We start from the raw sequence: 228617 nt of genomic DNA, 5'->3' as shown, positions 1-228617 counted from the left end.
CCGGGTCGAGCGCGTGCTCCGCGTCGACGAACGCGACCGTGCCGCCGGCCCGCTGGGCGTTGGCCGCCAGGTGCAGGGTCAGCGTGGTCTTGCCGGAGGACTCGGGGCCGTAGATCTCGATCACGCGGCCGCGCGGGATGCCGCCGACGCCCAGCGCAACGTCCAGCGCGGTGGACCCGGTGGAGATCACCTCGATCGGCTCGTTGGCCTTCTCGCCCAGGCGCATCACCGAGCCCTTGCCGAACTGCCGCTCGATCTGGGCGAGCGCGGTCTCGAGCGCCTTCTCGCGGTCCGTACCTGCCATGGCTTCCACCCTCGGGTTCTGTGCTGTGCGCTTCATCGTCATCGACGCTAGCGCGTCCCACTGACAATCGGCCGGGATCGGCCCGCGCCTGTGGAAAACTCGCCGCCGAAGAGTATAGGGAACATTCGTTCGATTATGACTCCGGCGGGCCGTCCGATCCACCCCCGCGCCCCTCGTCCCCCTGCTGACCTGCGCCTTCCTCGGTCGATCCGCCGCCCACCATGCGCCGCAACCGGCGCACGGTCTGCCTCCTGCGCTCCCTGCGCTCCTCGCCCCGGTCGATCCGCGGGTCCTCGGCCACTTCGTACCGGCGCACGTACGTCCCGACGAACCCCTGCAGCGTCGCCGCCGCCGGGATCGCGATCAGCGCGCCGACCGCGCCCAGCAGCGCCGCCCCGGCGATAACCGAGCCGAACGCCACCGCCGGGTGCACGTCCACCGTCTTCGCGGTGATCCGCGGGTGCAGCAGGTAGTTCTCGATCTGCTGGTAGACCACCACGAACGCCAGCACCCACAGCGCGTCCACCGGCCGGACCGTCAACGCCACCAGCACCGGCAGCGCACCCGCGATGTAGGTGCCGATGGTCGGCACGAACTGCGACATCACGCCGACCCAGATGCCGAGCGCCGCCGCGTACGGCAACCCGATGACCTCGAACGCGATCCAGTGCGCCGCCGCCGAGATCACCGCGAGCAGCGCCCGCGAGTACAGGTACCCGCCGGTCTTGGCCAGCGCGATCTCCCACGCCCGCAGCACCTCGGCCTGCTGGGCCGGCGGCAGCAGCGAGCAGACCGTCCGCCGTACCCGCGGGCCCTCGGCGGTGAAGTAGAAGGTGAACAGGCCGACCGTGAAGGCCCGGAACAGGCCGCCGATCACCGTGGAGGAGACCCCCCAGATGTTGTCCGCCGCCTGCTGGGCGTAGCGCTCGATGGTCCCGGAGTCCTGGAGCACCCGGTGCTGCAGCTCGCTGAGCGAGAAGTCCTGGTGGAAGGTCCGGTTGACCCAGTTGATCAGGTCCTCCAGCAGGTGCGGCAGCCTGGTGGAGATCTGGGTCACCTGGTCGACCAGCAGCGTGCCGAGCGCGGTCACGAACCCGGCCACCGCCACCGCCAGGCCGATGAACACCAGGAACGTCCCGAGCCCGCGCCGCACGCCCCGGGCCGCCATCCGGTCCACCGCCGGCTCCATCGCCAGCGACAGGAAGAACGCGACCAGCAGCATCACGAACAGGTCGATCAGCTGGTGGAACGCCCAGTTCGCCAGCTGGAACAGACCGACCAGCACCAGCGCCAGCACCATCGCCTTGGGCAGCCAGCGCGGCATCGCCCCTCCGGTCAACGCCGGTCGGCGGGGCGGACGATCGTCGGGAAGCCGTTCCGGGTACGGGGTTTTCTCGTCGTTGCTGACCACCGGGACAGTCTCACCCACAGCGGGGTGAATCGGTCAACGCAGCTGCGCCGACACCCCTTGCGTCTGGCACACCGCGCGCCACACGTCCTTGGCCTCCCACCCGGCGTCCAGCGCCTGACGCACCGTCCGGTGCCCCAGCTCCGCCATCACGTGGTCCTGCGCGAACGACTCCGCGTAGCCCTCGCCGAAGTGCTCGTACATCCGCCGCCAGAACTCCGTCAGCCTCATGCCCCCCAGTATCCGCCACCGCCCCGACACCCGACGCCGCACCTGCCGTTCACGGCAACCACCCCACCCCGCCAACCGCAGCGAAGCCGTCCCGCACGCCAAGACGCCCCACCCGCGAAGCGGACCACCAGCCGTTCAGCCAAGCCGGGCCGCGGAGCAGACCACCGGCCCTTCGGCGAAGCCGGGCCGCCCGCCAGGGCCATTCGCCGCCCGCCACTCGCCCGCCCCGCGGAGCGGACCACCGGCCGTTTCGGCAAAGCCGGACCCCGCCAAGGCTCCACCCGCGAAGCAGACCACCAGCCGTTCAGCGAAACCGGGCCGCCCGCCAGGGGGCCTCCCGCCGCCCGCCGCCCGCCCCGCGAAGCGGACCACCGGCCGTTTCGGCAAAGCCGGGCCGCCCGCCAGGGGGCCTCCCGCCGCCCGCCACTCGCCCGCCCCGCGGAGCGGACCACCGGCCGGGCCTCCGGGCCGCTCCGCTACTTCGGCAGCGCCAGCACGCCCGCGCCGTAGTACTCGCGGTCCTGGCAGGCGGCCGTGATCAGCCGGGGGCAGTCGGCCGCCGCCGCTTCGGCGAGGGCGGCGGCCAGCCGGTCGGGCCCCCAGTCGGGGTGCTGGGCGGCGACGACGGCGACCGCGCCGGTGACGTGCGCGGCGGACATCGACGTCCCGGCGAGCGCCGCGTACTGCCCGCCGGGCCAGTCGGAGACGACCGCGCCCTGCGGCCCGCCGTCCGGGTCGCCGCCGGGTGCGGCGATGGACACCCGCCCGCGCCCGTAGTTGCTGTACCCGGCGGGCAGCCCGCGCCGGTCGACGGCGCCCACCGTCACCACGCCGGGCAGTTCGCCGGGCAGGCGGATGCACTCGGTGCCGAGCTGCCGGTCCTGGCCGGGGCCGGAGATCCGGTCGTTGGGGCTGCGCCGGTCGGGCCGGACGGCACCGAGGTCCTGTCCGTCGTTGCCGGCGGAGGCGACGACCACGGCGCCCTTCTTCTGGGCGTAGCCGACGGCGCGTCCGACCGCGGCGATCAGTGCGGCCTGGTCGGCGTCCTCGGGGCAGTTGTACTTCCACGGGTCGGCGAAGTAGCTGTCGTTGACGGCCTTGGCGCCGTGGTCGGCGGCCCAGAGCATGCCGCAGACGATGTTCTCGGCGTAGTACTGGCCGAGCGGTCCGAGCAGCCGGACGGCGGCGATCCGCACGCCGGGGGCGACGCCGGTGACGCCGTGGCCGTCGCGGGCGGCGCCGACGATGCCGGCGACGTGGGTGCCGTGGCCGCTCTCGGCGACGCCGGAGTCGGGCCGCCAGGCGCCGTACCGGGCGTCGGGGCGGCCGTCGGCGCAGGAGGCGGAGGCGTTCGGGTCGACGGCGGCGCGCAGGTCGGGGTGGGTGTCGTCGACGCCGGAGTCGAGCACGGCGACGGTGACCTGGCGCAGCTGGTCCGCGGAGGGGACGACGCCGTGCCCGGCCGCCCGGTCCATCGCGGGGGCTTGGAGCAGCGCGGAGACCCCGACGGGCGCCTCGGTGGCGCCGATCATGGCGAGGTTCCAGTCGCTCTGCTCGGCCGGGTCGGGGATGGTCGCGGTCGAGTCGTCGCCGCGGTCGGCCCGTTCGGCGCTGCTGCCGAAGGTGCCGGCGCCGCTGAGCGGTCGCGGCGGTCCGGGGACGGCGGCGGTGCGGGTGGCGCCGACGGCGGCTATGCCGGGGCGGCCGCGGAGTTTCTCGGCGAAGGAGCCGGTGGCGTACGCGAGCACCGCGCCGATCTGCGGGTAGTCCTGGACGACCTGTCCGCCGGCGGCCCGCGCCTCGGCGGCGGCGAGCCGGGCGCCCTGGCCGTCCTGCTGTTCGGCGAGCACCAGGTAGCTGAGGTAGGACCGGCCGGGTCCGGCGACGTACGGGACGGCTCCGCCGAGCAGCAGGGCGGTGAGCAGCATGGCGCCGAGGACGCGGATGCTCCGGTGGTGGTGCGCGGCGGGCCGGCCGCCGGTGTGGCTCACCTGCTCCATCGCACGGCCTCCGCTCGGTGGGGGCCCGAAGAATCAGGCCCGAATCATCACCATATGAGCGTTTTATCCGATTTGCCCCTCTGGGCTGCGACAGACGGTGCCCGCGCCCCGGCCCGCCGCGCGCCGCATTGTCGGTGCCACCGGGCACCATGGGGGCATGGCGCCCCGTACCTCCGACGCTCCCGGCCCCCCGGACGCCCTCGACGGCTTCGCCCCGGCGACCCGGGCGTGGTTCACCGGGGCGTTCGCCGCGCCCACCGAGGCGCAGGCCCAGGCGTGGACGGCGATCCGGCAGGGCACCGACGTGCTGGTGGTGGCGCCGACCGGCTCCGGCAAGACGCTCGCCGCCTTCCTCTCCGCGCTGGACGGGCTCAGCTCCACCCCGCCGCCCGCCGAGCCGAAGAAGCGCTGCCGGGTGCTCTACGTCTCCCCGCTGAAGGCCCTCGCGGTGGACGTCGAGCGCAACCTGCGGGCCCCGCTGGCCGGCCTGCGCCAGGCGGCCGTCCGGCTCGGCCTGCCCGAGCCGGAGGTCCAGGTCGCGATCCGCTCCGGCGACACCCCGGCCGCCGACCGCCGCCGCTTCACCACCCACCCGCCGGACATCCTGATCACCACCCCCGAGTCGCTGTTCCTGCTGCTGACCTCCGCCGCCCGGGATTCGCTGCGCGGGGTGGAGACGGTGATCCTCGACGAGGTGCACGCGGTGGCCGGCACCAAGCGCGGCGCCCACCTGGCGCTCACCCTGGAGCGGCTCGACCAGCTGCTGGAGCGGCCGGCCCGCCGGATCGGCCTGTCGGCGACGGTCCGCCCGGTCGAGGAGGTGGCCCGCTACCTCAGCCCGCAGCGCGGCGCGGCGATCGTCCAGCCCGGCTCGGCCAAGCGCTTCGACCTCTCGGTGGTCGTCCCCGTCCCCGACCTGGACGACCTGCCGGCCAACGCCGACGACCCGTCACGCCAGGCCTCGATCTGGCCGCACGTGGAGGAGCGGATCGTCGACCTGGTGCAGGCGCACCGCTCGACCATCGTCTTCGCCAACTCCCGCCGCCTCGCCGAGCGCCTGTGCAACCGGCTGAACGAGATCGCCCACGAGCGCGCCACCGGCGAGCCGCTGCCCCGGGCGCACGACCCGGCCGAGCTGATGGGCGGCTCCGGCGCGGCCGCCGGCGCCCCGGCGGTGATCGCCCGGGCGCACCACGGCTCCGTCTCCAAGGAGCAACGGGCGCTGGTCGAGGAGGAGCTGAAGGCCGGCCGGCTGCCCGCCGTGGTCGCCACCTCCAGCCTGGAGCTGGGCATCGACATGGGCGCCGTCGAGCTGGTGGTGCAGGTCGAGTCGCCGCCCTCGGTCGCCTCCGGCCTGCAGCGGGTGGGCCGCGCGGGCCACCAGGTCGGCGCGGTCTCCACCGGCGTGGTCTTCCCCAAGTACCGGGGCGACCTGGTGCAGTCCGCCGTGGTCACCGAGCGGATGCGCTCCGGCCGGATCGAGGCGCTGCGCGTCCCCCGCAATCCGCTGGACGTGCTGGCCCAGCAGCTGGTCGCGATGACCGCCCTGGACACCTGGGACGTGGACGAGCTGCTCGCCCTGGTCCGCCGCGCCGCGCCGTTCGCGACCCTCCCGCAGTCCGCCTTCGACGGCGTGCTCGACATGCTGGCCGGCCGGTACCCGTCCGACGCCTTCGCCGAGCTGCGGCCCCGCGTGGTCTGGGACCGGGTGGCCGGCACGGTCACCGGCCGCCCCGGCGCCCAGCGGCTCGCCGTCACCTCCGGCGGCACCATCCCCGACCGCGGCCTGTTCGGCGTCTTCATCGCCGGAGCGACTGCGGCCGATTCGAAGACGGGGAAGAAGGGCGGCGGCCGGGTCGGAGAGCTGGACGAGGAGATGGTCTACGAGTCCCGGGTGGGCGACGTCTTCACCCTGGGCACCACCTCCTGGCGGATCGAGGAGATCACCCACGACAAGGTGCTGGTCACCCCCGCGCCCGGGGTCCCCGGCCGGCTGCCGTTCTGGAAGGGCGACACCCTGGGCCGCCCGCTGGAGCTCGGCCGGGCGGTCGGCGCCTTCGTCCGCGAGCTCGGCGCGCTCGCCCCCGAGGCCGCCGCCGAGCGGCTCAAGGCCGCCGGCCTGGACGACTGGGCCTGCGGCAACCTGCTCGCCTACCTGGCGGAGCAGCGCGAGGCCTGCGGCCACCTGCCGGACGACCGCACCATCGTGGTCGAGCGCTTCCGCGACGAGCTGGGCGACTGGCGGATCGTCATCCACTCACCGTTCGGCGCCCAGGTGCACGCCCCCTGGGCGCTCGCCCTGGGCGCCCGGCTGCGCGAGAAGCACGGCCTGGACCCGCAGGTGATGCACGCCGACGACGGCATCGTGCTGCGCCTGCCCGACGCCGATCTGCTCGCCGACTTCCCCGTCGAGAGGGGCCCGGACCCGGCGAAGCCGGTCACCGAGGACGCCCCGGTCGGGGCGGACGCCGCCCTGTTCGAGTCCGCCGAGATCGAGCAGATCGTCACCGACCAGGTCGGCGGCTCCGCGCTGTTCGCCTCCCGCTTCCGCGAGTGCGCCGGCCGCGCCCTGCTGCTGCCGCGCCGCAGCCCCGGCAAGCGCACCCCGCTCTGGCAGCAGCGCCAGCGCGCCTCCCAGCTGCTGGAGGTGGCCGCCGAGTACGGCTCCTTCCCGATCGTGCTGGAGGCCGTCCGCGAGTGCCTGCAGGACGTCTTCGACGTCCCCGGCCTGGTCGAGCTGATGGGCGACCTGGAGTCCCGCGCGGTCCGCCTGGTCGAGGTCACCACCGCCGAGCCGTCCCCGTTCGCCCGTTCCCTGCTCTTCGGGTACGTCGCCCAGTACCTGTACGAGGGCGACTCCCCGCTCGCCGAGCGCCGCGCCGCCGCGCTCTCGCTCGACTCCCGGCTGCTGTCCGAGCTGCTCGGCCAGGCCGAGCTGCGCGAGCTGCTCGACCCGCAGGTCCTGGCCGAGCTGGAGGCCGAGCTCCAGCGGCTCACCCCCGAGCGCCGGATCAAGGACGCCGAGGGGGTCGCCGACGCGCTGCGCCTGCTCGGCCCGCTCTCCGAGGCCGAGCTCGCCCTGCGCGGCGCCGAGCCGCTGTGGCCGCTGGAGCTGGAGTCCGCCCGCCGGGTGATCCGGGTCCGGATCGGCGGCGAGCTGCGCTGGTCCGCGATCGAGGACGCCGGGCGGCTGCGCGACGCCCTCGGCACCCCGCTGCCGGTCGGCGTCCCCGAGGCCTTCACCGAGCCGGTCAAGGACCCGCTCGGCGACCTGCTGGCCCGCTACGCCCGCACCCACGGCCCGTTCACCGCCGCCGAGGCGGCCGGCCGCTTCGGCCTGGGCACCGCCGTGGTCACCGGCACCCTGCAGCGGCTGACCGCCGCCGGCCGCCTGGTCCAGGGCGAGTTCCGGCCGATCGAGGGCCACACCGCCACCCAGGAGTGGTGCGACGCCGAGGTGCTGCGCCGGCTGCGCCGCCGCTCGCTCGCCGCGCTGCGCCAGGAGGTGGAGGCCGTCCCGCCGCGCGCCCTGGCCGCCTTCCTCCCGCAGTGGCAGCACCTGGCCGGCCACCGGCTGCGCGGCCTGGACGGCCTGTACCGGGTGGTCGAGCAGCTCCAGGGCACCGCACTGCCCGCATCCGCCGTGGAGAAGCTGGTCCTGCCCGCCCGGCTCTCCGACTACGCCCCGGGGATGCTCGACGAGCTGATGGCGGCCGGCGAGGTCGGCTGGTCCGGCGCCGGTGCGCTGCCCGGCAACGACGGCTGGATCAGCCTCCACCTCCCGGAGAACGCCCACCTGCTGCGCCCCGAGCCCGTCCCGCCCGCCCTGACCCCCGTGCACACCGTGCTGCTGGAGACCCTGGCCGGCGGGTACGGCCTGTTCTTCCGCCAGCTCGCGGACCGCCAGCCCGACGTCCCGCCGGCCGAGCTCGCCGACGCCCTGTGGGACCTGGTCTGGGCCGGGTACGTCACCAACGACACCCTCGCCCCGCTGCGCGCCCTGCTCGGCTCCGGCCGCACCGCCGGGTCCACCGCGCACCGGGCGCCGCGGGCCACCCCGCGCGGCCGCTACGGCGGCGCCGGGCGCGGCCTCGGCCGCCCCGCGGGTGCCCTGCGGGGCGGCCCGCCCACCGCCGCGGGCCGCTGGTCCCTGCTGCCGGCGTACGGCGGCGACCCGACCGTCCGCGCCACCGCGCAGGCGCAGAACCTGCTGGACCGGCACGGCATCCTCACCCGCGGCACCGTCGCCACCGAGCGGATCCCGGGCGGCTTCGCCGGGGTGTACCGGGTGCTCTCCGCCCTGGAGGAGCGCGGGAAGACCCGCCGCGGCTACTTCGTCGAGGGGCTCGGCGGCGCCCAGTTCGCGATGGACGGCGCCGCCGACCGCCTGCGCTCGGTCAACGGCCGGCTGGATCGCTCGGCCACCGACTGGTCGGCCGGCCCCGCGGCCGATCCCCCGCAGGTGCTCGTGCTCGCCGCCGCAGACCCCGCCAACGCGTACGGCTCCGCCCTCCCCTGGCCCGAGCCCCCGGCCGCCGACACCGAGGTCACCGGCACCAAGGCCGGCGCCCACCGCCCCGGCCGCAAGGCCGGCGCCCTGGTCGTGCTCACCGACGGCGAGCTCGTCCTCTACGTGGAGCGCGGCGGCAAGTCGCTGCTGCACTGGGCCGAGGACCCGGGTCCGGCCGTCCAGGCCCTCGCCGCCGCCGTCCACCAGGGCGCCCTCGGCACCGTCACCGTCGAGCGGGCCAACGGCGTCCCGGCCCTGGGGTCGCCGCTCGGCCGGGTCCTGGAGGAGGCGGGCTTCCACCCGACCCCCCGCGGCTACCGCCTCCGGGCCCGCTGACGCGGCCTCCCGGGCCGCTCGTCCCCGTCGGCGGCCTTCGCGTGGACGGGGATCAGCCCCAGCCCCCAGCCGCCGGCCGCGAGTACGCCGAAGGCGGCACCGCCGGTGCCGCCCTCGAACAAGATCCAACCCAGTACACCGGTCAGCGCGAGCAGAACCCCGCGCAGCGCCCAGGCACTCCGCATCGACGGCCTCCCTCACTCGCGTCCCGCGCCGGTCGGCGGGACGAACGAGGTCCGGTCAGGCCGCCACCACGTCCATCGCCGCCGTCTTCGGCGACATGGACCCGGCCCGGTCGACCCCGGGAGCCGGCAGCGGAACCGGTTCGAGCACCGGCCTCAGCAGATCACCCTCCGAGAGGGTGGCCATCGCCGCAAGTTCGGCGAGCGACAGCTCGTCGCTGACCTCGCGCATCACCTCGGACATCCGGACGTCGAGCGCGTCGCAGATGGCGGAGAGCAACTCGGAGGAGGCCTCCTTCTGCCCTCGCTCAACCTCGGAGAGGTAGCCGAGCGAAACCCTGGCAGCTGCCGACACCTCGCGGAGTGTGCGGCCCTGGCGCTGGCGCTGCCGACGCAGCACATCGCCCAGCAGGCGACGGAGCAGAATCATCGGTGCCTCCCTCCTCGGACTGCGAATCGAGATGTCACGACCCCACCGTACCGCCTTGGCCGCATCCCGTGCGGGGACCGTGGTCGTGTTCACTCTGGGCTGCAAGGCTGCCCCCTCCCCTGTGTGTTCCCCGCCGATGGCTGATATCTGCCCGGTCAGGCCATCCGGTCTAACACGATCCTCGGACCTGGGGGGCGAGTTCAGCGATTTCAGCGAAGCGCTGCGGGCCGCGTGGCCGGTTCGCTACGCGTTCGCCGCCCGTTCGAGCAGCAGTTCCAGTGCGACGGTGACGGTGTTCAGCCGGATTGTGGCACGTCCCCCTGACAACAGTGGCGAAACGGCGCGTGTTCCCGCCGGGCCGGCGAGGGCCACGTGGACGGTGCCGACGGGCCGACCGTCCTGCGGCTCGGGGCCCGCCACACCGGTGGTGGCGAGGCCGTAGGTGGCCCCGAGCAACCGCCGGACGCCGTCGGCCATCTGGCGGGCGACCACCGGGTGCACGGGGCCGTGCACGGCCAGCAGGCCCTCGTCCACGCCGAGCACGGAGGCCTTCACCTCGGTCGCGTACGCGGTGACCGAGCCGCGGAACGCGGCGGAGGCGCCCGGGACGTCGACCAGGGTGGCGGCCAGCAGCCCGCCGGTCAGCGACTCGGCGACCGCCAGCGTCGCCCCCTCCCCCCTCAGCCCCGCCAGCACCCGCTCGGCCAGCCCGGCGTTGCGCGACGCCGCCCCCGGGTCGCTCACCGCGCCGCCCGCTGCTTCGCCAGGCCCTCCCGGCGCAGCCGGATCGCCTGGCCCACGTAGTCCAGCCCGGTGCCGACGGTGAGCAGCACGGCCACGCCCATCAGCACGGCGCGCGCGGTGGCGAGCCAGCCGGTGAGCGGCAGGACGTACATGCCGACCGCGATGCCCTGGGTGAGGGTCTTGAGCTTGCCGCCCCGGCTGGCCGGGATGACGGCGAAGCGGATCACCCAGAAGCGCATCAGGGTGATGCCGAGTTCGCGCGCCAGGACGACCACCGTGATCCACCACGGCAGGTCGCCGAGGACGGACAGGCCGACCAGCGCCGCACCCATGATCGCCTTGTCCGCGATCGGGTCGGCGATCTTGCCGAAGTCGGTGATCAGGCCCTTGCGCCGGGCCAGCTCGCCGTCGAACAGGTCGGTGATCATCGCGATGGCGAAGGCCGCCCAGGCGACCGCGCGCCACTTGGGGTTGTGCCCGCCGTCGGCGAACAGCAGCGCCACGAAGACCGGGACCAGCAGCAGCCGGACCATGGTCAGCACGTTGGCGATGTTCCAGATCCCCGGCTGCGGCGGCGGCGCGGCCGCTACCGGCCGCGTCGCCGTGGGGGCCCCCGGCCCCTTGGTCATTCGCCGTCCTCCAGAACCTCGGCGACCAGGTCGACGCCCTCGGTGCCGACCACGGTGGCCCGGTAGAACCGGCCGATCTCGGCGTCGTCCAGCCCCAGCAGCGTGGTCAGGCCGTCGGTCTCCGGCGCCTGGTGGGCGGCGCGGCCCTCGACCACGCCGTCCTCCACGGACTCGACCAGCACCAGCACCTCGGTGCCGATCCGGGCCTCGGCGCGCTGCGCGGTGAGCTCCTCGGCGAGCTTCGAGAGCTGCGCGACGCGCTGGTCGATCACGTCCTGGTCGAGCTTGCCGTCGTAGGTCGCGGCCTCGGTGCCGTCCTCGTCGGAGTAGCCGAAGACGCCGATCGCGTCGAGGCCGGCCCCGGTGATGAACCGTTCCAGCTCGGCGAAGTCCTGCTCGGTCTCGCCGGGGAAGCCGACGATGAAGTTGGACCGGGCGCCGGCCTGCGGGGCCTTGGCGCGGATCGTCCCCAGCAGCTCCAGGAACTGCTCGGTGCTGCCGAAGCGCCGCATCCGGCGCAGCACGGCCGGCGCGGAGTGCTGGAAGGACAGGTCGAAGTACGGGACGACCTTGTCGGTGCCGCACATCACGTCGATCAGGCCGGGGCGCATCTCGGCGGGCTGCAGGTAGCTGACCCGGACCCGCTCGATCCCCTCGACCGCGGCGATCTCGCTCAGCAGGGTCTCCAGCAGGCGGATGTCGCCCAGGTCCTTGCCGTACGAGGTGTTGTTCTCGCTGACCAGGACGACCTCGCGGACGCCCTGGCCGGCCAGCCAGACCGCCTCGTTCAGGACGTCGGAGGGGCGGCGGGAGATGAAGGAGCCGCGGAAGGCGGGGATGGCGCAGAAGGAGCAGCGCCGGTCGCAGCCGGAGGCGAGCTTGATCGAGGCGACCGGGGCGTCGTCCAGGCGCTTGCGCAGGGTGCGCGGGCCGGAGGCGGGGGCCAGGCCGTCGGGGAGGTCCTCGGGGGCGCCGTGGCCGGGCAGGGCGACCTCGGCGGCCGCGGCCTGCCGTGCCACCGGGGTGAGCGGGAGCAGGGCGCGGCGGTCGCGCGGGGTGTGGGCCTCGACGTGGCCGCCGGCCAGGATGGTCTGCAGGCGGGTGGAGATGTCGGAGTAGTCGTCGAAGCCGAGCACGCCGTCGGCCTCCGGGAGGGCGTCGGCCAGCTCCTTGCCGTAGCGCTCGGCCATGCAGCCGACCGCGACCACGGCCTGGGTGCGGCCGTGGCCCTTGAGGTCGTTGGCCTCCAGCAGGGCGTCGACGGAGTCCTTCTTGGCGGCCTCGACGAACCCGCAGGTGTTGACGACGGCGACGTCGGCGTCGCTGGCGTCGTCGACCAGCCGCCAGCCGTCGGCCTCCAGTCGCCCGGCGAGTTCCTCGGAGTCGACCTCGTTGCGGGCGCATCCGAGCGTGACCAGGGCGACAGTGCGGGGTTCAGGCATGACGCCAAGATTAACGCGCGGGCCCCGGTGCCGTTCCCCCCGGAGCCCGCGCGCCTGGTCACATCCGCCGGCTCAGCCCGCCTGCGGGTCACCCGGCGTGTAGGTGAGGTGCACGACCTGTCCGTCCTGACCTGCCGGACCGAGGTCCTTGCCGTTGACGAAGACGTGCACGGCGCCGGCGTTGCCGATCACCAGATTGATCTTCTTCGGGTCGGTGAAGGTCTGCGCCTGGCCCTCTTCGAGGTTGTTCGAGAAGAGCGACTTGCCGGCACCGTCCTTGGCGGTGACCCAGCTCTTGTCCTTCTCGGCGACCAGCTTCACGGTCACCTTGTCGGCCGGGGCGGCGGCGATCGGGGCGAGGCTGGGCGCCGGGGCGGGCGGCTGCGCGGAGGCGGTGGACGGCGCCGCGGCGGTGGAGGGCAGCGGGGCGCTGGCCTCGCCGGGGGTGCCGTCGGTGGCCGAGGAGCCGCTGAACAGGTTGAAGCCGATCAGCGCGACCACCGCGACGATCGCCGCGACCATGGCGATGTTCCAGTTCGGCCGGCGGTGGTCGGTGACCTTGATCGGGCCGGTGTCGAGCAGCTGGGTGGCGTGCTTGGGGCCGGGCGCCCCGCCGTGCGCGGCGTCGTACCGGGCGACCAGGGCGTCGCCGTCCTCGCCGACGGCCCGGGCGATCAGCCGGATGTTGCCGCGGGCGTAGAAGTCGCCGCCGCAGCGCTCGAAGTCGTCCGCCTCGATGGCGTGCACGATCGGCACCCGGACCCGGGTGGTGGAGCTGACCTGATCGACGGTCAGGCCGGCGTCGATCCGGGCCCTCGACAGCACCCGGCCGATGCTCGGCACGTCCTCGGCCGGCACCGCGGCGCCGGGGTCGACGGGCGGCTGCGGGGCGCCGGAGGAAGGCACGGCGGACCCACGGGCGTCGCTGCGGGGGGACTTGCCGATGGTCACTGGGCGCGCCTTTCGAGCGTTGGCCACCTGCTGATCACACAGTCTAGGGGTGGGGGCGGAACGTTTCTCAACCGGAGGGGGCCCGAACGGGAAAGTCCGCTCGGGGAGATCTGACGTACGGTCATCACATTCCTCCGAACGAGTGAGACCGGCTCCGGGTCACCCCCGGAGCGTGATCAGTACGGCGTCCAGTTCGTCCGGTTTGATCAGCACGTCGCGGGCCTTCGAACCCTCGCTGGGGCCGACGATCCCCCGCGATTCCATCAGGTCCATGAGACGGCCGGCTTTCGCGAAGCCGACCCTCAGCTTGCGCTGGAGCATCGAGGTGGAGCCGAACTGGGTGGAGACCACCAGCTCCGCCGCCTGGATCAGCAGGTCCAGGTCGTCGCCGATCTCCTCGTCGATCTCCTTCTTCGGGCCGCCGCCGACCACCACGTCCTCGCGGTAGCGGGCCGTCAGCTGGTCCTTGCAGTGCTGCACCACCTTGGCGATCTCCGCCTCGGTGACGAAGGCGCCCTGCATCCGGACCGGCTTGGAGGCGCCCATCGGCAGGAACAGCGCGTCGCCCTTGCCGATCAGCTTCTCCGCGCCGGGCTGGTCCAGGATGACCCGGGAGTCGGCCATCGCCGAGGTGGCGAAGGCGAGGCGGGACGGCACGTTGGCCTTGATCAGGCCGGTGACCACGTCGACCGAGGGCCGCTGGGTGGCCAGCACCAGGTGGATGCCGGCCGCGCGGGCGAGCTGGGTGATGCGCACCACCGAGTCCTCGACGTCGCGCGGGGCGACCATCATCAGGTCGGCCAGCTCGTCCACGATCACCAGCAGGTACGGGTACGGCGCCAGCTCGCGCTCGCTGCCCAGCGGCGGCTGCACGGTGCCCGCGCGGACCGCCGCGTTGAAGTCGTCGACGTGCCGGAAGCCGAAGGCCGCCAGGTCGTCGTAGCGCATGTCCATCTCGCGCACCACCCACTGGAGGGCCTCGGCGGCCTTCTTCGGGTTGGTGATGATCGGCGTGATCAGGTGCGGGATGCCCTCGTACGCGGTCAGCTCGACCCGCTTGGGGTCGACCAGCACCATCCGCACCTCGTCCGGGGTGGCCCGGACCAGCACCGAGGTGATCAGGCAGTTGATGCAGGACGACTTGCCGGCGCCGGTGGCGCCGGCGACCAGCACGTGCGGCATCTTCGCGAGGTTGGCCATCACGGTGTGGCCCTCGACGTCCTTGCCCATGCCGACCACCATCGGGTGGCCGTCCTCGGCGGCGGCGCGCGAGCGCAGCAGGTCGCCGAGGGTGACCATCTCCCGGTCCCGGTTGGGGATCTCCACGCCGACCGCGGACTTGCCGGGGATCGGCGAGATGATCCGCACGTCGGGGGTGGCCACCGCGTAGGCGATGTTCTTCGCCAGCGCGGTGATCCGCTCGACCTTCACCGCGGGGCCGAGCTCGACCTCGTAGCGGGTGACCGTCGGGCCGCGGGTGAAGCCGGTGACCCGGGCGTCCACCTTGAACTCGGCGAACACCCCGGTCAGCTGGGCGACCACGTCGTCGTTGAGCTGCGAGCGCGCCTTGGCGGGCGCGCCGCGCTCCAGCAGGTCGAGCGGCGGCAGCGCGTAGCTGACGTCGCCGGACAGCTGGAGCTGCTCCATCCGCTGGGGCGCGGGGCCGTGGCCGTCCGGGGCCTCGGAGGCGCGGGCGGCCGGGACGGCCGGCTCCTCCGGCGGGGCGGTGTTGTCCTTGACCTGGTGCAGCATCGAGGCGACCGCGGGGGAGCCGGGGACGCCCCAGGTCAGGGCGCCGTCCAGGTCGGCGGCGACACCGGCGGCCAGGTCGCGGGTCTCGTACGGGTCCTTGTCGAAGGAGACCGGCTCGAGGGCCTCCTCGTCCTCGCCCTTCCTGCGGCGGCGCCGGCGGCGGGCCGACAGCTCGTCGCCGATGGTGATCGGCAGCGCGTCCGGGTCGGCGTCCTCCGGCGGGGCGGTGGAGTACTCGCGCTCGCCGGCCGGCAGGCCGTCGGCCGCGAGGTCGCCGGGCAGCGGCTCGGCCACGCCGAGCCGGACGCCGAGCTGCCGCAGCCGCTCGCCGATCTTGTTGACCGGGGTGGCGGTGACCACCAGCAGGCCGAAGAAGGCGACCAGCAGCAGCAGCGGAACGGCCAGCGGCGGGCCCGCCGCGGCCATCATCGGGGTGGAGGCGGCCCAGCCGAGGATGCCGCCGGCCTGCCGTATCCGGGTCGCGCCGGTGCCCATCGCCGGGGCGCCGCAGCCGATGTGCACCAGGCCGAGCACCCCGACGACCAGGGTGGACAGGCCGATCGCGATCCGGCCGTTGGCCTCCGGCACCTCCGGGTGGCGCATCAGCCGCACCGCCACGCCGAGCAGCAGGAACGGCACCAGCACGTCGAGCCGGCCGAAGAGGCCGGAGACCACGTTGGTGGCCGCCTCGCCGAGCCAGCCCTGCGGGGAGAACCAGGTCCCCGCCGCGGTGACCAGGCCGAGGGCGAGCAGCAGCAGCGCGACGCCGTCCTTCCGGTGCGCCGGGTCGAGGTTCTTCGCACCGTGGCCGAAGCCGCGGAACACCGCGCCGATCGAGTGCGCGAGGCCCAACCAGACCGCGCGCACGGCGCGGAAGAGTATCGGCCGCGGCGGGGGCGGCGGCGGAGCGGCCGCGGTCCTCTTCGCGGCGGCGCGCTTCGCCGGAGCCTTCGCGGGCGCCTTCGCGGCAGGCTTGGGCGCGGCGGCCTTCTTGGCCGGCGCCTTCTTGGCCGGCCCGGGCTTGCGCGCCGCGGCACCGGGCGTTCGAGTGGCCATGGGCAGCAGCCTACCGGGGCGGTCCAGCCGATCTCATGCGCTCAAGCGTACGAAAGGGCACGTGTCGCGACGGCCCGTCACTCCCGCCGCGGCCCACCCGGACGGGGGACGGTGACACCCGATCAGTTCGAGCCCGGACGGAGCGCGTCCAGCGCCCGGCGCAGGCCGGCGAGCTTGCGCTCCAGGTGGGCCGCGGTGGCCGCCGAGCCGGTGTCCGCCGAGCCCTCCAACTGCTTGGTGAGCGCCTCCGCCTGCTCCTCCACCGCCGCCAGCCGGGCCGACAGCTCGCCCAGCAGCGCGCCGCCGGGCAGCGGCTGCTCGCCCGCCTCCAGCTGCAGGCGCAGCAGCGCCGCCTGCTCCTTGAGCTGGCAGTTCTTCATGTAGAGGTCGACGAAGACCGAGACCTTGGCGCGCAGCACCCACGGGTCGAAGGGCTTGGAGATGTAGTCGACCGCGCCGGCCGCGTAACCGCGGAAGGTGTGGTGCGGACCGTGGTTGATCGCGGTCAGGAAGATGATCGGGATGTCCCGGGTGCGCTCGCGGCGCTTGATGTGCGCGGCCGTCTCGAAGCCGTCCATGCCGGGCATCTGCACGTCCAGCAGGATGACCGCGAAGTCGTCGGTGAGCAGCGCCTTCAGCGCCTCCTCGCCGGACGAGGCGCGGACCAGGGTCTGGTCGAGTGCGGAGAGGATGGCCTCCAGCGCGAGGAGGTTCTCCGGACGGTCGTCGACCAGAAGGATCTTCGCCTTCTGCACCAGGACACGCCCTCCTGCCGGTTGTTTCCCGAGGGCCGGCACCCGCGTGCCACCCATCACTGCCCCGGTCATGCTAGCCGTACCCCCTTGCCCGCCACAGGCTCCGTGCGACCCGTCACCGTTCGGTCACTGTTCGCAACGATGGGTGACCCTACCGGGTTCCCGGCCGGGCCCGCCAGTGACGGCGGGCCCGGAGCGTGGCGGCTACTGGACGGCCAGCCACTGGCGCATGACCGCCAGCAGGTGGTCCGGGTCGACCGGCTTGGTGACGTGGTCGGTCGCCCCCGCCTGGAGGCTCTTCTCCCGGTCGCCCTTCATCGCCTTCGCGGTCAGCGCGATGATCGGCAGGCCCGCGAACTGCGGCATCCGGCGGATCGCCTCGGTGGTCGCGTACCCGTCCATCTCGGGCATCATGATGTCCATCAGCACCAGGGCCACGTCCTCGTGCTGCTCCAGCACCTCGATGCCCTCGCGGCCGTTCTCCGCGTACAGCACGGTCAGGCCGTACTGCTCCAGCACGCTGGTCAGCGCGAAGACGTTGCGGATGTCGTCGTCCACGATCAGCACCCGCTCACCGTCGAACCGGCCGTGGAACTGCGGCACCGGCGCCGGCCGGGCCGGGGTCGGCGCCTGGACCTGGTCGGGCCCCTGGCGCGGGATCGGCTCCTCCGCCGGACGCGGCGCCGGACGCTCCAGCTCGGCGGCCCGGCGGCGCTCGGCCAGCCCGCGGCGGCGCTCCTGGGCGAGCTCGCGGACCTCCTGCGCCCAGTGGTCCGCCGGGCTCTCGCCGACCGGCACCGGCGTCCCGGCGGGCGTCACCGCGATGGAGGCGCGCAGGGGCGCGCGCTCCCCGGCCGGGGCGTCCGCCGCGTCGGTGCGCAACGGCAGGTACAGGGTGAAGGTGGAACCCCGGCCGAGCTCGCTCTCCACGTGGATCTCACCGCCGAGCAGCCGGGCGATCTCCCGGCTGATCGACAGGCCCAGGCCCGTGCCGCCGTACTTGCGGCTGGTGCCGCCGTCGGCCTGCTTGAAGGCCTCGAAGATCTCCCGGAGCTTGTTGCCGGGGATGCCGATGCCGGTGTCGGAGACCGAGAACGCGATCAGCGCCTCGTCCGGACCCGAGATCGCCTCCGCCTCCAGCAGCTGCTCGCGCACGTGCTGCGGGACGTCGCCGTTGGCGGCGCGGCGGATCAGCAGCTCGACCGCGCCGGAGTCGGTGAACTTCACCGCGTTGGAGAGCAGGTTGCGCAGCACCTGCTGCAGCCGCTGCTCGTCGGTGTGCAGGGTGACCGGCAGGTCCGCGGAGACCCGGACCGCGAAGTCCAGGTTCTTCTCCACGGTGAACGGCCGGAACGCCGCCTCCACGTAGTCGACCAGCTGGACCAGGGCGATCCGGGCCGGACGGACGTCCATCTTGCCCGCCTCGACCTTGGACAGGTCGAGGATGTCGTTGATCAGCTGGAGCAGGTCGCTGCCCGCGCCGTGGATCGTCTCGGCGAACTCGACCTGCTTGGCCGACAGGTTGCCCTCGTTGTTGTCGGACAGCAGCTTGGCCAGGATCAGCAGCGAGTTGAGCGGGGTGCGCAGCTCGTGCGACATGTTGGCGAGGAACTCGCTCTTGTACCGCGAGGCGAGGGCGAGCTGCTCGGCGCGCTCCTCCAGGATCTGCCGGGCCTCCTCGATCTCGCTGTTCTTGATCTCGATGTCCCGGTTCTGCTGGGCGAGTTGCTCGGCCTTCTCCTGGAGCTCCTCGTTGGTGCGCTCCAGCTCCTCCTGCCGGGCCTCCAACTCCGCGGACCGCATCGACAGTTCGGCGGTCAGCCGCTGCGACTCCAGCAGCAGGCCCTCGGTCTTGGTGTTGACCGAGATGGTGTTGACGGTGACACCGATCTGGTCGGCGATCTGGTTGAGGAAGTCCAGCGCGACCGCGGTGAACGAGGAGAAGGTGGCCAGCTCGATCACGCCGAGCAGCCGGTCCTCGAACAGCACCGGCAGCACCACCACGTGCGCGGGCGCCGACTCGCCGAGCCCTGAGGCGATCTTCAGGTACCCGGGCGGGGTCTCCTTCAGCACGATCGGCCGCTTCTCCACCGCCGCCTGACCGATCAGCCCCTCACCGAGCCGGAAGGTGGTCGGCATGGTGCGCCGGTTGTAGCCGTAGGAGCCGATCAGGCGCAGCACGACGTCGTTCTCGTCGTCGTCCTCGTTGACCGCCTCGGCGGTGCGGCCGGCCGGCTGGGCGAGGAAGAAGGCGCCGTGCTGCGCGGAGACCACCGGGGTCAGCTCGCTCATGATCAGCGAGGCGACCGCCGACAGGTCCCGGCGGCCCTGCAGCAGACCGGACATCCGGGCCAGGTTGGTCTTCAGCCAGTCCTGTTCCTTGTTGGCCCGGGTGGTCTCGCGCAGGTTGGCGACCATCTGGTTGATGTTGTCCTTGAGCTCGGCGAGCTCGCCGGACGCCTCCACGTTGACCCGGGGCGACAGGTCGCCGCGGGTCACCGCGGTGGCCACCTGGGCCATCGCGCGCACCTGCCGGGTCAGGTTGTTGGCCAGCTCGTTCACCGACTCGGTGAGGTCCTGCCAGGTGCCGGCCACGCCCGCCACCCGGGCCTGGCCGCCCAGCCGCCCGTCGGTGCCCACCTCCCGGGCGACGCGGGTGACCTCGTCACCGAACGCGCCGAGCTGGTCCACCATGGTGTTGATGCTGGTCTTCAGTTCCAGGATCTCACCGCGGGCGTCCACGTCGATCTTCTGCGACAGGTCGCCGCGCGCCACCGCGGTGATCACCAGGGCGATGTTGCGGACCTGACCGGTCAGGTTGTTGGCCATCAGGTTGACGTTGTCGGTCAGGTCCTTCCAGATGCCGGCCACGCCCGACACGCTCGCCTGACCGCCCAGCGTGCCGTCGGTGCCCACCTCGCGGGCCACCCGGGTCACCTCGACGGCGAACGCCGACAGCTGGTCGACCATGGTGTTCAGGGTGGAGGCGAGCGCCTTGACCTCGCCCTGCGCCTCGATGGTGATCTTCTTGGAGAGGTCGCCGCGGGCCACCGCGGACGCCACTTCGGCGATCGTCCGCACCTGGCTGGTCAGGTTGGACGCCATGAAGTTCACGTTGTCCGTCAGGTCCCGCCAGATGCCGGAGACGCCCGACACCCGCGCCTGGCCGCCCAGGATGCCCTCGGTGCCCACCTCGCGGGCCACCCGGGTCACCTCGTCCGCGAACGCCGACAGCTGGTCGACCATGGTGTTCACGGTCGTCACCAGCTCGCGGATCTCGCCCTTCGCGTCGACGGTGATCTTCTTCGACACGTCGCCGCGGGCCACCGCCGTGGTCACCTCGGCGATGTTGCGCACCTGGCTGGTCAGGTTGTTGGCCATCAGGTTGACCGAGTTGGTCAGGTCCTTCCAGGTGCCGGAGACCCCCGGCACGCTCGCCTGGCCGCCCAGGATGCCCTCGGTGCCCACGTCCCGGGCCACCCGGGTCACCTCGTCCGCGAACGCCGAGAGCTGGTCGACCATCGTGTTGATGGTGTTCTTCAGTTCCAGGATCTCGCCCCGCGCGTCGACCTGGATCTTCTGCGACAGGTCGCCCTTGGCGACCGCGGTGGTCACCTGCGCGATGTTGCGCACCTGGGACGTCAGGTTGTTCGCCATCGAGTTGACGTTCTCGGTCAGGTCCTTCCAGACCCCGGCCACGCCCGGCACCTGCGCCTGACCGCCCAGGATGCCCTCGGTGCCCACCGCACGCGCCACCCGGGTCACCTGCTCGGCGAAGCCCGACAGCTGGTCGACCATCGTGTTGATGGTGTTCTTCAGCTCCAGGATCTCGCCCCGCGCGTCGACCTCGATCTTGCGCGACAGGTCGCCCTTGGCGACCGCGGTGGTCACCTCCGCGATGTTGCGCACCTGCGCGGTCAGGTTGTTGGCCATGAAGTTCACCGAGTCGGTGAGGTCGCGCCACACGCCGGCCACGCCCGGCACCTGCGCCTGGCCGCCCAGACGGCCCTCGGTGCCCACGTCCCGGGCCACCCGGGTCACCTGCGCGGCGAAGGAGTTCAGCTGGTCCACCATCGTGTTGACGGTGTTCTTCAACTCCGCCATCTCGCCCGCGACGTCGACCGTGACCTTGCGCGACAGGTCGCCCTTGGCGACCGCGGTGGTCACCTCCGCGATGTTGCGCACCTGCGCGGTCAGCCGGCCCGCCATGGTGTTGACCGAGTCCGCCAGGTCCTTCCAGCTGCCGGACACGCTGCGGACCCTGGCCTGACCACCGAGCTTGCCCTCGGTGCCCACCTCGATCGCCACCCGGGTCACCTCGTCGGTGAACTCCGACAGCTGCTCCACCAGGCCGTTGACCGTCCGCCCGACCTTCAGGAACTCACCGCGCAACGGGTAGCTCGCGCCGGTGGTGTGCACCGAACGCAGCTCCATCCGCTGGTCCAGGTCGCCCTCCGCGATCGAGGACAGCACCCGCCCCACCTCGGCCATCGGCCGGGCCAGGTCGTCGATCAGCGCGTTGCAGTTGTCGACCGCCGCCATCCAGGCGCCCTCGCCGACACCCGTCTCCAGGCGCTCCGACAGCCGGCCCTCCCGGCCCACCGCCCGGCGCACCCGGGCCAGCTCACCGGTCAGGTGCTGGTTGCGCTCCGCCACCTCGTTGAACACCGCGGCGATCTCCGCCAGCATCCCGTCCCCGGGAAAGGTCAGCCGGCGGCGGAAGTTACCGTCGCGCATCGCGGTCAGCGCCGCCAGCAGCTTGCGCAGCTCCGCCGGCTCGGCACCCCGGTTGGGGCCCGGCCGACGCCCGGCGCCGCCGCGCGACGGCGGCGCCGACCGGCCGCCGCGCGCGGCGGCCGGGATCGTACCGGTTACGTCCTTGGTGGCCGAACTCAACGGGGCCCTCCCACGTCATGGTGTTCACTACCGCTCGGGAGCGGGCGGGCGGCCCCCGGAGCCTTGGACCGCCGCCATCGACCGTACTGCTCCGGCCGACGACCGCGGACCCCCCAGTCTGTCAGGCGCCGCGCCGGGTGTCCGGCCGCTTGCAGAGGGTTCTCGTCCCGAGACGCGAAAACGGTGAAGAGAATCACCCTCAGGGGCCCGATTCCGCCGCACGCCCCCACCGGGCACCGCGCGGAAAGTAGGGTGGACCGCTGCACCGGGCGCAGCGGCACCGCACGCCGACCCCCGACAGCACGAGCAGAGGAGAGGAGACGTCGCCGTGGTCACCGCGCGCGCAGCCGCCACCTTCGAACCGGTCGGCCGCTCGGCCGCCGCAGCCCGCGGCTTCGTACGCGACGCCCTGCTCGGCTGGGGCCTGACCGAGGTCGTCGACGACGCGGTCGTGCTCACCAGCGAACTCGTCACCAACGCCGTGGTGCACGCCGGCACCGCCGCCGACGTCTGCTGCCTGCGCGAGGACGACGCCGTCCGGATCGAGGTCACCGACCGCCACCCCGAACGCGGCATCCCCTCCTTCGCCAACGTCCCCGCCGCCACCAGCGACCACTTCGCCGACCCCGACGGCGAGGGCGGCCGCGGCCTGCTGATGTGCTCCGCCCTCGCCAGCCGCTGGGGTGTCGAGTACAGCGCCGGCCGCAAGACCGTCTGGTTCCGCCTCGACCTGCCCGAGCACACCCCCGGCACCCGGTACGCGCTGCCCAGCCTGCCCGGCGGCGAACTCCCCGGCACCGACGGCCAGGTACGCGTCGCCGTCGTCCAGCTCGACGAGCACGGCCTGGTCCGCTCCTGGAACGACGACGCCGAGGCGCTCTTCCGCCACCCCGCCGCCGAGACCCTCGGCCGGCCGTGGAGCGAGTACGCCCAGTGGCCGCAGAGCCCCGGCCTCGGCCTGACCGACACCCTCCGCCTCGCCCGCTGGGAGGGCGGCTACGCGGTCCGCGGCGCCGACGGCACCGCCACCGACGTCTACGGCCTCCACATCCGGATGCGCGACAGCAACGGCACTCCCACCGTGCTCTGCCTCCTGGTCCGCGGCCAGGACCGCGCCGTGCTCCGCTCCCCCGCCACCGCCGCCGAGACCCCGGCCGCCCTCGAACCGCTCGACCTGCTCACCGGTCCGGTCACCCCCGACGACCTGTCCGGCCTGCTCCAGCGGATCGTCGAACGCGCCCGCGACCTCCTCGACGGCGACGCCGCCTACCTGCTGCTCACCAGCGAGGACGAGACCGAGTTCGAGGTCCGCGCGTCGACCGGCCTCGCCCCGGCCGGCCGCCGGCTCGGCCGGCTGCCCGTCGACGGCGGCGTCGGCCGCTTCGACTCCGCCCGGCTGCCCGCCGTCCACGAGGACCTCGCCGTCCGGCCGCACCAGCCCGCGCTGCTCACCGACACCGGCATGCGCTCGCTGATCACCGTCCCGCTCAAGGTCGAGGGCCGCCTCACCGGCACCCTCGGCGTCGCCGCCGCCGCCCCCGGCCGCTACGACAACGAGGACGCGCTGCGCCTCCAGTTCGGCGCCGACCGGATCGCCCTCGCCCTGGAGAGCGCCCGCCTCGCCGAACTCGAACGGCTCCGCCGCGGCTCCCTCTCCTTCCTCGTCGAGGCCTCCGACCTGCTCGCCGGCACCCTGGAACACGAGCAGACCCTGGCCCTGATGGCCCAGATGGCCGTCCCCACCCTCGCCTCCTGGTGCGCCGTCTACACCACCGGCGACACCGGCACGGGCACCGCCGGCACCGAACTCGCCTTCCTGCTCCACGAGGACGAGGACCGGATCGACCCGCTCCGCGCCCTGCTCGACAAGACCCCGCCCCCGGAGTCCGACCGCGGCCCCGGCGCCCGCCCCTGGCACGCCCCGGGCGACACCGCCCGCGCCCTCGGCCTCGCCGACAGCCCCGACCTCGCCGGCCTGCCCGGCGAGACCGTGGTGCTGCCGCTCTCCGCCCGCAACCGGGTCATCGGCCTGCTCGTCCTCGGCGGCGGCGGCACCGGGCGCTTCCGCCAGGAGATCCTCGAACTCGCCGAGGACCTCTCCCGCCGGGCCGCCCTCGCACTCGACAACTCCCGGCTCTACAGCGAGCGCACCGCCACCAGCCAGGCCTTCCAACGCGCCCTGCTGCCGCCCGAGTTGCCCAAGATCCCGGGCGTCGAGGTGGAGGTCTTCTACCAGGCCGCCGGCGAGGGCAACGAGGTCGGCGGCGACTTCTACGACCTCTTCCCGATCCGCGAGGGCACCTACGGCTTCGCCATCGGCGACGTCTGCGGCACCGGCCCCGAGGCCGCCTCCGTCACCGGGCTCGCCCGGCACTCGCTGCGCCTGCTCGCCCGCGAGGGCCTCAGCGCCCCGCAGGTGCTCAGCCGGCTCAACGCCGCGATCCTCGACGAGGGCACCCGCGCCCGCTTCCTCACCCTGCTCTACGGCGAGTTGACCCCGCGCGAGGACGGCTCCACCGCCCTCTCCCTGGTCTGCGCCGGCCACCCGCTGCCGCTGCGGCTGCGCACCGACGGCCAGGTCGACCAGGCCGCCTCGCCCCAGCCGCTGCTCGGCGTCATGGACGAACTCGAACTCACCGCAGAGGAGTTGATCCTCGCCCCCGGCGAGGTCCTGCTCTGCGTCACCGACGGCGTCACCGAGCGCCGGGAAGGCCGCCGGATGCTCGGCGACGACGGCCTCGCCGAAGTGCTCACCGGCTGCACCGGACTGACCGCCGGCGCCGTCGCCGCCCGCGTCCACCGCGCCGTCGAACGCTTCGCGCCCGAGCCGCCCTCGGACGACATGGCGATCCTCACGTTGCGCATTCCGACCCAACGGCGGCCGTAGTTGTCCGATCCGGTTATCTGACAGATACCCAAATTGTGAGATTCACAAGGGTACAAGCCGTTAGCGCCGGGTACACCGACATCACCGGGGATTCACCCCGGAGGGGACACTCGACCGGCGTCTGACCAGCCGGTTCTTCACTCAGCCGCTGCCGCCGCACCCTTCTGCCGGTGCGCCCACGGCCCGGCATCCACGCACCACCATCACCTCACCTTCACCAGTGAACGCGCCATGCCCTGGCGCAGAGTGAAAGGAGCCCACGGTGAGCAATGACGCTTCCGCGGCCCCGCTCGGCAACCTGGCCCTCGGTCTGACCCTTCTCGGCTACGGCGTGCTCGGCACCGGTGTCCTCAGCGGCACCAGCTCCGGCGGCGCCGCCTCCCTGGCCCATCTGGTGGGCGGCATCACGCTGTTCATCGCCGGCCTCTGGCAGTTCCGCGGCGGCGACCGCTTCAGCGGCACCGCCTTTACCAGCCTCGGCGCGTTCTGGGCCGTATGGTCCGGCGCGGGCGCGGCCAACAAGAACACCGCCGGCCTGTTCCTGCTCCTCTGGGCACTCCTCGCGCTCACCCTCACCGCGGCGAGCTGGGGCGCCGGGCTCTGGAGCCGCGCCACCTACGGCCTGCTGACCGTCTCGCTGGTGCTCAGCGCCATCGCGACCTTCGGCAGCACCGACAGCCTCGCCAAGGCCGGCGCCTGGGTCGCGGCCGTCGCCGGCCTCGCCGCCTGGTACTCCGCCACCCTCGCCCTCACCGAGGGCAAGTGGCTCGGGGTGTCGCTCCCGCTCAACAAGTAGCCGACAGGCACCACGGCCGGGCCCTCCCGAGGGCCCGGCCCAGCCGCGTCACCCGAGGCCACACCGCCCGTTTCCCGGCCGGCACCGGCACCGGCCTGTGGGGGAAATCCGACCCGGTCCTCCCCGGCCCTCCCCGGTCCTACCCAGTCCTCTGTGCAGGTCGTGCAGGGCCCCTCAGCGTCTCCGGTCAGCGTCTCCGGCCCACCGGTCGGCGCTCCGGCAGCTCCCGGGCAGCTACCGCCGTGGCCGCCTGGGCGGCCAGAGTACCCTGACGCCAGCCGGACACCGCGTTCTGCACCAGGTACACCACCAGCAGGATGCCCACCGCCACCAGGCCGTCCGCCCAGAAGTGGTTCGCCGTCACCACCACGACCACGACCGTCAGCACCGGGTGCAGCACCACCAGCCACCGCCACGGCCCGCGGGCGACCGCGATCACGGCCACCGCGACGATCACGCACCACGCCACGTGCACCGACGGCATCGCCGAAAGCTGGTCCGGCACCACCCCCGCCACCGCGCCGCCGTACACCGACTGCCCGTACTGCACCGCCAGGTCGACGAACCCGTTCCCCGGCAGCATCCGCGGCGGTGCCACCGGAACGAACTGCACCAGCAGGCAGACCGCCGTGGTCACCACCACCGTCGTCCGCACCCACGCGTACTTCGCCCGGTGCTTCAGGAACAGCCAGAGCAGCAGCACCAGCATCGCGCCGAAGTGCATCGTCGCGTAGTAGTAGTTAGCCGCCTGGACGAGCCACGGATGTGGCATCACGACCCGCTGCCAGGCCACCTCGTCCGGCAGCCCGAACTCCAGCTCCGTCCGGTGGATCCACTCCGCCCGGTCCAGCGCGTGGTCGGTGCTCATCAGCGACAGGTGGCCCACCACCTGCCAGAGCGCGAACAGCGCCAGGAGCGTCCCCGCCTCCCGCAGCACCGCCGCCGGCCCCGGCCGCTTGGCGAACCGCGCGACCGCGAACGCCGAGCCGTACAGCGCAACGGAGGCGGCCGCCGAGGTCTGCCAGGTCAGGGTGAGGTTCTGCATTGGCGAAGAGTACACAACGCGAAAAGGGCCCCGCCACAAGTGGCGGGGCCCTTCCCTGAATGATTGTTCGGCGGCGTCCTACTCTCCCACAGGGTCCCCCCTGCAGTACCATCGGCGCTGTGAGGCTTAGCTTCCGGGTTCGGAATGTAACCGGGCGTTTCCCTCACGCTATGACCACCGAAACACTATGAAACTGTCGAGCCAGACGATAAGTCTGTTCGTGGTTTCAGAACCAACACAGTGGACGCGAGCAACTGAGGACAAGCCCTCGGCCTATTAGTACCGGTCAACTCCACCCCTCACGGGGCTTCCATATCCGGCCTATCAACCCAGTCGTCTACTGGGAGCCTTACCCTCTCAAGGAGGTGGGAGTGCTCATCTCGAAGCAGGCTTCCCGCTTAGATGCTTTCAGCGGTTATCCCTCCCGAACGTAGCCAACCAGCCATGCCCTTGGCAGGACAACTGGCACACCAGAGGTTCGTCCGTCCCGGTCCTCTCGTACTAGGGACAGCCCTTCTCAACACTCCTACGCGCACAGCGGATAGGGACCGAACTGTCTCACGACGTTCTAAACCCAGCTCGCGTACCGCTTTAATGGGCGAACAGCCCAACCCTTGGGACCTACTCCAGCCCCAGGATGCGACGAGCCGACATCGAGGTGCCAAACCATCCCGTCGATATGGACTCTTGGGGAAGATCAGCCTGTTATCCCCGGGGTACCTTTTATCCGTTGAGCGACGGCGCTTCCACAAGCCACCGCCGGATCACTAGTCCCTACTTTCGTACCTGCTCGACCCGTCGGTCTCACAGTCAAGCTCCCTTGTGCACTTACACTCAACACCTGATTGCCAACCAGGCTGAGGGAACCTTTGGGCGCCTCCGTTACCCTTTAGGAGGCAACCGCCCCAGTTAAACTACCCACCAGACACTGTCCCTGATCCGGATCACGGACCCAGGTTAGACATCCAGCACGACCAGAGTGGTATTTCAACGACGACTCCACCATGACTGGCGTCACGGATTCACAGTCTCCCACCTATCCTACACAAGCCGAACCGAACACCAATATCAAGCTATAGTAAAGGTCCCGGGGTCTTTCCGTCCTGCTGCGCGAAACGAGCATCTTTACTCGTAATGCAATTTCACCGGGCCTGTGGTTGAGACAGTCGAGAAGTCGTTACGCCATTCGTGCAGGTCGGAACTTACCCGACAAGGAATTTCGCTACCTTAGGATGGTTATAGTTACCACCGCCGTTTACTGGCGCTTAAGTTCTCAGCTTCGCCCGACCGAAATCGGACTAACCGGTCCCCTTAACGTTCCAGCACCGGGCAGGCGTCAGTCCGTATACATCGCCTTACGGCTTCGCACGGACCTGTGTTTTTAGTAAACAGTCGCTTCTCGCTGGTCTCTGCGGCCACCACCAGCTCAGGGAGCACGTCCCCTCACCAGCCGTGGCCCCCCTTCTCCCGAAGTTACGGGGGCATTTTGCCGAGTTCCTTAACCACAGTTCACCCGAACGCCTCGGTATTCTCTACCTGACCACCTGAGTCGGTTTGGGGTACGGGCCGCCATGAAACTCGCTAGAGGCTTTTCTCGACAGCATAGGATCATCCACTTCACCACAATCGGCTCGGCATCAGGTCTCAGGCTCGTGTTGTGCGGATTTGCCTACACAACGCCCTACACCCTTACCCCGGGACTACCACCGCCCGGGCTGGACTACCTTCCTGCGTCACCCCATCGCTCACCTACTACAGACTTGGACCGGCGGCTCCACCACGTCCCATCGTCCGAAGACTCCGGGCCGGCTTCACGGCCTTAGCATCACCTGGTTCGACGTTGGCGCTTCAAAGCGGGTACGGGAATATCAACCCGTTGTCCATCGACTACGCCTGTCGGCCTCGCCTTAGGTCCCGACTTACCCTGGGCAGATCAGCTTGACCCAGGAACCCTTGGTCAATCGGCGCAAGAGTTTCCCACTCTTGTATCGCTACTCATGCCTGCATTCTCACTCGTGAACCGTCCACAACTGGATTCCTCCGCTGCTTCACCCGGCACACGACGCTCCCCTACCCATCACAGCAGGCGTTGGCCCTCTTGCTGCAATGACACGACTTCGGTGGTGTACTTGAGCCCCGCTACATTGTCGGCGCGGAATCACTTGACCAGTGAGCTATTACGCACTCTTTCAAGGGTGGCTGCTTCTAAGCCAACCTCCTGGTTGTCTCTGCGACTCCACATCCTTTCCCACTTAGCACACGCTTAGGGACCTTAGTCGGTGTTCTGGGCTGTTTCCCTCTCGACCATGGAGCTTATCCCCCACAGTCTCACTGCCGCGCTCTCACTTACCGGCATTCGGAGTTTGGCTAAGGTCAGTAACCCGGTGAGGCCCATCGCCTATCCAGTGCTCTACCTCCGGCAAGAAACACGCGACGCTGCACCTAAATGCATTTCGGGGAGAACCAGCTATCACGGAGTTTGATTGGCCTTTCACCCCTAACCACAGGTCATCCCCCAGGTTTTCAACCCTGGTGGGTTCGGTCCTCCACGCGGTCTTACCCGCGCTTCAACCTGCCCATGGCTAGATCACTCCGCTTCGGGTCTTGGGCATGCAACTCAATCGCCCTGTTCGGACTCGCTTTCGCTACGGCTACCCCACACGGGTTAACCTCGCTACACACCGCAAACTCGCAGGCTCATTCTTCAAAAGGCACGCAGTCACAGCCCGAAGGCTGCCCCCACGGCTTGTAGGCACACGGTTTCAGGTACTATTTCACTCCGCTCCCGCGGTACTTTTCACCATTCCCTCACGGTACTATCCGCTATCGGTCACCAGGGAATATTTAGGCTTAGCGGGTGGTCCCGCCAGATTCACACGGGATTTCTCGGGCCCCGTGCTACTTGGGTGTTCTTCAAGCGAGCCGTACAGATTTCGCCTACGGGGGTCTTACCCTCTACGCCGGACCTTTCGCATGTCCTTCGACTATCCATACGGTTTCTGACTCGCCGACCGGCCGGCAGACCGATCCAGAAAAAACCCACGACCCCCAAGCGGCAACCCCTGCCGGGTCTCACACCACTTGGGTTTAGCCTCATCCGGTTTCGCTCGCCACTACTCCCGGAATCACGGTTGTTTTCTCTTCCTGCGGGTACTGAGATGTTTCACTTCCCCGCGTTCCCTCCACATACCCTATGTGTTCAGGTATGGGTGACAGCCCATGACGACTGCCGGGTTTCCCCATTCGGACACCCCCGGATCAAAGCTCGGTTGACAGCTCCCCGGGGCCTATCGCGGCCTCCCACGTCCTTCATCGGTTCCTGGTGCCAAGGCATCCACCGTGCGCCCTTAAAAACTTGGCCACAGATGCTCGCGTCCACTGTGCAGTTCTCAAACAACGACCAGACACCCACCCTCGAATGCCCTGAAGCACCCTCAAGTGAGACCGGCACTGAGACAACGTTTCCGTTCCCTCAGGACCCAACAACGTGCCCGACACACCAAGCGGTGACCCACGTTCCACGCCGAAGCCGTACTAGTGATCCCTACCGTGTGTGCCGAATAGTCAACGTTCCACCCATGAGCGAGCACTCCGGAACACTCGTCCGAAGCTGCTGTGTGCTCCTTAGAAAGGAGGTGATCCAGCCGCACCTTCCGGTACGGCTACCTTGTTACGACTTCGTCCCAATCGCTGGTCCCACCTTCGACGGCTCCCTCCCAAGGGTTAGGCCACCGGCTTCGGGTGTTACCGACTTTCGTGACGTGACGGGCGGTGTGTACAAGGCCCGGGAACGTATTCACCGCAGCATGCTGATCTGCGATTACTAGCAACTCCAACTTCATGGGGTCGAGTTGCAGACCCCAATCCGAACTGAGGCCGGCTTTTTGGGATTCGCTCCGCCTCGCGGCATCGCAGCCCTTTGTACCGACCATTGTAGCACGTGTGCAGCCCAAGACATAAGGGGCATGATGATTTGACGTCGTCCCCACCTTCCTCCGAGTTGACCCCGGCAGTCTCCTGTGAGTCCCCATCACCCCGAAAGGCATGCTGGCAACACAGAACAAGGGTTGCGCTCGTTGCGGGACTTAACCCAACATCTCACGACACGAGCTGACGACAACCATGCACCACCTGTACACCGACCACAAGGGGGCGCCCATCTCTGGACGTTTCCGGCGTATGTCAAGCCTTGGTAAGGTTCTTCGCGTTGCGTCGAATTAAGCCACATGCTCCGCTGCTTGTGCGGGCCCCCGTCAATTCCTTTGAGTTTTAGCCTTGCGGCCGTACTCCCCAGGCGGGGAACTTAATGCGTTAGCTGCGGCACCGACGACGTGGAATGTCGCCAACACCTAGTTCCCAACGTTTACGGCGTGGACTACCAGGGTATCTAATCCTGTTCGCTCCCCACGCTTTCGCTCCTCAGCGTCAGTAATGGCCCAGAGATCCGCCTTCGCCACCGGTGTTCCTCCTGATATCTGCGCATTTCACCGCTACACCAGGAATTCCGATCTCCCCTACCACACTCTAGCCTGCCCGTATCGAATGCAGACCCGGGGTTAAGCCCCGGGCTTTCACATCCGACGCGACAGGCCGCCTACGAGCTCTTTACGCCCAATAATTCCGGACAACGCTCGCACCCTACGTATTACCGCGGCTGCTGGCACGTAGTTAGCCGGTGCTTCTTCTGCAGGTACCGTCACTTGCGCTTCTTCCCTGCTGAAAGAGGTTTACAACCCGAAGGCCTTCATCCCTCACGCGGCGTCGCTGCATCAGGCTTTCGCCCATTGTGCAATATTCCCCACTGCTGCCTCCCGTAGGAGTCTGGGCCGTGTCTCAGTCCCAGTGTGGCCGGTCGCCCTCTCAGGCCGGCTACCCGTCGTCGCCTTGGTAGGCCATTACCCCACCAACAAGCTGATAGGCCGCGGGATCATCCTGCACCGCCGGAGCTTTCCACCAACCCCCATGCAGAGGAAGGTCATATCCGGTATTAGACCTCGTTTCCAAGGCTTGTCCCGGAGTGCAGGGCAGATTTCCCACGTGTTACTCACCCGTTCGCCACTGATCCACCCCGAAGGGCTTCACCGTTCGACTTGCATGTGTTAAGCACGCCGCCAGCGTTCGTCCTGAGCCAGGATCAAACTCTCCGTGAATGATTACCCGTAATCGGGTGCACACTCGCGTCGAGCGGCACGGCAACCACCGGAATAAGGTGGCCCCGCGCACTGCGTCCTCGCTAGTGTTATTTCAAAAGGAATCTCCAACCCCGGAACGATCCGGGGCCGGGGATGTCAACATATCTGGCGTTGACTTTTGGCACGCTGTTGAGTTCTCAAGGAACGGACACTTCCTTCGGGCCGCCTTCCAGCGGGCCCTCCGGGCACTTCGTTCTTTCGTGTTTCCAGCTTATCAGATCCGCACCGTGTGCTTTCCCGACTTGCTTTCGTCTTCCGCGGCCTGACGGCCCGTCCGACGTTTCAAACTCTAGCCGATCCCCGCTCCGAAAAGCGAATCCGGCCGCAACCCAATTAAACGCGCACGACAAATACGAACGGAGACGCGAACAGACGCGACCCGTCACGGATCAGAAGTGGTGTTCCAAGGATTGGCCGCCCCGGGACCGTCCACGCAGACACGTGTCCGGTGCTCCCTGCCGAGCGACTAGGAAACACTACGCCCAACCGTCTACCGATGCAAACGGCGCAGGCCGGCCCCGCGGATCGGTCTGATCCGGGGGCCGGCCTGCGCCGGGCGCGGACGGGGTGCGTCAGCTGTTGGTGGGGAAGCCCAGGTTGATGCCGCCGTGCGACGGGTCGAGCCAGCGCTGGGTCACGGCCTTGCCACGGGTGAAGAACTGGACGCCGTCGGGGCCGTAGGCGTGGGCGTCGCCGAAGAGCGAGGCCTTCCAGCCTCCGAAGGAGTAATAGGCGACGGGGACCGGGATCGGCACGTTGATGCCGACCATGCCGACCTCGACCTCGTTCTGGAAGCGCCGGGCGGCGCCGCCGTCGTTGGTGAAGATCGCGGTGCCGTTGCCGTACGGGTTGGAGTTGATGAGCTCCAGGCCGTCCGCGTAGGAGTCGACGCGGACGACGGAGAGGATCGGGCCGAAGATCTCGTCGTTGTAGACGGACATGCCCGGCTTCACGTGGTCGAACAGGGTGGGGCCGAGCCAGAAGCCGTCGGTGGTCGGGGCGCCGGTCCGGTCCTCGCCCGCGATCGGGTGCTTGCGGCCGTCCACGGCGAGCTCGGCGCCGTCGGCGAGGCCGGACTCGACGTACGAGGTGACCTTGTCGCGGTGCTGGCCGGTGACCAGCGGGCCCATCTCGCTGTCGCCGTTGCAGCCCGGGCCGACCTTGAGGGTGGCCATGCGCTGCTTGATCTTCTCGACCAGCTCGTCGCCGATCGGGTCGACCGCGACGAGCACGGAGATGGCCATGCAGCGCTCGCCGGCCGCGCCGAAGCCGGCGTTGATGGCGGCATCGGCGGCGAGGTCCAGGTCGGCGTCGGGCAGGACCAGCATGTGGTTCTTGGCGCCGCCGAGGGCCTGCACGCGCTTGCCGTAGCGGGTGCCGGTCTCGTACACGTAGCGGGCGATCGGGGTGGAGCCGACGAAGCTGACCGACTTGATGTCGGGGTGCTCGAGCAGGCGGTCGACGGCGACCTTGTCACCGTGCACGACGTTGAACACGCCGTCCGGGAGGCCGGCCTCCTTCCACAGCTCGGCGATGAAGTTGGCGGCGGACGGGTCCTTCTCGGAGGGCTTGAGCACCACGGTGTTGCCGGCCGCGATGGCGATCGGGAAGAACCACATCGGCACCATGGCCGGGAAGTTGAACGGCGAGATGATGGCGACCGGGCCGAGCGGCTGGCGGATCGAGTAGACGTCGATGCCGGTGGAGGCCTGCTCGGTGAAGCCGCCCTTGATCAGCTGCGGGATGCCGCAGGCGTACTCGACGACCTCCTGGCCGCGGGCCAGCTCGCCGAGCGCGTCGGAGTGGACCTTGCCGTGCTCGGAGACGATGATCGCGGCGAGCTCGTCCTTGCGGGCGTTGAACAGCTCGCGGAAGTTGAAGAGCACCTGGGTGCGCTTGGCGATCGAGGCGTGACGCCACTCGGCGAAGGCGGACGCGGCGGCGGCGACGGCCTGGTCGACCTCGGCGATCTCGGCGAAGTCGACCTTGCCGGAGACCTGACCGGTGGCCGGGTCGAAGATGTCGCCGCGGCGCGGCGCGGAACCTGCGGTCGGGACGGACGCGCCGCCGATCCAGTGCGTGATGTGCTTGCTGCTGCTCAAGGGTCTCTGCCTCCGAAGTCCCACGGAAGTTCCGCGCTCCACTCCAGTCTGCGCACCTGGCAAGCCGCACTCAACGAGCACTCTGACGGGGAACGAAGATTCACCCTTACAGGTCGTAGGGCCCGTTCCGCCCGGAGCCCCCCTCGGCCGGGGCCGGGGCCGGGGCCGCGTCCTCCTCTTCCTCCTCCAGGTACGGGTCATGCAGCCCGTCCGGGAGTTCGGTGGTCTCCAGCAGGTCGAGCCGCAGGTCCTGCGACCACTGCTCGGCCCAGGCCTGCACCCGTTCGTCGTTGAGGCGCGCGGTGGCGGTGTCCAGCCGGTCGGCGAGCTGCCGGGTCGAGAAGTCCTCGTCGAGGCCGGCGGCGAGGGCGAGCAGGGCGCCCTCGGCGAGCCGGCCGGTGCGGGTCAGGCTGTGCAGGGCGGCGAGGTCGCCGGGCAGGCCGCGGTCGCAGAAGGCGAGGACGGCGAGCCCTGCGGCGTCCTCCAGGGCGACCACCGGGACGGGGGCGCCGAGCAGGACGGGGGCGTGGCGCAGCGGTTCCTTGCGGAGTTCGACGGGCCGGCGGGTGCCGGTGAGGGTGATCCGGCGGTCGGTACCGGGCTGTTCCTGGACGGAGTGGCCCGCCGCGCGGAGGCTCTCGGCGAGGCCGGTGGCGAGGTCGGCGAGCGGCGGGCCCTCGGTGCAGACCAGGACGACGGCGCCGGGCCGGCCGGCGGTGAGGCCGTGCAGGCGCAGGGCGTCGGTGCCGGCCAGGGCGAGGCCGTGGCGCAGGCAGTACGGCTGGAGGGTCTCCAGCAGGCCGGCGCGTTCCGGGCCGGCCACGCCCGGTGGCGGGCCGAACAGGACCGGTTCGTCGGTGGTGCCGCTCATGGCACCAGTCTTGCGCTTCCGCCGCTCCGGCGCGTTCAGCGCGGCACCCGGGTGGCGGCGTCGTGCAGGGCGAGTTCGAGCAGGACGGGGTCGACCAGGCGGCCGCTGCCGTCCGGTGGGGTGAGCCAGCGCAGGCCGTGGTGGTGGCGGGCGGGGTGCGGGAGGGCGACCCAGGTGCCGGCGCCGATGCCGCGGACGCCGGTGCCGAGCCAGCGGGCGGCGGTACCGACCGGGACCAGGAAGCCGGTGTCGGCGTGGTCGGCGTAGACCGGGCCGGGTGAGCCGAGGTGGTGGAGGAGCGGGGCGGTGAGCAGTCCGAGGGCGCCGGGGGCGAGCAGGACGTCCCAGTGGCGTCCGGCGGGGAGCAGGGCGAGGCCGCAGCCGGTCCGTTCCCATGCCTCGCGGCAGGTGTCGGGGTCGGCGGCGGCCTCGCTCAGCCAGTGCAGCGCGCTGCGGGGGTGGCGGGTGCTCTCCACTGATCTTCCTCGTCTCTCCCGGGCGGCGGGCCCGGGTCGGCCGGTGTCACCCGGGGAGAGCGCGAAAGGGGTGGGGTCTTACACCACTCAGCGGTCGCCGAAGATCGTCCGGTGCCAGTCCTTGCGGGCGACCGCGGTGGTGTCGTACATGACGTGCTTCACCTGGGTGTACTCGTCGAGGGAGTACTGGGACATGTCCTTGCCGTAGCCGGAGGCCTTGTACCCGCCGTGCGGCATCTCGCTGATGATCGGGACGTGATCGTTGACCCAGACGCAGCCGGCGGCGATCTCGCGGGTGGCGCGCAGCGAGCGGTGGACGTTGGTGGTCCAGGCGGAGGCGGCGAGGCCGTACGGCGTGTCGTTGGCGAGCCGCAGGCCCTCCTCGTCGCTGTCGAAGGGGAGGACGACGAGCACCGGGCCGAAGATCTCGCCCTGGACGACCTCGCTGTCCTGGGCGGCGTCGGTGATCAGGGTGGGGCGGTAGTAGGCGCCGGGGCCGAGGTCGGTGCCGTCGTGGCCCTTGCCGTCGGCGGGGCCGCCGGTGACCACGGTGGCGTAGGAGCGGGCGCGCTCGACGAAGCCGGCGACGCGGTCGCGGTGGGTGAAGGAGACCAGCGGGCCGAGGTCGGTCTGCGGGTTGAGCGGGTGCCCGAGGCGGACGGCGCGGTAGAGCTCGGCGACGCCGTCGACGAAGGCCCGGTAGAGCGGGCGCTGGACATAGGCGCGGGTGGCGGCGGTGCAGTCCTGGCCGCTGTTGATCAGCGAGGCGGCGACGGCGCCGTTGACCGCGGCGTCCAGGTCGGCGTCGTCGAAGACCACGAACGGGGCCTTGCCGCCGAGTTCGAGGTGGGTGCGCTTGACGGTGGCGGTGGCGATCTCGGCGACCCGCTTGCCGACGGCGGTGGAGCCGGTGAAGGAGACCATCGAGACGTCGGCGTGCGAGATCAGGTGCTCGCCGGCGACCCGGCCGGCGCCGGTGACGATGTTGACCACGCCGTCGGGGATGCCGGCCTCGGTGCAGGCGCGGGCGAACATCAGCGAGGTGAGCGGGGTGAGCTCGGCGGGCTTGAGCACGATGGTGTTGCCGGCGGCGACGGCCGGGAGGATCTTCCAGGCGGCCATCTGCAGCGGGTAGTTCCACGGCGAGATGGAGCCGACCACGCCGATCGCCTCGCGGCGGACGTACGAGGTGTGGTCGCCGCTGTACTCGCCTGCGGCCTTGCCCTCCAGGTTGCGGGCGGCGCCGGCGAAGAACGAGGTGTTGTCCACGGTGCCGGGTACGTCGAACTCGGTGGAGAGCTTGATCGGCTTGCCGGTCTGCGCGGTCTCGACGCGGGCGAAGTCCTCGGCGTGCTCGCCGAGCACGGCGGCCAGCTTGAGCAGCGCCTCGGCGCGGGTGCCGGGGGTGGCCCGGGACCACTCGGGCAGGGCGGCCTTCGCGGCGGCGACGGCGGTGTCCACGTCCTCGGTACCGGCCAGGGTGAGCTGCTGGACGGTGGAGCCGTCGGCGGGGTCGACCACGCTGAAGCGCTCACCGCCGGTGCCGGTGGTGAGCCGGCCCGCGATGTACTGCGCGCCCTCGTCGAAGCTGGTCAGGTCCATTGCATTGCCTCCGTCGTCCGGTCCGTCCCCGGCCGACGATGCCCGGTGCCGGGTGTGTGGGGCAAGGTTCATACCGCCAGGCCGGGACGGAAGGGACTTACAGCCTGCAAGGTCTCGAAAGGGTGACAGCCCGTCTGGACGATGGATGATTCAGTTGACACCCTGCACCCCGCTGCCGACCCAGGAGACCCCCGCGATGCTCCCCACCGTCGCCCGTGTACTCGACCTCGACGTGATGCGCCGCGGCCTGCCCCAGGTGGTGGCCGGCGCGGGTGCGCTGGAGCGCCCGGTGCGCTGGGTGCACGTCAGCGAGCTGCCCGATGTGGCGGGGGTGCTGCAGGGCGGTGAGCTGGTGCTGTCCACCGGTATCGCGCTTCCCGAGGACCGCGAGGGGTTGGCCCGGTACGTCCGGGAGCTGGACGAGGTCGGGGCGGCCGGGCTGGTGATCGAGTTCGGCCGGCGGTACTTCGACTCGCTGCCGAAGGCGCTGGTGGCCGCGGCGGAGCGGCACGGTCTGCCGCTGATCGTGCTGCGCCGGGAGCTGCGTTTCGTGGCGGTGACCGAGGCGGTGCACGCGCTGGTGGTGAACGCCCAGTTGGAGCAGTTGCGGGTGTCGGAGGCGGTGCACCAGGTTTTCAACGAGCTGGCGGTGGAGGGGGCGGAGCCGGGCGAGGTGGTCCGGCAGGTCGCCCGGATGGCGGGTGCGCCGGTGGTGCTGGAGAACCTGGCGCACCAGGTGCTGGCGCACGAGACGGCGGGCCGGCCGGAGACCGAGCTGCTGGAGGACTGGGAGAAGCGCTCGCGCGGCGTGCACCCGCAGGGCCGGACCGGGTACGACCAGCGCAGCGGCTGGCTGGTGACCACGGTCGGGGCGCGCGGGCAGGACTGGGGCCGGCTGGTGCTGATCGACGATCCGGTGGTGCTGCCGCCGGACACCGCGCACCCGCACGCGATGCTGCTGGAGCGCGGTGCGGCGACGCTGGCGCTGAACCGGCTGGTGCTGCGCGACCGGGAGTCGCTGGAGCGGCAGACCCACCGGACGCTGCTGTCCGGGATCCTGACCCACGCGCTGACGGTGTCCGAGGTGTCGCTGCGGGCGCAGGCGCTGGGGGTGCCGCTGGAGGGCCGGCGGCTGGTCGGCGTGGTGCTGCGCCAGCGGCAGGGGCAGATCCCGGCGGCGCTGGAGGCGCAGGCCAGGCTGCGGGACTTCACCGAGCTGGCGGCCACCGCGATCCGCGGCGGCCGGCTGTCGGCGCTGGTCGGCGCGTTGGACGACGAGGGCGTGGGGGTGCTGATCGCGCTGGGGTCGCAGCAGGACGAGCACGCGGCGCTGGAGGCGTTCGCGGCGGCGCTGCGCAAGCTGGTGCAGGAGGCGGCGCGGGACGGCTCGGCCGCGCCGCCGGTGATAGCGGTCGGCTCCTCGGTCGGTTCGGTCCGCGACGCGCGGCGCACCCTGCTGGAGGCGACGCAGGTCGCGGACGCGGCGCTGCACGACGCCCCGGGCGGCCGGGCCGCGGCGTACTACCGGCTGCCGGACGTGCGCCTGCGCGGTCTGCTGCACCTGCTGCGCGACGACGCGCGGCTGCAGACGTACGTGGAGCGGGAGCTGGGGCCGCTGCTGGCGTACGACGCGGAGCACGGCGGGCAGTTGGTGCAGATGCTGCGGATCTACCTGGAGCAGGGCCGGAACAAGTCGGCGGCGGCCGATGCGGCGCACCTGTCCCGGCCGTCGTTCTACGACCGGCTGCACAAGGTGGAGCGGATCCTCGGGGTGGACCTGGACCAGGTGGAGTCCTGCCTGTCGCTGCACGTGGCGCTGCTGGCGCTGGACGCGGTGCGCCGCTGACGGCCCGGCGGGCCTGGCGGGGCGGTCCGGTCGGGCGGGCCGGGCTCAGTCGCGGACCAGGGCCTCCAGGGCCCGGGCGTTGTCCAGTCCGGCCTCGACCGCGAGCAGCGAGCCGTCGGCGAACCGCAGGTCGACCCGGTTGGAGATCCAGGTGTGCCGGACGGTCACCCGGCGCAGCTCGGCGCGGGGCAGTTCGCCGAAGAACTCCATCAGGCCGCCCTTCCCCTCGGCGGCGAGCAGGATCCGGCCGTCGGTGAAGACCAGCAGCACCTCGTCGTTGTCGGGCACGGGACACCAGGACGGGCCGCGCCGGACGTCGGCGGCCAGCCGCCCGGCGGTGCTGCGCCAGCCGCCGACCAGGGCGCGGCCGCGGACCAGCCGGCGGACGGCGCCGATCAGCAGGCCGGGCAGTTCCAGGACGAGGTCGACGAGGGCGCCGAAGAGGTCGGTCACGATCTCCAGGGCGGCCCACCCGATCACGACGGGCCCGGCCTCGTCCTTGCCGCGGTGGCGGCGCGGCAGCCGGCGGACCAGGTTGTGCAGCTCGGCCGCGACGATCCCGCGCAGCGGCTCGTCGGGGGCCAGCAGCGGTCGGGCGAGGGCCGCGTAGGTGCCCTCGTCGTTCCGCCGCGGCTCGAACACGCCGTGCACCGCGCCGTACTGACTGCCTGTCATGTACCCGCCTCCTCGCTCGACCCGACCGCCCAGCCTAGTGGCCGGACAGGCCGAAGGCCCCGGGCTTCTCTCCAGGAGTCCGGGGCCTTCGGCGGTCGGTCGTCAGACGGTGTGCGCGTCGGTGAGGGTGAGGACCTCGTCCAGGACGGCGAGACCGGTCTTGGCCTCCTCCTCCGTGACGGTGCACGGCGGGACGACGTGGAAGCGGTTCATGTTGACGAACGGCCACAGCCCGCGCTGCTTGCAGGCGGCGGCCAGCTCGGCCATCGGGGCGTTGGCGGGGCCGGCCGCGTTGTACGGCACCATCGGCTCGCGGGTCTCCCGGTTCTTCACCAGGTCGAGCGCCCAGAACACGCCCAGGCCGCGGACCTCGCCGATCGACGGGTGACGCTCGGCCAGCTCGCGCAGGCCCGGGCCGAGCACGGTCTCGCCGATGTGCTTGGCGTTCTCGACGATGCCCTCCTCGGCCATCACGTTGATGGTCGCGACGGCGGAGGCACAGGCCAGCGGGTGGCCGGAGTAGGTCAGACCGCCGGGGAAGGGACGCTCGGCGAAGGTCGCGGCGATCTCCGCCGAGATGGCCACGCCGCCCAGCGGCACGTAGCCGGAGTTGACGCCCTTGGCGAAGGTCAGCAGGTCCGGGGTGACGCCCCAGTGGTCGGCGGCGAACCACGCGCCGGTGCGGCCGAAGCCGGCCATCACCTCGTCCAGGATGAAGACGATGCCGTAGCGGTCGCAGATCTCCCGGACACCCGCCAGGTAGCCGGCCGGCGGGACCAGGATGCCGGCGGTGCCGACCACGGTCTCCAGGATGATCGCGGCGACGGTGCCGGGGCCCTCGAACGCGAGGGTCTGCTCGAGGTGGGCGAGCGCGCGCTCGCACTCCTGCGCCTCGTTCTCGGCGTGGAAGTTGGAGCGGTAGGCGTACGGCCCCCAGAAGTGCACGATGCCCGAGACTCCGGTCTCGTTGGCCCAGCGGCGGGGGTCGCCGGTCAGCGTGATCGCGTTGGCGGTGGCGCCGTGGTACGAGCGGTAGGTGGAGAGCACCTTGTGCCGGCCGGTGTGCAGCCGGGCCATCCGGATCGCGTTCTCGTTCGCCTCGGCGCCGCCGTTGGTGAAGAACACCTTGTCCAGGTCGCCCGGGGTGCGCTCGGCGATCAGGCGGGCGGCCTCGCTGCGCGACTCCTCGGCGAAGCCGGGAGCGATGGTGCACAGCTGCCCCGCCTTCTCCTGGATCGCGGCGACCACCTTCGGGTGCTGGTGGCCGATGTTGGTGTTCACCAGCTGCGAGGAGAAGTCGAGGTAGCGGTTGCCGTCGTAGTCCCAGAAGTAGGAGCCCTCGGCACCGGCCACCGCGAGGGGGTCGATCAGTGCCTGGGCGGACCACGAGTGGAAGACGTGCGCGCGGTCGGCAGCCTTGACGGCCTGCCCGGCGGCTGAGTCAGCGGTGGGGATGCTCATGCCCCCAGCGTAGGGAGCCACGGGCTCCAGATGCAGGTGCACCCTGTCACGGGACACGCGCGTCGCCATGACAGGGTGCAAAGGGCTGCGGGATCAGATCGCGGTCATACTGCGCCCGACCGCCATGACCCGCTAGATCGCGGTCATACTGCGCCCGACCGCCATGACCCGCTAGATCGCGGTCATACTGCGCCCGACCGCCATGACCCGCTAGATCGCGGTCATGACGTGCTTCACCCGGGTGTAGTCCTCGAAGCCGTAGGACGACAGGTCCTTGCCGTAGCCGGACTTCTTGAAGCCGCCGTGCGGCATCTCGGCGACCAGCGGGATGTGGGTGTTGATCCACACGCAGCCGAAGTCCAGGCGGCGGGACATCCGCATGGCGCGGGCGTGGTCCTTGGTCCAGACCGAGGAGGCGAGCGCGTACTCGACGCCGTTGGCGTAGGAGACGGCCTGGTCCTCGTCGGTGAACTTCTGCACGGTGATGACCGGGCCGAAGACCTCGTTCTGGATGATCTCGTCGTCCTGCTTCAGGCCGGAGACGACGGTCGGGGCGTAGAAGTAGCCCTTGTCGCCGACCTGGTGGCCACCGGCCTCGACCTTGGCGTGCGCGGGCAGGCGGTCGACGAAGCCGGACACCTGCTTCAGCTGGTTGGCGTTGTTGAGCGGGCCGTACAGCACGTCCTCGTCGTCCACCCCGCCGGTCTTGGTCTCGGCGGCGGCCTTGGCGAGCGCCTCGACGAAGGCGTCGTGGATCGACTCGTGCACCAGCACGCGGGTGGCGGCGGTGCAGTCCTGGCCGGCGTTGAAGAAGCCGGCCACCGAGATGCCCTCGACCGCCTCGGCGATGTCGGCGTCCTCGAAGACCACGACCGGGGCCTTGCCGCCCAGCTCCAGGTGGACGCGCTTGACGTCCTTGGACGCCGACTCGGCGACCGAGATGCCGGCGCGCACCGAGCCGGTGATGGAGGCCATCGCCGGGGTCTTGTGCTCGACCATCAGCTTGCCGGTCTCGCGGTCGCCGCAGATCACGTTGAAGACGCCGGCCGGGAGGTCGAGGTCCTTGAGGATGCCGCCGATGATCTCGGCGAGCAGCACGGTGGAGGCCGGGGTGGTGTCGGAGGGCTTGAGCACCACGGTGTTGCCCGCGGCGATGGCCGGGGCGAACTTCCACACGGCCATCATCATCGGGTAGTTCCAGGGCGCGACCTGGGCGCAGACGCCGACCGGCTCGCGGCGGACGATCGAGGTCATCCCGTCCATGTACTCGCCCGCGGCCTTGCCCTCCAGCAGGCGGGCGGCGCCGGCGAAGAAGCGGATCTGGTCGACCATCGGGCCGATCTCCTCGGAGAGGGTCAGACCGCGCGGCTTGCCGGTGTTGCGGACCTCGGCGTCCACGATCTCGTCGGCCCGCGCCTCGACGGCGTCGGCGATCTTCAGCAGCAGCTTCTGCCGGGTGCTCGGGGTGGCGTCGCGCCAGATCGGGAAGGCGGCGTCGGCGGCGGCCATCGCGGCGTCCACGTCGGCGGCACCGGACAGCGGCGACGTCGCGTAGACCTCACCCGTGGTCGGGTCGACGATGTCGAGCGTGCGGCCGTCCGCGGCGTCGACGAATTCACCGTTGATGTAGTTGCGCAGCGTACGAAGCTCGCTCACGGGTCTCTCCTCGGTCTGGGCCTGCGGCGTTGCAGATCCGGCGCCAGGTTACCCGGCACCGGGTGGCCGGGGCATGTCAGCCGCGAACCACATTCGGGTGTGTGCACGCCTGCGCGTGTACCTCGCCAGGGTACCTCGACACCTGGCGTTATCGGCAGGGCCCGGAGCAGAACACGACGCAATCCGCACCCGTTTGTCGAAACCGCGACGAAATCAGCAGCAGAGCGGCTTGCGCTTCCGAGGTCGATCGGGCACAGTGGCGACGTGGCCAACCGCGACCGGAACGCCAGCGTTCCCCTCGACGCCGCCTCCAAGGCGATCATCGAGCAGCTCCAGGAGGACGGGCGCCGCCCGTACGCCGCGATCGGCAAGGCCGTCGGCCTGTCCGAAGCGGCCGTACGCCAGCGGGTCCAGAAGCTGCTCGACCAGGGCGTGATGCAGATCGTCGCCGTCACCGATCCCCTCACCGTCGGGTTCACCCGTCAGGCGATGGTGGGGATCAAGATCGAAGGTGACGTCGAGCCGGTCGCCGACGCACTGGCCGCCCTCGACGAGGTCGACTACGTGGTCTGCACCGCAGGCTCGTTCGACCTGCTGGCCGAACTGGTCTGCGAGGACGACGAGCACCTGCTCGAACTGATCAACAAGCGCATCCGCGCGCTTCCCGGCGTGCGGAGCACCGAGAGCTTCGTTTATCTGAAGCTCCGGAAACAGACCTACACCTGGGGCACCCGATGACAGCCGAGCCGGCTTCGAAGGACCTTTCCAAGACCGCCTACGACCACCTGTGGATGCACTTCACCCGCATGTCGTCGTACGAGAACTCCCCCGTGCCGACCATCGTCAAGGGCGAAGGCACCTACGTCTGGGACGACAAGGGCCGCAAGTACCTCGACGGCCTCGCCGGCCTGTTCGTGGTCCAGGCGGGCCACGGCCGCGAGGAGCTGGCCGAGGCCGCCGCCAAGCAGGCCAAGGAGCTCGCCTTCTTCCCGGTGTGGAGCTACGCCCACCCGAAGGCCGTCGAGCTGGCCGAGCGCCTCGCCAACTACGCGCCGGGCGACCTCAACAAGGTGTTCTTCTCCACCGGTGGCGGCGAGGCGGTCGAGACCGCCTGGAAGCTGGCCAAGCAGTACTTCAAGCTGACCGGCAAGCCGACCAAGTACAAGGTCATCTCGCGCGCCGTCGCCTACCACGGCACCCCGCAGGGCGCCCTGTCCATCACCGGCCTGCCGGGTCTGAAGGCCCCGTTCGAGCCGCTGGTGCCGGGCACCCACAAGGCGCCGAACACCAACATCTACCGCGCCCCGGCGTACCTGGCGGGCCCCGACGGCACCGTCGACCCCGAGGCGTACGGCCGCTGGTGCGCCGACGAGATCGAGCAGGCCATCCTCTTCGAGGGCCCCGAGACCGTCGCCGCCGTCTTCGTCGAGCCGGTGCAGAACGCCGGCGGCTGCTTCCCGCCGCCGCCCGGGTACTTCCAGCGCCTGCGCGAGATCTGCGACCGCCACGACGTGCTGCTGGTCTCGGACGAGGTCATCTGCGCCTTCGGCCGCCTCGGCACCATGTTCGGCGCCGACAAGTTCGGCTACGTGCCGGACATGATCACCTGCGCCAAGGGCATGACCTCGGGCTACTCCCCGATCGGCGCCACGATCATCTCGGACCGCATCGCCGAGCCGTTCTACAAGGGCGACAACACCTTCCTGCACGGCTACACCTTCGGCGGCCACCCGGTGTCCTCCGCGGTGGCGCTGGCCAACCTCGACATCTTCGAGCGCGAGGGCCTCAACCAGCACGTGCTGGACAACGAGTCCAAGTTCCTCGGCACCCTGAACAAGCTGCGCGACCTGCCGATCGTCGGCGACGTCCGCGGCAACGGGTACTTCTACGGCATCGAGCTCGTGAAGGACAAGGTCACCAAGGAGTCGTTCAACGACGACGAGGTGGAGCGCGTCCTCTACGGCTTCCTGTCGAAGGCGCTCTTCGACAACGGCCTGTACTGCCGCGCCGACGACCGTGGCGACCCGGTCGTGCAGCTGGCCCCGCCGCTGATCTCCGACCAGTCGACCTTCGACGAGATCGAGCAGATCCTGCGGGTCAGCCTCACCGACGCGTGGGCCAAGATCTGACCTTTCGTCCCACCCTCCGCCGAAGGGCGGTCCCGAGTGTCTCCGGGACCGCCCTTCGGCGTACCCGTGGCGTAGTTCGCGACGTAATTCCCGGCACAACACGCCGCTTTCGCGGGCAAATGCCCCTGAATGGACCCGTGCGCCGCAACCGCGCCGCGACCTGATCGTTCTAATCTGACGACTGTCATATCCGCGTCGGCACCTGGATGGAACTCATGTCAGCGGCCCCGCCCGACAACGACGTGCTCTGGGCCCGGGGGATCGTCAAGTCCCACCACGGCAGTCCCGCCCTGCACGGGGTGTCCCTCGGCGTCCGCGAGGGCGAGATGCTGGCCGTCACCGGCCCGCGCGGCAGCGGCAAGTCCACCCTGCTCGGCTGCCTCTCCGCCCTGCTCCCGGTCGACGAGGGCGAGGTCTGGTTCAACAGCTCCCCCGTCCACACCCTCGGCCGGGCCGGCCGGGAGAAGCTCCGTCGCGAACGCTTCGGCTTCGTCGGCTCCGAGCCCCACCTCGTTCCCGAGCTCACCGCCCGGGAGAACGTCGCCCTGCCGCTGCTGCTCGCCGGCGCCGGCCACAAGGCCTCGTACACCGCCGCGGGCGAATGGCTCGACCGCCTCGACGTCGCCGACTGCGCCCGACTGCGTCCGGCCGAGCTGGTCCAGAGCCAGCGCCAGCGGATCGCCGTCGCCCGGGCCCTGGCCCCGATGCCACCCGTCGTCTTCGCCGACGAGCCGACCGCCACCCTGCACCACGACGCCCAGGACCAGGTCCTGCGGATACTCGCCAGCGCCGCCCGCTCCCACCAGCTCACCCTGGTGCTCGCCACCCACGACCCGGAGCTCGCCCGCTACGCCGACCGCACCGTCACCCTGGTCGACGGACGCCTCGTCCCGGCCCCCTCGGCCGCCGTCCCCGGAGCGGTTGCCGCCGCCCCGTCCTCCACCGCCGCTCCCGCCGCCGCCCCGGCAGCCGGCATGACGAGCCGGTAGGGGGAAGCCCGGTGTACTACCTCAGACTCGCCCGCGGCTACCGCACCCTCGACCTCGCGCGCTGGACGCTCACCGCCGCGGCCGCCGCCGTGGTCGCCGCCTTCCTGCTCCGCGCCCTCGGCCGCGCCCTCAGCGAACCCGCCGGAGCCTCGCTGCCCCGCCTGCTCTGGTGCCTGCCGCCGCTCGCCGCCGTGGCCTGGTTCGCCGCCGTCGCCGCCCGCGCCGTCCCCGCGCAGCAGCCCGAACGGATCACCGGCCTGACCGCCGCCGGTGCCGGGCCGCGCCGGATCCGCCTGCTCGTCGGCGGCGAGATCGCCGCCGCCTGCACCCTCGGCGGCGCCGCCACCCTGCTGGTCTTCCTGATCCTGCGCAACGACATCGCCGGACCGGAGCTCGCCGCCGACCTCGGCATGGGCGTCCCGCTGCCCGCCGCCGCGCCGGTCGTCCTGCTCGCCGCCCTCCCGCTGGTCGCCGGGGTCTCCGCCGCCTGCGCGATCCGGTTCCCCGACGCCCTGCCCGGACGGCCCGCCGAACCCGCCGCCGACCACGCCTTCGCCCCGCTCCGGCTCGCCCTGCCGATCGGCCTCACCCTCGTCGGCCTTGCCCTCGAGCTGTACGGGCTTCGCCCCGGCGCCGCCGTCGACGGCAAGCCCGTCGACCTGCCCGCCGGCCTCGGCGCCACCAGCACCGCCGTCCTCATCGGCTGGGCCCTCGCCGCCACCGGCATCGCCCTGCTCACCGCGCCGCTGCTCGCCGTCGCCGGGCGGCTGCTCCCGCTCGGACGGCCCGCCCCGCTGCGCCTGCTCGCCGGCCGCGGCCTCACCGCCCAGGCCCGCGGCCTCGGCAGCCCGCTGGCCGTCCTCGCCCTCGCGGTGGCCCTCGTCCTCACCGCCGCCCGGCACTGGACGGGCACCCCCGGCACCGCCGAACCGCTCCCGGTCGTCGAGGGCGTCCTCATCGTCGGCTGCGCCGGCGCCGCGGTCGTCGCCCGGCTCCTCGAACTCCGCGCCGCCCGCCGCCCCGTCACCGACGACCTGCTGCGCCTCGGCACCCCGCCCGGCCTGCTCACCGGCGCCGCCGCCCTGCGCACCGTCGCCGCCGGCACCGTGCTGCTGGTCACCGGCGGGGCGACCGCGATCCTGGCGGCCTACGCACTCGGCTAGCTGTAAGGCTGCCCGGACAGCACAGCAGAGGCGCGAGGGAGATACCCCTCGCGCCCCTGCTTCTCGCTTGCGTCCCTGCTTCTCGCTTGCGCCCCTGCGCGCGCTTCCTGCTAGCCCGCCGCGGCGAGCTGACCGCAGGCGCCGTCGATCTCCTGGCCGCGGGTGTCGCGGACCGTCGTCGGGACACCGTGCGCCTGCAGGCGGCGGACGAACTCGCGCTCGTCCTCCGGCCGGGAGGCCGTCCACTTCGAGCCCGGGGTCGGGTTCAGCGGGATCAGGTTCACGTGCACGCGGTGGTTCTTGATCAGCCGGCCGAGCAGGTCCGCCCGCCACGCCTGGTCGTTGATGTCCTTGATCAGCGCGTACTCGATCGACACCCGTCGCCCGGACTTCTCCGCGTAGTTCCACGCGGCGTCCAGCACCTCGGCGACCTTCCACCGGGTGTTGACCGGGACGAGCTCGTCCCGCAGCTCGTCGTCCGGCGCGTGCAGCGACAGCGCCAGCCGGCAGCTCAGGCCCTCGTCCGCGAACCGGTTCATCGCCGGCACCAGGCCGACCGTCGACACCGTGATGCCGCGCTGCGACAGCCCGAAGCCGTCCGGCGCCGGATCGGTGAGACGGCGGATCGCCGCGAGCACCCGGTTGTAGTTGGCGAGCGGCTCACCCATGCCCATGAACACGACGTTCGACAGTCGCGCCTCACCACCCGGCACCGCGCCGGTCTTCAGGTCGCGCATGCCCGCGGCGATCTGCTCGACGATCTCCGCCGTCGACAGGTTGCGGGTCAGCCCCGCCTGGCCGGTGGCGCAGAACGGGCAGTTCATGCCGCAGCCCGCCTGCGAGCTGATGCACATGGTCACCCGGTCCGGGTAGCGCATCAGCACCGACTCGACCAGCGTGCCGTCGAACAGCTTCCACAGCGTCTTGCGGGTGTCGTCGTCGTCGCACGACACGTGCCGCACCACCGACATCAGGTCCGGCAGCAGCGCCTCGGTCAGCTTCTCCCGGCTGGCGGCGGGAATGTCCGTCCAGCCCGCCGGGTCGTTCGACATCCGGCCGAAGTAGTGGTTGGACAGCTGCTTCGCGCGGAACGGCTGCTCGCCCAGCTCGGCGACGGCCTCCTTGCGCTCGGCAGGGCTGAGGTCGGCGAGGTGTCGCGGGGGCTTTGCGCCGCGCGGCGCGACAAAGGTCAGTTCTCCGGGCTTAGGCATGGTTCATCCAGTGTCGCAGATCCAGAGAACTGGCCCGCATCCCACAAGGGGCGGAGGGTCCGACGTCTGCCGTCGCCTGTCAGCGTTGGCCAGCCCCGCACGGCCCACAGGCGGCCCAGCGCGCATAGTCCAGTCCGCTCACACCTGTGGAGGCAGCGCGTGCCGCCTTACCAGCGAGTACGCCTACTTCAAGGAGAGATATGAGACGTAAAGAGCCACCAAGGCAACGACCAACGACAAGATAGCGAGAATATAAAACTTCCCTTGGAGTCTCGCATTAAATGCCGCATTCGTCATTTCTGCCGACGTCGACATAAGGTCGCGAAACTCCCCCTCCGTCCTTACGAGTCGATCCGCTTCACGCAAGAGGTTCAACTTTACAAATTCCCCAAGACTATCAATCGTTGCAGATGGGGGGTAGCCGGGAGGGAAGGAGCCCGAAAAATCTTGAAGCTCAAAATTCCAGTCTCTATCACTATTTGCATACTCGACGATCTCGCCAATCGCGTGACCATTCTCGACGCCAAGACGAAGAAGGTCATCCCTGAGGCGCAGGAAGTCCTTCGATGTAGCCTTGGAGACCCTAAGAGCGATTCCGTCGCGGAGTCCATTAAATCGCTCTCCGGAGCGAACAACCAGCCTATAAAGGGCCCATCTGAGCGCGAACGGCTCAACCGTGTCCCCCAAGAACCCCAACGCCTCAAAGTCGTGCTGGTTAGGCCTGAGACGGAACCCTAGTGGTGGATCGGAATCAATCTCGTCCTCCCTTGCCGCAAACACGAGAGTGTCCACCGATCCCCACATCCGGTCGGTAGGGATATCCGCCAACTTCGCGCGCAGGGCCGTAGCTCGGCCGCAAACCCATTGAGGGCCGAGCACGCCATCAAGCCCCAATGCCCTGTAGCGGCTTCCACGATTCGGCGCCATATAGTTCCACGGCAAGAACCCGGCCGTGAGAATCAACTCGACCGCAGGATGATTGACACCTTCTTCCCGAGCAAAGAAGCCTGGGAAATGCTTGGCGAGCAAGCCGCTGGCCTCCGCAACACGCTGAGAGCGCCACTCGAATGCAGCACGTTCCTTCTGCCGCTCAACCCCGTGAAGTACGAATCCGCCGCCCGGGCGACTCTCCGCCCATGTCTGATAATGTCGGTTCGCCAGTCTCCCGAAGCGGCGCGAGAAGTCCTCTGAATACGTGAGCTCGGCCACTATGGCCGCGACGCTAGGCGTGACCATAGTGAGCCGAAATCCGACATGCTCGACTCCCGGAGGGAGTTTCTCCACCATGGCATTAGGATTGAAGTAGCGCGAACCTCGGCGTTTGAAGGACGGCAGGGTGATCCATCCAGCGATGGAAGCCCTCCGCGCCTTCCTAAACTCTTCCGCGTAGTCCCGGAAGGCGCCCATCTCCCGAGACCGTCCGCTTAGTACATCTAGCTGCTTTGAGATATTGGGGAAGTCGAGCGGCGTAAAGATCTCCGCCACCCAGAGCCGAGCCAGCCGCGCCCCATCTCCCGGCAAAAGCGCGGTGCTAACTCTTTGCTGCTCATCACGCGGCCGACTGTGCTCGACGGTGTGGCGCGCCCAGCGGCGGCTATCGCGGCGAATCAGTAGCGTTCGGATGAGTTCGGGCGTCATCCTAGACTGAAGCGCTCTAGATTCAATTGCCTGTACTCGCCCCATACATATCCCTCATCAAGCAATGACAACTTTGAAGGCCGCGCGCACGGGGAGCGCTAATTCTGATAGTTCCACGTGCGGCCCGTACCGCGATACTCAGAGACGGGAATCACCTCATCGTCCGGCCGCATCCGGGAAGTGTAGAGGACGCCTTCCAAGTGGTCGATCTCGTGACACACAAGGCGAGCTACGGAATCCTCAAAAATGGTGATCCGGCGCTGACCTTCAATGGTCTGGTGTTCCACCGTGATCCTGCGCGGTCGCGGTACAACTCCGCGAACATCAAAGAAGCTCCAGCAGCCCTCATACTGCTCGTCGACCTCTACAGACTCCTCGATCACTCGGGAGTTCAGCAGAGTAATGGTCTCGCCATCCGCAGTGCGCACGATGGCCGCACTACGGTCGATACCGAGCTGCGGCGCTGCGACCCCCAACCCCTTACTGAAGACGTGGATGCCTGCGGCTCGCTCGGCTGCGGCGTTCAATTCGGCCACGACCCGGCGCGCGTCCTCTGCTTCGGCCGGCAGGTCGAACGGGCGGGCTTGGCTGGTCAGGATCGGGTCGCCGGCCTGGACGACACCGATGGATCGCATCTTCTCGCTGGCGGTGGTCGCGGGCATGGGCTGCCTGGTCTCCTCGTGGTCGGGGCGTGCGCGGAACTTCCACTCGAGCCGGTACCTGGCGTGCAGCGGCGGGTCGTCGGTGGTCCAGGAGTAGATCCGCCGGTCCTCTGCGTCGTCCCGATGAATGGCGGTCCGGAACGGAAAGGCGGCGGCAGTCATCGTGGTTTCGGTGCCCCAGACGGCCGGGTCCAGGTCAGCGGGGAAGTTCAGCCGGACACTCAGTCGGTCGGTGGGGAGCCGGACCGCTCGCTGGAACCAGGTGCCCCACTTGTCCTCGCTGACTGTGTACGAGTACTCGATCCAGGTCGTCTCGCCCGGGTAGAGCGGGTAGCGCCCGTAGTCGTTCTCAAAGAGGAGCCACAGCTCCTTGAAGGCGTCCCGGTCGTGCTGCACTCGCCAGCCAACCGGCTCGCTGCCCACGCTAGCGCTCAGGTCTATCTCTTCCCACGTCAGCGGGTTCTCGCGGTACAGCCGGTTGGAGCGTTCCGGGTTGCCGGGGTAGCGGTCGACGGAGATCCGGATCAGGTATCGGGTGATCGGGTCAGGGCTCGCGTTGTAGAGCTGCCGACGCTGGGTCGCCCGGTAGGTCCGGCCGTCGTAGTACAGCTCCGCGTCATCGTGCTGCACGATCACGCTGGCGGGCTGCGCGTCCCCGGCAGGCGCATCGGCTGCCACCGGATAGACCGACGGCTCCGGGCGCCCTAGCGCCTCGGCCTCAGCAAGCGCCCGCCGCAGCGCCCCGCCGGCATGCAGCACGCGGTCGGACTGCTCCGCGAACGACTTGGACGGGCGTTGCTGGCCGCTCTCGACCTTCGAGACGTACGAGGGCGTGTACCCAACGGCCTTGGCCAGAGCGGACTGGGAGAGGCCCCGCACATCGCGCCAACGCTTCAGCTCCGCGATGAATGGCTCTGCTGGCTGTGGCTCGCTTGGCATCTCGTCCCCCGCCTGTGCCTGTGAGTGAGCTGTGAATGACCGCCGCTCAGCCTGTAGTCATAACCCTGAGCTGCGATTTGCTTACTGCGTCAGGACGGGAACCTACCGGACGAAGGGGCGGTCGACGGCCATGACGAACAACCTCAGCCTGACGGTACGCCAGCAGCATGCTGCGTCACTGATTCCACTCAGCAAGCAGGGTCTCAACGGCGGCAAGTCGCTCGGTCAGATGCTGGACCTCGGCCTCGAGCACGCCCACCCGATCCACCAGCACCCCGGATTCCCCCGGGCTCGGAGCGACGGGCGCCGGGTCGTCGGCGCGCCGAACGAACGTGCCGCGCCCCTGGGTCGAGGACACAAGGCCCTCTTCGCGCAGCACCCTGACGCCATTGGACGCGGTCATCACCGCCACCTGGAATCGGTCAGCGAGCTGTCGCGCAGATGGGAGCTTCTGGCCCGGCTTGAGCTTGCCGGACTGGATCTCGTCCCGGAGCGCGTCAGCGACCTGGACGTACGGAGCGCGGTGGTCATCGGTCGAGACAGTCATGCGACCAGGGTATCCACTAGCACGAGCCAATACACCTAGGTCCATTGCTTGACAGGTTGATACACCTAGGTCAGTCTAGGTGTCACAGCAAGGCCTCTAGAAAGCACCGTGGAGCGGCGCCCAAACCGCCAAGTGAGTACGCCGCTCCACGCCCCTCGAAGGGAGTTCCATCATGCACGCAACCGTCGCTTCTCCGCTCCTGTCCCCCGTGTCGGCGATGCTGTCCGGCACCGCCCGGGCCGTGGCTCTGTACGCCTCGGACATGCCGAGCACCTGCCGCTTCAGCACGACGGGCGAGGCCCAGGTCGAGGCCTGGATCGCGCAGGGCGTGGCGCGTCTCGGCCTGGATCGCGTCCGCTCCGGCGGCGCGTTCCTGAAGTCGTACAACCTGCACCTGACCGGCTGCCGCCCCGGCCAGCCCGACGACAAGGCCTACCGCCAGCACTTCCCGTCCGCGCGCCGGATCTCCCGCGCCCAGGATGTGGCGGGCATGCTCGCCCTGACCCAGGCCCACCGCGCCGCCGCTCCCGAGGAGCTGGCCGAGGTCATCCCCTTCCCGCATCCGCAGGCGCCCGCCGTGAGCGCGCTCACGGCCTGACCGCCCGCGCTCACCGGCGACCAGCCCGGCCGTTCCCCGGGCCGTACCCGATCTCGGGAACGTTCCGGCCGACCGCCCGCCCGGGGCTGAGGTAACCGCCGGTGACCTGCGGCGGAACCGCCAGCCGACCCGGTAAGCACGTCCGTGAGCACCCCGTGAGCGCCGGTGAGCGCGCCCCTGACTCCCGGCCCCGGGATCGGCCGATCCGCGCAGGCCAGACCCCGACCGGCACCCGACTTCGCACCACCGCCCGACCGCCCCGTGAGCGCCCCGTGAGCGCTCGTGAGCGGCGGCGGGCATCCCGACCCGACCCTGTTCCGGGCTCACCGCCCGACCGAGGAGACCCGCATGAACACCGCCGTCCCGCAGACCACCGACCCGACCCCGGCCGCGCTCGCGGACCCGACCGACTACCTGACGGTGCCCCAGGTCGCTTTCGCCCTGCGGCTGTCGCAGGAGACCGTCTGGCGTATGGCCCGCAGCGGGACCCTGGCCGCCTACCGGGTCGGCAACGGCCGGGGCCAGGTCCGCATCTCCCGCGACGCGTTCCGCGCCTACCTGGCTGCCACCGGGCTGCCCGCCGGCCTGTCCGCCGTCGCCGCCTCCGCCCCCTCCAGCAGCCGCGAGCGGGCCCCCTGGACCACCAAGCGCCGCTGACGGACACGGCCACCGGCCGCGCGGCACTCGCGTCCCGAACAGCAAGAAGAGCACCGGCCCGCCCGGCGCGGGGTGCTCCTCTTGCTGTTCGGCGAAGCCGCCGAAGGTCGTGCCGCGAAGCGGCTCCTCCTTTCGCTCTGAGAGAGCGCCTAAGTACTAGAACTGCCCCTGTTTTTTCCTAAGTAGAAGACGCTGCGTCACCTTCGTCACCCGAGCCGAAAAACGGCCCCTGACCTGCGACAACAAGGGTGACGCAGACGGCTTCCTCTGCGTCACCTCTGCGTCACCGCGTCACCTCCGGGACGCAGCCCGCGTCACCCGGTGACGCACGCCCCGATCCTCCCGATCCCTGCGTCACCAAGAAGCCGCAGGTCAGAGCCCTAAATGACGCTGATGTCGCGGTGACGCAGAAATCGCTACCTGGGACACATGCGCACCCCGCCCCCGGCCCGGCCTGACACCCCTGACACCTGACACCGCTGACACCCAAACCCCTAGGCAAACGCGGGTGTCAGACCCCGCTGACACCCCCTGACACCCCCTCCTGGCACCACCGCTGACACTCCCGGCCCAGGCTCAGCGTCACCGTGCCGGACCCCGCTCACGGCACCTCGACCCGCCCGCCGGAGCCCCATAGGCCCGGTAGCAGGCCCGCTATCGATAGCACCCCCACCCGCTAGCGATAGCACCCCCGTTAGCGGCCCAAAGCCCGCCCGACCTGGGCGCTAGCGGATAGCACCCCGCCAGCCCAAACCCCCGGAACCCGGCCCAACCCCGGGTTTCCGACCCTCAGCAGAGCCGCTACCACCCACACCAGCCCGCGCTACCGGTAGCACGCCTGCTGGCAACGCCCCGTCTCTCGAAGTGAGGAGAGTCCCACCCCATGACCAGCAGTCAGCGGCCGGGCGCCGCTCGACTGAGCGAGCCGGGTCAGCGCCCGGCAGCGCTCGCCCTGCCCCAGCGCTACCTCACCCCAGAGGATGTCGCAGCTCTCTTCGGCGTCCCGCTGGAGACCGTCTACCAGTGGCGCCGCAAGCGCACCGGCCCGCCCGGCTTCCGCGTCGGCCGACACCTGCGCTTCGACCCCAACTCCGTCGCCCAGTGGGTGGCGGACCAGACCGGAGAGGCGGCCTGATCGTGGCAGGACACATCCAGGACCGCTGGTTCAAGACAGAGACCGGCGCCGACGGCAAGCCTCGACGTGTCAAGAGCGACCGGCACGGCATCGGCCTGCGCTACCGGGCCCGGTACGTCGGCCCGGATGGCAGCGAGAAGAGCAAGTCGTTCGCTGACCGGGAGCGCCGCCTCGCCGAGCAGTGGCTCGCCCAGGTGCGGGCCGACATGTCCCGGGGCCAGTACATCGACCCCAAGGCCGCCCGGACGACGTTCCAGCAGTTCGCGGACCGGTGGCTCAAGATGCAGACGACCGACCCCTCGACTCAGGTACTCGTGGAGACCCGGCTACGGCTCCACGTCTTCCCGCGGATCGGCCGGCGCCCGCTCGACTCGTTCCGCCCCTCCCACATCCAGGAGCTGGTCAAGGAGCTGGAGGACAGCCCGATCACCGGCTCGTACGCCCGGAACATCTACTCGGACGTCCGGGCGGTGCTCTCGGCGGCCGTGGACGACGGTCTCCTGAGTCGGAATCCCTGCAGCGCGAAGTCGGTACGGCCTCCGGCGGTGGAGGCCCGCAGGGTGATCCCCTGGCTGCCGGAGCAGGTGTTCGTTGTGCGGTCGGCCCTCCCGGATCGGTACCGGGCGATGGCCGACCTAGGAGCGGGCTGTGGCCTCCGCCAAGGGGAGATCATCGGACTGGCCGAGGATGACGCCCTCGACTTCGAGACGGGCACTGTCCGGGTTCTCCGGCAAGTGAAGCTCATCCGGGGCAAGGCAGTGTTCGCACCGCCGAAGTGCAACAAGGTGCGGGACGTCCCTCTCCCCGACTCGGTGGCCGCTGCCGTCCGCGACCACATGGACGCCTTCAAGCCCGTCCCCATCACGCTCCCCTGGCGGACCCCGGACGGGCCGCCGGTGACCTTCCGGCTCCTGTTCAGCAACACCGCCGCCGGCCTGGTCTGGAAGAGCAACTTCAACCTCCAGGACTGGAAGCCCGCGATTGCCGCCGCCGGGCTCATCCCTGCGGCCGGTCCGGGCGAGTCCTACGCGTCCGCGCGCGAGCACGGGATGCACGCCTTGCGGCACTTCTACGCCTCGGTGCTGCTGGACGCCGGGGAGAGCATCCGGGCCGTCAGCGACTACCTGGGGCACGCCGACCCGGCCCTGACCCTGCGGGTGTACGCGCACCTCATGCCGAACAGCCAGGAGCGGGCCCGAAAGGCCGTCGACCAGCTCTTCCAAGGGGGTGAACCGACCACCTGACGGCCCCGGCACGGCCCCGGACACGCGAAAGGGCCCTCAACTGGCGGAAAACCCGCTGGTAGAGAGCCCTTTTCACGTGCGCCCGGTGATGTTCTCCGGGCTTAGGCATGGTCCGTCCAGTGTCGCAGATCCGGAGAACTGACCCGTGTCCCGCAAGCGGGTTCTCCGCGCCGCCGGAGGCCGGTACGCTCCCGCCCGTGAACGATCTTCGGGTGGGGGCGTCCGCCGTCGCGGGCGGACTGGTCCTCGCCGCGCATCTCGGTACCGTCTTCGTCGCACTGCCCGCCCTGGTCATCGTGCCGGTGGGCGTGCTCTGAGGAGGACGGCGGAGCCCCCGGCCGCTCTGGGCGGCCGGGGGCTCCGTGTGGTGCAGGGGGGCTCCGTGGTGTGCGGGTGGACCGCCCGGTCAGCCGCCGACGAAGGCGGCGAGGAGGAGCCAGACCACCGGCGCGGTCGGCAGCAGGGAGTCGAGCCGGTCCATGATGCCGCCGTGGCCGGGGAGCAGGGTGCCCATGTCCTTGATGCCGAGGTCACGCTTGATCATCGACTCGGCGAGGTCGCCGAGGGTCGCGGTGACGGCCGCGCAGCCGCCCAGGATCAGGCCCTGCCACCAGGTGCCGTCGTCGATGACGTACTGCATCAGCAGCGCACCGGCCAGCATCGACAGCCCGATGCCGCCCGCCAGGCCCTCGCGGGTCTTGCCGGGGCTGATGGTCGGCGCGAGCTTGTTCTTCCCGAACTTGTAGCCCACCGCGTAGGCGCCGGTGTCGCTGCAGATGGTGACGACCAGGAAGATCAGGATCCGCCAGGCGCCGTCGTCGGCGGCCAGCATCAGCGCGACGAAGGTGGCGAGGAACGGCACGTAGAAGGCGGTGAAGACGCCGGCCGTTATGTCACGGAGGTAGTTCTCCGGCGGGGTGGACATCCGGGCGATCATCAGCGCCACGCCGGTCAGGCCGAGCAGCGCGGCCGCCCACTGGGCGCCGGCGAAGTAGCCGGTGACCAGCATCGCCACGCCGCCGATCAGCAGCGGGGGCAGCGGGACGTGGATGTCCTTGCGCTCGGCGAGCCGGCTGGTCAGCTCCCAGATGCCGACCACGACGGCGGCGGCCACCACGGCGAGGAAGACGGCCTTCACCACGAACAGCGAAGCGACGATCACCGCGCCGAGTCCGACGCCCACGCCTATCGCGGCGGGCAGATTGCGGCCGCCGCGCGGCTTGCGGGGCTGCTGGTCGGGCTGGGCCACGGAGGTCTCCTGGACAGGCATGATCAGAGTCTGTGCCGCGTTGCCCTCCGGGTACACCGGAGGCAGCCGCGCGTGACCCGTTCGGGTCGGCCCGGGCCGGGGCCGCCGCCCCGGGTCGGACGTCGGCCCGGGGCGGTAGCGGGGTCTGCGGGTCTGCGGTCGCACCCGGGCGGGCGGCCCGGGCGGCGGCGTCAGACCTCCAGCAGCTCGGCTTCCTTGTGCTTCAGCAGCTCGTCGATCTGGGCCACGAACTTGGCCGTCAGGTCGTCGAGCTCCTTCTCGCCGCGGCGGCCGTCGTCCTCGCCGATCTCCTTGTCCTTGACCAGCTTGTCGATCGCGTCCTTCGCCTTGCGGCGGATGGAGCGGACGGAGACCTTGGCGTCCTCGCCCTTGCCGCGGGCCTGCTTGATGTACTCGCGGCGGCGCTCCTCCGTGAGCTGCGGGAGCACCACGCGGATGACGGAGCCGTCGTTCGACGGGTTGACGCCCAGGTCGGAGTCGCGGATCGCGGTCTCGATGGCCTTCAGCGCCGTCTTGTCGAACGGGGTGACCATGGCCATCCGCGGCTCCGGGACGGAGAAGGAGGCCAGCTGGTTGATCGGCGTCAGGGCGCCGTAGTACTCCGCGACGATCTTGGCGAACATCGCCGGGTGCGCGCGGCCGGTACGGATGGCGGCGAGGTCGTCCTTGGCGACCGCGACGGCCTTCTCCATCTTCTCCTCGGCCTCGAGGAGGGTCTCATCGATCACTGTCTGCTCCCTGTCCGGATCATCTGCTGTTGTCCCGTACCGGTGGCCCGGACGGCTGTTGCTGCTCATAGCCCCCGGCCGTCAGGCCCGGGCGGAATCCTCGCTGATGAGTGTGCCGATCTTCTCACCCTTCACCGCACGGGCGATATTGCCCTCGGCGAGCAGCTCGAAGACCAGGATCGGCAGGCCGTTGTCCTTGCACAGCGTGATCGCGGTCAGGTCCGCCACCTTGAGGTCGCGGGAGATCACCTCGGTGTAGTCCAGCGCGTCGAACTTGACCGCCGCCGGGTTGGACCGCGGGTCGGAGTCGTAGACGCCGTCCACGCCGTTCTTGCCCATCAGCAGGACGTCGGCGTGGATCTCCAGCGCGCGCTGGACGGCCGTGGTGTCGGTGGAGAAGTACGGCATGCCCATACCGGCGCCGAAGATCACCACGCGGCCCTTCTCCAGGTGCCGGATCGCCCGCAGCGGCAGGTACGGCTCGGCGACCTGGCCCATGGTGATGGCCGTCTGGACCCGGGTCTCCATGCCCTCCTTGATCAGGAAGTCCTGGAGCGCCAGGCAGTTCATCACGGTGCCGAGCATGCCCATGTAGTCGGAGCGGGACCGGTCCATGCCACGGACCTGCAGCTCCGCGCCACGGAAGAAGTTACCGCCGCCGATCACGATCGCGACCTCGGTGCCCGAGCGGACCACGGTGGCGATCTCACGGGCGATGGCGTGCACCACGTCCGGGTCGACGCCGAGGCCGCCACCGCCGGCGAACGCTTCGCCGGACAGCTTGAGCAGAACCCGACGGCGCGTGCCGTCCGGTGCGGTCTCCTGCGTCTCCTGCATGGACTTCTCCTTCTCCGCCTGCTGTTCGGCTACTGCACGCAGAGCCGGGTGTGCGGACCCGGACCTGCGGTTACACAAGAGGAGGCCATTGCCGCGGGAACCGGTTCGGTGTCCTGCACGGCAATGGCCTCCTCGTCGTTCATGGTGCCGACGCCGCCCCCGAAGGGTGCTGGGGGCGCGCACGGCGCGTTCCTCCCGCCCTGTCGAGCGGGCCGCTTCCTACCTTAGGTCGGAAGCGCGAGGGAACGGTCTCAGGCGCCGACGCGGAAGCGGACGAAGCGCTTGAGGGAGACGCCGGCCTCCTCGAGGACCTTGGCGACGGTCTTCTTGTTGTCCTTCGCGAAGGCCTGCTCGAGAACGGCGTTCTCCTTGACGAAGCCGGTGACGCGACCCTCGACGATCTTCGGCAGGGCAGCCTCGGGCTTGCCCTCCTCGCGAGCGGTGGCCTCGGCGACGCGGCGCTCGTTCTCCAGGTCCTCGGCCGGGATCTCCTCGCGGGAGAGGTACTTCGGCGCGAAGGCGGCGATGTGCTGCGCGACGTCCTTGGCGGTGGCGGCGTCGGCCTTGTCCAGCTCGACCAGGACACCGATGGTCGGCGGCAGGTCCGGGTCGGACTTGTGCATGTAGACACCGACGAAGCCGTCGTTGTCGAACTGCGCGAAGCGACGGAAGACGATCTTCTCGCCCAGGGTCGCGTTGGCCTCGTCCACGAACTGCTGGACGGTCTGGCCGGCGGCGATCTCGGAGGCCAGAGCGGACTCGAGGTCGGCCGGGGAGGTGGCGGCGACGTGCGCGGCGATCGCGTTGGCGACCTCGACGAACTTGCCACCCTTGGCGACGAAGTCGGTCTCGCAGTTCAGCTCGACCAGCACGCCGGACTTGTTGTCCTCGGCGATGAGGGAGGCGACGGCGCCGTTGGAGGCGTCACGGCCCTCACGCTTGGCAACGCCCTTCTGGCCCTTGATGCGAAGGAGCTCGACGGCCTTCTGGACGTCGCCCTCGGCCTCGTCCAGCGCCTTCTTGCAGTCCATCATGCCGGCGCCGGTCAGCTCACGGAGCTTCTTGACGTCCGCGGCGGTGAAGTTCGCCATGGTGTGATCTCTTCTCACGTCTCGCGTGTCTGCGTGGGGAGGCGCCGGGGCTCGTGGTTCAGCCCCGGCACGGGAGAGAGGGGCACCCACCGGCTTCCTACCGGCCGGTGCCCCTCACCCTGTAGTGCGTCAGGCCTGCTCGGCCTCGGCGGCCGGAGCCTCGGCAGCAGCCTCGGCGGGGGCCTCGGTGACAGCCTCGGCGGCGGGGGCCTCGTCGGCCTTGGCGCCCTCGATGATGTCCTTCTCCCAGTCGGCCAGCGGCTGGTCGGCACCCGGCTCGGCCTTGACGTCGCCCTTGGCGACACCGGCACGGGACTTCAGGCCCTCGGCGACGGCGTCGGCGATCACGCGGGTCAGCAGGGTGACGGAGCGGATCGCGTCGTCGTTGCCCGGGATCTTGTAGTCGACCTCGTCGGGGTCGCAGTTGGTGTCGAGGATCGCGACGACCGGGATGTTGAGCTTGCGGGCCTCGCCGACCGCGATGTGCTCCTTCTTGGTGTCCACGATCCAGATCGCGCTGGGCACGCGCTGCATGTCGCGGATACCGCCGAGGGTCTTCTCCAGCTTGTCGTACTCGCGCTGGAGGACCAGGAGCTCCTTCTTGGTGAGGCCCGAGCCGGCCACATCCGTGAAGTCGATCTCGCCGAGCTCCTTCAGGCGCTGCAGGCGCTTGTAGACGGTCGAGAAGTTGGTCAGCATGCCGCCGAGCCAGCGCTGGTTGACGTAGGGCATGCCCACGCGCGCAGCCTGCTCGGCGATGGCCTCCTGGGCCTGCTTCTTGGTGCCGACGAAGAGGATGCTGCCACCGTGGGCAACGGTCTCCTTGACGAACTCGAAGGCGCGGTCGATGTAGTTCAGCGACTGCAGGAGGTCGATGATGTAGATGCCGTTGCGCTCCGTGAAGATGAAGCGCTTCATCTTCGGGTTCCAACGACGGGTCTGGTGACCGAAGTGGACGCCGCTCTCCAGCAGCTCCCGCATCGTGACGACGGCCATGTGCCGTACTCCTCGTGTGCTTGCCCGGCGCGCCGCCGGCCCGCCAGGGGCGGGAAGGACGGGGTGCAGGGGCTCTCGGTTTGTCCGCGGCAGTCGGGCGACCGCCACGCCTGACGCCCCGACGTGCCAGCCGCGCCGCCTGTGCGGCCTTTCGGCTGCGACAGGCCCGGCGGACCGAGCGGCACTCGCACCGGGCGGGCGGCGACCGGACCCTCGAAGGGGCGGCCGCTCCACCGGTGGCGGGGCGTGCGAAGTCGACCCGGCAGACCGGGTCGCGTGTGAAGTGTACGGGAAGCGCCGAGCAGCGGGCGACTCCAGGCGGCCGACCACGCCCGTCGGGGCGGCCGGGACGCGCTGTCGCCGCCTGCCGTTCACCCAGGTTCACCCATGTGAGGGACAGCGGTCGTCCACAGGGCGGAGTTGTCCACAGGGGTCGCATCGGCCGTCGCCGGGAAGGGCGCGCGACGGCAAGCTCTGGTGCATGGCTGTTCGTACACGGGGTGATGGCGGTCGGGTGACGGGATTCGCATGCGCGGTGGGGTCTGCTCGTGCGGTGGGGTCGGCGTTGATGGTGAGGCTGGCGTTCGTGGTGGGGCTCGCACTACTGGGGGCGATGACCGGCGGGCCGATGGGGTCGGTGGGGTCGGTCTCGCCGGTTGGGTCCGCGGTGGAGCTGGTCCCGGCGGGCTCGGTGGTGGTTGGGAGCGGGCCGGTGCCGACCGGAGGCGGGCCGGTGCCAACCGGGGGCGGCCCAGGTGCGGGGCGGGCGTGGCCGGTGGGCGGGCGGGACGGGCTCCGGCAGCGCTTCGACGCCCCGCCGGTCCGCTGGGCGCCGGGGCATCGCGGGGTCGACCTCGCCGCCTCCGAGGGCGCGACCGTACGGGCGGCCGCACCCGGGGTGGTGACCTTCTCCGGAATGGTCGCCGGCCGCCCCGTGGTGACCGTCACCCATCCCGGTTCGGGCAGTCCGCCGCTACGGACCACCTACCTGCCGGTCGCGGGCTCCGTAGCGGTCGGCACCTCCGTGGCCGCCGGCCGGCCCATCGGCACCGTCGCCACGGGCACGGGCCACTGCGCGACGGGCTGCCTGCACTGGGGGCTACTACGGGGAGACCGCTACCTCGACCCGCTCGCCCTGTTCGGCGTCGGGCGGGCACGACTGCTCCCGCTCGGCCACGACCTCCGATGAGGAGGAGGCGGGGCGGTGGGGCACCGAGTCACCACGGGTTCCCCAGCCGGCCGGCCGGGACGTGCGGATGCTCATCGCGCGTCGGAGAGCTTGGCCCTGAGCTGCAGCACCGACTTGGTGTGGATCTGGCTGACCCGGCTCTCGGTGACCCCGAGCACCTGTCCGATCTCCGCGAGCGTCAACCCCTCGTAGTAATAGAGCGTCACCACGGTCTTCTCCCGCTCCGGCAGCGTGTTGACGGCCGTTGCCAGCAGTCGTCGCAATTCGCGGTCCTCCGCGATCTCGACCGGGTTGTCGGCGCCGCTGTCCTCCAGCGTCTCCATCAGCGTGAGCCGATCGCCGCCGTCGCCCGCCGAATGCAGCAGTTCGTCCAGGGCGACCACATTGGCCAGGGACAGCTGACTGAAGATCGTGCGCAGGTCGTCCAGCGAGATGCCCATCTCCGCCGCGACCTCGGGCTCGTGCGGCGTACGCCGCAGCCGCGCCTCCAGGGTGGCGTAGGTCCGCTCGACCGCTTTTGCCTTCTGCCGGACCGAACGCGGAATCCAGTCGAGCGCGCGGAGTTCGTCGATGATCGCGCCGCGGATCCGGCTGATCGCGTAGGTCTCGAACTTGATCGCCCGGTCGATGTCGAACTTCTCGATCGCGTCGATCAGCCCGAACACGCCCGAGGAGACGAAGTCCGCCTGCTCGACGTTTGCCGGCAGGCCGACGCCGACCCGGCCGGCCACGTACTTGACCAGCGGCGAGTAGTGCAGGATCAGCTGCTCGCGCAGCCGGGGGTCAGCGGTCTCCTTGTAGGAGCGCCAGAGGTTCTCCAACTCCGTGCGCTCGGGGTTGGGGCTCGGGTTGGGGTTGGGGTGGGGATTGGCACCATTCCCGGCAGAACCAGGGACGGTGGCGGCGGGGATCGAGGCCGCTGCGGACGCGGCGGGGGCAGCGGCGGGAAGCGACGACACCGGGGCAGGGCCCGGAGCGGGAACCAGCGTCGGCGCGGCTGCCGCGCCCGGCCCGGGCCGACTGCCCTGCGCGGCGGCCTCCGTACCGGCACCGGCGTCCGCCGGCCGGGCTGTCTCGGAGCGAGCTGCCGGAGGCTTGTTCGCAGCCCTTCTGGCTCCTGCGGGCCGCGCCGCCGACGGCTTCGTCGCCGACGGCCCGGAGGCGGTACGGCCGTCACGCTCCCGCCGACGACCGGACGACGACTGACCGATCGTCGGCTGGTCCGCCGCTCCGGGGCCACTTGCAGCCTGAGCCGCAGCGCTCCGGGGACCGGCCGGCCGGCCTGGCAGGGACGCCCCGGGGCCGGCGGGCGCAGCCGGAGCAGGCCCACCAGACACACCAGGCGCACTAGGTACATCAGGCTCACTAGGCGCACCAGGGACGGTGGGCGCCATGGGGCCGACGGATGCCGCAGGAATGTTGGGCGCGGCGGAAATGCCGGGCATCGCCGGACCGGCGGATGGAACCATCGGTGGCGCGGCCGACGCGGGGGGCCCGGCTGTGACTGGACGGTCACCCGAAGGGCTGCCAGGGCCGGCCGGACCGGCGGCTCGCCGCAGGGCTGACGGCTGGCCCGTCGCCATCGGCTGACCGGCGGTGGACTGGCCGGGCGCCTGTGGCGGGGCGACCTTACGCGCCAGCCCCAGCCGCCCCGGCCCCTTCGGCTGGAGCTCTGCGGTGGAGCGGATCTCGGCCCCCGTCCCTTCGGGGGACCGGGCGCCACCAGTCACCCGGTGTCCGGGAATGTGTGTGGGCATGCGTTGGTCTGCGCCGTTCTGCCGAGTCATGTGCTGATAGGGAAGCCATAGGGAGCGTAGCGTGACCAAGTCGCTGCAGAGCGCTACCGCCACTCGGTCGTCCCCCGATCCGGTGGCGCCACTGCTCCGCCCCGGCGTGTCCCGCTGAACTGGCCGGTCCGGCAGGCGGCGCGGACGGCGCGGCGCGCGCCGCCTCGTGTCGCCGATCGCCGGTTCCGGACCTGGGGCGAGGGTTGGACCGGGGCGCCGGCGCCGGCAGGGGTAGCCGGTGCCGATCACCGGTCGCCACCATGTGCGCGCCGGCCCGGGTCCGAAGTCTCCGCCTCGGTGGTCTCCAGCTCGGTGGGTCTCCGGCTCGGCGCTCTCCGGCAATCACCGCGCGTTCGTCGACCACCTCCCCCGATGCCCCCCTCCCCTCTCCCTCTCCGGCCCCTGACAGCGGCCTCCTACAGTTCCTGCAGGCGTCGCCTGACAAGCCGCCAGTGGGCGCCGAAGCGTTCGACGTAGCCCAGCGAACCGAGCTCGTAGAGCCGTTTCATCGTCTCGTCGAGAGTCAGGCCCGCCTGGCGGGCGAGCCGTTCGGGCGGCGCGCCCTCGGCGTTGGCCGGGACCGCCTCCAGGACCCTGGCCACCGGGGGTTCCAACAGGTCTCGTGGGAGAACCGGCCCGGCGCGCCGAGGCGCGAGGTCCTCGCCGATCGCACCGATCAGTTCGCCGACTTCGGCACCGTCCGTCACCAGGGTGGCCGCCCCACTCCGGATCAGGGCGTGGACTCCGGCCGACAATTCGGAGGTCACCGGCCCGGCGACGCCCATGGTGTGCCGGTTGAGGTCCCGGGCCCGCCGTGCCGTACTCAGTGCACCACTGCGCAGCGCCGCCTCGACAACGACCGTCCCGCGGGTGAGTGCGGCGATGACGCGGTTTCGGAGGACGAAGCGGAACCGGTTGGGGTGGGTGCCGAGCGGAAGTTCGCTGACCACCAGCCCCTGGGCGGCGATGCGCTCGATCAGCCCCGCGTTTCCGGGCGGGTACGCGACGTCCACGCCACACGCGAGTACCGCCACGGTCGTACCGCCCACCGCGAGTGCGCCCTGGTGAGCGGCGGAATCAATGCCGTACGCCGCACCCGAGACGATCACCCACCCCCGCTCGGCGAGCTGGGAGCAGAGCTGACCGGCCACGTACCTTCCGTACGGCGTGCAGGCCCGGGATCCCACTACGGCGACCGAGCGGAGGGCGAGCAGGCGCAGCGAACCGGTGCCGCGGATCCACAGCCCGACCGGCCGGCCGTCCCCCAGATCCTCGAGTTGCGAGGGCCACTCCGAGTCCCCCGGAATGATGAATCGGCCACCGCGGGTTCGCACACGCTCCAGATCCACCCTCGGGTTGATCTCCGGAAGGCGCGCTCGATAGGCGGCCAGCCTGGCCGAGCTGAGCCCGAGGTGTTCCGGTGCTGTGCCGTCCCTGATCGCCCGCACCACCCTCAGGGCGCCGAGCCGTGCGACGGCGCGCCCGATGGTCGCGTCGCCCGGTTCGATCAGGCGGGTGAGCGCGGCCCGGGCCCACCTCTCGGGGTCGACCTCGGCGGGTGACTCAACGATTGGAGACACGGGAGCGGCAACTGCGGGACCGCTAGCCGCGGTCTCGGACACGGCCCGGTCCGCCGGCCACCACCCGGTGCCCGGAGCGGTCGACGCGGCGCCCTCGCCCCTGACACCGTCCTCACCACCGTTCCCGGGGCTGATGCCCGCACTGATAACGGTGTCGGAGCCGGCCCCGGCTCCGGTTCCGGCGCGGCCACCGTCCCCGACGGCGGCTGCAGCATCGGGGCCGGCCTCGGCGCCGAGGCCACCCCCTGCTGACGGCACGGCCTGTCCTCCCGGGGCGCAGGCCGCCGGTCCTCGCCGAGGCGCGCCGCGCGCCTCGGCCGACGGCGCCGCTCGGACCTGCCCGGCGACCGGGCCGGGTGTGGTCGGGCGGTTGCGGGGCCGCCTCGGCCGAGGACGTAGCCGCGCGGCAAGGCCCGGTTCGGGGAGCGGCACGGGGGCCGCGATCCGGACCGCCGGCACGGGCGAGCCCGCAGCCGTCTCGGCGCGGTAGGCCGTGGCAGGGGCCGGGCTGTGGTGGCCACCGGTCAGGCTCGGCGTTGAACTCCGGTTCACGATCGTCTCCTTCGCGGGTCGGTGCTGATCGGTGCGGGTCGGGGCTGGCCGGGCAAGGCGTCAGCACTCGCCGCCCAGGTCGGTGTCGGGGTCCCGGTGCGGATCGACCCGCGGGTCGGTGAGCGGCTGGCCCCGGTGGACACCGGTGCGCAGGGTCAGTGCGGTCCTGATGTCGCTGCGTTCGGGCCGGGGGCGGCCGGCCAGGTCGGCGACCGTCCAGGCGACGCGTAGGACGCGATCGAGACCGCGGGCGGTCAGCAGGCCGCGTTCCAGGTCCCGCTCCGCGTCGGTGAGTGATCCGGGGGCGAGCCGCCAGCGGGTGCGGAGCTCATGCCCGGGCACCTCGCCGTTGGTGCGCCAAGGGGTGCCGACGAGCCGGGCGGCCGCTCGCTCGCGGGCGGCGCGTACGCGGGCGGCGACCGTGGCGGTGGTCTCCGACGTGCGGTCGCGCTCCATCAGTTCGGTCTTGGTGACGGCCGCGACCTGCACCTGGAGGTCGACCCGGTCGAGCAGCGGCCCGGAGAGTCGCGCCTGATAGCGGTTGACCATGACCGGGGTGCATTCGCAGCCCCCTCCTCTCATCGAGTACTGACCGCAGGGGCAGGGGTTGGCCGCCAGGCAGAGCAGGAAGCGGGCCGGCAGCCGCATCGAGCCTGCCGAGCGGGCGATGGTCACCTCGCCGGACTCCAGGGGCTGGCGGAGGGCGTCGAGCACCCGGACCGGGAACTCGGGTGCCTCGTCGAGGAACAGCACGCCCCGGTGGGCGACCGAGACGGCACCGGGTCTCGGCAGACCGGTGCCGCCGCCGACGATCGCGGGCATGGTGGTCGAGTGGTGCGGCGCGCAGTAGGGCGGGGCGTCGACCAGGGGCCGGTCGGCGGGGAGGAGGCCGGCCACGGAGTGGACCGCGGTGACTTCGAGCGCCTCGGCGTGGGTGAGCGGGGGAAGCAGGGCGGGCAGTCGCTCGGCGAGCATGGTCTTCCCGGCGCCCGGCGGGCCTTTGAGGTAGAGGTGGTGTCCACCGGCGGCGGCGATCTCCAGTGCACGCCGGGCCTCGTACTGGCCCGCGACGTCGGAGAGGTCGGGTCGGACGTCGTGGTTGGCGGCGAGGTTGCGGACTCCGACTCCGGGCAGCAGGAGCCCGGCAGCCATCGGGTCGGGCAGGCCGGCACCGAGGACCGGTGGCTCCTCGGGCTCGGGCGCGCCGGTGAGCAGGGCGATCAGCTGGCGGAGGCTGCGCACTCCGCGGACGGACACACCGGGCACCAGGGCTGCTTCGGCGGAGGTCTGCTCGGCGACGACCACCTCGCGGTATCCGGCGTCGGCGGCGGCGAGCACCGCCGGCAGGACACCGCGGACGGGGCGGACCCGGCCGTCCAGACCGAGCTCACCGATGATCAGCAGGCCCGCGATCGAGGACGGATCCAGGCGCTCGGCGGCGGCGAGCACGGCACAGGCGACGGCGAGGGCAATACCTAAGCTGCGACGCTTCTCGTGTCGCCGGGTCCCCCGACGACAAACGGCCAGGCAGAGGGTTTCTGACCTCCCTCTACCCGGCCTCACCGAACTCACCTGAGTCAACCAGGGAGCGCAGCTAATGCGTAAGTTTGCCATGCCCCGCCGCCTGATCAACGCGGTCCGCGAGACGGTCCTCGCCGCCATCGCCCCGGCCACCAGCACCCCGGCCGCCCACATCCCCCCGGTCGGCCTGTACGAGCCCGACGAGATCCCCCCGGCCGACGAGATCGCCGCCGCAGCGAAGTCCTACCAGCGCGCCGCCGAGCAGGCCCGCAGCGCCGACCGAACCAAGCGCGCCGCCAAGAAGATCCTCGACCGGCTCCCCATCGGCACCTACGCCGGGTGGTCCATCACCCGCGAGCCGTCCGGCCGACAGACCGCCGACCTCGACAAGATCAAGGCGATCTTCAAGGCGCACGGCCTCGGCGACATCCCGATGAAGACCTCCGCGCCGACCCTCAAGGTCGCCCGCGTCGAGACCCCGGCCCCCGTCGCCGCGGCCGAGGCGGTGACCGCGTGAACGCCACCGACTTCGACCAGCTGTACCGCGACCACAAGGCTGCGGTCACCCGGCACATCGAGCGCCGCCTGTTCACCCCCGACCGGCACCTCGCCGAGGACCTGACCGCCGACACGTTCCTGACCGTCTGGCGGAAGCTGGAGGCCGGCCTCGTGGTCGAGCACCCGCGGGCCTTCCTGTACCTCAGCGCCGACCGCACCATCGCCGAGCACTTCCGCCGCCGGTCCTCCGGCGAGCAGGCCATGGACTTCGGGGCGACGAACACCACCGAGGCCGCCTCCGGGGCCGCGGACACCCCGCACCTCGCCGGGCTGTTCGCCGAGCTGGAGGAGGCCCGGGAGGTGCTGACGAACGCCGCGGCGACCTACCGGGCGGCGTACCGCAGGCACAACATGGCGCTGGCGAACCTGTCCGGGTCGAAGTCGGTGGCGGCTCGGGCCCGTAGCAGGGCCCGGGTGGAGTCCACCGAGCAGTGCCGGCAGGTGGCGCTGGCCGCGTTCCAGCGCGCCGGCGAGGTGCTGCGGGAGGCGCGGGAGGCGTGGAACACCGGCGCGGGTGAGCTGTCCGGGCTGGGCCTGCAGGTGCTGGCGGGTGCCCGATGAGCGCGAACAGCCTGCCCGCGGCGGCCGCGCTGCACGGCTTCCTGACCCAGCACACGGAGCTGCAGGCCTTCCCGATTTCGTGGGTGCTTTCCGGCCGGGACGGGGTGGGCGGGGGCCTGCCGGCCCATGACCCGGACATCCGGCGGGTGGCCAAGCTGTTCGCCGCGGCGCTGGGCGTGGAGGTGACCGGGTCGGTGTTCGACCTGCGGGAGAACGAGCGCGTGCTGGGCCGGTTCGTGCATGGCCAGGTCGGCGGGGTCGAGATCTTCTTCGGCGCCTACGCCTCGGTCGAGGACGGGGACCTGTGATGGCGAAGACCTCGAAGATCCCCCGGCCGACGGAGGACGCCGCGATCGGCCGTGTGAAGCCGCGGCGCCCGAGCCTGCTCGGCCTGTACGAGGCGCTCGCCCTGGCGGTGCGCCGTCGGGATCGGGCTGGTGCGCGGTTGGTGCGGCATCTGCTGGCGCAGACCGCTGCGGGTGGCCGGCTGGGTGAGGCATGAGCCGAACCTTGGCGAGCCTGATCGCCGCCGACACGCCGGTGCTCGGCCCGGAGCAAGTCCTGGCGAGGCTGCTGCCAAAGACGGCCGCCGGGCCCGACGGGTGCATCATCTGGACCGCTGCCACGAACCAGGGGTACGGCGCCATCCACGTCGGCCGGGCAAACCGCCGCGCCTACAGGGTGGCCTACGAGCTGATGGTCGGCCCCGTTCCAGCTGGTCTCCAGCTGGACCACCTCTGCCACACGCGGGATACGTCGTGCACTGGCGGTCCGGAGTGCCTGCACCGGCGGTGCGTCAACCCGCATCACCTGCAGCCGGTCACGGGCGGGGAGAACGCGCGCCGCTCGCCGAACACGCCGGTGGGTCGCAACATCCGTCGTGCGTCGTGCGTCAACGGCCATGCCTTCAACGAGGTCAACACGTACATCCGACCGGACACCGGTGGCCGCGTCTGCCGGAGATGCCGCACGGACAGGATGATCGCCGCGTACGCCGCCGCAAGGGCGGTCCGGCCGCCCAGCGGCCCCAGCTGTGACCATCGGAGCAGGGCAGGCAACTTGTGTTCCCGCCGGCCCGGCCACCTGGGGAAGCATCAGAGCCGGCCGGGCGGTGGGTCATGACGCGGCGGAGGGTCACGGTCGTCACCTGCGATCACGGTCCGGTGACCTTCGACGAGCCGGACTGGTGCGCCACTCCGCACGAGCACGGCGGCGCGAAGGTGGACGTGTTCCACGACGGGCCCGAGATCGGGCTGTCGGTGCAGTCTCGGCAGGGCCGGTCGCGGATCCTGCAGGCGGCGCTCACTCAGTTCCCGTTCGCGTCGGATCCGGCCCGCCGGGTGCCGTACGTGACGGTGCTGGTGGACGGCACGTGGCAGGGCTTCGACTCCGCGGGGCTGCGTGAGCTGGCCGAGGGCCTGGTCGGCTACGCCGGGCGGCTGCGGGACCTGGCCGCCGAGCTGGACCGGATCACCGCCGGCGCCGGATAGCAGCGCCCCCTGAAACGGCTGTGTCCCGGCCGGTAGCGTCGGCCGGGACACAGCTCCACTCAGTGATCAACTGCTGTAGAAGTCGTTGGTCGCCGGCTGCACCGGCCACTTCGCGGCTCCCCGGCGGGTCATCGGGTAGCGAATCGAGAAGACTTCGGCGCTGAACCGAATGTCGTTGACCTCGGCGACCAGCACCTTGCCGTCGACCTTGACGGTGGAGGTGCGGATCACCCGCAGCAGCGGGACGCCCGGCGGCATCAGCAACGCCTCCGCCTCGGCCGGGCTGGGAGTGATCGCGGTGATCTCTTCCTCCCAGCTGATCGGCTGCTCGGCCCACTCCTCGATGCGGTCGTAGATCCCGCCGAGGCCGGAGTTTCCGGCGATGACGGGGACGGCGGCGACGGCGGCAGGGTGCAGGTAGCTGTCGGTCAGCTGCCGGTGGGTGGGGACGTCGGGGTCGCCGTTGATCCGCTTACGGGCGACGACCGGGGTTCCGGGTTCGACGCCGAGGTAGGCGGCGATGTCGGCCGGGGCGGGCACTTCGCCCACCTCGGTGCGGGTGCCTTCGACCAGGCGCCAGTGCTGGACGTTGGCGCCGCTGTAGTAGCCGAGGTTGTCGCGCTCCATGGCGCGGGCGCGGACCATGCGGGTGGCGGGCTTCTGGCGGACGAAGGTTCCGGAGCGGCCGCCGCGGTACTCGACCAGTCCTTCGGTCTTGAGGATGTTGAGGGCCTGGCGGGCGGTCTGGCGGCTGACGTCGTGTTCCTCGGCGAGGGCTTCCATCGTGGGGAGTCGGTCGCCGGGCTGGAGTTCGCCGTCGTGGATGCGCGTGCGCAGGCCGGCTGCGATCTCCTCTGCGGATCGTGGCATGTGGGGTTCCTCTCGGGTCGGTCCCCGTTTCGAGACTTCAGTTTACGTGCTTGCACGTTTCCCTTGACTGCGCCGGACGCTGTGAGTCACCATCAGATTACCGAGTTAGGTGCATGCACCTAACCGACTGGGGCGGGCTTCGCCTACCCCGAAGTGCCCGAGGGCCACGCCTCGGTGCGCTCCTCAACCAACCATCCAGAAGGGTGTATTCGCCATGCCCGGAACCACGCTGAATCGGGGTGAGACCGCCCCCGCCGCCCCCTGCGCCGGCGCCGACATCGACGCCGACCTGTTCTTCCCCGCCGTGGACGGCACCGACCACCGCCGCCCCACCACCTGCGAGCAGCGCGCCCTCGCCGTCTGCGCCGAGTGCCCCCTCGCCCGCCGCGCCACCTGCCTGGAGGACGCCCTCGCCTACCCGGCGAGCGAGCAGTACGGCGTCGTCGGCGGCACCACCGCCTCGCAGCGCCGCGTGATCCTCTTCGGCCGGGCCCTGGTCGCCCGCCTGGGGGTGGCCGCGTGAACCCGGTCCTGGCCAAGGCCCTCGCCCACGCCACCGCCCGCCTGCAGATCGGATGGCCCCTCCTCGTGGTCGCCCTCGCCCTCTACGCCCCCGCCGACGGGATCACCCGCCTGGTGCTGCTCGCCGCCGGAACCGTCGCCCTGATCAAGGCCCCCACCCTCCCCGCGCAGACCAAGAACCGCCGCCCCGCCCCCGCCAACCAGACCCTCCGCAAGAAGGGCGACCCCCGATGACCGAGTACAAGACGTGGGCCCAGAAGGACGCCGAGGCCAAGCTGACCGACGCGCAGGCCGAGCAGGCGCGCGTCGCCGCCCAGGCCGCCAAGGTCGAGCTCGGCGGCGCCGAGGCCGCGGCCGCCACCCGCAAGCTCGCCGAGCAGGTCAAGCAGCAGCGCCTGCAGCAGCAGATGGCCGAGCAGCAGGACACCGCGAACGAGCGCGCCCAGGCCCGACGCCAGGCGCGGGCGGAGAACCGGGCCGAGGCCGGCACCGACTTCAAGCGCCTGGTGAAGGTGTTCGTCGCGGTCTGCATGGCCAGCGCCCTGCCCGCCCAGTTCCGCTACTTCCTGGGCCTGCACAAGGCCGGGGAGACCGGCACCGCATGGCTGCTCGGCCCGCTGCCCGTCGTGCTGGAGCTCGCCGCGTGGGTCGCCGTCCTTGGCACCTCGTGGGCCGGCCGCAAGGGCATGTCGAAGATCCCGTTCTGGGCGCTGACCGCCGCGCTCGCCGGGTTCGCCGCCTGGGTGAACTACCGGCACGGCACCGCCGAGTACGGCTCCATCGCCGGGTCCGCCCTCGCCGCCGCTTCGTTCGCCGGCCCGTTGATGTGGGAGCTCGCGGAGTGGATCGACGGCCTGGCCGCGGTGGAGACCCGCAGTCGCGAGCAGCGCGCCGCCGACAAGGCCGCCGCCGCGAAGGCCAAGGCCGAGGCGAAGGCGAAGGCGGAGCACGACGCGAAGCGGGCGAAGGCCGACCCGGACGTGTGGGCCCGGTTCCAGATGATCCTGATCGCGCACCCGCTCGGCACCCTCGACGAGGAGACCGCGTGGCGGCAGGCGTGGGACGACGTCCACCGCGCGCCGCTCGGTGTCACCGCCCTCACCTACGCCGGCCGGGTCGCCGCACAGCGCCAGCTGGAGTCGGTGATGGGTGAGGAGCACTCGGTCTACAAGGAGCTGGACGCGTTCCTCGGTGACGTCCTGCGGGACGCCGGGGACGACGGCGAGGAGGGCGGCGGAGCCCTCGTCGGGACCGCCCCGAAGAAGCCGTCCCCGGGCCCCTCAGGGGCCGCAAAAACCCTTGGGGGAAAAGGGAAGCGCGGCATCCTCGGGGGGCGCCAGGAGAGGCCCCGCAAGCCCCTGACGGCGGAGCACCTGGAGCAGGTACGGCAGTACGCCGCACTGATCGGTGAGAACGGCCGGACGATCTCCACCCGGATGGTGAAGGACCTCATCGGCGGCGGCGAGACGGACTACATCTCCCGCCTCACCCGGCAGGTGAAGGACGAGCGGGGCGAGAAGTGAGCGCCCGGCACCTCGACCCGACCGGCGAGCGCCACGGCGGAATGCCGACGTGGGCCTGGGGTACCGCCCCCGCTGGCCTGGCGACCCGGGACCAGCTCCGCCGCCGGGGCCTGCGGCCGGCACGCGGACAGCAGGTCGTTGCCCAGCTGGAGTGGGCCAGCAGTAAGGCCCGGCGCTCCGGCGGGATCCGCACCTCGAACCTGTACCGGCTCGACGAGGCGGTGCCGGTCGGTCCGTTCACCCCGGGCCGGGCCCGTGGCTTGGCGGCGGCGATGCGGGTCCGGCGGACCTGCCCGACCTGCCGCACCGAGCAGGCGTACTGCATCTCCACCCGGCTCGGCGAGTGCGCCAGCTGCGTGGCCGGCCCCAACCCGGAGGTAGACCGATGAACCGCGAGCGCCCCCGCGAGCAGTGCCATCTCTGCAAGGACTGGGGGTCCATCCCCGACGCGGAGAACCGCGGCCAGTACAAGCCCTGCCCCGAGCCTAAGTGCCAGGCCGCCCGCAAGGGCGCGGCCGCCAAGTCCCGCTGACCACCGGTCAGACCCACACCCCGCACACCACTCACGTCCGAGGAGACAGCCATGACTCTCGCCATCGTCTACGCCGCCAACACCACCGTCCCGGTCACCGTCACCACCTACTCCGGCACCACCGCCGTCGTGCAGATGCCCACCCAGCTCCACCACGCCTACGCCTCCGGCGCCCACACCGCCACGGTGATGCACCTCGCCGACGCGCCGCAGCAGGCCCCGGCCCAGGCCCCGCAGGTCGGCGTCGGCTCCACCATCGGCCTGTCCGGCGCCACCCTCCTCGGCCTCGGCATCGTCGTGTGGGTCGCCGCGAAGTGGAAGGCCTCGCCGAAGGAGGTCAAGCGGGCGTTCATCCTCGGCTCCGTCGCCACGATCCTGGTCGGCTCCTGGGGGCTTTTCGGCACCCTCAGCAACACCGTGAAGACCACCGGCGACTCCACCGGCGCCGTGATCGGCTCCGTCGGCCAGGCCGGCACCCGCTGAACCGGCCCGCCATCTGCCAGCTGACCGTGCCGCTCCGGCCCGCACCCACCAGTGCGGTCCGGGGCGGGCGGTGAGCCGGACAGCCCGGACAGCCCGACGAGAGAGGACACCGCTGTGAGCATCACCCTGGACCAGCCGTCCGCCAGCGGCGCCGAGCCGCAGAACCGGCCCGCGATCGACCTGACCAAGCACAACGACCAGGCCGCCGAGCCGCAGACCACCGGCCTCGACCGGCTCAAGGACCAGGCCCGCCAGGCGTTCGCCGAGGACGGCCCCGTCCGTACCCACCTCGGCCGCGCCTGGACCAACACCGGCAGCTGGCTGGCCACCGCCGATGTCACTGACGCCCAGCTCGCCACCGAGGTCCTGCGCCAGCGGCAGGTCGCCCACCGGCAGCAGGAAACGGAGCTGCGGCGACAGCTCGCCCAGGTCGCCTCGCAGATCATCGCCGCGAAGCGCGTCGAGGTCGCCGACCCGCGCACCAACGACCCGCGACAGGACGGCGACGCCGTCGCGATCCTCAAGAGCAGGAAGGAACTGATCGAGGCCCAGCTGCGCGCGCACCGGGAAATCACGGAGGAGCTGGCCGTGGCCCCGACCGCCGGTGAGGTCGGCCGGGCCCGCTGGGGACGGCGAGCATCACGGGCCGCGGCGCTGGTCGCCGGCGTGGTCGGCGGCGGCATCTACCTGCCCATGCAGTCCCCGTCGTGGCTGATGGTGTCGCTCCCCGCGGCGGCGGTCGCCCTGTGGCGGGCCGGCCACCCGGACACCGCCACGCCCGCACCGACCACCGGCGGTGAGCCCGGCGCGCTCGGGGCGGACGCCCACTGGCCCGCACCCGACCAGGCCATCGCCGACCCGTCGGCCGCGCCTACGGTCCCGGGCACCCTGCCCGCCGACCCGCAGATGCCGCCCACCGGCACCTTCCCCATCGCCCGCGTCACCAGCCCGCAGTGGGCCGGCGAGTGCATCCGCCGCGCCCTGGTGAAGCAGGGCATCCCGGTCGCCGAGCTGTTCGATGTCGACCGTCAGCCCTGGGGCTGGACCAGCAAGGTCCGCATCAGCGAGGGCACCCCCGCCGCGATCATCAAGGCCGCGCCCGACCTGGAGACGCTCCTCGACCTGGAGACGGGCCGGTTCATCCCGACTCCGACCCGGCGCCGCGCCGTCATCGACCTCAAGGTCGCGGTTGAGGACCCGTTCGCGTTCGTGCCCGGCCCGCCCCGCCGGGCGCCCCTGTCGATGTCCATCAAGGACAAGGCCGTGCTCGGCTACGCCATGGACGGCCGGCCGCTGGAGATGTCGCTGTACGGGCAGCAGGGCGCGATCGTCGCCGGGTCCGGCGGCGGCAAGTCCGCGAACATCCGGACCTTCGCCGAGTACCTGACCGCGTGCCGCGACACCGTGGTCGTCGCCCTCGACCCGTCCGGTGTCGGGCTCGGCCCGCTCGGCGGCGCCGCGGCCCTGACCCTGTCCAGTAAGGAGGAGATCGAGGTCTTCCTGCGCGGCATGCACAAGGTGTCGCTCGGCCGTCCGGCGCTGCTCGGCCGGCTCGGTATGGGCACCGAGTGGAAGCCGTCCCCGGAGCGGCCGGCGCTGATCGCGATCGGCGACGAGTGGCCGCAGGTCACCGACGGTGCGAAGGAGTCCGGGGTGGGGATCCAGCTCACGGGCCGCAAGGTGTGCGTGCAGCTGCTGATCGCCTCGCAGTTCGCCACGACCGACTACATCGGGTCGGCGATCATCTCCAACCTGGCGCTGCAGGTCCTCGGGCCGTGCCGGCAGGCCGACGTCACCCAGACGTTCGGGGGCGGCGCGATCGACGAGGGATGGCTGCCGCACCGCCTGGTCCCGAAGCAGGCGGATGAGTTGAACGACGTGGGCAAGTTCTACTTGCGGGGTGGCGGCTACGGCGAGCCCGTGATTTGGAAGGGCAACTGGTACGACGACGAGACGTGCGAGGAGCTGGCCGCCGAGCGGGCCCAGGCGGGGATCCCGCAGCTGGACGAGGAGTCGCTGGCGATGGGCGGCAAGGACTTCGCCGCACTGTTCACCAAGCACGGCACCGCGACCCGGATCCGCCGGGCGACGAGCGGTGACCGGGTCCTCGCCGACACCGTGCGGGTCCTGCGGGCCGAGGGCCTGGACCGGGCCCGTACCGAGACGATCGCCCGGCTGCTCGCCGAGCTCGGCACCGACTACGCCGGGATCACCGCCGAGGATGCGGGCCGGCGGCTGCGCGCCGCGGGTGCCGGCGGGGCGGTGAAGATCGGCGCCGTGGATGGCCGGACCAACGCCAACGGCTACAAGCTCGCCGACCTCGACGAGGCTCTCCGCACCACGATCTGACGCCCGGTCTGACCCGGTTTGCCCGGTCAGTATCCCCAGTCTCCCGCCCGGTATGCCCTGGTATGCGCAGGCGGTCGGCACCCGGTCCGCCAAGGTGCCGACCGCCCCCTGACCACCCGCTCTGACCTGGGACAAAACGGCACGAACCGACCCCCAGGACCGTCATCGACCGGGGCGGCCGACCAGCCGCCAAGCACGAGCGGCCGCCCCGGGCCCCCGACCACCCGAGAACGAGCAGAAGGAGAACACCATCATGGTCGACGCACTCACCCGCTGGGTGGACAGCCTCGTCGCCGCCAAGCCCCGCTTCAACCCGGGCGAGCGCGCCCTCCGCGGCGGCCACGACGAGTGGCTGCGCACCGCCGAGCTGAACCGGCCCTACTTCGGCGAGGACGCCGAGCACATGTGGATCGGACCCGAATGGGGCCCGCTCGACCTCTACTGCTCGGACCGCTGGGTCTTCACCGAGCGCGACAGCCACGCCCTGTACACCGCCGAGGGCATCAGCTCGATGCGGGCCTGGGCCGCGGTCGGCCCCCGGGGCCTGCTCACCGTCGAGCCGAAGATCCCGCCGAAGCCGACCACCCGGCTGCAGGTGACCGGCGACCTGCGCGACGGCGCCCACACCGAGCGCTGGCGGTTCTCCATGGTCTCCCGCTGACCGCCCACCAGCACCGCTGACCCGGAAGGACAGCACCGTGAACACCTCCTCCACCGAGGAACTGATCGGCACCTACACCACCGCCTCCGGCGGCCTGGTCGAGGTCGTCCAGGTGACCGTCACCCGGACCACCGACTTGGACGACGCCGCGGCGGGCTCCGGCCCGGTCTGGCGGTGTCACGCCTGCGGGGACCACTCCGGCGCCCCCTACTCCAACCCGTTCCTGGACAACCCGACCGGCCTGATCCAGGCCGGCGCCGCCGCCCACGCCAGCACCTGCACCGCCTGACCCCACACCACCGCCCCGGCGACCAGGAAGGAGACCCCGGTGCCCACCCCGACGCTCACGCTCACCCCCGAGCTGCTCGACCTGGAGGCGGCCGGCCTCTTCCTGGTCGCGGAGATCGAGGCCTACCTCGCCTCCCTCAGCCCGGCCGGCCCGCGGGTCGACGTCGCCGCGCTCCTGGCGGCCGCGCCCGTCCCCGTCCACGGCAGCGTGCTGCAGGCCTGGAACGCCGCGCACCCGCTGCCCGTGCCGACGCTGCTCGACCGGGCCCGTGGCCGCCGGCCCCGCCTGGACGTCACCCCGTCCGAGTACCTCGACCTGATGTCCCGCTACCTGCACCAGCACGGCTGGGTGCAGGGCCAGCTCTGGGATACGGACGGCCGGGTGTGCGTGCTCGGTGCCCTGCTCCGCGTCTACACCGCCGGCTACGGCACCCCGGACACCGTCCGCCGGGTCCGGCAGCGCATCGGCAACGCCCTCGGCCGGATCGGCGCCCGCATGCCGGTCGACACGTGGAACGACCTGCCCACCACCACCCGCACCGACGTCCACCACCTGCTGCGCGACGCCGCAGCCTGAACGAGGAGACCGACATGGACCCGAGCAAGACCGCCGACGCCTACCGCGCCGCTCGCCGAGCCGGCGACGACACCCGCTGCAAGCAGATCGTCAAGGAGGTCACCGACCGCTACGCCACCCGCACCACCGACGGCAGCGAGCTCCGCGCCCTCCAGAAGGCCAACCTCGACACCCCCCTCGCCAAGCCCCAGGGCTGAAGTCGAACCCATGGACGCCCGAGACACACCATCCGGCGACCGGATCGTCGCCAGCTACACCTGCGCCCGCCTCGACGGCGACACCAGCCTCACCACCGCGATCCTCCACGCCGTCATCGACTACGACCAGGCCCACCCCGGCGAACCTCCGCTCATGGACCGCATCGCCGAAGCCGACGACCGCACCCCGCCCGGCGCCTTCAAGGCCTGACCGCCATACGGCGCCGCACAGCCCCCGGTCCATCTGGCCGGGGGCTCTCCCATGCCCGCCTTCCACAGGCTGTGGAAAGCCGCTTTTCCCGACGAGCCGTCAGATCAAGATGGGAACCTCAACGGCATGAGCAGCAACACCACCAGCACCCCGCCGGCCAACGGCTGGACTTACACCACCCTCGGCGCCCAGAACATCCCCGTGCACTGCGGCCGGCAGGCCTTCGACGAGGACCTCGGCGAATGGCTGTGCGCCACCTGCGACGCCGTCACCCACGTCCGCGACATCGAGGGCTGGCCCGGCCACAGGCCCACCACCTGACGACGAAGGGGCCCCTGCTGCCGGCATCGCGCCGAACCAGCCGGGGCCTGCCGTCGTTCTCCCCTTCCGCTCACCGGTCGTCGCACAGGGCCTTGGCCATGGCCACAATGTGCGCACCCACCCACGACTCCATCGTGGCGGCCCCCCACACATGACCCCACGGGCACTGCACCTGGGCCGGCCGAAGGCTCCAGTCCAGGCTGTCCAGCAGGACCGTCAGTGGCGCCTCACAATCGCACTCCGGGCACGCCTCGCGATGCTCCCCGAACACCAGGCCGTCGATCAGTTGCAGATGCACAAGAATCCGCGGCTCGTCCATCATCGCCCCCGCGCCCGGTCGTAGTTCCGCAGCGCCTCCGCAATGTCGCCGGCCATCTCGTTCGCAAAGGCTCGACGGTCTGACGGGGACGTCATCCCAGTCGGGGGCGGCACGGTGACGTTCACGTTGTACGTCACCGCGCTGTTCGTCACCGCGCTGGTCGCGAGACTCCCGGCGCCGGGGGAGAAGGCACCTGCCGCACTCAGGCTGGGTGCCGAAACGCCGAGTCCGATTCGGGTGCCGCCGATCTCTCCGGTGATCCCGGCGAGTTGCGCCCGCAGGTCAGGTACGCGTGAGGCGATACCTGCCATCAGGCCGTCCATCAGCAGCGCGCCGGCAGGCGTCAGCATGATCGCGTCGTACGCCGGCGGGCCCTTGTGCTCCCGGATGTAGTCGCCGATGCTGCCGAGGAAGTTCCCCAGATCCCCGAGCTTCGACTTGATGCCGTTGATCAAGCCGCCCATCAGGCGCGTGCCGGCGTTCCACAGCGTCGAGCCGAGATCACCGAGGGCGTACATGATCTGGCCGGGCAGCTCGAAGAACATCCGCACTGCCGTGCGAAGGACGCCGGATACCAGGTCACCGAAGCTGTTGAACGCCCCGCGCAGGTCGCCGGACAGCAACTGGGAAAGCATTCGCAGTGCCGGCACCACGACTTGCTGCACCTGCTTCGCCAGCTCGCCCGCGAAGATCGCGGCCAGCTTCGCCACCAGATCGACGATCTTCGGCAGCAGCGGCAACAGCGGCATCAGCCCGACCACCAGGAGCTGCGCGATCTGCGGCAGCAACGGCGCCAGCGCATCCACGATCTGGATGAACGAGTCCGCCAGCTTCACCAGCGACGGCGACAGCTCCACCAGCAGCTGGCCCAGGAGCGGGAAAAGCTGCGCGGTCAGCGTCGTCGCGAAGTCCACCAGCGGCTGGAACAGCGTCGGCAGGTGATCCAGGACCGGGCCGAGGACCTGCAGCAGCACGTCCGCCAGCTGCTGCACCACCGGCGCACCCTGCCGCCAATAGGTGATCAGGCCTTCCAGGAGCGGCATCAGGATCGGGCCGAGCTTCGCGATCAGCTCACCGAGAACGACGACGAACGGCGACACCGTCACGGCCAGCTGGGACAGGGCCTGCGCGGCGGTCGTCAGTAGCGGGCCGAGCGCACCGATGATCGGGGTCAAGGCGTCGCCGAGCGCCCGAATCAGGACCTGCACGCCGGGGGCCAGGGCGGATATGACCGGCGCTATGGCGCCGAGGGCCTGGGCGAGGAGCGGCGCGACGGTCGACGCGAAGACGTTGAAGGTGTCGAACAGGGCCTTCAGCGCGGCCTGGAAGCCGGCGCTGCCGGTGACCTCTCGCAGGCTGACGAAGAACCCGTCGAGGACGCCGAGGAAGTCCTTGACCCCACCGGACGCGGAGCCGAGGAGATTGCCGACCACGCCGCCGGCATCCCGGAGGACGTCGAGGAACTGAACGACGACGTCCATCGCCTTGTTGATCGCCGCGGTCAACTGCCCGGACGAGAACCCGGCGGCGATCTTCTCCGACCAGCCCGCGACGGTCCCGGAGATCATCGTCGTGACCCGCTCGAACGCGGGCCCCGCCGCCGCAGTCAGCTGACCGAACATCGTGACGAACTGGCCCGGCACCGTGGTCAGCGGCCGCAAGCCCTCGTTGATCGACGCGAAGGCCTGCTTCAACGTCCCCGACTTGGAGAGGCTGTCGAAGGCGTTCAGCACCCCCACAGCCATCTGGTTCAGCACGCCCGCCGTACCCACCAGGCCGGCCCGCAGATCAGGCAGCACCTGGTGCGCAACCGACGTCAGCCGCTCACCCAGGCCCGCGAACAACGCCTGCTGCACATCCAGCCGCAGGTCCGTCCACGCCGGGCCGAGCGCCTTCACCGCCTCGACGAACTCCCGGGCCGCAGGCGCCAGCTTCGCGAGCGCCGACCCGACACCGCCCGCAGAAGACGCGGCCTTCGTGTTCGCGTCCGCCACCGCCCGCTGGGCCTCCGCGACCCGCAGCGCCCCGTCCTCCGCCGCGCGTGCCGCCGAGATCTGCGCCTCCGACAAGGCGAGTGTCTTGTCCGCGGTGTCCTGCTGCGCGTCCTGCACCCGCTGCTGCGCTTCGACGACCTGATCGGCTCCGTCCACACCGGCCCGGTTCGCCTCGGCGACCTGCTCCTTCAGCCGGGCCTGCGCGGTCTCCTGCTCTCGCAGGTGCTGCACGGCCTGGTCGAACGTCAGCTGCGCCTGGGCGCGCTGCAGCTGGGAGGCGCGCGGGTCCTTCAGGGTCGTGTCGAGGTCGGCCTTGGCCTGCTCGACCTGCAGTACCGCGTCGCGGTGGTCGAGCTCGGAGTCGACCAGCTGGGTGTTCAGGTCTTCGAGCTGCGTGGCGGCGTCCTTGCGGGCCCGGGTGAGGTCGAGCTGGGCCTGCCGCTCGGCGCGCTGCGCGTCGGTGAGGTCCCGCTCGGAGGCGGCGACCTGCTCGACGGCGCGGCGGTTGGAGTCCGCGGCGTCACGGACGGCGATCTTCAGTTGCTGCTGGGCGTCGGCCACCCGGCGGGCCGTGTCCACGGCGGCGCCGCCGCCGCCGACTGCGGGGTGGAAGGCTTCCTTGAACGCGTCGCCCAGCCCGGCGGTGCCGATCTTCAGCGTGCCGAGGACCGAGGCGAGCGCGCCCAGCGCGGGGATCGCTGCGGCGGCCGCGGGCCCCATGGCGACGATCGCCTGCGCACCCTGGATCAGGCCGGGCGCCAGGCCGAAGACGACGCCGCTGAGCATGCCCATCCGGCCGGCCAGCGACCCGATGGCGGACTCGGCACCGGCCGCGCCCGCTGCGGTCCTGCCGAAGATCCCGGACAGCCCCGCGAGGCCGGGCGCATCCACGTCGACCCGTACGCGCCGGTTCCTGGTCAGGGCGTCCAAACGGGCACGGGTGTCGCCGGTGATCAAGTTCGCGCGGACGTCGATGTTGCGGTCGCGGGTGAGCCGGTCGAGCTGAGTGAGGTACGAGTCCGCCCGCAGGCGCGGGTTCACGTTCACGACCTGGTCCCGGGTGAGACGGTCGAGCTGCCGCAGGTACTCGGCAGGGTTGCCCATCACGGGCGTGATGGTGACCTTCTGGTCCCGGGTCAGCTTCGTCAGCTGAGTGAGGTAGGTGTCGGTGTTGCCCATCTCGGGCGCGACCTTCACCTTGAGCTGACTGCCGAGCGACGCGAGCTGCTCGCGGACCCGGGTGTCGTCCAGCGTGGCCTTGAGCCCGACCTGCATCTCGCGGCCGAGGCGCTGCAGCTGCGCGCGGGCGGCGGAGTCGTTCAGGCGGGCCAGCAGGTCGACGTCGAGCTTCTGGCCTTTCAGCCGGGCCAGGTCCGCGTCGTACTTGGACCGGTCCATCGTGACTTCGACGAACCCCTCGGCGACACGGAAGCCCATCAGCCGGCCCTCCGCTCGTCGGCGGGGGCGAGGAGCTCGACCAGGTCGACGCCGACCTCGGCGGCGAGCCGCGCGGCGATCCGGATCGGGGGCTGCACGTTGCCGGTCTCGTAGCCGCGGACGGAGCGTTCGGTGCGGCCGGCGGCTCGGGCGAGGCGGGTGGCGGGTATGCGGGCGCGGCGGCGGGCGGAGCGCAGGGCGGGCCCGTTGAAGGTGAGGTCGGGCATGGGGACCTTCTGTGGTCAGCGATGTGGGCGGTGCGCGTCCTGCGCGGCGTTGCCCATCGCGGGCTGACCTGGTGCCCCATCGCGGGGCGGTCCCTGCTGTCATCTGGCCTGTTGCTCAACCGGCGGTGCGGTTCGGTGTCTCACCGAGGAGCCTTGGCGTACAGCGATGTCCAGCTACGGAAATAGTACTTCCGCTTCGCCCAGGGCCGGAAGGCCTGTAGGCGGAGTCAAAACAGCACGATGCCCGGCACCTTGTAGATGCCGGGCATGGTGCGCGCTCTCAGATGTCGAGAGCGACGACGCGCTTCTGTCCGAGCTCGGCCGCCGCTCGGGATGCGATCGAGTCGGGAAGGTTGGCGACTGCTTCCTTCAACGAGTCGTGGGTCGTCAGGCTGGGCACCCACCGGTCGTTGCAGTGCGCGGTGTAGGTCACGAACTTGCCCTTGGCCGTGATGGCGACGCCCCAGTAGGTGCCGAGGTCGTAGGCCTCGTATCCGTGGTCCCGCTCGTTGGGGGCGACGAGCCACTTGCCTCGGAAGCTGTGCGGGATCGGCCCGCTGTAGTCGTCGCCGGCCTGGACCTCGATGGTCTCCAAGTCGTCGGCGGACACCTCAATGGGGAGGTACTCCTGCAGAGCGTCCGCGACCACCTGGGACACGCTGCGCCGGGTTTCCTTCGCGTGGGCTTCGGCGCGCGCCCAGAGTTCGGCGTCGTCGTCGCGGACGTACAGGGTCTTGCTCGGGGACATGAACCCTCCTACAGAGAACCTACGTGCAAGCGAATATACGTATGTTCTGTTGTGGTCACAAGAGGGTAACGCGCACTCAGTTGCCTTAGGCGCCGGACTCGATCACCTGACTCACGATAACGTTCCTTCTCGTGAGCCAGAATCGCGCTGTGATCAGCATCCCTGACACCCGCTCAGCCACCCCCGCCGACACCAACGACAGCCCCGCCCTCTCCGGCGCCGCCCAAGCCGCCATGGCCGCCGGCATCCCCGACTCCACCAAGCGCGCCTACTCCGGCGACTGGCAGCGCTTCACCGACTGGTGCACCGCCCACGGCCGCACCCCGCTGCCCGCCACCCCCGAGACGCTGATCGAGTACGTCACCGTCCTCACCACCCAACCCCGCCCAGACACCGGCCGCCCCTACGCCCCGTCCAGCATCGAACGCGCCATCGCCTCGATCCGCACCGCACACCGCGCCGCGAACCTGCTCCCCCCGGAGACCAAGGGCGCCCGCCTCGTCCTGCGCGGCTACACCGACGCCCGGGCCCGCAGCAAGGACCCGCAGACCCGCGCCCGCAAGGCCAGCCCCGCCCTGCCGGACAGCCTCCGCGCGATGCTCGACACCCTCGACCGCGACAGCCTCGCCGGGAAGCGCGACGCCGCGCTGCTGCTCCTCGGCTTCGCCACCGCCGGCCGCGTCTCAGAGCTGGTCGCGCTTGACCTGGCCGACCTTCAGGAGACCGACGAGGGCCTGCTGGTGTCGATGTACCGGGGCAAGGTCCGCAAGCTCACCGACGTGGCGGTGCCGTACGGCTCCAACCCGTCCAGCTGCCCGGTGCGGGCCGTGCGCTCCCTGGTCGCAGCGATGGGCGAGGCCGGCCGGGAGGCGGGTCCGCTGTTCGTGCGGGTGGACCGGCACGGCAGGGTGGCGCCGCCGATGCTGCGCCGGGGTGTGCCGATCGGGGATCCGGAGGGCCGGTTGACGTCGCAGGCCGCGGCGCAGGTGGTGGAGCGAGTCGCGGACGCGGCGGGCCTGGTGGGGCAGTGGACCGGGCACTCCCTGCGGCGGGGGTTCGCGACGGCGGCGCGGAAGGCAGGGCACGACATGCTGACGATCGGCCGGCACGGCGGCTGGGAGGACGGATCGAAGGCTCTGCTGGGCTACTTCGAGCAGGCCGACCAGTGGCAGGAGAACGCGCTGCACCGCATCGGGTTGTAGCCGAGTCCTGCAGGTGACTCAATCTGAGTCACCTGCCGAGATCACCGGACACGACAAAGGCCCCGGGCGTACTGCCCGGGGCCCTGCTCGTTCACCTACTCCGCCGACGACCCGTCCACGTCGAACCCGCCGGACTCCGCCACCCGTCGAGCCCAGGCAGGGACCGGCGGCGTAGTCCGCGGCCGCGACGCCCGACGGCCGGCCGCCTGCGCACCCACCGCCGCGGCCCGCTCCGCCTCACCCTCGGCAGGCCCGCGGCGCTCACCCAGGCGGGCCGCCAGCGCCTCCGCCCACCCGTCCTGGACCAACTGCCCGGCCCCGGCCTCCCGGGCGCTCACAGCGCGAGCCCCTGCACGCTCTCGGCGGCGTCCCGCAGCGCCTGCCGCACCCCGGACAGCTGCTGCCACCGCGGGTCGTCCCGCAGCGTCCGCGAGTCCAGACCCAAGTGGGTGATCGGCCGGCCCGGCTGCACCCGCAGCCGCAGCGCGCGGGCGTGCTGGGCTTCCTCCAGGCGGGCCTCCGCCTCCCGGATCGCCAGCAGCGCAACCCCGAGGGCGTCCTCGAAGGCCGCCTGTGCCGAGTCGGCGATCGCGCTGGACGAGGCGGCGGTCACCTCGGCGAAGTCCTGCAGCGCCTGGTCCGTCACGGCGCGCGCGGCGTCCGCCTCGGCCTGCTCCGGCTTCGACCCGCGGGCCTTGTCCGCTGCCTCCTGCGCGGTCCGCTCGGCGGCGAGGGCGTCGCGGACCGCGGCGAAGGCGTCGGCGCACGGGGCGGGCAGGTGCGCCGGCCGGAGGGTGAGGTGCGACGGCGGGGAGAGCCGGCGGGCGTAGATCAGGTCGATGAGCTTGTTCTCGGGGGCGGTGCTGGTGGTCACTGGTCCTCCTGGTTGGTGTCGTCGGTCGTGGTGGTGGGGCGGAGTCGTTCGGCGTGCCGCTCCCAGCTCGGCCGCCGATCGGTCGCGGGCTGCTGCCGGCCGAGTAGCCGTTCGGCGTGCAGCTGCGCGGTGGACTTCCTGTCGGTCACCAGGCCTCCAAGGTCTCGGTGTCACCACGGAGGTACGCCTCCGTGCGTTCGTTTTCGGCGCGCTTGCGGGCGATCGCGGCCGCGACCTCCTTCTGCGCCTGGGCACGCTGCTCGGGGGTGGCCAGCTTGTGCTCGTCGAGCGGCGGCATCTCCTCGCCGAGCGCGACCTTGGCGTCGTGAATCATCTGGTGCAGCTCGGAGAGGGGCTGCGCACCCATGCGGCAGGCCTCGCCGTGGTGCACGCACCAGGGGTTGCGGCCGCCACCGCGGGGTCGGAGGTCAACGGGCACGATGGGCCCCCTCGTAGCGGCGGGCAACCTCGGCCAGGCGCTCCGCGTTCCGGGCCTCTACCTCGACCAGGAGCTGCTGCAGCTCGGCACTGCGGGCCTTCTCGCGCTTCGGGCTGACGGGCTCGTGCCGGTCCAGGTACCAGGCGGTGCGGGCCTTCTCCCTGTCGGGTTCGGGTTCGCCGCGGGCCTGCCTGACGAGCTGCCAGAGGGCCTGGTCCTGGGGGTTGGGTTCGGGCGGGTCGACGGGCCAGAGGGTGCCCATCCGGCACAGCTCGCCGTGCCAGCGGCAGAACGCCGCGGTGCGGGGGCGGAGGTCAAGCGGCATGCGGGTCTCCCTGTTCGACCTGGATGACGACGGCGGAGGGAACGGCGAGGCCGAGTAGCCGTACGCGGTCGCGCTCGCAGGCGAGGATCGCGGTGAGGATCTTCAACTCCAGGGCGGTGTTGCCGTCGGCCTGCGCCTGAAACCGGAGCCGGTTGAGGCGCTGGAGGACGCCGTCGAGACGGTGTTCGACGGTGGCGCGGAGCTGCTCGCTGGTTTCGGCGCCGAGGTCTTGGAGGGCGTCGCGGAGGCGGCGGGCGGCTGTGGATCGTCCCACTCCAAGGTCCACGGCGATGTCTCGTACGCCGAGGCCTTGCCGGCGGAGTTCGAGGGCGCGGGCTTGTTGGAGTTGGCGGCTGTGTTGGCCGGGGTTGCCGGGCATGGGTGTCCCTCCTGGAGGTGGCCGGCGTGGGCTGATGGCCTGAAATTCAGCCAAGTTGGCTGAGTTCCTGGGCGGGCGGCCGGGTGGAGGGGGCCCGGCCGCGGGCGGGGTGGTTACGCGTCGAGGGCGCGGAGCTGGAGCGTCTCGACCTGGGAGGCGAGGGCCATCACGTGACCGAACAGCGGGTCGTTGAGGGCCTTGTCAACGCCGATGGCGGACGGGTACGAGGTGGCAACCCGGTGCAGGTTCGCGTGGACGCCGGCGTCGTGGAGCGCGGAGAGCATCTGCTGGCGGGCGCGTTCGTAGCGGGCGGCGGCGATGCCGTACTCGTCGCGGTGGTGGGCGGCGGTCGTGGCGGAGGTGCCGGCGGCGGTGTCGACGAGGTTGTTCCAGGTGTCGGTGACGGTTTCGGCGGCGGCGATCTTCTGGTCGCGGGTGCTGCTGGTCTTGCGGTTGATGGTCTGGGCGGTGGCTTCGGCGGTGAGGCACGCGTCGAGGGCTTTGCGGATCTTGGGGGCGAGGAGTTCGCGGTCGGCGGGGATCTGGTACATGACGGTGCCGCGGCCGGCGGGGTTGACGCCGACGGTGTGGAGGTTGAGCTGCACAGGGTGCTCCTTCGGTTGGTTAGTTCTGCAGGCTGTTGGCGATGCGGGTGATGAGGTCGGCGACGTCCTGCGCAACGTCGGCCCGTTCGTCGGCCGTCACCCACAGGAGGCCGGTGAGGATCTCGTCGACGCCTTCGGCGAGGTGCCAGAGCGAGGGGTCGTGGTCCTCGGTGCAGGACTCGCAGATGCGGGCTTCGGTCGGGGTGTCGGGGTTGATGACGACGGCCACGACGCGGTGGTCGTCGTCGAACTCGCCGAGCACGGGCTTGTCGCAGAGGCCGCAGGTGCCGTCGGGGTCGGCGGCGCTGTTGACGCCGATGCCGAGGTCGGGGCGGAGCTTGCGGGTGAGGATTGTTCCGTCGGGGGCGACGGCATTCATGAGGATCTGCAGTTCGACTTGCTCCTCGGGGGTGGCCATGTCGAGGAGTGCCTTGAGCGGGGTGCCGGCCGGGCTGGCGGCGGCGTACGGGGCGGTGATGGCCTGGATGCGGGTCATGGCGGTGACCTGGTCCTGGAGGTGCTGGGCGGCGCGCTTGTGGTAGTCGCGGCCGGCGTGGAGTTCGGCGGGGGTGGCGTCGTGGAGGAGCTGGTCTTCGGCGGGGGTGAGGGGGCTGCCGTCTCGGTGGGTGATGCCGGTGTTGGTGGTGGTGATGGTTTCGACGAGGCCGATGAGTTGGGCGACGACGTGGGGGCGGATGGCGGGCTGGGTCATGGGGGTCTCCGTTCAGGTTGCGCTGGGGGCGGTGGTGGTGTTGGTCAGGTGATCGAGGCGGTCCTGGTGGCGGGTTGCGAGGCCGACGGTTCTGGCGGCTGCGAGCCGGAGTCGGGTGGCTTTGCGGCGGTTTCGCCTCGCGGCTGCGTCGGCGATCTGCCGTCGTACGCGGTCGCCGGCGAGGGCTGCGAGGTCGATTTGGTGGAGGGGTGGGTCGGGGGAAGTCATGCCGCCTCCCTCACCTGGTCGGTCGCCACACGCTGGTCGAGCCGTTTCAGCAGGACGTAGCTGAGGACCATGCGCTTCGCCATCTGGGCGACACAGGCCCGCTGGCAGCGTCCGCACGCCCTGCCTGGGTTCCCCCGTCGGTGTTGGCACGCCTCGCTGAGCGCCCGGTGCAAAATCCGACGTTCTTCCTCGCCCCGGCGAACATCCTCCGGAGGGGGGTCAGTCGCTGGGACGGCGGTGGCGTCCATGAGGAGCTGGCCCAGAGGCGAGAGCGGGGCCTTTGCGCGCATCGGAGCAGGGCAGCTCGCCTTGAGCATCTTGACCAGGTTGCTGGCTATCCCTCGCCGCCGGAACTCCGGAGTGATGTAGATGAGCTCGATGGCTCGGTGGACGGTGTCGATGGAGCAGAACCCGATCAGGGCCGCGCCGTCGTGGACGAGGAAGGTGTTCAGGTAGGCCGCTGCGGGGTACCCGTCGGCGAAGTCATGGGTCCGGTCGAGCTCCTCTCTCAGGTACGCCTCGTACATCGCGATGAGACCGGCGGTCTCGGCTGCGGACTCGGGGACGTACCGGGTGATTCGTATCGCGTCGAGCATGTGATCTCCTGAAGTGTCTGGTTTGGGCGGCTCCGGACCGGTTCGCTCCGGAGCCACCTCGAAATCTGGGAATTGTGGGACGTGGTTGCCTGCGGTCAGCGCTTGGGCTTGACGGCGACCAAGGGGTGGACCGCGAAGGTCGGGGATGGCTTCCTGCCTCGCCGATGGGCCAGCTCAGGATCGGGAGGATAAATATCAATCCATCCCAAATCGGACAATTCCTCTATTACTGCATGCACCTTTTCGGCGTCCCGCGCCCAACTGCGGCCCTTGACCCCCTGCCAGACGTCGCGAATCGAGGCGTCGGCCAGCGGGTCTGTGCGGCCGCGGAGCCACGCGAGGACATCTCGCATCGGGGTGACGTTGCTCTCCGGGTCCTCGCCCATCAGGTCGAAGACGGCCTTGGCGTGGGCGACGAAGTAGTCCGTCAGTGCGATGCAGTCCGTGATGGTCTGCGCGTTGATCGCGGTGGCCGTCGGGTCCTCGTAGAGGGTCAGGCAGGCCGCGATGCGAATGACGTTGCCCCGGAACTTGCCGGCCCAGTCGGCGATGGAGTGCAGGTCGCCTCCAGGCTTCCGGCGGCGCCCGAAGTCGTTGTAGAAGGCCGCGAACACGGCTCGGGCTTCGTCGTCCAGCTGCATCGTGACGACGCTCGGCGTGTTCCAGACCTTCGTAACCACTGCACGGAGGCGCGCTTGGTACTCCGCCTCCAGGTGCTCAGGGATGTCCGGAGTGTCGAAGCTGTCTTCGTCGACGTCCTGCGGCATGCAGAACAGGAACCTGCCGAGCATGCCGTTCTGCCTGAACTCCGGGTTCTTGCGCTCGATGCCGGCGACGATGCCCGGCTGCACGATCAGGCCGAGTGACAAGAAGGTCGACGGCATGCGATGGCCAGCCCGGGACACGCGGTCGATGGTGTAGGGGCCGCCGCTGTACGCCTCCAAGAGGAGGTCCGTGTTGGCCTGACCGTTCTTCGAGTACATGCCGGCCGCCACCTTGAAGAGGCCGCCCTCGGACGCGAGCGTTCCGATCCTGCCGTTCTGGTCTCCCATGACCCTGCCGATGGCCTCCAGAGTGGCGTCACGTACAAGGATCTGCGGGACCTTCGGACCATCGCCGAGCTCGGCCAACCGCATGCGGTACGACTCGGCCTCGGCCTTGAGCTCTTCGACGGTCGGGTTCGGTCCGCTTCCGCCACGGCGCGGTTTCCCACCATCGGCGATGCGCTCCTCGGCCTTCTTCATCTGGGCAGTCAGGATCCGGATCTCCTGCGCGGCAGCCTCCACGTGGTTGGTGGCGCCGTCGATCAGCTCCGTCTCGATGTCCCGAAGTGGACCGGCTGCCGCATCCAAGGCAGGCGTCTTTCGGGCGGACGACTCCGCGAAGCCCGCCATCCACAACGCGGTGATCTCCGTCCACCGCTGCTTGACGAGCACCTTGCGACGCCCCCCGGTCGCCGTGGAGATGGTCGCCAGGGTGGCGAACGCGACCAGGTCGACAGGGACCTGCAAGCACTCAGCGGCAGCCTCGACGTACTTGCCGAGCGACCCCAGGCGCTGAGTCGGGAACGGCAACAGCGGGACTCGGTCAACCGGGACAGGGTTCTCCCATCCAGGCGCCCCCGATGACGTCCCAGAATTCCCAGAATTGGCGGCGATCCCCGCACTGCTGACCGATTCGTCACTCTTTGCGGTGCTATCGGAGTCGCCCAGGTCCACCGGGATGAAGTCCGCGAAAGACTTGCCCGCGTCGAGGTGATCGGTGGCATCGTTGCCCACCGCCGCTTCGACGGCGCGGGCCGGCACCCCAACTCGGCGGAGTGAGGCCATGATCTTGGCGGCATGCTTCCGCCCGGCGGCGTCCTTGTCCGCAATGACGACGACCTCGGAGCAGCCGACCAGGAACGAGCTGAACTCGTCGGTCCACTCGCCGCCGCTCCCGCCGAGGTTGCACGTGGCGACCCCGCCGGCCCGCAGGATGGAGTCGACGTTCTTCTCGCCCTCCGCGATCGCGACGAGGCCACCGGCGCGAGCCTCCGCGAGGATCCGCGGGAGGTTGTACGGGACACGGCGGATGCCCTCCACGCCCTTGTTGCCGTTGGCGTCCACCGTCGAGAAGGACTTGGCCTTGCCGTTCCAGCCCGGCTCCCACCGCTGCTGGGTCATGAGGACCACGCCGTTCTCGTCCGGGTACGGGTACTCGGCGACCTTGACGGGGCGGGCCTGGCGCGGGCGCTGGACGGGGAGGGATCGGGTCGGCTTCTCGTCGTACAGGTCGGGCATGCCCAGTCCGATCCGGCTGATGATGTCGGGGGTTGCCGCGGGGCCGCAGACTCGGCAGAGCACGAGCATGCGGTCACGGCCGTTGTGCTTGGCGTCCACCGACGGGTGGTGGTCGTCGTGGACGGTGCACTGGAAGGTCAGCCCGGTCCGGGTCGGCTTGTAGGGGATGCCGTGGCTTCGGAGGGCGCCTTCGAGCTGCTCCCGGGATGCGCTCACCGGCCGCCCTCCTGCTTCTGCTTGGCGACGTCGTCGGCGAGCGCGACGATGGCGGTGCACCAGCGGCGACCGGCGGCGCGGACGGCGCGGGGGCTGGGCTGCTGTTCGAGGTCGGCACGGACGACACCGAGGAAGACTTCACGGCTGGCGCGTTCGGCTTCGTAGCGCATCCACGCTTCGTCACCGACCGGGGTGCGCTTGCAGCCGCGCGGCCAGCTTCCGGGGACGTGGCTCTTGTTGGCCTCGCTCGGTACGCTGGTCATAACCCCTCCAAGGGATTTCGAGCACCCGCCGGTCAGGACCCGGCGGGTGTTCTGCGTGTAGCTCACGTGAGAGCTCCTGGCGTTGGTCGGGGCCGGGGCAGGTGGAGGGTCCTGCCCCGGCGGGGTGGTCAGGCCTGGTCGTGAATGCGCTGCAGCTGGCGGGCCAACTGGCAGAGGTGGAGCGCGTACTGCTCAAGGTCGGCGGCGAACGCGATGGCTTCGGCGGCGCTGAGTTCGGTGCCGGCGCCGTGCCAGCCGACAGAGATGACCGGGGGCGTGGGCTCGTAGCCGGGGCCGCTGTCGAAGATCGCCAACCTGGCGTCGAGGAGCGGCTCGCCGTCGGTGTGGTGCGGGGCGGCGACCTCGAACATCGGCCCGAAGTGGTCGAAGTGCGGGCCCTGCCCGGTGCACCGGCCGCCAAGCTCCGCGCAGCTGCCGGGGTGGTTGCGGTCGACTCTGCCCTGTCGGTGTGTCATGATCTCCCCTGGAGTAATCGTGAGTCCGGTTCGCTTTCCTAGGGCCGGCCGGACTGCGGGCTTGGCCTCGACCCCATTGGTCGGGGCCTTTCGCTTTGCCGGGTCAGGCGGTGTGGCGGCTCGGCATCGCGGTGAAGATCGAGCGGAGCAGGGCCCGCTGCTGGGGGCCGAACGGCGGGGCGGTGTCGACCTTCGCCTTGATGTGCTTCCAGTACTCGACCCGGGCGATGTCGCCGGCTTCTTCCGCCTTGGCGATCTGCAGGTCGGCGTACGTTGGCGGGTCGCTCGGCTTGTAGGCGTCGCTCATGCCGCGCTCGCCAAGCAATTGCCAGCCATCCATGCGTCTACGTCTCGTCGGCGGTAGCGGACGCGCCCACCCTTGCCGGGCGACAGCTTCGTGAAGCGGGGCCCCGTCCCACGCCACCTCTTGTCCTTCAGGGTGGAGACGGTCAGCTTGGTGATCCTCGCCACTTCTGCCGGCGTCAACAGTTCGTCGGGATCGAGTGCGCGCACTGCGTGCACAGACATGGACACCTCCAAGAATCGCAGCGATTACTGCGATAGCTAGAGAGTACGGGACTGTCAGTAGCGCCTGCAAGGTCTCGCATGGGATGCTGCGAAAATGACAGCGAATACTCCCGGTGATGCGTCCCGGCAGGGCTGGGGGCCAACCAGCCGGCAGGTAGCAGCGAACCTGTTGAGGCTCCGTAAGGCCCGCGGACTATCTACGACTCAGCTCGCTGCCTCGCTTAAGAGCCTGGGCCAGCCGGTGCCTGCCACCGGGATTACCCGCGTCGAGAAGGGCGAGCGTCGAGTCGATACCGACGACCTGGTCGCCCTTGCCCTCGCGCTGAACGTGTCGCCGGCCGCGCTGTTGTTGCCAGCCGACTGGAGCGATGCACAGGTGAAGCTGGCAGAGAACTTCGAGACCTCGACGCGTGTTGCTTGGCTGTGGGTGGAGGGCCGCGCGCCCGCCTCTTCCTTCGGCACGGAGAGCGAGATGCATGTCGTCGAGGACGATGACGACAAGGAAGCCGAGTACTGGCGGCAGCGAGAGGAATTCGAAGCGCTGACACACCCGCCACAGCGACGCCGTGCGGCACGCCACCCGGCCACACGCGCAGCTCGGCAGGTCAGCGACGCGATCGATCACCTTGTGATCGCAGCCAACGCCAAGGACAAGACGTCCGCTACCAAGGAGCTCAAGGCAGCAAAGCTCCGAATGCGGCAGCTGGAGGCCGAACTTCTACGCATGGAGCTCGACCTTGAAGCCGACGAAGGCTGACGCAAAGACGAAGGCTCGGCGGGAGGAGTGCCTCCGCCGAGCCTTCGTCCTATCTGTGCCTGGCCTAGGCAGGCGGCTTCCACGTCACGTCGATCGTGGACGCGTCGAAGTAGCTCGTGTCGATTCCCGGGCGGTACCCCTTCGGCCGGCCGCGCCGCGACTTGTTGATCACGATCGACACTACCGCCTCGACCACCTGGCGCCGCCGATCGAGATGCAGCGTCGGCCAGAGCTCCCCCATCGCGGCACCATCCCCAAGCGGCAGCGAGGCGAGGACACTCGTCGACGCCCGGCCGCCCATCTGAGCCGTCACGGCGTTGAGCCGCTGCCGGGTGATCGCGGTCATGTCGAGCATCTGCTGCCGGGTGATCAGGTCCTCCGCGAAGTCGGCGGCGATCGTGTCCAGCTTGGTCCGCAGGATCCCCGCCTTTCGAGCGAGGTCCGTGTGCGGCTCCGCGGCATCGACCGGCTTGAGGTGCAGCTCGGCGGCATCCGGGCGCGACAGGCGTTCCACCACCAGGTCGGTGATGAACTCGTCGAGCCGATGGGCGTCTCTGATGACGTGGCTCGGCCCTTCCGTGCACCGGTAGGCCGGCAGGGAGGCCCGACCGAGCTTCTGGGCCTTGGTGTTGCCCCCGACGCCCTTGGAGCCGCCCCGGACCGGTGCGCCGCACCAGCAGTGGGCAAGGCGGCTGAGGAGCCACACGCGGCCGTTCCCTGTGGTGGTGCGCCGGGCAGGGTTCTCCAACACCGCCTTGCAGGCCCGCCACGTCTCCTCGTCCACGATCGGAGGCCAGTCAGCCTGACCTGCAATCTCGGAGCGCCTTTTGCCGTCCAGCCCGATGGCACTCACTTCCAGGAGGCCGGCGTTGCGCGGACGGAGGAGAAGCTTGCGCAGCTCCTCGGGCTTCCACTCACGGCTCTCCGGTTCACCGCGGGTGCCGTCTTCCTGCCGGAAGCGTCGCGGCACGGTGCGCACTCCGGCCTCCGCCCAGGTGCGGCAGATGGATCGCAGGGACTCTCCGTCCACAATCGCGAGTGTGGCCTGCTCGGTGTACCACGCTTCACTGCCCGGCTCGTTGATCGAGCGCGTGCCACACCCCTGGCAGGTGCGGTCGTTCCCGAAGCCCTCGCGGGAGCCGCAGGAGGGGCATACGAAGCCGCGGGGGGCCCGCCCGTCGGCCTCGTAACCGAACGGGCGCGGTCCGCCCCTGTAGGCGCCCTTCGCGGCCGCCGCGTCCTTGGCGGCCTTCACTCGTTCGATGAGGTGGGCAACCTCGTGCTTGCTGACGGATGCCTGGATCTCGGCGGTCATGATGCCGGACGCGGTAGAGAGGTCGATGATGCCGGCCTTGCAGGTGCGGATCATGACGTTGCGTTCCTGGACGGCCTTGACGAGGTCCTCCAGGTCTGGGAGGCGTCGGTACAGCCGGTCGGTGTGCCAGGCAAGTACCGCGTCGATCTGGCCGGTGCGGATGCCGTGGAGGAGCTCCCGGTAGCCGGGGCGCGGCTTGCCGGCGTACGCCGAGATGTCGTTGTCGATCTGAACGTCGACGACGGTCCAGCCGAGTTCCTTGGCCAGGGCCCGGCAGTCGGCCTCTTGTCGCTGCACGTTGGCGGCCCTGCCGGTGGGGTCGCTGCTGAGTCGGCAGTAGATTGCCGCCCGGACCGGGGCGGTCTCGGCTGTGTCGGTCATGTCGCCCAGCGTACTCTTAAAGGCGCCCAAGATGAATGCTTGACAGGTCGTACCCGCTTCCGCTCTTCGGGACCGAGGCCGGGGTGAGCCCGACCGTGAGCTTGCGCTGCGGCCATTTCTCGCCGCTGTTGACCACGGCGGCCCGCACCCGGTCGCGGGCCTCCAAGAGTGCCTTGTCCGCCAGGCCGACCAGGCTGAATGCGGCGATGCCGGGCTCCAGGTCGGCCTGGACCTCGACGACGACACCGTCGACGCCGAGCAGGGCGACCGAGCAGGTACGGGCGAAGGCCATGTCACACCGCCCCGCGCAGGTGCTCGACCTCGGCTGCGCCCTTGACCCGGTTGACGACGGCGACCAGGTCGATCCGGACGCCGCCCGGCGGTGGGGGTGCCGGGTCCCCCGCGGTCCCGTCGACGGGCGGCTCGCCCGGAGCACCGCGACCTGACGTCTGCTCGACGACGTGCGCGAGACGGGAGAAGTGGACCGGCCAGCGCTCCGCCAGCCAGCGCTCGGCGAGGCGGCGCAGACGGTCGGCCTTGGTCTCGTCGATGCCTTCGCTGGGCTGTTGGAAGCCCCGCTCGGAGCGGGTCTTCACCTCGCAGACCGCGATCGTGTCCCCGTCCAGCGCGACGATGTCGAGCTCTCCGTCCGGGCACCGCCAGTTGCGCTCCAGGATGCGCAGGCCGCCCTCGGTGAGTCGTCGGGCGGCCACCTCTTCGCCGTAGCGACCGAGGCCGTTGTTGGAACTCTGCACGGCTGTCACCTCCGGGTCGGGAGGTTGCCGTGGTCGCGGCAGGCAAGCCAGTGTCCACCGGATTCCTGTGGACAACTCGGGGTTGTGGACAACCGGGGTCACCCGCGGGGGTGAGAATCCGGCTCGCCTCTGGACAGGGGCAGTGGGGGTCGTTCAGTCTCGTGGCCCGGGCACCCCCGTCCCGGGTTGCCGCCGCTTCGGGTCGCCGCCCCGGTCAGTTGTTGCCGAAGGCCGAGTCGTCCGACGGAAGCTCCAGGTCGCTCTTGGCGAGCTCCTCGATGTTGACGTCCTTGAAGGTCAGCACCCGGACCTTCCGAACGAACCGGGCCGGCCGGTACATGTCCCAGACCCAGGCGTCCGCCATCGACACCTCGAAGAACACCTCGCCCTGCACCGAGTGCACCTGCAGGTCGTAGTCGTTCGTGAGATAGAAGCGTCGTTCCGTCTCGATCACGTACTTGAACAGGCCGACGACGTCCCGGTACTCCCGATAGAGCTTGAGCTCCATCTCGGTCTCGTACTTCTCGAGGTCTTCGGCACTCATTCCAAGCGTCCCCTCAACTCGTCACGTCCACCCCATTGTGGACCACCGCAACCGTGCTCAGAGCGTGACCGGCGGTACTGGCGGCCCTCCGGAGAGCAAGCGCTCGACCAAATCGGCCAGCCCCGCCGGGTACACGGTTTCGCCGGTGGTCCGCAAATCGTCCACCGTCCACCAGCGAGCCGCCGTCAGCACGGCGTGTTCATCCGCGCCGCCTCCCGTCGGTTCCACGTCGGTCCGCACCGTGCGGGCCAGGTGGAACCACTGTTCCTGCTCGAATTCCTGCCCTCGGAAGGAGAAAGCAGTCATGCCGTACGCCACCAGTGGACCGATCTCCACCCCGGTCAGCCCGGTCTCCTCGGCCAGCTCGCGCCGGGCCGCCGCCACCGCGTCCTCGCCGGCCTCCATCCCGCCGCCCGGGGTGATCCACCAGGTCACGCCCGGGACGGCCGGGTCGAAGCCGTGCAGCAGCAGGATCCGGTCGGCCGCGTCCAGCAGCAGCACCCGCACGGCCCGACGCCGTTCCACCGCCACCTGGATCACCTCCGTCCTGAAGCTCTGGGCCCGCGTGGGCCCGGGGTCAGGCCCTCCGCCCGCGGAGGCGCCGGACCAGCTGGACCACGCCGCCTGCGGCGGAGGCCAGCACCACCGTCGCCGCACCGCCCGCCGCCGCCCAGGCGGCCGGCACAAGCGGCCCCGACTGGTGCGCCGGCTCGCCACCGAGCCCGTCGAACGCGGTCGTCCGGCTGTGCGTCCCCGCGCGGGAGAACGGCAGGAGGACGGCCTCCACCCGGGCCTGGACGCCGGTGGCCGGCACCGTGCCCGCCGCCAGTTCGAGGTGGCTGCGCGAGTCGAGCGAGTTGGTCCGGTCGTCGCCGAGCAGGAAGAGCCGCCCCTCGGGCACGGCCACAGAAAAGGCCACCGAGAGTATCGGCTTGTCCTCGAGGTACGGCTCGCGTACGGGCTTGCCGTTGACGGTCAGCCGCCCCCGCTCGTCACCGGCGACGGTGTCGCCGCCGACCGCGACCACGCGCTTGACCATGGGCTCGGCGCCCCAGCTGTCGTCCTGGAAGACCACGATGTCGCCGCGCCCGACCGACCCGCCGTCGGCCTTCCGGGCGAGGACGGTGTCGCCGATCGCCAGGGTGGGCGTCATCGACGCGGTCGGGATCTTGTAGGGCCGGTAGTCGACGGCGATCAGCGCGGATCCGCCGACCATCATCACGAACCCGAGCGCGATCACGAGGCCCTGGACGACCGAGGCCGTGCTGCGGCGGGTACGGCCGGCCGGACGGACGGACGTGGTCCGCTCCGCGACACTGCTCATCGCCTTGGCCCTCTCCTCACCGGTTGGCGCTCCGGACGGAGACGCCGACGTGTCCGGCGGTCGCAGCCTGCCGGAGCAAAAGCTGCGGGCCGTGGCACGTGCGAGCAGATTACTCACGAGTACCACGGCCCGCGCAAGCCTTCGCAGCAGATCAGCGGAAGCGGATCCGCGGCGGGAACAGGCTCCGGATCCGCGCCGACGGCACCGGGTCGGAGACCCGGTGCCGGGCCGACCTCAGCGGCGGCGCCGGCGCAGCAGCCAGACCGCGGGCACTGCCGCGGCGGCCCCGGCCAGCGGAGGGGCGAACGGCGCGGCGGCGGAGAGCCCCTTCTGGTCGAAGGTGGCCGGCACCGGCAGCGTCGCCCAGTCACTGATCGGCCACGCGACCACGAACGCCCGGCCGACCACGTTGTCCACCGGCACCGTGCCGCCACCCGGCTGGTCCTGGTGGAAACGGGAGTCCAGCGAGTCGCCGCGGTGGTCGCCCATCACCCAGATGCTGCCCTTCGGCACGTGCACCGGCCCGAAGGGCTTCTCACCGCAGGGGGTGTTGCCCGGGTAGATGTACGGCTCGTCGAGCGCAACGCCGTTCACCTTGACCGGCCCGGTGCCCTGGCACTCGACGGTGTCGCCACCGACCGCGATGACCCGCTTGATCAGGTCCTTCTCGTCGCTGGAGGGCATCAGGCCGATGAAGCTGAAGACGTCCTGGATACCGCGGACGAAGGCGTTGTCGCTCCGCTGGGCCGGCTCGTCGTTCAGCCAGCCGCCCGGGTCACGGAAGACCACGACCTCACCGCGCTCCGGCTCGGAGCCGAACCAGGGGGTGAGCTTGTCCACCAGGACGCGGTCACCGACCTGCAGGGTGTTCTCCATCGATCCCGACGGGATGGAGAACGCCTGGACGAAGAAGGTCTTGATCACCAGGGCGAGGATCAGCGCGATGCCGATCAGGATCGGCAGTTCCTTCCAGAAGGACCGCTGCTTGGGACGCCTGGTGGTGCCCTCCTCGCCGCCCTCCGCCGTCTCGGCCCGGTCCTCGCCCGTGCCAGTTCCGTCCAAGGAGTCGCCCTCCATGCCATCCGACTCGCCGGGGCCGCTCACATGCTCCCCTTCGGGCTCCGGGGTGCCCGAACGAGCACCGATCACCAGATCCCCCACGACATCTCCTCCCTGCTGTGCGGACGCCCGCGCGCCCGCGCTCCTCAGTGCCGCACAGCGGGCACCGCACTTCGTGATCGGCCCTCGGCCCGCCTCAGACCTGCCCGTCATGGGCACGCCCGACACCGGCGCCGATCCGAGCACTTCGGCACTTCACTTCTCTATCACTCCCGATCGACGTGCCGGAGCCCCACGCGCCGACGGGGTGAGTTCGCCGGGTCGCCCGCCGACCCCGAATCAGGTCCCGCGGCTGGCCCTCCGGCGCCGTGCCAAGGCCGGAAGCGCACCCAACACACCCATAACGAGCGGAGGTTCCGCAGGATCCGGCCGAACGGCCCCCGATTCGCCCGCCGCCCTGGTCGGCAACGAGGAGAGTGAATCCGGCACTTCGAGTTGACGGAAGTGCGAGAGCGGCCAGGCGACCACGAACGCGCGGCCCACCACGTCCTCGACCGGAATCGTCCCCGAGCCGGGATTCGCCATGTGGTAGCGGGAGTCGGCGGAGATGTCCCGGTGGTCGCCCATCACCCACAGCCGGCCCGCCGGGACCGTCACCTTGAAGGTCAGCTTGGACGGGGCGTTGCCCGCGGCCAGGTACGGCTCGTCGAGCGGCTTCCCGTTGACGCTCAACTTTCCCTGCGCGTCACAGCACTCGACGGTGTCACCCGCGACACCGATGACCCGCTTGATCAAGTCCCGCTCGTCCTCGGACGGGAGGAGACCCGCAGCCGACAGCACCCCCTTCACCCGGCGCATCGCCGGTCCGTCCGAGGAGGGCTTGTGGTCCGGTTCCAACCAGCCACCGGGATCCTTGAACACCACCACGTCGCCCCGGCTCGGCTCATTGCCGAACCACGGGGTCAGCTTGTCCACCAGGACGCGGTCGCCGATCTGCAGGGTCTGCTCCATCGACCCGGAGGGGATCACGAAGACCTGCACCAGGAACGTCTTCAGCACCAGCGCGATGACCACGGCGACGACCGCGATCAGCGGCAGCTCGCGCAACAGCGAGCGGCGCTGCCGCTTGGCAGCCCGCTTCGCGGTCCGTCGGCGCTCGGCCCGCCCCCGCGGGACGTCACCGCCCGAGCCCCCGCGGGCCCCGTTCGCACCCCCACGCGTGCCCGTCACGTCCGCGTCGGCCCGGGAGCCGCCCGACCGGCTCTGCTGAACCCCGGCCGAGGACCGGCCCTTACCCCTGGTCCCCATGCCTACCAGCCCTCCCTGTCGCGGCGAAGGCGGCAGGCCGCTCCAGCGAAGTCCACCGGCCGACCGGGAAGACCACCCAGTCCGCGCGGCCGATCACCTTGTCCTCCGACACCGTCCCGCCACCCGGCTCGCCGAGGTGGTCCCTGGAGTCGCGGGAGGCACTGCGATGGTCACCCATCAGCCACAGCTCCCCCTGCGGCACCACGATGTCGAACGGCACCGAGGACGCCGCGTCCCCCGGGAAGAGGTAGTCCGACTCGTCCAGGGCGACCCCGTTGACCCGGAGGCGCCCGTCCGAGCCGCAGCAGGTGACCCGGTCCCCGCCCACGCCGATCACCCGCTTCACAAAGACCGTGTCTCCAGCCGGCGCCAGCCCGAGTCCCGACAGGACACGGCGCGGCGCGGCCGGCTCCGCCGCGTACGGAAGGAACGACCCGATGCCGTCGAAGACCACCACGTCGCCCCGCTGGACGTGCCCGCCGAAGGCGTACGCCAGCTGGTTCACCACCAACCTGTCGCCCGGCTGCAGCGTGCCCTCCATCGAGCCCGACGGCACCGCGAACGGCCGGGCGACGAAGGCGTTCACGACGAGCAGCACCGCGACGCACACCGCCGCCAGCCACAGCAGATCGCGCGTCCAGCGGTGGCCCGCAGGCTCTCCGGCAGCGGCGGAGTCGTCCTCGGAGCCGGTCACGGCTCCATCGGCCGCGGAACCGCCACTGGCGTCGGCACCGGCCTCCGGAGCCGCGGCCGCTTCCGCTTCCGCTTCCGCCACGACCGTCCCGGTCGTCTCGGCCACGGCCCCACGAGCGACCGCGACCTCAGAAGCGGCCACGCCCTCAGCCTCGGAAACGACCGCGGACCGCGACGGCCGGTCCGCCCCCGAAGGGACAGGACGGCCATCGCGGTCCGCAGGTGGTTCGTGCGTGCTCATCGGGCTGAGCTTATCCTCACGGCGTACGCCGTTCGGAGGCCCCGTCCGGGCTGAGCAGGAGCGCAGCCGATCAGGCGTCGCGCTTCTCCTTGATCTTCGCAGCCTTGCCGCGGAGGTCACGCAGGTAGTACAGCTTGGCGCGACGAACCGCACCGCGGGTCACGACCTCGATCTTCTCGACGACCGGGGTGTGCACCGGGAAGGTGCGCTCGACACCGACGTTGAAGCTGACCTTGCGAACGGTGAAGGTCTCACCGATGCCGGCGCCGTGACGACGGATGACAACGCCCTGGAAGACCTGGACGCGCGAGCGGTTGCCTTCGATGACCCGGACGTGCACCTTGAGGGTGTCACCCGGACGGAAGGACGGGATGTCGGTGCGCAGCGAAGCCGCGTCGACAGCAGCGAGCTTGTTGCTCATGTTGCTCTCCATCGCAGGCGCCACGGGCCGCCCACGGAAATTCGTCTCAATGGGAAGGTGTTGCGGGTCGCATCGGCTGACGATGATCCCCCCGTGGCGGGGGCACCGGTCCACGTGACCCCTTGCGGGAGCCCAGCGACAGACAACAGTCGCCTATTCTTCCACAGCCTCGGTCGCGCTCAGAAATCGGCCTTGCTGCTCGTCCCACGCCAGGCCGAGCACGCTGAGCGCCTCCCGCTCCTTCTTGCTGAAGTCGGCACGCTGCCAGCGGGCGACCAGGTCGGGCCGGTTGGCGAGGGTGCGGGCGAATGCTTGCTCCCGCCGCCACTGCGCGATCTTGCCGTGGTGGCCGCTGAGCAGGATCTCGGGCACCTCCCGACCGCGCCACTCGGCCGGCTTGGTGTACACCGGGCCCTCCAGCAGGTCGGCCATGGCGCCCGGGGCGAAGGAGTCGTCGCGGTGCGACTCGGCGTTGCCGAGCACCCCCGGCAGCAGCCGGGCGATCGCCTCGACCATCACCAGGACGGCGACCTCGCCACCGGCCAGCACGTAGTCGCCGATCGACGCCTCGACCACCGGCATCCGGGTGGCCGCCTCCTCGATGACCCGCCGGTCGATGCCCTCGTACCGGGCGGGCGCGAAGGCCAGCCACCGGCAGCCGGCCAGCTCCTGCGCGAGCTCCTGGGTGAACGGCCGGCCGCTCGGGGTGGGCACCACCAGGGTGGGCACCTCGCCCTCGGGCCCCTGGTCCAGCACGGAGTCCAGCGCGGCGCCCCACGGCTCGGGCTTCATCACCATGCCGGGGCCGCCACCGTAGGGGGTGTCGTCGACGGTCCGGTGGATGTCCGTGGTCCACCCGCGCAGGTCGTGCAGGTGCACGTCGAGCTGGCCACGGGCACGGGCCTTCCCGACCAGGGAGACGTTCAACGGCTCCAGGTACTCGGGGAAGATCGTGACGACGTCGATCCGCATCTCGCTCACGCCGACTCGCTCCCGCCCTCGACCTCAGCCTCGACATCGGCCCCAGCCCCAGCCCCAGCCCCAGCATCGGCACCGACACCGGCATCGGCATCGGCCTCACGGGAGCCGGCCACCACCGCGTCCGCCGGTTCGATCAGACCCGCCGGCGGGGTGATGACGGCGCGCTGGTTCTCCAGGTCGACGGTCGGCACGATCTGCGAGACAAACGGGACCAGCACCTCGGTGCCGTCCGGCTTGGTGACGGTGAGCAGGTCCTGGTACGGGAGGTGGACGACCTCGGTGAGCTCGCCGACCAGGGTGCCGTCGGTGAGGACGACGTCCAGGCCGATCAGCTGGTGGTCGTAGTACTCCTCCGGGTCGTCCGGGCGCTCCTCGGGGTCGACCTCGGAGATCAGCAGCGTTCCGCGCAGCGCCTCGGCGTCGTTACGGTCCTTGACTCCGGCGAAACGCAGCAGCAGCCGCCCGCTGTGGACGCGGCCGGACTCGACGGTCAGCGGGCCGACCGAGGCCGGGTCGGTCATCAGCACCGCGCCCGGGCCGAGCCGGAGCTCCGGCTCATCGGTGCGGACCTCGACGCTGACGTCACCTTTGATGCCGTGGGCACGGCCGATCCTGCCGACGACGAGCTGCACGGTGATCGTTCTCCAAGCGGATGAGCGGACGGGAGGGGAAGTGAACTGGGAAGAACAGGAGGGGAGAGGCGTGGAGCGGGGAACGCAGAAGGACCGACCGGGACGTCACGTCCCGGCCGGTCCTCACATCCTGTGGTCGCAGGTCAGCGGAGGCTGTCCACATCGACCAGGTCGACCCGGACGTTGCGTCCGCCCAGGGCGCCGACCACGGTGCGCAGTGCGCGCGCGGTCCGGCCGCCCCGGCCGATCACCTTGCCCAGGTCGTCGGGGTGCACCCGCACCTCGATGGTGTGGCCGCGACGCAGGTTGCGCGAGCGCACCTGCACCTCGTCCGGGTGCTCGACGATGCCCTTCACCAGGTGGTCGAGGGCTTCCTCGATCACGCTCAGGCCTCGGTGGAAGCGGCCTCGGCCTCGTCAGCCTTGTCCGACTTCTTGGCCTTCGGGGTGATGGCGACACCGGTGGTGGCGTCCTCGAAGCCGGCGACGGCCTTCGCGAACAGGTGCGAGAAGTCCTCGACCTTCGGCTCCGCGACCTTCAGCGGTTCCGGAGCCGGCAGGCCCTTGAACTTCTGCCAGTCACCGGTCAGCTTGAGGATGGCGAGCACCGGCTCGGTCGGCTGGGCGCCGACGGACAGCCAGTACTGGGCGCGGTCGCTGTCGACCTCGATCTTCGAGGGGTTGTAGGTCGGCTGGTAGATGCCGATCTCCTCGATCGCGCGGCCGTCACGCTTGGTGCGGGAGTCGGCAACGACGATGCGGTAGTGCGGGGAGCGAATCTTGCCGAGACGCTTGAGCTTGATCTTGACTGCCACTGGAGTGGGTTCTCCTGAACTTGACGTGGGTGAGCAGCACCGACCCTCGCGTGGGGTTGCGGGGTGGGCCGTTCAAGGGACACGCCAGCCTTTAGGAGAGAGGGTCCTGCTCGGCTGCCGAGTACTCAGCTGTCCATTGTGCCACACGGGGGCAGGTCGGACTGACCGCAGGCCCCCGGGGAGAGCGCGGCGCAGGCACCCCGAAGAACGCGCAGCGACAGCGCCCGGACGGGGAGCAACGCCCGGGGAGAGCGGCAGCAGCAGAGCACGGCATTGCCGATGACACGGCGAAAGCCCGCGGCCACGGCACGACCACGGCACGACCACGGCACGGCCACGGCCACGGCCACGGCCACGGCACGACCATGACCGATCACCGCCGATCACCGCCGATCACCCCTGACCGCGACCGGCCACGACCCGACCGAGGGCCCCCGCCCCCGGTAGAGCCGTCGACCAATGGTCCCGGCCCGGCTTTCAGTCCAGGTCAGCCGCTTCAGGCGATCTTGAACGGCTGCTGGCAGGCGCCACAGACGATCGAGGCCTGGGCGAGCACGGACGGCACGACCCGGACGTTGCGGCCGCAGCCGCAGACGGCCTTGACGCGGACGCCGCCGCCGGAGGAGCCGTGCCGGGCCGCCGGGCCTCGGAACGTCCGGTGGTTGCCCTCGCCGGTGACGGCGAGCTGGTGGGCACCGAGGGCGCGGTCGAGACGCTCGATGGTCCCGGTGTAGCGCTCGCGGGTGGCGATGTCCATGGTGACCTGGGAGAAACCGCTGCTGGCGTGCGGCTCGACCGGGTGGGCCAGGCCCAGCTCGGAGGCGAGCATCAGGAAGCGGCGGTTGTGGTAGCGGCCGGCTCGCGAGGTGTCGCGGATCTCGCGGGCGGCAGCCAGCCCGTGGGCGGCCTCGTGCAGCAGCCGCTCGAAGTTGAGCTGGGTGCCACAGGCCGAGGAGGACTCGCCGATCAGCGCCTCGGGCGAGGCCAGGTCGGGGAGGTCCTGGTGGTGGGCCTGGATGTCGCTCCAGGCGGCGGCCAGTTCGGCCGCCAGGACGAGGGGCTGTGTCGTGCTCACGCTGTACCAACGATGGGGAGAGAGCCGATGTTCCGCGAGTTCCCGGTCTCCGGGAATTCCCAGCGAACTCTCAGGAATGCACATCCGCGCGCGAATTGCGCTGATCCGATCTGACGCAAGACCAACCCCCTGCAACTCTCGTGCCCGGCGGGTTTCGCCGGGCTCTCGGCACCGCACGGGGGCCCAGCACCCCCAAGCGGACGGCCCGTGACCCGCCGAGAATTGACAGGGCCACGGGCCGTATACCGTACCGCTAGTTTTCGACCGCCGGGAGTTGACCGGTCAGTAGTCTCAACTGCTAGTACGCGAACCTGGGTTCTTGAATTCGAACGTCCGTCAGCCGGAACGCTGGTGGAACGGTGCGGTGACGCTCAGTAGGCACGGGCGACGAGCGCCAGATTGCCGGCCTGGTCGTCGGTGGCCGGGACGGAGCCGTCGGCCGCGACGATGCAGCGCACCGAGACGCCCTGAGCGGCCAGCTTGGCCTCGCCCTCCGGGCCGAGCTCGGCCCAGGAGATCCGGCCCCAGCCGGTCGCGGCGGCCTCGATGGCCTCGTCGATGGTCTTGACGTCCACCGTGCGGGCCTCGCGGCGCTCGCGGGACTGACGGAGCAGCAGTGCCTGGTCCTCCTCGAGGATGCCGGGCACGGTCGCGGCCAGCGAGTCGATGGAGACCGGCTCCTTGCCGCCGGCGATGCGGCGGGCGAGCATCGCGGTGCCGGCCTCGACGTCGCGCGGGCCGACCTCGATGCGCAGTGGGACGCCCTTGAGCTCCCAGTCGACGGCGCGGCGGCCGAAGGGGGTGTCGGTCCGGTCGTCGACCACCACGCGGACGCCGGCGGCCTCCAGCGCGGCGCCGATCTCGCGGACCTTCGCCAGCACCGCGTCGTCGCCCTTGATGGCGAGGACGACGGCCTGGACGGCGGCGAGCCGCGGCGGGACGCGCAGGCCGTTGTCGTCGCCGTGCGACATGATCAGGCCGCCCACCATGCGGGTGGAGACGCCCCACGAGGTCTGCCAGACGTGCTCGCGCTCCGAACCGGCGGACAGGTAGGTGGTGTTGAACGCCTTGGCGAAGTTCTGGCCCAGCTCGTGGCTGGTGCCCATCTGCAGGGCCTTGCCGTCGCCCATCATGCCCTCGAGGGTGAGGGTGTTGATGGCGCCGGCGAAGCGCTCCTTGGCGGTCTTGCGGCCGAGCACCACGTCGATGCCGAGGACGTTGACCATGAAGTCGCCGTACACGTCGGTGTGGATCTTCGAGGCGTAGTCGCGGGCGTCCTCGTAGGTGGCGTGGGCGGTGTGGCCCTCCTGCCAGAGGAACTCGGTGGTGCGCAGGAAGACGCGCGGGCGCAGCTCCCAGCGGACGACGTTGGCCCACTGGTTGATCAGCAGCGGCAGGTCGCGGTGGCTCTGCACCCACTTGGAGAAGTACTCGTTGATGATCGTCTCGGAGGTGGGCCGGACCACGACCGGCTCGTCCAGCTCCTTGCCGCCGCCGTGGGTGACCACCGCGAGCTCTGGGGCGAAGCCCTCGACGTGCTCGGCCTCCTTGGTCAGGTACGACTGCGGGATGAACATCGGGAAGTAGGCGTTCTGGGCGCCGGCCTTCTTGATCCGGGCGTCCATCTCCTGCTGCATCCGCTCCCACAGGCTGTAGCCGTACGGTCGGATGACCATGGTGCCGCGCACCGGACCGTTGTCGGCCAGCTCGGCCTTGTTGATGAGGTCCTGGTACCAGCGGGGGAAGTCTTCCGCCTGAGGGGTGAGAACGGGTGCCTTAGCCATGGGGCAGATGGTACGGGGATCCGGGCGCGGACTGTGAATCGGTTTCACCGTCCGGCCAACAACCCGCGCCGCCCGTCTGGACGCCGGGGCCGAGGCGCTGTTCGCTGGTACCGGGGCGGGCTCGACCGGGGGCGGGAGCAGGACATCCGGTGGCGGCAGCGCGGCATCGGGACTCAGGGTGGCATCGGGACTGAAGGTGGCATCGGGATCCGGAGTGACAGCGGGATCCGGGGTGGCACCGGGACTCACGGACGGGAATGGAGACCGGAATGGCTTCAGCGCAAATGACCGGCGACACCGCACAACGCCCCGGGGTGCAGGCCCTCGCGGGGTCGCAGGGTCGGGCGCGGGACTGGGCGGAGATCCAGGAGCGGATGCTGGTCCCGCTCTACCAGGCCGTCTACCAGCGGCTGGAGGTCGGAGCGGCGACCAGTCTGCTGGCCCTGGGCTGCCGTTCGGGGCTGGCCCTGCTGCTGGCGGCGGAGCGCGGGGCGCAGGTCACCGGCGAGGAGGACGTCGCCGAGCTGCGGGAGCTGGCGCAGGGCCGGGGCCTCGCGGTCTCCCCCGGGCCCGCTGCGTCGGTGCCCGGCCTGGAGCCCGCGGCAGCCGGCTTCGAACCCTCGGCGTCCGGTCCCGGGCCCTCGCGGGCCGCCGGCCCCGCCGCACGCTTCGCCCCGTCGGCCCTCGACAGCCCCGCACGCTTCTCCCCGTCGGCCCTCGACAGCGCCGCGCGCTTCTCCCCCTCACCGGCCGGTGTGGCCGCCCGTTCGGCGTACGGCGTCGCCCGGCCGGCCCACTCGCTGGTGACGGTTTTCGAGCAGCTGCCGCTCGCCGAGCGGCCGACCGAGCTGGTGGCCGCGGCGGCCCGGCGGACGCTGCCGGGCGGTCAGGTGGTGCTGGCGAGTTGGGGCCCGCCGGAGCGCTGCGAGAGCGCGTCGGTGTTGGCGGTGGCGCACCGGCACGCCCCGCGCCCCCCGGCGCGCGGTCCGTTCGGGTTGAGTGCTCCGGGGGCGATGGAGCGGCTGCTGAACGGTGCCGGTCTGCGGCCGGCGGGCAGCGGACGGGTCAGCTGCCCGTTCGCCTACGCCGATCTGGACGAGGCGGTGCGCGGCATGCTCTCCACCGGACTGTTCGAGCGGGCGGTGGCGGACGCCGGGGAGGCGCTGGTGGCCAAGGAGCTGGAGGAGGCGCTGCACCCGTACGTCCAGGCTGACGGCTCGGTCCGGATGGTCAACCTCTTCCGCTACGTCGTCGCCGAGCGCTGAGCCCACCACCCGACCGGTCAGACCGAGCCCGCCACCCGACCGGACAGACTGGGCCCGCCACCCGACCGGACAGGCCGAGCCCGGCACCCGACCGGCCAGACCGAGCCCGGCACCCGGCACCCGGCACCCGGCACCCGGCACCCGGCACCCGGCACCCGGCACCCGGCCGAGGGGCGTTCACGCCCGGTCGAGCGCCTTGCGCGGCACGCCGGCCGCCTCGTACGCGGCCTCCTCGTCCAGCGTCTCGGCGTCGAGCAGGGCGCGGGCGAGGGCGTCCAGCTTCCCGCGGTGCTCGCCCAGCAGCCGCACCGCGTCCTCGTAGCACTCGGCGACGATCCGCCGCGCCTCCTCGTCCACCGCGTCCAGGGTGGTCGGCGCGGCGGACAGCCCGTACGCGCCCTGGCTGTCGTTGGGGATGGCGGTGAGCCGGCCGACCCGCTCGCTCATGCCCCAGCGGCCGGCCATCCCGCGGGCGATGTTGGTGACCTGCTCCAGGTCGCTCTCCGCGCCGGTGGTGACGATGCCGTAGACCACCTGCTCGGCCGCCATGCCACCGAGTGCGCCGATGATCCGGCCGCGCAGGTAGGGCTCGGTGTAGGAGTAGCGGTCGGTGTCGGGGGTGGAGAGGGTGACGCCGAGCGCCCGTCCGCGGGGCACGATGGTGATCTTGCGGACCGGGTCGGCACCGGGCTGCAGCATGCCCAGCAGGGCGTGGCCGCTCTCGTGGTAGGCGGTGCGCTCGCGCTCCCCGGCGGGCATCACCAACGGCCGGACGGCTCCCAGCTGGACCTTCTCCAGCGCGTCGGAGAGGTCGGCCTGCGCGACCGCGTCCTGCTTGCGCTTGACCGCGAGCAGCGCCGCCTCGTTGACCAGGTTGGCCAGGTCGGCGCCGGTCATGCCGGGGGTGGTGCGGGCGACCTGGTCGAGGTCGGTTCCGGCGGCCAGCGGGACGGACCGGGTGTGGATCTTCAGGATCTCCTCGCGGCCGCCGCGGTCGGGCGGGCTGACGGTGATCCGGCGGTCGAAGCGTCCGGGGCGCAGCAGCGCCTGGTCGAGGATCTCGACCCGGTTGGTGGCGGCGATGACGATGACGCCCTCGGAGCCGGAGAAGCCGTCCATCTCGGTGAGGATCTGGTTGAGCGTCTGCTCGCGCTCGTCGTGGCCGCCCATGCCGCCACCGCCGCCGCGCTGCCGGCCGATGGTGTCGATCTCGTCGATGAAGACGATCGCGGGCGCCACCTTGCGGGCCTCGGCGAACAGTTCGCGGACCCGGCTGGCGCCGACGCCGACGATCATCTCGATGAACTCGGAGGCGGACGCGGAGAAGAACGGCACGTCCGCCTCGCCCGCCACCGCCCGGGCCAGCAGGGTCTTGCCGGTGCCGGGCGGACCGGCGAGCAGCACGCCGCGCGGCATCTTGGCGCCGAGCCTGCGGTACTCCTGCGGGTTCTTGAGGAAGTCGACCACCTCGCTCAGCTCGGCCTCGACCTCGTCGATGCCGGCCACGTCGGCGAAGGTGGTGCGCCGGCCGGCGCTGGTGTCGACCGGCTTCGGCGGCGCCTTCCGCCCGAGCGCCCCCGCGCCCATGCCGCCGGCCATCCGACGGGCCATCAGCACCCACACCAGGATCAGCAGCAGCATCGGGGCCAGCGAGATCAGCAGGTTGGCGAGGAAGCTGCGCTGCTGCACCACCGGCTCGGCGGTGACGGTGACGTTCTGCGCCTGGAGGGTGCCCCAGAGGTTGTCGTCGGCGAACACCGGGCGCTGGGTGGTGAAGTCGGTGTAGTCGCCCTTGCCGCCGTCGGGCTTGGGCGCCTTGCTCTTCAGGCTGCCCTCGATGGCGTCGCCCTTGGAGTAGATCTTGGTGATGTTGCCGCTGTTCAGCTGGTTGTTGAACTCGGTGTACGAGATCGTGGTCGACCCGCCGTTGCCGACGAAGCTCAGCAGCAGGTCGGAGATCAGGAACACCACCAGCGCGGTGAGGATCAGCCCGCCCCAGCCACCGGGCATCCTGCGGCGCGGCGGGGGCGGCGGGGCGCCCTCGGACCGCCACGGCTGGTCGGGGGTCTGGCGGGGCGGTACGGGATTGGTCACCCATCGGACAATACGGACATGCCGAACCTTGATCCAGGCGGCACGAGGCGGCGCGCGGCTCAGATCCGGGTCGGGGTCGGCCACTCCTCGGCGGTGAGGGCGAACCGCTCGTGGTCGCGCCACGCGCCCTGCAGGAAGAGCATCCGCGGCGTGAAGCCCTCGTGGCGGAAGCCCAGTCGGCGGGCCAGGGCGATCGAGCGCTCGTTGTCCGGCTGGATGTTGATCTCCAGGCGGTGCAGCCCGAGGCCTCCGAGGTCCTCCGCGGCGAAGCAGCGGTCGACCACCAGCCGCATGCCCTCGCCCATCCGGCCGGTGCCGGCGAACGGCAGGTAGGAGTCGTAGCCGAGCGCGGCGTTGCAGAAGCGGCCCATCACGATGTTGGCCACGTTGCACTTGCCGACCAGGCCCCCGGTCTCGGCGTCCTCGATCAGGTAGGTCCTCAGCCCGGCGCCCTGGCGGTCCAGCAGCTCGGGCAGCCCGTCCGGCTCGACCGGGTTCCACCGGCCGATGTGCTCGGCGGACCGTCGCACCGCCTCCGCGTACGCCTGCACGTCCTCGCGCCTCGGCGCCCGGATCCTCACTCGCATAGGTCCATCAAAGCACCGGGAAGCGCACGGCCGGGGGCGCTGCGCGCACCCCCGGCCGTCATTGCTCCTCCACGGACGACCCCCGCGGCGGGTCCTCCAGCAGGCCCCACGGCAGGACCCACGGCGGGCCCCACGGCAGGACCCACGGCGGACCCCACGGTGGGGGTCCTCCAGCAGGCCCCGCAGCAGAACCCGCAGCAGGCCCTACAGCAGGTCCTTGAACTCCGGCGGGAGCTGGAAGTCCGACGGGCCCTTGCCCGCACCGAGGCCGAAGGCACCGCCGGGGGCGGCGGGCTGCTCGCCGGCCGGGCCGAGCGCCTTGCGCTGGGCGGCCTCGGCCTCCTCCTGCGCGCGCTTCAGCGGGTTGCCGCTCTTGCGCTTGCCCTTGGCGACCGGCGCCTTCTTGGCGGACTTCTTGGCACCGCCACCCATGCCGGGGATGCCCGGCATGCCGGGGATGCCCTTGCCGGAGGCCATCGCGGACATCATCTTCCGCGCCTCGAAGAACCGCTCGACCAGGTTCTTCACCTCGCCGACCTGGACGCCCGAACCCTTGGCGATGCGGGCCCGGCGGGAGCCGTTGATCAGCTCCGGCTCGGCGCGCTCGGCCGGCGTCATCGACTTGATGATCGCGCCGACCCGGTTGACGTCCTTGTCGTCGATGTTGTTGATCTGGTCCCGGATCTGGCCCATGCCCGGCAGCATGCCGAGCAGCTTGGAGATCGAGCCCATCTTCTGGACCTGCTCCAGCTGGGACAGGAAGTCGTCCAGGGTGAAGGCCTTCGGACCGCCGCGCAGCTTGGCGGCCATCTTCTCGGCCTCCTCCTGCGAGAAGGTCTGCTCGGCCTTCTCGATCAGGGAGAGGACGTCACCCATGCCGAGGATGCGCGAGGCCATCCGGTCGGGGTGGAAGGCGTCGAAGTCGTCGACCTTCTCGCCGTTGGAGGCGAACATGATCTGACGGCCGGTCACGTGGGCGACCGAGAGGGCGGCGCCGCCCCGGGCGTCGCCGTCCAGCTTGGAGAGCACCACGCCGGTGAAGTCGACGCCCTCGAGGAAGGCCTGGGCGGTGGTGACCGCGTCCTGGCCGACCATGGCGTCGACCACGAACAGCACCTCGTCCGGCTGGACGGCGGCGCGGATGTCCGCGGCCTGCTGCATCAGCTCGGCGTCGATGCCCAGGCGGCCGGCGGTGTCGACGACGACGACGTCGTACTGCTTCTGCTTGGCGTACTCGATCGAGTCCTTGGCCACCTGCACCGGGTCGCCGACACCGTTGCCGGGCTGCGGGCCGTAGAAGGCGACCCCGGCGCGCTCGGCGACCACCTGGAGCTGGTTGACCGCGTTGGGGCGCTGGAGGTCGCAGGCGACCAGCAGCGGGGTGTGCTTCTGCTGCTTCAGCCAGTGGCCGAGCTTGCCCGCCAGGGTGGTCTTACCGGCACCCTGCAGACCCGCCAGCATGATGACGGTCGGGCCGTTCTTGGCGTAGCGCAGACGGCGGGTCTCGCCACCGAGGATCGCGATGAGCTCCTCGTTGACGATCTTGATGATCTGCTGCGCCGGGTTCAGCGCGCCGGAGACCTCGGCGCCGAGCGCCCGGTCCTTGATCTGCTTGATGAAGGCCCGCACCACCGGCAGCGCGACATCCGCCTCCAGCAGCGCGATCCGGATCTCGCGCGCGGTGGCGTCGATGTCCGCCTCGCTGAGGCGGCCCTTGCCCCGGAGGTTCTTGAACGTCGCTGCGAGGCGGTCGGAGAGAGTGTCGAACACGTCGGTCGCGGGTCCCTTGCGGCATCGGTACGGGTATGGTCGTCGCCCCCAGGGTATCCGGCCGCCCGTGGAACGGTCTCCACCCCGGTACCCAGCGGGCCGGACACCGGCTCAGCCGAGCGCCTCCTGCACCGAGCGGGCGACCTGCGCGGCCCGCTCCGCGGCGAGCGGGCGGCCGTCCTGGTCGGTCACGTAGAAGGCGTCCACCGCGTCCGCGCCGAGCGTGGAGACGTGCGCGGTGCGGACCCGGACGCCGGCGGCGTCCAGGGCCCGGCCGATCCGGTGCAGCAGCCCGGGGGCGTCGTGGGCGCGGACCTCCAGCACGGTGGCGCTGAGCGAGACCGCGCCGGGGGCGACCGTGACCACCGGCGGCGGGGTGGCGATGCCGCGCCGTTTCGGGGCGGCGGCGTCCCGTTCGGCGAGTTTGCGGGCGACGTCCAGCGAGCCGTCCAGGGCGCGTCGCAGGTCCGCGCGGAGCCGCGCGGCCTCCGGCAGCTCGCCGTACTCGGCGGCGACCGTCCAGGACAGCAGCAGGACCGGCCCGGCACCGATCGGGTCGAGCTCGCGCAGGCCCGCCTTGCGGACGGTGAGCCGGTGCAGCGCGAGCACCCCGGCGACGGTACCGAGCAGGCCGGGCTGGTCCGGGATGGCCAGGGTCAGCTCGACGCCCATCGGCTCCGGCACGCCCGGCTCGGCGACCCCTCCCGCGCCGGCCTCGGTCTGGGCGTGCAGGGCGAGCGCGGGGGCGAGGGTGCGGGCGGCCTCGACGGCGAGCCGCTCCTCGTCGGCGGTCGGCTCGGCGTCGGCCGGCAGGGCCAGGCCGCCGGCCAGCTGGGCCGCGGACCGGGCGACCAGGCCGTGCACCAGCGAGGCCCGCCAGCTCGACCAGGCGGCGGGGCCGGTGGCGGTGGCGTCGGCCTCGGTGAGGGCGTGCAGCAGCTCCAGGTGCGGCAGGGTGCCGACCACCTTGGTGATCAGGTCGACGGTGGCCGGGTCGTCCGGGTCGCGCCGGGTGGCGGTGTCGACCAGCGTCAGGTGGTGGCGGACCAGCAGGGCCAGGGTGTCGGTGTCGGTCTTGTCGAAGCCCATCCGGACGGCCAGGTCGCGGATGATCACCTCGCCGGCCTCGGAGTGGTCGCCGGGCCAGCCCTTGCCGATGTCGTGCAGCAGCGCGGCGACCAGCAGCAGGTCGGGCCGGGCGACCCGGCGGGTCATCGCGGCGGCCTTCACCGCGGTCTCGATCAGGTGCCGGTCGACGGTCCAGCGGTGCACGGCGTTGCGCTGCGGCCGGCAGCGGACCCGCTCCCAGTCAGGCAGCAGCCGGCTGATCAGCCCCTCGGCCTCCAGCGCCTCCCAGACCGGCAGACAGGCCTCGCCGGCGCCGAGCAGGGTGACCAGCTGCTCGCGGGCCTCGTCCGGCCAGGGCACCGGCAGCGGCTTGGCCTCGGCGGCCAGCCGCCGGACGGTGGCGTACGAGACGGTGAGCCCGGCCTGGGCGGCCGCGGCGGCGGCGCGCAGCGGCAGCACCGGGTCGGTGGCCGGGCGGGCGCCCTGGGCGAGCACCGCCTCGCCGTCCTGCTCGACCACGCCCTCGGCGAGCGGGCGGCGCTCCACCGCGCCCTTGCCGACCGCGCCGCCGGTCCGGCCGACGCCGCTGAACGGGAAGCCCAACCGGGAGATCCGCCGGCCCCGGTTGGCCCGGGCGGCGAGCACCCGCTCCACCGAGCGCCAGGTGACGTCGGAGGCGTAGGCGACGGTCCGGGCGGATTCGTAGACCTGGCGCAGCAGGGTGTCGGCGTCGAGCACGCCGAGCTGGGCGGCGACCTGGTCCTGGTCCTGGAGGCTGAGCCGCTCGGTGGCCCGGCCGGTGGCCAGGTGCAGGGCGTCGCGGACGTCGGCGAGCCGCTCGGCGGCCGCGTCCAGGCCGTCGCGCGGGGCGTCGGCGAGCCAGGTGGCGGCGATGGCGTTGAGCGCGACCACGTCGCGCAGGCCCCCCCTGGCCTCCTTGAGGTCGGGTTCGAGCAGGAACGAGAGCTCGCCGTGGCGTTCGGCCCGGGCGGTGCACAGCTCGTGCAGCTCGGGGAGGCGCGCCGGGGCGCCGCTGCGCCAGTCGGCGAGGACCGTGGAGCGCAGCGCGGCGGTGAGCGCCGGGTCGCCGGCCAGGTGGCGGGCGTCCAGCAGGCCGAGCTGGGCCTTGAGGTCCTCGGCGGCCACCGCGCGGGCCTCGGCGGGGGTGCGGACGGAGTGGTCCAGCGCGGCGCCGCTGTCCCAGACCGGGTACCAGATCCGTTCGGCGAGCTCGGCGTCGAGCGGACCCTCGTGCAGCAGCAGGACGTCCAGGTCGCTGCGCGGGGAGAGCTCGCCGCGGCCGTAGCCGCCGACGGCGACCAGCGCGGTGCCGGGCGGGGAGCCGGCCGCCCGGTAGAGCCCGGTGAGCCAGCGGTCGGTCAGCGCGGCCAGCGCGGTCCGTCGTCGGGCGCCGCCGAGGGCGGGGTCGGCGAGCAGCGCGGCGCGTTCGGCGGCGTGGTCGCCGGTGCCGAGCGGGCCCTCGTCGGGCGTGGGGGTCGGCTGGGTTCCGGTCGTCGTCACGTTGTGTCCCCGTCCGTGTGCCGGTACGCCTGCGGCGGACCCGCCGCCGGGTGGGCAGCGGGTCCGCCAGGAGTCGTGCTGGATGCGTCGTGCTGAATGCTAGGGCTACAGGGCGTCCGGACCGCGTTCGCCGGTGCGGACGCGGACGGCGGTGTCGACCGGGACGGACCAGACCTTGCCGTCACCGATCTTGCCGGTGCGGGCGGCCTTGACCACGACGTCGATCAGCTGCTCGGCGTCCTCGTCGTCGACCAGGATCTCGATCCGGACCTTGGGCACCAGGTCGACGGTGTACTCCGCGCCCCGGTAGACCTCGGTGTGGCCGCGCTGGCGGCCGTAGCCGCTGGCCTCGGTGACGGTCAGGCCGTGGACTCCGAAGGCCTGCAGGGCCTCCTTGACCTCGTCCAGGCGGTGCGGCTTGATGACGGCGGTGATGAGCTTCATCAGGCGTCGACCTCGGTCTTCTCGGCGGTGACGGTGGAGACGGTGGCGGTGGCCGACACGGCGCGGGCGATGCTGGCGCCGACCGCGGTGAAGTCGTACGCGGACTCGGCGTGCTCGGCCTGGTCGATGCCGGCGACCTCGACGTCCTCGGAGACCCGGAAGCCGATGGTCTTCTGGATCGCCGTGCCCAGCAGCCAGGAGAGGACGAAGGAGTAGACCAGCACCACGACCACGCCGAGGGCCTGCTTGCCCAGCTGGGTCACGCCGCCGCCGTAGAACAGGCCGGAGGCGGTCTGGCCGACGTGGCCGGTGGCGAAGAAGCCGATCAGCAGCGAGCCGATGATGCCGCCGACCAGGTGGACGCCGACCACGTCGAGCGAGTCGTCGAAGCCGAGCTTGTACTTCAGGCTGATCGCCGCGGCGCAGACCGCGCCGGCGATCAGGCCGATGGCGATGGCGCCGAGCATCGAGACCGAGCCGCAGGCGGGGGTGATGGCGACCAGGCCGGCCACCGCGCCGGAGGCGGCGCCGAGCGAGGTGAACGCGCCGTGCTTGATCTTCTCGTAGGCGAGCCAGCCGAGCACCGCGGCGGCGGTGGCGACCTGGGTGTTCATGAACGCCATGCCGGCCACGCCGTTGGCGGCGAGCGCCGAGCCGGCGTTGAAGCCGAACCAGCCGAACCAGAGCAGACCGGAGCCGAGCATCACCAGCGGCAGGCTGTGCGGGCGCATCGGGTCCTTCTTGAAGCCGATCCGCTTGCCGAGCACCAGGGCCAGGGCGAGGCCGGCCGCACCGGCGTTGATGTGGACGGCGGTACCGCCGGCGAAGTCGATCACGCCGTTGCGGTCACCGAGCCAGCCGCCGTTGCCGCCGTCGAAGAAGAACACCCAGTGCGCGACCGGGAAGTAGACGACGGTCACCCAGAGCGCCACGAACAGGCTCCACGCGGTGAACTTGGCGCGGTCCGCGATGGCGCCGCTGATCAGCGCCGGGGTGATGATCGCGAACATCAGCTGGAAGGCGGCGAACGCGGTGACCGGGATGGTGCCGGTGATGGCGTTCAGGTCGATGCCGCGCATCCCCAGGTAGTCCAGGTTGCCGATCAGACCGGCGCCCGCGTCGGGGCCGAAGGACAGCGAGTAGCCGTAGAGGACCCACAGCACGCTGACGATCGCGAGCGAGACGAAGCTCATCACCAGCATGTTGAGCGTGCTCTTGACCCTGACCATGCCTCCGTAGAAGAAGGCCAGGCCCGGGGTCATCAACATGACCAGGGCCGCACAGATGAACACAAAGGCGGTATCGCCCGCGCTGAAGCCGTCCGGCATCGGCGTCTCCTCCGAGATGAAAGCCGCTCCGCACCCGGGACACCTGTCCCGTGCCATCCCGGGTGGTCGGCGATGAAGAGGAGAGTGCCGAAGGCTGATTTCGACCGATGCGGCTCGGTGTTTCACGCCAGTGACACGGTTGTCGCGGGCGTTACGAGCAGGTGAACCGCTGGCCGAAAACGAGCCGTTTGACCGCGCTGGGTCAGAACACGGCGGCTACCCGACCGAGACGAACTCGGGGATGTCCTGGACCACCCGCTCGGAGAGCCGCTCAACCCCGGGCACGCCCTTGTACTGCCGACTGGCCGCCTCGGAGGTCTTGCGGACCCGGGTGTTCAGCCGCTCGGAGCGCACCTTCTTGGCGATGTCCACCGCCTGCTCGCACATCACCGCAGCCTGCTCCGGCTCGTTCTGCAAGAGGTGCACACTGGCCATTCCGACCAGATTGAAGGCGTAGCTGCGGACGTGGTCGCCGTCCTGGCGGAACAGGTCGACCGCGCGCTCCATGACGGGCGCCGCCATCTGCGCGTACAGCGGGCTGCGGCTGGAGGTGTAGGCCAGGTCGCGGAAGGAGTGCGCGTTCTCCGCGTTCAGCTCGGCCTCGGAGAAGAACTTGAGCCAGTCCGGGCTGCCGTCGTTGGCGCGGGTGTCGCTGAAGGTGTCCTCCGCCAGCCGGGCCGCCCGGGCGCACCGGTTGACCTCGCCGATGGTGGCGTAGGCGCGCGCCTCCATCGCGTACAGCAGCGACTGCTGCCGGGCGGTGGCGGTGTCCCGGCTGCCGTACTGGGCGAGGTGGATCAGCTCCAGCGCGTCCTCGCCGCGGTTGAGGTGGATCATCTGCCGGCTCATGTCGGTCAGGATCAGGGCGCCGAACGGGCGGTCGCCGGCCTCCTTCGCCGCGTGCAGCGCGAGCACGTAGTACTTCTGCGCGCTCGGGTGCATGCCGACGTCGTACGACATCCAGCCGGCCAGGTGGGCCAGCTCGGCGGTCAGCCGGAACAGCCGCTTGGTGGTCGACTCCGGGTAGGTCTCCTGCAGCAGGTCGGTGACCTCGTGGAGCTGGCCGACCACGGCCTTGCGGCGCAGGCCGCCGCCGTTCTGCGCGTCCCACTGGCGGAACATCTCGGTGGTCTGTTCGAGCAGCTGCAGCTCGGGCTCGGACAGCCGGCCGGTGTACGGCTCGCCGCCGTTGGCCGCGGCCAGGATCGGCGTGGGCGCGCCGGTCGGGCCGGGGGTGAGCCAGCGCTGCATCGGCTCGATCAGCGCCGCGCCGGCGGTCAGCGCCAGCGAGGTGCCGAGGAAGCCGCGCCGGTTGAGCATCAGGTCGCTGCGCGAGTACTCGCTGATCAGCTGGACCGTCTGCGGGGCGCTCCACGGCAGGTCGACCGTGCTGCCGGCGGTGGAGACCTGGACCGTGGCGCGCAGGCCCAGGTCCTCGATCGAGACCACCGAGCCGAAGCGCTCGGAGAACAGCTCGGACATGATCTTCGGGATCGGCTCGCGCGGCTGCTCGCCGTCCAGCCAGCGGCGGACCCGGGAGGTGTCGGTGGAGACGTGGTGAGCACCGATCTGGCGCGCCCTCCGGTTCACCTGGCGCGCGAGCTCGCCCTTGGACCATCCGCTGCGGGTGAACCACGAGGTGAGCTTCTCGTTCGGTTGCTTGTCTGCCATGGGACCGTCCCCATCCCGCCCCGAGTCCGGGGCCCTGCTCGTCCGACCTGCCCTACCGCCACCGGTGTGAGCAGTCCACTGCATTCCGTAGTGTCGAACGTAGCGGGCCTTGCGCCATCCGGGGGAGCACCGCCGGGGAAACGCCACCTTTCGCCACCCCCACGAGTGAACAACCACGGCCCGCGGCGCGCTTCACTAATACTCAGCTCCCCTTGACCCCGGCAATTGCCGGGGCGGAAGCGACCGGATCGAATCGGTGTGCGCCACGCCGCGCGCGCCTCGAACACACAGCGCGCCCCGCGTCGGACAATCGACGCACCGTCACCGTCCCGTAACCACCGGCAACCAGAATCTGTTGGGGGAGGCATGGACAACCTGTTGGGCGATCTCCGGCTCGGCACCCTGCGGTTCGCCCCGCTCGCCGCTCGCCGCCGCACCAAGCCCTCCGCGCCCCGGGCGGCCGCCGAGTACACCGGCCGCTGGGGCTGGTCCGTCGCCGTCGGCACCGCGCCGACCCGCGCCGACGGCCGGTGCGACTGCGGCACCGCGCACTGCGCCGCGCCCGGCCTGCACGCCGGCGCCGGCCCCGCGCTCACCGCCCGCGAGCTCGACCTGCCGCGCACCGCCGACGGGCCGCTGCTGCTCCCCACCGGCCTGCACTTCGACGTGCTCGACGTGCCGGCCCAGCCCGGCCTGCAGGCCCTGGTCCGGCTGGAGCGGATGGGCACCCAGCTGGGCCCGGTGCTCGCCTCCCCCACCGGGCGGCTGCTGCTCTTCGTCGCCCCCGGCACCGCCCAGCGCCTCCCCGACCTGCTCTACCGGATGGGCTGGGACGACGCCTCGCTCGACCTCGCCTGCCACGGCACCGGCGGCTACGTCGCCGCGCCGCCCACCCCGCTCGGCGCGCTCGGCCCGATGCGCTGGCTGCGCCGCCCCACCCGGGAGAACGCCGCCTGCCCCCCGGAGGCCCGCCTGCTGCTCGGCACCCTGGCGTACGCCTGCCACCGGCACCTGCGCGACACGGGCAACCACAACAGGGGCGCGAGGAACAGCGCGCCCGACCACGCACTGACGTAGCACGCGTGCCGGTCGCGCGGTTCCTCGCGCCCCTGAGGACCGGCCGTCAGCCGAGCAGCGCGTCCACGAACGCACCCGGCTCGAACGGCGCCAGGTCGTCCGCGCCCTCGCCGAGACCGATCAGCTTGACCGGCACGCCCAGCTCGCGCTGGACCGAGACCACGATGCCGCCCTTGGCCGTGCCGTCCAGCTTGGTCAGCACGATGCCGGTGATGTCCACGACCTCGGCGAACACCCGCGCCTGGACCAGCCCGTTCTGACCGGTGGTGGCGTCCAGCACCAGCAGCACCTCGTCGACCGGCCCGTGCTTCTCCACGACCCGCTTGACCTTGCCCAGCTCGTCCATCAGGCCGGTCTTGGTGTGCAGCCGGCCGGCGGTGTCCACCAGCACGGTGTCCACGCCCTCGGTGATGCCCTGCTTGACCGCGTCGAAGGCCACCGACGCCGGGTCGCCGCCCTCCGGGCCGCGGACGGTGTGCGCGCCGACCCGCTCGCCCCAGGTCTGCAGCTGGTCGGCGGCGGCGGCCCGGAAGGTGTCGGCCGCGCCGAGCACCACCCGGCGGCCGTCGGCCACCAGGACGCGGGCCAGCTTGCCGGTGGTGGTGGTCTTGCCGACGCCGTTGACGCCGACGACCAGGACGACCGCCGGGCCCTCCTCGTGCTTCACCGAGCGGACGGTCCGGTCGAAGTCCGGGCCGATCAGGTTGATCAGCTCCTCGCGGAGCAGCGCGCGCAGCTCGTCCGGGGTGCGGGTGCCGAGCACCTTGACCCGGGTGCGGAGGTTCTCCACCAGCTCCTGGGTGGCGGCGACGCCGACGTCCGCCGTCAGCAGGGTGTCCTCGATCTCCTCCCAGGTGTCGTCGTCGAGACGGTCCCGGGAGAGCAGGGTCAGCAGGCCCTTGCCGAGCGTGGACTGCGAGCGCGAGAGCCGCGAGCGCAGCCGCACCAGCCGGCCGGCGGTCGGCTCCGGGACCTCGATCGCGGGAGCGGCGACGGCCTCCTCGACCACCACCTCCTCGACCTCGGGCTCGACGGCATCGGGGGCGGTGGTCTCCGCCGTCGGCGGCGCGGCCCCCTCCTCCGCGACCTCGGGCGCCTCGGTCTTCGGGGCGGGCGGCGCGGTGACCACCGGGGTCCGCGCCGGCGCCGGGGGCTCCACCTGCTTGCGTCGTCTGCCGGAAACGACGAGGCCCACGGTCGCGCCGACGGCGACCACGGCGATGACTACGGCAAGGATCACGTATTCCATAACCCGTCCAGTATCACGTAGGGGTCTTGCGTTCCTTGTGCTCCTCGCGGAGCCGCTGGCTGATCACCTGGGAGATGCCGTCCCCCTTCATGGTCACGCCGTAGAGGGCGTCCGCGGACTCCATGGTCAGCTTCTGGTGGGTGATCACGATCAGCTGGGAGCTCTCCCGCAGCTCCTCCATGATCGCGATCAGTCGGCGCAGGTTGGTCTCGTCCAGCGCCGCCTCCACCTCGTCCATCACGTAGAACGGGCTGGGACGCGCCTTGAAGATCGACACCAGCATCGCCACCGCGGTCAGCGAGCGCTCGCCGCCGGACAGCAGCGACAGCCGCTTCACCTTCTTGCCCGGCGGCCGCGCCTCCACCTCCACGCCGGTGGTCAGCATGTTCTCCGGGTCGGTCAGCACCAGCCGGCCCTCGCCGCCCGGGAACAGCCGCGAGAAGACGCCCTCGAACTGCGCCGCCGTGTCGTGGTACGCGGCCGTGAACAGCTGCTCGACCCGGGCGTCGACGTCCTTCACGATGTCCATCAGGTCGCGCCGGCTCTTCTTCAGGTCGTCCAGCTGCTCCCCGAGGAAGCGGTGGCGTTCCTCCAGCGCCGCGAACTCCTCCAGCGCCAGCGGGTTGACCTTGCCCAGCTGCTGGTACGCCCGCTCGGCCGCCTTCAGCCGCTTCTCCTGCTCGGCGCGGACGTACGGCCGGGGCTCGCCCGGCTCCTCGCCCTCCTCCGGGACGGGCGGCGGCACCAGGGTGTCCGGGCCGTACGTGCCGAGCAGTTCGCCGCCCTCGATGCCGAACTCCTCCAGCGCCCGCGTCTCCAACTGCTCGATCCGCAGCCGCTTCTCGGCCCGCAGCACCTCGTCTCGGTGGCTCGCGTCGACCAGTTTGTCGAGCTCCGCCTTCAGCTCGCGGCCGTGCTCGCGGAAGGAACGCAGCTCGGCCTCCCGCTCGGTCCGCAGCTGCTCCACCTCGGCTCGCTCGGCCTCCGCGGCGGTCAGCGCCTCCTCCAGCCGGCCCAGCAGCTGCCGCGCACCGGACGCCACCGCCGACGCCACCGCCGCCTCCCGGCGGGCCCGCTCGCGCCGCTCGGCCGCCCGCGCCCGCGCCTCCCGCTCGCCGCGCGCCGCCCGGTCCAGCTGGTCGGCGCGGCCCGCCAGCCCGCGGACCCGCTCCTCGTGGGTCCGGACCGCCAGCCGCGCCTCCATCTCCGCCTGCCGCGCCGCCGACCCGGCCGCCGCCAGCCGGTCGCGCTCGGCGCCGTCCGGCTCGTCCTCGCCGGACTCCGCCAGCTCCTCCGCAACCAGCAGCCGTTCGGCCAGCTCCTCGGCCGCCTCGCGGGCCTCGGTCAGCCCCTGCTCCGCCTTGGCGACCGCCGCCGCCAGCCGCTCCGCCTCACCGGCCGCCGCGCGCGCCTGACCACCCGAACGGCCCAGCGCGCCGGCCAGCTGCGCGCGCTCCTTCTCCCCGCGCCGCCGCTCGGCCTCCACCGCCTCGACCTCGGCGGCCAGTTCCCGCCTGCGTTCCTTGCAGCCGTCCAGCTGAGAGGCCAACTCCCGGCACCGCACGTCCAGTTCGTCGATCTTCCGGGCCGCGTCGGCGACCGCCGCCTGGGTCTCCAGCAGGCTGGGCGCCCCCGCCGCGCCGCCCTGCGCGAAGGTCGCCGACAGCACGTCCCCGCCCCGGGTCACCGCCGTCAGCTCCGGCTGCGCCGCCACCAGTGCCGCCGCCGCGGCCAGGTCCTCGGCGACCACGGCACCCGTCAGCAGGGCCCGTGCCGCGGCCACGACCTCCGCCGGACCGGAGACCAGGTCGCCGACTCCGCGTCCCGCCGGGGGCGCGGGGACCCGCGCGGCCGGCCCGGCGACGAGCAGCGCCGCCCGGCCCGCGTCCTGCTCGCGCAGCAGGCGCAGGGCCTCGACGGCGGCCCCTACCCCGTCCACCGCCACCGCGTCCGCCGCCGCGCCGAGCGCGGCCGCGACGGCGACCTCGTACCCGGGCTCGACCACCAGCAGCTCCGCCGCCGCGCCCAGCACGCCGCCGGGCCGGTCCGGGCCGTTCAGCAGCGCTCCGCTGCCGTCCTTGCGGCGCAGCCCGAGCGCCAGCGTCTCGTGCCGCGCCGCCAGTCCGGCGCGTTCCCGCTCCGCGGCGGCGCCGGCGTCCCGGACGTCGCCCAGCTCCCGTTCGAGCTCGGCCAGCGCCGCCCGCGCGGCCTCGTACGCCGCCTCCAGCTGCTCGTCGCCGGCGTCCAGCCCTTCGGCCTCCTCGCGCAGGGCGCGGTACTCGGCCTCGGCCTTCTCGGCGCGCTCGACGGCCTCGTCACGGGCGGCGGCCAGCCGTCCGGTCTCGGCCTCGGCGGCGGCCGCCCCGGAGCGTGCCGCGGCCGCCCGTCCCTGCAGGCGGGCGAGGCCCTCCCGGCGCTCGGCGATGGCCCGGGCGGCCGCCTTCAGCCGGCCCTCCTCCGCGGCCAGTCCGCGCTCCAGCTCGCCGCGCGACTCGACCGCCTCGGCCAGCGCGTACCGGGCCTCCTCCAGCGCCTCGGCCAGCGCGGCCTCCTCCTCCCGGACGCGCCCGGCCTCCCGTTCCAGGTCTTCCGGGTCGCGCCCGCGCCGGTCCTCGGCCTGCCCGGCGCCGACCGCGGACCGGACCCGGGCCTCGGCCAGCCCGATCGTGCCGCGGGTCCGCTCCCCGAGCGAGGACAGCCGGTACCAGGTCTGCCGGGCGGCCTCCAACTGCGGGCCGAGCTGCTCGACCTGGGCCTCCAGTACGGCTTCCCGCTGGACGGCCCGGGCCAGCTCCTGCTCCACGGTCGAGCGGCGCAGCTTCAGCGCCAGTTCGTCGGCGACCTCAACCTCCACGGCCCGGCGCAGGCTCAGCAGGTCGTCGGCGAGCAGGCGCAGGCGGGCGTCCCGCAGCTCGGCCTGGATGCCGGCCGCGCGCCGGGCGATCTTCGCCTGGCGGCCCAGCGGCCCGAGCTGTCGGCGCAGCTCGGCGACCAGGTCCTGGACGCGGTTGAGGTTGCCCTGCATCGCGTCGAGCTTCCGCAGCGCCTTCTCCTTGCGCTTGCGGTGCTTGAGGACGCCGGCCGCCTCCTCGATGAAGGCCCGGCGGCCCATCGGGTCGGCGTGCAGCACGGAGTCGAGCTGCCCCTGGCCGACGATGACGTGCATCTCGCGGCCGATGCCGGAGTCGGAGAGCAGTTCCTGGATGTCGAGCAGCCGGCAGACGTTGCCGTTGAGCGCGTACTCGCTGCCGCCGTTGCGGAACATCGTCCGGGTGATGGTGACTTCGGTGTAGTCGATGGGCAGCGCGCCGTCGGTGTTGTCGATGGTGAGGCTGACCTCGGCACGGCCGAGCGGCGCGCGGCCGCTGGTCCCGGCGAAGATGACGTCCTCCATCTTGCCGCCGCGCAGGGACTTGGCGCCCTGCTCGCCCATGACCCAGGAGAGCGCGTCGACGACGTTGGACTTGCCGGAGCCGTTGGGGCCGACCACGCAGGTGATGCCCGGCTCGAAGCGCAGCGTGGTGGCCGAGGCGAAGGACTTGAACCCGCGCAGGGTCAGGCTCTTCAGGTGCACGTGTCCGTCCTCCTCGCCGGGCCGCCGGGTCTACCGCTGGCGACTGTATCCGGACAGGTGCGCACCGGAGGTCGAGGAGGTGGTTTCACCACGCCGGGGGCCGGGCAGCCTCACGGCAAAGGTGTCCCGGACACGACGAAGGGACGTCGGCCAGGACGTCCCTTGCATGCTGCCGTCCCTTGTGGGGAGGCTGAGTGCACAACAGCGTCGATCCGAGAGATCGCAGTATCAGGTGAGGGCCGGCTCCCGCTGGTCCAGGTCGATGCTGTTGAGCAGCGAGTGCTCGTCAGCGACAGCGGTGAGAGCGTCGTTCTCGGCCTGGAGCTTGATGAGCTCGTTCTCCAGGTCCAGGACGCGCTGCTGCAGCCGTCGCATCTCGGAGAGCATTCGCGGGTCGGGGCCGCCGACGTACCCGAGAAGCGCCTTTGCCATGATGTATGGTCCTCCACGCTGAGTGACCGAACCGTGTACGGTATGGGTCTTGGGGGAAGGGTGCGCACGCGTCCACGCCGTCGGACGTGCTGGCTGGGCACTGCGGGGCGACCGGGATGAGCTGGGCCCATTCGGTACGGCCCCGTCGACATAAACGCAGACCTGTGCGCGGGCTTCCAGCGTCTCACCAAAGACCCTACGGGTCAACACGATCACCGCACGCTACCGCGCCCCTGTCACCTGCATGGCGGGATGGGCACGCCACGGGTAGGGGTCAAAGGATCACTACGCTGCGGAGTCAACCACGAGTCCGCCCAGAAGGCAACCGTATGACACCGGCAGTTGCCGGAGGCTCTCCTCCTACCGGCAACTGCGGTGTGCTCATCGGATCACGAAGCCGTCGTACCCGTCCCCGGTGGCCGACCAGATCTCGGTCACGCCGGTGACCTCACCCGGAGTGTCCGGGCCGCGCAGCGCGGCGAGCAGTCGCTCGCACTCGCCGTGCAGCCCTTCCGCCACCACCTGCACCCGGCCGTCGCCGAGGTTGGCGGTGTAACCGGTCAGCCCGATCTCCAACGCCCGGGCCCTGGTCCACCAGCGGAAACCGACCTCCTGCACCCGGCCGCGCACCCAGATGGTGGCGCGGACCGGCCGCAGGCCGTCGTGACCTTGCATGTGTCCCCCATGGTCGGGCATCCAGTGCCCGAACGGAGCGGGCTTCACCGGCCTTCCACCGACCCCCACCGACCCTTCGCACACCGCGCGACGGTCAGAAGCCACCGCCGAAGTCTCCCCCACCGCCGAAGTCGCCGCCGCCGCCGAAGTCCCCGCCGCCGAAGCCGCCGTCCGACCCGCCGTCGAACCCGCCGAAGTCGCCGGAGTCGAACTCGGCGCCGGAGTACTCGCCCGCGTCCGCCCCGCCGTTGGGGTCCACCCCGGCCGCGTAGGCGTAGCCGGGGCTGGCCAGCGCCGAGCCGAGCACGGTCCCCACCAGCAGGCCGGGCAGCATCCCGCCGCCGAAGTAGCCGCCCGCCCACGGGCTGTAGGCCGGGCCGGCGTTCCAGTACGGCTGACGGCCGTACTCGGTGTCGACCGTCCGGACGTCCGGCGCCCGCCCGCTCTCCAGCCGGGCCGCGTCGGCCGCGCACGCCGGGACGGTCCGCGCGGCGCCGCCCGCCGGGGCGTAGTCCACGTCCTGCACCGACGGCCCGTGCCGCGGGTCGAAGAAGCACGGCACCCGGCGCTCCGGCAGCGGCAGCTTCTCCCGCCGGGCGGCCAGCGTCGCCAGTGCGAAGCGCCCGTCCTCCAGCGCCTCGGTGACCGGCCGGACCTCCGCCGGCGCCTTCGCCTGCTCCATGATCCGCTTGGCCCGCTCGTACGAGTCCAGGGCGTGCGTGTAGTCGGCGCGCTGGGCGTCGTCCGCGTCGGCGGCGCCGGGGTGGAAGTCCAGCCGGTCGAGCTCCTCGCCGAAGGCGGTGATGTCCTCGTCCACCACGGTGCGCAGCTGCGCCAGCTCGGCCCGGGCCTGCTCGGCCTTGCGCTTCTTCGACCGCCGCAGCAGCAGGAACCCGCCGCCGCCGACCAGTGCCAGCAGCGCCACCGGGACGACGATCGCGGCGGCCGAGACGCCCCCGCCGCTCACTCCGCTCCCCTTGGTCTGCGGGATCGCCTGGTCGACGAAGTCGTTCACGGTGGCGCCGATGTCGTTCGGGTGGGCCCGGAAGGCCGCGCCCGCGATCCGGTCGGCGGACGCCGGGGGCAGCGCCTTCCGGTCGGAGAACGCCTTGAACTGGTCGCCGCGCCAGATCGCGTACACGCCGACCACCCCGACCTCGGCCCGGATGTCACCGGCGATCGTCGCCGCCGGGTACTCGGGGGTCGCGGGCACCACCATCACGAAGATCGGCTTGTCCGCCTTCTCCAGCTTCTTCGCCAGGTCGGCCGCCTGCGCCTCGGAGAAGCGGCCGGTCATCGCCGGGTCGACGTAGACCTGCGTCTGCTTCAGGGCGGCGGACGCCGCGTCGACCCCGCCGGCCGCCCGGGCCGGTCCGGCGGCGAGCAGCAGCAGCAACCCGAGCAGCGCCGCCAGCAGGGCGGCGGGTACGGCGGCCCGGGGACGCGCGATCGCGGTTCTCATACCTCGAACGGTACTCGGCCCGACGACCGGACCCCGCGCTACCTCAGGTGGAGACACTCCCCCTTCCGCGTCCTCCGCCAGGCGGGGTCGGTCCCCGTCGAGCGGACGATGCCGGGGCCCTCCGGCACCGGGCATAGTGGTGCCTGCCCACGCGTCACCATGCTCGGAACCGGAGCCAGTCCTTGATCATCGGCCTTGTCACCGCCGTCGCCGCCTCCGTCTGCTACGGCACCGGTTCGGTCCTGCAAGCCCTCGGCACCCGCCGCTCGGCCCGGCAGGAGGCCGCCGCCGGCGGCGCGACGACCGAACACGGCGGGCCGAGCCTGTCCTCCACCGCCAAGGCGGCGGTGACCTGGGAGTTCATCCTCGGCACGGTGCTGGACTTCATCGGCTTCGGGCTGGGTGCGCTGGCCGCGCGCCTGCTGCCGCTGTTCCTGTCGCAGACCATCATCAGCGCCAACCTGGTGATCACCGCGGTGCTCAGCGTCAAACTGCTCGGCCTGCGGCTGAAGCAGCTGGAGTGGGTCTCGATCGGGGTGCTGTGCAGTGCCTTGGTGCTGCTCGCGGTGGCCGCCGGGCCGGAGGGCGGGCACCACGCGCCGATGTCCTTCCACTGGTGGCTGCTGGCGATGTCCGTGGTGCTGATCGCCGGCGGCAGCCTGATCGTCCGCCGGCTCGGCCGCAGCGGCGCCATCGTCGCCGGTCTGCTCTCCGGCCTCGGCTTCGGCGCGCTCGGCATCGGCGTGCGCGTCCTGAACGGCGTCGAGCCCTTCCACCTCGGGCAGCTGCTCTCCGACCCGGCGCTGTACGCGATCCTGGTGGGCGGCATCGGCGGGATGTACCTGCACACCGTCGCCCTGCAGATCGGCTCGGTGAACGGCGCGACCGCCGCCCTGGTGGTCGGCGAGACCGTCGTCCCGGGCGCGGTCGGCGTCATCTGGCTCGGCGACTCCTCCCGGGCCGGCCTCGGCTGGCTCGCCGCCTTCGGCTTCGTGCTCGCCGTCGTCAGCGCCGTCGGCGTCGCCTACTTCGGCGAGCACGAGACGGAGGACGCGAACCACCGCAGCCGCGAGGAGGAGCCGTCGGCGGCCCCGCACCTGTGAGGGCTCAGCGCGGGGGGCGCTGGCAGCGCGGGCAGAAGTAGCTCGACCGGTTCATCCAGGCGGCCCGCCGCATCGGCGTCCCGCACCGCCGGCACGGCTGGCCCTCCCGCCCGTACGCGTCCAGGTCGCGCGAGAAGTACCCGCTCTCGCCGTTGACGTTCACGTACAGGCTGTCGAAGCTGGTGCCGCCGACCGCCAGCGCCGCGTTCATCACGTCCCGTGCGTGGCCGAGCAGTTGCAGGGCGATCGGCCGGGTCAGCGTGGCGGTCGCCCGGTCGTAGTGCAGCTTCGTCCGCCAGAGCGCCTCGTCGGCGTAGATGTTGCCGACGCCGCTGATCAGCGTCTGGTCGAGCAGCGCCCGCTTCACGGTGGTGCGCCTGGCCCGCAGCGCGCGGACGAACGCCTCGTCGTCGAAGCGCGGGTCGAGCGGGTCGCGGGCGATGTGCGCGATGGAGACCGGGGTGTGCTCGGGGTCGTCGGGCTCGGCCTCCTCGACGGCGAGGCCGCCGAAGGTCCGCTGGTCGACGAAGCGCAGCTCCCGGCCGCCGTCGGAGAAGCGCAGCCGCACCCGCAGGTGGATCTCGTCGGGCGCCGCGGCGTCCTGCACCAGCAGTTGGCCGCTCATGCCGAGGTGGCCGACCATCGAGAGCCCGTTGCCCATCGGCACCCAGAGGTACTTGCCGCGCCGCTGCGCGGCGCCGAGGGTGGCGCCGGCCAGCATCGCGGTGAACTCGTCGGCACCGCCGCCCTGTCGGCGGACGGCGCGCGGGTGGAGGACTTGGGCGTCGGCGACGGTGCGGCCGGCGACCCAGCGGGCCAGACCGCGCCGCACCACCTCGACCTCGGGAAGCTCAGGCACCCGGCAAGTCTAGGCCCACCGGCCCGTGGGGCCGGCAGGCCTCAGGCGGCTGCGCCCGAACCGGGCCGGTCGTCGCCGAACTTCGCCTTGATCGCCCGCCACGCGGACTCGGCGGCCTTCTGCTCCGCTTCCTTCTTGGAGCGGCCGCTGCCGGTGCCGTAGTCGTCGCCGGCCACCCGGGCGGCGGCGGTGAAGGTCTTCTCGTGGTCGGGACCGGTCTCGGTGACCACGTACTCGGGCACGCCGATGCCGACCGCCGCGGTCAGCTCCTGCAGGCTGGTCTTCCAGTCGAGTCCGGCGCCGAGCTGGGCGGACTCCGCGATCAGCGGGTCGAACAGGCGGTGGACGAACACCGTGGCGGCGTCCAGGCCCTGGTCGAGGTAGACCGCGCCGATCACGGCCTCGACGGTGTCGGCGAGGATCGACGACTTGTCACGGCCGCCGGTGCCCTCTTCGCCCTTGCCGAGGCGGATGAAGGAGCCGAGGTCCAGGCCGCGGCCGACCTCCGCGAGCGCGCGGGAATTGACCACCGCGGCACGGAGCTTGGCGAGCGTGCCCTCGGCGACCTCCGGGTGGAGGCGGTAGAGGGTGTCGGTCACCACGAGGCCCAGCACCGAGTCGCCGAGGAACTCCAGGCGCTCGTTGGTGGGCAGGCCACCGTTCTCGTACGCGTACGAGCGGTGGGTCAGGGCGCGTACCAGAAGGGCGCGCTCGAGCGTGTACCCGAGGCGCCCTTCCAGGACGTCGTATTCGGTCGAAGCCGGCCCGCCGCCCTTGCCCCCTGCGGGAGCCTGCTTGCGAGAGGAGTTGCTTCCGTCCGACATCGAACCGTGCACCCCGCCGATCAGACCGAGAGGACCTGGCGACGGTTGTACGTGCCGCAGCTCGGGCACGCGATGTGCGCCAGCTTCGGCTCGTGGCAGCGGTCGCACGCGACGAGCGCGGGGGCGACAGCCTTCCACTGCGAACGGCGGTGGCGCGTGTTGCTGCGCGACATCTTCCGCTTCGGAACAGCCACGGCTACTTCTCCTGGTTCTCGGCGAGACCCTCACGGGTACCGCTGTTCTTGTCTTCGTCACCCTCGTCGCCGGGGGCGGCGGAGAGTCCCTGCAGAGCCGCCCACCGGGGGTCGGCGGCGTCGTGGTGGTGGTCCGGGTCGTCGCTCAGGCGTGCCCCGCACTCGGAGCACAGGCCCAGGCAGTCGTCCTGGCACACCGGCTGCAGCGGCAGTGCGAGCACCACCGCGTCACGCAGCACCGGCTGGAGGTCGAACAGGTCGCCCTCCAGGCGGTAAGTCTCCTCGTCCGACTCCTCGTCGAGGTCGTCGGTCCCGGCGGTCCGGGCGCGGTGGCGCTCGTCGGACTCCGGGTAGTAGTACAGCTCCTGGAAGTCGACCTCCAGGTCGTCCTCCACCGGCTCCAGGCAGCGGGAGCACTCGCCCTCGACATGGGCCTCGGCGGTGCCGGTCACCAGCACGCCCTCGACCACCGACTCCAGGCGGAGCTCCAGCGTGATCTCGCTCTTCTCCGGAACGCCGATCACGTCCGCGATCCCCAGGCCCTCGGGGGCCTCCAGGGAGCGGGACACCTTGCGCATCGAGCCGGGGCGACGGCCGAGCTCATGCGTGTCGAACACGAGCGGGTCGCGGTGGTCGAGGCGGTTCAAGGTGTCCTGACTTCCTGGCGGCGGCACGCATCCCTGCGTGGCGCGGTTGGTTCTTGCGGAGCCCGTTCGCGGGCACACGGCGGCCGCGGCGCGAACAGGCCGGAGTGGTCAGACTACCGGAGAGAGGCGCCAGGCCCAACTTCGGTCGCCGTCAGCGGCCGCCGAGCTCCCGCAGCCGGGTCATGTCGATCATGCTGGTGTCGAAGAAGCTGGTCTCGTCCAGGCTGCCCTGCTGCGGCAGCTGCGCGGCCTGCTGCTGCTGCGGGTAGCCGTACTGGTCGTAGCCCTGCTGGTAGCCCGCCTGCTGCTGGTAGTACGGGTCCACCGGCTGCTGGTAGGCGTACTGGTTGCCGTACGGGTCCACCTGCGGCGCCTGGGCCGGGTCGTAGCCACCGCCGTACACCTCGGCGTACTGGGGGGTCTGCGGCTGCGCGTACGGGTCCTCGCCGGGGGCCTGCCAGCCGGCCGCGGCCGGGGTCTGCTCCGGCCAGCTCTGCTGCTGCGGGACCTCTTCGCGGTACCAGGGCTGCTCGGCGTCCTCCGCGGCGAAGCCGGCGGCGACCGCCTCGGCCCGGTCCTTGAGCTGCTGGGCCTCGTCGGCGGCGGCCAGGTAGGCGCCCAGCTCGTCGATCGGCGCCTTGCCGAGCAGCTTGTCGCGGCCCTTGCCGACCGCCTGCAGGGTGGCGCTCAGCACGCCCTCCAGGGTGGCGAGCTTCACATCGACGTACTCGTCCACCTCGGGGCTGGGGCTGATCCGCGGCTGGAACTCCTCGCCGTCGCCCTCGCCCTCCGCCTCCGGCTCGTAGATGCCGGACTCGCCGCGCAGCTTGACCCGGCCGCGGCCGACCGCGCCCAGCGTCTTGGTCAGCACGACCTCGAAGTTGGCCAGCTTGGAGTCGACGTAGTCGTCCGCCTCGGCGCGCTTGCTCTGCACCTCGGCGCGGGCCTCGGCGAGGATCCGGTCCGCCTCCGCCTGGGCCTGGCGGACCACCTCGGTGTCGGAGATCAGCGAGCCGCGCTCGTCGTGCGCCCCGCGGATGATCTGGTCCGCCTGCGCCTGGGCGTCGGCCACCATGCTCTGGTGGTCGGCGACCACCGACTGGGCCTGCGCCAGCTCGGCCGGCATCGCCTCGCGCAGGTCGCGGAGCATCCCTGTCAGCTCGGCACGGTTCACCACGCAGGAGGCGGACATCGGCATCGCCTTGGCCTTCTCGACCATGGAGACGATCTCGTCGAGCTTCTGCTGCACGTCCACGGGCGTCTTCAGTCTTTCCGTGTGCCGCCGAGGTGCGGCGGAGGCAGACCCCGTCGGCGTCGCGGCGCCCACGGGGCGGGGATACAGACTGTACGTCCCCGGCCCCCCGACCTCACAACGCCCTGTCAGTTCTTCCGTTCGGCGATCCGCTCGACCAGTCGGGCGTTGACCACCCCGGGCAGCAGGTGGGAGACGTCGCCCCCGTACGAGGCGACCTCCTTCACCAGGCTGGAGGAGAGGAAGCTGTACGTCGGCGAGGTCGGCACGAAGAGCGTCTCCACGCCGGTCAGCCCGTGGTTCATCTGGGCCATCTGCAGCTCGTAGTCGAAGTCGCTGACCGCGCGCAGGCCCTTGATGATCGCCGGGATGCCGCGGTCCCGGCAGAAGTCCACCAACAGGCCGCTGTGCGACTCCACCTGGATGTTGCCGTACTGCGCGGTGGTCTCCTCGATCAGCGCGATGCGCTCCTCGATGGTGAACATGCCCTGCTTGTTCTTGTTGATCAGCACCGCGACGTGCACGACGTCGTACAGCTTCGAGGCCCGCTCGATGATGTCGAGGTGGCCGTTGGTGATCGGGTCGAACGACCCAGGGCAGACGGCGCGGCGCATGTCGGGTGCTCCCTTGTGCCCCATTCCAGGGACGTGGCAGTGGTGCTACGAGTCTTGGTCGGACCCGTCGGCGGCGCGACCGTACCAGAGGGTGCCCTCGCCGTACCGGCGCGAGCGGAGTGCGTCGAAGCCCTCCGGCCACAGGAACTCGCCGCCGCGAGTGCTGCGTTCCACGGTGACGAGTGCATGCTCCGCTAGCCAGCCCCCGGCTGTCAGTGTGATCAGCATCTCGCGCACCTCCTCGTCGGTCACCGCGTACGGCGGATCGAGGAAGACCAGGTCGTACGGGGTCGCCGGCGGCGGGCCGCCGATCACCCGTTCGGCCTTGTCCGCGCGCACCTCGGCACCGGGCAGGCCCAGCGTCCGGACGTTCTCCCGGATGGTGCGCACCGCGCTCGCGTCGGACTCCACCAGCAGCGCGTGCTCCGCGCCCCGGGACAGCGCCTCCAGGCCGACCGCGCCGCTGCCGCCGAACAGGTCGAGCATCCGGGCGCCGCGGATCGGCCCGCCCAGCGCCTCCAGCGTGGAGAACATCGCCTCCCGCGCCTTGTCGGACGTCGGCCGGGTGTTCCGGCCCGGCGGCACCGCCAACCGGCGGCCACCGGCCACCCCGGCAATCACGCGGGTCATGGGTCTCCTTCTCGCAGCTCGGCAACCACGATAAGGGGCGCGGGGCTCAGCCCCGCGCCCCCGTTTCCGGTTGCGCCTACGCCTCGGCCGCCCCCAGCAGCGCCGGCGAGGCGTAGCGGGACCAGCTCAGGCAGCCGTCGGGCGGGCAGTACTCGGGACGGCGCGGGTCGTGGCCGAGCTCACGGAGCTTGGTGCGGACGGAGTCGGGCGTCCGCCCGTAGCGGGCGGCGATCCGGGCGATGGTCTCGCCGTCGTGGAAGCGGCGGACCAGCTCCTCCTCGTGCTGCGGCACCCACGGCGCGCCGTGCCCGGGGTACAGCTCGCGCAGCACGTCCCGGTCGGGGATCGGCTCGGAGACGTCGGCGACGATGGACAGCGCGCGCAGGGCGCGGTTGAGCGCGATCCGCAGGGAGGCGACGTCCTCCACCGGCAGCCGCAGTTCGCCGCTGGCGATCGGGATGGCGGACGCGCCCTCACGCCAGCCGGTCAGGGTGAGGGCGACTTCGCGGTCGTCCTCGCTGGCGAGCTCGATCCGGAAGACCTTGTCGCCGAGCGGGAGCTCGTTGAGGTGACGGAATGCCATGCAATGACCCCCAATTCTCGCGCCGGGGAAGCCCGTTGGCGTGCTCCCCGAACAACTTCATTCTCTCTTGGGGCACTGACAATCGGCTTCCCGCCGGACCGGGGGCGGGGTCAGCCCTTCTCCAGGTACTCCGCGCGGTCCTCGTCGAGCAGGCTCTCCAGGGCGGTGCGCAGCTCGGGGTGGGCGGCGAGGTCGGGGTCGGCGGCGACCAGCCGGGTGGCCTCGGCCCGGGCGGTGGCGATGACCTCCTCGTCGTCGAGCACCGAGAGGACCTTGAGCGAGGACTTCACCCCGGACTGGGCCTGGCCGAGGACGTCGCCCTCGCGCCGCTGCTCCAGGTCGATCCGGGAGAGCGCGAAGCCGTCCAGCGTGCCGGCCACCGCGTCCAGCCGGGCCCGCGCGGAGCTCGCCCCGGGCATCTCGCTGACCAGCAGGCACAGCCCTGCGGCGCTGCCGCGGCCGACCCGGCCGCGCAGCTGGTGGAGCTGGGAGACGCCGAACCGGTCCGCGTCCATGATCACCATCACGGTGGAGTTGGGGACGTTGACGCCGACCTCGATCACGGTGGTGGCGACCAGGACGTCCACCTCCCCCGCCGCGAAGCGCTTCATCACGTCGTCCTTGGCCTCGGGCGCGAGCCGCCCGTGCAGGATCTCCACCCGCAGCCCGGCGAGCGGGCCCCTGGTGAGCATCGCGGCGGTCTCCACCACCGACAGCGGCGGCCGCCGCTCGTCGCTGCCCGCGCCCGCGTCGCCGGGGTCGCCGGGGCCGGTGAGGTCCTCCAGGTCCTCTGCCGCCTTCCGCTTCTTCTTCCCGGCGCCCTTCGCGTCCGGCTCCTCGTCGCCGATCCGCGGGCAGACCACGTACGCCTGGTGGCCCTTGCCGACCTCCTCGCGGACCCGCTCCCAGGTGCGGGCCAGGAAGTTGGGCTTCTCCAGTGAGGGCACCACGTGGGTGGAGATCGGCGAGCGCCCGCTCGGCAGCTGGTCCAGCACCGAGGTCTCCAGGTCGCCGAAGACGGTCATCGCGACGGTCCGCGGGATCGGCGTCGCGGTCATCACCAGCAGGTGCGGCGGCTGGCCGCCCTTGGCGCGCAGCGCGTCCCGCTGCTCGACGCCGAAGCGGTGCTGCTCGTCGACGACGACCAGCCCGAGGTCCTGGAACTGGACCTTGTCCTCGATCAGGGCGTGGGTGCCGATGGTGATGCCGGCGTCGCCGCAGGCCATGTCGAGCATCGCCTGGCGCCGCGCGGGGGTGCCCATCGAGCCGGTGAGCAGCGCGACCCGGGTGCCCTGCTCGGAGCCGCCGAGCATGCCGCCCTCGGCGAGGTCGCCCATCATCTCGACGATCGAGCGGTGGTGCTGCTGGGCGAGCACCTCGGTGGGCGCGAGCAGCGCGGCCTGCCCGCCGGCGTCGACCACGGCGAGCATCGCGCGCAGCGCGACCAGGGTCTTGCCGGAGCCGACCTCGCCCTGGAGCAGCCGGTGCATGGGGTGGTCGGTGGCGAGGTCGGCGAAGATCTCGCCGCACACCTTCTGCTGGCCCTCGGTCAGGGTGAACGGCAGTCGGGCGTCGAAGGCGTCCAGCAGACCGCCGGGGGCGGCCTCGCGCGGGACGGCGGGCAGGGCGGAGTCGGCGGCCCGGCGCTGGGCGAGCGCGACCTGGAGGACGAACGCCTCGTCCCAGCGCAGGCGTTGCTGGGCGCGCTCGCGGTCGGCCTGGCTGCGCGGGCGGTGGATCAGCTCCAGCGCCTCGGGCAGCGGGATCAGGTCGTGGTCGGCGCGCAGCTCGGCGGGCAGCGGTTCGCCGACGTCGCCGAGGTGCTTGGTGAGCGCGGTGTCGATGCAGATGGACAGCTTCCAGCTGGGCATCTGGGCGCTGGCCGGGTAGACCGGGATCAGCCGGCCGGCGAACTGCGCGGCGGCGGCGGTGCCTTCGGCGCCTTCGGTCTCGTCGAGCAGCTGGTAGTCGGGCGAGGCGAGCTGCCGGGTGCGGTTGAACAGGCCGACCTTGCCGGCGAACAGGCCCTGCGCGCCGGGGCGCAGCTCCTTCTGCCGCCAGCCCTGGTTGAAGAAGACCAGCGACAGCCGGGCCCGGCCGTCGGTGACCACGACCTCCAGCCGGTCGCCCTTGCGGCCGCGGAACGGGATCAGGGTGACCTTCTCGATCCGGGCCAGCACGGTGACGTGCTCGTCGACCTCCAGCTCGTCCAGGCTGGTGAGCTGGCCGCGCTCGACGTACCGGCGCGGGTAGTGGTGCAGCAGGTCGCCGACCGTGCGCAGCTTGAGGCTGTCGGCGAGGACCTTGGCGGTACGGTCGCCGACCAGCTTGGTCAGTGGTTCATCGAGAGCGCCCATCGTGACCTGTTTACACCACCGCGGGGACAGACCGGGCGAGCGCTCACTCGACGCCGATCAGCAGCAGGGCCGCCTCCTGGCCGCCGGGGTAGGCGACGGTGTCGACCTCGGGGCGGGTCCGGCGGGCGTGCGCGAGCAGCCGGTCGGTGAGGCCGGAGGGGAGCTCGTCACCGAGGACCAGGGTGACCAGCTCGCCGCCGCCGGCCAGCATCCGGTCGAGCAGGGTGACGGCGGTGTCGCCGATGTCGTCGCCGATCACCACCACGTCGCCGTCGATCAGCCCGAGCACGTCGCCGGCCTGGCAGACGCCCGCCATGGTCCAGGACTCCCCTTCGGCGAGGGCGAGTTCGGCGTGCCGGGTGGCGCCGGCGGCGGAGGTCATGGTGACCACGTCCTCGTCGAAGCGCCGGGTGGCGTCGTGCACGGCGAGCGCCGCCAGGCCCTGGACCGGGGAGCGGGTGGGCAGCACGGCGATCCGCAGGCCCTCCTCGCGCAGCTGGTCGGCGGCGGCCCCGGCGGCGGCCCGCAGTTCGGGGTCGTTGAGCAGCAGGATCACCTCGCGGGCGGCGCAGCGGCGGACCGCCTCGGCGAGTTCGGCGCTGGCCGGCGGCCGGTCCGGGTCGGCGGGCAGCACGGCGGAGCCGGCCTGGGCGCAGAGCTCGGCGAGACCGGTGCCGGAGACCACGCTGAGCACGGCGCGGCCGTGCGAGACGGTCTCCTCCCGCTCGCCGGCGCGAGCGGCCGCCTCGGCGAAGTGCGTGATCCGGATCCGGTACGGCCGGCCGGCCTCGACGCCGGCCTCCACGGCGGCGCCCGCGTCGTCCACGTGCACGTGGACGTTCCACAGGCCGTCGCCGCCGCCGATCACCAGGGAGTCGCCGAGCCCGGAGAGCCGTTCGCGCAGCGCGGGCAGCGCGTGGTCCGGGGCGTCCAGCAGGTAGATCACCTCGAAGGCGGGGTGTCCGGGGCCGGGCGGCCGCTCGTGGCCCTCGCAGCCGGGGGCGTGCGCGACGGAGATCTCCTGCCGCAGGGCGACCGGGCCCATCGGGGTCTGGCCGGCGACGGCGTCGGCCAGCGCGCCGAGCACCGCGACCAGTCCGCGCCCGCCGGCGTCGACCACTCCGGCCTCGGCGAGCACGTCCAGTTGGTCGGGGGTGCGCAGCAGCGCCTCGCGGGCGGCCCGGTAGGCGGTCTCGGCCACCGCGGTCAGGCCTTCCTGCTGCCGGTCCGCGGTCCGCGCGGCGGTGGCCGCGACGGTGAGCAGCGTCCCCTCGACCGGTTCGGCGACGGCCTGGTAGGCCGCCTCGGCGGCCCGCAGCAGTGCCTTGCGCAGCGCCTGGGGGCTGCCGCCGTGCGCGGCCAGCACCTCGGCGAAGCCGCGCAGCCACTGCGCGAGGATCACCCCGGAGTTGCCGCGCGCCCCGATCAGCGCCCCGCGCGCGGCGGCGGTGGCGGCCGGTCCGAGCGCGGGCTGCTCGGGCCCGGCGAACGCCGCGTCCAGCGCCTCGGCGGCGGACTCCACGGTCAGGTACAGGTTGGTGCCGGTGTCGCCGTCCGGAACCGGGTAGACGTTGAGCGCGTCGATCTCCTCGCGGGCCTGGCCGAGGGCGGTCAGCGCCAGGCGGCACCAGGTGCGGACGGCGGTGGCGTCGAGCGTGTCCAGCACCAGGTCTCCTCCGGGTGAACGCCACGGGAACGCGACGGGACGCGGTGGCGGGGGCGATGCTGGCAGGTTATCGGTGCGGGAGTCGCGTCCGCGCTGGCAGGACGGCTGCGCGCCGACGATCACGGCCCCGGGCATGGTAGTTTCGTGGGGCGGGAGCAACCGTTGTATGCTCTCACGGTTGCCTGGAACAACCCGGGCTCACCCCTTGATCCGATCCGGTCCACGCGAGTGTTCCGGAGGGCTCAGCCGGGGTTTTCCGAAAGTAACTGATCTGAAGTCTTGGAGTGACTCCTGTGGCTGCCAACTGCGACGTCTGCGGCAAGGGGCCGGGCTTCGGCAACAGCATCTCCCACTCGCACCGCCGTACCTCCCGTCGTTGGAACCCCAACATTCAGACGGTGCGCGCTGTGATTGGGCGTACGCCGAAGCGGCTCAATGTCTGCACCTCGTGCATCAAGGCCGGTAAGGTCTCGCGCTGACGCGCAGACCGGTAAGCCGGTCCTCCGGAAAGCCGATCCACCCTCGGGTGGGTCGGCTCTCTGCTTTTCCGGTGCCGTGCGGCGCGCGGCCCCGCCGGGGAGGTGCCGCGCGGCCGCCTCAGCGCTCGCGCCAGAAGTGGTCGACCGGGCCGATGCCGGCGCCGAGCGCGAAGCCGTGCTCGATGGCGCCGGTGGTGTAGGCCTTCGCGGCGGCGACCGCGTCCGGCAGGTCGGCGCCCTTGGCGAGCTCCGCGGCGATCGAGCTGGCCAGGGTGCAGCCGGTGCCGTGGGTGTGCCGGTTGTCGTGGCGCGGCGCGCGGTACCAGTGCCGTTCGCCGTCGGCCCCGAGCAGCAGGTCGGCGGCCTCGCCCTCCAGGTGGCCGCCCTTGACCAGCACCCAGCGCGGCCCGAGGTCGAGCAGCGCCTTCGCCGCGTCGGCCATCTGCGCCTCGCCCTCCACCACCCGGCCGGTGAGCTGGGTGACCTCGTGCAGGTTGGGGGTGGCGAGGGTGGCGACCGGCAGCAGCCGCTCGCGGACGGTCGCGACGGCCTCGGCGGCGAGCAGCGCGTCGCCGTGCTTGGAGACGCCGACCGGGTCGACGACGACCGGCGCGTCCACGCCGGCCAGCAGCTCGGACACCGTCTCGACCAGCTCGATCGAGGCGAGCATGCCGGTCTTCACGGCCTGCACGCCGATGTCGTCGACGACGCTGCGGAACTGGGCGCGGACGGCCTCGGCGGGCAGCTCCCAGTAGCCCTGGACGCCGAGCGAGTTCTGCGCGGTGACCGCGGTGATCACGCTCATCCCGTGGACGCCGAGGGCGAGCATCGCCTTGAGGTCGGCCTGGATGCCGGCGCCGCCGCCGCTGTCGGAGCCGGCGACGGTGAGGACACGGGGCGGAGCGCTGGAGACCATGCGCCCAACCTACCGGGCCGCGGTCACAGCACGGCTTCGGATTCCGCCCAGCGGTCCTCGGGCACCGTCTTCAACTGCACCACCGCGTCGGCGATCGGCACCAGCTCGACGTCGTTGCCGCGCAGCGCGGTGAAGTGGCCGAAGGCGCCCTTGTGGACGGCCTCGACGGCGTGCCAGCCGAACCGGCTGGCGAGGACGCGGTCGCGGGCGGTGGGGGTGCCGCCGCGCTGGGTGTGGCCGAGGATGACCGGACGGGCCTCCGTGCCGAGGATGTCCTCCAGCTCGTGGGCGAGCCGGTTGCCGATGCCGCCGAAGGTCCGGTGGCCGTACTGGTCGACCTGGCCGCGCTCGAAGCGCAGCGTGCCGGGCGCCGGCTCGGCGCCCTCGGCGACCGCGATGATGGCGAACTTCTTGCCGCGCCGGAAGCGTTCCTCGACCATCCTGGCGACCGCCTCGATGTCGAACGGCTTCTCCGGGATGAGGATGCCGTGGGCGCCGCCGGCCACGCCCGCGGTCAGCGTGATCCAGCCGGTGTGCCGACCCATCAGCTCCACCACCATCACCCGCTGGTGGGACTCGGCGGTGGTCTTGAGCCGGTCGATCGCCTCGGTGGCGACGTGCACGGCGGTGTCGAAGCCGAAGGTGACGTCGGTGGCGTCGATGTCGTTGTCGATGGTCTTCGGCACGCCGACGACCGGCAGTCCGGCGTCGCTGAACAGCTTGGCCGCGGTCAGCGTGCCCTCGCCGCCGATCGCGATCAGCGCGTCGATGTCCAGGCCCCGGGCGAGTTCGGCGGCGTTGTCGACGGCCCAGCGGATCCGCTCGCGCCGGACCCGGGCCGAGCCGAGGACGGTGCCGCCCAGGGTGAGCAGACCGGTCACGTCGTCGTGCGAGATCGGCCGGGCCCGGCCCTCGATCAGGCCGAGGAAGCCGTCCTCGATGCCGATGATCTCGTCGCCGTGGACGTCGGTGCCGCGGTGCACCACGGACCGGATCACCGCGTTGAGGCCCGGGCAGTCACCGCCGCTGGTCAGGACGCCGATTCGCATGGTGTCTGGGTCTCCCGCTCCTGGGGCGGCGCAGGCCCCCGAGTAGTTGGATCCGAACATCCGGACGGACCCGGACATACCGGACCGTCCGACAGCGCAAGACTACGCGCTCCGCCCGGCCGGGGACCCCTCAGCGCGCCACCGCAAGCCGGGCTACTCCGAGCCGAAGTGGTCCCAGCCGCCCGCGCGGTCCCAGGGGGCGCCGTCGACGGTGACGCGGCCCCCGCGCGCGGGGTCGGCGGTCCGGACCACCTCGCCGACCACCCGCCAGCGGGCCGGCAGCTGGACGGTCTTCGGGAAGGTCGCCACGATCGCGTGGTCCTCCCCGCCGGAGAGCACCCATACAAGCGGATCCACGCCCACGGCCTGGCCGATGTCCGCCATCTGGGCAGGCACGTCGAAGTCGGCTGCGTGCAGGTCGATGTCCACCCCGCTGGCCTTGGCGACGTGGCCGAGGTCGGCGACCAGGCCGTCGCTGACGTCCACCATCGCGGTGGCGCCGAGGTCGGCCCCGGCCGGGCCCGCGTGGTACGGCGGCTCGGGCCGGCGGTGCGCCTCCACGAACGCGCGCGGCGAGCGGAAGCCGCGCTGCAGCACGGTCAGCCCGGCGGCCGACCAGCCCAGCCAGCCGGTCACCGCCACCACGTCGCCGACCTGCGCGCCGCTGCGCACCACCGGCGCCCGGCCCTGCAGGTCGCCGAGCGCGGTGATCGCCAGCGTGATGGTGTCGCCGCGGACCACGTCCCCGCCGACCACGGTGGCGCCGGCCACCTGGCACTCGTCGCGCAGCCCGTCCATCAGCTCGGTGGCCCAGGTGGTGGGCAGGTCGGCGGGCGCGACCAGGCCGAGCAGGATCGCGGTGGGCACCGCGCCCATCGCCGCCACGTCGGCGAGGTTCTGCGCGGCGGACTTGCGGCCCACGTCGTACGCGGTGGACCAGTCCCGGCGGAAGTGCCGACCCTCGATCAGCACGTCGGTGGTGGCGACCACCCGACCGTCCGGGGCCTTCACCACGGCGGCGTCGTCGCCCGGCCCGAGGTCGACGGCCGGGGTCAGCGGCAGCCGGGCGGTCAGCTCCCGGATGAGGCCGAACTCACCGAGCTCGCCCACGGTCCCCTGCATCAGCCGTCCTCCCGGTCCAACGGTGTCGAGTAGTCAGTGCCTGGACGCACGCGCCCCCGCGCGCAGCGTACGCCCTGTGCCCGTGCAGATGTCTCCCCTACCCGGGGTGGGGCGCGGTAGCGTGGTGATCAGACCGCTGGCCGGTCCACCCACCCATGCCGCTGGAGGTCTCCGTGGTCCAGGCGTACATCCTGATTCAGACCGAGGTGGGCAAGGCCACCGCGGTGGCGCAGTCCATCACCAAGATCCAGGGCGTGGTCACCGCCGAGGACGTCACCGGCCCGTACGACGTGATCGTGCGCGCCGAGGCCGACTCGATCGACGACCTGGGCCGGCTGGTGGTGGCGCAGGTCCAGCAGGTCGAGGGCATCACGCGGACGCTGACCTGTCCGGTGGTCCGGCTGTAGGGCCCGGTTACCATCGGCGGGTGGTCCGATCCGTTCTGAGCCGACTGCCCGCGCCGGTGCGCTGGCTCGCGCCCCCCGCCGCCCTGCTGGGCTGCACGGTCCTGCTGGTGACCGCGTGGTCCTCGCCCGAGGATGTCGCGCCGCCGGTGCCGCGCGCGTCGGCGGTGGCCGCGTGCGAGGCGCTGGACCGGGCGCTGCCCGCGAAGGTGCTCGGCCATGAGCGCCAGGACCCCTCCCCCGCCTCGCCGTACACGGCGGCCTGGGGCAGTTCGCCGCGCACCGTGCTGCGCTGCGGCATCGAGCGGCCCGACTACCTGGACGACGACCCGCTGAAGCAGTCCCCCGAGGTCAACGGCGTGCAGTTCGGCATGGGCCCGGACGGTGGGGGCGGCTACTACTTCGTCACCACGCTGCGCCGGGCGTACGTGGAGATCCACGTGCCGAAGGGCGCGTACCCGGGCCCCCTGGACCCGCTGAACTCGCTGACCGACGCCATCGCGGCGACGGTCCCCCCCGGCCTGTAGGCCGGCGGGGACCGAGGGGCGCGGGTCAGCGCAGGCCGGTGGAGCGGCGCAGCGCGGCACCGAGCAGGCGGTCGATCAGCTCGCTGTAGGACAGGCCGCTGGCCTCCCACATCTTCGGGTACGCCGAGATGGGGGTGAAGCCGGGCATGGTGTTGATCTCGTTGACCATCCACCGGCCGTCGTCCAGCAGGAAGAAGTCGACCCGGGCGAGGCCCTCGCAGCCGAGTGCCTCGAACGCGGCGACGGCCTGCCGGCGGATCTCCGCCGTCTCGTCCTCCGACAGCCTGGCCGGGATCTCGACCTCGGAGGAGTCGATGTACTTGGCCTCGAAGTCGTAGAACTCGAAGTCGCCGCCGACCAGGATCTCGGCCGGGACGCTGGCCCGCGGGCCGTCCTCGAACTCCAGCACCGCGCACTCGATCTCGCGGCCCTCGACGCCCAGCTCGACGATCACCTTGGGGTCGTGCCGGCGGGCCTCCTCGATCGCCCCGTCCAGGTCGGCGAGGTCCTTGACCTTGGTGATGCCGATGGACGAGCCGGCCCGACAGGGCTTGACGAACAGCGGCAGCCCGAGCGCCTCGACGCGGGAGCGCGCGGCGGCCCGGCCGGCCTCGGTCTCCCACTCGCGCGGCTTGATCACCGTGTAGCTGCCGGCGAAGATCCCGTTGGACTCCAGGACCCGCTTGGTGAACTCCTTGTCCATGCCGACCGCGCTGGCGAGCACGCCGGAGCCGACGTACGGGACGCCGGAGAGCTCGAGCAGGCCCTGGACGGTGCCGTCCTCGCCCCACGGGCCGTGCAGCAGCGGCAGCACCACGTCGACCTCGCCGAGCACCTTCGGGGTGGCGCCCGGCTCGCTCAGGACCACCTCGCGGCTGGCCGGGCTGCCCGGCAGCGCGACCTGGCCCTCGGTCGACTCGGCGACCTGGTCGACGTCCGGCAGCCGGCCGTCGGTGATGGACATCCGGGCCGGCGCGTCGGCGACCAGCGCCCAGCGGCCCTCGTGGGTGATGCCGATCGGCAGCACCTCGTACTTGCTCCGGTCGATCGCCTTGAGCACGCTGCCGGCCGTGGAGACCGAGATGCCGTGCTCCGAGCTGCGGCCGCCGAAGACGATCGCGACGCGCGGCTTGGCCGCGTGGTTCGGGGAGGTCTGTTCGATGCTCATATCGCTTTTGAGACTACCGTCCGTTTTCGGTCACCGGCGCTCCGGCTTGGCCGAACGGGCCATGAGGCCCTTGAGCACCTCCTGGGTGGGCCGGCCGTTGTGCACGACGTCGACCACGGCCTCGACGATCGGCATGTCGACGCCGTTGCGCCGGGCCAGGTCGAGCACCGACTCGCAGGACTTGACGCCCTCCGCGGTCTGGCTGGTTGCGGCGATCGTCTCGGCCAGCGTCATGCCGCGACCGAGATTGGTGCCGAAGGTGTTGTTGCGCGACAGCGGCGAGGAGCAGGTGGCCACCAGGTCGCCCATGCCGGCCAGGCCCGCGAAGGTGTGCGCGTCGGCGCCGAGCGCCAGCCCCAGCCGGGTGGTCTCGGCCAGGCCGCGGGTGATCAGGGTGGCCTTGGTGTTGTCGCCCAGGCCCATGCCGTTGGCCATGCCGACCGCCAGGCCGATCACGTTCTTCACCGCGCCGCCGAGCTCGCAGCCGATCACGTCGGTGTTGGTGTACGGGCGGAAGTACGGGGTGTGGCAGGCGGTCTGGAAGCGCTTGGCGACCGCCTCGTCGGTGCACGCGACCACGGTGGCGGCGGGCTGCCGGTTGGCGATCTCGCCGGCCAGGTTGGGTCCGGAGACCACCGCGACCCGCTCCGGGCCGACCCCGGCGACCTCCTGGACGACCTCGCTCATCCGCTTCGCGGTGCCGAGCTCGATGCCCTTCATCAGCGAGACCAGCACGGTCCGGGGGCCCAGCAGCGGCGCCCAGTGCGCGAGGTTGTCGCGCAGCGTCTGGGACGGCACCGAGAGCACCGCGAAGTCCGCGCCGGCCAGCGCCTCGGCCGGGTCGGTGGTGGCCCGGATCGACTCCGGCAGCCGCAGGTTCGGCAGGTAGTCCGGGTTGACGTGGTCCCGGTCGATCGCGTCGACCAGTTCCTTGCGGCGGCCCCACAGGACCACCTCGCAGCCGGCGTCGGCCAGGATCATCGCGAACGCGGTGCCCCAGGAGCCGGTGCCCATCACGGCGCAGCGGGTCATCGGCCGCCCTCCGCCCGGTCCTTCTTCGCCTCCGCCGCGGCCGCCCGTTCCCGGGCCGCCCTGCGCATGTCGTACCGCTCGGCGGGCGCCTTCTCCCCGCGGATCCCCTCCAGCACCTCGGTGATGGCGTCCAGGATGTCCTCGGTGGCGTCCCGCAGCACCTGCGCGGTGAGCTCCTGCCCCTGGTACTTGGACAGGTCGACCGCCGGGCCCGCCGCCACGATCACCTTGTGCCGCGGGAACGGCCGGTACTTGGCACCGCCGCCGCGCCCGTACGGCGGGATGATCTCGTGCGCGCCCCAGTGCGCCACCGGGATCACCGGCGCGCCGGTCATCAGCGCGACCCGGGCGGCGCCGCTCTTGCCGGTCATCGGCCACAGCTCCGGATCCCGGGTGAGCGTGCCCTCCGGGTAGAACTGCACGCACTGGCCGCGGTCGATCGCGTCGATCGCGGCGCGGAACGCCTCGGCCGCGTCGGTCGACTCGCGGAACACCGGGATCTGGCCGGTCTTGCGCAGCATGAACCCGATGAACGGGATCGAGAACAGCGAGGACTTGCCGAGGATCCGCGGCGGTCGGCCGCTGTTGTACTGCCAGTGCGCGTAGAACACCGGGTCGATGACCGAGTTGTGGTTCACCGCGGCGATGAACCCGCCCTTCTCGGGCAGGTGCTCCCAGCCGCGCCAGTCCCGCGTCGCCAGGGCGAGGGTCACCGGCTTCACGAGCACGGCCGCGAAGCGGTACCAGATCCCGTAGTCGGGATTGCCGAACCTGGCGTTAGAGCGGCGCGCCACCCCAGCTCCTCCTCATCCGGTGCGGCACCCGGGGTGCCGCGGTCTGTCCTCGCCGGGCCGGTCTCGGCTCCGAGCGGCGACCAGTCTCGCCCGTGGGCGGACCGGCTGTCGAGCAGCCCCCGCCGGTGGCCCGGCGCGAGTGACCAGGCACACGCACCGCCGGAGTCCGACGGGGTTGGCCTGCGCATTGGCACCGGCGCCAGAATTGACGCCGATGACAGAGGACACCGTACGCCCCGTCGCGCCCGTCCCGCCCGGACCGTCCGGTGGCGGCGCCGGCTGGTCCCTGGTGCTGCCCGTGAAGCGGCTGGAACTCGCCAAGAGCCGGCTCGCCGGTTTCCCCGGCGCACGGCGGCCGGACCTCGCCCTCGCCTTCGCCCTGGACACCGTCACCGCCGCCCTCGCCTGCCGCGAGGTCCACCGCGTCCTGGTGGTCACCCGCGACCCCGCCGCCGGCCGCCGGCTCACCGCGCTCGGCGCCACCGTCGTCGCCGACGAACCCGGCGGCGGGCTCAACCCCGCCCTCGCGCACGGCGTGCGGCGGGCGCGCGAGAGCGCCCCGCACGCGCCGGTCGCCGCCCTCTCCGCCGACCTGCCCGCCCTGCGGGCCGGTGAACTGGGCCGGGTGCTCGGCGCGGTGCCGGCCGTCGGCCGCGCCTTCCTGCCCGACGCGCCCGGCACCGGCACCGTCCTGCTCGCCTGCCGGCCCGGGGCGCCGCTCTCCCCCGCGTTCGGGCCGACCTCGCGGCGCGACCACGCGAGCGGCGGCGCCCGCGAACTCGCCGTCGCCGACGTACCGTCCGTCCGCCGGGACGTCGACACCCCCGACGACCTCGCCGAGGCCCTCGCCCTCGGCGTCGGCCCGCACACGGCCGCCCTGCTCCACTGAGCGGGCTCGCTATGCTGCCTGCATGCAGGCCACCTCCTTCACCTTCGACCCGGCGACCCGGACCGGTTCCGTCCTCCTCGACGACGGCACCCCCGTCCCGTTCGACGCCGCCGCCTTCGACGCCGGCGGCCTGCGACTGCTCCGCCCCGGCCAGCGCGTCCGCATCCGCACCGAGGGCACCGGCGGCGCCCGCCGCGTCGTCTTCATCACCCTCCAGACCTTCCCCGACCCCGCCGACGCCTGACCCGCCCGCCGGGCCCCGACGCCCCACAGGCAGTCACCCCCGCCCCCACCGCTGCGCGACCCCGCCCGAGGCGGACTCCCCCGGCAACACCGACCCGCCGGGGGCGAATCACGTCCGGGCGGTCGAAATCCCCGCCGGGGGCGCGTCCTGCCGCCACGTCATACCGCCACGCGGCCCCGTCACACCCAGCCCCCTGCTGGGCACCCCGGAGGTGGCCCCCCGGCAACACCGACTCGCCGGAGGCGAACCACGTCCGGGCTACCGGCACCCCCGCCGGGAGCGGACCCTGCCGGCCACGCCCCTGCCGCTGCGCGGCCCCGCCGGAGGCGGACCCTCCCGGCAACAACCCGGCCGCCGCAGGCGAATCGGGTCCGGGCAGGCGAAATCCCGGCCAGGGGCCTGTCCTGCCGGGAGTGGGGGGTCGTCGTGCGCTCGCGGGTCAGGTGTCGAGGCGGATCGCGTGGGCGCGGCCGGCCATGTGGAAGCTGAGGGTGAGTCGGCCGTCCCGGGCGAGGAAGGTCTCGACGCGTTCGACGGCGCCCGGCCCGAAGAAGTAGCGGTAGGCCTCGTACTGGGTCCACCCGAGCGGGAGGACGCGGAGCGACTGCCAGAGCGCGTCGAGCGCGTCCGGGAGCCGGGTGAAGGTGGCCGGCTCGGTGATGTCCTCGATCGAGACCGTGTACCCCTTGGGCGCGGGCGCGGTGGCGTTCATTGCACTGACTCCTCGTCGAGTTCGGCCCACACCAGGTGGACCGTGGCGATGTACTGGTGGCCGAAGCGGTCGGCCGAGGACAGCGCGGCCAGCATTTCCAGGTGGGCGTCCCGGTCGAGCTCCGCGGGCAGTTCGGCCTCCACCCGGAAGCCGCCACCGGGAAGGCGGCGGATGCGTGCCCGGCCACCGGTCGCGGTCGCCAGGCGGGCGGCGAGGTCAAACGCCCTGGTGGTTCGCACGCAACGCCTCTCCCCGAGAGCAGCTGGTCACGCAAAGTGAATCTAACGCATTAGATTCCACCTGATGCATTAGATTGTCAACCTCGTATCACCCGTCAGCTGCCGCCGGGAGAGCCAGATGCCGTCGCAGGAGCCCCCGTACCAGCGGATCGCCGAGGACCTGCGCCGCCGCATCGCGGCCGGCGAGTGGTCGGTCGGTGAGCGGCTGCCGTCCCGGGCCCGGCTGGCCCAGGACTACGGCGTGGGGCCGAACGTGCTGCAGCGCGCGCAGGAACTCCTCATCGAGCAGCACCTGTTGGAGGGCCGGGCCGGCTCGGGGACGTACGTCCGGCAGCCGCCGGAGCAGCGCACGATGGTCCGCTCGCGCCTGGGCTCGTCCTTCCCGGACGAGCTGAAGCCGGACAGCTACGACTCGCACTCCTTCGCCCGGGAGCCGGCGCCCGAGCACATCGCCGAGCGGCTGGGCATCGCGCCGGGCGAGCCCACCGTGCGCACCCGGTACGAGTTCTTCGCCGACCGCCGGCCGGTCCAACTCGCCGACAGCTGGGAGCCGATGGCCATCACCCGCGGCCAGCCGGTGCTGCTGCCGGAGCGGAACCCGATCGGTGCGGGGCGCGGCGTGCTGAAGCGGATGGACTCGATCGGCGTACGCGTGGTGCGGGTGGTGGAGCGTCCGCGCCCGGCGCGCGCGACCGTGGAGCAGGCTCTGCTGCTCGGCATTTCGGCGGGCGACCTGGTCACCGTCATCGAGCGGACGCACTACGACGACGCCGGCCGCGCGGTGGAGACCGCCGATCTGGTCGTTCCGGATTCCCGCTGGGAAATCGTCTACGAGCTCCCGGTCGGCGAATTCTCCTGACCGGCAGACAGCTGCGGCGGCCCGCACCGGTATTGCACCGGTGCGGGCCGCCGCAGTTGTTGACGGCCTGTCCGGCCGTCGGGGGCGACTACTTGGCGGTCGACTTGCGCGCGGCGGTCTTGCGCGTGGCGGTCTTCTTCGCCGGAGCGGTCTTCTTCGCGGTGGTCGCGGTCTTCTTCGCCGGAGCGGCCTTCTTGGCGGCGGCGGCGGTCTTGGCCGGAGCGGCCTTCTTCGCCGCGGTGGTCTTGGCCGCGGTGGTCTTGGCCGCCGTGGTCTTCGCGGCGGTCGTCTTCGCGGCCGTGGTCTTCGCGGCGGTGGTCTTGGTGGCCGTGGTCTTCTTGACCGCGGTCGCCTTCTTCGCGGCGGTGGCGGTGGTGGTCTTCTTCGCGGCGGCGGCCTTCTTGGTGGCCGGGGCGGCGGCGGCCGCGGCGCGCTTGGTGGCGGCACGCTTGGCGGCGGGGGTGGCGGCGACACCGGACTTGCCCGGGGTGAGGGAGCCCTTGGGCGCCTTCTTGACGGACGGGCCCTCCTTCGGCAGCTTCTTGCTGCCGGAGACGAGGTCCTTGAAGCCCTGGCCCGGACGGAACCGCGGCACCGAGGTCTTCTTGACCTTCACGCGCTCGCCGGTCTGCGGGTTGCGGGCGAAGCGCGCCGAGCGCTCCACCTTCTCGAAGGTGCCGAAACCGGTGACCGACACGCGGTCACCCGCCACGACGGCACGCACCATGGTGTCGAGCACTGCGTCGACGGCCTCTGCGGCAGCCTTGCGACCGCCCAGCTGCTCGGCCACCGCTTCGACAAGCTGAGCCTTGTTCACGTCTTCCCCTTCGGAAACGGGCGCCGGATGAATCCATCCGTTCATTTCGCACGTTAGGTATGTATGTGCGGACTTTCAATTACCAAACGCGTGAATCACCCTAGTGTCGCAACGAATTTGCGCATCGGCGACCTCAGGTGGGCGGGATGCGCCCCTCGTCGAGGTCCTGCACAAAGCGACTCAACCGCCGCGCCGCCTCCGGGAGATCACGCTTGGCGGTCTCGGTGACGATGAGCAGTTGACGGGTGAGAGCGGTCTTTGCGTCCGTTGACACGTTCAGCGCATGAACGCGGGCATGGGCTTGCTTCAACCGCTCGGCCACCAGCGCGTAGAGCGCGGTGACTTCCGAGTCGGTAGCACCGTCCGTCCCCTCCGGTGACGCGGGTTCGCCACCCGGGTACGGAGGTTCGGGGTTCCGGTGCACGCAACGATTGTGCCATCTGTTGCGAGTTGCACTACACCAGGGCGGCTTTCAGCGGGTTGATGCGGGTTGATTACGCGCACTCAACACGGAAGACCCGCCCCCGGGGTGGGGGCGGGTCTTCCGTCGCTGCGTCAGAAAGGTGCTACTCGGTCGCCACTCAGGCGGCCGGCAGAGTGCGCGGCTTGAACGCGGGCCGGGTGCCTTCGAACGCCGCGATGTCGCCCTCGTTCTGAAGGGTGATGGAGATGTCGTCCAGGCCGTTCAGCAGGCGCCAGCGGACGTTGTCGTCCAGTTCGAACGAGGCCGTGATGCCCTCGGCGCGCACCTCGCGGGCCTCCAGGTCGACGGTGATCTCGGCGGTCGGGTCCGCCTCGACCAGCGCCCACAGCGCCTCCACGGTCTCCTGCGGGAGGAGGACCGTCAGCAGGCCGTTCTTCAGCGAGTTGCCGCGGAAGATGTCGGCGAAGCGGGAGGAGATGACCGCCTGGAAGCCGTAGTTCTGCAGCGCCCAGACGGCGTGCTCGCGGGAGGAGCCGGTGCCGAACTCGGGGCCGGTCACCAGGACGGTGGCGCCCTGCCGCTCGGGGCGGTTGAGGACGAAGTCCTCGTCCTTGCGCCAGGCCTCGAACAGGCCGTCCTCGAAGCCGGAGCGGGTGACCTTCTTCAGCCAGTGCGCCGGGATGATCTGGTCGGTGTCCACGTTCGAGCGGCGCAGCGGGACGGCGCGGCCGGTGTGGGTGGTGAACTTCTCCATGGCTCAGGCCTCCACGGCGACGCGGTCGGTCAGGTCGGACGGTGCGGCCAGACGGCCCACCAGCGCGGTGGCGGCGGCCACCTGGGGGGAGACCAGGTGGGTGCGGCCACCCTTGCCCTGGCGGCCCTCGAAGTTGCGGTTCGAGGTGGAGGCGCAGCGCTCGCCCGGGGCCAGCTGGTCCGGGTTCATGCCCAGGCACATCGAGCAGCCGGCGTGGCGCCACTCGGCCCCCGCGGCGGTGAAGACCTTGTCCAGGCCCTCCTCGACGGCCTGCAGGGCGACCCGCACCGAGCCGGGGACGACCAGCATCCGCAGGCCCTCGGCGATCTGCCGGCCCTCCAGGATCGCCGCGGCGGCGCGCAGGTCCTCGATCCGGCCGTTGGTGCAGGAGCCGACGAAGACGGCGTCGACCTTGACCTCGCGCAGCGGGGTGCCGGCCTCCAGGCCCATGTACTTGAGGGCGTTCTCCGCGGCGATCTTCTCCTGCGGGTCCTCGAAGTCGTCGGGGCTCGGCACGTTGGCGCCCAGCGGCGCGCCCTGGCCCGGGTTGGTGCCCCAGGTGACGAACGGGGTCAGCTCGTTCGCGTCGATGAAGACCTCGGCGTCGAAGACCGCGTCCTCGTCGGTGGTCAGGGTGCGCCAGTACTCGACGGCGGCGTCCCAGTCCTCGCCCTGGGGGGCGTGCGGACGGCCCTGGAGGTAGTCGAAGGTGGTCTGGTCCGGGGCGATCATGCCGGCCCGGGCGCCCGCCTCGATGGACATGTTGCAGATGGTCATCCGGGCCTCCATGGAGAGGCTGCGGATAGCCGAGCCGCGGTACTCCAGGACGTAGCCCTGGCCGCCGCCGGTGCCGATCTTGGTGATGATGGCCAGGATCAGGTCCTTGGCGGTGACGCCCTCGGGCAGCTCGCCCTCGACCGTGATGGCCATGGTCTTGAACGGGGCCAGCGGCAGCGTCTGGGTGGCCAGCACGTGCTCGACCTGGCTGGTGCCGATGCCGAAGGCCAGTGCGCCGAAGGCGCCGTGGGTGGAGGTGTGGGAGTCGCCGCAGACCACGGTGGTGCCGGGCTGGGTCAGGCCCAGCTGCGGGCCGACCACGTGGACCACGCCCTGCTCGACGTCGCCCAGCGAGTGGATGCGCACGCCGAACTCCTCGGCGTTCCTGCGCAGCGTCTCCAGCTGGACCCGGGAGACCGGGTCGGCGATCGGCTTGTCGATGTCCAGGGTCGGGGTGTTGTGGTCCTCGGTGGCGATCGTCAGATCGGTCCGGCGGACCTTCCGGCCGGCCAGACGGAGGCCGTCGAACGCCTGCGGGCTGGTCACCTCGTGCAGCAGGTGCAGGTCGATGTAGAGCAGGTCGGGCTCGCCCTCGGCGCGCCTGACGACGTGGTCGTCCCAGACCTTCTCTGCCAGTGTCCGTCCCATCGGAATCCCTCCAGCCGGCCGCGTTGCCGGCCGCTCGTCTCTGTTGTCCAGGATGTGGACAGCCTGGTAAGGGTCCATCCTGGGTGTCTTCCGGGCTGCTGCATCAAGAGTGGCGCTTTTCTCGGAAGATTGAACTTGCGTCTCGCGGACTGAGACTGCAGTATCGGAGCATGGACAACACTAGCGGCGTCGGCGTTCTCGACAAGGCCGCTCTGGTGCTCAGCGCACTGGAGTCGGGCCCCGCCACGCTGGCGGGGCTGGTCGCCGCCACCGGTCTGGCGCGGCCCACGGCCCACCGACTCGCCGTCGCTCTCGAACACCACCGCCTGGTCACCAGGGACATGCAGGGCCGGTTCATCCTCGGCCCCCGACTTGCCGAGCTCTCGGCCGCGGCCGGCGAGGACCGGCTGCTGGCCGCCGCCGGCCCGGTGCTCACCCATCTGCGCGACGTCACCGGCGAGAGCGCCCAGCTCTACCGCCGACAGGGCGAGATGCGGATCTGCGTGGCCGCCGCCGAGCGCCTCTCGGGCCTGCGGGACACCGTGCCGGTCGGCTCCACGCTGCCGATGAAGGCCGGCTCCGCCGCCCAGGTCCTGCTGGCCTGGGAGGAGCCCGAGCGCCTGCACCGCGGCCTCCAGGGCGCCCGCTTCACCGCCACCGCGCTGAGCGGCGTCCGGCGGCGCGGCTGGGCCCAGTCGATCGGCGAGCGGGAGCCGGGCGTGGCGTCCGTCTCCGCGCCCGTCCGCGGCCCCTCCAACCGCGTGGTGGCCGCCGTGTCGGTGTCCGGCCCGATCGAGCGCCTGACCCGCCACCCGGGCCGGCTGCACGCCCAGGCCATCATCGAGGCCGCCAACCGCCTCACCGAGGCGCTGCGCCGCGGCTGAGCCGCGCGCGAGGGCCCGTCCCCGGGGGCGGGCCCTTCCGCGTGCACCGGTCCGCGCGCCCGGGCCCGCGTGCCTCGTAGGCCGGAAATGCAAAAAAGCCCCGGCCTTTTCGCCGGAGCTTCTCGGATTTCTGGCTGGGGTACCAGGACTCGAACCTAGACTAAATGAACCAGAATCACTCGTGCTGCCAATTACACCATACCCCAAAAGTACCCCCGACCGGATTCGAACCGGCGCTACCGCCTTGAGAGGGCGGCGTGCTAGGCCGCTACACAACGGGGGCCTTGATGAGTACCCCCGACCGGATTCGAACCGGCGCTACCGCCTTGAGAGGGCGGCGTGCTAGGCCGCTACACAACGGGGGCTTGCTCATCATTTTGCAATTGTTGAGATTGCGTACCCCCGACCGGATTCGAACCGGCGCTACCGCCTTGAGAGGGCGGCGTGCTAGGCCGCTACACAACGGGGGCTTGCGTCACACTGGGTGCTGCGCTGGGGTACCAGGACTCGAACCTAGACTAACTGAACCAGAATCAGTCGTGCTGCCAATTACACCATACCCCACCAGAGTTCAACCCCCTTGCGGGGTCTTCCTCGGCGTCTTGCGCCTCCCGGACCGGGCGGCGCAGAAAGAACATTACCCGACGCGCGGCCCCGCTCCAAAATCGATAACCGCAGGCAGGGCCCCGGGTGGCTGCGGGCCTGGTCAGCGACCGGGCCCGCAGCCACCGCGGGCGGCCGTCAGGAGGCCGGAACCAGCTCCAGCGCGGCGCGCAGACGGCGCAGCGTCTCCTCGCGGCCGAGCAGCTCCATCGACTCGAAGAGCGGCGGGGAGACCCGGCGGCCGGTGACCGCCACCCGCAGCGGGGTGAAGGCGAACTTGGGCTTGATGCCCAGGCCCTCCACCAGGGCCTCGCGCAGCGCGGCCTGGATCGGGTCCGGGGTGTAGTCCGCCAGGCCCTCCAGGGCCTTGATGGAGGCCTCCAGCACCGGGGCGGCGTCCTGGTTGAGCACCTTGGCGGCGTCCTCCGGGTCGACCGCGAAGTCGGCCGGGGCGACGAACAGGAAGCCGGCCATGTTGACGATCTCGCTGAGCACGACCATCCGCTCCTGGGTGAGCGGCGCCACCTTCGCCAGCAGGTCGAGCTGGGCGGCGGTGGGCTCGGCCGGCAGCAGGCCGGGGGCCTGCAGGTACGGCACCAGGCGCCGGACGAACTCCTCCGGCGCGAGGCGGCGCAGGTGCTCGGCGTTGATGTGCTCGCACTTCTTCAGGTCGAAGCGGGCCGGGTTGCCGTTGACGTCGTCGATGTCGAAGGCGGCGACCATCTCGTCGGTGTCGAAGATGTCGCGGTCCTCGGCGAGCGACCAGCCCAGCAGGGCCAGGTAGTTGAGCAGGCCCTCGGGCAGGAAGCCGCGCTCGCGGTACAGGTTGAGCGAGGCCTGCGGGTCGCGCTTGGAGAGCTTCTTGTTGCCCTCCCCCATCACGTACGGCAGGTGGCCGAAGCGCGGGGTGGTGCCGTTGCCGACGCCGACCTCGGCGAGGGCGGCGTACAGGGCGATCTGACGGGGCGTCGAGGAGAGCAGGTCCTCGCCGCGGAGCACGTGGGTGATCTCCATCAGCGCGTCGTCGACCGGGTTCACCAGGGTGTACAGCGGCGCGCCGTTGGCCCGGACGATGCCGTAGTCCGGCACGTCCTTGGGGTCGAAGGTGATCGGGCCGCGGACCAGGTCGTCGAAGGAGATCGGGGCGTCGGGCATCCGGAAGCGGACGATCGGCTGCCGCCCCTCCTGCTCGTACACGGCGACCTGATCGGCGCTCAACTCGCGGCAGTGGCCGTCGTACCCGGACGGCTTGCCGGCCGCGCGGGCGGCCTCGCGGCGGGCGTCCAGCTCCTCGGTGGAGCAGTAGCAGCGGTACGCGTGGCCGGCGGCCAGCAGCTTCTGCGCGACGTCCGCGTAGATGTCCATCCGCTGCGACTGCCGGTACGGCGCGTGCGGGCCGCCGACCTCGGGACCCTCGTCCCAGTCGAAGCCGAGCCAGCGCATCGCGTCGAGCAGCTGGTCGTACGACTCCTCGGAGTCGCGGGCCGCGTCGGTGTCCTCGATCCGGAAGACCAGGGTGCCGCCGTGGTGGCGCGCGTACGCCCAGTTGAACAGGGCGGTGCGGACCAGACCCACGTGCGGGTTGCCGGTCGGGGAGGGACAGAAACGGACCCGGACGTCAGGGTTGTTAGCCACGCTTGATCACCTTGTTGGCGAGAGTGCCGATGCCTTCGACGGAGACGGCGACCTCGTCGCCGACGTTCAGGGGGCCGACACCCGCGGGGGTGCCGGTCAGGACGATGTCGCCCGGGAGCAGGGTCATCGCCTCGGAGATGTGGACGATCAGCTCGGCCACCGAGCGGACCATCTGGGAGGTCCGGCCGGCCTGGCGGAGCTCGCCGTTGACCGTGCAGGTCACGGCGAGGTCGTCCGGGTCGAGGTCGGTCTCGATCCACGGGCCGATCGGGCAGGAGGTGTCGAAGCCCTTGGCCCGCGCCCACTGGCCCTCGCGCTGCTGCACGTCGCGCGCGGTGACGTCGTTGGCGCAGGTGTAGCCGAAGATCACCTCGGGCACCCGCTCCAGCGGCACCTCGCGGCACATCCGGCCGATCACCACGGCGAGCTCGGCCTCGTGCTGCACGTCCGAGGAGAACGGCGGGTAGGCGATCGACTCGGTGGGGCCGATGACGGCGGTGGAGGGCTTGAAGAAGGTCAGCGGCACGGCCGGGACCACGTTGCCCAGCTCCGCGGCGTGCGCCGCGTAGTTGCGGCCCACCGCGACGATCTTGCTGGGCAGCATCGGGGAGAGCAGGCGCACGTCCTGGAGACGGAAGCTCTCGCCGGTCAGCTGCTGGGGGCCGAAGGGGTGGCCGGCCAAGGCGTGGACCACCATCGAGTCGGGCTCGTTCACCTCCCCCTCGACCACGCCGAAGGAGACGGAGCCCGCTGCAGGGCTCCCTTCCCGGACGGAGAACCTGGCAATACGCACTGCCCTGCAACCTCTCGGTTCGTCGGCCGCCCGGACGCTCCCGGACGGTGGCCGAGCCCGCAGTCCCGGGCCCGGCTCGCGCTGTCCAGGTTAGTGGCCGCGGATCGGTGCCGCCGCCGATATTGCCGCAGCTCAGTCCTGGGGGACGCGGGGCGCGGGGGCGACCCGCAGCTGGCTGCGGCGCGGGTTGGCGGTGTTGGCGGGCAGCTCGACGGCGTACTCGCGGGGCTCCTGGGAGGCCACGAAGCCGGGGAGCCGGCTGAAGTCCGCGACGGAGGCCAGGGTCGTGCGGCGCGGGTTGGCCGTGGAACCGCCGCCCGGCGTGGAGCGGGTGGCCTGCTGGGTCTCGGACATTGCGTCACACCTTGGGTTTCGTGAGTGATCGGACTTTTGCGGTGGCCGGCCGCTGGGCAGGCTCATCGCAACCCTGCCAGGTTAGGGATCGCATTCCACAGCCGCCGTGACCAAAGCTACACATTTGTCTGTGACTTTGCTCACAATTGCGGTTCGAATTGGCCGTGGACGGGCAATTCGGGGCGCCGTCGATTTCCGGCATTCACCCCATTTCGGACAATCTCCACAGAAGACGATCAACGGATGACTTGGCATGTATCCGGCGAGTGTCCGAAAAGAGCGGTATTACCGACCCGGAGCCGCACAGTCAGTGAGACGGCGCGCGCGGTGGGTAGCCCAGGACACGGACTCGTAACCGCCCTTGTTGGACTTCTCCCGCTGTGCTGGAATGCGACGGAAAAACTCGACACCGCCCTATCCCCGAGCAGGGGGAGGGGCGCCCGGTCCAGAGGTTGCGACGCCAGTGCAGGGACGTTTCAAGAGGGGCAGCGGCGCCGCGGGTGACCCGGAGTCGCGGGAGCCCATGGCAGGCCCCCACCAGGCAGCGCCGAACACGGGTCCAGGCGACCGACCCTTCGGCGGTACCACCGAGCCCACCATCGAGGCCGGGTCCGGCTCCGCCGAGGAGAGCGACGCCGAGAAGGTCAGTCGCCGCTCGCGCCTGCGCGGCACGCTCAACCGCCGCCGCGCCACCGGCATGAGCCGGTTCGCCATGCGCAACTGGCGAATCCGGACGCGTCTGATCGCGCTGCTGCTGCTCCCCGTGGTGGTGGCGCTCGCCTTCGGCGGCCTGCGCGTGCAGAGCTCGATGGAGAACTCCCGTCAGCTCGCCCAGATGAGCGACCTCGCCGACCTGGCCCGCCGCGCGACCGCGCTGGCGGACGCCCTGCAGACCGAGCGCGACATCAGCGCCGGCCCGCTCACCTCCGGCGTCGGCCACGACGACCCCGAGGTCGCCGAGGCTTACAAGAACACCAACGCCCTGAGCAAGGCCTTCGCGGCCAGTGCGGACAAGTTCGACGACCTCGACCAGGCCGGCTCGAAGACCCTGCTGCTGCAGGTCCGCAAGGACCTCAACCAGCTGACCGACGCCCGCAACAGCGCGTACAAGCAGACCGAGAACATCCAGGCCACGATCACCAGCTACGACGTGATCATCAAGGACCTGGTCGGCATCACCCAGGACATCGCGATCACCTCGAACTCCACCGAGCTGATCAAGATCACCCGGGCGCTGCAGCAGTTCTCGCTGGCCAAGGAGGCCTCCTCGATGCAGCGCGCGCTGATCAGCGCCGCGCTCGCCAACCCGCAGGGCGCCTCGTTCTCCGCGTCGGACGAGACCTTCGGCATCCGGCTGCAGAACACCGAGGACAACGCCCGCGCCAACTTCTCCGCGATCTACGGCGAGGCCGCGGCCCGCGCCAAGCTCTCCAAGCTCAGCCTGAACCAGGTGATCGCCGACGCGGACCGGTTCAGCAAGGCCGTCCTCACCACCAACGGCATCCGCCAGGCCGACAGCCGGTCCTACAAGAACTGGTACGACGACGCCAGCGCCAAGATCATCGCCGAGCGGTCGATCGAGACCTCGCTCCTCGACGACCTGGACGGCAAGGCCCAGCAGCTGCAGTCCGACGCCGACACCGAGTCGCTGATCAACGCCGCGCTGGTCGCGCTGGTGCTGATCGTGGCCATCGCCGGTGCCGCCCTGGTGGCCCGCTCGATGGTGCGCTCGCTGACCCGACTGCAGACCGCGGCCGAGGACGTCGCCGAGCGCCGCCTCCCCGAGCTGGTCAAGACGCTCTCCGAGAGCGACCCGCACGACGTCGACGTCACCGTCGAGCCGGTCGGCGTCGACTCCGCGGACGAGATCGGCCACGTGGCCCACGCGTTCGACATGGTGCACCGCGAGGCCGTCCGCCTCGCCGCCGAGCAGGCGCTGCTGCGAGGCAACATCAACGCGATGTTCACCAACCTCTCGCGCCGCAGCCAGGGCCTCATCCAGCGCCAGCTGTCGCTGATCTCCGAGCTGGAGAGCCGCGAGGCCGACCCGGACCAGCTGGCCTCGCTGTTCAAGCTCGACCACCTCGCGACCCGCATGCGCCGCAACGGTGAGAACCTCCTCGTCCTCGCCGGTGAGGACCCGGGCCGTCGTTGGACCCGCCCGGTCCCGCTGGTCGACGTGCTCCGCGCCGCCGCCTCCGAGGTGGAGCAGTACGAGCGCATCGAGCTGGCCTCCGTGCCGTCGGCCGAGGTCGCCGGCCGCGTCGTCAACGACCTCGTCCACCTGCTCGCCGAGCTGCTGGAGAACGCCACCTCGTTCTCCAGCCCGCAGACCCGCGTCCGGGTCACCGGCCACGCCCTGCCGGACGGCCGGGTGCTGATCGAGATCCACGACACCGGCATCGGCCTCTCCCCCGACGACCTGGCGGACATCAACGAGCGCCTGGCCAACCCGCCGGTCGTGGACGTGTCGGTCTCCCGCCGCATGGGTCTGTTCGTGGTCGGCCGCCTGTCCCTGCGACACGGCATCCGGATCCAGCTCCGCCCGTCCGACTCCGGTGGCACCACCGCGCTGGTCATGCTGCCGGTCGACGTCACCAACACCGCCGACCGCCGGGGCGGCCGTCCCGGCCAGGGCCCGAAGGGTCCGCAGCGCGGCGTCGGTCCGACCCCGCGCCAGCAGGGACGTCCCGGTGGCGACCTGGCGGCCGGCCTGTCCGGCGGCCGTCCGGCCGCCGCGCTCGGCCAGACCGCGGGCGGTGCCCCGGGCGGCCGTCCGCAGCTGGGCCAGGGCCCGCAGGGCGGCGCTCCGCAGGGCGGCGGCAACCTCTTCGCCCCGCAGGGCGGTTCGTCCGGCTCGGCCGGCGCCCCGCGCGGTGGTGGCGACCTGTTCGCCCCGCAGGGCGGTGCCCAGGCGCCGCAGGGCGAGCGTCCGGCCGGCGGCCTGCCGACCCGCGAGGTCGGCCAGTCGCTGCGCGAGAACCCCGCGCAGGGCCTGCCACCGCGCCGGGTCCCGGGTGCCTCCGGCGCCCCGGGCGTCCAGGGCAGTCCGGGTGGCCAGGCCCCGCAGGGCGGGATGCCCCGCCGCGGTCCGCAGGGCGGCCAGCAGGGACCGCAGGGCGGCCCGCAGGGTGGTCAGCAGGCTCCGAACATGCCCGGTGCCCGGCGTCCGATGCCCGAGCGCCAGCGGCCCGCCGAGGCCGGCCAGCACGGCTGGGCGGGCCAGGGCCCGACCGGCGGTCCGCAGCGCCGTCCGCAGCCGCAGGGCCAGGGGCTGCCGGGCCGTCCGGGCGCAGGCCAGGCGCCCGCGCCGATCGAGCAGTCCCCGGCCGAGTCGACCATGCAGTTCGCCCGGCCGCGGTTCGAGGCGTCCGACATCGACCCGCGCGACCCGCTGGGTCTCGGTCTGGTCGAGCCGGTGCTGCCGGACCCGACCGGCCAGCAGCCCGTCGCACCGCAGGCGTTCCAGCCGCAGGCCCCGGCCCCGGCCGAGCGTCCGCAGCCGATGGCGCTGCCGACCGCCTCCCCCGAGGCGTCGCAGCCGGCGCGCGAGCAGGCCCGTCCGCAGTCGTACCAGCCGCAGCGGCCCGGTACCACCGCTCCCGGCCTCGGCCAGGCCCGGCCGGCGCCGACCGCTCAGCAGCAGGCGCCGCAGCGGCAGGCTCCCCAGGCCGCGCCGCAGCAGGCCCCGCAGCCCCAGGCCCAGCAGGCGCCGCAGCAGCCGTACGGCGCCCAGCCGGCCGGCCGGTCGGAGGACGACGCCCCGTGGCGCGCCTCGGCCAACGACGAGCGCTGGCGCCGGGCCGAGCAGGTGCGCGAGCCCTCGACCAGCGGTCTCACCACCTCGGGGCTGCCCCGTCGCACCCCGCAGGCCAACCTGGTCTCCGGCACCGCCGAGGCGGCGCCGCTGACCGGTCCGCAGGTCTCCCGCAGCCCGGAGGAGGTGCGCGGCCGGCTGACCAACCTGCGCCGCGGCATCCAGCAGGGCCGCCAGGCCGGTGCGGGCCAGCAGGCCCCGCAGCAGCAGGGCTTCGACGGTTTCGGCGGGTCGGCCCGTGGCAGCCGGGGTACCCAGGGCGGCCAGTTCAACGCCGAGGGCAACAACGGCTTCGGCCCCGAGTACCAGGAGCGTTGAGTTGATCCAGATGAGCCAGGCCGCACAGAACCTGAACTGGCTGATCACCAATTTCGTGGACAACACCCCCGGGGTGTCCCACACGGTGGTGGTCTCCGCCGACGGTCTGCTGCTGTGCATGTCGGAGGGATTCCCTCGGGACCGCGCCGACCAGCTCGCCGCCGTCGCCTCCGGTCTCACCTCGCTGACCTCCGGCGCCAGCCGGATCTTCGAGGGCGGCGAGGTCAACCAGACCGTCGTCGAGATGGAGCGCGGCTTCCTGTTCCTGATGGCGGTCAGCGACGGCTCGGCGCTGGCCGTGCTCGCCGCCCCGGACTCGGACATCGGCCTCGTCGGTTACGAGATGGCCCTCCTGGTCGACCGCGCCGGAGCGGTCCTCACCCCCGCACTGCGCGCGGAACTCCAGGGCAGTCTCCTGCACTGACCGTCCCTCACCAGGCGCCGGGCCGCCCGACCAGGCCCGGCGCTCCACCCCACAGTCTCCGCACGGTGGTTGACACCCTTCCCGACCGAACCCCCCGGCCGGGCACCTGCGGCAGGCTGCAGCACTAGGAGGACGCATGACCCCGCCCCCGACACCCGCCGGGTACGGCAACGGGTACGGCAGTGGCTACGGCGGCCAGCAGGGCGGCGGCGGCTACGGCGGCCAGCAGTCCGACGGCTACGAGCAGCAGCCGCTGGTCCGCCCGTACGCGATGACCGGTGGCCGCACCCGCCCGCGCTACCAGCTCGCCATCGAGGCGCTGATCTCGACGACCGGCAGCGCCGGTTCCGGCGGCCTGCTGCCGGAGCACCAGCGGATCGTCGCGCTGTGCCGTGAGGTCAAGTCGGTCGCCGAGATCTCGGCCCTGGCCGGGGTCCCGCTCGGGGTCGCCCGCATCCTCGTCGCCGACCTCGCGGAGGCCGGTCTCGTCGCCATCCACCAGCCCGCCGCCGCGGGCGAGTCGGGCGGTACGCCTGACGTCACGCTGCTCGAAAGGGTCCTCAGTGGACTTCGCAAGCTCTAACGCGGCCGCCCCCAGCCGCGCCACCACCTCCGCGAAGATCGTCGTCGCCGGCGGCTTCGGTGTCGGCAAGACGACCCTCGTCGGCGCCGTCTCCGAGATCAACCCGCTGCGCACCGAAGCCGTCATGACCAGCGCCTCCGCCGGCATCGACGACCTCAGCCACGTCTCCGGCAAGACCACCACCACGGTCGCCATGGACTTCGGCCGCATCACCCTCGACGAGGACCTCATCCTCTACCTGTTCGGCACCCCCGGACAGGACCGCTTCTGGTTCATGTGGGACGACCTCGTCCGCGGCGCCATCGGCGCCGTCGTCCTCGTCGACACCCGCCGCCTCGCCGACTGCTTCCCCGCCCTCGACTACTTCGAGAACAGCGGCCTCCCCTTCGTCGTCGCCCTCAACGGCTTCGACGGACACCAGGCCCACACCCCGGACGAAGTACGCGAAGCCCTCCAGCTCAACGCGGACATCCCCATCATCACCCTCGACGCCCGACGCCGGGACAGCGCCAAGAGCGCCCTCATCACCCTCGTCGAGCACGCCCTCCTCGCCCGACTGAGGTAGAGACCACCGGGGGCGCGGGGAGACGTCTCCCCGCGCCTCTGTGGTTCCCATAACAGTTCGGGAGCCATTTACCACCCCCGGACGACGCTGAGTGACGGAATGGATCCGGTCCGCGCCGATGACCTTGAATTTTGCGGCCGAACGTCCAGGAATGTCCGTTTTGGTCCGGCCACTCAGCGCCATCGGGACCTGTTTGTCCCCTCTCCCTGCACGTGTTGAAATTCCAGCTACCCCGTAGTCACTAAGCGGGCCGCGGCCCGCTGGGGGGTAGCCGCCGGATTGATCCATGGCCGCCAGTCGGTCGAGAGGTTGTTGTCGAGTGAGGCGTAAGCAGCCAGTCACCCCTCAGCGGCGCTCAGAGCCCCGCCAGCAGGAGCCTGGGACCAGCGGCCAGCCGGGCGGCCAGTTCTCCGCGTTCGCCGCGTCCGACGAGCGGAGCTCGGCGGGCGCACCCGGCCGACCCGCCGTGGGCGGCCCGAGCGGCCCGGGTGCGAACGGCCCCGGCCCGGTCGGGACCGACACGCTCGAGCGGCCGGAGCGGCCCAGCAGCCGGTACGACTTCCTCTCCCCGCTGAACTGGCGCGTGCCGACCCGACTGGTCGCCATCCTGGTGATCCCGGTCATCATCGCGCTGGTCTTCGGCGGTCTGCGCGTCAACACCTCGCTGGACGACTACAACAAGGCCGACCGGGCCGTGAAGATCGCCCAGGTCGCCCACGCCGCCACCGAGCTGGCCGACGCGCTGGAGTCCGAGCGCGACCTGTCGCTGATCCCGATCGTGACCGGCTCCGACGACGCGGGCCTGGTCAAGAAGCTGCGGGACAACACCGACAAGGCGCTCGCCAACTACCGCGCCGCCATGGCCAAGATCTCCGGCGACGCCGTGATGGCCCGCCGCAACGACGAGTTCCAGCGGCTCGTCCTCTCGCTGCCGCACCTGCGCGAGAACGCCTACAAGTCGGAGCTGTTCGCCACCGCGACCCCGGCGGCGTACTCGACGATGTTCGCGCCGCTGCTCGCCATGGACAACTCGGTCGGCTTCGGCTCCTCCAGCGTCACCAGCAAGGGCCGCGCGATCTACGCGATGTCCCTCGCCAAGGCGTCCGCCTCGACCCAGCGCGCGCTGATGTTCAGCCTGCTCGCCGGCATCGGCAGCAACAGCGTCACCCGCGGCGAGGTCCAGGACCTGATCTCCAGCCTGGTGGTCGCCAACCGCCTCGAAGGCGTCTCGCTCACCGAGTTCAACACCGCGTCCACCGCGGAGGACATCCAGGTCTACTCGCAGGCCCAGGTCGACCAGGCCGCCGCCGACTCCCGCCTGCCGCTGCGCATGCCGGACGGCCGCACCCTGCCGTCCATGGGCAACCTGCTGGCCCTCGGCCTCTCGTACTCCTCGGCCGCCCAGGCGATCAACCCCAACGGCGGCAAGGCCGCCCGGGACGCCGCCGCGGCCACCTTCGAGGCGGCCCGCAACGAGGGTCTGAAGATCGAGAACTGGCGCCAGGCCACCACCAGCCACATGGCCTCGCTGCGCGCGGCCGAAGTGAAGCTGCTGGACCAGGTCGTCGGCGACGCGCAGAACATCAAGGACCGCGCCCGCACCGACTGGATCCTCAACTCCGCGATCGTGCTCGCCGCGCTCGTCCTGGCCGGTCTCTTCACCGGTTTCATCGCGCGCTCGATGATCCTCGGCATGCGCACCCTGAACGGTGCCGCGCTCGAGATCGCCAACCACCGCCTGCCCGACCTGGTCGACAAGCTCTCCAAGACCGACCCGGAGCGGGTGGACACCACGGTCACCCCGATCCCCCTGTGGGGCAAGGACGAGATCGGCGAGGTCGCCCGCGCGTTCGACCAGGTCCACTCGCAGGCCGTGGCGCTCGCCGCCGAGCAGGCCCTGCTCCGAGGCAACCTGAACGCGATCTTCTCCAACCTCTCGCGCCGCAGCCAGAGCCTGATCCAGCGCCAGCTCGCGCTGATCACCGACCTGGAGAACAACGAGGCCGACCCGGACCAGCTGGAGAACCTCTTCAAGCTGGACCACCTGGCCACCCGTATGCGCCGCAACGGCGAGAACCTCCTCGTCCTCGCCGGCGAGGAGCCGGGCCGCCGCTGGAACACCCCGGTGCCGCTGGTCGACGTGCTCCGCGCCGCCGCCTCCGAGGTGGAGCAGTACGAGCGCATCGAGCTGGCCGGCATCCCCGAGGCCGAGGTCGTCGGCGCCGCCGTGACCGACCTCGTCCACCTGCTCGCCGAGCTGCTGGAGAACGCCACCACGTTCTCCAGCCCGCAGACCCGCGTGCTGGTCAACGCGACCCGGCTGCCCGACGGCCGCGTCCTGGTCGAGATCCACGACAAGGGCATCGGCCTCACCGCCGAGGACTTCGCGGAGATCAACGAGAAGCTGGCCGAGCCGCCCACGGTCGACGCCACCATCTCCCGCCGCATGGGCCTCTTCGTGGTCGGCCGGCTCTCCCAGCGGCACGACATCCGCGTCCAGCTGCGCCCGTCCGGCGAGTCCGCCGGCACCACCTCGCTGGTCATGCTCCCGCAGCAGCTCACCCAGCTGCGGCACGCCCCGGAGCCGCAGGAGGAGGAGTTCACGGTCTCCCGGATCTTCTCCGACCAGGAGGTCACCGGCGAGTGGGCCTACGAGGGCCGCAGCGCCGCCGAACTCGGCTTCGACGACCACCTGGGCGCCCAGGGCGGCGGGAACGGCTTCAGCCCGGCCCTGGAGGCCATGCAGCGCTCCCAGCGCCTGGAGGAGCAGCGCCGCCGCGCCCTGGACGCCGGCCCCAGCGCCGCCGCGGCCCCCGGCACCCCCGAGGAGCCGGTCGAGGCGGAGATCCTGGAGTCGCCGTACGGCGAGGACCAGTACGCCCGGGACGAGTACCAGGGCTACGCGGACGAGCAGCAGCCGTACGGGTACCAGCAGGACGGCTACCAGCAGGACGGCTACGGCCAGCAGTACGCCCAGGACGAGTACCAGGGCTACGCGGACGAGCAGCAGCCGTACGGGTACCAGCAGGACGGCTACGGCCAGCAGTACGCCCAGGACGAGTACCAGGAGTACGCCGGCGGCTACCAGCAGGGCTACGGCTACGAGGAGCCGGCCGCCGGCCACCCGTACGGCCAGGACGAGACCCCGGCGCTGCCGGCGGCCCGTGCCGCGGCCGATCCGGAGGTGCTCGGGTCCGGGCTGCCGCAGCGCCGCCCCGGCCAGCAGCTGGCCGGCGGTGCCGCCGCCCGCGCGCTGGGCGGTGCCGCGGGTGCCGGTTCCGGCTCGGGCGAGTCGCCGAACTGGTTCACCGGTGCCCGCGACAACACGGCGGAGGCCGGCGACCCGCAGCGCCACGACGTGTCGGCGCTCGGCGGCTACGGCCCCACCGGCCCGACCGCGCGCGGCTGGGAGTCGCCCAACGACGGCGACTGGCAGCGCGCCGAGCAGCTGCGTGAGCCCACCTCCGGCGGGGTCACCGGCTCGGGTCTGCCCCGCCGGGTCCCCAAGCAGAACCTGGTGGCCGGCAACGCCAAGCCCGGTCCCCAGGAAGGCCCGCAGGTCTCCCGCGACCCCAACGAGGTCCGCGGGCGCCTGACCAACCTGCGCCGCGGTGTGGAGCAGGGACGCAGTGCCGGTGGCGACCCGGGCGCCACCGGAAGCTTCCGGATCGACCCCGACCAGGGGCGTTCCGGCAACGGACAGCACAACAGCAGCACCGATCTCTTCGGCGGCTCGAACCACCAGGAGCGTTGAGTTGAGTCAGATGAGCCAGGCCGCACAGAACCTGAACTGGCTGATCACCAATTTCGTGGACAACACCCCCGGGGTGTCCCACACGGTGGTGGTCTCCGCCGACGGTCTGCTGCTGTGCATGTCGGAGGGATTCCCTCGGGACCGCGCCGACCAGCTCGCCGCCGTCGCCTCCGGTCTCACCTCGCTGACCTCCGGCGCCAGCCGGATCTTCGAGGGCGGCGAGGTCAACCAGACCGTCGTCGAGATGGAGCGCGGCTTCCTGTTCCTGATGGCGATCAGCGACGGCTCGGCGCTGGCCGTCCTCGCCTCGCCGGACTCGGACATCGGTCTGGTGGGCTACGAGATGGCCCTCCTGGTCGACCGCGCCGGAGCGGTCCTCACCCCCGCGCTCCGCGCGGAACTCCAGGGCAGTCTCCTGCACTGACGGTTCGTCGGATACCGTCCTGGTATTCGAAAGACCTCCTTGCCCGTCCCGGGGTCGCTTCGGCGGCCTCGGGATCGGGCGTTGTACGGCCTTCGCACCACCGGCCCCGGCGCTCCCCGGCTCCGCGGCCAGCACCGCACCGCCGCACCCTTTGAGGAGTAGGAACCGTGACACCGTCCGACCACGGCAGTGGCCAGTACGGCGTTCCGTATCCCGGCACGGGCCATGACGCCTTCGGCGTCCCCGGTGTCGGCCACGGTCAGCCGTACGACCAGCAGTTCGCCGGCCCCCAGCCGGGACAGCCGTACCTGCCGCCGCAGCCGGACCCGAGGTACTTCACCCAGCCTGCCGGTTACGGCCAGGCGTATCCGGGCCCCGAAGCGTTCCCTGAACACACCGACCTGCCGCACCGGCACGAGGAACCCGGGCACGTCGAGGAGTACGACGACGACCACGACGCCGAGCCGCTGATCCGGCCGTTCGCGATGACCGGCGGACGCACCCGCCCGCGCTACGAACTGGCCATCGAGGCCCTGGTTTCGGCCAATGTCGAACCGGGCCGACTGGCCACTCTGCTGCCGGAACACCAGCGGATCTGCACCCTGTGCACCGAGGTGAAGTCGGTCGCCGAGGTCTCCGCGCTGCTGAACCTGCCGCTCGGCGTCGCCCGCATCCTCGTCGCCGACCTCGCGGAGGCCGGTCTCGTCGCCATCCACCAGCCCGCTGCCGGCGGCGAATCCGGCAACCAGCCCGACGTCACGCTGCTCGAAAGGGTCCTCAGTGGACTTCGCAAGCTCTAACGCGGCCGCCCCCAGCCGCGCCACCACCTCCGCGAAGATCGTCGTCGCCGGCGGCTTCGGTGTCGGCAAGACGACCCTCGTCGGCGCCGTCTCCGAGATCAACCCGCTGCGCACCGAAGCCGTCATGACCAGCGCCTCCGCCGGCATCGACGACCTCAGCCACGTCTCCGGCAAGACCACCACCACGGTCGCCATGGACTTCGGCCGCATCACCCTCGACGAGGACCTCATCCTCTACCTGTTCGGCACCCCCGGACAGGACCGCTTCTGGTTCATGTGGGACGACCTCGTCCGCGGCGCCATCGGCGCCGTCGTCCTCGTCGACACCCGCCGCCTCGCCGACTGCTTCCCCGCCCTCGACTACTTCGAGAACAGCGGCCTCCCCTTCGTCGTCGCCCTCAACGGCTTCGACGGACACCAGGCCCACACCCCGGACGAAGTACGCGAAGCCCTCCAGCTCAACGCGGACATCCCCATCATCACCCTCGACGCCCGACGCCGGGACAGCGCCAAGAGCGCCCTCATCACCCTCGTCGAGCACGCCCTCCTCGCCCGACTGCGCTAGGAACAGGCGGAAACCCCCGGCGCCTTGGGCGGCACCGGGGGTTTTGCGTCGCTGCGTCGCGCTCCGGGCGGTCAGCTCTCCGGCTGGACGTCCGCCCGCAGCAGGCCGTAGGTGTACGCGTCCTCCAGCGCCCGCCAGGACGCGGCGATCACGTTGTCCGCGACGCCCACCGTCGACCAGGTGGTGCTGCCGTCGGTCGACTCGATCAGCACCCGGGTCTTGGAACCCGTACCGTGCTGGCCCTCCAGGATCCGGACCTTGTAGTCCACCAGCTCCATCCGGGCCAGCTCCGGGTAGAGCGGCTCCAGCGCCGCCCGCAGCGCCTTGTCCAGCGCGTCCACCGGGCCGTTGCCCTCGCCGGTGGCGACCTTCCGCTCGCCCTTCGCCCAGACCTTCACCGTCGCCTCGTTGCCCGGGTTGCCGTCCGGCCCCTGCTCGCTGATGGTCCGCCAGGACTCCAGGGTGAAGAACCGCTCCCGCACGCCCCGCACCTCGTCGCGCAGCAGCAGCTCGAACGAGGCGTCCGCCGCCTCGTAGGTGTAGCCCAGGTTCTCCTGCTCCTTGACCTTGGCCACCACCCGGCCGGCCAGGTCGCGGTCGGTCGACAGGTCGTAGCCGAGCTCCTTGCCCTTCAGCTCGATCGAGGCCCGGCCGGCCATGTCCGACACCAGCATCCGCATGGTGTTGCCGACCAGCTCCGGGTCGATGTGCTGGTACAGGTCCGGGTCGACCTTGATCGCCGAGGCGTGCAGGCCCGCCTTGTGCGCGAACGCCGAGAAGCCCACGTACGGCTGGTGGGTCGACGGCGTCAGGTTGACCACCTCGGCGATGGCGTGCGAGATCCGGGTCATCTCCGCCAGGCTGCCCGGCGGCAGCACCCGGCGGTCGTACTTGATCTCCAGCGCGCCCACCACCGGGAACAGGTTGGCGTTGCCCACCCGCTCGCCGTAGCCGTTCGCCGTGCACTGCACGTGCGTGGCGCCCGCGTCCACCGCGGCCAGGGTGTTGGCCACCGCGCAGCCGGTGTCGTCCTGGGCGTGGATGCCGAGCCGCGCGCCGGTCCGCTCGATCACCTCGGCGACGATGTCCCGCACCCCGGCGGGCAGCATGCCGCCGTTGGTGTCGCAGAGCACCACCACGTCGGCGCCCGCCTCGTGCGCGGTGCGGACCACCGCCAGCGCGTACTCCGGGTTCGCCCTGAAACCGTCGAAGAAGTGCTCGCAGTCGATGAACACCCGGCGGCCCTGCGCGCGCAGGAACTCCACGCTGTCGCGGACCATCTCCAGGTTCTCGTCCAGGGTGGTGCGCAGGGCCAGCTCGACGTGCCGGTCGTGGGACTTCGCCACCAGGGTGACGACCGGCGCCCCCGAGTTGACCAGGGCGGCCAGCTGCGGGTCGTCCGCCGCCTTCCCGCCCGCCCGGCGGGTCGCGCCGAACGCCACCAGCTGCGCGTGCTCCAGGTCGAGCTCGGCGGCCGCGCGGGCGAAGAACTCCGTGTCGCGCGGGTTGGCCCCCGGCCAACCGCCCTCGATGAAGCCGACACCGAACTCGTCCAGGTGCCGGGCGATGGTCAGCTTGTCGGCGACGGTGAGGTTGATGCCCTCGCGCTGCGCGCCGTCGCGCAGCGTGGTGTCGAAGACGTGGAAGCTGTCGTGGGGGCGGCTGCTGGCCTCGGTCATGGCCGTGGGTTCTCCGTTCGGGGAGTTACTGCTCGTTGCCGGGATCACGGGAATCCGGCTCCACTGTCCAGCATCCCGCGCGCGGCCCCGGTGTCCCCGAACCCCTTGTGGGGGTTCTTGGCCGGTCCGGGAGCAAAACAAAAGACCCCTCGCGGGTGCGAGAGGTCTGCGCGCGGGTCTGGACGCTGGTGGTCGCTCCGCGGTCGTGGTGGTACTGCGGAGCGGTCACTGCGGACCGGCGCGCCTGCTGCTAATAATCAGCGAAAGCGAGGACACCCTGGCAGTGTGGCACACGATCCGCGGCGCGGCCCGCGCGTCTCGCGATGCGGAACGCCTCGGGTCGACCGGTCCGTCGCCGGCCCGACGAGCGGGATGCTTCGACGGTGACCGCCGGGCGTCCCCGGGGTGGGGACGCCCGGCGGGGGGGTCAGACGATCTTGTGGAGCCAGTTGTGGGTGTCGGCCTGCTGGCCGCCCTGGATGGCGAGGAGCGACTTGCGGAGCTCCATGGTGATCGGGCCGGGCTCGCCCTTGCCCACCGTCCAGTCGCCGCCGTTGGACTTCACGGAGCCGACCGGGGTGATGACCGCGGCGGTGCCGCAGGCGAAGACCTCGGTGAGGGTGCCGTCGGCATTGCCCTGCTTCCACTCGTCGGTGGAGATCTTGCGCTCCTCCACGGCGTAGCCGAGGTCGGCGGCCAGCTGGAGGAGGGAGTCGCGGGTGATGCCCGGGAGGAGCGCGCCGGAGAGCTCCGGGGTGACGATCTTCGCGTCCTTGCCCTCGCCGAAGACGAAGTACAGGTTCATGCCGCCCATCTCCTCGATCCACCGGTGCTCGGCGGCGTCGAGCCAGACGACCTGGTCGCAGCCCTTGGCGGCGGCCTCGGCCTGGGCCACCAGGGAGGCGGCGTAGTTGCCGGCGCACTTGGCGGCACCGGTGCCGCCGGGCGCGGCGCGGACGTAGTCCTCGGAGAGCCAGACGGAGACCGGCTTCACGCCGCCGGAGAAGTACGCGCCGGCCGGCGAGGCGATGATCATGAACAGGTAGGAGTTCGCCGGGCGGACACCCAGGCCGACCTCGGTGGCGAACATGAACGGACGCAGGTACAGGCTCTGCTCGGCCTGGTTCGGCACCCACGCCTGCTCCTGGCGGACCAGGATCTCCACCGCCTCGACGAAGGTCTCGACCGGCAGCTCGGGCATCGCCAGGCGGCGGGCCGAGGACTGGAACCGGGCCGCGTTGGCCTCCGGCCGGAAGGTCGCGATCGAGCCGTCGGCCTGGCGGTACGCCTTCAGGCCCTCGAAGATCGCCTGACCGTAGTGCAGGGTCATGTTCGCCGGGTCGATCTCCAGCGGCGCGTACGGCGTCAGCTGGGCGTCGTGCCAGCCCCGGCCCTCGGTCCACCGGATGGTGACCATGTGGTCGGTGAAGATCCGGCCGAAGCCGGGGTTGCTCAGCCGGGCCTCGCGCTCCGCGTCGGACAGCGGGTGCGCGGAGGGCTTGAGGTCGAACGCGATGGGCGCCTGGGTGGGCGTACTCATGACTGTCTGTCCTTCACCGTGGGGTTGGTCTGGGCCGACCCCCGCGGGTGCGGGAACACACGGCGGCACGGCCCACTGTCGATACTCGCATCCAGAGGGCCGTGCCGAACAGCCGGGAGGCTGCGCGCGCTATGGGGTTCCGGCCCGCACGGACCGGAACGCGCTTGTTCGTTCCCGGCCCGTCAGCCGGCAGCGATTGTCGGTTCCGGCCCGTCAGCCGGATACTCGGGCGGCGAGCGCGTCGCCGACCTCGGACGTGGAACGGGTGCCGGTGCGCTCGGTCAGGTCCGCGGCCACGGCCGCCTCGACCTGCGCGGCCTCGGCGGTGAAGCCCAGGTGCTCCAGCAGCATGGCGACCGACAGGACCGTGGCGGTCGGGTCGGCCTTGCCCTGGCCGGCGATGTCCGGGGCCGAGCCGTGCACCGGCTCGAACATCGACGGGAAATCGCCGCTCGGGTTGATGTTGCCGGACGCGGCCAGGCCGATGCCGCCGGTGACGGCGGCCGCCAGGTCGGTCAGGATGTCGCCGAACAGGTTGTCGGTGACGATCACGTCGAAGCGCTCGGGCTGGGTGACGAAGAAGATCGTCGCCGCGTCGACGTGCAGGTAGTCGGTGGTGACCTCGGGGAACTCCCGGCCGACCCGCTCGAAGATCCGGGTCCACAGGTGCCCGGCGTGCACCAGCACGTTGTTCTTGTGCACCAGGGTCAGCTTCTTGCGCGGACGCGCGGCCGCCCGGCGGTACGCGTCGCGGACCACCCGCTCGATGCCGAACGCGGTGTTCAGGCTGACCTCGGTGGCCACCTCCTGCTCCGTGCCGGTGCGCAGGGTGCCGCCGTTGCCCACGTACGGGCCCTCGGTGCCCTCGCGGACGACCACGAAGTCGATCTGCGGGTCGCCGGCCAGCGGCGACTTCACACCGGGGAACAGCTTGCCCGGGCGGAGGTTGATGTGGTGGTCGAAGGCGAAGCGCAGCTTCAGCAGCAGCCCGCGCTCCAGCACGCCGGACGGCACGCTCGGGTCGCCGATGGCGCCGAGCAGGATCGCGTCCGCGCCCTTCAGCTCCTCCAGCACGCTGTCCGGCAGGGTCTCGCCGGTCCGGTGGTACAGCCGGGCACCGAGGTCGTACTCGGCGGTCTCCAGCTTGACGTCGGCGGGGAGGGCGGCGCTGAGCACCTTGAGGCCCTCGGCCACGACCTCCTGGCCGATGCCGTCACCCGGGATCACTGCGAGACGAATGGTGCGAGACATGCCTCGGACAGTACTCCCCGTCCCAGGGCCTGAGCACGTACCGTCCACCATCCGGACGCGTCGGGTCAGCGGGAGTTGACGACCTGGAGGCGGCGCCCGTCGGGGTTGAGGTGGTGGACCAGGAGGAGCGGGGCCGGGACGGCGGGGTGGACGAACGCGCCCGGGGCGACGGGGGCGAGGAGGGTGCCGGAGCGGGTGAGGTCGACGGGGAGGGCGGGGCGGCCGTCGGCGAGGCCGAGCGTGTCGAGGGCGTCGGCCGGGTCGGAGGCGGAGACCGCGGTCCAGAGCGCGTAGCGCGGGTTCGTCAGGGGCGTCCTCAGGGCCGCCAGGCGGACCGGGAGGAGGAGCGCGTCGGTGTCCAGCAGGTCGGTGTCGGTGTCGCCCCAGCGCCCGTTCAGCGGCTGGACGTCCAGCTCGGCCCCGGTCCGGGCGTCCAGGGTGCGGGCGACCAGGATGTCGCTGCCCTTCAGCCGGCCCGCGACGACCAGGGCGTCGGTGGTGCCGTCGCCGTCGGTGTCGAGCGAGGCCCGGACGCCGTAGCCGCCGGCCGGGGTGGGGGCGGGCGCCCAGAGGGCCGCCGCCAGGTAGAGCACGCCGTCGCCGTCGGTGGCGGAACCGGCGGCCCGCAGGTTGGCGGCGCGGTCGCCCGGATCGGTGACGCACAGGTCGCGGCCCGGGCAGTCCGGCCAGCGGGTGCCCTCGGCGTCCAGGTGGAGGGCGCTGAGCAGACCGGCGCCGGCGCCGCGGACGGCGAGCAGGTCGGGGGTGCCGACCGCGGTGTGCGAGGAGGCCGGGCGCGGGGCGGCGAACAGCGGGACGCGCAGCGCGGGGTCGTCGCCGCGGGTCGGGGCGAGCTGCAGCCGGCCGGAGAGCTCACCGCGGTAGGTGCGGGCGCGGCCCGCCTGGGTCAGGTCGAGGGTGGCGTCGGGACGCCGCTCCAGCGCCGCGGGATCGGGGACGGCCAGCGTGACGGTCACCCGGGCGGTCCCGCCGGGCGGGACGTCCACCCGGGCGGGGGCGATCCGGAAGGCGGCGCCGGGGAGCTCGGTCGCGGGGAGGTACGAGGTCGCGTACGAGAGCGGCCGGTCGGAGAGGTTGCGGACCTCGACCTCGCGGACGAGCGCCGTCCGCCCGGTCACCGCGACGGGCCCGAAGGACACCCCGACCGCCCCGGTGTCCACGCCGGAGCCCCCACGGGAAGCCGAGGCGCCGCCGGAGGCCGGGCCGTCGGCTGCGCCGGAGGCGTCGGCGGAGCCGGCAGCCGTGCCGGACGAACGGCCGGAGGCCGGGCCCTGGCCGCCCCCGCCCCCCGCGGCAACGCCGGAAACCCTGCGGGAAGCCGGAGAGCCGGCGGAGCGGCCGGAGGCCGAGGTGTCGACTGCGCCGGTGACATCGCCGGAGGCGGACGAACGGCCGGAGGCCGGGCCGTCGGCTGCGCCGGAGCCGGCAGCCGTGCCGGACGACCCGCCGGAGGCCGCGGCGCCGGGGGGAGCGCCCGCGGGGGCGAGGGCGTAGGCGACGGCGGGGGTGCGGGTGGCGAGGTCGGCGCGGGTGCGGCCGGCGCCGGTGCGTTCGGGGCCGTAGACGGGGCCGGTGCGGTCGTCGCCGCGCCAGGTGTCGGTGGCGGTGTTCATCAGGGCGGCCTTGACCTGGCCCGCGGTCCAGTCGGGGTGGGCGGCGCGGACCAGGGCGGCGAGGCCGGCGACGTGCGGGGTGGCCATGGAGGTGCCGTCCTCCCGCATGCCGCCGGTGCCGGCCCCGGCCTTGGCGGACCAGATGGTCTCGCCGGGCGCCGCGAGGTCGGGCTTGACCAGGCCGGGGACGCCGATGCCGCGCGAGGTGAAGCCCGCGAGGGTGTCGGCGCGTTGCGGCTGGTCCTGGGAGACCGCGCCGTGCAGCGGATTGCCGGGGGTGGCGAGCCGGACCCGGACGGGCCCCTCCCCCGCCGCGCGGACGAGTCGTTCGCCGTCCGCGCGGGCGAGGATCGCGGCGGGGATCCGCTCGTTCCCGGCGATCTCGCCGAGCCCGTCGCCGTCGGCGGCGAACAGGGTGCCGACGGCTCCGGCGTCGGCGGCGTGGTCGGCGCGGGCGGCGGATCCGCAGGCGCGGTCGGGTTCGCGGGTGCGCCAGGCGAGCACGGCGATCTTCCCGGTCAGCCGGGCGGCGTCGGCGGCGCTGAAGGCGGTGCAGCCGTCGGTCTGGTCGGCGGGCAGGGCGAGGTCGCCGCTGACGTCGGCGGTGGCCCAGCCGCGGTAGCGGGAGCTCCAGTGGGCGGGGACGGGGCCGGCGAGGGCGGCGGGGGCCAGCACCTGGATGCCGTCGGCGTCGGTGTGCGGGTCGACGGAGGCGGCGACGGTCAGGGCGCGGGTGGCGGTGCCGGGGCTGCCGCCGACGGCGTAGACGTCGCCCTCGTTGCCGGCGGCGGCGACGACCACGGTGCCGAGCTCGGCGAGCCGGTCGGCGGCGAGGGCGTCGGCGTCGGCGGGGCTGCCGAAGGGGCTGCCGAGGGAGAGGTTGACGACGTCGAGGCGGTCGGCGAGGTCGCCGTCGCCGTTGGGGTCGGCGGCCAGGTCGAGGGCGTGGGCGAGCTGGTCGGTGGAGCCGTCGCAGCCGAACACCCGGATCGCGTACAGCTGGGCGCCGGGCGCGGCGCCGGGGCCGACGGTGAAGCCGACCGGGTCGAGGCCGGGCCGGTAGGGGCCGCGGTAGGTGGCGCCGGCGGTGGTGACGCCGTAGCCGGCGGCGGTGCCGGCGACGTGGGTGCCGTGGCCGTTGGCGGCGCAGTCGATCGGGTTGGGGTCGGGGTGCGGGGTGCGGGCGGCCTCGTCGGCGGACGGGTCGGGGTCGTACGCGTCGCCGACCAGGTCCTGGCCGCCGACCACCTTGGCGTTGGGGAAGAGCTCGGGCGGGGCGGGCCTGGCGCCGTCCACGGCGGTGAAGGCGGCCGCGGTGCCGGGGCCGCCGAAGTCGGCGTGGGTGTAGTCGATGCCGGAGTCGACGATGCCGATCCGCACGCCCTCGCCCGTGGTGCCGGTCGCCCCGGACCAGACGGCGGGGGCGCCGGTGAGCGGCACGGAGTACCCGTTGGCGCGGGTCTTGAGCGCCACCGGCCGCACCGCCCGGACGCCGGGCAGGGTGCCGAGCCGGGGCAGGTCGGCCGGGCGTACCCGCAGGGCGAGGCCGGCGGCCAGGGTGCGGGTGCGGTAGAGCGGGGCTGCGCCGGGGACGGCGGTGCGCACCGCGCGGTCGAGCCGGTCGATCGCCCGGTCGGCGCGGGCGCGCTGGTCGGCGCCGGCCCGGGCGGCCTCGTGGCGGACCGCCTCGGGCGAGCGCCGGGCCCGCCGGGCCTCGGCCGCGGCCCGCTGGTAGGCGGGCGCGGCGGCCTCGGTGTCGAGCTCCAGCAGGACGGTCAGCGCGCCCCCGGCGGGGACGGCTGCGGCGGCGGGCTGGACGGGGGCGAGCAGGGCGAGGGCGACGCCGAGAGCGGTGAGTGGGGTGCGCACGCCCTCAAGCTAGGGAGCGCGCACTGCTCCGTGCGAGCGAAGTCACTCCCAGGTGACGCCCCGTCACCCGGGCGGCCCAACGGGCCGTCAGTGGCCGGTGGCGCCGCCGTTGTCGCGGCGGTCCAGCGCACGCTGGAGGGCGGCCGCGGCGTAGGGGTTGGGCTCGGTGCGGCGACGGCGGCGCGGGGCGCGGTCGGCGGTGGCGGCGGGGGTGGCGTGGCGGTCTGCGACGGGGGGCATACCGGACTCCTTGGTGCAGGTGCGCGGACGGGCGCGCGCGAGGGTGGGGAGAGGGGTACGCGGAGCAGGGATCGCCTGCGAAGGAGCGTACGGGCACACGGGCCACACGCCCTGGCTTGCAGGGGTGGCACACCGTATGACTCCTTCACGGTACGACGGGAAGGCCGTGGTGTCTCTAGGAATACTTGGATTTCCTAGTATCTGAGACGAGCTTCACCCGGGTGCGCCCCGGCGCATGCGAACGGCCCTCCCGCCGCAGGGGCGGGAGGGCCGTCCGGGGCCGACGGAGGGTCAGCCGAGGTTGACCGAGCGGGCGAAACGGGCGCCGATCGCGCCGGCGATCTCGCCGAGGACCTCCTGGGAGACCTCGCTGTCCACGGTGATGGACGCGAGGGCGCTGTCGCCGTCACGGGCGACCTGCATGCCGGCGATGTTGATGCCGGCGTCGCCGAGGATCCGGCCGAGGGTGCCGACCACGCCGGGACGGTCCTCGTACTGGAAGAAGGCCATGTGGTCGGTGAGCGCCACGTCCACGTCGAAGCCGTCCACGCCGACGATCTTCTGGATCTGCTTGGGGCCGGACAGGGTGCCCGAGATGGACACCTCGCCGCCGCCCGACAGGGTGCCGCGCACGGTGATCACGTTGCGGTGCTCGGGCGACTCGCTGGAGGTGGTCAGGCGGACCTCGACACCACGCTCCTGGGCGAACAGCGGGGCGTTGACGTACGACACCGTCTCGGCCACCACGTCCTCGAACACGCCCTTCAGCGCGGAGAGTTCGAGCACCTTGACGTCGTGCTGGGTGATCTCGCCGCGGACCTCGACGTCGAGGCGGACGGCGACCTCGCCGGCCAGCGCGGTGAAGATCCGGCCGAGCTTCTCGGCGAGCGGCAGGCCCGGGCGCACGTCCTCGGCGATCACGCCGCCCTGGACGTTGACCGCGTCCGGCACGAGCTCGCCGGCCAGCGCGAGGCGCACCGAGCGGGCGACCGCGATGCCGGCCTTCTCCTGCGCCTCGTCGGTGGAGGCGCCCAGGTGCGGGGTGGCGACCACGTTGTCGAAGGCGAACAGCGGGGAGTCGGTGCACGGCTCCTTGGCGTACACGTCCAGGCCGGCGCCGGCGACGCGGCCGTCGCGCAGCGCGGAGGCCAGGGCCGCCTCGTCGACGATGCCGCCGCGGGCGGCGTTGACGATGCGCACGGTCGGCTTGACCTTGTGCAGCGCCTCCTCGCCGATCAGGCCGACGGTCTCCGGGGTCTTCGGGAGGTGGACGGTGATGAAGTCCGACACCTCCAGCAGCTCCTCCAGGGAGAGCAGCTTGACGCCCATCTGGGCGGCGCGGGCGGCCTGGATGTAGGGGTCGTACGCGACGATCTTCATGCCGAAGGCCGACATCCGCTGCGCGACCAGGACGCCGATCCGGCCGAGGCCGACCACGCCGAGGGTCTTCTCGCTCAGCTCGACGCCGGTGTACTTGTTGCGCTTCCACTCGCCCTGCTTGAGCGCGGCGTTGGCCGGCGCGATGTTGCGGGCGACGGAGATCAGCAGGCCGCAGGCGAGCTCGGCCGCGGTGACGATGTTGGAGGTCGGCGCGTTGACGACCATCACACCGGCCTTGGTGGCGGCGGAGACGTCCACGTTGTCCAGACCGACACCGGCGCGGGCGACGACCTTGAGCTTCTTGGCGGCGGCCAGCGCCTCGGCGTCCACCTTGGTGGCGGAGCGGATCAGGATGGCGTCGACGTCGGCGATCGCGGTCAGCAGCTCGGTGCGGTCGGCGCCGTTGCAGTTCCGGATCTCGAAGTCCGGCCCGAGGGCGTCGACGGTGGCGGGCGAGAGCTCTTCGGCGATGAGGACTACGGATTTGCTCACGACAGTGTGTCCTTAACTGTCCGGTTCACCCCGCCGCACGGAGGTGGCGTGCACAGGGGCGGGGGAAGGTGGCATGTCGCGTAGCTAGACGCACGACGCTGTGGGCCTGACGCGTACTCGGGAGTCTATCGGCGGGTTCCCTACGGGACTGCTCCCGTCCGGCGAAATCACTCGGACGAGAGCAGCCTCGTTGTACAAGCGGGGAGGACCGGCTCAGGCGGTCTCGTCCACCCAGCTCATCAGCTTGCGGAGCTTCTTGCCGGTGGTCTCCAGCAGGTGGTCGGCGTCCGCGTTCTTGTACTCGTTGTACTTCGGCAGGCCGGCCTTGTACTCGGCGATCCAGGTGTTGGCGAAGGTGCCGTCCTGGATCTCGGCGAGGACCTGCTTCATCGCGGCCTTGGTGTCGGCGGTGATGATGCGGGGGCCGGTCACGTAGTCGCCCCACTCGGCGGTCTCGGAGACCGACCAGCGCATCTTCTCCAGGCCGCCCTCGTACATCAGGTCGACGATGAGCTTCAGCTCGTGCAGGCACTCGAAGTAGGCGATCTCCGGCTGGTAGCCCGCCTCGACCAGGGTCTCGAAGCCGGCCTTGACCAGGGCGGCGGTGCCACCGCAGAGGACGGCCTGCTCACCGAACAGGTCGGTCTCGGTCTCCTCGGTGAAGGTGGTCTTGATCACGCCGGCCTTGGTGGCGCCCAGGCCCTTGGCGTAGGAGAGCGCCAGGTCGAACGCCTTGCCGGTGGCGTCCTGCTCCACCGCGACGATCGCCGGGACGCCGCGGCCCTCCTGGTACTGACGGCGCACCAGGTGACCCGGGCCCTTCGGGGCGACCATGCAGACGTCGACGTCGGCCGGCGGCTGGATGAAGCCGAAGCGGATGTTCAGGCCGTGGCCGAAGAACAGCGCGTCGCCGGCCTTCAGGTTCGGCTCGATCGCGTCCTTGTAGACGTCCGCCTGGATCGGGTCCGGCACCAGGATCATGATGACGTCGGCCTCGGCCGCCGCCTCCGACGGGGTCACGACCCGCAGACCCTGCTCCTCGGCGGCCGCGCGGGACTTCGAGCCCTCCAGGAGGCCGACCCGGACGTCGGCACCCGAGTCACGCAGCGACAGCGCGTGGGCGTGGCCCTGGCTGCCGTAACCGATGATCGCGACCTTGCGGCCCTGGATGATGGACAGGTCGGCGTCGTCTTCGTAGAACAGCTCGGCCACGGGGGCACATCTCCTTGCGTGGTGGTGATGCCGGGTCTTGCGGTTCCTACCGTACGAGGACCCGGCGTGATGTGGGGCGGTGCTTCAGGGTGTGAGACGCGGCGCCCGCGCGGAGCGCCAGGGTTGCTACGCGCTGCGATCGAGGGCGCGCAGCGAGCGGTCGGTGATCGAACGGGCGCCGCGACCGATGGCGACCAGGCCGGACTGGACCAACTCCTTGATGCCGTAGGGCTCCAGCATCTTGAGCATGGCCTCCAGCTTGTCGGAGGAGCCGGTCGCCTCGATGGTCACCGCGTCCGGCGAGACGTCGACGGTCTTGGCGCGGAAGAGCTGGACGATCTCGACGATCTGCGAGCGGGTCTCGGCGTCGGCGCGCACCTTGACCAGGACCAGCTCGCGCTGGACGGCCTGGGCCTGGTCCAGCTCGACGATCTTTATCACGTTGACCAGCTTGTTGAGCTGCTTGGTGACCTGCTCCAGCGGCAGGTCCTCGACGTTGACCACGATGGTCATCCGGGAGATGTCCGGGTGCTCGGTCGGGCCGACGGCGAGGGAGTCGATGTTGAAGCCCCGACGGGAGAACAGGGAGGCGATGCGGGCGAGCACGCCGGGCTTGTTCTCGACCAGGACGGAGAGGGTGTGCTTGGACATGGCGGTCATTGGCTCTCTATCGGTAGGTCGGGGCCGTCAGTCGAGGTCGTCGCCGAAATCGGGGCGGATGTCCCGGGCGAAGAGGATCTCGTCGTTGCTGGTGCCGGCGGCCACCATCGGCCAGACCATGGCGTCCTGGTGGACGATGAAGTCGATGACCACCGGGCGGTCGTTGATCTCCATCGCCTGCTTGATCACCGCGTCCAGGTCCTCCGGGCGCTCGCAGCGCAGGCCGACGCAGCCCATCGCCTCGGAGAGCAGCACGAAGTCGGGGATCCGGGTGCCCTGGGCCGGCGGCTCGATGCCGTCGTGGTCCGGGCCGGAGTGCAGCACGGTGTTGGAGTAGCGCTGGTTGTAGAACAGGGTCTGCCACTGGCGGACCATGCCCAGCGACCCGTTGTTGATCACCGCGACCTTGATCGGGATGTTGTTCAGCGCGCAGGTGACCAGCTCCTGGTTGGTCATCTGGAAGCAGCCGTCGCCGTCGATCGCCCAGACCGCGGTCTCCGGCATGCCCGCCTTGGCACCCATCGCGGCCGGAACGGCGTAGCCCATGGTGCCCGCGCCGCCGGAGTTCAGCCAGGTGGCCGGCTTCTCGAACTGGATGAACTGGCTCGCCCACATCTGGTGCTGGCCGACGCCCGCGGCGTAGATCGCGTCCGGGCCGACCAGCTGGCCGATCCGCTCGATCACCTGCTGCGGGGAGAGCTCACCGGCCGGGGCCGGCTCGTAGCCGAGCGGGTAGGTCTTCTTCCACTGGTCGAGCTTGCTCCACCAGTCGCCGTAGTCGCCGCGGTGGCCGGCGTCGTACTCGGCCTGGACGGCGACGATCAGGTCGGCGATCACCTCGCGGGCGTCACCGACGATCGGCACGTCCGCCGGGCGGTTCTTGCCGATCTCGGCGGGGTCGATGTCGGCGTGGACGACCTTGGCGCCGGGGGCGAAGGAGTCCAGCTTGCCGGTGACCCGGTCGTCGAAGCGGGCACCGAGGGTGAACAGCAGGTCCGCCTTCTGCAGCGCGGTGACCGCCGGGACGGAGCCGTGCATGCCGGGCATGCCCAGGTGCTGCGGGTGGCTGTCCGGGAAGACGCCGATCGCCATCAGGGTGGTCACCACCGGGGCGCCGGTCAGCTCGGCCAGGATCCGCAGCTCGGCGGAGGCCTGCGCCTTGAGCACGCCGCCGCCGACGTAGAGGACCGGGCGCTTGGCGTTGACCAGCAGCTTCGCGGCCTCGCGGATCTGCTTGGCGTGCGGCTTGGTGACCGGGCGGTAGCCGGGCAGCGAGGTCTCCACCGGCCAGCGGAAGGTGGTGGTGGCCTGCAGCGCGTCCTTGGCGATGTCGACCAGGACCGGGCCGGGACGGCCGGTGGCGGCGATGTGGAAGGCCTCGGCGATCACCCGGGGGATCTCGGCCGGGTCGGTCACCAGGAAGTTGTGCTTGGTGATCGGCATCGTGATGCCGCAGATGTCCGCCTCCTGGAAGGCGTCGGTGCCGATCGCCTTGGAGGCGACCTGACCGGTGATCGCCACCATGGCGACGGAGTCCATGTAGGCGTCGGCGATCGGGGTCACCAGGTTGGTGGCGCCCGGGCCGGAGGTCGCCATGCAGACGCCGACCTTCCCGGTGGCCTGCGCGTAGCCGGTGGCGGCGTGGCCGGCGCCCTGCTCGTGGCGGACCAGGATGTGGCGGACCTTGGTGGAGTCCATCAGCGGGTCGTACGCCGGGAGGATGGCACCACCGGGGATACCGAAGACGGTGTCCGCGCCCACGGCCTCGAGCGAGCGGATGAGCGACTGCGCGCCGGTCATGGTCTCGACGGTGGTCTGGGGACCCGGCGCGTGGGCTGCCGGGTTGTCCCCGCGGCGGGGGGCGGCGTGCTCAGTCATCTGCCTGTCTCTTCTCGATCGCGTGGTGTCTCAATCGTCCCGATTCGGGGCGTTCGAGGCCAGTGGTTCTGCGGTGCCGGAGCAGCTTTCGTGCAACAAAAAACCCCTCGTGCCCAGGGCATGCGAGGGGTGGCGCGTCGGTCTGCTTCAGCCGACGCGCCCGCCAAGTACGAGAATTCGGGTGCGCATGGCACCGACCTTCCTCCCACGCAGTGGCGGGTGTCAAGCTGGTGGGACCGGCGTCTCACCATGCGGTCCGCCCCCCGGACCGCCGACGGTATGGCGTTGTGGCAGGTCAAGTGCCCCGTGCAGGTGCGCGGAACGGGCCGCAACAGCACCCGATCGGGCGTCCGTGGCGAGGTGCGGGCGGCGCCCGCCGAGGGTGCCGACCGGACGCGGCAGCGGGAAGCCCCGGCGCAGCAGCGCGCGACGCAGCCGGAGCTCGTCCAGCGGCTGGGCGAAGGCCAGCCCCTGGGCCCGCCGGCAGCCCAGCTCCTGGAGCACCGCGAGCTGCCGGGGGGTGTCCACCCCCTCGGCGCCGGTGATCAGGCCGAGGTCGCGGCCGAGCCGCAGCGCGTGCCCGGCCAGGGTCCGGCCGAGCGCCGAGTCCGCGACGTCCTGGACCAGGCTGCGGTCCAGCTTCAGCGCGTCGAACGGGAGCCGGGTGAGCGCCCCCAGCGAGCCGCTGCCGGCCCCGAAGCCGGCCAGCGCGGTGGAGACCCCGAGCCGGCGCAGCGCGGCCAGCCGGCGGCCCAGCTCGTCCGCGGACTCGTCCGGCCCGGTCCGGGCCAGCTCGATCACCAGCAGCTCGGGCGGCAGCGCGCTCTCGCGCAGCGCGGCGGCGACCGTCTCGTACATCCCGGGGGCGCAGATCCGGTCGGCGCCGAGCCGGACGGTGACCGGGACGGGCGGCGCACCGGGCCCGTCGGCGCGTCGGCGGGCGGCGGCGGCCACCGCCTCCTGGAGCATCCAGCGGGCGAACCGGGTGGCGGCGTCGCCCTGCTCGGCGGTGCGCAGGAACTCGGCGGGGGTGAGCAGCAGGCCCTGCGCGGAGCGCCAGCGGGCCTGCGCCTCGACCCCGGCCAGCCGGCCGCCGGAGAGCTCCACCACCGGCTGGTGGAGCAGGGTGAAGCCGCCCTCGCGGACCGCCAGCCGCAGCCGGTCCTCCAGTTCGGTGCGGCGCTCCCGCTCGGCCCGCATGGCCGGGGTGTACAGCACCACCCGGCCCTTGCCCTCGGACTTGGCCCGGTACATCGCCAGGTCGGCGTTGCGCAGCAGCTCGTCGGCGGCCGCTCCGGCGATCGGATCGGCCCCGGGCGCCGGCCCGGGGCCGGCGGGCGGCGGTTCGCCGGCCCCGGGCTGGGTCGGGACGACCGGGCGCGGGGCCGGGGAGGGCTCGCGCGGGGCGAAGGCGATGCCGATGGAGGCGGCGACGCCGAGCTCGACGCCCCCGATCCAGTACGGCTCGGAGAGCGCGGAGCGGATCCGCTCCGCGAGGTCCTGCACCTGGGGCCGGCCGAGCCGGCCGCGCACCAGCACCGCGAACTCGTCGCCGCCGAACCGGGCCACGGTGTCCCCGGAGCGGACGGCGCCCTGCAGCCGGCGGGCGGCCTGCACCAGCAGCTCGTCGCCGACCTGGTGGCCGGCCGAGTCGTTGACCGCCTTGAAGCCGTCCAGGTCGAGGAAGAGCACGGCGGTGGTGGTGCCGTCCGGCCCGTCCGCGGCCAGCGCGGCGCGCACCCGGTGGCCGAACAGGGCGCGGTTGGGCAGGTCGGTGAGCGGGTCGTGGAAGGCGTTGTGCTGCAACTGGGCCTGCAGGCGGACCCGCTCGCTGACGTCCCGGCTGTTGAGGATCAGGCCGTCCCGGTACCGGTTGACGGTGGACTCCACGTGCAGCCACTCGCCGCCGCTGCCGGAGCGGATCCGGCACTCGACCCGGGCCGAGGGCTCGGCGGCGGCGCCCCGCACGCGGGAGCGGGCGAGGATCCGGCGGACCTCGCCCAGCACCCGGTCCACGTCCTCGGGGTGGACCAGGTTGAGCAGGTTGCCGCCGATCAGCTCCTCCGGGTCGCGGCTGTAGACCCGCAGCGCGGCCGGGCTGACGTAGGAGAGCACCCCGGTCTCCCCGGCGATCATGATGACGTCGCTGGAGCCCTGCACCAGGGAGCGGAAGTGGGCTTCCTTGTGGGCGAGTTCCTGGGCGAGCGAGAGGTTGTCCAGCAGCATGACGCCCTGCCGGAGGATCAGCGCCAGGCCGACCGTGCAGGCCGCGGCGAGCACCACCCGGTCCAGCGCGTGGCCGCCGAGCGCGTTGTAGAGGATCCCGGCGGTGGCCACGGCGGCGGCCACGTACGGGGTGAGCGCGCTGAAGGTGGAGGCGACCCGGCGGCGCGGGAGGCCGCCGAGCGAGGGGTGCTCGGAGCGGGCCGGGCGGCGGTCGTGCGACCAGGGCGCCCAGGCGAGCAGCACGCTGCCGGCGAACCAGCCGGCGTCCAGCAGCTCGCCGGAGTGGTACCCGCTGCGGAACTCGGGCGAGGTGAACAGGGCGTCGCAGACCACCGTGACGGCCAGCGCCACCATCGCGGTGTGCACGGCCGCCCGGTTGCCGTCCCGGCTGCGGAAGCGCAGGCCCACCACCAGGGAGACCAGCAGGATGTCCAGCAGCGGGTAGCCGAGGCCGAGCGCCAGTTTCAGCGGGTCGTCGCCCTCCCCCGCGGCGACCCGGCCGAGCGCCAGGCTCCAGCTCAGCGTGAACAGCGAGCCGGCCACCAGCCAGGCGTCCAGCAGCAGGCAGAGCCAGCCGGCCGCGCTGCGCGGCCGCTGGGCGAGCACCAGCAGCCCGAGGATGGCCAGCGGCGCGAACAGCAGGAAGGCGTAGTCGGCCAGCGAGTCGGGCGGCAGCGGGGTGCGCAGCACCAGCTCGTACCAGCCCCAGGTGCCGTTCCCGAACGCGACCATCGCGGAGGACAGGCCGAACAGCAGCCAGGCCGGCCGGGCGTGACCCCCGACGGTGAACCCCCTGATCAGGCAGGACAGCGCGGCCGCGAGGGCCGCCCCGGCCAGGCCGAAATCCCCCATGAACAGGGCGAGTCCACGCGAACCCCAGCCGACGGAGGCGCCGAGGGTGTAGCCGAGGCAGAGCGCCAGGAGCAGGGCGCCGGGCAGGCTGGGGCCCCGGGCAGGCAGCACCGAATCGGTGGAGTTCAAGCAGCATCTCCCCCTCCGGCCTGCGGCCGTACCGGCGTTCCCGCCTCCGGACCCTACACCACTCCGGTCACTCAGTGGCACGCCATCTCAACTTAGAGTAATGGGCCGCAGGTGGGCGGTGGCCGGTTCACCACGGGATCCCCCGATCGGCCCAGCGCGCCCCGCGCGCGGTCGCGCTGGGCTCAGCGTCCGGTCGCGGCGGGCTCGGTGTCGGGGAAGAGCCGCAGCCGGTGGGCGAGCGCGGCGGCCTCGCCGCGGCCGCCGACCTCCAGCTTGGCCAGGATGTTGGAGACGTGGACGCTGGCGGTCTTCGGCGAGATGTAGAGCTCCTCGGCGATCTGACGGTTGGTCCGGCCGAGGGCCAGCAGCCGCAGGACGTCCCGCTCGCGCCGGGTGAGACCGAGGCTCTCCACCGGATCGGCGGCGACGGCCGGACGCGGCCGGGGTGCGGCCGGCTCCAGGGCGAGTCCGGCCCGGACGGCGAGGTGCGCGACGTCCCGGCCGAGCCCGGTGTCGCCGCGCCGCGCGGCCGCGCCGGCCGCCTCCCTGAGCAGTGCGGCGGCGGACTCGCGGTGGCCGGCGGCCACCTGCGCCTCGGCGGCCCGCAGCAGGGCGAGCGCCAGCGGGTACGGCAGGCCGGTCGGGCGCAGGGTGTCGACGGCGTCGTCCCAGTGCCCGGCCGAGGGCCGGCCCTCGGCGCGGGCCAGTTCGCCGGCCAGCAGGTGGGACCAGCCGCGGTGCAGCGGCACCCTGGGGTCGAGCCGGGCGGCGGCCGCGGCGATCCGCTCCAGCACCACCGGTCGGCCGAGGTCGGCGGCGGGCAGGCCGCGGCTGTCCGCCTCGGCGCCGGCGGCGACCGCGAGCAGCGGCAGCAGCAGGGCCTCCTTGCCCTCGGCGCCGGTGGAGTCCAGGGCGTCGAACAGGATCTCGCGGGCCTCGGCGGGCCGGCCCCGGCGGGCGGCGAGCTGTACGCCGAGCTGCGCGGTGGGCAGCACGTGCTGCGGCTGGTCCTCCCGGCCGGCGGCGGTGCGGGCGCTCGCCCAGTGCGTCGCGGCGGCGTCCAGCTCCCCGCGCATCAGGGCGAGTTCGCCGCGCAGCCGGTCCAGGAACTCGTGGTACCACTCGGCGCCGGGCACCGAGGTCCAGGCGGTCAGCGTCGCGGCGGCCTCGTAGGGCCGGCCGACCGCGATCAGCGCCTCGGCGAGGTTGCCGGTGAGGATCGCGCCGGTGTTGCCGAGCAGCCCGGCCCGGTCGGCCACCTCCAGGCCGCGCCGGGCGACCTCGACCGCCTCCTCGGAGCGGCCGTGCAGCAGGAGCAGCGAGGCCAGGTTGTTCAGGCCCCGGGTGTGCAGGTCGAGGCCGAGCGGGCGGGAGCGCTCGACGGCGTCGGCGAGCATCGCCAGGCCGCCCTCGGGGTCGCCGAAGTCGCTGTACAGCGAGGCCAGGGTGATCCGGGCGTGCTGCTCGACGGAGTCGGCGCCGACCTGCCGGGCGATCTCCACGGCCCGTTCGGCGGTGGCGATCAGCTGCCGGTCGGGAGTGCGGAGCATGCCGTGCGCGGCGTCCTGGGCGAGCACCTCGGCCTGGATCGCGGACGGGCCGAGGTGGGCGACCAGGCGGTGCGCGTACTGGATCTCCTCCACGCCGCCGGCCCGGTTGAGGTGGCCGAGGATCCGGGCCCGCTGGAGGCGGAACCAGGCGGCCCGGACCGGGGCGCGGCCTTCGTCGACCAGCTTGAGCGCGCGCTTGGCGAGGCTGAGTCCGCGCTCCCGGTCGCCGGCGCGGCGGGCCGCGACGGTGGCCTCGGCGAGCACGTCAACCAGTTGCAGCCGGTCGCAGCTCTCGTCGTGCTCGCCGGCCGCGCAGGCGCACGGCGGGTAGGTGTCGGCCCAGTCGTACGGGCGCAGGGTGGTGGCGAGGACGTCCTCGGAGACCTCGTCCCACAGTTCGAGGGCGCGCTCCAGCATCCGCAGCTGCTCGGCGAAGGCGTTGCGGCGGCGGGCGGCGCGGGCGGCGTCCAGCGCGCTCGGCAGCGCCTTGGCCGGGTGGTGGGCGTGGTACCAGTAGTTGGCCAGCCGGGCGGGCCTGCCCTCGCCGCAGACCAGGGCCGGCTCGCGTTCCACGGCGGTGGCGAAGCTCCGGTTGATCCGGTACCGCTCGCCGGGCAGCAGGTCGTCGGAGACCGCCTCGCGGACCAGCGCGTGCCGGAACCGGTAGCCCTCGCCGTCGGTGTCCGGGCGCAGGATGTTGGCGCCGACCGCGGTGCGCAGCGCCTCGATCAGCCGGTCCTCGCCGAGTGCGGTGCCGATCGTGCTGTCGCCCTCGCCGAGCACGGCGGCGAGCAGCCCGTGCTCCACGTACGAGCCGCCCTCGGCGGCCGCCCTGAGCACCCGTTGGGTGTCGTCCGGCAGCGCCTCGACCCGGACCAGCAGCATGTCGCGCAGCGAGTCGGTCATCCCGGCGGAGCAGCCCTGCTGGTGGGAGGTGGCCAGCTCCTCGACGAACAGCGCGTTGCCCTCGGAGCGGCGGTGGATCCGGTCGACCAGCTCGCGGTCGGGGGTCGCGGTGCCGAGGATGCCGGCCAGCTGGGCGGCGACCTCGCGCTGGTCGAAGCGGTCGAGCTCCAGGCGCTGCACGGTGCGCAGCCGGTCCAGCTCGGCCAGGAAGGGCCGCAGCGGGTGGCGGCGGTGGAGGTCGTCGGTGCGGTAGGTGGCGAGGATCAGCAGCCGGGTGCCCTGCAGGGTGCGGATCAGGTAGGCGAGCAGCTCGCGGGTGGAGCGGTCGGACCAGTGCAGGTCCTCGACGGCGAGCACCACCGTGCGGCCGGTGCCGAGCCGCTCGAACAGCCGGCTGGCGTGGTCGAAGAGCCGGGCCCGGCCGAACTCGTCGTTGGGCTCGCCGTCGGCCTCGCCGAAGTCGGGGAAGAGCCGGGCCAGATGGCCCTCCATCCCGGCGGCGGCCCGGTCGAGTTCCGGGCCGAGCCGGCGGCGCAGCCGACGCAGCGCGGCGGCCAGCGGCGCGTACGGCAGGCCCTCGGCGCCGATCTCCAGGCACCCCCCGAGCGCGGTCACCACGGTGTCGGAGCCGGCGGCCGCCAGGAACTCCTCCACCAGCCGGGTCTTGCCGACCCCCGCCTCTCCCCCGATGAGGACCGCCTGCGGGTCGCCGTTCTCCGCCCGGCGCAGTGCACCCGTCAGGAGTCCGGTCTCGGTTCCTCGGCCCACGAAGACGGGGCTCACCGATGTCTGCTCCATGGCGGCGAGCATGCCACAGGCCGTGGACCGGAGCCGACCTGTTGTCCCCCGGTCCGGACGGCCCGAAGGGGAGGCGCCGGCGGCGTCCTCCCCTTCGTCGGCGCGGGCCGCTCGCGGCCCGGCGGTGGTCACCCGAGCCGCGCGGCGGGAGCGGTCAGGTGCAGGCTCCGGGCCACCCGGTGCAGCAGGCCCCCGTGCCGCCGGGCGACGGTCCGGCCGGCCGCCGCCTCGCGGGCCAGCCGCTCCTGGGCGGCCAGGGCGAGCAGCTCCTGCTGGCGGTGCTGGATGAGCTCGTACTCGATCATTGCGGTTCCCCTCGTTGCGGTGTTGAGTACGAGACTCCTCTCCCAGTGGGGGGTGCCACATCGGCCCGATGCCTCATCCCGGCCGGGGCCGGCGCCTCAGGACCCGGGCCCCGGATGCCGGAAGGCCCGTGCGCAGGGCTCCGGGGAGCCGTACGCACGGGCCTTTCCGTCCCGGGTGCCGTCTAAGGATCCTTAGGCGAGCTTCTCCAGGATCATGTCCTTGACCTTGGCGGCGTCGGCCTGGCCGCGGGTGGCCTTCATGACCGCGCCCACCAGGGCGCCGACCGCCTGGACCTTGCCGTCGCGGATCTTCGCGGCGATGTCCGGGTTCCCGGCGATCGCCTCGTCGACGGCCGCGCCGAGCGCCGAGTCGTCGGAGACCACGGCGAGGCCGCGCTTCTCGACGACCTGGTCCGGCTCGCCCTCGCCGGCGAGGACGCCCTCGATGACCTGGCGGGCCAGCTTGTCGTTGAGCTTGCCCTCGGCGACCAGCGCGCAGACCCGGGCCACCTGGACCGGGGTGATCGGCTGCTCGGACAGGTCCGTGCCGGTCTCGTTGGCGCGGCGGGCCAGCTCGCCCATCCACCACTTGCGGGCCTGGTCGGCCGGGGCGCCGGCGGCGATCGTCTCCGAGATCGGCTCGACCGCGCCGGCGTTGAGCACCGACTGCATGTCCTTGTCGGACAGGTCCCACTCGGCCTGCAGCCGGGCGCGGCGCACCCGGGGCAGCTCGGGCAGGCCGGTCCGGAGCTCCTCGACCCACTCGCGGGAGGGGGCGATCGGCACCAGGTCGGGCTCCGGGAAGTACCGGTAGTCCTCGGCGTTGTCCTTGATCCGGCCGGCCGTGGTGGTGCCGTTGTCCTCGTGGAAGTGCCGGGTCTCCTGGACGATCGTCCCGCCGTCGGTCAGGACGGTGGCGTGCCGCTGGATCTCGAAGCGCGCCGCCCGCTCGACCGAGCGCAGCGAGTTGACGTTCTTGGTCTCCGAGCGGGTGCCGAAGGTCTCGGTGCCGTTGGGGCGCAGCGACAGGTTGACGTCGCAGCGCATCTGGCCCTTGTCCATCCGGGCCTCGGAGACGCCCAGCGCCTTGATCAGCTCGCGCAGCTCGGCCACGTACGCCTTGGCGACCTCGGGGGCGCGGTGGCCGGCGCCCTGGATCGGCTTGGTGACGATCTCGATCAGCGGGATGCCGGCCCGGTTGTAGTCGAGCAGCGAGTACTCGGCGCCGTGGATGCGGCCGGTCGCGCCGCCCACGTGGGTGGACTTGCCGGTGTCCTCCTCCATGTGGGCGCGCTCGATCTCGACCCGGAAGACCTCGCCGTCCTCCAGCTGCACGTCGAGGTAGCCGTTGAAGGCGATCGGCTCGTCGTACTGGGAGGTCTGGAAGTTCTTCGGCATGTCCGGGTAGAAGTAGTTCTTCCGGGCGAACCGGCACCACTCGGCGATCTCGCAGTTCAGCGCGAGGCCGATCTTGATGGCCGACTCCACGCCGACGGCGTTGACCACCGGGAGCGAACCGGGCAGGCCGAGGCAGGTCGGGCAGGTCTGCGAGTTGGGCTCGGCGCCCAGCTCGGTCGAACACCCGCAGAACATCTTGGTCTTGGTACCCAGCTCGACGTGGACCTCAAGGCCCATCACCGGGTCGTACGAGGCCAGCGCGTCGTCGTACGAGACCAGGCTGATGACGCTCACAGCGTTTCCTTCACTTCTTCTCTCGGAGGTCCGTCAGCCGAGCAGCACGTCGTCGTCGCCGAGCTGGCGCAGCTCGCGGACGAGGAGTGCGGTGCCGGTGATCAGGGCGGCGGCGCCGACCAGGGCGTTGATCAGCTTGAGCGTGTCGCTCTCGGTCCGGGCCTTCTTGACGTCCTTGTAGATCGTCACCGCGCCGAACGCGCTGGTGCCGATGGACAGCCACAGGCCGGGCTTGGAGTGCTTGAAGCCCTTTGCCTTCGCTACGGTGCTCACAGTGCCGGTGCCTCCTCCAGCAGGGGGTGACCCCACTTGTCGTTGAGCGCGGCCTCGACGGCGCCGCCCACGCGGTACAGGCGGTCGTCCGCCATCGCGGGGGCGATGATCTGCAGGCCGACCGGGAGATTGTCCTCCGGGGCGAGCCCGCAGGGCAGCGACATGGCCGCGTTGCCGGCGAGGTTGGACGGAATGGTGCACAGGTCGGCCAGGTACATGGCCATCGGGTCGTCGGCGCGCTCGCCGATCGGGAACGCGGTGGTCGGCGTGGTCGGCGAGACCAGCACGTCCACGCCGGCGAACGCGGCGTCGAAGTCGCGCGAGATCAGCGTGCGGACCTTCTGCGCCGAGCCGTAGTAGGCGTCGTAGTAGCCCGAGGAGAGCGCGTAGGTGCCGAGGATGATGCGGCGCTTCACCTCGTCGCCGAAGCCCGCCTCGCGGGTCAGCGCGGTGACCTGCTCGGCCGAGCGGCCGCCCTCGTCGCCGACCCGCAGGCCGTAGCGCATGGCGTCGAAGCGGGCCAGGTTGGAGGAGGCCTCGCTGGGCGCGATCAGGTAGTACGCGGGCAGCGCCAGGGTGAAGGACGGGCAGGACACCTCGACCACCTCGGCGCCCAGCTCGCGCAGCAGCTCCACGCTCTCGTTGAAGCGCTGCATCACACCGGCCTGGTAGCCCTCGCCGGCGAACTCCTTGACGACGCCGATCCGCATGCCGCGGATGTCGCGCCGCTTCGCCGCCTCGACCACGGCCGGGACCGGCGCGTCGATGGAGGTGGAGTCCAGCGGGTCGTAGCCGGCGATCGCCTCGTGCAGCAGGGCCGCGTCGAGGACGGTGCGGGCGCACGGGCCGCCCTGGTCCAGGGAGGAGGAGAAGGCGACCAGGCCGTAGCGGGAGACCGAGCCGTAGGTCGGCTTCACACCGACGGTGCCGGTGACGGCGCCCGGCTGGCGGATCGAACCGCCGGTGTCGGTGCCGATCGCCAGCGGTGCCTCGTACGCGGCGAGCGCCGCGGCCGAGCCGCCGCCGGAGCCGCCCGGGATGCGGGACAGGTCCCACGGGTTGCCGGTCGGGCCGTAGGCGGAGTTCTCGGTGGAGGAGCCCATCGCGAACTCGTCCATGTTGGTCTTGCCGAGGATCACCACGTCCGCGTCCTTCAGACGCGAGGTCAGGGTGGCGTCGTACGGCGGGATCCAGCCCTCGAGGATCTTCGAACCACAGGTGGTCGGGATCCCCTTGGTGGTGAAGACGTCCTTCAGCGCCAGCGGGACGCCGGCCAGCGGGCCCAGCTCCTCGCCGCGGGCGCGCTTGTCGTCCACCGTGCGGGCGGCCTTCAGCGCACCCTCGGTGTCGACGTGCAGGAAGGCGTTGACCTTCTCGTCGACCGCGTTGATGCGGTCGAGGTGGGCCTGGGCGACCTCGACGGCCGAGACCTCGCCCTTGGAGATCGCGGCGGCGGTCTCGGCAGCGGTGAACTTGATCAGCTCGGTCATCTCGGTCAGTCCTCCCCGAGGATCTGGGGAACGCGGAAACGCTGGTCCTCACTGGCGGGGGCGCCGGAGAGCGCCTGCTCCGGCGTGAGCGACGGACGCACCTCGTCGGCACGCATGACGTTGGTCAGCGGCAGCGGGTGCGAGGTCGGCGGGACGTCCTGTCCGGCCACCTCGGAAACGCGGGCGACCGCGCCGATGATCACGTCGAGCTGCTCGGCGAAGTGGTCCAGCTCTTCGGCCTGCAACTCCAGACGCGACAGCCGGGCGAGGTGGGCGACCTCCTCGCGCGTGATGCCAGCCATGCGGCGATCCTCTCCTTACATGGGTCAGACCCCCATCCTATGGGCACACGGGTGGGCATTTTCCGGCGCCGCGGGCCGGGGCGGCGCCTCACTGCGGGGCGAGGCGCTCCACGTCCGGCGCTTCGGTCCGGTGCACCAGCAGCCAGGCGGTGGCCTGGTCGGCGGGCAGCGCGGCGGAGACCAGCCAGCCCTGGACCGCGTCCACCCCCATCAGCTGGAGGCGCTCCCAGGTCTCGTCGTCCTCGACGCCCTCGGCGACCACGGTCAGCCCGAGCGAGTGGGCGAGTTCGACCGAGCAGCGGACCACCGCCGCGTCGTGGTCGTCCGCGACCATCCGCGACACGAAGGACCGGTCGATCTTCAACTCCCCCACCGGGAGGCTGCGCAGCCGCACCAGTGAGGAGTGCCCGGTGCCGAAGTCGTCCAGCGACATCCGCACGCCGTACCGCCGCAGCTCGTCGAGCGTGTCGGCGGCCCGCCGGGAGTCGTCCAGCAGCAGCCGCTCGGTGATCTCCAGCTGCAGCGCGTCGGCGGGCACGTCGTGCCGCTTGAGGTGGCCGGCCACCCGCTGGGCGAAGCCCGGGTTGAGCACGTCGCGCGGCGAGACGTTGACGGCGACCGGCACCATCAGGCCCTGCGCCCGCCAGAGCGCCAGCTGGCCGACCGCCGTCTCCAGGACGTAGTCGGTCAGCCGGGGCATCAGGCCGCTGGACTCCGCCAGGCTGATGAACTCGTCCGGGGGGATCCGGCCCTGGCCGGGGCGGTCCCAGCGGACCAGCGCCTCCAGGCCGACCACCCGGCCGTCGAAGGCGACCTTCGGCTGGTAGTGCAGCTGCACCTCGGACAGCTCCAGGGCCCGCCGCAGGTCGCCGAGCAGGCCGATCCGGTACGGCGTGTCGACGTCCCGGGCCTCGTCGTAGCGCTCCACGCCGGAGCGGCCGCGCTGGGCGTGGCCCATCGCGACGTCGGCGCGGCGCAGCAGCGACTCGGCGTCCTGGGCGTGCGTCGGGTAGACGCACACCCCGGCGCTGGCCTCCAGCACCAGCAGCAGCCCGTCGAGGCGGATCGGCGCGGCGAGTTCGGTGATCAGCGCCTTGGCCACCCGCTCCAGCACCTCGGTGGAGCCGACGCCCGGGAGCAGCACGGCGAACTCGTCGCCGCCCATCCGGGCCACCACCGGCCGCTCGCCGCGCTGCGCGGGCTGCGGCGGCAGGGCGGCGGCCAGCTCGTCCCCGCCCTCGCCGTGCGGGCCGTGGCCGGTGCCGGTGCGCAGCGCGCGGTGCAGCCGGCGGGCGATGTGGACCAGCAGCCGGTCGCCCGCGGTGTGGCCGAGCGCGTCGTTCAGCGAACGGAACCGGTCCAGGTCGAGCAGGATCAGCCCGACCTGGTACCCGGGTTCGGCGTCGTGCCGGGTGAGCGCCTCCTGGGTGGCGAGCAGCAGTGCCTGCCGGTTGGGGAGGTCGGTCAGCGGGTCGGTGAGCTGGTCCCGGGCGCGGTCGCGGGCGATCCGCCAGGCCGCGACCAGCACCGCGAGGGGCACGGCGAACAGCGGCAGCAGCTCGGGCTCGTACCGGTAGACCAGGACGGCCAGCGGGATGAGCGGCGCAGCGCCGGCCAGCAGCACGCCGAGCAGCAGGACCGCACCCGCCACCCCCTGCGGCGGGCGTGTGGGCGCGCCGCCGGTCGTACGATCCATAGCCCTGTCCTCCGTCGGGCCCGCCCCGTCAGGCCGCCTTACGGTGAGGCACCGTCACGGTGCCGGCGGACGTCAGGCGAGGGGCGTCCCCACGGAGTCCGGGCATGACCGGACCACACACCCTTGCTGACAGTTCGTTGCACCAAGGGTAAGCCGGTGTCCGTCGGGAGGGCACACTTTCGGACATCCTCCCGCGGCCTTCGGCCGGGGGGCGCCCCCCAGAGCGCGTCACCGGTCACCGCGCGCTGCACAGTGACAGAATGCCCGACTTCGCGCGGCGACACCCCGGTGACGCGGCATCAGGACGATAACGACCCGTCAGGAAGCGGACTCCGCGTGATCCTCGGCCGGCAGGCCCAGGAACGCCCGGGCCGCGTCGGCGCCCTGGTCGAGCAGGACGGCGAAGCCGGCGTCGTCCAGCACCGGGACGCCGAGCTGCACCGCCTTGTCGTACTTCGACCCGGGGTTGTCACCGACCACCACGAAGTGCGTCTTCTTCGACACCGAGCCGGTCACCTTCGCACCGCGCGAGGTCAGCGCCTCCTTGGCGCCGTCCCGGGTGTGGCCGGCGAGCGTGCCGGTGACCACCACGGTCAGCCCCTCCAGCGGCCGCTCGCCCTGCTCCTCGGCGCCCTCCTCGACGAAGCGGACGCCGGCGGCGCGCCACTTCTCCAGGATCTCCCGGTGCCACTCCTCGGCGTACCACTCCCGGATCGCCCTGGCGATGGTCGGACCGACGCCCTCGACGGCCGCCAGCTCCTCCTCGCCGGCCCCGAAGACCCGGTCCAGGTCGCGGAACTCGCGGGCCAGCGCCTGCGCGGCGACCGGGCCGACGTGGCGGATGGACAGCCCGTTGAGGAAGCGCCAGAGCGGACGGTCCTTCACCTTGTCCAGGTTCTCCAGCAGCAGGCCGAGCGACTTCTTCGGCTCGCCCTTGGTGTTGGCGAAGAAGAAGACCTCCTTCTGTTGGCCGGTCCGGTCGTCCAGCTTGGGCATACCGGTCTTCTGGTCGCGGACCAGGACCTTGATCGGCAGCAGCTGCTCCTCGGTCAGGCCGAAGATGTCCCCCTCGTTCTTGACAGGGGCGTCAACAGGCTTCAGCGGCTGGGTCAGCGCGGTCGCGGCGACGTAGCCGAGCCCGTCGACGTCCAGCGACTCCCGGCCGCCCAGGTAGGCGATCCGCTCCCGCACCTGCGCCGGGCAGAACTGCGCGTTGGGGCAGCGCAGGTCGATGTCGCCCTCGGCCATCGGCCGCAGCTCGGTGCCGCACTCGTGGCAGTGCGAGGGCATCACGAACTCGCGCTCGGTGCCGTCCCGCAGGTCCTCGACCGGGCCGAGGATCTCCGGGATCACGTCGCCGGCCTTGCGCAGCACGATGGTGTCGCCCAGCAGCACGCCCTTGGCCTTCACCACCTCCTGGTTGTGCAGCGTCGCGTACTGCACCATCGAGCCGGCCACCTTCACCGGCTCGGCGAGCACCGCGAACGGGGTGGCCCGGCCGGTGCGGCCGATGCCGATCATGATCGAGGCGAGCCTGCCGGTGACCTCCTCCGGCGGGTACTTCCAGGCGATCGCCCAGCGCGGCGACTTGGAGGTGGCGCCGAGCCGGCCCTGCAGGGCGATCTCGTCCACCTTCACCACGACGCCGTCGATCTCGTGCTCGACCGAGTGCCGCTGCTCGCCGTACTGCTCGATGAAGGCGCGCACCTCCTCCAGCGTGCCGACCACCCGGTTGTGCTTGGCGGTGGGCAGGCCCCAGTCGCGCAGCAGCCGGTAGGCGTGCGACTGGCAGTCGATCTCGAAGCCGGACCGGGCACCGATGCCGTGCACCACCATGTGCAGCGGGCGGGAGGCGGTGACCAGCGGGTCCTTCTGCCGGAGCGAACCGGCTGCCGCGTTGCGCGGGTTGGCGAACAGCTTGACCATCGCCTGCGGGCGCCTGCCCTCCTTGGCGCGCTCCTCGTTGGCGGCCCGGCGGCGCTCGTTCTCCGCCGCGAGGGAGGCGTTCAGCTCGGCGAAGGCCCCGGTCGGGAAGTAGACCTCGCCGCGGATCTCCACCAGCGCGGGGACGTTCTCCCCCCGCAGCCGGTGCGGGATCTCGGCGATGGTGCGGACGTTGGCGGTGATGTCCTCGCCGACCCGGCCGTCGCCGCGGGTCGCGGCCTGCACCAACTCGCCGTCGACGTACGTGAGGTTGACCGCGAGGCCGTCGACCTTGAGCTCGCACAGGTAGTGGTACTCGACCCCGGCGAGCTCGCCGGCCACCCGCTCGGCCCAGGCGGCCAGCTCCTCGTCGTCCATCGCGTTGTCGAGGCTGAGCAGCCGCTCCCGGTGCTCGACCTTGGCGAAGCCCTCGACGGCGGCGCCGCCGACCTTCTGCGAGGGGCTGTCCGGCGTGACCAGCGCCGGGTGCTCCGCCTCCAGCGCCTCCAACTGCCGCATCAGGCGGTCGAAGTCGGCGTCGGTGATGGTCGGCGCGTCCTGCTCGTAGTACCGGGCGCGGTGCTCCTCGATCTCGGCCGCCAGCTCCGCGTGCTGCTTGCGCACCTCGGCCGGGATCTCCTCCCAGCCCTCGACAACCGCCACCTGAGCCCTCCAAGTCCCTTACTCGGGCGTGTCCACCAGGCTCTGCGCCGCCTTCACGGTGTGTGACAGGGCCGCCCGGGCGTACCGGGGGGAAGCCCCCGCCAGCCCGCACGTCGGTGTCACCAGCACCCGGCGGCCCAGCAGCTCCGGATCCAGCCCCAGCCTGCGCCACAACGTCCTGACACCCTGGACACTACCGGCAGGGTCGGACAATTCCCGGTCCGCGGAGGGCACCACACCGGCCAGGAGCGCGGTGCCGCCCTCGATCGCCTCGCCCAGGTCGTCGTCGTCACGCTCCGTCAGGAACGAGAAGTCCAGCGACACCGCCGCGGCACCGGCCCGGCGCAGCAGCGGGATCGGCACGCCCGGTGCGCAACTGTGCACCACCACCGGCACGTCCAGCGCCCCGATCACGTCCCGCAGCGCCTGCTCGGCGTGCTGCCGGTCGACCGCGCGCAGCCGCTGGAAGCCGCTGGCGGTCCTCACGCTGCCGGCCAGCACGGCGGGCAGCGAGGGCTCGTCCAGCTGCAGGACGAGCTGCGCGCCGGGCACCCGCCTGCGGACGTCGGCGAGGTGGCGGCGCAGGCCCTCGGTCAGCGACCCGGCGATGTCCCGGCAGGCGCCGCGGTCGGAGAGCGCCTTCTCCCCGTAGTGCAGCTCGATCGAGGCGGCCAGCGTCCACGGGCCGACCGCCTGCAGCTTGAGCGCGCCGTCGTACCCCTGGGTGAACTCCTCCAGGGCGTCCAGGTCCTCGCCGAGCCAGGAGTGGGCGCGCCGGGTGTCCCGGCCGGGGCGGTCGGTGAACCGCCAGCCGCTCGGCTCGGTCTGCGCGAAGAGCTCGACCAGCAGGCCGGCGCCGCGCCCGATCATGTCCGCCCCGGGGCCCCGGGCCGGGAGTTCGGGCAGGTGCGGCAACCGGTCCAGCTCGCCGACGACGGTCCTGGCGGCCTCCCGCGCGTCGGTGCCGGGCATCGACCCGACCGCCGTCGCGGCGCCGTTCAGCTCGGGGAAGGAGTACTCAGTGCTCACGGCCCCGAGCCTACGGCCTGCGCGGTCAGGCGCGTTCGGCGACGGGGTCGGCGGCCGGCAGGCGGCCGGACCGGACGGCCTCGAGCAGGGCGGCGTGGTCGCGCTCGTTCTGGTCGGCGTAGGCCTCGGCGAACTCCGCCAGCGCCCGGTCGAAGGACTGGCCGCCGCCGAGGTAGGCGGCGATCGCGATCCGGTCGCCGGAGCGGGCGTGGGCGCGGGCCAGGGTGAAGCCGCAGAGCTCGCCGAACGCCCGCATCCCGGTGGGCACCATCTGTTCGGCGACCGCGATGCCCTTCCAGTCGCGCAGCTGGCGCACGTAGAAGTCCCGGCGGCGGCCGTCGATGCCCTCCACCCGCTCCCAGCCGAGGAAGATGTCGCTGGCCGCCTGCATCAGCCGCTGCCCGGACACCACCCGCTCGCCCTGGTTCTTGTACGCGCTGGCGCCGACGTGCGGCGCCAGCACCGAGGTGTCGGCCTCCTTCGCCTGCAGGAACAGCGGGTCGCGGCCGTCCCGGCCGAGCAGCAGGAAGATCCAGCAGCGGGTGCCGACGCTGCCCACGCCGACCACCTTGCGGGCGGCGTCGACCAGCCTGAAGTCCCGCAGCAGGGTGCGCCGGTCCGAGGCCAGGGTGCCGCTGTAGCGTTCGACCAGGCCGGCGAAGAGCTCGGTCAGGGCGCTGCGCTCGACCTCGGGGAGCAGGTCGCCGATCGGCACCAGCAGCGGCGGGTCGGCGGCGATCCGCAGCTGCCCGTCGACCTCCTCGGTGAGCTTCTCGAAGACCTGCAGGCTGTCGCGGGTGCGGGCCTTCACCAGGGCACGGGCCAGGCTCTTGCGGCCCCGCTTGGCGATCTTGTCCGCGGCGAGCTCCTGGAGGTGGTCGGCCTCCATCCGCGCGTACCAGACGTCGAGGTCGCGCATGCCCGCGAAGCGGATCATCGACTCCCGGTAGGAGCGGACGGTGGCCCGCACCACGTCGGCGCGCTCGTCGTCGTCGAAGCCGTTGGCCCGGCCGGCGATGACCAGGCTGGCGGCGAGGCGCTTGACGTCCCACTCCCACGGCCCGGGCAGGGTCTCGTCGAAGTCGTTGATGTCGAACAGCAGCCGGCGCTCCGGAGAGGCCAGCAGCCGGAAGTTCAGCATGTGCGCGTCGCCGCACAGCTGGGCCCTGATCCCGGAGTCCGGGGTGGCGGCCAGGTCGGAGGCCATGATGGCGGCCGCGCCCCGGTAGAACCGGAACGGGGACTCGCTCATCCGGCTGTAGCGGATCGGCACCAGCTCGGGCACCCGCCGGGACGACTGGCCCTGGAGGATCTCCAGCGGATCGGGCCGGTCCTCGGCCGGCCGGTACTCGGCGTGGCCGGAGCGGGGCGAGCGCTTGCGGGCCGCGCGGCCGAGCGCCACCCGCTCCTCCGGTGTGGCGCCGCGGACCGCGCGCATGGCCGTGTCGTCGTTCCTCGGCATCGAGGACCTCCCGCCGATCGCGGCGCGCCGCCGCCCCGGACGGCGGCGGCGCACACCCCCTCGATCATCGCGGCGCCGCCCGCTTCCGGCCTCCCGGGCGCGCCGTCCGGGGAGGGCGGCGCGGGGAGGGCCCCCCGTCGGCCGCTACTGGCCCGGTCGGACGGTGATCTCGGTGATCTCGGCGTCGCGCGGGAGGTCGATCGCGGTGAGGATCGCGGTGGCGACCGACTCCGGGGCGATCCAGCGGGACGGGTCGTACGCCTTGCCCTCCTGCTGGTGGACCTTCTGCTGCATCGGGGTCGCGGTGCGGCCCGGGTACACGGTGGTGACCCGCACGCCGTTGGCGTGCTCCTCGCCCCGCAGCGCGTCGGCCAGCGCCCGCACGCCGAACTTGCTGGCCGCGTACGAGCCCCAGGTGGGGTCGGCGCGCAGGCCGGCGCCGGAGTTGACGAACAGCACGTGGCCGCGGGCCAGGCGCAGCTGCGGGAGCACCAGGCGGGTCAGCTCGGCGGGGGCGACCGTGTTGACGTTCAGCTGGTGCTGCCACGCCTTGACGGGGGTGTCGCCGATGGTGCCGAGCTCGACCACGCCGGCGATGTGCAGCAGGGTGTCCAGCTCCACCGGCAGGGACTGGTGGCCGAACGCCCAGGACAGCTTGGCCGGGTCGGCCAGGTCGCCGACCAGGGTGTGCGCCCCGGGGAAGCGCTCGCGCAGCTCGGCGGCGCGGCGGGCGTCGCGGGCCAGCAGCCAGAGCTCCTCGCCGCGGGCGGCGAGCCGTTCGGCGACGACGGCGCCGATGCCGGATCCGGCACCGGTGATCAGGTGGGCAGCCATGCGGACGGGCTCTCCTTCAGGACTGGAGGTGGGCGAGGGCTTCGGCAGGGGTGCCGGCGAAGGAGATCAGCTCGGCCAGCGGGCGCGGCAGGAAGCCCTCCGCGTCCATCCGCTCCAGCTGGGTGCGCAGCCCGGTGTAGAAGCCCTCGGTGTCCAGGACGACGACCGGCTTGTCGTGCAGCGCGTGCTTCTTCAGCTCCAGCACCTCGGTGACCTCGTCGAGTGTGCCGAGGCCGCCGACCAGGACCACCACCGCGTCGGCGCGGGCCAGCAGCTCCGCCTTGCGGGCGGCCAGGTCGGCGGTCATCACCAGCTCGTCGGCGCCCTCGTAGGTCTTGTGGGCGAGCAGTTCGACGGAGATGCCGACCAGCCGGCCGCCCGCCTCCTTCACGCCGTCGGCGAGCAGGCCCATCAGGCCGGCGTGCGAGCCGCCCCAGACCAGGGTGTGGCCCTGCGCGCCGAGCAGCCGGGCGAATTCGGCCGCCGGGGCGGTGTAGCGGGCGTCGAGCGAGTACGCGGAGCAGAAGACCGTGATGTTCATGATGCGGTCAGGTCTACCACGCCGGTCGAACGGGTTTACCGGGACGGGACCGCGGGGCGGGTGGTGGTGGCGATGGTCGCGGAGCCGACCACCCGGGTGCCGTCGTACAGCACGACCGCCTGACCAGGAGCGATGCCCCGGGCCGGGCTGTCCAGCGTGACCTGCAGCTCGTCCCCGGTGAGGGTGGCCGTGACCGGCACCTCCTCGCCGTGCGCGCGCAGCTGCGCGGTGTACCGGCCCTCGCCGGCCGCCGGGGTGCCGCACCAGCGCGGCTTGATCGCGGTCAGCCCGCTGACGTCCAGGCCCTCGACCGGGCCGACCGTGACGGTGTTGTTCACCGGGGAGATGTCGAGCACGTAGCGCGGCTTGCCGTCGGCGGCCGGCCGGCCGATCCGCAGGCCCTTGCGCTGGCCGATGGTGAAGCCGTACGCGCCGTCGTGCTCGCCCAGCTTGGTGCCGTCGACGTCCAGGATGTCGCCGGTGGCGGTGCCCAGGTGCTTGGCCAGGAAGCCCTGGGTGTCGCCGTCCGCGATGAAGCAGATGTCGTGGCTGTCGGGCTTCTTCGCGACGGCCAGGCCGCGCCGCTCGGCCTCGGCGCGGATCGCGTCCTTGGTGGTGTCGCCGAGCGGGAAGAGCGAGTGCGCCAGCTGGTCGGCGTCCAGGACGCCGAGGACGTACGACTGGTCCTTGGCGGCGTCCACCGCGCGGTGCAGCTCGCGGGTGCCGTCCGGGAGGTCGACGATCCGGGCGTAGTGGCCGGTGCAGACCGCGTCGAAGCCGAGGGCGACGGCCTTGTCGAGCAGTGCGGCGAACTTGATCTTCTCGTTGCAGCGCAGGCACGGGTTGGGGGTGCGGCCGGCCGCGTACTCGGCGACGAAGTCGTCGATGACGTCCTCGCGGAAGCGCTCGGCGAGGTCCCAGACGTAGAACGGGATGCCGATCACGTCGGCGGCGCGGCGGGCGTCGCGGGAGTCCTCGATGGTGCAGCAGCCGCGGGCGCCGGTCCGGAAGGACTGCGGGTTGGACGACAGCGCCAGGTGCACGCCGGTCACCTCGTGCCCGGCCTCCGCGGCGCGCGCGGCGGCGACGGCGGAGTCCACCCCGCCGGACATCGCGGCCAGCACCCGCAGGCGACGGCCGTCGGACGGAGCGGTGGGGGCACCCGGGAATTCAGTCATGATGCCCACCAGGGTAACCAATCGGGGGCGCGGGGCCGGTGTCCGTCCGCAGCCGCCTACCGGACGGGGGCCCGAGCCCCTGCGGTTGCCCTCCTCGCTCGTTCCACCACTCCCGGGAGGGCCACCGCGAGGGCGTCCACGTCGGCCTTGGTGGAGGTGTGGCCGAGGGAGAAGCGGAGCGAGGCGCGGGCGAGCAGCGGGTCGGTGCCCGTCGCGAGCAGGACGTGCGAGGGCTGCGGGACGCCCGCGGAGCAGGCGGAGCCGGTGGAGCACTCGACGCCCTGGGCGTCGAGCAGCATCAGCAGGGCGTCGCCCTCGCAGCCGGGGAAGGAGAAGTGCGCGTTGGCGGGCAGCCGCCCGTCCGCGGCGGGGTCGCCGTTGAGCACGGCGTCCGGCACCGCCGCGAGCACGGCGGCCACCAGGTCGTCGCGCAGCGCCCCGACGGCGGCGGCGTGCTCGGCCCGCCGTTCGACGGCGATGGCCGCGGCGGCGGCGAAGGCGGCGGCGGCCGGCACGTCGAGCGTGCCGGAGCGGACGTCGCGCTCCTGCCCGCCGCCGTGCAGCAGCGGGACGGGTGTGGCGCTGCGGGCGAGCAGCAGTGCGCCGACGCCGTACGGTCCGCCGATCTTGTGGCCGGTGACGGTGAGTGCGGTCAGCCCGGACTCGGCGAAGGAGACCGGGACCTGACCGAGCGCCTGCACCGCGTCGGCGTGCATCGGCACCCCGAACTCGGCGGCCACGGCCGCGAGTTCGACGACCGGCTGGATGGTGCCGACCTCGTTGTTGGCCCACATCACGGTGACCAGGGCGACGTCGGCGGGGTTGCGCTCGATGGCGGCGCGCAACTCGGCGGGGTGGACCCGCCCGTGGCCGTCGACCGGCAGGTACTCGACCGCGGCGCCCTCGTGCTCGGCGAGCCAGTGCACGGCGTCCAGGACGGCGTGGTGCTCGACCGGGCTGCACAGCACCCGGACCCGGGCCGGGTCGGCGTCGCGGCGGGCCCAGTAGAGGCCCTTGACGGCGAGGTTGTCGGATTCGGTGCCGCCGCCGGTGAGGACGATCTCGCTCGGGCGGGCGCCGAGCGACTCGCCGAGGGACTCGCGGGCCTCCTCGACGGTGCGGCGGGCGCGGCGGCCGGCGGCGTGCAGCGAGGAGGCGTTGCCGACCACGCCGAGGTGCGCGTTCATGGCGGCGATCGCCTCGGGCAGCATCGGCGTGGTGGCGGCGTGGTCCAGGTAAGCCATAGCGGCTCCAGTGTAGGCGTCGTCAGAGTCACGATTTGGCCATTGCACCCTCTGCAACGCGCCGTTAGCCTCCAGGCTCACCGGCGTGTGAAAGGGGTGTGGGCGACGGTGTCACAGACGGTCGACCGGGCGCTGACCATCCTCGCGTCGTTGGGTGACGGGCCGGCCTCGCTGGAGCAGGCGGCGGCCCGGATCGGGGTGCACAAGTCGACGGCGCTGCGGCTGCTGCGGACGCTGCAGGAACACGGCTTCGTGACCCGGCAGGCGGACCACCGGTACCGGCTGGGCGGGCGGATGTTCTCGCTGGCGCACCAGGCGCTGGAGGGCATCGACATCCGCCAGGTCGCCGCGCCGTACCTGGCCTCCCTGAACGAGCGCTACGGCCACACCGTGCACCTGTCGGTGCTGGAGGAGGGCGAGGTGCTCTACCTGGACAAGGTGGAGGCCCGCTACCCGGAGACGGCGGGGACCTGGCTGGGCGACGCGAGCCGGATCGGCCGGCGCGCCCCGGTGGTGGCGACGGCGGCGGGCAAGGTGCTGCTGGCGGGCCTGCCGGCGGAGCGGCTGGCGGCGGCGCTGGCGGAGCAGGGCTTCCCGGTCCTGACCCGGCGGGCGGCGCGCACCGAGGAGGAGTTCAAGGCGGAGCTGACCGAGGTTCAGCGCCGGGGCTGGGCGGTGGACGAGGAGGAGTACCAGGAGGCGGTGAACTGCATCTCGGCGCCGATCGCCGGGACGGACGGCAGCGCGATCGCCGCGTGCTCGATCTCGGCGCCGGTCCGGGTGGCGAGCGCGACCGAGCTGAGCCGGCTGCTGCCGGAGCTGCTGTGCACGGTCGAGGCGATCTCGCTGGCCTACGGCGGCTCGCCTACTCCTCGCTGGTGCGAGAACCGTTGCGGTGCCAAGCACGAGGTGCGCGCCAGCCGTACTTGAGGGCGAGCAGCCGGGTGACGAAGGCGGTGACGGCGGCGAGCGAGGCGCTCAGCGGGGTGAGGCTCCCGGTGGCGATCAGGATCGCGACCACGGCCGAGCCGATCAGGGCGGGGACGGCGTAGATCTCCCGGTCCCAGCGCAGCAGCGAGGGGGGTTCGGTGGCGAGCACGTCGCGGACCACGCCGCCGCCGGCGGCGGTGAGCATGCCGCAGGCGACCGAGGAGACCGAGCCGAGGCCGTAGTCGTGCGCCTTGATGGTGCCGGTGACGCAGAACAGGCCGAGGCCGGCCGCGTCCAGGGTCTGCACGGCGAGGTTGATCCGCTCGACCTCCGGGTGCAGGAAGAACACCACCACCCCGGCGGCGAGCGGGGTGACGAAGTAGCCGAGGTTGGTGAAGGCGGCGACCGGGGTGGCGCCGATCACCAGGTCGCGCAGGACGCCGCCGCCGAGCGCGGTCGCCTCGGCCAGCACGCAGATGCCGAAGATGTCCATGTTCTTGCGGACCGCGAGCAGGCCGCCGGAGAGCGCGAAGACGAAGATGCCGACGAGGTCCAGCGTCTGCTGGACCCCGTGCGGAAAGATCTCTGAGGTCACTTGCCGAGCTTCCCCTGCGAGACGCAGGCTGGGTTGCCGATACGGCTGTGAATCATAGGCTAGGCAAAGGTCTCGTGCGGTGCCGGTCCACCCAGCGCGTTCAGCCGCTCGGGCATCGACAGCCGGGTCATCCGCCGCCAGCCACCGAGCCGCTCGTAGAGGTGGACGCCGTGGATGCCGGCCGCCAGCGCCGCCGACTTGGCCTTCGGCCAGCGCAGCAGCTCGCCCATGTGCTGCATCACCGCCAGGCTGACGTCCCGGTAGGTGCGGACCTCCGCCCGGGCGGTCTCGTTCAGGGTGTCGAGGATGGTCCGCCCGTGGCCCTCGGCGGCCAGGCGCAACAGCTCCTCGTGGCAGAAGGCCAGGTGGTTGTCCTCGTCGTTGGAGATCATCCGCACCGCGCGGCCGATCTCCGGGTGGTCACCGAAGACCTTCTTCAGCAGCAGCATCTGCTCGGACGCCCGCTGCTCGGTGACCCGGCTGTGCGCGAGGTAGGTGATCACGTCCTGTTCGGAGAGCATCTCGTCGCGGCGCAGCCGGCTGTGCGCCAGGCCGATCCCCTGGCGCTCCAGGATCATCGTGTAGTCGGTGTCGTCCGGGACCTCGACGGTCTCCAGCTCGCGCTTGTGCAGCAGCGCCTTGAAGATCCGGCCGTGCTTGTCCTCGTCGGCGCCGTGCCGGGCGACCTTGGGGGCCAGCACCTGGTCCGGGACCAGCTTGGCGATCCGGCCGTTCTCCCAGCCGCCCTGGTCCTCGCCCTTCGCCGCGATCGAGCAGAACAGGCGGAAGGCCTGGTCGTCGTCGTGGATCTCCATGAACAGACTGCGGGCCGAGAGCATCTCTGCCACCCCTCGAACGGAGCCGGGAACACCGTCCAGTCAAGGCAGCCGCCCCGCCCGGCGGCAACACCGGCGCCGCCGGGCTCCGCCGGACGAAGGACAGGCTTGCCGCAGTCGGGCTAAAGCCCGGCTGGGGCAGGCCCGTCACCGGGCGCGGGTTCGCGGCCCGTCCGGTCAGGGGCGGGTGCCGGAGGCCAGCAGGGCGGCCACCGGCAGGCCGTCGGGGTGGGCGGCCGCCAGGCGGTGGTAGGCGGCGCGGATCCGCTCGACGACGGCCGGGGGCCGGCTCTCGATCAGGGAGGAGGTCAGGACCGTCCCGGAGAGCACGTCCTGCCACCACCGCTGCGGGTCGACCCGGTGCGTCCAGGTGACCGGCTCGACCTCGACCTCGGTGAAGCCGGCCGCGGTGAGCAGGCCGGCCAGGCCCTCCGCGGTGGCGTACGGGGCGAACGGCGAACTGCTCGGCAGGTCGCCGGGGCCGGCCGCGCCGGTCTCGGCGACCGCGTCGAAGAAGATCCCCTGCGCCCGGTTGCGGGCCGGGGCGTCCCAGCAGGACAGCGCGACCCGGCCGCCGGCGGCCAGCACCCGGTGCAGGTCGGCGACGGCGGCCGGCGGATCGGGCACGTGGTTGACCACGAACGCGCCCACCGCGGCGTCGAACCCGCCGTCGGGGAAGGGGAGGCCGGGCAGCGCGGCCTCCCGCACCCGGACACCGGGCAGCGCGACGGCCGCCTCCGCCACCATCTCCGGGACGGCGTCGGTGGCGGTCACCTCGGCGCCCCGGCCGTGGGCCAGCGCCGCGAGCCGTCCCGTCCCGCAGCCGACCTCCAGCAGCCGGGTGCCGGCGGCGGCACCCACGGCGTCGAGCAGCCGTGGGTGCAGCGCCGCGGTCATCGCCCCGAACCCGCTGTCATAGGTGCCGCTGCGCAGCGCCCAGCCGCGTCGCTCGAACTCGGTGAACTCCATGCAACTCTCTCCAGCCTCGGAAGGCCGTGCCGGAGTCGAGGCTACTCAGTCGCTGTTCTCCGGGCTCCGCCTCAGTTCCCCTCGCTGCGCTCGGGGAAGTGGCAGGCCACCTGGTGGCCGACCTTCGCCGCGGTGAGCTGCGGCTCCTGGGTGGCACAGATGTCCTGGGCCTTCCAGCAGCGGGTGCGGAAGCGGCAGCCGGACGGCGGGTTGAGCGGCGAGGGCACGTCGCCCTTGAGCAGGATCCGCTCGCGCTGCTCCTTGCGCCGCGGGTCCGGCACCGGCACCGCGGACATCAGCGCGGTGGTGTACGGGTGCATGGGCTTCGCGTAGAGCGAGTCCCGGTCGGCGATCTCGACGATCTTGCCGAGGTACATCACCGCGACCCGGTCCGAGACGTGCCGGACCACCGAGAGGTCGTGGGCGATGATCAGGTAGGTCAGCCCGAGTTCCTTCTGCAGGTCGTCGAGCAGGTTGACCACCTGCGCCTGGATCGAGACGTCCAGCGCCGAGACCGGCTCGTCCGCGACGATCATCTTGGGCTTGAGGGCGAGCGCCCGGGCGATGCCGATGCGCTGGCGCTGGCCGCCGGAGAACTCGTGCGGGTAGCGGTTGTAGTGCTCGGGGCTGAGGCCGCAGAGCTCCAGGAGCTCCTGGACGGCCTTCTTGACGCCGCCCTCGGTGGCGACCTTCTGCAGGCGGAAGGGCGCGCCGACGATGGTGCCGATGGTGTGCCGGGGGTTCAGCGAGGAGTACGGGTCCTGGAAGATCATCTGGATGTCGCGGCGCAGCGGCCGCATCGCTCCGGCGCCGAGGTGGGTGATGTCCACGCCCTCGAACTCGATCTTCCCGCCGGTCGGCTCGTCGAGCCGGGTGACCAGGCGGCCCATGGTGGACTTGCCGCAGCCGGACTCGCCCACCACGCCGAGGGTCTCACCGGCGTTGACGGTGAAGTCGATCCCGTCGACCGCGCGGACGGCGGCCACCTGGCGCTTGAGCAGGCCCTTGGTCACCGGGAAGTGCCGGGTCAGGCCGGTGACCCGGAGCAGCGGCTCGCGGTCGGAGGCGGGCGCGGGTGCGGGCACCTTCACGGGCTCGGCCGCCGTCTGGCTGTCCGTCATCGGTTGTCTCCAAGTGGGTGGTACGTGCTCACAGCCGGGGCGCGATCTCTTCGGTGAAGATCCGGTGGCGTTCGGCGATCGGCAGGTGGCAGGCGGCGTGGTGCCGGGGCGCGGCCTCGGCCAGCACCGGCAGCTCGCTGGTGGACCGCCCGCCGGTGAGCTCGGCGTACGGGCAGCGCGGGTGGAAGGCGCAGCCGGACGGCACGTTGATCAGGCTCGGCGGGGTGCCCTTGACCGGGGTCAGCCGGTCCTGGAGCTCCCGGTCGAGCCGGGGCATCGAGCCGAGCAGGCCCCAGGTGTAGGGGTGCTCGGGGGATTCGAAGAGGGTGGCCGCGGGGCCGCGCTCGACCGGCTTGCCGCCGTACATCACCAGGATGTCGTCGGCCAGCTCGGCGACCACGCCGAGGTCGTGCGTGATGATGATGACCGCGGAGCCGAACTCCTGCTGCAGGTCCCGGATCAGGTCGAGGATCTGGGCCTGGACGGTGACGTCGAGCGCGGTGGTCGGCTCGTCGGCGATCAGCAGCGAGGGGTCGTTGACCAGGGCCATGGCGATCATCGCGCGCTGGCGCATGCCGCCGGAGAACTGGTGCGGGAAGTCGTCCACCCGGCGGTCGGGCTGCGGGATGCCGACCCGGTCGAGCATCTCGACCGCGCGCTTGCGGGCGTCCTTCTTCCTCACCTCCGGGTGGTGCACCCGGTAGGCCTCCACGATCTGCTGACCGACCGTGTAGTACGGGTGCATCGCGGTCAGCGGGTCCTGGAAGATCATCGACATCTCGCGGCCGCGCAGCTTGCGCACCCGCTCGGGGCCGGCCGCGATCAGCTCCTCGCCGTCGAGCCAGATCTGGCCGGTGATCCGGGCCCGCCGGGAGTTGTGCAGGCCCATGATGCCGAGCGAGGTGACCGACTTGCCGGAGCCGGACTCGCCGACGATGCCGAGGGTCTTCCCGCGCTCCAGGTCGAAGCTGACCCCGTCCACCGAGCGGACCAGGCCGTCGTCGGTGTCGAAGTGGATCCGCAGGTCGCGGACGGAGAGGAAGGCCCCGGAGGACGGCTTCTCGGGCTCGATCATGACAGCCTCACGCGGGGGTCGACAGCGGCGTACAGGAGGTCAACCAGGAGGTTGCAGATGACGATGAAGAAGGCGGCGACCAGGGTGACGCCGAGGACCTTGGGGAGGTCGTTCTCGCCGATGGCCTGGACGGCGTAGGCGCCGATGCCCTTGAGCGAGAAGACCTGCTCGGTGATCAGGGCGCCGCCGAGCAGCAGGCCGAGGTCCATGCCGAAGATGGTGATGATCGGGGTCAGCGCGGCGCGCAGACCGTGCCGGACCACGACCTTCTTCTCGTCCAGGCCCTTGGCCCGGGCGGTGCGGATGTAGTCCTCGCTCATCGTCTCCAGCATTCCGGCGCGGGTGAGCCGGGCGTAGAGCGCGGAGTACAGGAAGGCCAGCGAGATCCAGGCGAGCATCAGGTGGCCGGCCCAGGCGAACGGGTCCTCGGTGAACTCGACGTACTCGATGTTGTCGAAGACCACCCACTTGTAGTGGAACAGCCACTGCACCAGCAGGCCGGTGAAGAAGATCGGGGCGGAGACGCCGGCCAGGGCGATGCCCATCGAGGCGCGGTCGAAGAACGAGCGCGGCCGCAGGGCCGAGACCACACCGGTGGCGACACCGGAGAGCAGCCAGATGAAGGCCGCGCCGATGGCCAGCGAGAAGGTCACCGGGATCCGGGAGGAGATCTCGGGCCAGACCTCGACGTGGTTCTTGAACGAGTACCCGAAGCAGGGGACGTTGCAGGTGACCGGGTCCGGGCCGAACTGGTACTCGGCGCCGCTGACCAGGCCCTTGAGGAAACGCCCGTACTGGACGTAGAGCGGCTGGTCGAAGCCGAGGTTCTGCTTGACTGCGGCGATCGCCTCGGCGCTCGGGTTCTTGCCGACGTACTGGGCGGCCAGCTGGTCGGTGGTCTCACCGGCCAGGGCCGGGAGCACGAAGAAGATCGCGAAGGTGATCGCGCTGACCACCAGCAGCAGCAGGACGGCTGCGGCGATCCTTCGGATGATGTAGGCGAGCATAGTTGTGCGGCCGCGGCGGCCCGCCTCCGCCCGGGGTGTCCGGGTCGGAGGCGGGCGCCGCTGCCTTCACCTGCCTTCAGGGGTGTGGAGCCAGGGTCTGGAGCCAGGAGTTACTTGGTGAGACCGATGTTCAGGTAGTCGTACTGACCCGAGAAGGCGGGGGTGGAGCCCAGGTTGCTGGCGCCGGCCGGGCGGTAGAGGAAGACCTTGTAGTAGGTCAGCGGGACGATGACCGCGGCCTCCATGGTCTTCTTGTCGATGTCGCCGTAGATCTTCTCGCGGGCGGCCCGGTCCGGGTTGGTGATCGCGTCGTCCAGCAGCTTGTTGATCGCGGGGTCGTTCAGCTGCGAGAGGTTGGTGTTGCCGGACTTCTTGATGGCGTCACCGTCGACGACCTGCTGCAGGAAGCCGTAGCCGGTCGGCCAGTCGGCGCCCCACTGCATCATGATCAGACCGGTGTTGTGCTCCTGGGTGTACGCCGGGACACCGGCGAAGTCCGAGAAGTACTTGCCCTGCGGGAACTGCTGGATCTCGACCTCGATGCCGACCTTCTTCAGGGCCGCCTGGATCGCGGTGGCCGAGGCGACCTCGGTCGAGCGGTCCTGGCGGGCCATGATGTTGGTCTTGAAGCCCTCCGGCTTGCCGCAGGCCTTCAGGGCCTCCTTGGCCTTGGCCTCGTCGCCCTTGTTGCCGGCGGTCTCGTAGAGGTTGAAGTCCTGGTGGCCCGGGATGTCCGGGGGCAGCACGGTGGAGGCGATGTCACCGCGGATCGGGCCGCCGATCGCGGTCTGCACCGAGACCTTGTCGATCGCGTACTGGACGGCCTTGCGGCACTCGATGTTGTCGAACGGCGCGACCTTGGTGTTGATCGCGGTGTAGACCAGACGGCCGCCGTAGGCGTTGTCGGTCGACTCCTTGAGCTTCGGGTCGAGCAGGATCTTGGCCTGGGTCTGCGGGTCGACGCCCTTGCCGGCCAGGTCGACCTGGGCGTTGCCGGCCAGCAGGTCCTGGTCGATGGTCGCCTGCGCGATCTTCAGCTTGACCTGGATCTTGTCGGCGAGCTGCTTGCGGATCGGGTCGGTCTTGGCGTCCCAGTTGGTGTTCTGGACGAGCACGACCTCCTTGCCGTCCTCGTAGCTCTCGAACTTGTAGCTGCCGGAGGACACGATGTGCTTCACGTAGTCCGCACCGGTGTCCTTGGCCTGCGGGACCGGCACGGTCTGCGGGGCGGAGACCAGGTAGTCGAAGTCCGCGAACGGCTGCTTCAGGTGGAAGACGATGGTGGTGTCGTCCGGGGTCTCGATCGACTTCAGGTCGCCGGTCTTGTCCTTGTACGGGCCCTGGTACGGCTCCGGGTTGTCCACCAGGAGGTCGTGGAAGTAGGTCGGGCCGTTGGACAGCACGTCCGGCGCGAAGTTGGAGCGCTCGACCGCGTACTTGACGTCCTTGGAGGTGATCGCGGAGCCGTCGTCGTACTTCAGGCCCGCCCGCAGCTTGTAGGTCCAGGTCAGACCGTCGGCGCTGACCTTGCCCAGCGACTCGGCCAGGTCCGGGACGAGCTTGTTGCCCTCCTCGCCGGCGGCCGGCTGGAAGGTGGTCAGCGGGCGGCCGTACAGGCGCGAGAAGTTGTACATGTACGCGTAGTACGTGTTGCCCGGGTCGAAGGAGTCCGGCACGTCGGAGTGCTCGTAGACAACCGTGCCGCCCTTCTTGTCCGAGACGTTCACGACCGCCTTGGTGGCCGCGTTGGCACCGGAGGCCTTGGTGCCGCCGGAGTCGCCGCTGCCGCCCTTGCTGCTCGAGCAGCCGGTGAGGGCCAGGGCGGTGGCCGCGGCGAGCGCGGTCAGCGCGGTGGTACGGGACCTGCGCATGGGAGAGATCAACCCCTTGACGTTAGGAGCGAGGGTGGCGGTGGATACCTGACCCGAGGTCAGTTGTTCTTGGGGTCGAGGGCGTCTCGCAGCCCGTCGCCCAGCAGGTTGAAGGCGAGCACCGTGACGAAGATCGCCAGGCCGGGGACGAGCATGAACTGCGGGTCCACCTGGTAGTACACGATCGCGTCCGCGAGCATGCCGCCCCATGAGGCCTGCGGCGGCTCGACGCCGACGCCGAGGAAGCTCAGGCCGGCCTCGAAGAGGATGTTGGTCGGGATCAGCAGGGTCGAGTAGACCAGGATCGGGCCGACCAGGTTCGGGAGCAGCTCCCGGAACAGGATGAACGGCGTCCGGGCGCCCAGGCTGCGGGCCGCGAAGACGAACTCGCGCTCGCGCAGCGAGAGGGTCTGGCCGCGGACGATCCGGCCGATGTACGGCCAGTTGAAGAAGCCGATCACGAAGATCAGCACCGCGATGTGCAGCGGCGTGCCGTGCAGGCCGAAGGCGCCGTCCTTGAGCGAGGCCGAGATGGCGATCGCGAAGAGCAGCAGCGGGAAGGCCAGGAACATGTCCATCAGCCGGCTGATCACGGTGTCGACCCGGCCGCCGTAGTAGCCGGCGATGATGCCGAGCGCGGTGCCGATCACGTTGGAGAGCACGGTGGCGCAGAAGGCGACCAGCAGCGACACCCAGGAGCCCTCGATGATGCGGGTCATGATGTCGCGTCCGTACTGGACGTCGATGCCGAGCGGGTGGCTCCAGCTCATCCCGCCGAAGTCGCCGGCCGGGATGCCGCCCAGGTTGGCGTCCAGCAGGTCCTGGTTGAACTTGTTCGGGTCGAGCCCGAAGACGGCCTCGATCGGCTTGGCCAGCACCGCGAGCAGCACCAGCAGGATCACCACCACGCCGCCGGCGAGGGCGGCCTTGTCACGCTTGAAGCGGGTCCAGGCGATCCGGCCGAGCGAGCGGCCCTCGATCTGCTTGGCCGCGGCGGCGACCGGCTCGGCTTCGGCGCCGATGGTCTCGGTGGGTGTGGTCATGAGTCAGTTCGTTCCCCTCGCCGACGGTGGCCGGCCCACGGAGTCGCAGCGGTTGCAACGGGTGCGGTGCAGTGCTGTGCGGATTGCGGTGGTGCCGAACACCTAGCGGCGGTGCAGAAGTTCGTGCGATGTGCGCAACAGGCGGGTTGCGCAGCACTCTCTGTCATGGCGAGCACCGGGCGCCAGCCCCCATCGAGGAGAGATGCCCAACCGTGATCTGGCGGCATGCACGATCGTTGCTGCGGTATATCGCTCTTCACACACGTGTTACATGTCCGTCAAGACGCACGCTGACGAGACCTCGCCAGTGGCGGAAAAGTGCCAGGTGGCGGCCCGGGCAGCAGAAACCCCCGCCGACCTGACAAAAGGTCAATGCGGGGGTGTACGAAGGTTTTTCAGCGGCCCGGATAACCCGGCCACGGCTGCTGCGGCCAGCCCGGCGCGGGCGCCTGCTGCGGTGGCGCTGAGTAACCGAAACCGGCGTGCGACTGCGGGTGCCCGGCCTGGCCCGGCGCGCCGCCGTACTGCGCGCCCCGGTCGAACACCGGGCGCCCGTGGGCCCACATCCACATCGCGACCGGGTCGAACTCGTCCGCCAGCATCACGGTCGACACCGCCGGCACGTCCGGCGCCTGCGCGGCCGCGCGCAGCACCAGGGCCCGGGCGGCCTCGATCGACGGCGGCGAGGTGTCGTACAGGTCCAGCCCGACCGCCAGGTAGGGCTCGCCCAGGGCCGGCTGCACCCAGGCCACCCGCAGCGAGCGCAGCGGGCGGACCTCGCCGGCCTGCTGCTGCAGCACCGCGTAGAACGCCGGGGCCGGCAGCTGGGGCTCGGAGATCCGCAGCGGGCCGGCCGGCAGCCGGTCCAGGCCGACCGCGACCCGGCGCAGGTCCGCCCAGGGGATGCCGACGCCGCCGCCCGGGCGGTGCGGGTCCAGCCACAGGCCCCAGCGGGTGCGGTACAGCGCGTTGGCGATCTCCAGGCCGGAGATCACCTCGTGGCCGCGGGACCAGCCGCTGGCCGCCAACTGCTCGGGCGAGGTGACGCACGGGGCGTACCCCATCCCGCCGATCTCCATGTTCCCGTACTGGGCGTCCGGGCTGCCGGGCGTGCCGTGCCAGAGCAGCATCCAGACCCTGCCCTCGGCGAGCGCCCGCAGCAGCGTCTCGTACGCCGCCCAGCGCTCCGGTGCGACCTCTCTGAGGGCGCGCTCGATCGCGCCCGGGTCGCCGGCTGCTCCCGTCACGTCGCCCTCTTCCGTCCGCCCTGCGGTGTCGGGCCAACCCTATGGGGCGGGCCGGACACTCGTCATGCCGCCGTCCCCCTACTGGCCGGTCACCGCCGCCGCCCCGTCATTGCCGGACGTAGAACGGCTGCACCCGGGTCAGCAGCCACTCGACCACCGGGTCGGCGACCAGGTCCAACAGCACCAGGTTGACGCGCCAGGCCGGGGCGGCGGTTCCCAGCGCCCGGCCGAGCGCCTGGTTGACCTCCGCGGGGTCGGCCGGCAGCGCCGGGTCCAGCTGGACGCCGACGTACAGCAGGGTCGGCTCGCCCTCCACCCGGGCCAGCGCCCGACGCGCCGTCAGCACGCCCGGGATCGCGGTGAGTTCGGTGGTCACGGCGGCCAGGAAGGCGAACGGCTCCTGGTGCGGCTCGGGCTCCTTGAGCGCCACCCGGGCCCCCTCCTGGACCCCCTCGGCCGCCCAGCGGTCGCCCTGCGGGCCGCGGCGCAGCTCGCCCACGCCCTCCGGCGGCACCGGGATGCCCACCGGGGCCTCCGGGTTGACCGCGATGCCGATGCCCAGCGGCAGGCCGCGGGCGAACTCCCACATCGGGGCGACCGCGAAGGCCATGCCGGGCGCGTGCTGCAGGAACACCTCCTGCGAGGAGAACACCGGGACGTACGGCGCACCGGCCAGCTCGATGGTCGGCAGGTCCAGCGACTCGCCCTGCGGGTCCGCGCCCGCCGGCAGCGGGATCCACACCTGGCTGCGGCCCAGCACCTCGACCACCCGGGGCGTCGCCCCCGGATCGCCGAGCGCCGCGGTGAGCACCTGCTCCAGCTCGTTGGCCGGCCACGCGCCGCCCTGCGGAGCCTCACCCACCGGGAAATCCATCGGTCCACCCCTTCAGATCCACTGCTGCGAGAAGCGTATCCGCCGGGGTGCACTCCCCCATCGGGCGCCGGGCATGCCATGATGTGCGCGCCGAACTTCATACTGGCCGCTCGAACCCGCGCGGGAGAGCCGGAACGCCCCTGTCGGGGGCGCGACCGGCGCCGAAGGAGCAAGTCCTCCCCGGAATCTCTCAGGCACCCATACCGCACGGGCGAGGCACATCTGGAAAGTGGACACGGCCGCGCCGTGCGCCCACCCACGGTGCAAGCCGCCATCCTTGGATGCGGTGAAGCTCTCAGGTTGTGACGACAGACGGGGAGACTCCACCCCCGCATGCCCATATGCAGCCAAGGAGCCCTGCCGTCATGTCCCTCCGCCTCACCGCGCTCGACGCTCTGCACCGGTCGCTCGGTGCCACCATGACCGACTTCGCCGGCTGGGACATGCCGCTGCGCTACGGCAGCGAGCGCGAGGAGCACCTCGCGGTCCGCACGAAGGCCGGCCTCTTCGACCTCTCGCACATGGGCGAGATCACCGTCTCCGGTCCGCAGGCCGGCGAGTTCCTGGACCACGCGCTGGTCGGCTTCATCTCGGCGCTCGGCGTGCTGCGCGCCCGCTACACCATGATCTGCCGCGAGGACGGCGGCATCCTGGACGACCTGATCGTCTACCGGACCGCCGAGAACGAGTACATGGTGGTCGCCAACGCCTCCAACGCCCAGGTGGTGCTGGACGCGCTGGCCGCCCGCACCGAGGGCTTCGACGTCCAGGTCCGCGACGACCGCGACGCCTACGCGCTGATCGCCGTCCAGGGCCCGGAGGCCAACGGCATCCTCGGCTCGGTCACCGACGCCGACCTGCCCGGCCTCAAGTACTACGCCCTGCTGCCCGCCACCGTGGCCGGCAAGGACGTCTGGCTGGCCCGCACCGGCTACACCGGCGAGGACGGCTTCGAGATCTTCTGCGCCCCGGCCGACGCCGCGCACCTGTGGACCGCCCTCACCGAGGCCGGCGCCGACAAGGGCCTGGTGCCGTGCGGCCTGTCCTGCCGCGACACGCTGCGCCTGGAGGCCGGCATGCCGCTGTACGGCCACGAGCTGACCACCGAGCTGACCCCGTTCGACGCCGGCCTCGGCCGGGTCGTCCGCTTCGACAAGACCACCAACGGCGGCGAGTTCGTCGGCCGCAAGGCGCTGGAGGCCGCCGCCGCCCAGGCCGAGGCCAACCCGCCGCGCAAGCTGGTCGGCCTGGTGTCGGACGGCAAGCGCGTCCCGCGCGCCGAGTACACCGTGGTCGCCGGCGACGGCACCCCGATCGGCACCATCACCTCCGGCTCGCCCTCCCCCACCCTGGGCAAGCCGATCGCCATCGCGTACGTGGACGCCGCGCACGCCGAGCCGGGCACCGCGGTCGCGGTGGACGTGCGCGGCAAGCACGAGCCGGTCGAGGTCGTGGCGCTGCCGTTCTACAAGCGCGCCCGCTGAGCCTCCTCCCCCTTCACTGCCCGGTCCGCTCAGCGGACGGCTCCGCCCTACCCTCTTGCGATCCTGGAGAATGACGTCATGAGCAACCCCACGCACCTGCAGTACACCGAGGAGCACGAGTGGCTGACCACCGCTGAGGTGGGCGCCGTCGCGACCGTCGGCATCACCGCCCACGCCGCCGACGCCCTCGGCGACATCGTGTACGTCCAGCTCCCGGAGGTCGGCGACACCGTCACCGCGGGTGAGACCTGTGGCGAGCTCGAGTCCACCAAGTCGGTCAGCGACCTGTTCTCCCCCGCCACCGGCGAGGTCACCGAGGTCAACCAGGCCGTCATCGACGACCCGGCGCTGGTGAACGCGGAGGCCTTCGAGGGCGCCTGGCTGTTCAAGGTCCGCGTCGAGGCCACCGACAAGCTGCTCAGCGCCGAGGAGTACACCGCCTTCATCGGCGGCTGACCCGACTCGTGTCCCGGGGGCGGCCGCAGCGCGGCGGCCGCCCCGCCTCCGTCCACCCGCTCCACGGGGAGATCCACCTCATGACGGTTCTCAACCAGTCCCTGCACGCGCTCGACCCGGAGATCGCCGCCGCGGTCGACGCCGAGCTGCACCGCCAGCAGACCACCCTCGAAATGATCGCCTCCGAGAACTTCGCCCCGGTGGCGGTCATGGAGGCCCAGGGCTCGGTCCTGACCAACAAGTACGCCGAGGGCTACCCCGGCCGCCGCTACTACGGCGGCTGCGAGCACGTCGACGTGGTCGAGCAGATCGCGATCGACCGCATCAAGGAGCTGTTCGGCGCCGAGCACGCCAACGTCCAGCCGCACTCCGGCGCGCAGGCCAACGCCGCCGCCATGTTCGCGCTGATCCAGCCGGGCGACACCATCCTGGGCCTCAACCTGGCCCACGGCGGTCACCTGACCCACGGCATGAAGATCAACTTCTCCGGCAAGCTCTACAACGTGGCCGCGTACCACGTCGACGAGAAGACCGGCCAGGTCGACATGGCCGAGGTCGAGCGCCTCGCCAAGGAGCACCAGCCCAAGCTGATCATCGCCGGCTGGTCCGCCTACCCGCGCCAGCTGGACTTCGCCGAGTTCCGCCGCATCGCGGACGAGGTCGGCGCGCTCCTCATGGTCGACATGGCGCACTTCGCCGGCCTGGTCGCCGCCGGTCTGCACCCCTCCCCGGTGCCGTACGCCGACGTGGTCACCACCACCACGCACAAGACCCTGGGCGGCCCGCGCGGCGGCGTCATCCTGTGCAAGGAGCAGTGGGCCAAGAAGATCAACTCCGCGGTCTTCCCCGGCCAGCAGGGCGGCCCGCTCGAGCACGTGATCGCCGGCAAGGCCGTGGCCTTCAAGGTCGCCGCCTCGGAGGAGTTCAAGGAGCGCCAGCAGCGCACCCTGGAGGGCGCCAAGCTGCTCGCCGAGCGCCTCCTGCAGGACGACGTCGCCGCCGCCGGCGCCAGCGTCCTGTCCGGCGGCACCGACGTGCACCTGGTCCTGGTCGACCTGCGCAACAGCGAGCTCAACGGCCAGGACGCCGAGGACCGCCTGCACGAGGTCGGCATCACGGTCAACCGCAACGCCGTCCCGAACGACCCGCGCCCGCCGATGGTCACCTCCGGCCTGCGCATCGGCACCCCGGCCCTGGCCACCCGCGGCTTCGGCGCCGAGGACTTCCGCGAGGTCGCCGACATCATCGCCGAGACCCTCCTCCCGGGCTTCGACGAGGCCAAGGCCACCGCGCTCAAGGCCCGGGTCACCGCCCTCGCCGCGAAGCACCCGCTCTACCCCGAGCTGTAAGCCGCACCGGGTGACCGGCCTCACCGGGCCGGCGCCCGTGGTTTTCCGGGGCACCGCGCACACTGGACAGTGCGCGCGGTGCCCCGTCCCATGTCACCGCCCTCTGTTTACCCCACGAGACCAGACAAGGACGTCCCTCCGTGGCCATCAGCGTCTTCGACCTCTTCTCCATCGGCATCGGCCCCTCGTCGTCGCACACCGTCGGCCCGATGCGCGCGGCCCGGATGTTCGCCCGCCGCCTCAAGTCCGAAGGCCTGATCGCCGACGTCGCCACGCTGCGCGCCGAGCTGTTCGGCTCGCTCGGCGCCACCGGCCACGGCCACGGCACCCCCAAGGCCGTCCTGCTCGGCCTGGAGAACAACTCCCCCCGCACCGTGGACGTCGACCGGGCCGACCTCGACGTCGAGCGGATCCGCGCCGAGAAGCGGATCAACCTGCTCGGCACCCACGAGATCCCGTTCGACCCCGACACCCAGCTGGTCCTGCACCGCCGCAAGGCCCTGCCCTACCACGCCAACGGCATGACCCTCTGGGCCTTCGCCGCCGACGGCTCCACCCTGCTGGAGAAGACCTACTACTCGGTCGGCGGCGGCTTCGTCGTCGACGAGGACGCCATCGGCGCCGACCGCGTCGTCCCCGACGACACCCAGCTGCGCTACCCCTTCCGCACCGGCGAGGAACTGCTCCGGCTCACCCGCGAGACCGGCCTGTCCATCTCCGGGCTGATGCTGGAGAACGAGAAGGCCTGGCGCAGCGAGGCCGAGATCCGCTCCGGCCTGCTGCAGATCTGGGCCGTGATGCAGGAGTGCGTCGCCGCCGGCATGGCCCGCGAGGGCATCCTGCCCGGCGGGCTCAAGGTCCGCCGCCGCGCAGCCGCCGCGGCCCGCGCGCTGCGCGCCGAGGGCATCGGCCCGGCCAACGCGATGGAGTGGGTCACCCTCTACGCGATGGCCGTGAACGAGGAGAACGCCTCCGGCCGCCGCGTGGTCACCGCCCCCACCAACGGCGCCGCCGGCATCATCCCGGCCGTCCTGCACTACTACCTGAACTTCATCCCGGGTGCGGACGAGGACGGCATCGTCCGCTTCCTGCTCGCCGCCGGCGCGATCGGCATGCTCTTCAAGGAGAACGCCTCCATCTCCGGCGCCGAGGTCGGCTGCCAGGGCGAGGTCGGCTCCGCCTGCTCGATGGCCGCCGGCGGCCTCGCCGAGGTCCTCGGCGGCAGCCCCGAGCAGGTCGAGAACGCCGCCGAGATCGGCATCGAGCACAACCTCGGCCTCACCTGCGACCCGGTCGGCGGCCTCGTCCAGATCCCCTGCATCGAGCGCAACGGCATGGCCTCCGTCAAGGCCGTCACCGCCGCCCGGATGGCGCTGCGCGGCGACGGCCGGCACCACGTCTCCCTCGACAAGGCGATCAAGACCATGAAGGAGACCGGCGCCGACATGAAGATCAAGTACAAGGAGACCTCCCGCGGCGGCCTCGCCGTCAACGTCATCGAGTGCTGACCCCGCTGCCCCCGCGGGGGCAGCCCTCAGACGTGAGCGCGGATCTGGCGCACCGGGTGACCCAGCGCGGCCCCCAGGTGCGCCAGTTCCGTCTCGGTGAACCACTCGCGCTCCGGGTTCCAGACCTCGATCTCGAAGCGGGCGATCCGCTCCAGGTTCCCCCCGCAGTCGACCGCCGTGACCCGGTCGTACCAGCTCACCTCGTGGTCCGCGTCCGGCTCCCGTCCGGCGACCAGCGCGGCCACCCGCTCGCCGACCCCCCGCTCCGGCCGCCAGTACGGGTCCGCCGGAATCACCGACAGCACGTCCTCGCTCATCGTCGGCCTTCCTCCTCGATCCACCGGGGACCGCAGCCCCCGCCACCGACACCGGCCGGTGGCGGGGGCTGCGGCCCTCGGGTCACTCGCAGGCGATGCCGTCGTCGTCGCGGTCGAGCGCGGAGCGGTAGCCGGGGTCGCCGCGGTGCAGCGGGGCCGCGCCGGCGGCCCGGGCGGCGGCGCAGTTCGCGTAGTACGGCGCCGAGCCCCCGCCGGAGGACGTCCCGCCGGACGTGGAGCCGCCGGAGGACGAGCCGCCGGTGGTCGTGGAGCCGCCGCCGGTGGACTCGCAGGCGACGCCGTCGCCGTCCGCGTCCAGGCCCGGCCGGTAACCGGGGTCACCGCGGTGCAGCGGGGCGGCGCCGGCGTTGCGGGCCTCGGTGCAGTTGGCGTACGAGACGACGGGCTCCGGGGTGGGCGTCGGTGTCGGAGTCGGCGTGGGGGTGGGCGTCGGAGTCGGGCTGGGGGACGGAGGCGGGGTCGGCGTGGGGGTGGGGCTCGCCTCGGCGGTGGTGGGCGGCGGGGCGGCCGGGGCCGAGGAGGTGGCGGCCGCCGGCTGGACGAAGTCGGCGCGGTCGGCCTTCGGGTCGGCGACCACGGCGCCGAGCCAGATCAGCCCGTAGAGACCGCCGATCACGCTGACCACGACCTTCGCCGGCTTCTGCCACAGCGAGGTCCACACCAGGATCAGTCCGACCGGCGGGAGGAGGAACAGGACCAGCAGGATCGGTCCGGTCCGGCGCCACCAGGGGGCCCGGGCGGGGGCGGGTGGCGGGTAGGCGTAGGTCATTGGCACATCAGAGCAGGGCGCCCGGACCGTACGCGCGAGTATTGATTACATTTCAACTACAACCCGATCAGGCCCCGAGGTGGCCATCCTGGCATCCGAAGGTGAAATGAGCCACAGACCTTAGGATCCAATTTGTCCCAGCCCGTGAGACCGTGCGAGAGTGGAGCAAGTCGGGCAGATCGCCCCGACTTCTGATCCACGGCCTCCCTGACCCGGTTCGGCCGTCTGCACCGCGCGGCACGCACCCCCTCGGCCGGCGCGGTGACATGGCAGGGGCCCCCAGACCACACACACGGTGGACGGGGGCCCCGCACTGTCTCTTCACTCGAACGAGTGGGTCAGGCCTGGGAGTTGGCCGAGCCGGCCCGCTCGCGCACCTTCAGTTCGAACCAGACCGCCTTGCCGCGGGGCAGCAGGTCCGCCCCCCAGCGCTCGGCGATCGAGTCGACCAGCTTGAGCCCGTTGCCGGTGGCGTAGCCGGTCTCGTTGGCGACTATCAGGCAGGGCAGCGCCCGCGAGGAGTCCCGCACTTCGACGCGCAGCCAGCCCGGTCTGCGAATCACCCGCAGCCCGATGATCCGGCCGCCGGTGTGCCGGACGGCGTTGGCGACCAGCTCGCCGGTGAGTAACTCCCCCGCCTCCAGGAGCTGGTGGAGCCCCCAGAGGCGGAGCAGGGCGAGCACCGTACGGCGCGCCACCGCGGCCGAGGCCGGCCGGGAGGGCAGCGGGGCCTCCCGCGGCTCGGCGGGATCGCGGAGCAGCGCGACGCACGCCCGCTCCAGCTCTTCGGACGTCATCCGTTCCAGATCTGCCAGCACCACCAGACCACCGGTCTCCGACAGATCGTCATCGCCCGCTGGTGCCAACCGATGTGACGCCAGAGTCGCTTCGCCGATTCCCGCCATGGGGCCATCATTGCGGAACGCAAGCGGGCGCGTACGGACAATGAGCAAACGATCACTAGTCATTTGGCATATGCCGACCGCAACCGAAAGTTCACTCGAACGGAACCGGGCGGAAGCGGACGGTCACCGGCGGGCGGTCACCAGGAGCCCCAGGGCACGTTCCAGCCGCCGAGGCCGTTCTCCGGCGACACGGTGCGGCCCTTGGAGTTGACCACCGTGACCACGTCGCCGACCATCGTCGACTGGTAGAACTTGCCCGCCGCGGAACTCTCGCTGCCCTCCGCGGTGTCCCGCAGGCCGATGCAGCCGTGGCTGCCGTTGGAGACGCCGATGGCGGAGCTCCAGGAGTTGCCGTGCACGTAGGTGCCGGTGTCGGTGAGCCGGATGGCGTGCGGGACGACCAGGTCGTACTCGTCGTTGGAGCCGGCGGCCGTGATGCCGTTGGAGGTCATCCGGGTGCGGCCCTCCATCGCCTCGACCACCATCGAGCCGTTCCAGGTGTCGAAGCCCGGCTTGCCCGCGGTGAAGGGCACCGAGTCGACCTGCTGGCCGTCGCGGACCACGGCCATCCGGTGGGTGCTGACGTCGACCGTGGAGACCTGCGAGCGGCCGATGGTGAAGGGCTCGTCCTTGTCCACGCCGCCGTACACGCCGGGGGCCGTCTCGACGCTCTTCAGGCGGTACTTCACGGTCACCTTGGTGCCGGGCGTCCAGTACTTCTCCGGGCGGAAGTCGATCCGGTTGTCGTCCATCCAGTGGCCGCGCACCACGGTGCCGTCGGAGGCCTCGACGGTGACGCCCTTGACCACCGCGTCGCGGTTCTTGACCGCTCGCTCGAAGCGCAGCGAGACGATCATGCCGACGCCGTACGTCCCGTCGTCGGTGATGTTGTCGCTGGCGCCCGCGTCCTTGGCCGGGGTGAGCGTGGTGAAGGTGCTCTCGGTGCCGGCGGTGACGCCCTGGGCGTCGACGGCCAGCGCGCTGACCCGGTACTGGGTGGAGACCTGGAGGTTGCCGGTGGGCGCCCAGCTGAGGCCGTCGGCGGCGACCGCGCCGGGCACCTCGGTGCCGTCGGGGGCGGTGACCTTGACGGTGGTCAGCTTGCCGCTCGCCACCGAGACCTTGAGCGCCCCGGCGGGCTTGACGTCCTTCGCCCCGGTCGCCGGCTCGACGGTCACCACGGCGGCCGAGACCGTCGGCTTGGGCGACTCCGCGAGCTTCGCCGCCGCCGGGGCGGCGCCCGCGGGGTCCTTCGTCTTCGCGCCGGCCGCACTGCACCCGGTCAGTGCCGCCGTCAGTATCAGTGCGCCGCCGAGCACCCCGGCCAGGCCCCTGCGCGTCCCTCGCGTCGACTCCACCTTCGCCAACTCCCCACCGCTCTCCGCTGCAGGCCCCGTTCCGGCGATCCGCCCCGGCCTGTCAGCTCTTTACACGGTCCACTCCACCAGGAAGTTGCGGACGCCAGGTCCGGATTCGGTCACGATGGGGGAACGAACGCCGACGGCCCGGCCGCTCCGGGGAGCGGCCGGGCCGTCGAGGGGTCTCAGCAGGTCACCACTGGGCCCACGGCACGGTCCAGCCGCTCAGGCCGTTCTCGCCGGAGACGACCGGGCCCTTGGAGTTCTTGATCTGCACCACGTCGCCGATCATCGAGGAGGCGAAGAACTTGCCCGCGGTGGAGCCGTCGTCGCCGCCCTTGGCGTCCTGCATCGAGATGCAGCCGTGGCTGGCGTTGTACTTGCCGAAGGCGTTGCCCCAGTAGTTGCCGTGCACGTAGGTGCCGGTGGCGGTGAGCCGCATCGCGTGCGGGACGTCCGGGACGTCGTACTCCTCGCCCTTGATGTTGGAGACGGTGGCGGAGTTCATCCGGGTCACCTTCTCCTTGCCGGAGATGACCATGGTGCCGTTCCAGGACGGGTTCTGGTCGTCGCCGGCGGTGATCGGGATCTGCTGGGTCGACCCGTCGCCCTTCTTCACCGTCATCATGTGGCTGCCCGCGTCGGCCACCGAGACCTGGTAGCGGCCGATGGTGAAGGGCTCGTCCTTGTCCACGTCGCCGTAGACGCCGGGCGAGATCTCGACGTTCTTCAGCCGGTACTTCACGGTCACCTTGGTGCCCGGCTTCCAGTACTCCTGCGGACGGAAGTCCAGGCGCTGGGTGCCGAACCAGTGGCCCTTGGCCACGGTGCCGTCGGCGGCGGTCACGGTGATGCCCTTGAGGACGGCGTCCTTGTTCTTCACGGACTTGCTGAAGTTCACCGAGACGATCATGCCGACGCCGTACGTGCCGTTGTCGGCGATGTTGTCGTTGGTCGCGACGGTCTTCGCCGGGGTGAGCGTGGTGAAGCTGGTGGTGGAGGCGGCGACCAGGCCGGCCGCGTCCTTGGCCTGCACGTTCACCTTGTACGTGGTGCCGACGGCGAGCGACTCGGTGGGCTTCCAGGTCAGGTTGTCGGCCGCGATGGCGCCGGCCACCGCCTTGCCGTTCTTGTCGGTCACCTCGACGCTGACCAGCGTGCCGGAGGCGACGCTGACCTGGACGCCGTCCTTGGGGGCCACGTCCTCGGCGCCGTCCTTGGGGGTGACGGTCAGCTGGGCGGCCGAGACCTTCGGGGCCGCCGGGCTGCTGGCCGAGCTCGCGGAACCTCCGCCGCCGCCGTCGGCCGAGCCGCCGCCCTTGGCACCTCCGCCGCCGCTGCAGGCCGCGGTCAGCAGCAGCGCGCCGCCCACCAGTGCGGCCACGCCCACGCGGGCCGCACGGCCCCGTCCGGCGCCCGCAGTCGTACTCGTCGCGGCTTCGGCCGCCTGAACCGGCTTCACTCGGTCGTCTCCCTCCCGGTATCCACAGCGAATACACGCCTGTGCGCCCGGGTTGGTTGCACCGGGGAATGGCAGGATAACGGGCCCGTTCGAGTGAATCTTGGGCGGGAGGCCGGTGCCGGTTCCGTGAACCCCGTGCGCACGGGGTCAGCGCACGCGCAGCGCGCTGCCCGCGACCCACTGGGCCCAGCCGAGGTTCCAGCCGTTCAGGCCGTTGTCCGGCGGCACCCGGTCGCCCGCCGCGCCGCGCACCTCGATCACGTCGCCGATCAGGGTGTGTTCGAAGAGCCAGCCGGCCGGGGAGTCCGCCGAGCCGCCCTTGACGTCCGCCAGCCCGATGCAGCCGTGGCTGGTGTTGGCGCTGCCGAAGACCTCGCGGGACGCCCAGTAGTTGCCGTGCACGAAGGTGCCCGAGCCGGTCAGCCGCATCGCGTGCGGCACGTCCTTGATGTCGTACTCGTCGCCCATCCCCACGGTCTGCGAGTTCATCCGGGTCACCGCGTACTTCTCCGAGACGACCATCGCGCCGAGGTAGGTGGAGTGCTCCGGGCTGCCGCCGCTGATCTTCAGGGTGCGCAGCAGCCTGCCGTCCTGCCGGACGGACAGGGTGTGGGTGTCCAGGTCGGCGACCGAGACCTGCGACCGGCCGACGGTGAAGTGCACGTCCTTGGCCTGGGTGCCGACGAAGCCGGGGGCGCCCTGCACGTCCTTGAGCCGCAGCGCCAGGGTGACCCGGGTGCCGGCCGCCCAGTAGCGCTGGGGCCGGAAGTCCAGCCGCCGGTTGCCGAACCAGTGGCCGACCACCGGCACCGGCGGGTCGGCGGTGACGGTGATCGCCCGCTCCACCGCCGCGCGGTCGGTGATCGGGCGGGTGAAGCGCAGCGAGACCGGCATGCCGACGCCGACCGTGGAGCCGTCCTCGGGGGTGAAGAAGGCGGCGAAGGTGCGGTCCGGGGCGAGCGTGGTGAAGCCGGTGTGCTGGGCGGCCTTCAGGCCCGAGGCGTCCTCGGCGACCGCGTCCAGGGTGTACGCGGTGGCGAGCGCGAGGCGCCCGGCCGGGGCCCAGGCGGTGCCGTCCGGCCCGATCGTGCCGGGCACCTCGGCGCCCCGGTCGTCGGCGAGCCTCACCGACAGCAGCCGGCCCTGGGCGACGGTGACCCGGACCGCGCCCTCGACGGCCACGTCCTGGCTGCCGTCCGCCGGCTCGGCGGCGAGCTGGGCCCGGGAGACCGCCGGGGCGGGCGCCGCCGGCCCGACCCGGTCGGCGGAGGCGGGCGCGGGCCGGGCGGTCGAGCAGCCGACCAGCAGCAGCCCGAGGACGGCCGCCGCCGACCGCCGTGCCCAGACCCGAACTCCGGGGCGCATCGCGGGCCTCCGCCTGTACTAGATCCACTCGATACCGGTCGGTCTAACGACCTGTACCGGCCGTGGACACGAGGGAACGTTTTCGCAGGCCTCCCGGTGGGCACGAGGCAGAATTGATCACGGTGCGTCACGGTACGGATCAATGGGTGACGAAGGCATCGGATCAGGGAACAACAGGGAGACGGGGACGGGCCCCCGTATGGCTGGGAGGGTTCCATGACCGCGTGGCGGGAGCTGGGGACGGACACCCCCTGGACGGGCACGCCCTGGCCGGGCAGCTGGCAGCCGCTGGGCGCCCGGTTCCGGACCGACCCGGAGGGCACCAGCGGCACCAACTTCGCGCTCTGGGCGCCGGGGGCCGAGGCGGTCGACCTCTGCCTGTTCGACGAGGAGGGCCGGGAGAGCCGGCACCGGCTCACCGAGCAGGACTTCCAGACCTGGCACGGGTACCTGCCCGGGGTCCTGCCCGGCACCCGGTACGGCTTCCGGGTGCACGGCCGCTGGGACCCGTGGACCGGCGCCCGGTGGAACCCGGCCAAACTGCTGCTCGACCCGTACGCGCGGGCGATCGACGGGCAGTACACCGCGCACGACGCGACCTGCGCCGCCGTCCGCGGCTGGCCCGAGCGGGAGGTCGCCGACACGGTCCGCGACAACCGCGACTCGGCGCCGTACGTGCCCAAGGCGGTGGTGGTCCACGACGACGACGACTGGTACGACGACCACCGGCCGAAGACCCCCTGGGCCGAGACCGTGCTGTACGAGGTGCACGTGCGCGGCTTCACCATGCGCCACCCCGGCGTGCCGCCGGAGCTGCGCGGCACCTACGCCGGGCTGGCGCACCCGGCGGCCGTCGAGCACCTGACCCGGCTCGGGGTGACCGCGGTGGAGCTGCTGCCGGTCCACCACCACGTCAGCGAGGACCACCTGCAGGCCCGCGGCCTGACCAACTACTGGGGCTACAACACCCTGGGCTTCTTCGCCCCGCACGCCGGCTACGCGGCGGCCGGCAGCCGGGGGCAGCAGGTCGGCGAGTTCAAGCGGATGGTGCGGGCCCTGCACGCGGCCGGCATCGAGGTGATCCTCGACGTGGTCTACAACCACACCGCCGAGTCCGGGGTGATGGGCCCCTCGCTGTCCTTCCGGGGCGTCGACAACGGCGGCTACTACCGGCTGGACCGCTCCCGGCGCGGCTACGCGGACTACACCGGCTGCGGCAACACCCTGGACACCCGGCAGCCGCACGTGATCCGGCTGATCACCGACTCGCTGCGGTACTGGGTGGCCGAGATGGGCGTGGACGGCTTCCGCTTCGACCTGGCGGCCGCGCTCGCCCGGGGCAGCGACGGCGTGGAGATGCACCACCCGTTCCTGGCCGCGGTCTCCCAGGACCCGCTGCTCAGCCGGGTCAAGCTGATCGCCGAACCGTGGGACGTCGGCCCGGGCGGCTACCAGGTGGGCGGCTTCCCGCCGCTGTGGGCCGAGTGGAACGACAAGTATCGGGACACCGTCCGGGACTTCTGGCGCGGTGCCCGGCCCGACGTCCGGGAGCTCGGCTACCGGCTGTCCGGCTCCTCCGACCTCTACCAGCGCGGCGGGCGGCGGCCGTACGCCTCGGTCAACTTCGTCACCGCGCACGACGGCTTCACGCTGCGCGACCTGGTCTCGTACAACCGCAAGCACAACGAGGCCAACGGCGAGTCCAACCGGGACGGCACCGACGACAACCGCTCGTGGAACTGCGGCGCCGAGGGCGAGAGCGACGACCCCGCGGTGACCGGGCTGCGGGGGCGCCAGCTGCGCAACCTGATGGCCACCCTGCTGCTCTCCACCGGCGTCCCGATGATCACCGCCGGGGACGAGCTGGGCCGCACCCAGGGCGGCAACAACAACGCCTACTGCCAGGACACCGAGCTGAGCTGGCTGGACTGGTCGCTGCTGGAGCAGCCGGAGTGGCGCTCGCTCTGCGAGCTGACCGGCCGGCTGGTGCGGCTGCGCCGCGAGCACCCGGTGCTGCGCCAGCGGGCCTTCTTCTCCGGCCGGACGGCCGGCCCGGGCGGGCCGCGCGACCTCGGCTGGTTCACTCCGGCCGGGCGGGAGATGACCGAGGCGGACTGGTTCGCGCCGACCCACGCGCTGGGCATGCTGCTCTCCGGCAGCGCCATGTCCGAGCGCGACCTGCGCGGCCGGGAGGTCTTCGACGACAGCTTCCTGCTGCTGCTCAACGCCGGGCACCAGCCGCTCGCCTTCACCCTGCCGGGCGAGCCCTGGGCGACCGGCTACCGGGTCCTGGTGGACACCGCCCTGCCCGACGAACCGGACGGCGTCCACAAGGCGCTGGCCCGGGTCACCCTCGAAGCCCGTTCGCTCCAACTCCTGCGGGCCGTCGGCCCCTAGAGCCCCTCCTGTCGCTTCGCACCCGTCCGACCGTGGCCGGTTCTCGACGACAGGTGCGAAAAACCTGGTGAGAAATGTCGGTGCGGCGGCCTACCCTCTCGGCGATGGCCGAGAACCAAGAGACCGCCGCCCCGCCCACCCCCGCGGACGGCGACGGGCTCTCACCAGACCGAACAGCCGTGCCGACCCCGTCGCGGCACTCCGTCGTACGCTCCCTGCTGCGCCTGTGGCCCTACGCGCGGGTCGCCCGGTGGCGGATCGCCGGCTCGGTGGCCGCCGCCGGGCTGGCCTCGCTGAGCGTGCTCGCCGTGCCGATCGTGCTGCGCTCGATCGTCGACGGCCCGATCGCCCACCGCGACCTGGCCGCCCTCTGGCCGCTGGCCGGGCTGCTGCTCGCGCTGGGCCTGGCCGAGGCGGCACTGTTCTGGACCCGACGGGTGGTCCTGGCCCGGCCGATGGCCCGGGTCGAGACCGCGATGCGCGGCGACCTCTACGCGAAGCTGCAGCGGCTGCCGGTCTCCTTCCACGACCGCTGGCCCTCCGGCCAGCTGCTGTCCCGGGCCACCGCGGACATGTTCGTGATGCGGCTGTTCTTCGTCTTCCCGCTGGTCTTCCTGATCGTCAACTCGACGGTCTTCCTGACCGGCACCGCGCTGATGTTCCTGCTGGACTGGCGGCTCGCGCTGATCACCCTGCTGCCCGCGCTGCCGCTGATCGTCTACACCCGGCGCTTCGAGGGCAACTACCAGGTCACCTCGCGCCTCGCCCAGGACCAGAACGGCGACCTGACCACCGTGGTCGAGGAGTCGGTGCTCGGCATCCGCATCCTCAAGGCCTTCGGCCGGCACCGCACCATGGCCGAGGAGTTCCGCCGCCTCGGTCTGGAGCTGCGGCGGACCGAGCTGCGCCGGGCCGGCCTGCTCGGCAACCTGTGGGCGGTCATCGTCGGCCTGCCCGAGCTGGCCCTCGGCTGCGCGCTCGCCGTCGGCGCCTGGCAGGTCGCCGACGGCTCGATGTCGGCCGGCACCCTGGTCGCCTTCCTGTCCACCGCGCTCGCCCTGCGCTGGCCGGTGGAGTCGCTCGGCTGGCTGCTCGGCTTCGCCGCCGAGGCGGCCAGCGCCTCCGACCGCTTCTTCGAGGTGATGGACGAGCCCGAGGCCTCCGCCGAGCCCAGCGGCCTCGCCCCCGCCGAGGAGCGCGGCATCCGCTTCACCGGCGTCCGCTTCCGCTACCCGGACGCACCGGACGACACCCCCGACCTGCTCGACGGGATCGACCTGCACGTCCGCCCCGGAGAGACGATGGCCCTGGTCGGCACCACCGGCTGCGGCAAGACCACGCTCACCGCGCTGATCCCCCGGCTGTACGAGACCACCGGGGGCTCGATCACCCTGGACGGCACCGACATCCGCGACCTGCCCCGGGCGCGGCTGCGCGAGCTGGTCTCGGTCGCCTTCGAGGAGCCCACCCTGTTCTCCGCCAGCGTCCGGGAGAACGTCCTGATGGGCGCCCCCGACGCCGGACCCGACCGGCTCGCCGTCGCACTGGCCACCGCCCAGGCCGGCTTCGTGGAGAAGCTGCCCGAGGGCGCCGACACCCAGGTCGGCGAGCAGGGCCTGAGCCTGTCCGGCGGCCAGCGCCAGCGCCTCGCGCTGGCCCGCGCCGTGGTCGGCGACCCGCGCTTCCTGGTCCTCGACGACCCGCTGTCCGCCCTCGACGTGCACACCGAGGCCCTGGTCGAGCGCGCGCTGCGCCAGGTGCTCGCCTCCACCACCGCGCTGGTGGTCGCCCACCGGCCGTCCACCGTGCTGCTGGCCGACCGGGTCGCCCTGCTGGAGGGCGGCCGGATCGCCGCCGTCGGCACCCACCAGGAGCTGCTGCACAGCTCCCCGGCCTACCGGGCCCTGATGTCCGGCGAGGCCGCCCCCGAGCTCGAAGGGTCCCTGCCCCGATGACCACCACCGTCGCCCCCGCGGAACCGGCCGAGGAGCAACTCCCACCCGCCGAGGACCCCGCGCTGCCCGCCGCCGAGGACGAGGACATCCCCGTCCCGCCCGGAGCCCCGCGCCGCCTGCTCGGCGAACTGCTCGGCCCGCACCGCCGCCGGATCACCGGCGCGGTGCTGCTGATCCTCGTCCAGCAGGCCGCCATGCAGGCCGGTCCGCTGCTGGTCGCGCTCGCCATGGACCGCGGCATCCCCGCGCTGCGCGACCACGACAGCGGCCCGCTGATCGCGGTCATCGCCGCGTACCTGGGCTGCGCGCTGGTCGCCACCGTGCTGCAGCGCGCCTTCATCCGGGTCAGCGCCCGGATCAACCAGGACATCCTGCTCGACCTGCGCAGCCGGATCTTCCGGCACGCCCAGCGGCTCAGCCTCGACTTCCACGAGCGCTACACCTCCGGCCGGATCATCTCCCGCGCCACCAGCGACGTGGACGCGCTGCGCGAGCTGCTCGCCGAGGGCCTGCAGGAACTGCTGATGGTCGGCCTGTCGGTCTGCTACATCACCGTGGTGCTGATCTGGATGGACTGGCGGCTCGGCCTCGCCGCGCTGATCTCCTTCCTGCCGATGTACCTGATCGTCCGCTCCTTCCGGCGCCGCTCCCAGCAGGTCTACCGGCGCTCCCGGACGGCGG

Annotated in this window: 202 protein-coding genes, 5 tRNA genes, 3 rRNA genes, 2 pseudogenes and 1 riboswitch (2 of these 213 running past the window's edge); of the genes and pseudogenes, 60 read left to right on the top strand and 152 right to left on the bottom strand. The window is 71.9% G+C overall.

Annotation, left to right across the window (positions count from 1 at the left end; all coding sequences use genetic code 11):
• The 4 genes from recA to ABEB06_RS25480 form a co-directional block, all read right to left on the bottom strand.
• A protein-coding gene (recA, locus tag ABEB06_RS25495; protein ID WP_345699213.1) for a recombinase RecA crosses the window boundary here: on the bottom strand, window positions 1-304 show its beginning. It extends 791 nt beyond the left edge of the window; 304 of the gene's 1095 nt are visible here — the first part of the coding sequence; the start codon lies at window positions 302-304; its stop codon lies off the left edge, out of view.
• A 133-nt stretch (window positions 305-437) separates the two neighbouring features.
• Window positions 438-1628, bottom strand: a complete 1191-nt coding sequence (locus ABEB06_RS25490) for an AI-2E family transporter (protein WP_345699212.1) — start codon at window positions 1626-1628, stop codon at window positions 438-440.
• A gap of 120 nt (window positions 1629-1748) precedes the next feature.
• Window positions 1749-1943: a DUF3046 domain-containing protein gene (locus ABEB06_RS25485; RefSeq protein ID WP_345699211.1), complete on the bottom strand. Its 195-nt coding sequence runs from the start codon at window positions 1941-1943 to the stop codon at window positions 1749-1751.
• 476 nt (window positions 1944-2419) lie between these two features.
• A complete protein-coding gene (locus ABEB06_RS25480; protein ID WP_345699210.1) occupies window positions 2420-3943 on the bottom strand; it encodes a S8 family peptidase in 1524 nt (507 codons plus the stop codon).
• A gap of 157 nt (window positions 3944-4100) precedes the next feature.
• Between ABEB06_RS25480 and ABEB06_RS25475 the strand changes: the two genes are divergently transcribed.
• Window positions 4101-8789: an ATP-dependent helicase gene (locus ABEB06_RS25475; protein ID WP_345699209.1), complete on the top strand. Its 4689-nt coding sequence runs from the start codon at window positions 4101-4103 to the stop codon at window positions 8787-8789.
• Here ABEB06_RS25475 and ABEB06_RS25470 read toward each other — a convergent pair.
• The 9 genes from ABEB06_RS25470 to ABEB06_RS25430 all read right to left on the bottom strand — a co-directional run bounded on the left by ABEB06_RS25470 (window position 8768) and on the right by ABEB06_RS25430 (window position 21467).
• Window positions 8768-8974 (bottom strand): hypothetical protein, encoded by a 207-nt coding sequence (locus tag ABEB06_RS25470; RefSeq protein WP_345699208.1) that lies wholly within the window; start codon window positions 8972-8974, stop codon window positions 8768-8770. The two genes, ABEB06_RS25475 and ABEB06_RS25470, sit on opposite strands and share 22 nt — an antisense overlap.
• A gap of 55 nt (window positions 8975-9029) precedes the next feature.
• Window positions 9030-9401 (bottom strand): helix-turn-helix domain-containing protein, encoded by a 372-nt coding sequence (locus ABEB06_RS25465; RefSeq protein ID WP_345699207.1) that lies wholly within the window; start codon window positions 9399-9401, stop codon window positions 9030-9032.
• A 243-nt stretch (window positions 9402-9644) separates the two neighbouring features.
• Complete coding sequence (locus ABEB06_RS25460; protein ID WP_425559695.1) at window positions 9645-10145, bottom strand: CinA family protein; 501 nt, start codon at window positions 10143-10145, stop codon at window positions 9645-9647.
• On the bottom strand, window positions 10142-10774 hold the full coding sequence (gene pgsA / locus ABEB06_RS25455) for a CDP-diacylglycerol--glycerol-3-phosphate 3-phosphatidyltransferase (protein WP_345699206.1): 633 nt from the start codon (window positions 10772-10774) through the stop codon (window positions 10142-10144). Before pgsA ends, ABEB06_RS25460 begins: the two co-directional genes overlap by 4 nt.
• Entirely contained in the window at window positions 10771-12216 is a 1446-nt protein-coding gene (rimO, locus tag ABEB06_RS25450) for a 30S ribosomal protein S12 methylthiotransferase RimO (protein WP_345699205.1), read from the bottom strand. Before rimO ends, pgsA begins: the two co-directional genes overlap by 4 nt.
• A gap of 72 nt (window positions 12217-12288) precedes the next feature.
• A complete protein-coding gene (locus ABEB06_RS25445) occupies window positions 12289-13167 on the bottom strand; it encodes a helix-turn-helix domain-containing protein (protein ID WP_425559694.1) in 879 nt (292 codons plus the stop codon).
• A gap of 159 nt (window positions 13168-13326) precedes the next feature.
• Window positions 13327-15975 carry a DNA translocase FtsK gene (locus tag ABEB06_RS25440; RefSeq protein WP_345699204.1) on the bottom strand — a complete coding sequence of 883 codons (2649 nt, stop codon included), beginning with the start codon at window positions 15973-15975 and terminating at the stop codon, window positions 13327-13329.
• Between the two features lie 122 nt (window positions 15976-16097).
• Complete coding sequence (locus ABEB06_RS25435; protein WP_345701981.1) at window positions 16098-16733, bottom strand: response regulator; 636 nt, start codon at window positions 16731-16733, stop codon at window positions 16098-16100.
• 201 nt (window positions 16734-16934) lie between these two features.
• Window positions 16935-21467, bottom strand: coding sequence for a HAMP domain-containing protein (locus ABEB06_RS25430; RefSeq protein ID WP_345701980.1), 4533 nt, complete (start codon window positions 21465-21467; stop codon window positions 16935-16937).
• Between the two features lie 487 nt (window positions 21468-21954).
• Between ABEB06_RS25430 and ABEB06_RS25425 the strand changes: the two genes are divergently transcribed.
• On the top strand, window positions 21955-24513 hold the full coding sequence (locus ABEB06_RS25425; RefSeq protein ID WP_345699203.1) for a SpoIIE family protein phosphatase: 2559 nt from the start codon (window positions 21955-21957) through the stop codon (window positions 24511-24513).
• Between the two features lie 262 nt (window positions 24514-24775).
• Window positions 24776-25309: a GPR1/FUN34/YaaH family transporter gene (locus ABEB06_RS25420; protein ID WP_345699202.1), complete on the top strand. Its 534-nt coding sequence runs from the start codon at window positions 24776-24778 to the stop codon at window positions 25307-25309.
• 187 nt (window positions 25310-25496) lie between these two features.
• Here the strand turns inward: ABEB06_RS25420 and ABEB06_RS25415 are convergent, their stop codons facing one another.
• The 8 genes from ABEB06_RS25415 to ABEB06_RS25380 form a co-directional block, all read right to left on the bottom strand.
• Window positions 25497-26354, bottom strand: a complete 858-nt coding sequence (locus ABEB06_RS25415; RefSeq protein WP_345699201.1) for a phosphatase PAP2 family protein — start codon at window positions 26352-26354, stop codon at window positions 25497-25499.
• A 65-nt stretch (window positions 26355-26419) separates the two neighbouring features.
• Window positions 26420-26536: ribosomal RNA gene (rrf, locus tag ABEB06_RS25410) — 5S ribosomal RNA — on the bottom strand.
• 74 nt (window positions 26537-26610) lie between these two features.
• A 23S ribosomal RNA gene (locus ABEB06_RS25405) occupies window positions 26611-29715 on the bottom strand.
• A 267-nt stretch (window positions 29716-29982) separates the two neighbouring features.
• Window positions 29983-31504, bottom strand: a 16S ribosomal RNA gene (locus ABEB06_RS25400).
• The 16S, 23S and 5S rRNA genes sit together here, the layout of an rRNA operon.
• A 614-nt stretch (window positions 31505-32118) precedes the next feature.
• Window positions 32119-33648 carry a CoA-acylating methylmalonate-semialdehyde dehydrogenase gene (locus ABEB06_RS25395; RefSeq protein WP_345699200.1) on the bottom strand — a complete coding sequence of 510 codons (1530 nt, stop codon included), beginning with the start codon at window positions 33646-33648 and terminating at the stop codon, window positions 32119-32121.
• Window positions 33649-33754: 106 nt separating this feature from the next.
• Window positions 33755-34519 (bottom strand): hypothetical protein, encoded by a 765-nt coding sequence (locus ABEB06_RS25390; RefSeq protein WP_345699199.1) that lies wholly within the window; start codon window positions 34517-34519, stop codon window positions 33755-33757.
• 35 nt (window positions 34520-34554) lie between these two features.
• Complete coding sequence (locus tag ABEB06_RS25385; protein WP_345699198.1) at window positions 34555-34995, bottom strand: hypothetical protein; 441 nt, start codon at window positions 34993-34995, stop codon at window positions 34555-34557.
• Between the two features lie 87 nt (window positions 34996-35082).
• Window positions 35083-36597 (bottom strand): gamma-aminobutyraldehyde dehydrogenase, encoded by a 1515-nt coding sequence (locus tag ABEB06_RS25380; protein WP_345699197.1) that lies wholly within the window; start codon window positions 36595-36597, stop codon window positions 35083-35085.
• Window positions 36598-36793: 196 nt separating this feature from the next.
• Between ABEB06_RS25380 and ABEB06_RS25375 the strand changes: the two genes are divergently transcribed.
• Window positions 36794-38443 carry a PucR family transcriptional regulator gene (locus tag ABEB06_RS25375; protein ID WP_486334167.1) on the top strand — a complete coding sequence of 550 codons (1650 nt, stop codon included), beginning with the start codon at window positions 36794-36796 and terminating at the stop codon, window positions 38441-38443.
• 45 nt (window positions 38444-38488) lie between these two features.
• Here the strand turns inward: ABEB06_RS25375 and ABEB06_RS25370 are convergent, their stop codons facing one another.
• The 3 genes from ABEB06_RS25370 to ABEB06_RS25360 form a co-directional block, all read right to left on the bottom strand.
• On the bottom strand, window positions 38489-39118 hold the full coding sequence (locus ABEB06_RS25370; protein WP_345699195.1) for a hypothetical protein: 630 nt from the start codon (window positions 39116-39118) through the stop codon (window positions 38489-38491).
• A gap of 102 nt (window positions 39119-39220) precedes the next feature.
• Entirely contained in the window at window positions 39221-40579 is a 1359-nt protein-coding gene (locus ABEB06_RS25365) for an aspartate aminotransferase family protein (protein ID WP_345699194.1), read from the bottom strand.
• A 210-nt stretch (window positions 40580-40789) separates the two neighbouring features.
• Window positions 40790-42235 (bottom strand): gamma-aminobutyraldehyde dehydrogenase, encoded by a 1446-nt coding sequence (locus ABEB06_RS25360; protein WP_345699193.1) that lies wholly within the window; start codon window positions 42233-42235, stop codon window positions 40790-40792.
• A gap of 264 nt (window positions 42236-42499) precedes the next feature.
• Between ABEB06_RS25360 and ABEB06_RS25355 the strand changes: the two genes are divergently transcribed.
• The 4 genes from ABEB06_RS25355 (at window position 42500) to ABEB06_RS25340 (ending at window position 46516) form a co-directional block, all read left to right on the top strand.
• A complete protein-coding gene (locus ABEB06_RS25355) occupies window positions 42500-42973 on the top strand; it encodes an Lrp/AsnC family transcriptional regulator (RefSeq protein WP_345699192.1) in 474 nt (157 codons plus the stop codon).
• On the top strand, window positions 42970-44364 hold the full coding sequence (locus ABEB06_RS25350; protein ID WP_345699191.1) for an aspartate aminotransferase family protein: 1395 nt from the start codon (window positions 42970-42972) through the stop codon (window positions 44362-44364). Before ABEB06_RS25355 ends, ABEB06_RS25350 begins: the two co-directional genes overlap by 4 nt.
• Before the next feature lie 215 nt (window positions 44365-44579).
• Entirely contained in the window at window positions 44580-45353 is a 774-nt protein-coding gene (locus ABEB06_RS25345; RefSeq protein WP_345699190.1) for an ABC transporter ATP-binding protein, read from the top strand.
• A gap of 11 nt (window positions 45354-45364) precedes the next feature.
• Complete coding sequence (locus ABEB06_RS25340) at window positions 45365-46516, top strand: hypothetical protein (protein ID WP_345699189.1); 1152 nt, start codon at window positions 45365-45367, stop codon at window positions 46514-46516.
• Between the two features lie 110 nt (window positions 46517-46626).
• Here the strand turns inward: ABEB06_RS25340 and rlmN are convergent, their stop codons facing one another.
• From rlmN to ABEB06_RS25320, 4 genes are all read right to left on the bottom strand, one after another.
• Window positions 46627-47727, bottom strand: a complete 1101-nt coding sequence (rlmN, locus tag ABEB06_RS25335; RefSeq protein WP_345699188.1) for a dual-specificity RNA methyltransferase RlmN — start codon at window positions 47725-47727, stop codon at window positions 46627-46629.
• 183 nt (window positions 47728-47910) lie between these two features.
• Window positions 47911-49365, bottom strand: coding sequence for a hypothetical protein (locus ABEB06_RS25330; RefSeq protein ID WP_345699187.1), 1455 nt, complete (start codon window positions 49363-49365; stop codon window positions 47911-47913).
• A gap of 98 nt (window positions 49366-49463) precedes the next feature.
• Window positions 49464-50966, bottom strand: a complete 1503-nt coding sequence (locus ABEB06_RS25325) for a peptide deformylase (RefSeq protein ID WP_345699186.1) — start codon at window positions 50964-50966, stop codon at window positions 49464-49466.
• Window positions 50967-51141: 175 nt separating this feature from the next.
• Entirely contained in the window at window positions 51142-51513 is a 372-nt protein-coding gene (locus tag ABEB06_RS25320; protein WP_345699185.1) for a GntR family transcriptional regulator, read from the bottom strand.
• 172 nt (window positions 51514-51685) lie between these two features.
• On the opposite strand from ABEB06_RS25320, the gene ABEB06_RS25315 reads away from it, so the two are divergent.
• The 4 genes from ABEB06_RS25315 (at window position 51686) to ABEB06_RS25300 (ending at window position 55147) form a co-directional block, all read left to right on the top strand.
• Window positions 51686-52111 (top strand): hypothetical protein, encoded by a 426-nt coding sequence (locus ABEB06_RS25315; RefSeq protein ID WP_345699184.1) that lies wholly within the window; start codon window positions 51686-51688, stop codon window positions 52109-52111.
• Window positions 52112-52459: 348 nt separating this feature from the next.
• Window positions 52460-52768, top strand: coding sequence for a helix-turn-helix domain-containing protein (locus ABEB06_RS25310; protein WP_345699183.1), 309 nt, complete (start codon window positions 52460-52462; stop codon window positions 52766-52768).
• Between the two features lie 883 nt (window positions 52769-53651).
• Window positions 53652-53903: a helix-turn-helix domain-containing protein gene (locus tag ABEB06_RS25305; protein WP_345699182.1), complete on the top strand. Its 252-nt coding sequence runs from the start codon at window positions 53652-53654 to the stop codon at window positions 53901-53903.
• A 2-nt stretch (window positions 53904-53905) separates the two neighbouring features.
• Window positions 53906-55147, top strand: coding sequence for a tyrosine-type recombinase/integrase (locus tag ABEB06_RS25300; RefSeq protein WP_345699181.1), 1242 nt, complete (start codon window positions 53906-53908; stop codon window positions 55145-55147).
• Between the two features lie 406 nt (window positions 55148-55553).
• Here the strand turns inward: ABEB06_RS25300 and ABEB06_RS25295 are convergent, their stop codons facing one another.
• The 5 genes from ABEB06_RS25295 to rpsB all read right to left on the bottom strand — a co-directional run bounded on the left by ABEB06_RS25295 (window position 55554) and on the right by rpsB (window position 60069).
• A complete protein-coding gene (locus ABEB06_RS25295; RefSeq protein WP_345701979.1) occupies window positions 55554-56591 on the bottom strand; it encodes a phosphatidate cytidylyltransferase in 1038 nt (345 codons plus the stop codon).
• A complete protein-coding gene (frr, locus tag ABEB06_RS25290) occupies window positions 56588-57145 on the bottom strand; it encodes a ribosome recycling factor (RefSeq protein WP_030458788.1) in 558 nt (185 codons plus the stop codon). The genes ABEB06_RS25295 and frr overlap by 4 nt, the downstream gene beginning before the upstream one ends.
• A gap of 81 nt (window positions 57146-57226) precedes the next feature.
• Window positions 57227-57982 (bottom strand): UMP kinase, encoded by a 756-nt coding sequence (pyrH, locus tag ABEB06_RS25285; protein WP_345699180.1) that lies wholly within the window; start codon window positions 57980-57982, stop codon window positions 57227-57229.
• 251 nt (window positions 57983-58233) lie between these two features.
• The gene (tsf, locus tag ABEB06_RS25280) at window positions 58234-59073 is read right to left on the bottom strand and encodes a translation elongation factor Ts (RefSeq protein ID WP_345699179.1); all 840 of its coding nucleotides are present in this window, start codon (window positions 59071-59073) and stop codon (window positions 58234-58236) included.
• Between the two features lie 129 nt (window positions 59074-59202).
• Complete coding sequence (rpsB, locus tag ABEB06_RS25275) at window positions 59203-60069, bottom strand: 30S ribosomal protein S2 (RefSeq protein ID WP_345699178.1); 867 nt, start codon at window positions 60067-60069, stop codon at window positions 59203-59205.
• Between the two features lie 775 nt (window positions 60070-60844).
• Between rpsB and ABEB06_RS25270 the strand changes: the two genes are divergently transcribed.
• Window positions 60845-61258: a murein hydrolase activator EnvC family protein gene (locus ABEB06_RS25270; RefSeq protein ID WP_345699177.1), complete on the top strand. Its 414-nt coding sequence runs from the start codon at window positions 60845-60847 to the stop codon at window positions 61256-61258.
• Window positions 61259-61329: 71 nt separating this feature from the next.
• Here ABEB06_RS25270 and whiG read toward each other — a convergent pair whose 3' ends face one another.
• The 3 genes and pseudogenes from whiG to ABEB06_RS25255 all read right to left on the bottom strand — a co-directional run.
• Window positions 61330-62169: an RNA polymerase sigma factor WhiG gene (gene whiG, locus ABEB06_RS25265; RefSeq protein ID WP_425559799.1), complete on the bottom strand. Its 840-nt coding sequence runs from the start codon at window positions 62167-62169 to the stop codon at window positions 61330-61332.
• 1292 nt (window positions 62170-63461) lie between these two features.
• Complete coding sequence (gene dprA, locus ABEB06_RS25260; RefSeq protein WP_425559693.1) at window positions 63462-64667, bottom strand: DNA-processing protein DprA; 1206 nt, start codon at window positions 64665-64667, stop codon at window positions 63462-63464.
• A 570-nt stretch (window positions 64668-65237) separates the two neighbouring features.
• Window positions 65238-66653: pseudogene (locus ABEB06_RS25255) on the bottom strand (YifB family Mg chelatase-like AAA ATPase); the annotation flags it as partial.
• 121 nt (window positions 66654-66774) lie between these two features.
• Here ABEB06_RS25255 and ABEB06_RS25250 point away from each other — a divergent pair.
• The 6 genes from ABEB06_RS25250 to ABEB06_RS25225 are packed head-to-tail and all read left to right on the top strand — an operon-like array spanning window position 66775 to window position 69307.
• Complete coding sequence (locus tag ABEB06_RS25250; protein ID WP_345699176.1) at window positions 66775-67215, top strand: hypothetical protein; 441 nt, start codon at window positions 66775-66777, stop codon at window positions 67213-67215.
• Window positions 67212-67817: an RNA polymerase sigma factor gene (locus ABEB06_RS25245; protein WP_345699175.1), complete on the top strand. Its 606-nt coding sequence runs from the start codon at window positions 67212-67214 to the stop codon at window positions 67815-67817. The genes ABEB06_RS25250 and ABEB06_RS25245 overlap by 4 nt, the downstream gene beginning before the upstream one ends.
• Window positions 67814-68125, top strand: coding sequence for a hypothetical protein (locus tag ABEB06_RS25240; protein WP_345699174.1), 312 nt, complete (start codon window positions 67814-67816; stop codon window positions 68123-68125). Before ABEB06_RS25245 ends, ABEB06_RS25240 begins: the two co-directional genes overlap by 4 nt.
• Entirely contained in the window at window positions 68125-68319 is a 195-nt protein-coding gene (locus tag ABEB06_RS25235; RefSeq protein ID WP_345699173.1) for a hypothetical protein, read from the top strand. Before ABEB06_RS25240 ends, ABEB06_RS25235 begins: the two co-directional genes overlap by 1 nt.
• Before the next feature lie 8 nt (window positions 68320-68327).
• Entirely contained in the window at window positions 68328-68939 is a 612-nt protein-coding gene (locus ABEB06_RS25230; RefSeq protein WP_345699172.1) for an HNH endonuclease family protein, read from the top strand.
• The gene (locus tag ABEB06_RS25225; protein ID WP_425559692.1) at window positions 68936-69307 is read left to right on the top strand and encodes a DUF6907 domain-containing protein; all 372 of its coding nucleotides are present in this window, start codon (window positions 68936-68938) and stop codon (window positions 69305-69307) included. Before ABEB06_RS25230 ends, ABEB06_RS25225 begins: the two co-directional genes overlap by 4 nt.
• A 66-nt stretch (window positions 69308-69373) precedes the next feature.
• Here the strand turns inward: ABEB06_RS25225 and ABEB06_RS25220 are convergent, their stop codons facing one another.
• A complete protein-coding gene (locus ABEB06_RS25220; protein WP_345699170.1) occupies window positions 69374-70177 on the bottom strand; it encodes a GntR family transcriptional regulator in 804 nt (267 codons plus the stop codon).
• Window positions 70178-70391: 214 nt separating this feature from the next.
• On the opposite strand from ABEB06_RS25220, the gene ABEB06_RS25215 reads away from it, so the two are divergent.
• The 13 genes from ABEB06_RS25215 to ABEB06_RS25155 all read left to right on the top strand — a co-directional run bounded on the left by ABEB06_RS25215 (window position 70392) and on the right by ABEB06_RS25155 (window position 77841).
• Complete coding sequence (locus ABEB06_RS25215) at window positions 70392-70700, top strand: WhiB family transcriptional regulator (RefSeq protein ID WP_345699169.1); 309 nt, start codon at window positions 70392-70394, stop codon at window positions 70698-70700.
• Window positions 70697-70933: a hypothetical protein gene (locus tag ABEB06_RS25210; protein ID WP_345699168.1), complete on the top strand. Its 237-nt coding sequence runs from the start codon at window positions 70697-70699 to the stop codon at window positions 70931-70933. Before ABEB06_RS25215 ends, ABEB06_RS25210 begins: the two co-directional genes overlap by 4 nt.
• Entirely contained in the window at window positions 70930-72222 is a 1293-nt protein-coding gene (locus tag ABEB06_RS25205) for a hypothetical protein (protein WP_345699167.1), read from the top strand. Before ABEB06_RS25210 ends, ABEB06_RS25205 begins: the two co-directional genes overlap by 4 nt.
• Window positions 72219-72611 carry an RRQRL motif-containing zinc-binding protein gene (locus tag ABEB06_RS25200; protein ID WP_345699166.1) on the top strand — a complete coding sequence of 131 codons (393 nt, stop codon included), beginning with the start codon at window positions 72219-72221 and terminating at the stop codon, window positions 72609-72611. Before ABEB06_RS25205 ends, ABEB06_RS25200 begins: the two co-directional genes overlap by 4 nt.
• Window positions 72608-72754: a hypothetical protein gene (locus ABEB06_RS25195; RefSeq protein WP_345699165.1), complete on the top strand. Its 147-nt coding sequence runs from the start codon at window positions 72608-72610 to the stop codon at window positions 72752-72754. The genes ABEB06_RS25200 and ABEB06_RS25195 overlap by 4 nt, the downstream gene beginning before the upstream one ends.
• 51 nt (window positions 72755-72805) lie before the next feature.
• Entirely contained in the window at window positions 72806-73237 is a 432-nt protein-coding gene (locus ABEB06_RS25190; protein ID WP_345699164.1) for a DUF2157 domain-containing protein, read from the top strand.
• Between the two features lie 114 nt (window positions 73238-73351).
• A complete protein-coding gene (locus ABEB06_RS25185; protein ID WP_345699163.1) occupies window positions 73352-75586 on the top strand; it encodes a hypothetical protein in 2235 nt (744 codons plus the stop codon).
• Between the two features lie 253 nt (window positions 75587-75839).
• A complete protein-coding gene (locus tag ABEB06_RS25180) occupies window positions 75840-76247 on the top strand; it encodes a hypothetical protein (RefSeq protein WP_345699162.1) in 408 nt (135 codons plus the stop codon).
• Between the two features lie 37 nt (window positions 76248-76284).
• Window positions 76285-76536 carry a hypothetical protein gene (locus ABEB06_RS25175; RefSeq protein ID WP_345699161.1) on the top strand — a complete coding sequence of 84 codons (252 nt, stop codon included), beginning with the start codon at window positions 76285-76287 and terminating at the stop codon, window positions 76534-76536.
• 39 nt (window positions 76537-76575) lie between these two features.
• Window positions 76576-77112 (top strand): DUF6197 family protein, encoded by a 537-nt coding sequence (locus ABEB06_RS25170; protein WP_345699160.1) that lies wholly within the window; start codon window positions 76576-76578, stop codon window positions 77110-77112.
• A 14-nt stretch (window positions 77113-77126) separates the two neighbouring features.
• Window positions 77127-77309, top strand: a complete 183-nt coding sequence (locus ABEB06_RS25165; protein WP_345699159.1) for a hypothetical protein — start codon at window positions 77127-77129, stop codon at window positions 77307-77309.
• 10 nt (window positions 77310-77319) lie between these two features.
• A complete protein-coding gene (locus ABEB06_RS25160) occupies window positions 77320-77520 on the top strand; it encodes a hypothetical protein (protein WP_345699158.1) in 201 nt (66 codons plus the stop codon).
• Window positions 77521-77646: 126 nt separating this feature from the next.
• Window positions 77647-77841, top strand: coding sequence for a hypothetical protein (locus ABEB06_RS25155; protein WP_345699157.1), 195 nt, complete (start codon window positions 77647-77649; stop codon window positions 77839-77841).
• A 70-nt stretch (window positions 77842-77911) separates the two neighbouring features.
• On the opposite strand, the gene ABEB06_RS25150 is transcribed toward ABEB06_RS25155, so the two are convergent.
• The 4 genes from ABEB06_RS25150 to ABEB06_RS25135 form a co-directional block, all read right to left on the bottom strand.
• Entirely contained in the window at window positions 77912-78163 is a 252-nt protein-coding gene (locus tag ABEB06_RS25150; RefSeq protein WP_345699156.1) for a hypothetical protein, read from the bottom strand.
• Window positions 78160-81591 (bottom strand): hypothetical protein, encoded by a 3432-nt coding sequence (locus ABEB06_RS25145; protein WP_345699155.1) that lies wholly within the window; start codon window positions 81589-81591, stop codon window positions 78160-78162. Before ABEB06_RS25145 ends, ABEB06_RS25150 begins: the two co-directional genes overlap by 4 nt.
• Window positions 81591-81818, bottom strand: a complete 228-nt coding sequence (locus ABEB06_RS25140) for a helix-turn-helix domain-containing protein (RefSeq protein WP_345699154.1) — start codon at window positions 81816-81818, stop codon at window positions 81591-81593. The genes ABEB06_RS25145 and ABEB06_RS25140 overlap by 1 nt, the downstream gene beginning before the upstream one ends.
• Window positions 81819-82098: 280 nt before the next feature.
• Window positions 82099-82566, bottom strand: coding sequence for a hypothetical protein (locus tag ABEB06_RS25135; RefSeq protein WP_345699153.1), 468 nt, complete (start codon window positions 82564-82566; stop codon window positions 82099-82101).
• 149 nt (window positions 82567-82715) lie between these two features.
• On the opposite strand from ABEB06_RS25135, the gene ABEB06_RS25130 reads away from it, so the two are divergent.
• Entirely contained in the window at window positions 82716-83768 is a 1053-nt protein-coding gene (locus ABEB06_RS25130; protein ID WP_345699152.1) for a site-specific integrase, read from the top strand.
• Between the two features lie 334 nt (window positions 83769-84102).
• Here ABEB06_RS25130 and ABEB06_RS25125 read toward each other — a convergent pair whose 3' ends face one another.
• The 13 genes from ABEB06_RS25125 to ABEB06_RS25065 all read right to left on the bottom strand — a co-directional run bounded on the left by ABEB06_RS25125 (window position 84103) and on the right by ABEB06_RS25065 (window position 91691).
• Window positions 84103-84642 (bottom strand): hypothetical protein, encoded by a 540-nt coding sequence (locus ABEB06_RS25125; RefSeq protein ID WP_345699151.1) that lies wholly within the window; start codon window positions 84640-84642, stop codon window positions 84103-84105.
• Window positions 84639-84791 carry a hypothetical protein gene (locus ABEB06_RS25120; protein ID WP_345699150.1) on the bottom strand — a complete coding sequence of 51 codons (153 nt, stop codon included), beginning with the start codon at window positions 84789-84791 and terminating at the stop codon, window positions 84639-84641. Before ABEB06_RS25120 ends, ABEB06_RS25125 begins: the two co-directional genes overlap by 4 nt.
• Window positions 84788-85009: a hypothetical protein gene (locus tag ABEB06_RS25115; protein ID WP_345699149.1), complete on the bottom strand. Its 222-nt coding sequence runs from the start codon at window positions 85007-85009 to the stop codon at window positions 84788-84790. Before ABEB06_RS25115 ends, ABEB06_RS25120 begins: the two co-directional genes overlap by 4 nt.
• 61 nt (window positions 85010-85070) lie before the next feature.
• Window positions 85071-85406 (bottom strand): hypothetical protein, encoded by a 336-nt coding sequence (locus ABEB06_RS25110; RefSeq protein WP_345699148.1) that lies wholly within the window; start codon window positions 85404-85406, stop codon window positions 85071-85073.
• Window positions 85396-85785 carry a helix-turn-helix domain-containing protein gene (locus tag ABEB06_RS25105; protein WP_345699147.1) on the bottom strand — a complete coding sequence of 130 codons (390 nt, stop codon included), beginning with the start codon at window positions 85783-85785 and terminating at the stop codon, window positions 85396-85398. Before ABEB06_RS25105 ends, ABEB06_RS25110 begins: the two co-directional genes overlap by 11 nt.
• Before the next feature lie 113 nt (window positions 85786-85898).
• Window positions 85899-86390 carry a hypothetical protein gene (locus ABEB06_RS25100; RefSeq protein ID WP_345699146.1) on the bottom strand — a complete coding sequence of 164 codons (492 nt, stop codon included), beginning with the start codon at window positions 86388-86390 and terminating at the stop codon, window positions 85899-85901.
• 19 nt (window positions 86391-86409) lie between these two features.
• The gene (locus ABEB06_RS25095; RefSeq protein ID WP_345699145.1) at window positions 86410-87102 is read right to left on the bottom strand and encodes a hypothetical protein; all 693 of its coding nucleotides are present in this window, start codon (window positions 87100-87102) and stop codon (window positions 86410-86412) included.
• A gap of 224 nt (window positions 87103-87326) precedes the next feature.
• Window positions 87327-87926, bottom strand: a complete 600-nt coding sequence (locus ABEB06_RS25090) for a GNAT family N-acetyltransferase (RefSeq protein WP_345699144.1) — start codon at window positions 87924-87926, stop codon at window positions 87327-87329.
• Window positions 87927-88021: 95 nt separating this feature from the next.
• Entirely contained in the window at window positions 88022-90424 is a 2403-nt protein-coding gene (locus ABEB06_RS25085) for a DUF3987 domain-containing protein (protein WP_345699143.1), read from the bottom strand.
• The gene (locus ABEB06_RS25080) at window positions 90421-90687 is read right to left on the bottom strand and encodes a hypothetical protein (protein WP_345699142.1); all 267 of its coding nucleotides are present in this window, start codon (window positions 90685-90687) and stop codon (window positions 90421-90423) included. Before ABEB06_RS25080 ends, ABEB06_RS25085 begins: the two co-directional genes overlap by 4 nt.
• Before the next feature lie 128 nt (window positions 90688-90815).
• Window positions 90816-91163, bottom strand: coding sequence for a DUF6907 domain-containing protein (locus ABEB06_RS25075; RefSeq protein WP_345699141.1), 348 nt, complete (start codon window positions 91161-91163; stop codon window positions 90816-90818).
• Between the two features lie 103 nt (window positions 91164-91266).
• Entirely contained in the window at window positions 91267-91470 is a 204-nt protein-coding gene (locus tag ABEB06_RS25070; protein WP_345699140.1) for a hypothetical protein, read from the bottom strand.
• Window positions 91467-91691 (bottom strand): helix-turn-helix transcriptional regulator, encoded by a 225-nt coding sequence (locus ABEB06_RS25065; protein ID WP_345699139.1) that lies wholly within the window; start codon window positions 91689-91691, stop codon window positions 91467-91469. Before ABEB06_RS25065 ends, ABEB06_RS25070 begins: the two co-directional genes overlap by 4 nt.
• A 94-nt stretch (window positions 91692-91785) precedes the next feature.
• On the opposite strand from ABEB06_RS25065, the gene ABEB06_RS25060 reads away from it, so the two are divergent.
• A complete protein-coding gene (locus ABEB06_RS25060; RefSeq protein ID WP_345699138.1) occupies window positions 91786-92448 on the top strand; it encodes a helix-turn-helix domain-containing protein in 663 nt (220 codons plus the stop codon).
• Window positions 92449-92512: 64 nt separating this feature from the next.
• Here ABEB06_RS25060 and ABEB06_RS25055 read toward each other — a convergent pair whose 3' ends face one another.
• From ABEB06_RS25055 to proS, 16 genes and pseudogenes are all read right to left on the bottom strand, one after another.
• Window positions 92513-94144 (bottom strand): recombinase family protein, encoded by a 1632-nt coding sequence (locus ABEB06_RS25055; RefSeq protein ID WP_345699137.1) that lies wholly within the window; start codon window positions 94142-94144, stop codon window positions 92513-92515.
• A 40-nt stretch (window positions 94145-94184) separates the two neighbouring features.
• Window positions 94185-94436, bottom strand: a pseudogene (locus tag ABEB06_RS25050) (magnesium chelatase domain-containing protein); the annotation flags it as partial.
• Window position 94437: 1 nt separating this feature from the next.
• On the bottom strand, window positions 94438-94908 hold the full coding sequence (locus ABEB06_RS25045) for a YraN family protein (RefSeq protein WP_425559691.1): 471 nt from the start codon (window positions 94906-94908) through the stop codon (window positions 94438-94440).
• 205 nt (window positions 94909-95113) lie between these two features.
• Window positions 95114-95443, bottom strand: a complete 330-nt coding sequence (locus tag ABEB06_RS25040; RefSeq protein WP_345699135.1) for a DUF2469 domain-containing protein — start codon at window positions 95441-95443, stop codon at window positions 95114-95116.
• Window positions 95444-95500: 57 nt separating this feature from the next.
• Window positions 95501-95944: an NUDIX hydrolase gene (locus ABEB06_RS25035; protein WP_345699134.1), complete on the bottom strand. Its 444-nt coding sequence runs from the start codon at window positions 95942-95944 to the stop codon at window positions 95501-95503.
• Between the two features lie 76 nt (window positions 95945-96020).
• A complete protein-coding gene (gene lepB, locus ABEB06_RS25030; RefSeq protein ID WP_345699133.1) occupies window positions 96021-96767 on the bottom strand; it encodes a signal peptidase I in 747 nt (248 codons plus the stop codon).
• 234 nt (window positions 96768-97001) lie between these two features.
• Window positions 97002-97928, bottom strand: coding sequence for a signal peptidase I (lepB, locus tag ABEB06_RS25025; protein ID WP_345699132.1), 927 nt, complete (start codon window positions 97926-97928; stop codon window positions 97002-97004).
• Window positions 97929-98165: 237 nt separating this feature from the next.
• Window positions 98166-98933, bottom strand: a complete 768-nt coding sequence (lepB, locus tag ABEB06_RS25020) for a signal peptidase I (RefSeq protein WP_425559690.1) — start codon at window positions 98931-98933, stop codon at window positions 98166-98168.
• Between the two features lie 184 nt (window positions 98934-99117).
• Window positions 99118-99828 carry a signal peptidase I gene (lepB, locus tag ABEB06_RS25015; protein ID WP_425559689.1) on the bottom strand — a complete coding sequence of 237 codons (711 nt, stop codon included), beginning with the start codon at window positions 99826-99828 and terminating at the stop codon, window positions 99118-99120.
• A 310-nt stretch (window positions 99829-100138) separates the two neighbouring features.
• The gene (rplS, locus tag ABEB06_RS25010) at window positions 100139-100489 is read right to left on the bottom strand and encodes a 50S ribosomal protein L19 (protein ID WP_345699131.1); all 351 of its coding nucleotides are present in this window, start codon (window positions 100487-100489) and stop codon (window positions 100139-100141) included.
• 153 nt (window positions 100490-100642) lie between these two features.
• A complete protein-coding gene (gene trmD / locus ABEB06_RS25005; RefSeq protein ID WP_345701975.1) occupies window positions 100643-101461 on the bottom strand; it encodes a tRNA (guanosine(37)-N1)-methyltransferase TrmD in 819 nt (272 codons plus the stop codon).
• Between the two features lie 5 nt (window positions 101462-101466).
• Entirely contained in the window at window positions 101467-102102 is a 636-nt protein-coding gene (gene rimM / locus ABEB06_RS25000; protein WP_345699130.1) for a ribosome maturation factor RimM, read from the bottom strand.
• Window positions 102103-102245: 143 nt separating this feature from the next.
• Window positions 102246-102485, bottom strand: a complete 240-nt coding sequence (locus tag ABEB06_RS24995; protein WP_014138265.1) for an RNA-binding protein — start codon at window positions 102483-102485, stop codon at window positions 102246-102248.
• A 2-nt stretch (window positions 102486-102487) separates the two neighbouring features.
• On the bottom strand, window positions 102488-102916 hold the full coding sequence (gene rpsP / locus ABEB06_RS24990) for a 30S ribosomal protein S16 (protein ID WP_345699129.1): 429 nt from the start codon (window positions 102914-102916) through the stop codon (window positions 102488-102490).
• Window positions 102917-103412: 496 nt separating this feature from the next.
• The gene (locus ABEB06_RS24985; RefSeq protein ID WP_345699128.1) at window positions 103413-103991 is read right to left on the bottom strand and encodes a hypothetical protein; all 579 of its coding nucleotides are present in this window, start codon (window positions 103989-103991) and stop codon (window positions 103413-103415) included.
• A gap of 371 nt (window positions 103992-104362) precedes the next feature.
• Entirely contained in the window at window positions 104363-105775 is a 1413-nt protein-coding gene (gene proS / locus ABEB06_RS24980) for a proline--tRNA ligase (protein ID WP_345699127.1), read from the bottom strand.
• A 269-nt stretch (window positions 105776-106044) separates the two neighbouring features.
• Here proS and ABEB06_RS24975 point away from each other — a divergent pair, with 269 nt between their 5' ends.
• Window positions 106045-107040 (top strand): SAM-dependent methyltransferase, encoded by a 996-nt coding sequence (locus ABEB06_RS24975; RefSeq protein ID WP_425559687.1) that lies wholly within the window; start codon window positions 106045-106047, stop codon window positions 107038-107040.
• A gap of 177 nt (window positions 107041-107217) precedes the next feature.
• Here ABEB06_RS24975 and ftsH read toward each other — a convergent pair whose 3' ends face one another.
• The 7 genes from ftsH to nsdA form a co-directional block, all read right to left on the bottom strand.
• On the bottom strand, window positions 107218-109134 hold the full coding sequence (ftsH, locus tag ABEB06_RS24970; protein WP_345699126.1) for an ATP-dependent zinc metalloprotease FtsH: 1917 nt from the start codon (window positions 109132-109134) through the stop codon (window positions 107218-107220).
• A gap of 59 nt (window positions 109135-109193) precedes the next feature.
• Window positions 109194-109721, bottom strand: a complete 528-nt coding sequence (locus ABEB06_RS24965) for a GNAT family N-acetyltransferase (RefSeq protein WP_345699125.1) — start codon at window positions 109719-109721, stop codon at window positions 109194-109196.
• Window positions 109722-109925: 204 nt separating this feature from the next.
• Window positions 109926-111491 (bottom strand): signal recognition particle protein, encoded by a 1566-nt coding sequence (ffh, locus tag ABEB06_RS24960; protein ID WP_345699124.1) that lies wholly within the window; start codon window positions 111489-111491, stop codon window positions 109926-109928.
• A 111-nt stretch (window positions 111492-111602) separates the two neighbouring features.
• On the bottom strand, window positions 111603-114080 hold the full coding sequence (locus tag ABEB06_RS24955; protein ID WP_345699123.1) for a [protein-PII] uridylyltransferase: 2478 nt from the start codon (window positions 114078-114080) through the stop codon (window positions 111603-111605).
• Between the two features lie 105 nt (window positions 114081-114185).
• Window positions 114186-114524 carry a P-II family nitrogen regulator gene (locus ABEB06_RS24950; RefSeq protein WP_345699122.1) on the bottom strand — a complete coding sequence of 113 codons (339 nt, stop codon included), beginning with the start codon at window positions 114522-114524 and terminating at the stop codon, window positions 114186-114188.
• Window positions 114524-115852 carry an ammonium transporter gene (locus ABEB06_RS24945; protein ID WP_345699121.1) on the bottom strand — a complete coding sequence of 443 codons (1329 nt, stop codon included), beginning with the start codon at window positions 115850-115852 and terminating at the stop codon, window positions 114524-114526. Before ABEB06_RS24945 ends, ABEB06_RS24950 begins: the two co-directional genes overlap by 1 nt.
• Window positions 115853-116068: 216 nt before the next feature.
• Window positions 116069-117523: a transcriptional repressor NsdA gene (gene nsdA, locus ABEB06_RS24940; RefSeq protein ID WP_345699120.1), complete on the bottom strand. Its 1455-nt coding sequence runs from the start codon at window positions 117521-117523 to the stop codon at window positions 116069-116071.
• A 366-nt stretch (window positions 117524-117889) separates the two neighbouring features.
• On the opposite strand from nsdA, the gene ABEB06_RS24935 reads away from it, so the two are divergent.
• Window positions 117890-118600, top strand: a complete 711-nt coding sequence (locus tag ABEB06_RS24935) for a bifunctional DNA primase/polymerase (protein ID WP_345699119.1) — start codon at window positions 117890-117892, stop codon at window positions 118598-118600.
• Window positions 118601-118646: 46 nt separating this feature from the next.
• Here ABEB06_RS24935 and ftsY read toward each other — a convergent pair whose 3' ends face one another.
• From ftsY to ABEB06_RS24910, 5 genes are all read right to left on the bottom strand, one after another.
• Entirely contained in the window at window positions 118647-119849 is a 1203-nt protein-coding gene (gene ftsY / locus ABEB06_RS24930) for a signal recognition particle-docking protein FtsY (protein ID WP_345699118.1), read from the bottom strand.
• A 13-nt stretch (window positions 119850-119862) separates the two neighbouring features.
• Window positions 119863-123423 carry a chromosome segregation protein SMC gene (gene smc, locus ABEB06_RS24925; RefSeq protein ID WP_345699117.1) on the bottom strand — a complete coding sequence of 1187 codons (3561 nt, stop codon included), beginning with the start codon at window positions 123421-123423 and terminating at the stop codon, window positions 119863-119865.
• 228 nt (window positions 123424-123651) lie between these two features.
• Window positions 123652-123855, bottom strand: a complete 204-nt coding sequence (locus ABEB06_RS24920; protein ID WP_345699116.1) for a hypothetical protein — start codon at window positions 123853-123855, stop codon at window positions 123652-123654.
• 381 nt (window positions 123856-124236) lie between these two features.
• Complete coding sequence (locus ABEB06_RS24915; RefSeq protein ID WP_345699115.1) at window positions 124237-124530, bottom strand: acylphosphatase; 294 nt, start codon at window positions 124528-124530, stop codon at window positions 124237-124239.
• Window positions 124531-124624: 94 nt separating this feature from the next.
• Window positions 124625-125992 carry a hypothetical protein gene (locus ABEB06_RS24910; protein WP_345699114.1) on the bottom strand — a complete coding sequence of 456 codons (1368 nt, stop codon included), beginning with the start codon at window positions 125990-125992 and terminating at the stop codon, window positions 124625-124627.
• A gap of 182 nt (window positions 125993-126174) precedes the next feature.
• On the opposite strand from ABEB06_RS24910, the gene ABEB06_RS24905 reads away from it, so the two are divergent.
• Window positions 126175-127095, top strand: a complete 921-nt coding sequence (locus tag ABEB06_RS24905; protein ID WP_345699113.1) for a DMT family protein — start codon at window positions 126175-126177, stop codon at window positions 127093-127095.
• Window positions 127096-127099: 4 nt separating this feature from the next.
• On the opposite strand, the gene mutM is transcribed toward ABEB06_RS24905, so the two are convergent.
• The 10 genes from mutM to ABEB06_RS24855 form a co-directional block, all read right to left on the bottom strand.
• On the bottom strand, window positions 127100-127954 hold the full coding sequence (gene mutM / locus ABEB06_RS24900) for a bifunctional DNA-formamidopyrimidine glycosylase/DNA-(apurinic or apyrimidinic site) lyase (protein WP_345699112.1): 855 nt from the start codon (window positions 127952-127954) through the stop codon (window positions 127100-127102).
• 41 nt (window positions 127955-127995) lie between these two features.
• Window positions 127996-128778 carry a ribonuclease III gene (gene rnc / locus ABEB06_RS24895; protein ID WP_345699111.1) on the bottom strand — a complete coding sequence of 261 codons (783 nt, stop codon included), beginning with the start codon at window positions 128776-128778 and terminating at the stop codon, window positions 127996-127998.
• A 20-nt stretch (window positions 128779-128798) separates the two neighbouring features.
• Window positions 128799-128972: a 50S ribosomal protein L32 gene (gene rpmF, locus ABEB06_RS24890; RefSeq protein ID WP_344639841.1), complete on the bottom strand. Its 174-nt coding sequence runs from the start codon at window positions 128970-128972 to the stop codon at window positions 128799-128801.
• 2 nt (window positions 128973-128974) lie between these two features.
• Entirely contained in the window at window positions 128975-129619 is a 645-nt protein-coding gene (locus ABEB06_RS24885) for a YceD family protein (RefSeq protein WP_345699110.1), read from the bottom strand.
• Between the two features lie 151 nt (window positions 129620-129770).
• Window positions 129771-130874: a F0F1 ATP synthase subunit B gene (locus tag ABEB06_RS24880; protein WP_345699109.1), complete on the bottom strand. Its 1104-nt coding sequence runs from the start codon at window positions 130872-130874 to the stop codon at window positions 129771-129773.
• 125 nt (window positions 130875-130999) lie between these two features.
• A complete protein-coding gene (gene coaD, locus ABEB06_RS24875; protein WP_345699108.1) occupies window positions 131000-131485 on the bottom strand; it encodes a pantetheine-phosphate adenylyltransferase in 486 nt (161 codons plus the stop codon).
• Window positions 131486-131530: 45 nt separating this feature from the next.
• Window positions 131531-132115, bottom strand: a complete 585-nt coding sequence (rsmD, locus tag ABEB06_RS24870; RefSeq protein WP_345699107.1) for a 16S rRNA (guanine(966)-N(2))-methyltransferase RsmD — start codon at window positions 132113-132115, stop codon at window positions 131531-131533.
• A gap of 76 nt (window positions 132116-132191) precedes the next feature.
• The gene (locus ABEB06_RS24865) at window positions 132192-132698 is read right to left on the bottom strand and encodes a hypothetical protein (RefSeq protein ID WP_345699106.1); all 507 of its coding nucleotides are present in this window, start codon (window positions 132696-132698) and stop codon (window positions 132192-132194) included.
• Between the two features lie 110 nt (window positions 132699-132808).
• The gene (gene recG / locus ABEB06_RS24860; RefSeq protein ID WP_345699105.1) at window positions 132809-135055 is read right to left on the bottom strand and encodes an ATP-dependent DNA helicase RecG; all 2247 of its coding nucleotides are present in this window, start codon (window positions 135053-135055) and stop codon (window positions 132809-132811) included.
• A gap of 43 nt (window positions 135056-135098) precedes the next feature.
• A complete protein-coding gene (locus tag ABEB06_RS24855; protein WP_345699104.1) occupies window positions 135099-136721 on the bottom strand; it encodes a DAK2 domain-containing protein in 1623 nt (540 codons plus the stop codon).
• Between the two features lie 293 nt (window positions 136722-137014).
• Between ABEB06_RS24855 and rpmB the strand changes: the two genes are divergently transcribed.
• Window positions 137015-137200, top strand: coding sequence for a 50S ribosomal protein L28 (gene rpmB / locus ABEB06_RS24850; protein ID WP_344639849.1), 186 nt, complete (start codon window positions 137015-137017; stop codon window positions 137198-137200).
• A gap of 118 nt (window positions 137201-137318) precedes the next feature.
• On the opposite strand, the gene thiD is transcribed toward rpmB, so the two are convergent.
• The 3 genes from thiD to ABEB06_RS24835 all read right to left on the bottom strand — a co-directional run bounded on the left by thiD (window position 137319) and on the right by ABEB06_RS24835 (window position 140287).
• Window positions 137319-138116 (bottom strand): bifunctional hydroxymethylpyrimidine kinase/phosphomethylpyrimidine kinase, encoded by a 798-nt coding sequence (gene thiD, locus ABEB06_RS24845; RefSeq protein ID WP_345699103.1) that lies wholly within the window; start codon window positions 138114-138116, stop codon window positions 137319-137321.
• 23 nt (window positions 138117-138139) lie between these two features.
• Window positions 138140-139165, bottom strand: coding sequence for an ATP-dependent 6-phosphofructokinase (locus tag ABEB06_RS24840; protein ID WP_345699102.1), 1026 nt, complete (start codon window positions 139163-139165; stop codon window positions 138140-138142).
• A 153-nt stretch (window positions 139166-139318) separates the two neighbouring features.
• Complete coding sequence (locus tag ABEB06_RS24835) at window positions 139319-140287, bottom strand: thiamine-phosphate kinase (protein WP_345699101.1); 969 nt, start codon at window positions 140285-140287, stop codon at window positions 139319-139321.
• 173 nt (window positions 140288-140460) lie between these two features.
• Between ABEB06_RS24835 and ABEB06_RS24830 the strand changes: the two genes are divergently transcribed.
• A complete protein-coding gene (locus ABEB06_RS24830) occupies window positions 140461-140694 on the top strand; it encodes an Lrp/AsnC ligand binding domain-containing protein (protein WP_345701973.1) in 234 nt (77 codons plus the stop codon).
• A gap of 20 nt (window positions 140695-140714) precedes the next feature.
• Window positions 140715-141218, top strand: a complete 504-nt coding sequence (locus ABEB06_RS24825; protein ID WP_345699100.1) for a DUF3515 domain-containing protein — start codon at window positions 140715-140717, stop codon at window positions 141216-141218.
• A gap of 25 nt (window positions 141219-141243) precedes the next feature.
• Here ABEB06_RS24825 and ABEB06_RS24820 read toward each other — a convergent pair whose 3' ends face one another.
• The 3 genes from ABEB06_RS24820 to ABEB06_RS24810 are packed head-to-tail and all read right to left on the bottom strand — an operon-like array spanning window position 141244 to window position 144212.
• Window positions 141244-142386 (bottom strand): D-alanine--D-alanine ligase family protein, encoded by a 1143-nt coding sequence (locus ABEB06_RS24820; protein ID WP_345699099.1) that lies wholly within the window; start codon window positions 142384-142386, stop codon window positions 141244-141246.
• Window positions 142387-142416: 30 nt separating this feature from the next.
• A complete protein-coding gene (locus tag ABEB06_RS24815; RefSeq protein WP_345699098.1) occupies window positions 142417-143418 on the bottom strand; it encodes an NAD(P)H-dependent glycerol-3-phosphate dehydrogenase in 1002 nt (333 codons plus the stop codon).
• Window positions 143415-144212: a lysophospholipid acyltransferase family protein gene (locus ABEB06_RS24810; RefSeq protein WP_345699097.1), complete on the bottom strand. Its 798-nt coding sequence runs from the start codon at window positions 144210-144212 to the stop codon at window positions 143415-143417. The genes ABEB06_RS24815 and ABEB06_RS24810 overlap by 4 nt, the downstream gene beginning before the upstream one ends.
• A gap of 214 nt (window positions 144213-144426) precedes the next feature.
• On the opposite strand from ABEB06_RS24810, the gene cofC reads away from it, so the two are divergent.
• Entirely contained in the window at window positions 144427-145101 is a 675-nt protein-coding gene (gene cofC, locus ABEB06_RS24805; RefSeq protein WP_345699096.1) for a 2-phospho-L-lactate guanylyltransferase, read from the top strand.
• Between the two features lie 22 nt (window positions 145102-145123).
• A complete protein-coding gene (locus tag ABEB06_RS24800; protein ID WP_345699095.1) occupies window positions 145124-145345 on the top strand; it encodes a hypothetical protein in 222 nt (73 codons plus the stop codon).
• Between the two features lie 439 nt (window positions 145346-145784).
• On the opposite strand, the gene ABEB06_RS24795 is transcribed toward ABEB06_RS24800, so the two are convergent.
• Both ABEB06_RS24795 and ABEB06_RS24790 read right to left on the bottom strand, forming a co-directional pair.
• The gene (locus tag ABEB06_RS24795) at window positions 145785-146057 is read right to left on the bottom strand and encodes a hypothetical protein (protein ID WP_345699094.1); all 273 of its coding nucleotides are present in this window, start codon (window positions 146055-146057) and stop codon (window positions 145785-145787) included.
• Window positions 146054-146296: an ATP-binding protein gene (locus ABEB06_RS24790; RefSeq protein ID WP_345699093.1), complete on the bottom strand. Its 243-nt coding sequence runs from the start codon at window positions 146294-146296 to the stop codon at window positions 146054-146056. Before ABEB06_RS24790 ends, ABEB06_RS24795 begins: the two co-directional genes overlap by 4 nt.
• A 118-nt stretch (window positions 146297-146414) precedes the next feature.
• Here ABEB06_RS24790 and ABEB06_RS24785 point away from each other — a divergent pair, with 118 nt between their 5' ends.
• Window positions 146415-147155, top strand: coding sequence for a GntR family transcriptional regulator (locus tag ABEB06_RS24785; RefSeq protein WP_345699092.1), 741 nt, complete (start codon window positions 146415-146417; stop codon window positions 147153-147155).
• A gap of 88 nt (window positions 147156-147243) precedes the next feature.
• Here the strand turns inward: ABEB06_RS24785 and ABEB06_RS24780 are convergent, their stop codons facing one another.
• The 4 genes from ABEB06_RS24780 to leuC all read right to left on the bottom strand — a co-directional run bounded on the left by ABEB06_RS24780 (window position 147244) and on the right by leuC (window position 150575).
• Window positions 147244-147972, bottom strand: coding sequence for an HU family DNA-binding protein (locus ABEB06_RS24780; protein ID WP_345699091.1), 729 nt, complete (start codon window positions 147970-147972; stop codon window positions 147244-147246).
• 133 nt (window positions 147973-148105) lie between these two features.
• The gene (locus ABEB06_RS24775; RefSeq protein WP_393080941.1) at window positions 148106-148396 is read right to left on the bottom strand and encodes an SCO5555 family protein; all 291 of its coding nucleotides are present in this window, start codon (window positions 148394-148396) and stop codon (window positions 148106-148108) included.
• A 157-nt stretch (window positions 148397-148553) separates the two neighbouring features.
• Window positions 148554-149150 carry a 3-isopropylmalate dehydratase small subunit gene (leuD, locus tag ABEB06_RS24770; protein ID WP_345699090.1) on the bottom strand — a complete coding sequence of 199 codons (597 nt, stop codon included), beginning with the start codon at window positions 149148-149150 and terminating at the stop codon, window positions 148554-148556.
• Between the two features lie 3 nt (window positions 149151-149153).
• Window positions 149154-150575: a 3-isopropylmalate dehydratase large subunit gene (gene leuC / locus ABEB06_RS24765; protein ID WP_345699089.1), complete on the bottom strand. Its 1422-nt coding sequence runs from the start codon at window positions 150573-150575 to the stop codon at window positions 149154-149156.
• A gap of 170 nt (window positions 150576-150745) precedes the next feature.
• Here leuC and ABEB06_RS24760 point away from each other — a divergent pair, with 170 nt between their 5' ends.
• On the top strand, window positions 150746-151459 hold the full coding sequence (locus ABEB06_RS24760; RefSeq protein WP_345699088.1) for an IclR family transcriptional regulator: 714 nt from the start codon (window positions 150746-150748) through the stop codon (window positions 151457-151459).
• A gap of 131 nt (window positions 151460-151590) precedes the next feature.
• Here ABEB06_RS24760 and ABEB06_RS24755 read toward each other — a convergent pair.
• The 8 genes from ABEB06_RS24755 to ABEB06_RS24720 form a co-directional block, all read right to left on the bottom strand.
• Window positions 151591-151665 (bottom strand) — tRNA-Gln (locus tag ABEB06_RS24755).
• 4 nt (window positions 151666-151669) lie between these two features.
• Window positions 151670-151742: transfer RNA gene (locus ABEB06_RS24750), tRNA-Glu, on the bottom strand.
• 9 nt (window positions 151743-151751) lie between these two features.
• Window positions 151752-151824, bottom strand: a tRNA-Glu gene (locus tag ABEB06_RS24745).
• A 32-nt stretch (window positions 151825-151856) separates the two neighbouring features.
• Window positions 151857-151929, bottom strand: a tRNA-Glu gene (locus tag ABEB06_RS24740).
• Window positions 151930-151951: 22 nt separating this feature from the next.
• Window positions 151952-152023 (bottom strand) — tRNA-Gln (locus ABEB06_RS24735).
• Window positions 152024-152200: 177 nt separating this feature from the next.
• Window positions 152201-153697: a glutamate--tRNA ligase gene (gene gltX, locus ABEB06_RS24730; RefSeq protein WP_345699087.1), complete on the bottom strand. Its 1497-nt coding sequence runs from the start codon at window positions 153695-153697 to the stop codon at window positions 152201-152203.
• Window positions 153690-154490 carry a fumarylacetoacetate hydrolase family protein gene (locus tag ABEB06_RS24725; RefSeq protein ID WP_345699086.1) on the bottom strand — a complete coding sequence of 267 codons (801 nt, stop codon included), beginning with the start codon at window positions 154488-154490 and terminating at the stop codon, window positions 153690-153692. Before ABEB06_RS24725 ends, gltX begins: the two co-directional genes overlap by 8 nt.
• Window positions 154491-154622: 132 nt before the next feature.
• A complete protein-coding gene (locus ABEB06_RS24720) occupies window positions 154623-154844 on the bottom strand; it encodes a hypothetical protein (protein ID WP_345699085.1) in 222 nt (73 codons plus the stop codon).
• Between the two features lie 523 nt (window positions 154845-155367).
• Here ABEB06_RS24720 and ABEB06_RS24715 point away from each other — a divergent pair.
• From ABEB06_RS24715 to ABEB06_RS24680, 8 genes are all read left to right on the top strand, one after another.
• Entirely contained in the window at window positions 155368-158979 is a 3612-nt protein-coding gene (locus ABEB06_RS24715) for a sensor histidine kinase (protein ID WP_345699084.1), read from the top strand.
• Between the two features lie 10 nt (window positions 158980-158989).
• The gene (locus tag ABEB06_RS24710) at window positions 158990-159403 is read left to right on the top strand and encodes a roadblock/LC7 domain-containing protein (protein ID WP_030248297.1); all 414 of its coding nucleotides are present in this window, start codon (window positions 158990-158992) and stop codon (window positions 159401-159403) included.
• A gap of 136 nt (window positions 159404-159539) precedes the next feature.
• A complete protein-coding gene (locus tag ABEB06_RS24705; RefSeq protein ID WP_345699083.1) occupies window positions 159540-159986 on the top strand; it encodes a DUF742 domain-containing protein in 447 nt (148 codons plus the stop codon).
• Window positions 159967-160551: a GTP-binding protein gene (locus tag ABEB06_RS24700; protein ID WP_345699080.1), complete on the top strand. Its 585-nt coding sequence runs from the start codon at window positions 159967-159969 to the stop codon at window positions 160549-160551. The genes ABEB06_RS24705 and ABEB06_RS24700 overlap by 20 nt, the downstream gene beginning before the upstream one ends.
• A gap of 319 nt (window positions 160552-160870) precedes the next feature.
• Entirely contained in the window at window positions 160871-164305 is a 3435-nt protein-coding gene (locus ABEB06_RS24695) for a sensor histidine kinase (protein WP_345699082.1), read from the top strand.
• 10 nt (window positions 164306-164315) lie between these two features.
• The gene (locus tag ABEB06_RS24690; protein ID WP_097236138.1) at window positions 164316-164729 is read left to right on the top strand and encodes a roadblock/LC7 domain-containing protein; all 414 of its coding nucleotides are present in this window, start codon (window positions 164316-164318) and stop codon (window positions 164727-164729) included.
• Between the two features lie 167 nt (window positions 164730-164896).
• Complete coding sequence (locus ABEB06_RS24685; protein WP_345699081.1) at window positions 164897-165529, top strand: DUF742 domain-containing protein; 633 nt, start codon at window positions 164897-164899, stop codon at window positions 165527-165529.
• Window positions 165510-166094, top strand: a complete 585-nt coding sequence (locus ABEB06_RS24680; RefSeq protein ID WP_345699080.1) for a GTP-binding protein — start codon at window positions 165510-165512, stop codon at window positions 166092-166094. The genes ABEB06_RS24685 and ABEB06_RS24680 overlap by 20 nt, the downstream gene beginning before the upstream one ends.
• Window positions 166095-166165: 71 nt before the next feature.
• Here ABEB06_RS24680 and cimA read toward each other — a convergent pair whose 3' ends face one another.
• The 24 genes from cimA to ABEB06_RS24560 form a co-directional block, all read right to left on the bottom strand.
• On the bottom strand, window positions 166166-167773 hold the full coding sequence (gene cimA, locus ABEB06_RS24675) for a citramalate synthase (protein WP_345699079.1): 1608 nt from the start codon (window positions 167771-167773) through the stop codon (window positions 166166-166168).
• 427 nt (window positions 167774-168200) lie between these two features.
• Entirely contained in the window at window positions 168201-169313 is a 1113-nt protein-coding gene (locus tag ABEB06_RS24670) for a branched-chain amino acid aminotransferase (protein ID WP_345699078.1), read from the bottom strand.
• Window positions 169314-169526: 213 nt separating this feature from the next.
• The gene (locus tag ABEB06_RS24665) at window positions 169527-170564 is read right to left on the bottom strand and encodes a 3-isopropylmalate dehydrogenase (RefSeq protein ID WP_345699077.1); all 1038 of its coding nucleotides are present in this window, start codon (window positions 170562-170564) and stop codon (window positions 169527-169529) included.
• Between the two features lie 65 nt (window positions 170565-170629).
• Window positions 170630-174067 carry a S8 family serine peptidase gene (locus tag ABEB06_RS24660; RefSeq protein ID WP_345699076.1) on the bottom strand — a complete coding sequence of 1146 codons (3438 nt, stop codon included), beginning with the start codon at window positions 174065-174067 and terminating at the stop codon, window positions 170630-170632.
• Window positions 174068-174154: 87 nt separating this feature from the next.
• Window positions 174155-174307: a hypothetical protein gene (locus ABEB06_RS24655; protein ID WP_345699075.1), complete on the bottom strand. Its 153-nt coding sequence runs from the start codon at window positions 174305-174307 to the stop codon at window positions 174155-174157.
• Between the two features lie 291 nt (window positions 174308-174598).
• Window positions 174599-176179 (bottom strand): phosphoglycerate dehydrogenase, encoded by a 1581-nt coding sequence (gene serA, locus ABEB06_RS24650; protein ID WP_345699074.1) that lies wholly within the window; start codon window positions 176177-176179, stop codon window positions 174599-174601.
• A gap of 213 nt (window positions 176180-176392) precedes the next feature.
• Window positions 176393-177391: a ketol-acid reductoisomerase gene (gene ilvC / locus ABEB06_RS24645; protein WP_345699073.1), complete on the bottom strand. Its 999-nt coding sequence runs from the start codon at window positions 177389-177391 to the stop codon at window positions 176393-176395.
• Window positions 177392-177517: 126 nt separating this feature from the next.
• Complete coding sequence (ilvN, locus tag ABEB06_RS24640) at window positions 177518-178042, bottom strand: acetolactate synthase small subunit (protein WP_345699072.1); 525 nt, start codon at window positions 178040-178042, stop codon at window positions 177518-177520.
• Window positions 178043-178078: 36 nt separating this feature from the next.
• Window positions 178079-179929: an acetolactate synthase large subunit gene (locus ABEB06_RS24635; RefSeq protein ID WP_345699071.1), complete on the bottom strand. Its 1851-nt coding sequence runs from the start codon at window positions 179927-179929 to the stop codon at window positions 178079-178081.
• Window positions 179930-180151: 222 nt separating this feature from the next.
• Window positions 180152-183136 (bottom strand): putative bifunctional diguanylate cyclase/phosphodiesterase, encoded by a 2985-nt coding sequence (locus ABEB06_RS24630; protein ID WP_345699070.1) that lies wholly within the window; start codon window positions 183134-183136, stop codon window positions 180152-180154.
• 182 nt (window positions 183137-183318) lie between these two features.
• Window positions 183319-186390: a helix-turn-helix transcriptional regulator gene (locus ABEB06_RS24625; RefSeq protein ID WP_345699069.1), complete on the bottom strand. Its 3072-nt coding sequence runs from the start codon at window positions 186388-186390 to the stop codon at window positions 183319-183321.
• 128 nt (window positions 186391-186518) lie between these two features.
• A complete protein-coding gene (locus tag ABEB06_RS24620; RefSeq protein WP_345699068.1) occupies window positions 186519-186695 on the bottom strand; it encodes a hypothetical protein in 177 nt (58 codons plus the stop codon).
• A 192-nt stretch (window positions 186696-186887) separates the two neighbouring features.
• Window positions 186888-188387, bottom strand: coding sequence for an Asp-tRNA(Asn)/Glu-tRNA(Gln) amidotransferase subunit GatB (gatB, locus tag ABEB06_RS24615; RefSeq protein ID WP_345699067.1), 1500 nt, complete (start codon window positions 188385-188387; stop codon window positions 186888-186890).
• A 33-nt stretch (window positions 188388-188420) separates the two neighbouring features.
• Entirely contained in the window at window positions 188421-188660 is a 240-nt protein-coding gene (locus tag ABEB06_RS24610) for a hypothetical protein (protein ID WP_345699066.1), read from the bottom strand.
• Window positions 188657-190150, bottom strand: a complete 1494-nt coding sequence (gene gatA / locus ABEB06_RS24605) for an Asp-tRNA(Asn)/Glu-tRNA(Gln) amidotransferase subunit GatA (RefSeq protein WP_345699065.1) — start codon at window positions 190148-190150, stop codon at window positions 188657-188659. The genes ABEB06_RS24610 and gatA overlap by 4 nt, the downstream gene beginning before the upstream one ends.
• A gap of 5 nt (window positions 190151-190155) precedes the next feature.
• Window positions 190156-190452, bottom strand: coding sequence for an Asp-tRNA(Asn)/Glu-tRNA(Gln) amidotransferase subunit GatC (gene gatC, locus ABEB06_RS24600; protein ID WP_345699064.1), 297 nt, complete (start codon window positions 190450-190452; stop codon window positions 190156-190158).
• 88 nt (window positions 190453-190540) lie between these two features.
• Complete coding sequence (locus ABEB06_RS24595) at window positions 190541-192148, bottom strand: putative bifunctional diguanylate cyclase/phosphodiesterase (protein ID WP_425559686.1); 1608 nt, start codon at window positions 192146-192148, stop codon at window positions 190541-190543.
• Window positions 192149-192466: 318 nt separating this feature from the next.
• Window positions 192467-194734: an NAD-dependent DNA ligase LigA gene (gene ligA, locus ABEB06_RS24590; RefSeq protein ID WP_345699063.1), complete on the bottom strand. Its 2268-nt coding sequence runs from the start codon at window positions 194732-194734 to the stop codon at window positions 192467-192469.
• 18 nt (window positions 194735-194752) lie between these two features.
• Complete coding sequence (locus ABEB06_RS24585; RefSeq protein WP_345699062.1) at window positions 194753-195763, bottom strand: methionine synthase; 1011 nt, start codon at window positions 195761-195763, stop codon at window positions 194753-194755.
• 25 nt (window positions 195764-195788) lie between these two features.
• Window positions 195789-197225 carry a DUF2252 domain-containing protein gene (locus ABEB06_RS24580; RefSeq protein ID WP_345699061.1) on the bottom strand — a complete coding sequence of 479 codons (1437 nt, stop codon included), beginning with the start codon at window positions 197223-197225 and terminating at the stop codon, window positions 195789-195791.
• Window positions 197226-197369: 144 nt separating this feature from the next.
• Entirely contained in the window at window positions 197370-198059 is a 690-nt protein-coding gene (locus tag ABEB06_RS24575; protein ID WP_345699060.1) for an SDR family oxidoreductase, read from the bottom strand.
• 16 nt (window positions 198060-198075) lie between these two features.
• The gene (locus tag ABEB06_RS24570) at window positions 198076-198600 is read right to left on the bottom strand and encodes an LOG family protein (RefSeq protein ID WP_345699059.1); all 525 of its coding nucleotides are present in this window, start codon (window positions 198598-198600) and stop codon (window positions 198076-198078) included.
• A 35-nt stretch (window positions 198601-198635) separates the two neighbouring features.
• A complete protein-coding gene (gene mnmA, locus ABEB06_RS24565; protein ID WP_345699058.1) occupies window positions 198636-199778 on the bottom strand; it encodes a tRNA 2-thiouridine(34) synthase MnmA in 1143 nt (380 codons plus the stop codon).
• Window positions 199779-199834: 56 nt separating this feature from the next.
• Complete coding sequence (locus tag ABEB06_RS24560) at window positions 199835-201022, bottom strand: cysteine desulfurase family protein (protein WP_345699057.1); 1188 nt, start codon at window positions 201020-201022, stop codon at window positions 199835-199837.
• Window positions 201023-201130: 108 nt separating this feature from the next.
• Between ABEB06_RS24560 and ABEB06_RS24555 the strand changes: the two genes are divergently transcribed.
• Window positions 201131-201952, top strand: a complete 822-nt coding sequence (locus ABEB06_RS24555) for an IclR family transcriptional regulator (protein WP_345699056.1) — start codon at window positions 201131-201133, stop codon at window positions 201950-201952.
• Here ABEB06_RS24555 and ABEB06_RS24550 read toward each other — a convergent pair.
• From ABEB06_RS24550 to ABEB06_RS24505, 10 genes are all read right to left on the bottom strand, one after another.
• A complete protein-coding gene (locus tag ABEB06_RS24550; protein ID WP_345699055.1) occupies window positions 201888-202547 on the bottom strand; it encodes a trimeric intracellular cation channel family protein in 660 nt (219 codons plus the stop codon). The genes ABEB06_RS24555 and ABEB06_RS24550 overlap by 65 nt on opposite strands.
• 59 nt (window positions 202548-202606) lie before the next feature.
• Window positions 202607-203386, bottom strand: a complete 780-nt coding sequence (locus ABEB06_RS24545) for a ferritin-like domain-containing protein (protein WP_345701971.1) — start codon at window positions 203384-203386, stop codon at window positions 202607-202609.
• 174 nt (window positions 203387-203560) lie between these two features.
• A complete protein-coding gene (locus ABEB06_RS24540) occupies window positions 203561-204352 on the bottom strand; it encodes a class I SAM-dependent methyltransferase (protein ID WP_345699054.1) in 792 nt (263 codons plus the stop codon).
• Between the two features lie 71 nt (window positions 204353-204423).
• Window positions 204424-205473: an ABC transporter ATP-binding protein gene (locus tag ABEB06_RS24535; RefSeq protein WP_345699053.1), complete on the bottom strand. Its 1050-nt coding sequence runs from the start codon at window positions 205471-205473 to the stop codon at window positions 204424-204426.
• A gap of 28 nt (window positions 205474-205501) precedes the next feature.
• Entirely contained in the window at window positions 205502-206548 is a 1047-nt protein-coding gene (locus ABEB06_RS24530) for an ABC transporter ATP-binding protein (RefSeq protein WP_345699052.1), read from the bottom strand.
• A complete protein-coding gene (locus ABEB06_RS24525) occupies window positions 206545-207555 on the bottom strand; it encodes an ABC transporter permease (RefSeq protein ID WP_345699051.1) in 1011 nt (336 codons plus the stop codon). Before ABEB06_RS24525 ends, ABEB06_RS24530 begins: the two co-directional genes overlap by 4 nt.
• A 110-nt stretch (window positions 207556-207665) precedes the next feature.
• Window positions 207666-209426, bottom strand: coding sequence for an ABC transporter substrate-binding protein (locus tag ABEB06_RS24520; RefSeq protein WP_345699050.1), 1761 nt, complete (start codon window positions 209424-209426; stop codon window positions 207666-207668).
• A 59-nt stretch (window positions 209427-209485) separates the two neighbouring features.
• Window positions 209486-210469, bottom strand: a complete 984-nt coding sequence (locus ABEB06_RS24515; protein WP_345699049.1) for an ABC transporter permease — start codon at window positions 210467-210469, stop codon at window positions 209486-209488.
• Between the two features lie 395 nt (window positions 210470-210864).
• Window positions 210865-211716, bottom strand: coding sequence for an enhanced serine sensitivity protein SseB C-terminal domain-containing protein (locus ABEB06_RS24510; protein WP_345699048.1), 852 nt, complete (start codon window positions 211714-211716; stop codon window positions 210865-210867).
• Between the two features lie 106 nt (window positions 211717-211822).
• The gene (locus ABEB06_RS24505; RefSeq protein ID WP_345699047.1) at window positions 211823-212578 is read right to left on the bottom strand and encodes an enhanced serine sensitivity protein SseB; all 756 of its coding nucleotides are present in this window, start codon (window positions 212576-212578) and stop codon (window positions 211823-211825) included.
• 123 nt (window positions 212579-212701) lie between these two features.
• A riboswitch (glycine riboswitch) is annotated at window positions 212702-212806 on the top strand.
• Window positions 212807-212955: 149 nt separating this feature from the next.
• Here ABEB06_RS24505 and gcvT point away from each other — a divergent pair.
• The 4 genes from gcvT to ABEB06_RS24485 all read left to right on the top strand — a co-directional run bounded on the left by gcvT (window position 212956) and on the right by ABEB06_RS24485 (window position 217387).
• Window positions 212956-214074, top strand: coding sequence for a glycine cleavage system aminomethyltransferase GcvT (gene gcvT / locus ABEB06_RS24500; RefSeq protein WP_345699046.1), 1119 nt, complete (start codon window positions 212956-212958; stop codon window positions 214072-214074).
• Window positions 214075-214152: 78 nt separating this feature from the next.
• Complete coding sequence (gene gcvH / locus ABEB06_RS24495) at window positions 214153-214530, top strand: glycine cleavage system protein GcvH (RefSeq protein WP_345699045.1); 378 nt, start codon at window positions 214153-214155, stop codon at window positions 214528-214530.
• Window positions 214531-214610: 80 nt separating this feature from the next.
• Window positions 214611-215879, top strand: a complete 1269-nt coding sequence (locus ABEB06_RS24490) for a serine hydroxymethyltransferase (RefSeq protein ID WP_345699044.1) — start codon at window positions 214611-214613, stop codon at window positions 215877-215879.
• A gap of 140 nt (window positions 215880-216019) precedes the next feature.
• Window positions 216020-217387 (top strand): L-serine ammonia-lyase, encoded by a 1368-nt coding sequence (locus ABEB06_RS24485; RefSeq protein ID WP_345699043.1) that lies wholly within the window; start codon window positions 216020-216022, stop codon window positions 217385-217387.
• 26 nt (window positions 217388-217413) lie between these two features.
• Here the strand turns inward: ABEB06_RS24485 and ABEB06_RS24480 are convergent, their stop codons facing one another.
• The 6 genes from ABEB06_RS24480 to ABEB06_RS24455 form a co-directional block, all read right to left on the bottom strand.
• The gene (locus tag ABEB06_RS24480) at window positions 217414-217704 is read right to left on the bottom strand and encodes a hypothetical protein (protein ID WP_345699042.1); all 291 of its coding nucleotides are present in this window, start codon (window positions 217702-217704) and stop codon (window positions 217414-217416) included.
• A gap of 82 nt (window positions 217705-217786) precedes the next feature.
• Window positions 217787-218494: an excalibur calcium-binding domain-containing protein gene (locus ABEB06_RS24475; protein WP_345699041.1), complete on the bottom strand. Its 708-nt coding sequence runs from the start codon at window positions 218492-218494 to the stop codon at window positions 217787-217789.
• A gap of 338 nt (window positions 218495-218832) precedes the next feature.
• Window positions 218833-219291 carry an ATP-binding protein gene (locus ABEB06_RS24470; RefSeq protein WP_345699040.1) on the bottom strand — a complete coding sequence of 153 codons (459 nt, stop codon included), beginning with the start codon at window positions 219289-219291 and terminating at the stop codon, window positions 218833-218835.
• 245 nt (window positions 219292-219536) lie between these two features.
• Entirely contained in the window at window positions 219537-220757 is a 1221-nt protein-coding gene (locus ABEB06_RS24465; protein WP_345699039.1) for a L,D-transpeptidase, read from the bottom strand.
• A 193-nt stretch (window positions 220758-220950) separates the two neighbouring features.
• A complete protein-coding gene (locus tag ABEB06_RS24460; RefSeq protein WP_345699038.1) occupies window positions 220951-222219 on the bottom strand; it encodes a L,D-transpeptidase in 1269 nt (422 codons plus the stop codon).
• A gap of 147 nt (window positions 222220-222366) precedes the next feature.
• The gene (locus ABEB06_RS24455) at window positions 222367-223584 is read right to left on the bottom strand and encodes a L,D-transpeptidase (RefSeq protein WP_345699037.1); all 1218 of its coding nucleotides are present in this window, start codon (window positions 223582-223584) and stop codon (window positions 222367-222369) included.
• Window positions 223585-223800: 216 nt separating this feature from the next.
• Here ABEB06_RS24455 and glgX point away from each other — a divergent pair, with 216 nt between their 5' ends.
• The 3 genes from glgX to ABEB06_RS24440 form a co-directional block, all read left to right on the top strand.
• Window positions 223801-225981, top strand: coding sequence for a glycogen debranching protein GlgX (glgX, locus tag ABEB06_RS24450; RefSeq protein ID WP_345699036.1), 2181 nt, complete (start codon window positions 223801-223803; stop codon window positions 225979-225981).
• 104 nt (window positions 225982-226085) lie between these two features.
• The gene (locus tag ABEB06_RS24445; RefSeq protein ID WP_345699035.1) at window positions 226086-227936 is read left to right on the top strand and encodes an ABC transporter ATP-binding protein; all 1851 of its coding nucleotides are present in this window, start codon (window positions 226086-226088) and stop codon (window positions 227934-227936) included.
• On the top strand, window positions 227933-228617 hold the start of the coding sequence (locus tag ABEB06_RS24440; protein ID WP_345699034.1) for an ABC transporter ATP-binding protein. The gene runs 1166 nt beyond the window's last position; only the first 685 of its 1851 coding nucleotides appear in the window; it begins with the start codon at window positions 227933-227935; the stop codon falls past the right edge of the window. The genes ABEB06_RS24445 and ABEB06_RS24440 overlap by 4 nt, the downstream gene beginning before the upstream one ends.

The organism is Kitasatospora terrestris, assembly GCF_039542905.1.
Lineage (GTDB): Bacteria > Actinomycetota > Actinomycetes > Streptomycetales > Streptomycetaceae > Kitasatospora > Kitasatospora terrestris.
This window is presented reverse-complemented; position numbering and strand designations above follow the sequence as displayed.

Bases quoted from the DNA above. Each gene is read 5' to 3' on its own strand.
- ABEB06_RS24480 (WP_345699042.1), bottom strand. From the start codon at position 217,704: ATGAGCGAGGACGTGCTGTCGGTGATTCCGGCGGACCCGTACTGGCGG.
- proS (WP_345699127.1), bottom strand. From the start codon at position 105,775: ATGGCTAAGGCACCCGTTCTCACCCCTCAGGCGGAAGACTTCCCCCGC.
- ABEB06_RS25225 (WP_425559692.1), top strand. From the start codon at position 68,936: ATGACGCGGCGGAGGGTCACGGTCGTCACCTGCGATCACGGTCCGGTG.
- ABEB06_RS24935 (WP_345699119.1), top strand. From the start codon at position 117,890: ATGGACAACCTGTTGGGCGATCTCCGGCTCGGCACCCTGCGGTTCGCC.
- ABEB06_RS24910 (WP_345699114.1), bottom strand. From the start codon at position 125,992: ATGAGAACCGCGATCGCGCGTCCCCGGGCCGCCGTACCCGCCGCCCTG.
- ABEB06_RS24560 (WP_345699057.1), bottom strand. From the start codon at position 201,022: ATGGCTTACCTGGACCACGCCGCCACCACGCCGATGCTGCCCGAGGCG.
- thiD (WP_345699103.1), bottom strand. From the start codon at position 138,116: ATGGTCTCCAGCGCTCCGCCCCGTGTCCTCACCGTCGCCGGCTCCGAC.
- ABEB06_RS25315 (WP_345699184.1), top strand. From the start codon at position 51,686: ATGCACGCAACCGTCGCTTCTCCGCTCCTGTCCCCCGTGTCGGCGATG.
- ABEB06_RS24950 (WP_345699122.1), bottom strand. From the start codon at position 114,524: ATGAAGCTCATCACCGCCGTCATCAAGCCGCACCGCCTGGACGAGGTC.
- ABEB06_RS25070 (WP_345699140.1), bottom strand. From the start codon at position 91,470: ATGAGCGACGCCTACAAGCCGAGCGACCCGCCAACGTACGCCGACCTG.
- ABEB06_RS24575 (WP_345699060.1), bottom strand. From the start codon at position 198,059: ATGGCTGCCCACCTGATCACCGGTGCCGGATCCGGCATCGGCGCCGTC.
- rplS (WP_345699131.1), bottom strand. From the start codon at position 100,489: ATGAGCAACAAGCTCGCTGCTGTCGACGCGGCTTCGCTGCGCACCGAC.
- ABEB06_RS24840 (WP_345699102.1), bottom strand. From the start codon at position 139,165: ATGCGAATCGGCGTCCTGACCAGCGGCGGTGACTGCCCGGGCCTCAAC.
- ABEB06_RS24580 (WP_345699061.1), bottom strand. From the start codon at position 197,225: ATGCCGAGGAACGACGACACGGCCATGCGCGCGGTCCGCGGCGCCACA.
- ABEB06_RS25105 (WP_345699147.1), bottom strand. From the start codon at position 85,785: ATGCCCGGCAACCCCGGCCAACACAGCCGCCAACTCCAACAAGCCCGC.
- rsmD (WP_345699107.1), bottom strand. From the start codon at position 132,115: ATGACCCGCGTGATTGCCGGGGTGGCCGGTGGCCGCCGGTTGGCGGTG.
- ABEB06_RS25150 (WP_345699156.1), bottom strand. From the start codon at position 78,163: ATGATGGACGAGCCGCGGATTCTTGTGCATCTGCAACTGATCGACGGC.
- ABEB06_RS25065 (WP_345699139.1), bottom strand. From the start codon at position 91,691: ATGTCTGTGCACGCAGTGCGCGCACTCGATCCCGACGAACTGTTGACG.
- ABEB06_RS25370 (WP_345699195.1), bottom strand. From the start codon at position 39,118: ATGACAGGCAGTCAGTACGGCGCGGTGCACGGCGTGTTCGAGCCGCGG.
- ABEB06_RS24625 (WP_345699069.1), bottom strand. From the start codon at position 186,390: ATGGAGCAGACATCGGTGAGCCCCGTCTTCGTGGGCCGAGGAACCGAG.
- mnmA (WP_345699058.1), bottom strand. From the start codon at position 199,778: ATGACTGAATTCCCGGGTGCCCCCACCGCTCCGTCCGACGGCCGTCGC.
- ABEB06_RS25380 (WP_345699197.1), bottom strand. From the start codon at position 36,597: ATGGACCTGACCAGCTTCGACGAGGGCGCGCAGTACATCGCGGGCCGG.
- ABEB06_RS24720 (WP_345699085.1), bottom strand. From the start codon at position 154,844: ATGTCCGAGACCCAGCAGGCCACCCGCTCCACGCCGGGCGGCGGTTCC.
- ABEB06_RS24785 (WP_345699092.1), top strand. From the start codon at position 146,415: ATGCCGTCGCAGGAGCCCCCGTACCAGCGGATCGCCGAGGACCTGCGC.
- ABEB06_RS25310 (WP_345699183.1), top strand. From the start codon at position 52,460: ATGAACACCGCCGTCCCGCAGACCACCGACCCGACCCCGGCCGCGCTC.
- ABEB06_RS24710 (WP_030248297.1), top strand. From the start codon at position 158,990: ATGAGCCAGGCCGCACAGAACCTGAACTGGCTGATCACCAATTTCGTG.
- ABEB06_RS25145 (WP_345699155.1), bottom strand. From the start codon at position 81,591: ATGGGCTTCCGTGTCGCCGAGGGGTTCGTCGAAGTCACGATGGACCGG.
- ABEB06_RS25430 (WP_345701980.1), bottom strand. From the start codon at position 21,467: ATGCGCGACGGTAACTTCCGCCGCCGGCTGACCTTTCCCGGGGACGGG.
- ABEB06_RS25440 (WP_345699204.1), bottom strand. From the start codon at position 15,975: ATGGCCACTCGAACGCCCGGTGCCGCGGCGCGCAAGCCCGGGCCGGCC.
- ABEB06_RS25350 (WP_345699191.1), top strand. From the start codon at position 42,970: ATGACAGCCGAGCCGGCTTCGAAGGACCTTTCCAAGACCGCCTACGAC.
- ABEB06_RS25205 (WP_345699167.1), top strand. From the start codon at position 70,930: ATGACCGAGTACAAGACGTGGGCCCAGAAGGACGCCGAGGCCAAGCTG.
- ABEB06_RS24620 (WP_345699068.1), bottom strand. From the start codon at position 186,695: ATGATCGAGTACGAGCTCATCCAGCACCGCCAGCAGGAGCTGCTCGCC.
- ABEB06_RS25365 (WP_345699194.1), bottom strand. From the start codon at position 40,579: ATGAGCATCCCCACCGCTGACTCAGCCGCCGGGCAGGCCGTCAAGGCT.
- ABEB06_RS25215 (WP_345699169.1), top strand. From the start codon at position 70,392: ATGCCCGGAACCACGCTGAATCGGGGTGAGACCGCCCCCGCCGCCCCC.
- ABEB06_RS25075 (WP_345699141.1), bottom strand. From the start codon at position 91,163: ATGACACACCGACAGGGCAGAGTCGACCGCAACCACCCCGGCAGCTGC.
- ABEB06_RS24760 (WP_345699088.1), top strand. From the start codon at position 150,746: ATGGACAACACTAGCGGCGTCGGCGTTCTCGACAAGGCCGCTCTGGTG.
- ABEB06_RS24470 (WP_345699040.1), bottom strand. From the start codon at position 219,291: ATGACGTCCGAAGAGCTGGAGCGGGCGTGCGTCGCGCTGCTCCGCGAT.
- ABEB06_RS24665 (WP_345699077.1), bottom strand. From the start codon at position 170,564: ATGTCTCGCACCATTCGTCTCGCAGTGATCCCGGGTGACGGCATCGGC.
- recG (WP_345699105.1), bottom strand. From the start codon at position 135,055: ATGGGCGCTCTCGATGAACCACTGACCAAGCTGGTCGGCGACCGTACC.
- ABEB06_RS25250 (WP_345699176.1), top strand. From the start codon at position 66,775: ATGCGTAAGTTTGCCATGCCCCGCCGCCTGATCAACGCGGTCCGCGAG.
- ABEB06_RS24705 (WP_345699083.1), top strand. From the start codon at position 159,540: ATGACCCCGCCCCCGACACCCGCCGGGTACGGCAACGGGTACGGCAGT.
- pgsA (WP_345699206.1), bottom strand. From the start codon at position 10,774: ATGACCAAGGGGCCGGGGGCCCCCACGGCGACGCGGCCGGTAGCGGCC.
- ABEB06_RS24800 (WP_345699095.1), top strand. From the start codon at position 145,124: ATGCAGGCCACCTCCTTCACCTTCGACCCGGCGACCCGGACCGGTTCC.
- ABEB06_RS24945 (WP_345699121.1), bottom strand. From the start codon at position 115,852: ATGCCGGACGGCTTCAGCGCGGGCGATACCGCCTTTGTGTTCATCTGT.
- ABEB06_RS24530 (WP_345699052.1), bottom strand. From the start codon at position 206,548: ATGATCGAGCCCGAGAAGCCGTCCTCCGGGGCCTTCCTCTCCGTCCGC.
- ABEB06_RS24445 (WP_345699035.1), top strand. From the start codon at position 226,086: ATGGCCGAGAACCAAGAGACCGCCGCCCCGCCCACCCCCGCGGACGGC.
- ABEB06_RS24835 (WP_345699101.1), bottom strand. From the start codon at position 140,287: ATGCAGGGGACCGTGGGCGAGCTCGGTGAGTTCGGCCTCATCCGGGAG.
- ABEB06_RS25155 (WP_345699157.1), top strand. From the start codon at position 77,647: ATGAGCAGCAACACCACCAGCACCCCGCCGGCCAACGGCTGGACTTAC.
- ABEB06_RS25390 (WP_345699199.1), bottom strand. From the start codon at position 34,519: ATGAGCGGCACCACCGACGAACCGGTCCTGTTCGGCCCGCCACCGGGC.
- gcvT (WP_345699046.1), top strand. From the start codon at position 212,956: ATGTCCCTCCGCCTCACCGCGCTCGACGCTCTGCACCGGTCGCTCGGT.
- lepB (WP_345699133.1), bottom strand. From the start codon at position 96,767: ATGAGCAGTGTCGCGGAGCGGACCACGTCCGTCCGTCCGGCCGGCCGT.
- ABEB06_RS25055 (WP_345699137.1), bottom strand. From the start codon at position 94,144: ATGACCGACACAGCCGAGACCGCCCCGGTCCGGGCGGCAATCTACTGC.
- ABEB06_RS24490 (WP_345699044.1), top strand. From the start codon at position 214,611: ATGACGGTTCTCAACCAGTCCCTGCACGCGCTCGACCCGGAGATCGCC.
- rimO (WP_345699205.1), bottom strand. From the start codon at position 12,216: ATGCCTGAACCCCGCACTGTCGCCCTGGTCACGCTCGGATGCGCCCGC.
- ABEB06_RS24540 (WP_345699054.1), bottom strand. From the start codon at position 204,352: ATGGAGTTCACCGAGTTCGAGCGACGCGGCTGGGCGCTGCGCAGCGGC.
- rpsB (WP_345699178.1), bottom strand. From the start codon at position 60,069: ATGGCCGTCGTCACGATGCGGGAGCTGCTGGAGAGCGGCGTCCACTTC.
- ABEB06_RS25165 (WP_345699159.1), top strand. From the start codon at position 77,127: ATGGACCCGAGCAAGACCGCCGACGCCTACCGCGCCGCTCGCCGAGCC.
- ABEB06_RS25465 (WP_345699207.1), bottom strand. From the start codon at position 9,401: ATGATTCTGCTCCGTCGCCTGCTGGGCGATGTGCTGCGTCGGCAGCGC.
- ABEB06_RS25080 (WP_345699142.1), bottom strand. From the start codon at position 90,687: ATGACCAGCGTACCGAGCGAGGCCAACAAGAGCCACGTCCCCGGAAGC.
- ABEB06_RS25240 (WP_345699174.1), top strand. From the start codon at position 67,814: ATGAGCGCGAACAGCCTGCCCGCGGCGGCCGCGCTGCACGGCTTCCTG.
- leuD (WP_345699090.1), bottom strand. From the start codon at position 149,150: ATGGAGAAGTTCACCACCCACACCGGCCGCGCCGTCCCGCTGCGCCGC.
- ABEB06_RS24535 (WP_345699053.1), bottom strand. From the start codon at position 205,473: ATGACGGACAGCCAGACGGCGGCCGAGCCCGTGAAGGTGCCCGCACCC.
- ABEB06_RS24715 (WP_345699084.1), top strand. From the start codon at position 155,368: ATGGCAGGCCCCCACCAGGCAGCGCCGAACACGGGTCCAGGCGACCGA.
- ABEB06_RS25095 (WP_345699145.1), bottom strand. From the start codon at position 87,102: ATGACCCAGCCCGCCATCCGCCCCCACGTCGTCGCCCAACTCATCGGC.
- gatA (WP_345699065.1), bottom strand. From the start codon at position 190,150: ATGACCGAGCTGATCAAGTTCACCGCTGCCGAGACCGCCGCCGCGATC.
- ABEB06_RS24670 (WP_345699078.1), bottom strand. From the start codon at position 169,313: ATGAGTACGCCCACCCAGGCGCCCATCGCGTTCGACCTCAAGCCCTCC.
- ABEB06_RS25190 (WP_345699164.1), top strand. From the start codon at position 72,806: ATGACTCTCGCCATCGTCTACGCCGCCAACACCACCGTCCCGGTCACC.
- ABEB06_RS25305 (WP_345699182.1), top strand. From the start codon at position 53,652: ATGACCAGCAGTCAGCGGCCGGGCGCCGCTCGACTGAGCGAGCCGGGT.
- ABEB06_RS25220 (WP_345699170.1), bottom strand. From the start codon at position 70,177: ATGCCACGATCCGCAGAGGAGATCGCAGCCGGCCTGCGCACGCGCATC.
- ABEB06_RS24520 (WP_345699050.1), bottom strand. From the start codon at position 209,426: ATGCGCAGGTCCCGTACCACCGCGCTGACCGCGCTCGCCGCGGCCACC.
- ABEB06_RS25040 (WP_345699135.1), bottom strand. From the start codon at position 95,443: ATGAGTGCCGAAGACCTCGAGAAGTACGAGACCGAGATGGAGCTCAAG.
- rnc (WP_345699111.1), bottom strand. From the start codon at position 128,778: ATGTCGGACGGAAGCAACTCCTCTCGCAAGCAGGCTCCCGCAGGGGGC.
- ABEB06_RS24815 (WP_345699098.1), bottom strand. From the start codon at position 143,418: ATGACCCGCTGCGCCGTGATGGGCACCGGCTCCTGGGGCACCGCGTTC.
- ABEB06_RS24545 (WP_345701971.1), bottom strand. From the start codon at position 203,386: ATGCTCTCGGCCCGCAGTCTGTTCATGGAGATCCACGACGACGACCAG.
- ABEB06_RS24455 (WP_345699037.1), bottom strand. From the start codon at position 223,584: ATGCGCCCCGGAGTTCGGGTCTGGGCACGGCGGTCGGCGGCGGCCGTC.
- ABEB06_RS24655 (WP_345699075.1), bottom strand. From the start codon at position 174,307: ATGCCCCCCGTCGCAGACCGCCACGCCACCCCCGCCGCCACCGCCGAC.
- ABEB06_RS25180 (WP_345699162.1), top strand. From the start codon at position 75,840: ATGGTCGACGCACTCACCCGCTGGGTGGACAGCCTCGTCGCCGCCAAG.
- ilvN (WP_345699072.1), bottom strand. From the start codon at position 178,042: ATGTCCAAGCACACCCTCTCCGTCCTGGTCGAGAACAAGCCCGGCGTG.
- ABEB06_RS24595 (WP_425559686.1), bottom strand. From the start codon at position 192,148: ATGGATCGTACGACCGGCGGCGCGCCCACACGCCCGCCGCAGGGGGTG.
- ABEB06_RS25195 (WP_345699165.1), top strand. From the start codon at position 72,608: ATGAACCGCGAGCGCCCCCGCGAGCAGTGCCATCTCTGCAAGGACTGG.
- coaD (WP_345699108.1), bottom strand. From the start codon at position 131,485: ATGCGCCGCGCCGTCTGCCCTGGGTCGTTCGACCCGATCACCAACGGC.
- ABEB06_RS24975 (WP_425559687.1), top strand. From the start codon at position 106,045: ATGGCTTCAGCGCAAATGACCGGCGACACCGCACAACGCCCCGGGGTG.
- leuC (WP_345699089.1), bottom strand. From the start codon at position 150,575: ATGGGACGGACACTGGCAGAGAAGGTCTGGGACGACCACGTCGTCAGG.
- ABEB06_RS25325 (WP_345699186.1), bottom strand. From the start codon at position 50,966: ATGCCAAGCGAGCCACAGCCAGCAGAGCCATTCATCGCGGAGCTGAAG.
- ABEB06_RS25090 (WP_345699144.1), bottom strand. From the start codon at position 87,926: ATGCTCGACGCGATACGAATCACCCGGTACGTCCCCGAGTCCGCAGCC.
- ABEB06_RS25115 (WP_345699149.1), bottom strand. From the start codon at position 85,009: ATGGGTGCGCAGCCCCTCTCCGAGCTGCACCAGATGATTCACGACGCC.
- ABEB06_RS25235 (WP_345699173.1), top strand. From the start codon at position 68,125: ATGGCGAAGACCTCGAAGATCCCCCGGCCGACGGAGGACGCCGCGATC.
- glgX (WP_345699036.1), top strand. From the start codon at position 223,801: ATGACCGCGTGGCGGGAGCTGGGGACGGACACCCCCTGGACGGGCACG.
- ABEB06_RS25135 (WP_345699153.1), bottom strand. From the start codon at position 82,566: ATGTCCCCGAGCAAGACCCTGTACGTCCGCGACGACGACGCCGAACTC.
- ABEB06_RS24690 (WP_097236138.1), top strand. From the start codon at position 164,316: ATGAGCCAGGCCGCACAGAACCTGAACTGGCTGATCACCAATTTCGTG.
- ABEB06_RS24795 (WP_345699094.1), bottom strand. From the start codon at position 146,057: ATGAACGCCACCGCGCCCGCGCCCAAGGGGTACACGGTCTCGATCGAG.
- ABEB06_RS25475 (WP_345699209.1), top strand. From the start codon at position 4,101: ATGGCGCCCCGTACCTCCGACGCTCCCGGCCCCCCGGACGCCCTCGAC.
- ABEB06_RS25490 (WP_345699212.1), bottom strand. From the start codon at position 1,628: ATGCCGCGCTGGCTGCCCAAGGCGATGGTGCTGGCGCTGGTGCTGGTC.
- ABEB06_RS24515 (WP_345699049.1), bottom strand. From the start codon at position 210,469: ATGACCACACCCACCGAGACCATCGGCGCCGAAGCCGAGCCGGTCGCC.
- ABEB06_RS25330 (WP_345699187.1), bottom strand. From the start codon at position 49,365: ATGACGCCCGAACTCATCCGAACGCTACTGATTCGCCGCGATAGCCGC.
- cimA (WP_345699079.1), bottom strand. From the start codon at position 167,773: ATGACCGAGGCCAGCAGCCGCCCCCACGACAGCTTCCACGTCTTCGAC.
- ABEB06_RS25470 (WP_345699208.1), bottom strand. From the start codon at position 8,974: ATGCGGAGTGCCTGGGCGCTGCGCGGGGTTCTGCTCGCGCTGACCGGT.
- pyrH (WP_345699180.1), bottom strand. From the start codon at position 57,982: ATGCAGGAGACGCAGGAGACCGCACCGGACGGCACGCGCCGTCGGGTT.
- gatC (WP_345699064.1), bottom strand. From the start codon at position 190,452: ATGGCTGGCATCACGCGCGAGGAGGTCGCCCACCTCGCCCGGCTGTCG.
- gcvH (WP_345699045.1), top strand. From the start codon at position 214,153: ATGAGCAACCCCACGCACCTGCAGTACACCGAGGAGCACGAGTGGCTG.
- ABEB06_RS24525 (WP_345699051.1), bottom strand. From the start codon at position 207,555: ATGCTCGCCTACATCATCCGAAGGATCGCCGCAGCCGTCCTGCTGCTG.
- ABEB06_RS25160 (WP_345699158.1), top strand. From the start codon at position 77,320: ATGGACGCCCGAGACACACCATCCGGCGACCGGATCGTCGCCAGCTAC.
- ABEB06_RS25110 (WP_345699148.1), bottom strand. From the start codon at position 85,406: ATGCCGCTTGACCTCCGCCCCCGCACCGCGGCGTTCTGCCGCTGGCAC.
- ABEB06_RS24635 (WP_345699071.1), bottom strand. From the start codon at position 179,929: ATGACTGAGCACGCCGCCCCCCGCCGCGGGGACAACCCGGCAGCCCAC.
- ABEB06_RS24820 (WP_345699099.1), bottom strand. From the start codon at position 142,386: ATGAGCATCGAACAGACCTCCCCGAACCACGCGGCCAAGCCGCGCGTC.
- ABEB06_RS25375 (WP_486334167.1), top strand. From the start codon at position 36,794: ATGCTCCCCACCGTCGCCCGTGTACTCGACCTCGACGTGATGCGCCGC.
- ABEB06_RS25320 (WP_345699185.1), bottom strand. From the start codon at position 51,513: ATGACTGTCTCGACCGATGACCACCGCGCTCCGTACGTCCAGGTCGCT.
- ABEB06_RS24570 (WP_345699059.1), bottom strand. From the start codon at position 198,600: ATGAACATCACGGTCTTCTGCTCCGCGTACTCGCTCGACGCCCGCTAC.
- ABEB06_RS24920 (WP_345699116.1), bottom strand. From the start codon at position 123,855: ATGGCAAAGGCGCTTCTCGGGTACGTCGGCGGCCCCGACCCGCGAATG.
- trmD (WP_345701975.1), bottom strand. From the start codon at position 101,461: ATGCGGATCGACGTCGTCACGATCTTCCCCGAGTACCTGGAGCCGTTG.
- nsdA (WP_345699120.1), bottom strand. From the start codon at position 117,523: ATGGCAGACAAGCAACCGAACGAGAAGCTCACCTCGTGGTTCACCCGC.
- ABEB06_RS24915 (WP_345699115.1), bottom strand. From the start codon at position 124,530: ATGCAAGGTCACGACGGCCTGCGGCCGGTCCGCGCCACCATCTGGGTG.
- tsf (WP_345699179.1), bottom strand. From the start codon at position 59,073: ATGGCGAACTTCACCGCCGCGGACGTCAAGAAGCTCCGTGAGCTGACC.
- ABEB06_RS24965 (WP_345699125.1), bottom strand. From the start codon at position 109,721: ATGCGAGTGAGGATCCGGGCGCCGAGGCGCGAGGACGTGCAGGCGTAC.
- cofC (WP_345699096.1), top strand. From the start codon at position 144,427: ATGACAGAGGACACCGTACGCCCCGTCGCGCCCGTCCCGCCCGGACCG.
- ftsY (WP_345699118.1), bottom strand. From the start codon at position 119,849: ATGGAATACGTGATCCTTGCCGTAGTCATCGCCGTGGTCGCCGTCGGC.
- ABEB06_RS25480 (WP_345699210.1), bottom strand. From the start codon at position 3,943: ATGGAGCAGGTGAGCCACACCGGCGGCCGGCCCGCCGCGCACCACCAC.
- ABEB06_RS25140 (WP_345699154.1), bottom strand. From the start codon at position 81,818: ATGCCCGACCTCACCTTCAACGGGCCCGCCCTGCGCTCCGCCCGCCGC.
- ABEB06_RS25485 (WP_345699211.1), bottom strand. From the start codon at position 1,943: ATGAGGCTGACGGAGTTCTGGCGGCGGATGTACGAGCACTTCGGCGAG.
- ABEB06_RS25415 (WP_345699201.1), bottom strand. From the start codon at position 26,354: ATGCAGAACCTCACCCTGACCTGGCAGACCTCGGCGGCCGCCTCCGTT.
- ABEB06_RS25345 (WP_345699190.1), top strand. From the start codon at position 44,580: ATGTCAGCGGCCCCGCCCGACAACGACGTGCTCTGGGCCCGGGGGATC.
- ABEB06_RS25060 (WP_345699138.1), top strand. From the start codon at position 91,786: ATGACAGCGAATACTCCCGGTGATGCGTCCCGGCAGGGCTGGGGGCCA.
- rlmN (WP_345699188.1), bottom strand. From the start codon at position 47,727: ATGCCTAAGCCCGGAGAACTGACCTTTGTCGCGCCGCGCGGCGCAAAG.
- ABEB06_RS24475 (WP_345699041.1), bottom strand. From the start codon at position 218,494: ATGACCTACGCCTACCCGCCACCCGCCCCCGCCCGGGCCCCCTGGTGG.
- ABEB06_RS24865 (WP_345699106.1), bottom strand. From the start codon at position 132,698: ATGGCATTCCGTCACCTCAACGAGCTCCCGCTCGGCGACAAGGTCTTC.